Source organism: Serratia oryzae (assembly GCF_001976145.1).
Taxonomy (GTDB): domain Bacteria; phylum Pseudomonadota; class Gammaproteobacteria; order Enterobacterales; family Enterobacteriaceae; genus Chania; species Chania oryzae.
In genome coordinates this window covers 287,904-462,176 of record NZ_MOXD01000004.1, presented here as the reverse complement: position 1 = coordinate 462,176, position 174,273 = coordinate 287,904, and the positions used below count along the sequence as shown (strand labels likewise).

Annotated in this window: 130 protein-coding genes, 4 pseudogenes and 1 riboswitch (1 of these 135 cut by a window edge); of the genes and pseudogenes, 46 read left to right on the top strand and 88 right to left on the bottom strand. The window is 51.0% G+C overall.

Annotation, left to right across the window (positions count from 1 at the left end; genetic code table 11):
- Positions 1-249: 249 nt before the first annotated feature.
- The 5 genes and pseudogenes from BMI79_RS24215 to BMI79_RS10395 all read right to left on the bottom strand — a co-directional run.
- Positions 250-396, bottom strand: a pseudogene (locus BMI79_RS24215) (transposase); the annotation flags it as partial.
- Between the two features lie 283 nt (positions 397-679).
- Entirely contained in the window at positions 680-1,096 is a 417-nt protein-coding gene (locus tag BMI79_RS10410) for a type II toxin-antitoxin system VapC family toxin (protein ID WP_076942051.1), read from the bottom strand.
- Entirely contained in the window at positions 1,093-1,323 is a 231-nt protein-coding gene (vapB, locus tag BMI79_RS10405; protein WP_076942050.1) for a type II toxin-antitoxin system VapB family antitoxin, read from the bottom strand. Before vapB ends, BMI79_RS10410 begins: the two co-directional genes overlap by 4 nt.
- A gap of 259 nt (positions 1,324-1,582) precedes the next feature.
- Positions 1,583-2,134 carry a helix-turn-helix domain-containing protein gene (locus BMI79_RS23545; protein WP_125828781.1) on the bottom strand — a complete coding sequence of 184 codons (552 nt, stop codon included), beginning with the start codon at positions 2,132-2,134 and terminating at the stop codon, positions 1,583-1,585.
- 29 nt (positions 2,135-2,163) lie between these two features.
- Positions 2,164-2,646, bottom strand: a complete 483-nt coding sequence (locus BMI79_RS10395; protein ID WP_076942049.1) for a transposase — start codon at positions 2,644-2,646, stop codon at positions 2,164-2,166.
- A gap of 277 nt (positions 2,647-2,923) precedes the next feature.
- On the opposite strand from BMI79_RS10395, the gene BMI79_RS10385 reads away from it, so the two are divergent.
- Positions 2,924-3,949, top strand: a complete 1,026-nt coding sequence (locus tag BMI79_RS10385; protein WP_076942047.1) for an AbrB family transcriptional regulator — start codon at positions 2,924-2,926, stop codon at positions 3,947-3,949.
- Here BMI79_RS10385 and BMI79_RS23540 read toward each other — a convergent pair whose 3' ends face one another.
- The 4 genes and pseudogenes from BMI79_RS23540 to BMI79_RS10370 all read right to left on the bottom strand — a co-directional run bounded on the left by BMI79_RS23540 (position 3,950) and on the right by BMI79_RS10370 (position 6,323).
- The gene (locus BMI79_RS23540; RefSeq protein ID WP_125828779.1) at positions 3,950-4,300 is read right to left on the bottom strand and encodes a hypothetical protein; all 351 of its coding nucleotides are present in this window, start codon (positions 4,298-4,300) and stop codon (positions 3,950-3,952) included.
- A gap of 77 nt (positions 4,301-4,377) precedes the next feature.
- Positions 4,378-4,710, bottom strand: a complete 333-nt coding sequence (locus BMI79_RS10380) for a class I SAM-dependent methyltransferase (RefSeq protein WP_076942046.1) — start codon at positions 4,708-4,710, stop codon at positions 4,378-4,380.
- Between the two features lie 393 nt (positions 4,711-5,103).
- A pseudogene (locus BMI79_RS10375) lies at positions 5,104-5,343 on the bottom strand (TIGR03747 family integrating conjugative element membrane protein); the annotation flags it as partial.
- Between the two features lie 473 nt (positions 5,344-5,816).
- Complete coding sequence (locus tag BMI79_RS10370) at positions 5,817-6,323, bottom strand: ester cyclase (RefSeq protein WP_076942044.1); 507 nt, start codon at positions 6,321-6,323, stop codon at positions 5,817-5,819.
- A gap of 82 nt (positions 6,324-6,405) precedes the next feature.
- Here BMI79_RS10370 and BMI79_RS10365 point away from each other — a divergent pair, with 82 nt between their 5' ends.
- Complete coding sequence (locus tag BMI79_RS10365; RefSeq protein ID WP_076942043.1) at positions 6,406-7,338, top strand: LysR family transcriptional regulator; 933 nt, start codon at positions 6,406-6,408, stop codon at positions 7,336-7,338.
- Between the two features lie 110 nt (positions 7,339-7,448).
- On the opposite strand, the gene BMI79_RS10360 is transcribed toward BMI79_RS10365, so the two are convergent.
- The 7 genes from BMI79_RS10360 to BMI79_RS10330 all read right to left on the bottom strand — a co-directional run bounded on the left by BMI79_RS10360 (position 7,449) and on the right by BMI79_RS10330 (position 15,574).
- Positions 7,449-8,483, bottom strand: coding sequence for a glycoside hydrolase family 43 protein (locus BMI79_RS10360; protein ID WP_083704413.1), 1,035 nt, complete (start codon positions 8,481-8,483; stop codon positions 7,449-7,451).
- A gap of 24 nt (positions 8,484-8,507) precedes the next feature.
- A complete protein-coding gene (locus tag BMI79_RS10355; RefSeq protein ID WP_076942042.1) occupies positions 8,508-9,608 on the bottom strand; it encodes an ABC transporter ATP-binding protein in 1,101 nt (366 codons plus the stop codon).
- A gap of 84 nt (positions 9,609-9,692) precedes the next feature.
- Complete coding sequence (locus BMI79_RS10350; RefSeq protein ID WP_076942041.1) at positions 9,693-10,514, bottom strand: carbohydrate ABC transporter permease; 822 nt, start codon at positions 10,512-10,514, stop codon at positions 9,693-9,695.
- A 1-nt stretch (position 10,515) separates the two neighbouring features.
- Positions 10,516-11,406: a carbohydrate ABC transporter permease gene (locus BMI79_RS10345; protein ID WP_076942040.1), complete on the bottom strand. Its 891-nt coding sequence runs from the start codon at positions 11,404-11,406 to the stop codon at positions 10,516-10,518.
- A 64-nt stretch (positions 11,407-11,470) separates the two neighbouring features.
- Positions 11,471-12,754: an extracellular solute-binding protein gene (locus tag BMI79_RS10340; RefSeq protein WP_076942039.1), complete on the bottom strand. Its 1,284-nt coding sequence runs from the start codon at positions 12,752-12,754 to the stop codon at positions 11,471-11,473.
- Positions 12,755-12,832: 78 nt separating this feature from the next.
- Positions 12,833-14,251 (bottom strand): carbohydrate porin, encoded by a 1,419-nt coding sequence (locus BMI79_RS10335; protein ID WP_076942038.1) that lies wholly within the window; start codon positions 14,249-14,251, stop codon positions 12,833-12,835.
- Between the two features lie 225 nt (positions 14,252-14,476).
- Complete coding sequence (locus tag BMI79_RS10330) at positions 14,477-15,574, bottom strand: cellulase family glycosylhydrolase (protein WP_076942037.1); 1,098 nt, start codon at positions 15,572-15,574, stop codon at positions 14,477-14,479.
- Between the two features lie 194 nt (positions 15,575-15,768).
- Here BMI79_RS10330 and BMI79_RS10325 point away from each other — a divergent pair, with 194 nt between their 5' ends.
- From BMI79_RS10325 to BMI79_RS10300, 5 genes and pseudogenes are all read left to right on the top strand, one after another.
- Entirely contained in the window at positions 15,769-16,776 is a 1,008-nt protein-coding gene (locus BMI79_RS10325; protein ID WP_076942081.1) for a LacI family DNA-binding transcriptional regulator, read from the top strand.
- A gap of 546 nt (positions 16,777-17,322) precedes the next feature.
- Positions 17,323-17,472, top strand: a pseudogene (locus tag BMI79_RS24210) (IS5 family transposase); the annotation flags it as partial.
- Positions 17,473-17,662: 190 nt separating this feature from the next.
- Entirely contained in the window at positions 17,663-18,634 is a 972-nt protein-coding gene (locus BMI79_RS10310; protein WP_076942035.1) for a TerC family protein, read from the top strand.
- Positions 18,635-18,797: 163 nt separating this feature from the next.
- On the top strand, positions 18,798-19,205 hold the full coding sequence (locus tag BMI79_RS10305) for a hypothetical protein (protein ID WP_076942034.1): 408 nt from the start codon (positions 18,798-18,800) through the stop codon (positions 19,203-19,205).
- Positions 19,206-19,414: 209 nt separating this feature from the next.
- Entirely contained in the window at positions 19,415-19,915 is a 501-nt protein-coding gene (locus tag BMI79_RS10300) for a hypothetical protein (RefSeq protein ID WP_125828777.1), read from the top strand.
- A 198-nt stretch (positions 19,916-20,113) separates the two neighbouring features.
- On the opposite strand, the gene kch (BMI79_RS10295) is transcribed toward BMI79_RS10300, so the two are convergent.
- The 12 genes from kch (BMI79_RS10295) to hdeA form a co-directional block, all read right to left on the bottom strand.
- Positions 20,114-21,298, bottom strand: a complete 1,185-nt coding sequence (gene kch, locus BMI79_RS10295; RefSeq protein WP_076942032.1) for a voltage-gated potassium channel protein — start codon at positions 21,296-21,298, stop codon at positions 20,114-20,116.
- 154 nt (positions 21,299-21,452) lie between these two features.
- Positions 21,453-22,511, bottom strand: a complete 1,059-nt coding sequence (locus tag BMI79_RS10290) for a HoxN/HupN/NixA family nickel/cobalt transporter (protein ID WP_076942031.1) — start codon at positions 22,509-22,511, stop codon at positions 21,453-21,455.
- A 36-nt stretch (positions 22,512-22,547) separates the two neighbouring features.
- Complete coding sequence (gene yut / locus BMI79_RS10285; protein WP_076942030.1) at positions 22,548-23,543, bottom strand: urea transporter; 996 nt, start codon at positions 23,541-23,543, stop codon at positions 22,548-22,550.
- A 93-nt stretch (positions 23,544-23,636) separates the two neighbouring features.
- Positions 23,637-24,587: an urease accessory protein UreD gene (locus BMI79_RS10280; RefSeq protein ID WP_076942029.1), complete on the bottom strand. Its 951-nt coding sequence runs from the start codon at positions 24,585-24,587 to the stop codon at positions 23,637-23,639.
- 10 nt (positions 24,588-24,597) lie between these two features.
- Entirely contained in the window at positions 24,598-25,224 is a 627-nt protein-coding gene (ureG, locus tag BMI79_RS10275; protein WP_076942028.1) for an urease accessory protein UreG, read from the bottom strand.
- Positions 25,225-25,240: 16 nt separating this feature from the next.
- A complete protein-coding gene (locus BMI79_RS10270) occupies positions 25,241-25,942 on the bottom strand; it encodes an urease accessory protein UreF (protein WP_076942027.1) in 702 nt (233 codons plus the stop codon).
- Positions 25,926-26,546 (bottom strand): urease accessory protein UreE, encoded by a 621-nt coding sequence (locus tag BMI79_RS10265; protein ID WP_076942026.1) that lies wholly within the window; start codon positions 26,544-26,546, stop codon positions 25,926-25,928. The genes BMI79_RS10270 and BMI79_RS10265 overlap by 17 nt, the downstream gene beginning before the upstream one ends.
- A 37-nt stretch (positions 26,547-26,583) precedes the next feature.
- Positions 26,584-28,302: an urease subunit alpha gene (locus BMI79_RS10260; protein ID WP_076942025.1), complete on the bottom strand. Its 1,719-nt coding sequence runs from the start codon at positions 28,300-28,302 to the stop codon at positions 26,584-26,586.
- 21 nt (positions 28,303-28,323) lie between these two features.
- Positions 28,324-28,752 (bottom strand): urease subunit beta, encoded by a 429-nt coding sequence (gene ureB, locus BMI79_RS10255; RefSeq protein WP_083704412.1) that lies wholly within the window; start codon positions 28,750-28,752, stop codon positions 28,324-28,326.
- 36 nt (positions 28,753-28,788) lie between these two features.
- Positions 28,789-29,091 carry an urease subunit gamma gene (locus tag BMI79_RS10250; RefSeq protein WP_076942079.1) on the bottom strand — a complete coding sequence of 101 codons (303 nt, stop codon included), beginning with the start codon at positions 29,089-29,091 and terminating at the stop codon, positions 28,789-28,791.
- A gap of 124 nt (positions 29,092-29,215) precedes the next feature.
- Positions 29,216-29,539 carry an acid-activated periplasmic chaperone HdeB gene (gene hdeB, locus BMI79_RS10245; protein WP_076942024.1) on the bottom strand — a complete coding sequence of 108 codons (324 nt, stop codon included), beginning with the start codon at positions 29,537-29,539 and terminating at the stop codon, positions 29,216-29,218.
- Between the two features lie 72 nt (positions 29,540-29,611).
- On the bottom strand, positions 29,612-29,929 hold the full coding sequence (gene hdeA, locus BMI79_RS10240) for an acid-activated periplasmic chaperone HdeA (protein WP_076942023.1): 318 nt from the start codon (positions 29,927-29,929) through the stop codon (positions 29,612-29,614).
- A 613-nt stretch (positions 29,930-30,542) separates the two neighbouring features.
- Here hdeA and BMI79_RS10235 point away from each other — a divergent pair.
- Entirely contained in the window at positions 30,543-33,125 is a 2,583-nt protein-coding gene (locus BMI79_RS10235) for a YdbH family protein (protein ID WP_076942022.1), read from the top strand.
- Between the two features lie 88 nt (positions 33,126-33,213).
- Here BMI79_RS10235 and BMI79_RS10230 read toward each other — a convergent pair whose 3' ends face one another.
- The 5 genes from BMI79_RS10230 to fdrA all read right to left on the bottom strand — a co-directional run bounded on the left by BMI79_RS10230 (position 33,214) and on the right by fdrA (position 39,055).
- The gene (locus BMI79_RS10230) at positions 33,214-34,662 is read right to left on the bottom strand and encodes an allantoin transporter (RefSeq protein ID WP_076942021.1); all 1,449 of its coding nucleotides are present in this window, start codon (positions 34,660-34,662) and stop codon (positions 33,214-33,216) included.
- Between the two features lie 114 nt (positions 34,663-34,776).
- On the bottom strand, positions 34,777-35,244 hold the full coding sequence (locus BMI79_RS10225; RefSeq protein WP_083704411.1) for a hypothetical protein: 468 nt from the start codon (positions 35,242-35,244) through the stop codon (positions 34,777-34,779).
- Positions 35,241-36,056, bottom strand: coding sequence for a DUF3100 domain-containing protein (locus tag BMI79_RS10220; RefSeq protein ID WP_076942020.1), 816 nt, complete (start codon positions 36,054-36,056; stop codon positions 35,241-35,243). Before BMI79_RS10220 ends, BMI79_RS10225 begins: the two co-directional genes overlap by 4 nt.
- 14 nt (positions 36,057-36,070) lie before the next feature.
- On the bottom strand, positions 36,071-37,483 hold the full coding sequence (locus BMI79_RS10215; protein ID WP_076942019.1) for a YlbE family protein: 1,413 nt from the start codon (positions 37,481-37,483) through the stop codon (positions 36,071-36,073).
- Positions 37,484-37,528: 45 nt separating this feature from the next.
- Positions 37,529-39,055 (bottom strand): acyl-CoA synthetase FdrA, encoded by a 1,527-nt coding sequence (gene fdrA / locus BMI79_RS10210; protein WP_076942018.1) that lies wholly within the window; start codon positions 39,053-39,055, stop codon positions 37,529-37,531.
- A gap of 187 nt (positions 39,056-39,242) precedes the next feature.
- On the opposite strand from fdrA, the gene BMI79_RS10205 reads away from it, so the two are divergent.
- Positions 39,243-39,989 carry an IclR family transcriptional regulator gene (locus BMI79_RS10205; RefSeq protein WP_076942017.1) on the top strand — a complete coding sequence of 249 codons (747 nt, stop codon included), beginning with the start codon at positions 39,243-39,245 and terminating at the stop codon, positions 39,987-39,989.
- Between the two features lie 431 nt (positions 39,990-40,420).
- Here the strand turns inward: BMI79_RS10205 and tnaB are convergent, their stop codons facing one another.
- From tnaB to tnaC, 3 genes are all read right to left on the bottom strand, one after another.
- Complete coding sequence (tnaB, locus tag BMI79_RS10200; protein ID WP_076942016.1) at positions 40,421-41,671, bottom strand: low affinity tryptophan permease TnaB; 1,251 nt, start codon at positions 41,669-41,671, stop codon at positions 40,421-40,423.
- 213 nt (positions 41,672-41,884) lie between these two features.
- Positions 41,885-43,300: a tryptophanase gene (gene tnaA, locus BMI79_RS10195; protein ID WP_076942015.1), complete on the bottom strand. Its 1,416-nt coding sequence runs from the start codon at positions 43,298-43,300 to the stop codon at positions 41,885-41,887.
- Between the two features lie 262 nt (positions 43,301-43,562).
- Entirely contained in the window at positions 43,563-43,640 is a 78-nt protein-coding gene (gene tnaC / locus BMI79_RS24570; protein WP_076942077.1) for a tryptophanase leader peptide, read from the bottom strand.
- Between the two features lie 411 nt (positions 43,641-44,051).
- On the opposite strand from tnaC, the pseudogene BMI79_RS10180 reads away from it, so the two are divergent.
- The 7 genes and pseudogenes from BMI79_RS10180 to BMI79_RS10150 all read left to right on the top strand — a co-directional run bounded on the left by BMI79_RS10180 (position 44,052) and on the right by BMI79_RS10150 (position 55,351).
- Positions 44,052-44,759 (top strand): annotated as a pseudogene (locus BMI79_RS10180) (transposase).
- Positions 44,760-45,757: 998 nt separating this feature from the next.
- Positions 45,758-46,291: a helix-turn-helix transcriptional regulator gene (locus BMI79_RS10175; protein WP_076942014.1), complete on the top strand. Its 534-nt coding sequence runs from the start codon at positions 45,758-45,760 to the stop codon at positions 46,289-46,291.
- A gap of 776 nt (positions 46,292-47,067) precedes the next feature.
- On the top strand, positions 47,068-48,252 hold the full coding sequence (kch, locus tag BMI79_RS10170) for a voltage-gated potassium channel protein (RefSeq protein WP_076942013.1): 1,185 nt from the start codon (positions 47,068-47,070) through the stop codon (positions 48,250-48,252).
- Between the two features lie 1,812 nt (positions 48,253-50,064).
- Positions 50,065-50,595 carry a fimbrial protein gene (locus BMI79_RS10165; RefSeq protein ID WP_083704410.1) on the top strand — a complete coding sequence of 177 codons (531 nt, stop codon included), beginning with the start codon at positions 50,065-50,067 and terminating at the stop codon, positions 50,593-50,595.
- A gap of 187 nt (positions 50,596-50,782) precedes the next feature.
- Positions 50,783-53,335 (top strand): fimbria/pilus outer membrane usher protein, encoded by a 2,553-nt coding sequence (locus BMI79_RS10160; protein WP_076942075.1) that lies wholly within the window; start codon positions 50,783-50,785, stop codon positions 53,333-53,335.
- A gap of 266 nt (positions 53,336-53,601) precedes the next feature.
- Positions 53,602-54,279: a fimbrial biogenesis chaperone gene (locus BMI79_RS10155; protein WP_241680014.1), complete on the top strand. Its 678-nt coding sequence runs from the start codon at positions 53,602-53,604 to the stop codon at positions 54,277-54,279.
- Positions 54,280-54,298: 19 nt separating this feature from the next.
- Complete coding sequence (locus tag BMI79_RS10150) at positions 54,299-55,351, top strand: fimbrial protein (protein WP_083704409.1); 1,053 nt, start codon at positions 54,299-54,301, stop codon at positions 55,349-55,351.
- 245 nt (positions 55,352-55,596) lie between these two features.
- Here the strand turns inward: BMI79_RS10150 and BMI79_RS23535 are convergent, their stop codons facing one another.
- From BMI79_RS23535 to BMI79_RS10130, 5 genes are all read right to left on the bottom strand, one after another.
- Positions 55,597-55,917, bottom strand: coding sequence for a FaeA/PapI family transcriptional regulator (locus BMI79_RS23535; protein ID WP_125828775.1), 321 nt, complete (start codon positions 55,915-55,917; stop codon positions 55,597-55,599).
- A 133-nt stretch (positions 55,918-56,050) separates the two neighbouring features.
- Positions 56,051-57,052: a fimbrial protein gene (locus tag BMI79_RS10145; RefSeq protein WP_076942010.1), complete on the bottom strand. Its 1,002-nt coding sequence runs from the start codon at positions 57,050-57,052 to the stop codon at positions 56,051-56,053.
- Positions 57,043-59,553 carry a fimbria/pilus outer membrane usher protein gene (locus tag BMI79_RS10140; RefSeq protein WP_076942009.1) on the bottom strand — a complete coding sequence of 837 codons (2,511 nt, stop codon included), beginning with the start codon at positions 59,551-59,553 and terminating at the stop codon, positions 57,043-57,045. The genes BMI79_RS10145 and BMI79_RS10140 overlap by 10 nt, the downstream gene beginning before the upstream one ends.
- Before the next feature lie 11 nt (positions 59,554-59,564).
- Positions 59,565-60,266, bottom strand: coding sequence for a fimbrial biogenesis chaperone (locus tag BMI79_RS10135; RefSeq protein WP_076942008.1), 702 nt, complete (start codon positions 60,264-60,266; stop codon positions 59,565-59,567).
- 75 nt (positions 60,267-60,341) lie between these two features.
- On the bottom strand, positions 60,342-60,962 hold the full coding sequence (locus tag BMI79_RS10130) for a fimbrial protein (RefSeq protein WP_076942007.1): 621 nt from the start codon (positions 60,960-60,962) through the stop codon (positions 60,342-60,344).
- A 1,389-nt stretch (positions 60,963-62,351) separates the two neighbouring features.
- On the opposite strand from BMI79_RS10130, the gene evgA reads away from it, so the two are divergent.
- Entirely contained in the window at positions 62,352-62,978 is a 627-nt protein-coding gene (gene evgA, locus BMI79_RS10125) for an acid-sensing system DNA-binding response regulator EvgA (protein ID WP_076942006.1), read from the top strand.
- Positions 62,975-66,553 carry a response regulator gene (locus BMI79_RS10120; RefSeq protein ID WP_083704408.1) on the top strand — a complete coding sequence of 1,193 codons (3,579 nt, stop codon included), beginning with the start codon at positions 62,975-62,977 and terminating at the stop codon, positions 66,551-66,553. Before evgA ends, BMI79_RS10120 begins: the two co-directional genes overlap by 4 nt.
- A 288-nt stretch (positions 66,554-66,841) precedes the next feature.
- Here BMI79_RS10120 and BMI79_RS10115 read toward each other — a convergent pair whose 3' ends face one another.
- The 8 genes from BMI79_RS10115 to BMI79_RS23080 all read right to left on the bottom strand — a co-directional run bounded on the left by BMI79_RS10115 (position 66,842) and on the right by BMI79_RS23080 (position 87,957).
- A complete protein-coding gene (locus BMI79_RS10115) occupies positions 66,842-67,492 on the bottom strand; it encodes a response regulator (protein WP_076942005.1) in 651 nt (216 codons plus the stop codon).
- 661 nt (positions 67,493-68,153) lie between these two features.
- Positions 68,154-69,767, bottom strand: a complete 1,614-nt coding sequence (locus BMI79_RS10105) for a TolC family protein (RefSeq protein WP_083704407.1) — start codon at positions 69,765-69,767, stop codon at positions 68,154-68,156.
- Between the two features lie 6 nt (positions 69,768-69,773).
- On the bottom strand, positions 69,774-71,027 hold the full coding sequence (locus BMI79_RS10100; RefSeq protein WP_076942003.1) for an HlyD family type I secretion periplasmic adaptor subunit: 1,254 nt from the start codon (positions 71,025-71,027) through the stop codon (positions 69,774-69,776).
- A 50-nt stretch (positions 71,028-71,077) separates the two neighbouring features.
- Positions 71,078-73,336, bottom strand: coding sequence for a type I secretion system permease/ATPase (locus tag BMI79_RS10095; protein ID WP_076942002.1), 2,259 nt, complete (start codon positions 73,334-73,336; stop codon positions 71,078-71,080).
- A gap of 480 nt (positions 73,337-73,816) precedes the next feature.
- Positions 73,817-74,431, bottom strand: a complete 615-nt coding sequence (locus tag BMI79_RS10090) for a LuxR C-terminal-related transcriptional regulator (protein ID WP_083704406.1) — start codon at positions 74,429-74,431, stop codon at positions 73,817-73,819.
- A 141-nt stretch (positions 74,432-74,572) separates the two neighbouring features.
- The gene (locus BMI79_RS23530) at positions 74,573-75,079 is read right to left on the bottom strand and encodes a hypothetical protein (protein ID WP_125828773.1); all 507 of its coding nucleotides are present in this window, start codon (positions 75,077-75,079) and stop codon (positions 74,573-74,575) included.
- A 111-nt stretch (positions 75,080-75,190) separates the two neighbouring features.
- Entirely contained in the window at positions 75,191-81,226 is a 6,036-nt protein-coding gene (locus BMI79_RS10080; RefSeq protein WP_158069113.1) for an Ig-like domain-containing protein, read from the bottom strand.
- Positions 81,227-81,879: 653 nt separating this feature from the next.
- The gene (locus BMI79_RS23080) at positions 81,880-87,957 is read right to left on the bottom strand and encodes an Ig-like domain-containing protein (RefSeq protein ID WP_083704405.1); all 6,078 of its coding nucleotides are present in this window, start codon (positions 87,955-87,957) and stop codon (positions 81,880-81,882) included.
- Positions 87,958-88,858: 901 nt separating this feature from the next.
- Between BMI79_RS23080 and BMI79_RS10070 the strand changes: the two genes are divergently transcribed.
- A complete protein-coding gene (locus tag BMI79_RS10070; protein WP_076941998.1) occupies positions 88,859-93,934 on the top strand; it encodes an Ig-like domain-containing protein in 5,076 nt (1,691 codons plus the stop codon).
- A gap of 209 nt (positions 93,935-94,143) precedes the next feature.
- On the opposite strand, the gene BMI79_RS10065 is transcribed toward BMI79_RS10070, so the two are convergent.
- Entirely contained in the window at positions 94,144-97,584 is a 3,441-nt protein-coding gene (locus tag BMI79_RS10065; RefSeq protein WP_076941997.1) for an ATP-binding protein, read from the bottom strand.
- A gap of 199 nt (positions 97,585-97,783) precedes the next feature.
- Entirely contained in the window at positions 97,784-100,294 is a 2,511-nt protein-coding gene (locus BMI79_RS10060) for an ATP-binding protein (protein ID WP_076941996.1), read from the bottom strand.
- A gap of 1,061 nt (positions 100,295-101,355) precedes the next feature.
- Here BMI79_RS10060 and BMI79_RS10055 point away from each other — a divergent pair.
- Entirely contained in the window at positions 101,356-102,000 is a 645-nt protein-coding gene (locus BMI79_RS10055; protein ID WP_076941995.1) for a response regulator, read from the top strand.
- 300 nt (positions 102,001-102,300) lie between these two features.
- Positions 102,301-102,843 carry an NlpC/P60 family protein gene (locus BMI79_RS10050; RefSeq protein WP_244157326.1) on the top strand — a complete coding sequence of 181 codons (543 nt, stop codon included), beginning with the start codon at positions 102,301-102,303 and terminating at the stop codon, positions 102,841-102,843.
- A gap of 108 nt (positions 102,844-102,951) precedes the next feature.
- On the opposite strand, the gene BMI79_RS10045 is transcribed toward BMI79_RS10050, so the two are convergent.
- Positions 102,952-103,494: an AAA family ATPase gene (locus BMI79_RS10045; protein ID WP_076941993.1), complete on the bottom strand. Its 543-nt coding sequence runs from the start codon at positions 103,492-103,494 to the stop codon at positions 102,952-102,954.
- A 655-nt stretch (positions 103,495-104,149) separates the two neighbouring features.
- Between BMI79_RS10045 and BMI79_RS10040 the strand changes: the two genes are divergently transcribed.
- The 3 genes from BMI79_RS10040 to BMI79_RS10025 all read left to right on the top strand — a co-directional run bounded on the left by BMI79_RS10040 (position 104,150) and on the right by BMI79_RS10025 (position 107,139).
- The gene (locus BMI79_RS10040; RefSeq protein WP_076941992.1) at positions 104,150-105,130 is read left to right on the top strand and encodes a TRAP transporter substrate-binding protein; all 981 of its coding nucleotides are present in this window, start codon (positions 104,150-104,152) and stop codon (positions 105,128-105,130) included.
- 185 nt (positions 105,131-105,315) lie between these two features.
- On the top strand, positions 105,316-105,822 hold the full coding sequence (locus tag BMI79_RS10030; protein WP_076941990.1) for a TRAP transporter small permease: 507 nt from the start codon (positions 105,316-105,318) through the stop codon (positions 105,820-105,822).
- Positions 105,823-105,846: 24 nt separating this feature from the next.
- A complete protein-coding gene (locus BMI79_RS10025) occupies positions 105,847-107,139 on the top strand; it encodes a TRAP transporter large permease (protein WP_076941989.1) in 1,293 nt (430 codons plus the stop codon).
- A 435-nt stretch (positions 107,140-107,574) separates the two neighbouring features.
- On the opposite strand, the gene BMI79_RS10020 is transcribed toward BMI79_RS10025, so the two are convergent.
- Genes BMI79_RS10020 through BMI79_RS10010 form a run of 3 tightly spaced genes read right to left on the bottom strand, consistent with a single transcriptional unit; the run spans position 107,575 to position 111,317 of the window.
- Positions 107,575-108,291 carry a hypothetical protein gene (locus BMI79_RS10020; protein WP_076941988.1) on the bottom strand — a complete coding sequence of 239 codons (717 nt, stop codon included), beginning with the start codon at positions 108,289-108,291 and terminating at the stop codon, positions 107,575-107,577.
- A complete protein-coding gene (locus BMI79_RS10015) occupies positions 108,288-109,814 on the bottom strand; it encodes an alkaline phosphatase (RefSeq protein ID WP_095996118.1) in 1,527 nt (508 codons plus the stop codon). Before BMI79_RS10015 ends, BMI79_RS10020 begins: the two co-directional genes overlap by 4 nt.
- Positions 109,815-109,862: 48 nt before the next feature.
- The gene (locus tag BMI79_RS10010; protein WP_076941986.1) at positions 109,863-111,317 is read right to left on the bottom strand and encodes an alkaline phosphatase; all 1,455 of its coding nucleotides are present in this window, start codon (positions 111,315-111,317) and stop codon (positions 109,863-109,865) included.
- Between the two features lie 403 nt (positions 111,318-111,720).
- Between BMI79_RS10010 and BMI79_RS10000 the strand changes: the two genes are divergently transcribed.
- The gene (locus BMI79_RS10000; RefSeq protein ID WP_076941984.1) at positions 111,721-114,438 is read left to right on the top strand and encodes a tannase/feruloyl esterase family alpha/beta hydrolase; all 2,718 of its coding nucleotides are present in this window, start codon (positions 111,721-111,723) and stop codon (positions 114,436-114,438) included.
- A gap of 201 nt (positions 114,439-114,639) precedes the next feature.
- On the opposite strand, the gene BMI79_RS24490 is transcribed toward BMI79_RS10000, so the two are convergent.
- The 8 genes from BMI79_RS24490 to BMI79_RS09960 all read right to left on the bottom strand — a co-directional run bounded on the left by BMI79_RS24490 (position 114,640) and on the right by BMI79_RS09960 (position 123,873).
- On the bottom strand, positions 114,640-115,296 hold the full coding sequence (locus BMI79_RS24490) for a sugar phosphotransferase (RefSeq protein ID WP_341865651.1): 657 nt from the start codon (positions 115,294-115,296) through the stop codon (positions 114,640-114,642).
- A 699-nt stretch (positions 115,297-115,995) separates the two neighbouring features.
- Entirely contained in the window at positions 115,996-117,114 is a 1,119-nt protein-coding gene (locus tag BMI79_RS09990; RefSeq protein WP_076941982.1) for a hypothetical protein, read from the bottom strand.
- 119 nt (positions 117,115-117,233) lie between these two features.
- The gene (locus BMI79_RS09985; RefSeq protein WP_076941981.1) at positions 117,234-118,169 is read right to left on the bottom strand and encodes an MTP-1 family protein; all 936 of its coding nucleotides are present in this window, start codon (positions 118,167-118,169) and stop codon (positions 117,234-117,236) included.
- Positions 118,170-118,186: 17 nt separating this feature from the next.
- Positions 118,187-119,242, bottom strand: a complete 1,056-nt coding sequence (locus BMI79_RS09980) for a glycoside hydrolase family 130 protein (protein WP_076941980.1) — start codon at positions 119,240-119,242, stop codon at positions 118,187-118,189.
- Complete coding sequence (locus tag BMI79_RS09975) at positions 119,235-120,806, bottom strand: alpha-glucosidase (protein ID WP_076941979.1); 1,572 nt, start codon at positions 120,804-120,806, stop codon at positions 119,235-119,237. Before BMI79_RS09975 ends, BMI79_RS09980 begins: the two co-directional genes overlap by 8 nt.
- A gap of 12 nt (positions 120,807-120,818) precedes the next feature.
- On the bottom strand, positions 120,819-121,643 hold the full coding sequence (locus BMI79_RS09970; protein ID WP_076941978.1) for a carbohydrate ABC transporter permease: 825 nt from the start codon (positions 121,641-121,643) through the stop codon (positions 120,819-120,821).
- Positions 121,644-122,519 carry a carbohydrate ABC transporter permease gene (locus tag BMI79_RS09965; RefSeq protein WP_083704415.1) on the bottom strand — a complete coding sequence of 292 codons (876 nt, stop codon included), beginning with the start codon at positions 122,517-122,519 and terminating at the stop codon, positions 121,644-121,646. It abuts the gene before it with no gap.
- A gap of 64 nt (positions 122,520-122,583) precedes the next feature.
- On the bottom strand, positions 122,584-123,873 hold the full coding sequence (locus BMI79_RS09960) for an ABC transporter substrate-binding protein (protein WP_076941977.1): 1,290 nt from the start codon (positions 123,871-123,873) through the stop codon (positions 122,584-122,586).
- Positions 123,874-124,145: 272 nt separating this feature from the next.
- On the opposite strand from BMI79_RS09960, the gene BMI79_RS09955 reads away from it, so the two are divergent.
- The 3 genes from BMI79_RS09955 to BMI79_RS09945 all read left to right on the top strand — a co-directional run bounded on the left by BMI79_RS09955 (position 124,146) and on the right by BMI79_RS09945 (position 127,726).
- Positions 124,146-125,186, top strand: a complete 1,041-nt coding sequence (locus BMI79_RS09955; RefSeq protein ID WP_076941976.1) for a LacI family DNA-binding transcriptional regulator — start codon at positions 124,146-124,148, stop codon at positions 125,184-125,186.
- Positions 125,187-125,201: 15 nt separating this feature from the next.
- Positions 125,202-126,578, top strand: a complete 1,377-nt coding sequence (locus BMI79_RS09950; RefSeq protein WP_076941975.1) for a phosphohexomutase domain-containing protein — start codon at positions 125,202-125,204, stop codon at positions 126,576-126,578.
- Positions 126,579-126,643: 65 nt separating this feature from the next.
- The gene (locus BMI79_RS09945; RefSeq protein ID WP_076941974.1) at positions 126,644-127,726 is read left to right on the top strand and encodes an ABC transporter ATP-binding protein; all 1,083 of its coding nucleotides are present in this window, start codon (positions 126,644-126,646) and stop codon (positions 127,724-127,726) included.
- A gap of 48 nt (positions 127,727-127,774) precedes the next feature.
- On the opposite strand, the gene exbD is transcribed toward BMI79_RS09945, so the two are convergent.
- Both exbD and exbB read right to left on the bottom strand, forming a co-directional pair.
- The gene (exbD, locus tag BMI79_RS09940; RefSeq protein WP_076941973.1) at positions 127,775-128,197 is read right to left on the bottom strand and encodes a TonB system transport protein ExbD; all 423 of its coding nucleotides are present in this window, start codon (positions 128,195-128,197) and stop codon (positions 127,775-127,777) included.
- 3 nt (positions 128,198-128,200) lie between these two features.
- Complete coding sequence (gene exbB, locus BMI79_RS09935; protein ID WP_425272348.1) at positions 128,201-129,130, bottom strand: tol-pal system-associated acyl-CoA thioesterase; 930 nt, start codon at positions 129,128-129,130, stop codon at positions 128,201-128,203.
- A 273-nt stretch (positions 129,131-129,403) separates the two neighbouring features.
- Here exbB and metC point away from each other — a divergent pair, with 273 nt between their 5' ends.
- Together metC and BMI79_RS09925 are read left to right on the top strand one after the other, a co-directional pair.
- Positions 129,404-130,591 carry a cystathionine beta-lyase gene (metC, locus tag BMI79_RS09930; RefSeq protein ID WP_076942070.1) on the top strand — a complete coding sequence of 396 codons (1,188 nt, stop codon included), beginning with the start codon at positions 129,404-129,406 and terminating at the stop codon, positions 130,589-130,591.
- Positions 130,592-130,770: 179 nt separating this feature from the next.
- On the top strand, positions 130,771-131,427 hold the full coding sequence (locus BMI79_RS09925; protein ID WP_076941971.1) for a DedA family protein: 657 nt from the start codon (positions 130,771-130,773) through the stop codon (positions 131,425-131,427).
- Between the two features lie 28 nt (positions 131,428-131,455).
- On the opposite strand, the gene BMI79_RS09920 is transcribed toward BMI79_RS09925, so the two are convergent.
- A complete protein-coding gene (locus BMI79_RS09920; protein WP_076941970.1) occupies positions 131,456-132,361 on the bottom strand; it encodes a LysR family transcriptional regulator in 906 nt (301 codons plus the stop codon).
- Between the two features lie 105 nt (positions 132,362-132,466).
- On the opposite strand from BMI79_RS09920, the gene BMI79_RS09915 reads away from it, so the two are divergent.
- Positions 132,467-133,489, top strand: a complete 1,023-nt coding sequence (locus BMI79_RS09915) for a zinc-dependent alcohol dehydrogenase family protein (RefSeq protein ID WP_076941969.1) — start codon at positions 132,467-132,469, stop codon at positions 133,487-133,489.
- 3 nt (positions 133,490-133,492) lie between these two features.
- Here the strand turns inward: BMI79_RS09915 and BMI79_RS09910 are convergent, their stop codons facing one another.
- Positions 133,493-134,377, bottom strand: coding sequence for an AraC family transcriptional regulator (locus BMI79_RS09910; protein WP_167370519.1), 885 nt, complete (start codon positions 134,375-134,377; stop codon positions 133,493-133,495).
- A 224-nt stretch (positions 134,378-134,601) separates the two neighbouring features.
- Between BMI79_RS09910 and yqhD the strand changes: the two genes are divergently transcribed.
- The 4 genes from yqhD (at position 134,602) to BMI79_RS09890 (ending at position 138,629) form a co-directional block, all read left to right on the top strand.
- On the top strand, positions 134,602-135,765 hold the full coding sequence (gene yqhD, locus BMI79_RS09905; RefSeq protein WP_076941967.1) for an alcohol dehydrogenase: 1,164 nt from the start codon (positions 134,602-134,604) through the stop codon (positions 135,763-135,765).
- Positions 135,766-135,906: 141 nt separating this feature from the next.
- Positions 135,907-136,953, top strand: coding sequence for an NADPH-dependent aldehyde reductase Ahr (ahr, locus tag BMI79_RS09900; RefSeq protein ID WP_076941966.1), 1,047 nt, complete (start codon positions 135,907-135,909; stop codon positions 136,951-136,953).
- A 77-nt stretch (positions 136,954-137,030) separates the two neighbouring features.
- A complete protein-coding gene (dkgA, locus tag BMI79_RS09895; protein ID WP_076941965.1) occupies positions 137,031-137,846 on the top strand; it encodes a 2,5-didehydrogluconate reductase DkgA in 816 nt (271 codons plus the stop codon).
- A 171-nt stretch (positions 137,847-138,017) separates the two neighbouring features.
- Positions 138,018-138,629, top strand: a complete 612-nt coding sequence (locus BMI79_RS09890) for a transglycosylase SLT domain-containing protein (protein ID WP_076941964.1) — start codon at positions 138,018-138,020, stop codon at positions 138,627-138,629.
- A 49-nt stretch (positions 138,630-138,678) separates the two neighbouring features.
- Here BMI79_RS09890 and BMI79_RS09885 read toward each other — a convergent pair whose 3' ends face one another.
- Both BMI79_RS09885 and BMI79_RS09880 read right to left on the bottom strand, forming a co-directional pair.
- Positions 138,679-140,847, bottom strand: coding sequence for a YgiQ family radical SAM protein (locus BMI79_RS09885; RefSeq protein ID WP_076941963.1), 2,169 nt, complete (start codon positions 140,845-140,847; stop codon positions 138,679-138,681).
- An 88-nt stretch (positions 140,848-140,935) separates the two neighbouring features.
- Positions 140,936-141,670 (bottom strand): GntR family transcriptional regulator, encoded by a 735-nt coding sequence (locus BMI79_RS09880; protein WP_076941962.1) that lies wholly within the window; start codon positions 141,668-141,670, stop codon positions 140,936-140,938.
- 214 nt (positions 141,671-141,884) lie between these two features.
- Between BMI79_RS09880 and BMI79_RS09875 the strand changes: the two genes are divergently transcribed.
- From BMI79_RS09875 to BMI79_RS09865, 3 genes are read left to right on the top strand one after another with little or no spacing between them, the layout of a single operon-like run.
- Entirely contained in the window at positions 141,885-142,901 is a 1,017-nt protein-coding gene (locus BMI79_RS09875; RefSeq protein ID WP_076941961.1) for an ADP-ribosylglycohydrolase family protein, read from the top strand.
- Between the two features lie 8 nt (positions 142,902-142,909).
- On the top strand, positions 142,910-144,307 hold the full coding sequence (locus tag BMI79_RS09870; protein ID WP_076941960.1) for a purine-cytosine permease family protein: 1,398 nt from the start codon (positions 142,910-142,912) through the stop codon (positions 144,305-144,307).
- On the top strand, positions 144,304-145,233 hold the full coding sequence (locus BMI79_RS09865; RefSeq protein ID WP_076941959.1) for a PfkB family carbohydrate kinase: 930 nt from the start codon (positions 144,304-144,306) through the stop codon (positions 145,231-145,233). The genes BMI79_RS09870 and BMI79_RS09865 overlap by 4 nt, the downstream gene beginning before the upstream one ends.
- 39 nt (positions 145,234-145,272) lie before the next feature.
- On the opposite strand, the gene BMI79_RS09860 is transcribed toward BMI79_RS09865, so the two are convergent.
- A complete protein-coding gene (locus BMI79_RS09860) occupies positions 145,273-146,532 on the bottom strand; it encodes a nucleoside permease (protein WP_076941958.1) in 1,260 nt (419 codons plus the stop codon).
- An 87-nt stretch (positions 146,533-146,619) separates the two neighbouring features.
- Positions 146,620-147,441, bottom strand: a complete 822-nt coding sequence (gene xapA, locus BMI79_RS09855; protein ID WP_076941957.1) for a xanthosine phosphorylase — start codon at positions 147,439-147,441, stop codon at positions 146,620-146,622.
- A gap of 129 nt (positions 147,442-147,570) precedes the next feature.
- Here xapA and BMI79_RS09850 point away from each other — a divergent pair, with 129 nt between their 5' ends.
- Positions 147,571-148,482: a LysR family transcriptional regulator gene (locus BMI79_RS09850; RefSeq protein WP_076941956.1), complete on the top strand. Its 912-nt coding sequence runs from the start codon at positions 147,571-147,573 to the stop codon at positions 148,480-148,482.
- On the opposite strand, the gene ftsP is transcribed toward BMI79_RS09850, so the two are convergent.
- The 3 genes from ftsP to parC all read right to left on the bottom strand — a co-directional run bounded on the left by ftsP (position 148,479) and on the right by parC (position 153,208).
- On the bottom strand, positions 148,479-149,894 hold the full coding sequence (gene ftsP, locus BMI79_RS09845) for a cell division protein FtsP (RefSeq protein ID WP_076941955.1): 1,416 nt from the start codon (positions 149,892-149,894) through the stop codon (positions 148,479-148,481). The two genes, BMI79_RS09850 and ftsP, sit on opposite strands and share 4 nt — an antisense overlap.
- Before the next feature lie 148 nt (positions 149,895-150,042).
- Complete coding sequence (locus BMI79_RS09840) at positions 150,043-150,777, bottom strand: 1-acylglycerol-3-phosphate O-acyltransferase (RefSeq protein WP_076941954.1); 735 nt, start codon at positions 150,775-150,777, stop codon at positions 150,043-150,045.
- A 157-nt stretch (positions 150,778-150,934) separates the two neighbouring features.
- Positions 150,935-153,208, bottom strand: coding sequence for a DNA topoisomerase IV subunit A (gene parC, locus BMI79_RS09835; protein WP_076941953.1), 2,274 nt, complete (start codon positions 153,206-153,208; stop codon positions 150,935-150,937).
- Between the two features lie 452 nt (positions 153,209-153,660).
- Between parC and BMI79_RS09830 the strand changes: the two genes are divergently transcribed.
- Positions 153,661-154,050 carry an SHOCT domain-containing protein gene (locus BMI79_RS09830; protein ID WP_076941952.1) on the top strand — a complete coding sequence of 130 codons (390 nt, stop codon included), beginning with the start codon at positions 153,661-153,663 and terminating at the stop codon, positions 154,048-154,050.
- A gap of 316 nt (positions 154,051-154,366) precedes the next feature.
- The gene (locus BMI79_RS09825; RefSeq protein WP_076941951.1) at positions 154,367-154,948 is read left to right on the top strand and encodes an NAD(P)H-dependent oxidoreductase; all 582 of its coding nucleotides are present in this window, start codon (positions 154,367-154,369) and stop codon (positions 154,946-154,948) included.
- A gap of 96 nt (positions 154,949-155,044) precedes the next feature.
- Here the strand turns inward: BMI79_RS09825 and BMI79_RS09820 are convergent, their stop codons facing one another.
- The 6 genes from BMI79_RS09820 to nudF all read right to left on the bottom strand — a co-directional run bounded on the left by BMI79_RS09820 (position 155,045) and on the right by nudF (position 160,617).
- Positions 155,045-155,941, bottom strand: coding sequence for a LysR substrate-binding domain-containing protein (locus BMI79_RS09820; protein ID WP_076941950.1), 897 nt, complete (start codon positions 155,939-155,941; stop codon positions 155,045-155,047).
- A gap of 80 nt (positions 155,942-156,021) precedes the next feature.
- Positions 156,022-157,917, bottom strand: a complete 1,896-nt coding sequence (gene parE / locus BMI79_RS09815) for a DNA topoisomerase IV subunit B (RefSeq protein WP_076941949.1) — start codon at positions 157,915-157,917, stop codon at positions 156,022-156,024.
- 85 nt (positions 157,918-158,002) lie between these two features.
- Positions 158,003-158,578 (bottom strand): esterase YqiA, encoded by a 576-nt coding sequence (gene yqiA, locus BMI79_RS09810; protein ID WP_076941948.1) that lies wholly within the window; start codon positions 158,576-158,578, stop codon positions 158,003-158,005.
- Positions 158,578-159,405 carry a 3',5'-cyclic-AMP phosphodiesterase gene (gene cpdA, locus BMI79_RS09805; protein ID WP_076941947.1) on the bottom strand — a complete coding sequence of 276 codons (828 nt, stop codon included), beginning with the start codon at positions 159,403-159,405 and terminating at the stop codon, positions 158,578-158,580. The genes yqiA and cpdA overlap by 1 nt, the downstream gene beginning before the upstream one ends.
- A 153-nt stretch (positions 159,406-159,558) precedes the next feature.
- The gene (locus BMI79_RS09800) at positions 159,559-159,984 is read right to left on the bottom strand and encodes a DUF1249 family protein (RefSeq protein WP_076941946.1); all 426 of its coding nucleotides are present in this window, start codon (positions 159,982-159,984) and stop codon (positions 159,559-159,561) included.
- On the bottom strand, positions 159,985-160,617 hold the full coding sequence (gene nudF, locus BMI79_RS09795; protein WP_076941945.1) for an ADP-ribose diphosphatase: 633 nt from the start codon (positions 160,615-160,617) through the stop codon (positions 159,985-159,987). It abuts the gene before it with no gap.
- Positions 160,618-160,902: 285 nt separating this feature from the next.
- On the opposite strand from nudF, the gene tolC reads away from it, so the two are divergent.
- Complete coding sequence (gene tolC, locus BMI79_RS09790; protein WP_076941944.1) at positions 160,903-162,339, top strand: outer membrane channel protein TolC; 1,437 nt, start codon at positions 160,903-160,905, stop codon at positions 162,337-162,339.
- Positions 162,340-162,564: 225 nt separating this feature from the next.
- Here tolC and BMI79_RS09780 read toward each other — a convergent pair whose 3' ends face one another.
- Genes BMI79_RS09780 through dhaK form a run of 4 tightly spaced genes read right to left on the bottom strand, consistent with a single transcriptional unit; the run spans position 162,565 to position 166,168 of the window.
- Positions 162,565-163,002 (bottom strand): GyrI-like domain-containing protein, encoded by a 438-nt coding sequence (locus BMI79_RS09780; RefSeq protein WP_076941942.1) that lies wholly within the window; start codon positions 163,000-163,002, stop codon positions 162,565-162,567.
- 24 nt (positions 163,003-163,026) lie between these two features.
- Positions 163,027-164,457: a dihydroxyacetone kinase phosphoryl donor subunit DhaM gene (gene dhaM, locus BMI79_RS09775; RefSeq protein WP_076941941.1), complete on the bottom strand. Its 1,431-nt coding sequence runs from the start codon at positions 164,455-164,457 to the stop codon at positions 163,027-163,029.
- Positions 164,454-165,092 (bottom strand): dihydroxyacetone kinase subunit DhaL, encoded by a 639-nt coding sequence (dhaL, locus tag BMI79_RS09770; protein WP_076941940.1) that lies wholly within the window; start codon positions 165,090-165,092, stop codon positions 164,454-164,456. Before dhaL ends, dhaM begins: the two co-directional genes overlap by 4 nt.
- Positions 165,089-166,168 (bottom strand): dihydroxyacetone kinase subunit DhaK, encoded by a 1,080-nt coding sequence (gene dhaK / locus BMI79_RS09765; protein ID WP_076942069.1) that lies wholly within the window; start codon positions 166,166-166,168, stop codon positions 165,089-165,091. The genes dhaL and dhaK overlap by 4 nt, the downstream gene beginning before the upstream one ends.
- 296 nt (positions 166,169-166,464) lie before the next feature.
- Here dhaK and BMI79_RS09760 point away from each other — a divergent pair, with 296 nt between their 5' ends.
- Positions 166,465-167,124, top strand: coding sequence for a DUF1190 family protein (locus BMI79_RS09760; RefSeq protein ID WP_076941939.1), 660 nt, complete (start codon positions 166,465-166,467; stop codon positions 167,122-167,124).
- Positions 167,125-167,127: 3 nt separating this feature from the next.
- Positions 167,128-168,288, top strand: a complete 1,161-nt coding sequence (locus BMI79_RS09755; protein WP_076941938.1) for a glutathionylspermidine synthase family protein — start codon at positions 167,128-167,130, stop codon at positions 168,286-168,288.
- A gap of 50 nt (positions 168,289-168,338) precedes the next feature.
- Here the strand turns inward: BMI79_RS09755 and ygiD are convergent, their stop codons facing one another.
- Entirely contained in the window at positions 168,339-169,121 is a 783-nt protein-coding gene (ygiD, locus tag BMI79_RS09750) for a 4,5-DOPA-extradiol-dioxygenase (RefSeq protein ID WP_076941937.1), read from the bottom strand.
- A 209-nt stretch (positions 169,122-169,330) separates the two neighbouring features.
- On the opposite strand from ygiD, the gene zupT reads away from it, so the two are divergent.
- Positions 169,331-170,098 (top strand): zinc transporter ZupT, encoded by a 768-nt coding sequence (gene zupT, locus BMI79_RS09745; protein WP_076941936.1) that lies wholly within the window; start codon positions 169,331-169,333, stop codon positions 170,096-170,098.
- 168 nt (positions 170,099-170,266) lie between these two features.
- Here zupT and ribB read toward each other — a convergent pair whose 3' ends face one another.
- Positions 170,267-170,920 (bottom strand): 3,4-dihydroxy-2-butanone-4-phosphate synthase, encoded by a 654-nt coding sequence (gene ribB, locus BMI79_RS09740; RefSeq protein ID WP_076941935.1) that lies wholly within the window; start codon positions 170,918-170,920, stop codon positions 170,267-170,269.
- Positions 170,921-171,030: 110 nt separating this feature from the next.
- A riboswitch (FMN riboswitch) is annotated at positions 171,031-171,191 on the bottom strand.
- 127 nt (positions 171,192-171,318) lie between these two features.
- On the opposite strand from ribB, the gene ubiK reads away from it, so the two are divergent.
- Positions 171,319-171,594: a ubiquinone biosynthesis accessory factor UbiK gene (ubiK, locus tag BMI79_RS09735; protein ID WP_076941934.1), complete on the top strand. Its 276-nt coding sequence runs from the start codon at positions 171,319-171,321 to the stop codon at positions 171,592-171,594.
- 28 nt (positions 171,595-171,622) lie between these two features.
- Here the strand turns inward: ubiK and yjeH are convergent, their stop codons facing one another.
- Positions 171,623-172,876: an L-methionine/branched-chain amino acid transporter gene (yjeH, locus tag BMI79_RS09730; RefSeq protein ID WP_076941933.1), complete on the bottom strand. Its 1,254-nt coding sequence runs from the start codon at positions 172,874-172,876 to the stop codon at positions 171,623-171,625.
- Positions 172,877-172,894: 18 nt separating this feature from the next.
- Positions 172,895-174,273 carry the 3' portion of a bifunctional D-glycero-beta-D-manno-heptose-7-phosphate kinase/D-glycero-beta-D-manno-heptose 1-phosphate adenylyltransferase HldE gene (hldE, locus tag BMI79_RS09725; protein ID WP_076941932.1) on the bottom strand. 52 nt of this gene lie beyond the right edge of the window, so the window shows 1,379 of its 1,431 coding nt (coding positions 53-1,431); its start codon lies beyond the right edge, outside the window — the gene reads right to left on this strand; its stop codon occupies positions 172,895-172,897.

Genomic DNA, 174,273 nt, shown 5'->3' with positions numbered 1-174,273 from the left:
TAGTTGACGCAGAGTGAGATAGTCAGAGAACGGTGGGTCTTCAAACAACGGGAAAGTATTTTCTCAACGGCGACAATTGATCTTAGCGACTGTTGCGCCCCGCAACACTGTATGATTTTTAGCCACTTTTGCTACCGGCAACACTGTATACTTTTTAGCCGCTGTTGCGGCCGGCAACACCGCTTAATTTTTAATCACTGTTGCGCCCCGCAACACCTTGCGTGTTTTTAGGTACTCGAAGGTGGGCACCATATCTGCGGGATAACCGAAGAACGTGTTGAGATTTTCCCAGTGGGAACGCCAACTTTTGCTGATTTGCGGGTATTCTTCATCTCAGACATCTGCGAACTTGTCCAACGCCATCAGAGCCGCTTCCTCTATCTGGGCCTGGTACAAATATGCCACTCTAGTGAAGTATTATCGTGCCTATCAAATTGTTCGAAGCAGTAAATATCATCTCTTTCAATGGGTAATGTATAGTAAAAAAGATCCCATACAAAAAGCTCGGCTGTATATTTTCCCTATGGTATCAGCCGTAATCATCTGTTGATGCCTCTCAACATTGTAGATCTACTGAAGGCAGAATAGCGTTATGCCAGACTAAAATAAGAACGTCTGTTACCAGGCAGTTGAAATAACCTACCGGGCGTTATGAGTGGTGATCCCTTAAACCATCCGCTTACTTCACCCAGTCCTCCAGCTTCAGGTCCGGTACCCGCGAAAATTCCCGCGTATTATTCGTCACCAGTATGGCGTCTGCCGCAATGGCATGCCCAGCAATCGCCGTGTCGTTGGGACCGATGGGTGTCCCGGCTGCAGACAGCGCCGCCTTAACTTTCATGGTGGCATCCACCGCCGCCCGGTCCCAGGCCAGGACGGCATCCAGGCGGGCGCAAAATGCGTCGACCAACTGTGCGTAGCGCGGGGAAGCTTTTTTTCCGATAGCGCCGAAGCGCATCTCGGCGTAGGTGATAGCTGAGACCACGATGCGGTGATTGCGCAGTACGGCCTGCTCAAGACACTTAATCACAGCTTCCGGCTGCTCGCGCATGATGAATGAGCAAATGTTGGTGTCCAGCATATAGGTCTTGTTCACAGGTCAAATCGTCCTTCGTCGCTGACAACGTCCTCACGCTCCGTCATAAAGTCCGTGTCGGCTTTTTCGAGTTGTGTGAACGATCCCCAGGTCGGCCGGATGGGACGCAGGATGATACGGTCCCCTTCCCGGACAATCTCCAGCTCGCTAACTCCCTCAAAATCCAGATCGCGGGGCAGACGGATGGCACGGTTATTGCCATTCTTAAATATAGATACGGTTCGCATGTTGTCCTCCTGGTACTATGGCCTCATGGCCCTCTGCATATGCTAAGTATAGGTGGATTCCGTGCATATGCATAGTGTTAGCATATGCATATGCTAAAGATATGCGCATCCCTTTTCTATACAGGCACCATACCTATGTTAGGCATATGTAATTTTATCTTTTTTCACAGCAGATCCGAAAAGTGGTATTTCCGGCACCTCGCCACAAAGATACCAGATACAGTGTCTTAATAGTTATATACACCACTATATGCAGAGCCTACCCCGGTTGTCCCCCCCGATCATCCCGGTCATTTGATAAAATTTTTCTGCCGGTGACAATCCGTCGCCAGCAGGATGATGAGGTTGTCCTTTGCGTATCATCTGTACCGGCACAATACCAGCGGCCTCGTACCACTGAAGGCAGCCAGGTGATATCCCTAGTCCACACCTGACAGGGCCCGGATGCGGTGAACGTCGTCGGCGGTTTTACCCGGCTCGACTTGAGACGACGGCCACGATGATGCACTTCCCCATGACGACGCAGCACCCGGTAAAAGGTCGACTCACTTGCCAGATAAACGCCTTTATCCGCCAGTCGTGGCACGATCTGTGACGGCGGCGGGCTGGCATACTCGGGGTGATGGCTGACAGCCCGTATCTGCTGCTCTTCTTCCACACTCAGGCGATTGGCGGGCGCTGGGCGTATCGCCGTGGTTCTTCGGTCTTCCGGGGACGTTTGCCAGCGCTGCCAGGTGCGTACACTGGGCTCAACTTCGCGGCAGGCCACCGCCCGGCGGGCACCGGCAGTGACGGCCTCATTTATCCACACGATAAACTGCTGCCGTTCCTCGCTGGGTGTCAGTCGTCCTCGTCCGTTTCCCCGTAGTAGTCCCTGAGCTTTTTTCTTAACACCAGGATCGCCGCCGCCTCCGCCAGCGCCTTTTCTTTACGCAGCAGTTCCTTTTTCAACTGCTTGTTTTCTTTCTGGCTTTGCTTGAGAGCCGCTTTATCATCACCAGAAGGAACCTGCAAAAAAGCCTGTTTCCATTGCGCTATCTGCACGGGATAGAGCCCCTTTTTGCGGCAGTATTCGGCGATTTCCGTTTCACTTAACGTGGCGGTTTCCACGATAACGGCGAGCCGCGCTTCGGCGGGCCACTGTTCACTGTTTTTCTCTGCACCGGGCACCGGTTTCCCCTCTGATTTAGCCTGATTGCGCCAATTATAGAGAGTAGCTTCCGATATCCCTTCCATCTGTGCAACAGCCGCGACGTTCATGTTGTAAGGGGGCAGCAATTTTGCCAACACGCTGGCTTTACGTTCTGGAGAAATACGTTTCATTTGTCACTCCGTCGCCCTCTGGATCCATTTTTAGAAGGGGGTGACAACTATGCTGACACTGAGGGCCCCTTTGGCAGTATTAAGGTTTGCCCTGATTCGCTCTGTCTCCTGAATGCAGAAGACATTGTAGTACCTGGAATAAAATGCATTGGCCAACTGACGGTCGGCGAATATTATGCGGTAGGAAACATTGATGTGCTTCATAGTCAGGCCAAGCTGGCGGTGGAAAGCCGCTGGCACGATGCTTCTTCAAGAATGGCTATAGTGGGAGAGTAGCATGAAATTTATAGGCAGCTTTCTGCTGTGTGTACTGGCTGGTTGGTTTTTAACACTATACGGCGTACCTTTAGGTATGATGTTCGGCCCTCTCATCGTGGTGATAGTACTCAAACGCTGGCGGATATCCATACGTGCCATACCCGGCAGTATTACCTTTATCCAGCTATCACTTGGCATCTCTATCGGCCTAATGTTTCGCGGAATGTCTTTCGGGGAAACTGGTAGTCTGTTTGCTCTACTCAGCCTATTGTGCTTGTGTTTATTGTTGCAATTTATTACCAATTATCAATGGTGTATCCGCCGCTTAGGTTGGAGCAAAGACGAAGCAATTCTGGGCTCAGTTCCGGGAGCAATGGCTGCAGTGCTAGCCCTTGCGACCCATATCAATGCACCACCGCAGAAAATAGTTATCTCTCACGCCCTACGACTGATTACACTGACCATGCTTGCAGGCTTCATTGCAGGCGGGGAGACGCATTCTAGCCTTTCCTTATACTGGACGGATTTTGGTTCCACGCAAAATACGTTATGGTTGGGAGGCATAGGCATAATTGGCTTTATTTCTGGTAAGTTGTTGGAGCGTTGGCATCTCCCTGCTCCATTTATGATTACTTCACTTTTTTGTTCAGCATACTTTCATACCTTGGCACCTCAACCGCTACATTTCCCAGATATCTTGAATCAACTGAGCATGGTATTAATGGGGATACTTATTGGGCATCATTTTACCGCGTTTTCAATAGTCGAATTTATGCGTCACCTATGGGCATCTGTTCAACTTATAGCCCTGAGCCTCACGGTAACATTCCTTATCGCTTTTGGTGCATCTACTTTGCTCGGTTATCCATTGTACTTGTTGATACTTTCCTGGGTACCTGGCAGCGTGGAGTCCATGTCTTTCGCTGCATTAACCTTAAAAGCCGACGCTGGATTTGTGATGGCGAACCATATTATAAGAATGCTGATCATTCATACCTTACCTGCCTTGGCACTCCATCGCCAGAAGCAGGAGGATACAGGTTGATTATTTTTTAGCGACAACAACCATTTTTTTACTCTTTGGATCCCAATCTCTTTCACTTAATAGCCCAGAATAGAAATCAACATGTTTGAAACCACTATAATGCAGCATATTTTCTAGTTCTTTCGGATTATAAAATACTACATCAAGCGTTGTACGACAGGAATGTGCCCTACGGCAAGATGTTATCGTATATTGTAAATTTACTCCTTGCTCATATTGTATTCCTGAGCGTTCTTTTTCTATTACCAGGCTTTCATCACCCTTGCTAATCACGACCCTGTTCATAAAACCAGATGATTCGAGTGTATCACCATTAATAGTATCAATGACGATCTCTCCTGATGCTTTCAATTGGCTAGCGCAACGCTTAAGGAAACGAGCATTTCGATAATGCGGATAATAGCCAAAAGAGTTGAAAAGAATAATGATCAGATTAAACTGCCCCCTCCCCCTAGCATATCGTCCATTTCGCCCAAATAAAATCTCCCACGTTCGCCAAAGTTATGAATACTTGCCTGTTCTATAAAACTTGGTGATAGATCAATACCCGTAACTCTATGTCCCAATCTCATTAAGGCTTTGCTATGACGAACATAACCGCAAGGAGTGTCCAGAATATCCAATATACCTTGCTGCTCGATTATCTCTAGAACACTTTTGACTTCGTTATCTGTAACACTATCATCTAGGCGATCTTGTTGAAAATACATGAAATCATCTAATGAAAAAAACTCAACTGGTGAGATATTGACTATTGTCATAGCGTCTCCTTTTATAATCAAATGTAGGGTAAGAAAATTGTGATTAATAAAACTAAAGATACTATTTTCAGCACACGAAAATCATCGTTAAAGATAGGTGCAAAATTCACTTTTTAGATTGCCCCACTATCTTATGGTAAACATCAGCAATAAGAGCCCCGCAGAGCTTTACATAAACCGACTGGAAATTATATTACCCTTAACCCTCTGATAAAATCTACTGAAGACAGTTAAAACCTTTAAGTAAAGTCCCGCAGTCTCAATTACACACTCGTTCACTTCTAAAAAATCAACGTCAAAATTAATTTTTATCCAGTATTACAGTAACATCTCTATCCTAATAAATGATAAACACTTCATGGCCAAACTATTTATCACATGAAAACTAAAAAGTTACAAATACTTCTTAAATGAGCCCATCGTCACCGAGATCGCCAGCCCCATCAGCAGTGCAGCGGGCAGCAACAACAGGTTCGGATAGACCGAAAACGGAGCAGACAGGTACAGCACGCAGGGAATATATACCGCCGGTTTCACAAACCGCTTGGCGTGGTGGTACAGAAAACTCGATTCATACCCGGCCCCGTAGCGCCGCAAATCGCGCCTTACCATCCCGTCCACAATCCCCACCAGGCCCCGCGCTGGTATATCAACTTGCCGGGTGCGGTCGATGCGGTGTACCTGGTGACACAGTTGGCCGGGCGCACGCTCAATTAGGCAAACATTATTATATTTGGAATACTTTTAACCGGCCATTTGACCGGTTAAAAATGCTATCTACAGGCCTAATGTTTATGATTTTAAACTCGATCTGAAGCTCTTGCCGCTCAGGGCTGACAGTCAGATTTTTTCACAGCCGCACTGCTTAGTCCTTTTGACTTATTGTTACCAAGCCATAGACCATCAGAACTCTAGTTGAACCTGACTTCATTTCTTCATCCTGTAGAATGTAGAAGAATTCACGATGCTGCAGAATATTCACCTCTGCAGTAATCAGCGTTCAACAGCAGTTATACAACGAAGTTTATACTCAAAGTATTTCAAGTCGAAGGTAGGCGGCAAATTATGGAGCCTGTAAACAATGTGAATGAACCTAGTTTATAGCGTTACTTGACTGAAAGTTGGTGTACAGCACTTAACCAATCCTCAATGTGGTAAGAACGCACGATCTTACCATTTTCCACCGTGTGGATATCGGTAGACATGATCCTGAAGCCTTTGCCCCCATAAGGTACTCCCATAAATTCAGTCATCGGTATACCGGAGGCTTCACCACGTACAATGATACGGTTGCCATCGACCAAGAGTTCTTTGATTTCCCATCTCAAATTGGGGATAACTTTGCCAAAGCCAGCAATGTCCGCAGCCACTTTCTCACGTGGTTTGCAATCATCATTACCTTTGCAAGACACCCATTCAGGGGCTGTCGCCTGTAAAATAAGCTTTTTGGAGTCCTTGGCAGGGGCGGTATTTAACGCGTCGTAAAACGGGGCTACTATAGCTTGTGCCTCCGCAGAACTAAGGTTTTTCGCCTGAAGCCCCAGAGACGTGAATAGGCCGGTCAGTAAAGTTACTCCACAGACCAGTCGCAGGTAAAACGCAGATTTTGTCATTATGCTCTCCATGAAAAATGTAAACGCAAACCTATCTTATGGCATAAGATAAGATGAATATAATGAATATTATGCTTACCTCATGAATAAAATTGATTTAAGAAAGGTTGATCTGAACCTGCTTTTACTGTTCGAGACGTTAATGCGTGAAGGCAGTGTTTCCAAAGCCGCTGAACAATTAGGACGTACACAGTCAGCAATTAGCCATGCGCTTGCGCGGTTACGTGAGCAATTGGGTGATCCTTTACTCGTCAAAGTGGGTGGACGGATGCAACCTAGCCCTTACGCACTGGAATTAGTGCAGGAGATTCGCCCCATTTTACGTAGTATTGAGCGTGTATTGAGTCCACGCGAAGCCTTTGATGCAGCAACATCTACTCGACGTTTTCGCCTGGTTGTTCCCGATCTGGCGATGAGTTTATTTTCTCACCTGATGCAACGTATTCAGCGAGAAGCCCCCAACATAATGATTGAATGGGATATTCCAAAGCTCAGCACTCCAGTGGATGTTGCTGAGGAGATTGTTGATTTGGCGCTATTGCCAGAAGCGATCCAACGGCCAGAGGGGGTAGCTTCGAGACTGGTGGGGGATTTTCAGTGGGCATGCTTTATGCGGTCAGGGCATCCTGCGCTGCAACGTTGGGGCAAAAAGTCTTGGGCTGAGTGGCCGCATATTGTAGTAGGCATCGGTGACCGTGTGCGTAATCCAGTGATATCGGCGGCAGAAAAGGTCAAATTGCAGCGAAGAACAGGTCTTATAGTGCCGACATTTGGTGCCGTGGCGCCCTTACTGGCACAAACCGATATGCTCACGACGTTGCCTGTGATTGTTTTGGCAGATGTGATGAGACGTTTTGAATTACAGGTAAAACCTGTTCCGTTCGCAATACCGGATATGCCACATGTTTTAGCTTGGAGTGCTCGGTTGAACAATGACCCTGCCAGCCGTTGGTTACGAGAGTGTTTTGCCGAAATCTATCAGGTAAAGTTGGCTGAGGCAGGAAGGCTGATATAGATTTATAGCCGTCATCATTCAAGTTGTGGTGACTGTGAGCAGTGACTCGACTCTCTCAAAGGAGTAAACCGCCCCGGTTTTCTTGGAGAGAGTTTAGTCCTTTATTTGATTCAATTCGGCCTGGCTTGTTGCACTTGAGAACCAATGGCTCGCCCAAAAGCAGGAAGTCCATTAACCTGCCAGCCAAAAGGCTGCATATGGATTTCACGCGCCCACCCCGCGCCTTTGAATTTTGCCGTGTGGTAAATCAACCAAGCTTGTCCGTGATTGTCGGTAAAAAAGCCGTTATGTCCCGGGCCATAGACATCGGCGGCTTCATTCTTGCTAAAGACCGGGGTAGGATGTTTACGCCAATTAGCCGCTACCATCGGGTCGCCCCCGTTGAACAGCAGCAGACCAAGGCAATAATCATCTGTCCAACTTCCGCTGGCAGAGTAAACAATGAACGCCTGGCCTTTAGGGTTGAATAACACCTGTGGTGCTTCGTTAACCTGTGGTGTTCCGATCTGTTCCCACGCAAATTCGGGCCTGGATATTTCGACACGTTCACCCGTTAACTGCCACGGGGTAGCCATTCTGGCGATATAAAGACGCTGCTGTTCATTAGTATCGCCTTCCCAGCCAGACCAGATAAAGTAACGTTTTCCTTCAAACTCGAAAATAGTGCCATCAATAGCCCATTTATCACTGGTATCTGCTATTTTTCCAGACTGAGTTGCCGTTGGGTAATCATAGTGACTGAACGGATCGCTATTTTCTGATTGCAGCACATACATACGTTGTCGGGTCATATCACCTGCCGATGCGGCAAAATAGATGTACCAACGGCCATCGAGATAATGTAACTCAGGTGCCCAGACATGCTCGCTATTCACACTATTGGGTTTAGGCATCCATACGACTTTCTGTTCAGCATTTTCCAAATCACTCAAATCTGTCGTGCGCCATAGCGTGATATTACTCGCCGTGGTTTGAGTGTAGTAATAATAACCATCACTATGATGTACTACCCACGGATCGGCACCATCGCTCAGGACCGGGTTAGTAAACGTGGTATTTGCCTGTAATGACATGATATTTCCCATCATTAATAAAATAAAGATACCCATCCAGTGCGTTACCTGATGCTTCATATTCCTTTCCATCTGGAGATATCCTTTAACAGAGTGTCAGCAACGTAACGTTTTACCGTCTTTGTCAAACAGGTGAATATGTTCAAACGCAATCGACAAAGAAATAGCTTCATGGCATTCAGGTATATGGGAGTTGGTGTTTATTTTTACCAACAGCAACGGATCGACTCCGGGACATTGAACATGCAAGAATGCTGAATCCCCAAGATTCTCTACCAGTGAAACGTGGCCTCTAAGATGGCATTCGCTGCTATTCTCCTCCACGACTGCCAGATGTTCCGGGCGAATACCCAACTTTATTTGTTGATGCCCGGTACAATCAAACCTGGTCTTGGCAATCTTGATAGGGAAATCATTCCCCAGCTCAAGATGCCATGCATCATCTTTTTCTGCGTTTACTCTGGTTGTGAGAATATTCATTCTTGGGGTTCCCAGAAAAGTCGCAACAAATTCGGTAGCAGGACGTTGATAGAGTGCGACAGGGGAACCAACCTGTTCGATGTATCCTTTATTGAAGACCACAATCCTATCGCCCAAGGTCATGGCTTCCACTTGGTCGTGGGTGACATAGATCATGGTCGTGCCCAATTTCTGATGCAAGCGCGCCAACTCTGTGCGCATTTTTCCTCTCAGCGACGCGTCCAGATTAGAAAGCGGCTCATCAAACAGAAAGACCTCCGGCTCACGGACGATGGCTCGGCCAATCGCTACCCGCTGCCGCTGTCCACCGGAAAGCTCTGCCGGTTTGCGCTTCAGCAAATGGGCCAATTGCAGGGTTTCTGCCACCTTATTAACTTTAATGGCGATCTCTTTCTTGGATGTTTTATTGAACAGTAAGGAAAAACCCATGTTTTCCTCTACCGTCAGGTGTGGATAGAGCGCGTAAGATTGGAAGACCATCGCGACTCCCCGTTTTGCGGCTTCAAGCTTGTTCGCCAGCTTGTCGCCAATATGAACCTCACCCGCAGTAATATCCTCCAGCCCCGCAATCATCCGCAGCAACGTTGACTTACCACAGCCGGAAGGACCAACAAAAACGACAAACTCCCCTTTATTAATTTTTAGATTAACGTTATGGATGACTTGATTTCCATCAGGATAAATTTTCTTCACATCGTTCAATATTACACTAGACATTCTCTTGATCTCTTTCACCAACCTCAATGAGGTTGTAATAAAGTGAGGACCTGTTCAGGCAACCAAGCTAACCCAAACATTCATTTAACCTTTCAGTCCAGTCGCGGCGAGAAAACCTGAAGCAACCCTCTTTTGGAAGATCACATAAATAATCGCAACTGGCATACCGCCAATCAGCGCCGATGCCATATTCTGTGCATATCTGACGCCATAGCTATCATTCAATTGGGTCAAGCCAATCGGGATCGTCATATTCTCGGTAGAGCTGATCACCAGGAATGGCCAGAGGAAATTATTCCATGCACCAATAAAGGTAATAATCGCCATGGCATAAATAATATTTTTCGACAGTGGAATATAAACTTTCAATAAAACCTGGATTTCGCTGGCTCCATCCAGGATCGCCGCTTCACGAAAATCTTTGGGAACCTGATCAAAAAAGCGTTTGAAGACAAAAAGCACCATAGGTGAGACGATCTGCGGCAGAATGATCCCGCCGAGCGAGTCAACCAGCCCCATATGGTAAATCTGTCGAAACAGTGGGATGACCAACGCCTCAAAGGGAAAAATAATCCCGAACATGCAGCTCCAGAAAAGCAGATTGGCGCCCCGGAATCTGAGTTGCGAAAAACTATAGGCCGCCAACACGGTAATCAGCAAAGTCACGCCGGTGATCGCTAAAGAAGTGACAACGCTGTTTATGAAGAAGGTCGGTAAGCTTCCGAAGGTCAACACATTGACGAACGCTTCAACGGTGGAAGGATCGGGCAGCCATTGTAACCCGGAGACAGTTTGTGCTTCTGAACGCAATGCTGTACTGAACGCCCACAACAGCGGGCTGCTCCAGAGAAAACACAGCAGCAGAGTCAATATCACGGCCAGCAGAGAACTCAGCTTTATATTCATCTTAACTCCGACGATTGATAAAACGGCTAAGCAAAGATTGCAGTAACAGGATCAGCAAAATAATGAGTACGAAAGTCACCGCGATGGCAGAAGCATAACCGGCATTTTGATTAACAAATCCCGTTTCATACATGTAGTGGAGCACGACTTTTGTACTGTCAAATGGTCCTCCTCCTGTAAGCAGGTAGGTCTGACCAAATATTTTTAACGATGCAACTAACTGCAAACCAAAGACCATCAGGGTAACCGGACGTAGTTGCCGCCAGGTAATGTAGCGAAATGTTCCCCAGCGGGTCGCGCCATCCAATCCCGCGGCTTCATAAAGATCTTGAGGGATATTTTTTAATGCGGCGAGGAACAGTAATACGTTAAAACCCACCGTCCACCAGATGGTGGCAAGTGCCACCATTGGCATGGCAAAGTCAGGATCGTTAAACCACGCGACCTGGGTACCAGCAACCAGGTTCACCACGCCAAAAGTTGGATGTAACATCCAACTGGAGATCATGGCCATCACGGCGATCGGCAAGATATTAGGAATAAAAAAAATAGCCTGCACCGTACTGGCAAAGTAGCTCAAGCGGTTGATCAACATTGCCATGACCAACCCTAGAGCCGTGAGTGGAACCACCGTCAGCAGCGAGAAGTACCCCGTATGCAACATCGCAGACCAAAAACCAGGATCCTGCAACAGTTCAACATAGTTAGCTAACCCAACATAGCCGTGAGTTTCTGTTAAGCCGCTATCGGTAAAGCTGAGCTGCAATGTCTGCAGTGCAGGCAATACAAAAAAGAGCACGAATGCAAGTAAAAATGGCATTAACATCATCCAGGGTATCAACGTCTTACCTGCACTGGCCGAGATTGTTTTTTGTCCGTCTTGGTTATACATACCTGAGTACCACCGTTTAAAAAAGCTGCTGCTTATAACCCGCAGGCTGTCGCCACACAGTGTATTAGCGAGCGGGGCGGTTCATAAATTTACCCGCATCGCGCTCAAACATTTGCAGGGCCTTTTCGGGTGCAAGTTGGCCTGTCAACGCGGCTGGGAAGTACTTGGAAGCGGCGGCTTGTAGAGGACCGGCAGCGCCACTGTACCAACCATCGGGCTCATAGATAATGTGGCTTGCTGTTGCAGTGGCATAGTCATTCACCAGTGGCATCGCTTTAAATGTTTCGGTGCTCACTGCTGGCTCAAAAGCAGGAATATGGCCACCTTCAGCCCAGGTCAGCGCATGCTCGTTGACATAGGTAGCAAACTTCACGATGCCGAGCATCTTCTCTGCCGTGATCGGCTTCCCTTTGTTATTTGGAATGGCGATAGCATGCGAGTCAGCCCAGACGGCTGGGTTGCCATTAAAGAAGGCAGGAAGCGGAGCAACGCCAATATCCAGAGCTTGCTGCTTGTTATTCATCTTATCCATGACCGAAGGGATCTCCCACACACCGTTAAGCATGAAGGCGGAATGCCCGGTCAAGAATTCAGTCGTTGAGGAGGAGTAATCCAGTCCCTTGGTGGCATAACCCTGTGAGTACCAACTTGCCATGGCGTCCATCGCTTTTCTGCCGGCTTCACCGAAGACGAACTGGTTGTTCTGGATAGTTTGCGCACCTTGCTGGCGAATCATTGATAACCATAACCGATAAGGCATGTAGGACATGGGAGAGGTTTCCATGCTAAGCCCTGCGGCACCGGTTTGTTTGACACTCTCGAGTACCGTGTTGAACTGTTCTAAAGAGTCAATCGGTTTAAGCTTGCCCTGCTCATCCAAAAGACCGGCTTTACGGACAATATCCTTGTTGTAATAGAGAACGAGCGCATGGGTATCTATCGGCAGGGCATAACTTTTACCTTCGACGGTACTCTGCTGCCAAAGCAATGGGAAAATTTTGTTAGAGTCATAGCGAGCACCTTTTAATGCTGCTTCTGTGATGGGTTCCAAGCCATTAGTTTGCGTAAAACCGGAAATCTTGGACAAATGAATAGTCGCCATATCTGGACCACTGCCCAGCGATGAAGCTGTTTTCAGTTTAGTGTAGAAAGGCTCCCCCCAATTCAATACCGTTGTTTCTATTTTATATTCGTCCTGGCTGGCATTGAAACCTTCAACCAAGGTTTTCATTCGTGTGCCATCACCGCCATTAAGCAATGTCCAGTATTGGAGCGTAGTCTGTGCCATCGCGATTGGGGATAATATTGTCCCCATAGTCAACAATAACAAAATTTTTGACTTGTTCATTTTTCATGATCCTTTTATTAATTCAGTAAAGTAAATGCATCTATTTGACTGATAGGGATTGGGAAAAACAGCTGGTGATTACCACCAGGCTTCCCACATTGCCCCAACATTTAACGCATTCAGTCTGGTATCATCATTATTAAGGATGCTTTTGTTGCGCTTATTATCGACCTCACCAGCAGTGACATAGAAACGCAACATAGGTCGGAAGCTTGGCCCCATACCAATCGAGATGTTTTGTGAAAGGGTCGCTTTCCAACCTGAATTCCTGCCACCTTCTGAATAATCCACGATCTGATACCCTGTTTCAAACCAGGTGGAATGAACATCATTCCAAAAATACATAGGGCGTAGAATAATCCCGTAATTAGTTCTGTTATCTTTTCCATTACCTTCAATATGGAAATCATGATAGGCCAGTAAATACTCAACAGAGGCTTTCTTAGAGAAATTAACATTGCCTTCTGCGCTGGCAAAAATAGTCGTCAGGTCTTCTGTTTTCCAATAAACGCTGTTATCGGCACGATCACTGTAACGCATTATTAACCGGTTATAACCGTATTCCCAACCGCGCCCAAGCACCAGCGCACTCTGCCAGGCATTCAACCTTTTGTCTTTATCAACCGCTTTAGAATCAAAACCGTAGTTACCATATAACTCAAGATCGGCAATCCCCAAATCGATGTTATACAGCTTCGACGTCAATGCGTAATGCCCGCTATCGCCAACACCACCGCCCCCTGTACAGGTAACTCGTGAAGGATTGGGGTTGTTGTTATCGCTTATCAGCCGTGGATCACACCATTCCACCGCACTGACCACCCCTAACTCCAGTTTGGTCGAGCCTAATTCAAGGTTCTTGATACCAGCGCCTTGACCATCATAATTCATCACCATGTAGTCATTAATGCCCTGTTGCAAGCGTTGGTGAAAATCGCGCCCCGCCCAGAGATAAGCATTAGGCTGGGAATCAAGTACCTGTGTCACGCCAGCATAACTTTTCTTCAGATTGACCTCATCTCCCCAGTGGTCAATCATTACGTTCACATCCCAGATAGCTCCCTGCTCGCTACGGAAAAATTTGGTAAGCTGGAATTCCCCCCCGTTACCTTCATTACCTAAACGCCCTAGCGATGAAGCACCATTAAAAGAACCATCAACACCCACATATTTCAAGTCATCCGCCTGATAATGGGCCCCATAGCGCGCATAGCCGGAGAACACTAATCTATTAGGATCTTCTTTATCTGATTTTTTTTCTGGCTCCGGCTGAACTTTAAGATCGGAAACTTCGCCATAAACCGGCTTTTCTTCTACAGCCTTTTTCTCAGCCATTGCCGCTTCCAGCTTCTCCTGCCTTTCATTAAGGGCTTTCTCAACGGCAGCGGCAACGATTTTGTTCAGTTCACTGCGCGAGACCATATCATCGCTCGCTGCGATGGCACTAACGGAAAACAAAGCTGTGGCAGCCAGCGGTAATACTTTCAAAGAGGCCATGAGATATCCTTTCTATTAGGTTATTTCCGTTGCCAAGTTACAAGGCACGGTGGGAAGTGGGCCATTTGCTCGTTCCTGAGCCTTATCCTGTATGCTGGCCCGGTTCGAAGATGCCCTACGGTTTTATCGTCCAGAAAAGCCATCGATTGATTTCAATGGCTGGAACTGGCTCTCTAACGGTTTACTGGGTATGAACTATTTTGGATATGGTTAAGGTGGTGGTCATTATCCAACTCGTGGATGCAAACCCACTTTACTCAGGCGAGCGACAAGCTCCACTTCCGCCTTGCGGAAAGGAATACCATGTTCGTCAAAAACGTCATGGAACCAGAGATGAGCGTAATCTTCACGTTTCTGCAGCACGACAGGCCATGGCATAAAGGTTTGGGTTTTGCCGCGTACCAGCCCCCACTGATAGGGGACGACGTTGCAGGCATGCATCAGGGGGAGTTGTTCTTCAAAGTTGCTGCCGACATGGCGTGCCAACCATTCGGTGCAGAATATAGGGCGATCGAACTGCTCCATATAGCGTAACACTCGAACCATTTTGGATGTGGCAATGTAGGCATGGAAACTGACCACATCTGACAACTTGAGAGCTGCCTGATCGATCGGATGCTGAAACATCTCTTCATCGGGCTGATCCTCGTCCAGCGGCAGGTGCCATGCACCCACGGTCAAGGGCTGTGTCGGGTTTTCCTCTCGTGCCCAACCGAATGCAAGCACCATCAGCTCCAAGGCGAATTTTTCCAGCTTCTCGTGATACAGCGTTTCTGTTATTCCGGTGGCAAAGGTGCCACGATTGCCCGGCTCGTTGTATACGTCCCATACCACAATGCGTTTGTCATTGCGGAACGTCCGCACAATATCGCGGATATAACCTTCAATTTCCGGCCAGGTACTCGGGTCGCACACTTTATCTCGTCCGGGGCTGGCTGCCGCCTGGCTATTATGCTTACCTGGAATCGGCGCCTTTTGAGGGCCAAGGTAAGGTTCATCGCCTGAAAAACTGCAGTCATCCATCAACGTCAACATGACTCGTATGCCTTGTTTTTCAGCTATCCCGAGGAAAGTATCAATACGCGATAACAGCCCAATCCGGTCATGCTGCCAGACGATAAAAGGCAGGTTGATGCGCAAGGTGTTGTAACCGACCTGCGCCGCCCAGCTCAGCTCTTCATCAATAATAGAGGCATTGAACGTTTCAGCCTGCCAGATATCTGTCCAGTTCACCGCTGAACGTGGCAGATAATTAAAACCGCACATCCATCCCTGTTGCCGATACCAGTCATTTGCCTGCTCTTTACTCCACTGTTGGTGCATAACCACTCCTATCCTACGATCACTACAGTAATTAATATTATTAGCTAATATTTATTAGCAATAGTGGTGGACGGCAAGCCTATGATGGTGAAATTGTATGCATGGTCACACTTCTGTTATTCCCCGCCGGTGAAATGTGACGACAAACTCACTGTGATATAGTGCGAACAGATAGGCAGAAGATGATGGAAGCAATGGAAAAGAAAAATAAAATCACCATGAATGATATTGCACGCGAAGCGGGTGTATCACAGGCTACGGTGTCGCTTATTCTAAACAATGCACAGAGCATCAAGCTTAGTGATGAGACACGTTCACGGGTTATCAACACGGCACAAAGGCTGGGTTATAAAAAGATCCCTTCACCACATAAAGTGGAAGGGCAAGAAGAAATTGCGATTATTATCAATTCGATGCCAAGCTATGATCCTTTTGTTGATGCACTCAGTCAGGCGCGTGATGAGGCGTGGCGCAACGACGTGCTGTTGACAATTTACGATTACGGTGATGATGTTGATTTAGCCCTGCGCATTATCCGGCAGCTTGAACAGCGCCGTTGTGCCGGGATCGTTCTTGCTTCTCCAATTACCCGAGGTATCGATTTTTCGCTTTTCGATCATTGCACCACACTGCCTCTGGTATTATTAAACGTTTATGACCATGCCTATCCACTTCAATCAACCTTCTTACCAGACGACTACGCCAACGCGCTGCAGGTTACGCGCCATCTTATTCATCAAGGCGCACGGCGCATCGCGCATATCATGGGGGACGACTGGATGGATGCCTCTCACCATCGTCTCGCTGGGTATAAAGCGGCTTTGGAGCATGCAGGTATCCCATTTGATGACGCACTAGTGATAAAAACTAACTGGCGCCTTGATGAAACACATCAAGCAACCTATCAGGTAATGCACCGTGCTTCTCGGCCGGATGCGATTTTTTGCTCAAGTGACTGGATGACGTTGGGGTGTTATCAGGCTTTAGCAGAGATGGAAGTGAAGGTGCCACAGGATATTCTGGTCGCAGGATATGACGATCAGCGAATTGCTGAACAACTCATGCCCAAGCTGACTAGCGTGCAGTTACCTTACACAGAATTGGGCCGTATGGCCGTGGAATACCTCTGCCAAGGGGAATGCACCACGACACATGTCAGGATGGCGGGGAAATTACAAATCCGTGGTTCGACAATACGGTAACTCATTTAGATGCGCAAAAATAAATGGTTGTTCCACGTTAGCGGGTCAAGTCAAAAAAGTTGCTGTGTTACTTGTTGGGCAGCCAACAGATAAAGTTTCTCCATGTGTCACTGCTCATAGTCCTATTGAAATGGCAGAGAAGATTGACGAACTGGATGCAAATTATGATCGTTCCCATGGCTGGACCGACTGGTTTCAGGACGGCAACGATCTGGTGCTCGGTGAATCGGATCTTACGCATAGCGAATTCCTCAGGTGGACATAATCTGTATGTCGGAAGATCTCTAAAAGTGATGTTTCCAGAGCCGCCAACTCATCTCGCTGGTAACGTGCCCCTAGGGTGTGTCCCGTAACTATTTTTTGTACACTTTAGCGATATTTAGCCGACAAGAGGCTTTTGAATTTGGCTCACTATGATGTCCCTGATGAGGTTTGGGCGCTCATTTCCACCCTGTTGCCGCCTGAACGTAATCGTGTTAGCGGCGGTCGCCCTTACCTTGAACATAGGCCTGTAATGAACGGGAGCTTTTGGGTGCTACCCAGCGGTATAAAAAACGCAATGTCGTCGAGCGGTGCTTTGGGATGTTAAAAGAACATCGTCGCATTGCCACACGCTTGGAGAAAACAGCCAGAAATTACCTTTGCATGCTTAAATTAGGCTCTGTTCGGTTGTTTTTAAACCGACTATTGGGTTAAGGGACACAGCCTAGTTCTCTTTATCAGAACCAAGTTTTATATCACCTGCCTTTTGGGACCTTTACTAATCGTTACTATGTCTTTCAAAATCGCCACCTCTTGACTACGCTCTAGCAGTATTCTGGTATTTATTAAACCTATTGATAACTTTTAACTATTGTGGCTTTTTACGTTTTGTTGAGGAAGATGTATGGCGATAAACAGCGTTGGCAGCCCCGTGTTATGGGCTGTTTTTTCCACCATCATTATCGTGATGCTGGCCATAGACCTGCTGCTGCAAGGAAGAAAAGGTGAACAAACCATGACAATGAGGCAAGCTGCCTGCTGGTCACTGGTTTGGGTCAGTATGGCTCTGCTGTTTAATTTTGGTTTTTGGTACCACCTGAATCAAACAGCAAGCAGAGATATAGCTGATGCTCAGGCATTAGCTTTTTTCACTGGCTATCTCATCGAAAAAGCGCTGGCCGTTGACAACGTTTTTGTTTGGCTGATGCTGTTCGGTTATTTCGCTATTCCGTCACACTTGCAGCGACGCGTGCTGATCCTCGGCGTACTCGGAGCAATTGTACTGCGAACCATCATGATTTTTGCCGGAAGCTTGCTGATTTCTAAATTCTCTTGGTTACTCTATCTGTTTGGTGCTTTCCTGCTGCTTACAGGGATAAAAATGGCATTAACTAGAGAAGATCCAACAGCGATCGGCAATAAGCCTGTAGTAAAGTGGCTTCGGAAACACCTGCGTATGACTGAACATCTTGAGGGAGAGCGTTTCTTCGTGCGTCGTAACGGCGTGCTGTTTGCCACCCCACTGTTACTGGTGCTGATAATGGTAGAGATAAGCGATGTTATTTTCGCGGTCGACAGTATTCCCGCTATCTTCGCTGTCACCACAGATCCTTTCATCGTGCTCACCTCAAACTTGTTCGCTATTTTAGGTTTACGCGCCATGTACTTCTTGCTGGCGAATGTTGCTACGCGCTTCTCAATGCTGAAATATGGTTTGGCATTGATCTTGGTCTTTATCGGTATAAAAATGCTGATAGTGGATCTCTACCATATCCCCGTCGCCATCTCTTTGAGTGTGGTCGTCACAATTTTGACTGTCACCCTATTGATTAACGTGTGGGTCAATCATCGCCGCTCATCCTCCCCATATTCATAGGTAATTTGAATGAAGGTATCAGGATGAATATTGAGTGAGATTAGTCCTGAATTGGGCATTGAACCATGGATTGGCTTAATCAGCATCATGTTGTCTATTTGTACTAAAATACGTTAACAACGGTGCATCAGCACAATTTCAAGAACCAGAGGTGAGATTAAAAATGATCAAAACATTACACAAAGTTCTACTGGCTTCCCTAGTGAGTTTATTGCTTGCAGGGTGCGACGACGGTTCAAACACTGACGCTACAGAGGAAAAAGCCAGCACGCTGAGCGAAAAAGTGCAAAGTGAGATCGGTGCTCTTAAAGAGGTTGGCACCAGCCAGGTTCAGGAGTTGAAACAGAAGGCAGATGCGTTAAAGGTAGAAGCGACTGAACACACACAAAGTCTGAAGGAAGAGGCGCTGAAACACACCGACGCGCTGAAAGGAGATCTCAGCGACCAGGCACAATCGTTGCTTGATTCAGCCAAACAGCAGGTCGAAGCCTTCAAAACAGGGGATAGCGGCGAAGCGGCGCAAACTGACGGTGAAAACGATGCACCTGAAAAATCAGAGAAGAACCCATAGCAGGTTATGGGTACGTGCCGCGTACTACAGAGTAATGTTGTTCTCTCAGGTGTGCGGCCTTGGTTTGGCATATGACGTATTTGTATAAATGGTGAAACGATTCGTTTGGGTCCATAGTTGCCGTCATTGGAGCCTGATGGTTTCATTCTTTCTGTTTTAGGCGAGCCAATCTGCGTTCTAAATCCTGTTCCACAGCTTTGCGGCGATAAGTGGATAGCTTACGAATAGAAACGGATTATCCCCCAACGATATTGGACAGCGCCGCTACCGACTCTTCTGTTTCCTTTGCCGATACCGGACTGGAGCCGGTGACCGACATTTGGCATATCTCCACCCTGCAGGATGACCTGGAGCATCTGCAGGATGCGGCCTTTCGTCTGGCGTTTGAACTGGCTGAAGTATTGCAGGTTGAACAGGCGCTGTGTGAAGACAATGCGCCAACTTCAGCCGGATACCGTATACAGATCAACCTTCATCAGGCCTCTCCCATCACGCGGTTACTGGCTGCACTGACCGGTGATGCGGCAGTCTCACTGTCTGCGAACGAATTGACCCAGATGGTGTTCGGCACTGAACAGCCTGCCGATAGGCCATTGCTGGACGATGTCCTGGTAATGAAGTTTTTACGGTTAATCCGTGTGATACGGCGTTTGCGGGAGATCCAGCGCCAATCTCAGCAGTGTGAAAATGGAGAGACTGATGATGAATAAACCCCGTAAGGACTGGTATCGTCTGCATTTTATTAGTAGGGTCATGATTTTCACCTGATCGGGCTGCTCTCTACCCGACAGGGCATCAAGGTTCGAAACCTTAAAATGCGCTTTGCCCTATCACTTTGTGCAAGAGTTGCGCTTGAGTAACGATGTTTATAGAAGTGGTGTTACGAATAGCAGCATCAGTAACAAAGATCACGGGCTCTTGTTACCCTCCTGCTCATGGCTGAAAAATGTATCAAGATTAAGGTCTCGATTAATCACTTCCCCATTCAAAGATCGTACCAATAGCTCACTACCTAATAACTGGAGTGAGAGGACCGCATCGGGTTTTACGCGCTTTATCTTGCTCATATTCTGGCTTTCATTAACCAAAGTGATAGTTTTAGTCTCTTTCCCACCGACTTCTTTGGCAGCCAATATAACAAAAGCGTTAACCGCATCGCTTTCCGTTAAGGCAACGATATATTTTGCCTTTTCAGCCCCTGCCAATGTTAACGTCGCAACGGAAGAGGGATCGCCTTCAACCACATCGGTGTAATCGGGGAAAAGTTGCTTGTGGCCCTGCTCGCAAACGATGGTGACCTTGCCACCGTTTTCAGTCAGCCCTTTATGGACATTCTGTGCCAGCGCAGAGGCACCAACAATAATATAGTGGTTTTTACGTGCCATATGGGAAAAACGCCCTTTCATAATGTACTGAAGATTTTGACTGATTAGCGTGCCAGCAATAGATGCTACCGAGGTAGCAAAGATCGTGATACCAAAGATAATCACCGTTAGCGTAAACATGCGCGCTAACGTGGTATGTGGAATAATATCGCCGAAGCCAACAGTAGACATGCAGACAATGGCAAAATAGAACGCCGTAGGCAGATCGGTTATCTTGGGGGTGAACTGCTCGCCAAGGTATAATGTCCCCAACATGCTATAAACAATGAGCGAAGCCATACTGGCAAGAGCAAAAAAGCTGGTGCTCCCTAGGCTGTGATGATCGAAACGGCGCCAGAAGATCATCAGTGCTACGACAGTGATAAACGAGTACCACACTAAGGCGGTAACCTGTTTGAAAATAAAGATATCAACGACGATGATACAGCTAAACAAAATCAATGAGAAAAACCAGGCAATACGAGCCCTCCAAAGCAAAATAACCGCCATAAAGATCAGCACTATGCCAATCATAAGGCGAGGAATATCCATAGTATCGAGAAAACCTATCGTCTCGTGCCAAGAAGTGAAGCTATTTAACAAATCGTGAGAGTGTTGCCAAAGCTTCCAAAAGATCGGGCTAAGTATCAAATACCCATTATGCGCAACCATTAACGCAATAATAAAAGTTACAGGAGTTAGGCGTTCTATCTTTTTCAGAATTTTCATTAAACTCACCGTATCTCCACATCATCTGTAACCAAGCGGCTTCAAGCTGTAGATAGACAACAAGTAAGCGAAACCTACAAACAAGCTGAGCAACACAACTACTTACAACTTGAAGGCGAGCAAAGAACACTATGCTGGATTGACCTATGCCTCTTTAACGGGTAATGCTCAGCTTATCGTACCCACGAACATAATAGTTAATGACGGAAATCAGCCAACACAGGATGAACATCCCGATGATCCAATAGCCCATTTCACCCAGGTTTTCACTTATATTATTTATAAATGTCCAAATCCCTCCGGTTAGTTCCAACTTCTCGGCAATAAGCCCGAGTGCTTCAATACCGCCAATAAACAAAGCAATCACTACAGAGGCTGCAGTAATAGTAATATTGTAATAAAGCTTACGCACGGGTTTAGAAAATGCCCAACCATAAGCACCGATCATGACAAAGTTATCTAATGAATCGATCAATGCCATACCGGCAGCAAATAACGCCGGGAATATCATAATAGCCCATAAATTCATACCATTCGAAGCACTAGCAGCGGAGATGCCTAGTACACCAATTTCAGTGGCAGTATCAAACCCCAAGCCAAACAAAAAACCGACCGGATACATATGCCAGCTCTTATTGACCATATTGAATACACGGCGAAAAATCCTGGCTAAAAATCCACCATTATTGGTAACCAGTAAGTTCAGCTCCTCTGCGTTATAGGTCCTTCCGGCCTTAACCTGCCTGAACTTCTTATGCACAGAAACTAATATGGCAAAATTGAGCAGCCCGAAAAGCAGTAGAAAAACAGCCGAAACTATAGTGCCAATCAAGCCGCCGGTCTCTTTGAAGAACGCCATGTTATCTTTGAAAGCCATAGTGGTGGCGACTATCGCCAATGATGCAAGAATGACAATAGTAGAATGTCCCAAAGAGAAAAAGGTACCAACCGCAATAGGCGTTTTCCCTTGTTGCATCAATTTTCGGGTTACATTATCGATGGCTGCAATATGATCAGCATCAACCGCATGGCGTAAGCCAAAACTATAGGCTAAAAAAGCCATCCCCATTAATACCGTGTTATCGCTAAACTCTACCAGAGCCCAAACCCAGGCAATTACGTTAACAGCAATTAATCCGCCTAGTAGATAAAATGCGCGGCGTTTAACCCCTTCATCACTAAGTAAGCCACGTTTTTCATAGTTTATCGTCATTGTTCACTCCTTAATCTGGGTTAAGCGGATATTGTCTTATACCTGACGATGCGCTGGCATCACATCCTGGTTTGGCACCAGAAACAACCAGGATGCGAAGACAAACGGCATTGTTAATGTTGGTACTCCTATCGGTAACATCAGTGCGTTCATTGCACCTTGCACAAAAACGGTAAAAATAATGCCAACAAGCGTGTAGGCTAAAATACGCCAACTAGGTTTATTAAAGGTGGAACCTAAGGCAATCGCCGTTAATACTGCGCTGAAGGAATATAAACCACTGGTGATATCAGTATAATGAGCACTCAGTATTGATGCGGTTATCATTGCCAGTAATGAACCGACCACAGCAAAGACTGCGGCCCAGAGTGAGCTCACCGCCAGGCCAATAATAAACAACACCCCTGCTATCACACTGCTTAATAGATAAACCTGAGAAATACCTTGAAATAAGGCGGTGTAAAATGAAGCATTAAACAAGGTTTCTACGTTTCCCACACTCACTGATGAGGGCAGTTTTGGTATTGGCAGGCCAGAAGTATGTAAGCCAGAGAACATGTAGCTGCTCAGTAAAATGACCCAGGTCGTCAATACAAAAGGAGCCGTCAGCGCCGCAATCTTCCATGTCTTTAATACGTCAGCGATGCAAACGGTGGCAATGACAGAAACAATACTGCCAAGGACAATACACCCCCAAACCAGTGGGGTCATGGCGAGAAAGGTGGGTAACGCTACGCCAACCAGACAACCGTTATAACCGTAAAGCCCAGCCCGCCATGAGGCGCGATCCGGTAAGCTCAGGCCGGTTAATGTCGCCACAACGGTTCCAAGCACACACCCATATGCCGCTGCAGGGTTACCTTCTTCATAGGTAGCCAAAAAAATGGCAATAAAAAAAATCAAGCCGGTGAGCGGATTATTCTGGAACATCACCTGAGCACAGCCGCGCAGCGTCACATCAATGAAACCGATTAAGGCATTTGATTGGGATACGCGCTGCCACCGCGACGAAATCGCTGCTGGAGCATTCATAAGATAGACTCCTGATAATGTTTACAGAACCATGAGATATCAAATAACCGCCGTCAATGGGGGACACTGACAGTGCCAGATAAAACCGCTAATTCACACTTTCCAGAGAAATGGTGCAGGTAACGAGTATCCGGTCGTGACTTTTCGAACAATGTGCCAAAACTCGCGAATACACTGCTTTACTTTCGCGCTGTCGCAGGAAAGTGCCTTGAAAATCAGCCCGCAGTCATTGGGAAGCCGGCTCACGCCATGGCAAAATTCTTGGCTATAACATGAGGGAGACTGTTCTAGAATTTCATCCTGAAACGCCTTTTCTGTAATAACAATCACATTGCCATAGGTATCAAACGCGCCCATCACCCCTACCACATCTAGCGGATGCTCTTTCGGCTCAAGAACCAGCTTTTCGGTAAACAGTGTCTCACCCTGTAAATTTTTCACCGTCATTCTGGAGGAATAGACATCAAAACCAAAACGCTCGTCATGGTGATGATACTTACGTCCAGACATCAGAATTTCTGAATAGATCACCGTTGCATTGTGGGCACACTCGATAATAGTTTCGTTAATAAAGCGTGAGTTTCGATGGGGTATTATCGGATCGGGCATAAACTCCAGATAGGCCCCCTCCTCAACATGGATGAATTGGGTTTGCGCCGCATAGTTACTGTCCATGGAGTGAATCTTGGTCGCTGACTGGGTAGTAACATGCGCACTCGCTCCTTCTGCCACTTCAATTACCGAAGATAACCTGTCGCCCTGTAGAATACATCCCGACGTTGAGATGATTGGCACGCAAGGCAAGAACGGCATTTCCTCATCCCAGTAAAGGGCTTTCTGCACCAGTAGAGGGACTTTACGTTCCATTTCATGCAATACACTCCTGTTCCCCTTTTTGGTGAATCTCAGCCGCAGATAGCCGCTTTTGCCCACGGCAGCACTGGCCATTTGCTGGGGTTCTTGCTGATACTGAGCCAGTTCTGTCGATAGCGTTCCGAGTGCGAGTGCGGCCAATTCAGCCGCTGATTTCTCATCTGTCAGCATATCGGTATCCTTACGCTTTAGAATGTGTAAACAAGAAATCCTTCTCAATCATATCCACCAGCGCATCTACACCTTCGCCTGTTTTGCAATTGGTTAAAATATAAGGGCGTCCACTGCGGACAATTTGTGTATCGTGCTCCATGACTGCAAGGCTGGCACCGACATACGGAGCCAGATCGATTTTGTTAATTACCAGAATATCGGCCTGGACCAATCCTGGCCCATTTTTGCGCGGGATTTTTTCTCCTTCCGCCACGTCGATAACATAAATATAAAAGTCGGCTAGCGCAGGGCTGAAAGTGAGGGTTAAATTATCGCCACCACTCTCAATCATTATCAGATCGCTGTCGGGATATTTCGCCTCCATCTCTTCAACCGCAGCGATATTCATGCTGGGGTCTTCTCTTACTGCGGTATGTGGGCAAGCTCCGGTTTCCACTCCCATGATCTTGTCTTCATCCAGGATCCCTTTTAAGGTTCTCTTGACCTGCTTGGCATCTTCCGTAGTCACTACGTCATTGGTAATGATCAGCGGCTTAAATCCGCGTTCAATCAGTTTTGGCGTAATTACTTCGATAATAGCGGTTTTCCCTGAGCCAACCGGGCCACCGATGCCGATCCGAGTAATTTTTTTCATTTGAGTTCCCAGTCAATTAATTCATAAATAAACGCACATGCGCATCAACATGGACAGCGGCCAAAATATCGATGAGTGGCGTATAAGAGGCCATTTCACCGATGCTGGCATTTACCGCCCGTTGGCAAAAATGCGGTATGTCTTTATTCACTTCGAACAGAATGCGCTGACTGTCGAGGTGTGTGATCCTCATCAGCCTTTGCGCTGCGCTGAGAATGGTCATGGCGACACCGTACTGATGCATCACGATGGCTTCTTCTACGCTGATACCCTGTAGCCCCATCACCAAAGCCTGGGTGACGGGAAGCGTACCCGCCGTTTCGCCCGTCTTTATCTTCCCTAACCACCAGCCAAGCTCTGGGGCGTCAAAGACATGCGACGTCATTTCCGCCAGTTTCTTGCCCATGCGAGTGGTCATCGTACGAGACTCTTCGTTGAGCTTGCGGTTAATAACTTCCCGATCGATCGCCAGAATATCGTCATGACGGCCTTGCTTTAAGGCTCGGTGGGCATGCGCCAGCCCAATAGCGTCGCAGTGCGCAGCCTGGTTTTGTGAAGTTTTAACAAACGCTTGCAGTGTCTCCACGTCCTTAACCAAGCCAACCTGAATTGCCGACTCAACCCCGCAGGAGAACGAGAATGCTCCGACGGGTAACATCGAATCACCAAATTGCAGCACTCTGGCTAGCCGAGCCAGACCTTCAGTGTTTATGCTCATGGTTTTTTCCATGATGGTGTTCATGATGCGAATGTGAGTGGTCATCGTGGACATGGACGTGGACATGTGAATCTTCGGCGCCACCAAACAGCAAGCGCGATTCTGAAGGTGTGAGCAGCGGCAGGACGCTACTCCCCTCGACAAACTGATAATCCTCCGTGTTATAACCGTGGGTTTTCATCACCGAGTTCATCATTTTCACTTCTACAGTCAAAGGCACATATACCTTGCTGCCTTTAATCACCGCCTTCCAATGCTGATTACCGAGCGCATGCCCAAGCTCAAACACATGCCTGATCGCAGGTTCAAAGCCGGCCGTCGCGAATTTATCCAAATGGATCACCATCACATCGCGAAGGTGTATTGTGACGGTTAACAGATATTGCTGTTCTTCATCAAACAACAGCACATCACCATCAGAAAGGCGCACATGGCGATCCAGCGCGAGACCAATATCCGCGCCCTGTTCGCTCTTTTTACGGCAACGGCTCTTTTGTGCCTCCCACTGTTCCAACACTAAGACATCATGCTTAAAGCCAACGGCCTTACGTGCCCAATGCTGTTCGGTTTTGATATTTCCGATGATGTTTTCAATCAGGATCATGTCAGTCACCTTCCTATTGATGCTGTAAACGCCGAGATCAACCAAAGAAGAACTTCTGGTTCATAACTGCACTCTTGATAGGCTCACAGGTAGCGTGCTTGCCATCGACTTTCACGGCAAAGGTTTCTGGATCGACTTCAATATTCGGTGTTTCAGAATTACGTACCAGATCGTGTTTGGTGATAGAACGGCAGTTCTTGATGGCGATGACCTGTCGTTCCAACTGAGCTTTTTCTTTCACACCGTCATCCAACGCAGCTTGTGACACAAAGGTCACGCAGGTGTCCTGTAGGGTTTTCCCCATCGCACCATACATTGGGCGGTAGAATACCGGTTCAGGGGTTGGTAATGAGGCGTTAGGATCGCCCATCAAGGCCCAGTTAATCATGCCGCCTTTGATGATCATCTTGGGTTTGGCACCGAAGAAGCGAGGGTCCCACAACACCAAATCTGCCATTTTGCCCACTTCAACTGAACCGATCACGTGGCTCACCCCCTGGGCAATGGCCGGATTAATGGTCAATTTGGCCACATAGCGCAGTACCCGGAAGTTATCATTGCCGTCGCTATCTTCAGGCAATTTGCCACGAGCGACCTTCATGGCATGTGCGGTCTGTACCAGACGTAACCAATTTTCCCCTACTCGCCCCATCGCCTGCGAGTCACTGGAGAACATTGAGATCACGCCCATATCGTGCAGCACGTTTTCCGCCGCGATAGTTTCCGGGCGAACACGGCTTTCAGCAAAAGAGACGTCGGCTGCCACGTTGGGGTTAAGATTGTGGCATACCATGATCATATCGAAGAGCTCTGCCTGGCTGTTAATACCAAAAGGCAGTGTCGGATTGGTTGAACTTGGCAAGACGTTAATCTGGCTTGCAACCTTGATAATATCTGGCGCATGGCCGCCGCCCGCCCCTTCGGTATGGAAGGTGTGGATAGTTCTACCTTCGAATGCTTCAATGGTATTTTCAACATAACCGGCTTCATTAAGGCTATCGGTATGAACCGAAACCTGAATATCCATTTCGTCGGCGATACGCAATGCGTGACGTAGGGCATTGGGCGTAGCCCCCCAGTCTTCGTGTACTTTCAGCCCACAAACACCGGCGATAATCTGTTCTGCCAGCGGCTCCCTACTGAAAGAGTTGCCTTTGCCCAGTAGGCCGATATTAACCGGAACCCCTTCAAAAGCGCGTAACATGGCCCGAATGTTCCACGGACCGGGTGTGACCGTGGTGCCATTGGTGCCATCTGTTGGCCCAATGCCCCCGCCAAAAAAGGTAGCGACGCCGTTAGACAGTGCGGCATACGCCTGTTGGGGGGAAATAAGGTGAATATGGCTATCAATACCCGCAGCGGTGAGGATCAGATGTTCGCCTGAAATCGCATCAGTACTCAGGCCAACAATCATATTCGAGGTTACACCGTCCATTGTGTCTGGATTACCGCTCTTACCAATGCCTACGATGAGGCCATTCTTGATGCCCACATCGGCCTTAATCACACCCAATTTGGCATCTAAAATAGTGACGTTGGTGATCACCAGATCAAGCACACCGTTATCACGTGTTAGCGTATTATTGGCCCCCATACCGTCGCGTAGCGATTTGCCACCACCGTAAACCGACTCTTCACCATATCCTCTGAGATCTTTTTCTATTTCGATGTATAGGTCAGTATCTCCCAGACGGATCTTGTCACCGACGGTTGGCCCAAACAGGCTGGCATACTCTTTTCTGGATATTGTAGGCATTTTCTTCTCCAAAACGCTGAATCATTTATCAGAGGATTTAAAACCGCGTGTGATAGCACTCTGTAAAATTTCATCTGGTACCTTACCGGTACTCTGCCCTCTCCCTGCACTTCCCACCCAGCCATCAACCAGGTTGTTAAAACCATAGATGGTCTGCTTACCGCCGAAAGGAATTAATTCAACTGAAGTTTCATCGCCCGGTTCAAAACGGATAGCCGTAGTAGACGTAATATTCAAACGCTTACCAAAGGCTTGGCTTCGTTCAAATTCCAACAGCTTGTTGACTTCGAAAAAATGGAAATGCGATCCAACCTGGATTGGCCGATCGCCAGTATTCTTGACTTTGATTTTGGTGACGGGTTTGTCGGTATTGAAAGTGATGGGCGTATCCGCAAGAATGTAACCTCCAATAGCAGTTTGAGCATTGTCGGTTTTCTTCAACTTCTTCATAGTGATATCCTCGGCGCCGAAACAAATTTTAATCACTCATTGAATAGGATCATGGACTGTCACTAACCGGCTGCCGTCGGTAAAAATAGCTTCAACCTGTACATGCGGTATTAGATCGGCAACTCCATCCATGACATCATCTTTGGTTAATACTGAACGGGCTTCTTTCATTACTTCTTCAAGGGTTTTCCCCTCTCGAGCACCTTCCATTGCAGTGACGGTAATAATGGAAACGGCTTCAGGATGATTAAGTTTCAGACCTTTATTCTTTCTTTTCGTCGCAAGGTCCGCCAAGGTATAAACCATCAACTTCTCTATTTCTCTCGGGGTTAATCGCATAACTCCTCCGTCTGCATACAACATTGAATCCTTCAGGCTCAAGGCTCTCTGCGGGAAGATGGACACCACCGGATGGTGGTGCCAATAGGGAACACTCTGGCGCTGATCCTCAAGACACTGACAGCTACTTTTTAGCAAAAGCTAAAATATCGTCTTTCATGTCGGAAAATTTTCTATCAGGTGTTTGATGACAGGCCTCCACCACCTTGGGAGTCACCACCGATCCTGTCTCATGAAGGTCAACATAATCTCCGCCTTTGTAGCGGGTATCATCGTTCATTACCCAGTAAACCACCGGTGTCATCGATTTAGGGTTTAGGTCTAAAAACTCCTTGCAGGTCATATCACTTGGTGTGGTTATTGTTTCGGCCTTCACGGCTAGGCTAAATATCGCTACCGAAAATAACAGCCCATTGAATGCGATCTTCTTAAGTGACTTAATAAACATGAGATACCTCGATCTTAATCTGGGGAACAGTGCTCCATTTGCGCATCCCCCAGATTTATCAAAATGTAAACGTTACATATCTTTTTTGATATCTTTCCAGGCGGTCTCTAACTCTGTTAAAAATTTTGACTGCGGATCCTTTTTACAGACGTCAATTAACATTGGCGTTACCTTTTCGATGCCATCAACATCGAGCACTGAATCCTCCACTTTTCCTTTCTTATTCAGTGCTTCTGCAAAACCAATCGCCGTTGGTCGGTAACTTTCATCTAACGCCAGAAAATCCTCACATGTCCACATTGCAACAGGCTTTGAATTTCCAGCCGCCAAACTGCTGGCTGAAAGTGTCAACAAGCAAGCCACACCAATTGCTACTAACTGTTTTTTCATATGAAAGACCTCTTTAAAGTCTAATAAACCGTATTATTAAACGAAAAGTTAAGCTGGCTAAACTATGTATCAAGAACCCAGAGATGCAGATGAATATACAAGTCCACCTTCATCTCAAAGCACTATCAGTGTAGATAAACTTTCTGCAAAGTGACAAATCCCCCCCATAAAAACCATGGCATCATCATGTTAAATATGGTTTTTTTAAAAAAAATCAAAAAACACAGCTCAATATCAGTTAAATAAGACATTGATTTATAGATTAAAATAAAAAACAAAAAACTGCTCAATTACAATTGTTAATATCGTCAGTGGTAAACAAATAGTCAGAACATAGGATGATTCTTAAGATTGTGCAGATCAACCTATTATATGGCAGAAAAAAAGTTGTTAATAATCTCATCTATCATTCGTTTGCCACTAATCTGCACCTCAAAGAAGCTAGCATATATACTCGCTGTAAGCAGTGAGCAACATACTCACTGCTTACAGGGGAAAGTAGGTCTACCGTATTGATGAGAGCACCAGGTTGTGTCCCTTAGCTGCATGCGAGCGCACCAGGCAGTTAAGGACACAGCCTAATTACCATGAATGATGAAAAACAAGGTGTTAAATGGCCAAGCTATTAAAGTTTTGCTGCGGTACCTTGCTTTTGCTGCTCCTCCTGCTGCTGCTAATTTGGCAGTCGCTGCCGCATTGGTTACCATTGCTGGTTAATTACGGACTTCCTGCAGGAACGGCCATAAGCCTCAGTGGCTCAACTGGCCTGCATGGCAAACTATTCGCTTTACCCAATGTGCAGCTTTCCGTGCAAGGATGTAGGCTGTTAAATGTTGCAAGTCCTTATATAAGCTATAGCCAGCAACGTTGGGCGCTGCAGCTACAACGTTTCGAACTGAACAGCCTTTGCCTCTCCCGTCTCTCTGCTTCGCAGAATGGAAATGTACTAGCACTGCCCTTGGCAGACTTGCAGCGATACTTGCCCAATCTTCAGGTTTCTGTTGCACAGTTTGTTGTCACACCCTGGCAGAAATATGCGGGTAGCGCGGATTTAGTTGCAAAAAACGGCGGTCTTTCACTGCACTATGCAGGATCAGCTCTCTCTTTCGATGCGGTTTTGGACCGTAAACAGCGCCTCGATTTGCAAAATTTTTCGCTGCAGATCCCCAATTTACCGAAACCATTGCGGCTTAGCAGTACCCTTAACCTGCCGCCGATACTCAGTAGCCTACCGCCTGAAGGTATCCTAAAGGGAGAATTCAAGACGACATATGCCCCTCAGCCGCTCGTTTTTAGCCTTAGCTGGAAAAAGCTGCAAGGGAGGCTCGATATAGAAGAAAAAGGAGGAGAGCAGCCCCTGGCTCATCTTCCCTGGCACATTAGCGCCAAGCAATTCCACATCAAGGAGGGAAAATGGCGTTGGCCCTATGCCCGGCAACCGTTAAATGGGGGAGTCAACCTAACATTGAGGAACTGGAACAGTAATTGGGATGAAGCCGAATTGAGTGCCCGCATCAACGTGATCACAGCAGGCAAGAACGGTAAGGCGAATGCGGTTCTGATACTTGGCCCCGGCAGGATTGCTCAGAATAACAATCCGATTGATTTCCAACTGAATGGCCGCGCCAATTTGGCAGACATTTCTTTTACCGGCATTTTGCCAGGTCGGCTTCATGAACCATTCGGTAATCCTTCCGTGACGTTGAAGCCCGGAGCGATACTTCACGCCTACGGCAATGTCATACCACAGCTAAGACTGAGAGAAGTGCGCTGGCCACTGGCTGGGGTCCGCATCAGCATGGCCGGAGTCAATGGTCGTCTCCAAGCCATTTTGCGTGCAAACGACAGTTATTGGGGGCAATTTCAGCTTCACCTTGATGGTCAAGCACAAGACTTCTGGCCAGACCAAGGATACTGGCAATGGCACTATTGGGGAAATGGCAGATTATCACCACTGCAGGCACGTTGGGATGTCAGAGGTAAAGGCTACTGGCACGACGAGACGATCGCGATGGAGCAGTTTACCGCCAATTTTGACAGGCTGAATTATGGCCCGGTCACCGTAGAGTCACCAAAAATGAGACTTAGCAGCCCCTTATTATGGCGTCGCTCGGTAGAAAGGAGCCATTTCAGTGGTTCTCTGCGACTCAACGCGGAAAAAACACACTTTAGCAATGGAAGCTACCTGCCTCAATCACAGCTTCACGTGAACTTACAGGGACCAAGTATTAACAATTTCAGGCTGAACGGTAAGTTTCATGCCGCAAACATTGGCCCCATCAGCTTAAATGGCCGTTGGGACGGCGAACGCCTGCGTGGGTCAGGTTGGTGGCCAAAGCAGCCGTTGACCGTACTCCAGCCGTTTCTCCCTCCTGATTTGAAAATCAAGCTGCGTGATGGTGAATTCTATGCTCAAAGCGCCTTCTCCGTTACACGCAAACAAGGGTTAAAGGCCGGAGGGCACTGGGTTGTTCATAGTGGCGACATGTGGCTCAGTGAAGGTAAGCTCAATGGATTGGACGTTTTACTTTCCTACCGGCTTAAGGGGCAAACCTGGCAGTTGGGGGTACAACAGCCGGTAATAGTGCGCATCAAGTCGCTACGCAATATGTTCGATATGCAAAATATCAGCGCGAATCTGCAGGGGTTCTATCCCTACAGCGATGTGCAGCCGCTGAAGCTGAGCAACATTAGCGTCGAATTGCTACGGGGTTATCTAGGCCTGTCTGGATTAACTCTGCCTGCTCGCCAACCGACTGTGCTTACGTTGAGGCAAATCGATCTGAGTGAACTGCTCTATGTGCTAAAATTCAAGCAGTTGGCTTTATCTGGCAGGATCAACGGTGAGTTGCCATTATACCTTTACGATGCACAATGGTTGATTAAGGATGGGTGGCTAGAAAGTAGCGGGCCACTGACGTTGCGGATAGCGCCAGAAATGCTTAAGGAGATCGCCAAGCGGGACGTTGTGGCAGGAGCGGCGTTCAAATGGTTTAGTTATCTGGAAATCAGTCAATCACGAATAAACATTAACCTCGATAATTTTGGCATGCTGCAGATGCAGACTGAGACCCACGGCGTCAATACCCAGATAAGCAACCCGAAGCCGGTGATACTGAAACATCGTCATCAGGGAAATATACTTCAGCTTTGGCGCAGTTTGCGTTTTGGTGATAGCCTGCAAGAGCAGTTATAGCAAGCGCTCCTGCGGCCAACCAGGATGAGAAAATGAAGCACCTGTTTTTTACTGATTGAGGCACAAAACCCATCAGCAATTAAACATCTTACTCGGAGATCAAATCTTTCTTTCTGCTTTGCATGAGTAAATAAACCATAAAAGAAGAAATAACCCCAACAAACCAAGATAACCGGGATAAGGTTTCAAAGTAAGGGATAAACTTGCTACCCAGAGAGATAACAATCGCAATGAGTGTTGCATAAAACGCTTTAGCATTAATGCCATTTTTGTATTCGCCGAACTCACCACGCTTAGAATAAAGCGTGTTCAAGTCAATTTTACCTCGCATCACAATAAAATAATGCGCAAGCATGACACCCACCACTGGCCCTAACATACCCCCAATAAGATCAAGAAAGAAATAGATACTATCCTGGTTCTCCATTAATTTCCAAGGGCAAGTTATAACACTGACAATGCTGGCTATCACAATACCACTTTTATAATTGAGATACTGAGGGGCTAATGCTGCTATTTGATAGCCAGCAGGAATAAGATTACATGCTGCATTGATGGAGATTGTTGTCATCAATATGATTAGCCCAGCAAAAAGCGTAGCAAAAGTGCTATCCCACTTTTGAATAATATCCATTACATTCCAAGTGTTGACGCCGTAATGAATAGTAGCCCCTACCAATATTATTACGCTTAAAATAGCAAACAATGTGTACCCAACAAAATAGCTCGCAGCCTGACCCATTGCCTGCTGTTTGAAACTGACCGCATTTTGAGTAAAATCGGCAGCTGTTATTGCCGGTGCAGCCCATACCCCGAGGATAGCATTGATGATCACAAAGAAAAGAAATAGACTACTACCACTTTGCTCAACATGCTGAGGGACATAATGAATAATATTATCAATACCAGCCAGCGAGGCCGCCCAAACGGCCATGCTGCCAAAAACAATGTAAACACAGGGGTTGAGTATGGTGGTGAATTTTTTTAATGTCTCCCCCCCGCCAAAACCAATCAACGTATTGAATAGCCAAAAAATAAGAAAACTGATCAAACCTGGAATAGATATACCCAGCCAAACAGTACCATTCCCTATATGCAAAAATCCGGGCCAGACTTTACCAATCAGGATAAGTAATGCTAAAGACGCAGCATAGTTCTGCAAACCAAACCACATAATAGCAGCAATACAGCCACGCAATACACCCGGTACTAATGCGCCACGCACCCCATAACAGGCACGTAACAACATAACGCCAGGGATACCATACTTAGAGCCAGCAGCGCCATTCATAATCATGACAAACGCAATAAAAAATGCGCTAAAAGAAATGGCCATCATCACTGACACTGTTGATAACCCTAGCATCAAAAAGCCGCCTACCGCAATATAGTTGGGTACATTATGGATTGCGCCCATCCACAAGGCAAAATAGTTAAAAGCTCGCCAATTACGTTGTTTTTTCCCTTTTGGCAAAAGGTCATCGCTATATCCACGATCTTTGAAAATGGTCAGTTGCTGTTCTTGTCTATGAGCCATGGTTTACTGCCTTGATAGATATACCCGCCAGCATGCTAACCGCGGTTCGATTGACGACGGGTATATAAGGATGAATATCAGAGAATCACCGCCGAGCTCATAAAGAGCAGCCCCTCAGATTATACCTTCCACTTTTAAACCAATCTGCGCAAAGATTGCACCGAGTAAAAAAGTTCCCAAGAAAACCGCAAAGGATACAACAACAATGCGCCATGACAACTTTTTGAAGAGATCCAGATCTTTACCTAATGCCAAACCGGCATAAGCCAGCGTCGGCGGCCCCATTTGTACAAATGAAATTGCACTCGTCGTCCGTGTGATAAACCCACTACCAGGAAAGAAAGGCGCTGAAAACAACACGGCAATGATACAGACCCAAAAAACCACTGGTAACTTCTTGAAACCTGGCAAGTGACACACAAACAGGGCAATAACGGCGATTCCATAGATCACCACGATCCCTGCCACCGAAGGACCTAATGCTGCTTTGCCAGCGGTAACGTTGCCAATGACCGTTAAGATGGCGGTAATGATAAGAACAGCACTCATGGTCGCCAGCTTATCCCACGCAAATGATTTCATTTTTCACCTTCTATGCTTTCAACCATGTCGCCTGCTTTTGCTGATGAGGGTCTGAATTTGTCTAAAAACTTGTACATGACACGAGCCAGAGGAAGCGTGATAAACAGGGCAGCATAGACACTAAGCACGTTGACCAGGATATTGGAGGCACCGGTATACATTTCTATTTGTTGCGAATACTGAGGGAATGCGTCCAGAATGACGGACATCATTGCCGCAGACATACTGATAGAACCGGTACCAGCCCCTAGCGCCAGGGCGAAAGGATGGAAGACATCCATCTTGACAAAGATACTCATGAAGATGCCACAGAACATGGCCCCCAACATGGTTCCGCAGATAAATACCCCCATGACACCCCGCCCTTCCGGGGAGTTCAAGCCATATTTTTCAGCAATAATTGCGACGTTGACTTCCCGGCCTAGCGAATAGCTTCCACCAATGGATTCCCGCCCCAGCCCTAACAACATGGCGACCGGCAAAGCCAGAAGAACGATCCCCAGGAAGTGGCCGATGGTCTGGAAAAACAGGGTTCCCCCAGACTCCATGAGCATGGACAAATTCGGTCCTACCCCGAGCCCTATCTTGACCAAAAGCAGACTTAGCGCAATGGGAAAAATATTGCTGGCATCGTCCATATCCTTTATGGATAAGATCTTAAACTTCGGATAGCTAACAAAGCCACCGATAATAATTGCGTACAAGATTGGCATGAAAACTAAAATACTAACTTTACGCACACCTATCAGTTCAGCAATAAAAATAATCATTGCGGCAAAAAGATGTAACTTCCAGTTCAATAACATTCGCATGGTACTCTCCTGACTCACTTATCAGCGGCGAGATAAAGGGCCGCTTGGGTGAAACATTCCATGGGCGCATTAACAATGCCCGCACCTATTTGGCCCACGCCAGGATCCCTGTGCGATATTCCCGTGGTTATCACCGGAGTCATATTGGCTTCCAGCACCTTCATAATATCAATCCCCGTTGGCGTCCCTTTAAAGCCCATTGCCGGGATCTTGAAGTTCTTGTTTTCGGTAGCGGTGATCTCATACATGCTATTGGTGATTTTCACTCCATCGTCATAGGTGCCACCAATAAATTGAACCATTGCAGGTGCACAGGCCAAAGCAAACCCCCCCATACCGAAAGTTTCGGTAATGGCGCTATCGCCAATATCGGCACAGGCATCGGCACTGCTATATCCTGTAAAATACAGCCCTTCAGGAATGTTAGCGGGCGCAGTAAACCACTTATTACCGGTACTGCTTAGCCGAATACCAAAATCGATACCATTACGCGCCATTACGGTAACGATAGTGCTCCCCTCAACACCGTTCGCAGCATCACTCATCGCTTTACACATTGCCATAGTCAGATTGACGTTAAACATATCGATCTTTTCAATGTGTTCAAAAACTCTGTGTATCGCCGCTTTGTCTGCATCAATTTCTGCAATGTATTTCGCTAATTCACGCACAAACAGTGAGGTAGAGGCTTTATGACGATTGTGGTTGTCATCCCCCATTTGTAAGGCTTGGGTAACAATGTTTTTCCAGTCAATACCAGGCGAGCATTCGATGGCTTGTTTCAGGATCGGATAAAGCGAATCGGTCATCCAATGCAAACGTTCAATCACCTCAGGGCCATAAGAACCAAAGCGAAGCGCTTTCCCAGGGCCTTCGTTAACATTTGAATAAGAATAATTACCAAATGTCCGATTGTGCATAATAAAGACCGGCATATGGGCGGAGATAATTCCCCCCATCGGCCCGACGGTGTGATGGTCATGATTCGGCGAATAAATAATATCGCTGCTGGCCGCTAACTTTTTCGCCTCACCTTCATTGTTGGCAAGGCCTTCAAAGATCAGAGCGCCGATAATCGCACCTTGCATCGTGCCACACATACGATTCCATTCAATAGGTGGGCCAGCATGCAAGATCATATTGGGCGCCATTCCTGGGATCACTTCTCCGGCAAGCCCCATCCCTTCCAGAAACACCTCAGAATCCTGCATACGGCGCAGCACTTCAGCATTAGCAGCATTACGTTGCTCGCGGTCTACACCGTAGAGGGTATTTAGCGCAGCCAGAACCCTTTCGTCCCCATGCGCGGGTGGACTCCATTCAACTTGCAACGCTGTGACGTTCTGTCTTTGCAAATCAGCATAAAATTGTTCAAGGCCGATGTTCACAACCTGAAGGTTAGTTGTCAAAATATCGTTTTTTAGCATTGGGTTTCCCTCATCCAAAGACGCTTGTTGTTATTGGGTATAGAGTTATGCAAGAAGTTTCCCTGCAATCAGAGCGGCACAACGGTTGCTTGGAGCAATAATCACTCCAGAATTTTCAAGCGCCGCCTTGGTTTGCTCATAATGTTGTGGGTCTTCATCAGTTCCACAGATAGAAGCAATCAATACTTTGGTCGCTAACTTATCTGCATGACGTTTCAGAATATCGACTACATCATTTGCCGGTGCGTCATGTGCCCCATAGCCCAATACAACATCAAAAAGAATAACGGCGACGTCATCCTGGTTGATTTGTTCTGTTAGCATTTGCGAACGCAAAGTCGGATCTATCATTGGGTGGGCTCGACCCTGAGTAAAAACATCATCCCCCAAGTCGATACAGGCATTGCCAGTTAACTTATAGGGATCCTGCAGCTGCAATTTTTTGTCGAGAGGGCTGTTAGAGTAAACGCCACCAAGACTCTCCTCCAACACAATGATTGCCTCATAGTTCAGGGTGCCACCACAGAACAAGCCGCGAAGATACTTACCGTTAGAACCTATTTTTGACTTTAAGCGAGTGGCTAACGAGCCTATTTCATCTGCCGTCATAAGTGGCGCAAGTGCCGTTTTTCTTGCCAGTTGCACCGCTTTTAGCGCGGCCTCTTCCAATGTAGCTACATGCTCTAAACGACCAGGATGGCTTTTGCCAGGTTTGCCCCCGAGGAAATTGATCACTACAGGTTTAGTAACGTTTTTTTCCAAATAGGAGAAAATTTTGTCGGCCACTTCGTCTGCGGGTGGCTTGGAAACCAGAACCATGATCTCAGTGCTATCGTCTTCATTAAGCGCCCGGATCCCCTGCAACATAGTCATACCGCCAATCTCTGAAACCAGATCGCGCCCACCGGTGCCTATTGCATGAGATAGACCAGCCCCTTGCTTATGGATCAGTGTGCTGATCTCTTGCATACCGGTACCACTAGCCCCCACAATGCCGATATTTCCGCGGCGAACCTGATTGGCAAAACAGAGCGCTGTACCATTGATGATCGATGTTCCACAGTCCGGCCCCATGACGAAAAGATTTTTACTTTGCGCTAATTCTTTCAGTTCTTTTTCATCGGCAAGGGACATGTTGTCACTAAACAACATAACATGCAGGCCAGCATTCAGGGCCTTGCGTGCTTCAACTTTAGCGAAATTGCCTGGTGTAGAAATGATGACAAGGTTGGATGTAGGCTGGGCGCTCATTGCGCCTACTAAGGTTTTAGGCTTATAGGCAATATGGTTACCTGATGCCGTACTGGCATTTAAAAAGCCATCAATTTTTGCGATGACTGCATCGAAAGCGTTCCGATCTTCTGCATTAACCGCAATAATCAAATCCGCTGGCGAGCAAGCTTGAGCCGCATCACTCAGTAAATTCACCCGCGCTAAGATATCCTTATTGAGATCGGTGCCCATCACGACCCCCACCTCAATGATACCCGGCATGCTTTTTACCTGCTGCGTAACCAGCATAAGTTTTACGGAATCGAAGTACGCTCCCTTTCTGATGATAGCTTCTATCATTCTTCCTCCTAGTGAAATTTTAAGAAATGACCAAGCTAATGTACTCCAGCTTAATTAATTTATTTAAATGGAAAATTTAATTTTAAATCAATAGAATATGACAAACATCATTTTCCCATCTCGCGGGAGTTTAATTTCCGCAGAGTGGGAGTAGACTTGAAAATAAAATAACGAAGGAGATTTAATTGTGAAAGAATTATCAGTGCGTGCGCTCGAACGCGGGTTAAAAATCCTGTCTTTATTTAACTCAACGCAGCAGCATTTTTCATTGAAAGAAATTTGTGACGCGACTGGCCTGAGTGATTCAACTGCATCTCGTTTGCTCATGACACTGGTTGCCCAAGGCTTTCTTTATAAAGACTCAAATAAAAAATATACCTTAGGAATTCAACTTATTAAGCTGATGGAGTCACAGGACTCAAAAACGGACCTTCGCCATATCGTTTATCCGTTTTTAGAAAACATGCGCGACATGTTTAATGAGACAGCCAGTCTATATATTCCTGCCAGTAACAATAAGCGAGTATGCACAGAAAGCGTGCAAAGTTGGCAGGCATTACGCCGAACTGTCGAAACAGGAGAAATTCTGCCCATGACGCAAGGTGCCATAGGCTATGTGCTACTGGCTTGGCAACCTTATCCTATAAGACAAGAGATTCTTGCTGAACATACAGAGATTTCTGCAGAACAACTCGCGACAATTCGCCAGGAAGGTTTTGCTATTAACGATGGTATTCATGAGCACGGAGTATTGGCCATTGCCGCCCCCATTTTCAATAACCATGGCCAGTGTATAGCTGGGATTGCGTTATCTGGGCCGAGTGCCCGTTTGGGCCGCACGGCCATTACCGAATTGATTCGAGTCGTAAAATCGAATAGTTATGCTATTTCGAAATTATTAGGGTTCAGAGCTTATCCTGTGTCACCGGCGTGACTTTAGTCTTCATGCTTCAAGTTGTTTATTAGAACGTTTGTGATGATATAACCACTGCCACTGAGGGGCAGAGTTCCAACCTGCAACTGCAGAGCTAACGCTGGAGCGGATTATGGAGAGAAAAGGCGCGATTCGACCAAGGCAATACGAGGAACGTTCGTCACACTGGGCATTGTATTGCCGCGGGCCCGCACTTCTTCATTTCGGCCCCAATGCTTTCATACCCAAGCCCCTGAATAACAAGCCTGCAAAAGTAAATCCAGGTCTGAAGGAGACCTTGAAAGCATACGCGAAGCGCCACATGTCGTTAAACGCCCCGCCACAGAGCTCACACCGCGCGAAATGTGGCAGTACTGAGTCTGATCGAAAAACGGGGCATTGGAGAACATGTGCAAGGTACACGAATACTGTCATCAAATAATCTACTGCCTTTAACCAAACTCTGGCAGTATATTAAATGCACTACCAAACCAGCAAAATATAACCAGGACGCCAAAAGCGATCACTAGAAACGGAATGGCTTTTCCTCCCCACACTGTGAATATCTTTTTGGGGAATTTTTCCCTTGATTTCAAAGCAAGAATTGCAGGTATTATTACCGCCCATATTGTGGCACATAGCCCTGCCCCACCAATCCCATAAATAAAACCATTAGGGAACAATAAGTATAAAATGCTGGGGGGTAAGAAAGTTAATAATATTGTTTTAAAACGCCCAGAAGGAGAGCCATCTAGTTTAAATAGATCGGCAAGATAATCAAACAAGCCTAATGTTACGCCAAAAAATGAGCTAGCAACGGCTAAATTAGAAAAAACAAGCAAGAAAAACTCTATCAGCCCACTTTGATTTGTCCCTAAAAATGATTTCACCAGGGAATCTACGTTCCCACCAGATGCAATGATATCTTTAAAATTATCACGATGAACATTACCCATCGTACAGTATAACCAAAACAAGTAAACAACAAGCGCCAACAAAGAACCTAAGACAATGCTTTTTATTAACTTATCTTTTCTCTTGCCATAACAAATAATAAGACTGGGAATATTACCATGAAAACCAAAGGAGGCCAGGCACACAGGTATAGCCATAAAAATATAAGGGAAATAGCCATTATTGCCACTTTCAGCACCGCTAACATCTTTTAATATTGAATAATCTACCTGGAAGAAAAGTGATCCAAACACGACTACAAATGCTATTATTTTTATTCCTAGAAAAAGGGACGTAATTCTACTTGCAGCCAACGAACTAACCCATAAGACAGTGGCAACAAAAGCGACAGTGCATATGCCAACCAATCGAGAGTTAACATGCCCCCCTGAATTCATTGATATAGTTTCGCTTATTATTGCACCATTTGCAGAAATATAAGCATAAGTCAGAATGTACAATACAAAAGCTACGGTGATGCCGCTTACAACGTTCCATTTACTTCCAATCAAATCTTTTGTTATTGTATTAAAACTGGATCCCACAGGGTAGTTTAAATTTGCCTCTAGCAGTAACAACCCTGAATGCAGCATTGAAAACCAGGCTATGATCAATATGAATGCGCCCCAGAAAAACCAAGCACCTGCAAGGTTAACCGGTAAAGCAAACATTCCCCCACCAATCACCGTGCCCGCTATAACCATAATCCCCCAAAAGGAGGAGTGCTTAGTATTTGATGTTTCTTCCATGATGCTCTCTTATTTATAGAGAATAGATGTAATTTATTGTTATTAGCAATAAATCATCAGATAATGATACCCAAGCCACACGAAGATACAGAGTTATTATTGCCTAACATAGTGAGCAACAATGTTGATAGAGAATAACCGCATGCAACTTAAAGCATCATAGATCTATTATTTTGATGGCTATATAAATATAGCCATCAAAATTTGTTTTTATTAAACTTCTTTTAGCCTGGCCGTGAAATGGCGCAAGACCTTAGGTTCGTATGTAAAGGTTAACCCTTTAATGTTCGAGGCATTTTCTTTTACGTGCTTAAAGGCTTCAATAATAAAATCCATGTGCGATTGCGTATAGGTAGCCCTTGGAATAGTCAAACGAAGCAATTCAGCAGGGCAAGGCAATTGCTTGCCGGTTTTGGGATCTCTACCCAATAAAAACGAACCAATTTCCACAGCCCTGATCCCTGCTACTCGATATAGCTCACAGGCAAGAGCTTGAGCTGGGAATTGTTCTGCAGGTATCTGAGGCAGTAACTTGCCCGCATCAACAAACGCGGCATGGCCACCAGCTTGCTGGCAAGTGACGCCAATCGCCTCAAGGCCATCAACCAAGTACTGAACCTGTGCAATACGATAGGCTAGCCAATCTTGATTCATACCATCAAAAAGCCCTACAGCAAGACGCTCCATCGCTCCGCCTTCTAAACCGCCATAGGTAGGGAACCCCTCCTGAACAACACAAAGAGTTCGGCATTCTGTATAAACATCAAAATAGCTGTCATCTTTGATGCACAATAACCCCCCCATCGGGACCATCGCATCCTTTTTAGCAGACATGGCTAACATATCAGCATACTTATATGTCTCCATGGTTATTTCCTCTATGCTCCAATCTTTATACCCAGCTTCTCTTTGCTGGATAAAATAAGCATTTTCTGCAAAACGAGCCGAGTCCATAACCACGGGTATTTCGTATTTCTGAGCAATAGCATACATTGCTTTTAAGTTTGCCATAGAAACGGGCTGCCCGCCGGCAGAGTTACACGTGATTGTCGCCACAATGTAAGGCACATTATTAGCGCCAACTTCCAGAATACCTTTTTCCAAGCCTTCAAGATCAAAATCGCCTTTAAAATCGCATCGGGCTGTTGTATCAAATGCTTCTTTAAGATAGACATTCCGGACAGTACAGCCGTTCACTTGACTGTGCCCCTGGGTAGTATCAAAGAAATAGTTAGAGAAGGTGACCATTTTTGATCTATCCAACCCCTTTTCCTGCTCGCGCTTTTTAATCAGTACAGGGATGTAAATTTGTTCTGCACCGCGGCCCTGGTGAGTCGGAATAGTATATTGGTATCCGAAAATATTTTTGACTGCGTCGGATAAAGCATAATAGCTCCGGCTTCCACTATAGGCTTCATCTCCGCGAAACATTGCTGCTTGCATATTTTGCGTAACTGCACCCGTACCACTATCTGTCAGTAAATCAATAAATACATCTTCGCTATCAAGTAAGAAAGGGTTCATTCCTGATTTTATGATCGCATTATCACGATGCTCTCTTGTTGTACGCTTAACAGGTTCAATAACCCGAATACGGAATGGTTCAGGTAAATGTTTAAAGTTGTTCATTATATAATCCTTAATTTAAGCATAGCTAGCCTGATAGCCATTCATTACAATGAACGGCCATGACGATTTTTATTAGCACACCTAATACATCAAGCATCATGTGTACAGGCCAAGTTTATTTACTCAGCGCATTATACAAGCCGCGCCATAAAATATTTAATTGGCGACTGCCTTCGTGAAACTTGATTTTTTAGGGCATGCTAAACAAAACAGATTACGTTGAATCTATTCTTGTTTATATTTTTCAGCAGGAAGGGAGAGATCAAGGACGATGATTGACGATCATATGGTCAATGTTGAACCACTTCGAGGTTATATATGTGCCATTTAAGATAATCATAATATATCAACCCTCATTAGACGTAATGCTACATTATTGCAATGAATTTATTTGTCTATGAGTATTTCGAGGGATTGTGACTAGATTCACAACCCATTAAGTATGCTATCTAACACAGGCTAATTCCGTATACATTTTTTTAACAGAGCGTTCAATTAAAGATATCGTTCGGCCCCCAGATACGCTGTGTCTCTCCGATTCATAAAAAGATGCTTCAGCAGAGGATTGCGGTGTTACCGCCTGACCACAAGAGATACTGACCATTAAAAGATCCGACTCAAAGCAGAAAGCCTTACGGCCTTCTGCCTAAATAAGCGTTCCAAATAGTAGAGATCACTTGAAGGGAACTCAGCCCGGATTGTGTGATCTGATTAATCGCCAAACATCACAAATCACCAACCGGACTGAGCGATGCCGATAATAGCACCAATACCCCGTAGTGAAAGACGCCTGATGCAAAAAACGATTCACAGAACGCGCGGCAAAAACCATGCACGTTCTTCCATTATTCGCCGGATTAACTGGTTTACCCTTTATGGTATCGACGGTCTGGAATCGCTTTCCCCCGGACGTGGACGCTGCTGGCCTTTTGAGCATATCTGCACGTTTTTACGTGAGCCGGTGAAACACACGCCAGGTGACTTTGGCTATCAGCGTTCACGCTGGAGTACAGAGCTGATGGCAATAAAAATCAATGAGATAACCGGTTATCAGTGACATGCTTCCACGGTTCGCCGCTGGCTGCCTGCTGCTGGTCTGGTATGGCGCAGAGCCGCACCTACACTCCATATTCGTGACCCGCGCAAAGAAGAAAAAATGGCGGTGAAGGCGACGTATCAGCGGGCAAAAACAATCACGCTCATCGTGGATAACTACATCATCCACAAAAGCCGGGAAACACAGCGTTGGCTGAAAGAAGACCCGAAATTCAGTGTGATATATCAGCCGGTGTATTCACCGTGGGTGAATCATGTTGAGTGGCTATGGCAGGCGTTACACGAGACAATCACCCATAATCATCAATGCCGCACCCTGTGGCAATTACTGAAAAAAGTCCGCCATTTTATGGCAACTGCCTGCCCATTCCCCGGTGGTAAACATAGGCTGGCAAAAGTTTAGCGATATTCGGATCACTTATTTTGTAGGGATAAAATCGTTGGAATAGGCCCCAAAAAACAGTTACACGACGGGGTGACGATACCCACGACCGTAAGCAGCCATACACAGTTTTGATCCGTGCCTGACGGTAACATTATCGCTCTTGTTATCGGGATAAGCTCCCGATTCAAATCTGACGTAAAGCAACCACTAACTAAAAAAATTTTTTAACCAATACGCTAACATTATGAATGTTGTGAAATTAAAAACCTAATCATAAAAGGTTTCAGCATGATACCCAAAAATATTTCCTTCAGATAAAGCGCGGGTGAAAGGTTTTTTAAGAGCCTGGCATCGATAACATCCAGAAGCCCCAGTAAAACAGTTCACGTCCCATCCATCAGGAACATCTCCCTACAGATCACATTAATGTTCATCACACTCACATAGCCACGAAGCAGTGTGCAACAGCCCTCTTTTAAACTAATATCTCAACGCTCTAATGAGCAGTGTAGCATAGCCAATTTTGCTCTATCTTGAAAGGTGATGTACATGTTACCAATCTTCCTATACCTGTAGGATTCAGATGGCAAAAATATCCGGCATAGCTGATTCCTTATTATTACCATTGATGAAAGAATGTAGGGCAATTGAATGAAAGGGATGATAGAGCATCGATGTTAGAATTATTGCTAAGAAAGGTCTTAATAATTGTAATTTTGCAAATAGAGGCTGTTAGAAACGTGCATTAATTTGACTTAACCCCCATTATTCAATTTGTTTGCAACACTGTTTTTTGCCGTTTTTTTGAAACTATATGTTATTTTTTTATAAAAAATAATGTTTTTATCCTTGTGTGATTAAATTTTAAGGTGTAAAAGTTTTTTTTGAAATTGTTAAATAAATAGCTTAAATTTTGTGATGTCATGATTTTTCATTTGATGTAGATTTGAATTAAGAAAATATGGACGGCAACAAAAATCTATTGATCAAGAAGAGGTGCCAATATAGGGAATCTTATGCACTTGTCAAAATCTGTTTTTTCAGACAACTACTTTTTTATTGTAGGTGTCTCTGCGCTATTAACACCTGAGTTGATTGATGAGTATTACTATATTGTTGACGTAGACTATAGTAACTACAATGAGATCGACTTTAATCCAGATGAGAATAAGCGTGTCATTGCGTTTATCTCTAATGACTTTGACTATTACTACTTAAAAGATATGGGGGATATTTCTTTTATAGACAAAGGGAGCAAACCAAGTGAGATTTTATCGTTCATTATTGTGAATGACTCCAGGTATAAATATCGCGTTAAACATCATCTTTCAAGTCGAGAGTGCGAGATTTTGAGCTGCATGCAGGAAGGGATGGCTGTCCCTGACATACTTGAAAAGTTAGGTGTGAAAATGAAAACATTTTACGCTCATCGTAGAAATATCATGCTTAAACTGAAGATCGACAATCGTATTTCACTCTATAGCAAGATGTTTTCAAACGATAGAAGTAGAAAAGAGGATGATGCTTTTATATATGAGTCTGCACTATAAGCATAAACCACGCTAAGAAGTTCGCTCTACGGCTAAGCAATCTAATTTCTGATGTTTTTAAAGTCAAAAAATCTCACTTTATAACCTAGCTGGGATTGTCTATTTACTGCTACCGTCATGGGTTTGTCGTAAGCGTATAATCAAGGTAATGCTTATTCTTCGGGGAATCGTCGGCCGCAAAGCTGGGGCTTACCCCTTGGGCCCAATGCATAAGCAGTTCAAATCAAGCTTTTCACTCCCTTACTTCGTGACTAGGCCCAAGTCTGGGCCTTGCCATTTTGGGGTAAACACAGATTGCGTTCAAAATGCACTGCGTTTTTTCCCGCTCACTCGAATCATTTTTAACCTGCGTCTGGTTTTTATTGCTCTCACTTCGCTTCTCATCCCCTCTCATTACACCTGGTTTTATAAAAATATTGAGTAAGAAAGGTAATATGAACATTCAATGATTGATATTAATAAAGTATGGAAATACAACACCAAATCTAATCAAAGAATATTCATGCTTATAAAATTATTTCACATTTCCTATATTGGCTTACCGGTATAATAAACTCATGCGTTTAAGGCGGGTTGAATCTACAATGAAGCAGAGGAGTGCTTGTTATCCGGGGTGTTTTTTTGATTAGTTTATACATCATACTTCAAGCTGCTTGGTGTTGACTCTGCTACTTTGCCCAATTCAGAGCAGTATCTCTCGCGGTCAACATGAAAGTTGTTCAAAAAAACATCGCGTTTTTTATTTTTGGGTATAGTGGGGGAAGTCGGTGAGTTCAATGAACGTCCTGAAAAAGATAGAACGCTTCATACCTGTCACGCTAGTCTTGGCGTTAATGGTTGCACATAACGGGTACTTGATACTTAGCCCGATTTTTTGGCGGCTGTTGCAGCATTCTCATGACCTGCTGAATAGCACCAACTCTTGGCATGAAACCATGGGATTTCTCGATACCATGGATATTCCCCGCCTTATGATTGGCATAGTACTGATCTTTATGGCGATCATCCTGCTTCTGAAGGCACGTCTTGCTTGGTTTTTCTCGTTGATCCTGTTTGGTTGTATCGTCATCGTCGAAATCTTTATCTTCAAACAAGTCACGGCGTTGGTGTGGTATTCGCTGCTTACTATCGTCGGCTTGATGATCTTCTGGCGCCGTTTCGATCACCACAGCTTAGGGAGCACCAGCTTTTTTGCTATTGCCAGTATGGCTTCGTTGATTGTCTATAGCATGCTGGGAACATTGTACCTTGGGGAACAGTACACCCCTAAGATAACCGATCTGCCCACGGCGTTTTATTTTGCCATTGTCTGCATGTCTACCGTCGGCTTTGGCGATATTACTCCACATACCACGTTAGCGCGCATGTTTACGCTAACGGTGATTATCTTTGGTATTACGATCTTTGCTGCATCTGTAGCATCTATCGCTGGCTCGCTAATCAGTCAAAATCTTCAGCATATTATGAAAGGGCGATTTTCACACATGATACGTAGAAATCACTATATTATTATCGGTATCTCTTCGCTGGCGCAAAACGTTTATAAAGGACTGACGGAAAGCGGGGGCAAGGTCACCCTGGTTTGCGAACCGGGAAATAAGCAATTTTTTCCCGAGCACGCCGATGTGGTTGAGGGCGATCCCTCTTCCGTTACAACGTTAACCTTGGCTGGCGCTGAAAAGGCAAAATATATTGTTGCCTTGACCGAAAGCGACGCGGTCAACGCATTTATCATCCTGGCTGCCAAAGAGGTGGGTGGGGCAGACACAAAAACCATCACTTTGGTGAATGAAAGCCAGAATATGAGCAAGATAAAACGGGTAAAACCCGATGCAGTGCTTTCACTCCAGCTACTCGGCAGTGAATTGTTGGTGCGCTCTTTAAATGGTGAGACAATTAATCGCGATCTTAATCTGGATACCTTCTTCAGCAACGATCAGGATGGGAGCAAAAGCGAGTAATCTTTGTGACTCGGGCCACACAGGGAGATGGTGGCCCATTCATGGTACAAAAATTTTACATCAAGCTGCTCGACGGCATTCCACCCCCCCTTAGTCAAATCCAAAGTTCAACTGCCTTTCGTTAGTTTTTTTGAATACGCTGCGGCTATTGCGGCCTATATTGCGACCAATTCTATCTTTCCTCTTTGGCTATCGAAGAGAAATCCTTTCGACTTCTTTGTGAAATTGATTATTCTTAGGTAAAATTACAATTTATTTTTAGGTAATCACAAGAACAGCGCCCTATTCATTATATTTGTTAATGAGATTTTTTAGTAGGATTTTTAATATACGATCATTACTCGATCGAATGAAAGGGCTTAAAAAATTACCAATGGCACTATGAGTAAGCCAATCATCACTTTACGTTATTGTAACATAAGGAATGATAGGTTCTTAGAAATAACAGCGTGAGGCGCTCCGAGATTAACTTACTATGATAGCCTAAATTCTTTTTGTGGATAAATTCATTGTAAAAATCCTATTTTCGGTAAATAAAATAAAAATACAGTCATTAATCAGCACAAAACACTAAAAAAACAGATCACATGACAGGCTTACAGAAAATAAAAAAACATTTTATTATTAAGTTGGTTTTTTATGGTGAAATTCAACCCCCAATTAAAATAACTTTTCAACAACAATTTTCTTTGCAACAATCACCACCATTCCAATAATGAGTGATGTAATGGACTACTAATTATTAAAACTATGCTTTAACCTCCCTATTGTTTTAATAAACATGGATAAATCAACCACTATCATATAGATAGTGGCGGTTTTTTTGGGCCAACAAAAGCTCACACTGTTTAATTAACTACCTTTAAATGACAACGTGGACATGGAGTCGACAGTTTGTGTATTGGCAACAGTATTTGATATCAGAAGTATGACGAGCCTATACTCAGGCAAGGTCTGGATACAATATACCTATCATATTTCAAGTTGTTGGGGGCTTGCAGTATTCGCTCACCTGGCCATGTAGTAGGGCTATGTTAATGGGGACTCACTCGCTTGCCGCCTACAAACAACTCGAATTATTTTGGTATATATGCCAATTAGAGTGGCAAATCTACTGGAGCAGATGCCGTTTCCATTGCCTACCGTTGCCCGGTCGGTACTGTATAACGCTATCAGCGCTGAACCCTTTTTCTTACTGACGATGATTCCTACAGCGGTGGGAACAGAGCCACAGTAGAATAAGGTGATGCTGATTTCTTATTCTGTCTCTGAATGCAAGAATATTCTCATGTTGAACGGGGGGGATGAAGAGTCGTTCTCGTAATGACAATAAGGGATAGTTTGTTTGCTGACGCTATTTATTGAAAGCAGCATCTGAATGGCTTTGAAAAGGTAATAACAAATCGAGATTCTTGCCTACTTTGCTTCCTACAGCTGTAGGCGCAGGGTGACAGTAGAATAAGGTATTGCTGATTTCTTCTTCTGTCTCTGAATGCAAGAATATTCTTATGTTGAACGGGAGGGGTGAAAAGTCGTTCTCGTAATGACAACAAGAAATAGTTTACTTGCTGATTATACTTATCGAAGGCAGCATCTGAAAGGCTTTAAAAAGGTAATAACAAATCGGCATTTAACTGATTTAAGTGGCTCTTATTGCTCTGAAATAGGTTTTAGATAACTAGGGTTATAAATCTACGGACAATTTAGAACTATTCGCAATCTATCGGAAATTAAATAGTTTTTTAACAAAAACATGCAGTAAATAAAGTGCTGCATTCATTTATATCAAGTCAAGAAATAGGAAATATCAACATGAAAGCATTATCTATTAAAACTACTCTGGCCACCGTGATCCTGGCAGCTCTCTCCACCAGTGCCTTTGCCTACGATGCCCAGATCAACATCACTGGTGAACTGACTGAAAGCACCTGCCTGATCAACGGCGGGAGCAGCCCAGCGGTTCAGAACGTGACTCTGCCTACCCTGTCCAAGTCATCACTGACCAATCCAGGTGCCTGGTCTGGCCGCGTTCCAGTCAACTTTGAGCTGTCAAACTGCTCTGTCGGCCTCTCTGGCGCAACCGCCACATTCGAACAGGGCCCGAACATCAGTGCTGACGGCAACATGAAAAACCTGGCAACAACCAACGCAGCAAGCAATGTAGAAGTGCAGTTGCTGGACAAAAATGCCACGCCTATCAACCTGGCAGTTGACACCGTTAGTACTCCAATCACTAACTCAGCGGGTGATCTGCAGTTCTACGTGCAGTACTTCTCTAAAGACGGTAACGCTTCTGCGGGCCAGGTTACTTCACAAGTTGAGTTCTCTATGAGCTACAACTAATCCCCCTTGAGGGGGGCCGGTCTCCGGTACCCCCTCTCATTTTTTGAGTGCAGCAGAACCCTGATGCCTTCAAAAAATGGAATCTGTCACTTTCTGTTACCACGTTGTCTATGTTTCAATCGGAGAATCACTTATGTTTGCAGGCTTCAAAAATGTACTCACTCCTCGTCAGACGCGTCGCACTTTTATGACGAGCCTGTTGGCGATGGCGGTGAGTAGCGCTGCATATGCCGCAGATTCGGCTTCTCCGCAGGTTGCACAGTTCGACGCTGGTTTTATCCGCGGCCTTAGCGGCCAGGTTGCCGATCTCTCACGTTTCAGCAACGGCAACTCTCTGCCCCCCGGCAACTATCGTTTCGATGTATACATTAACGAACTGTGGGTGGGGCGTCAGGAGATCGCCGTGACTCATACCGTTCCCGCGGCGAACGCCTCGTATTGCTTCACCCCAGAGCAGGTGCTGCAATGGGGTCTTGATGCTGGCAAACTTCCAGAAGCCGCACAGGCGCAAAAAGCATTGAAAAATGAGGCGTGCTTTGACGTTGAAAAGTTCATCCCCGGTTTTCAGCTGAGCGCTAATACTGGTGAACTGGTTCTGAACATTACCCTGCCTCAGGCGTTTATCGGTTCACGCCGTGGCGTGGTTGCCCCCGAACTCTGGAATCATGGCGTTACCGCTGGCTTTGTCGGTTATAACCTTAACGCCTTTCATACCAATACTCGGGATAACAACAATATAACTCAGTATTTTGGCGGTTTTAACAGCGGTGTTAACCTGGGAGCATGGCGCCTGCGTCACAACAGCAGCTATACCGGCAGCAGCAGCGGTGACAGCAACTATCACTCTATCAGTACCTATGCACAACGCTCGATCGCACCGCTCAGAGCAAACCTCTCCGTGGGCCAGTATTTTACCCCCGGCAATCAGTTTGACAGCGTGCCGTTCACCGGGGTGCAGTTGACCAGCGATGCAGGCATGAGCCCAGATACTGAAAACGGTTTTGCACCCGTGATCCGCGGCATAGCTAACTCCAATGCCAAGGTCACCGTGCGCCAAGGTAATAACGTGATATATGAAACCAGCGTGCCTCCCGGCCCGTTTGCTATCGACGATCTCCATAGCACCGGTTTCTCGGGCGATCTGCTGGTGACCATAACCGAAGCCGACGGCCAAACACGCAGCTTTACGGAAAGCTATGCCTCTGTTCCGCAGTTGCTGCGGCCCGGCGTTTCTCGCTTCAATGTTTCTGTGGGGCGCTATCGCGACAGCACTCTTGATAATGCCCCCAACTTCCTGTTGGGTACCTGGCAACAAGGGCTGAACAATCTGGCGAGTGTCTATACAGGCGCAATTATTGCCGAGCAGTATCAGGCTTTTCAGGGCGGGTTGGCATTTAATACCCCGTTGGGGGCATTGGCAATGGACGTGACTCAATCACGCGCTATTGACCTGAAAGCTAATGCCAGCGGGATAGATGAATACATGATTGGGCATAGCTATCGCGCTACCTATAGCAAATTATTGCCGGAGACAAACACCAACTTCACCTTGGCGGCTTACCGTTTCTCCAGTGACGGTTACCTGAGCTTTGGCGACTTCGCCCAGGCACACAGTACCAAAACTCCGACGTTCAGCGACGATGGGAGTGCGTTTGGTATCAGCGGTGAGCGTATTGAATCTGCTCGTCCACGCAACCGCTATCAGTTGAACGTTAACCAGCCATTAGGTGAGGGCTATGGCAACCTGTTCTTCAACGGATCGGCACAAAACTACTGGCACAATGGCGGAGGTACGAGCACGACATTCCAGGCAGGCTACGGTAATAATTACCGTTGGGGCAGCTTTAACGTCGGCGTTAGCCGCACGTTGGGTTCGAAAGGACAGTCGGATACGCAATATCTGGCCAGCGTCAGTATTCCGCTTGGCAGCAAGTCACGGGCACCGATGCTAACCACATCGCTGAACCGCAGTGACAAAAACAGTACGACGGCGCAGACCACGTTGAGCGGCACCGCTGGTGAACATAACCAATTTAGTTACAACGCCTATGGCAGCACCTCACGGAATGATAGCCACAGCGCTAATACCGTTGGGGGCAACGTAGAATTCCGTTCACCTTATACGGTGATGAGCGCCGGTGCCAGCAGCGGTAATAACAACCGGCAGTTGAACCTGGGGTTGAACGGCAGCGTGGTGGCGCACCCTGGTGGGGTCAACCTGACACAGTACCAGGGGGAAACCATGGCTGTTGTTGAGGCTAAGGGAGCAGAAGGAGCGACCATCAGTAACAACGTTGGCGCAGCCATTCAAAAGAATGGCTATGGGGTGGTCTCTGGGCTGATGCCTTACCGCCAGAATGAAATTGCCCTCGATCCTAAGGGCACATCGCAAGACGTTGAGATCCTCGGCAGTTCACAACAAGTGGCCCCCAGCTATGGTGCCATCACCATGCTGAAATATGAAACGGATACCGGTGCAGCAGTGATGCTTCAAGCCAGCCGCACAGATGGTAAGCCAATCCCTGTGGGTGCCGAGGTGCTGGATGACAAAGGGCAGTACGTGGCTATGGTTGGCCAGGGTGACCTGATATTTGCTCGTGGCTTGGCCCCGCAGGGGCGGTTAGTGGTGAAATGGGGCCAAGGGGCTGGTCAAAGCTGTTCAGTGCAGTATCGCCTGCCAGCTGATTCTGCGGGCTCGCAAAATTACCCGAAAATCGCCGCACAGTGTGTGCTGCAGTAAGTTTGTTCACCCAGGCACTCGAACGGTTAAAACCTATCTGGACTCGTTTGTTGACCAATAACGGCTATTATTTGAATAGATGCCGGGGCAAATACATGAAGACCTTGTGTATTGCCCTGGCCCATCAAAAGTGAAATAGCCCGACGGCATAGGCCATAAACAGGTAGCAGTGTACTTAACATCACCTTTTTTGGACGATATCAATCATGAACAAAACGCGGATTATTGCTCTTATCTCCCTTGTGTTGTGCAGCTGGGTATCTCAAGTGCAAGCCAATATTGTTATTTCTGGCACCCGATTGGTCTATCCTGCCAAAGAGCGGGAGATTACGGTCAAAACCACCAATATGGGTAAAGATCCTTCGCTGGCTCAGGTGTGGGTCGATCGCGGAGATCCTAACACCAGAGCAGACAATGCCAATGCGCCTTTCCTGGTGACGCCACCGCTGGTGCGTATCGAACCAGGCAAAGGGCAGGCATTCCGCGTGGTGTTTACCGGTGAGTCGCTGCCTAAAGATCGCGAGTCCCTGTTCTGGTTTAATCTGCTTGACGTGCCACCGTTACCTAAGGATGCCGATGCCAACGTGATGCAGGTGGCTTACCGCTCGCGCATCAAGCTGTTTTACCGCCCAGAGGGGCTGGCTGAGAACCCGGTGAAAGCGGCCGAGTCGCTCACCTGGTCACGAGGTGCGTCAAGCAAGGATGGCACTGTCTTGCAGGTGCGTAATAACAGCCCATTTTATGTTTCGCTGGCATCGGTAAGCCTGAAAAGTGGCAATACCAGCATCAAAACCAGCGGAGGATACACCCTTGCCCCGTTCAGCACGCAGGATATTACGTTAAAAGGGCCGGGTACTCTGCCTGCGGGGCAAGCCGACCTCACCTACAGTTGGGTTAACGACTACGGTGCCGCCGTCGAGCAAAAGACCCCATTAAAGTTATAAATAAAGTGTAAGACGTTAAATGGACACTCAAACGATGATAAATAATAAACCAATCACCAAACTCGCAGCGTTATTACTATGTTCATTGACGTTAGCTGCAGTTGTGGTGTCTGAGGCAAAAGCGGCCTGCGCACCAGTACCGGACATTGCTATTACTCTCCCTCCCCTGACCTTTGACGGCCCGGCTGATGGCCCTTCAATCGGTCAGCCGATAGGAAGTAACTGGGGGGCGGAAATAAGCACCCCAAACTATTTCTCAGGCTGCCGTGTGCTAAGGATCATTACGACGCCGTCACTTTCAAATATTGTTCCAGGTATTACCTATACTGAGAATGGCGTTACTTATCCGATATTTAGCACTAGCGTCCCCGGCATTGGTATCATTATTGGCTTGAAGCCAACAAACACCTCGATCTACAAGCCGCTACGGCAGCCGATAACTGAGGTCTTCAATGGCGACTCTTTTGGGCTAGGGATCGATGCTCGGGCTAAGCTAATTGTTGTCGGGCAGCTAAGGGCGGGGGTTTACAATATTGCTTATGGTTCTTTAGCGAGAATAAACGGCTCAGACGGGACGGGGATTGGGGGCAGTTTGCTGACGCTAAACCCTACAACACTGACCATTAGGGCCAGAACTTGCCAGTTGAGCAGCGCTTCGGTGCAAGATGTCATATTGCCACCGGTCAGTAAGAACCAGTTCTCGGGGGTAGGAACATCGCCAAGCGTTGGGCAGAATTTTACCGTAACGACCAACTGTGAAGCTGGAGTCAATCTGTATGCCACCGTGACGGATGCCAACAACCCGGCCAATACAGGGAATGTCCTCACCTTGGGAGAGAACACCACCGCGTCTGGTGTGGGGATCCAAATACTCAGAAATAATTCACCTATCTCCTTTGGCCCAGATTCTTCTGCCGCAGGAAATCTGAACCAATGGTATATCGGCACTGCCAACAACACGGGTAACGATGCTTTTACCATCCCTTTAAGGGCAAGATATGTTCAGACAGACACAAACATGGTTGCAGGCGTCGTGAAAGCGAGAACCACTATCACATTCTCCTACCAATGACAGGACAAGGATGTCAATAACAATAGGCATTGCTGCCCCAAGACATTATCATCAGGCCCAGCAGGGTTGAAGACAATTTTTGGGGCAGTCTGAGTGCGAAAGGTTGTTGAATGAAATACGACATTTATCAGTAAATAACCAAGCGGTGTCCCTCAATTGCCCCTAATGCCATCACAGGGGCAGATCTGGACCCGTTATTAATCCCGATGAGCCTGCTAACTCAGTGTCTTTGGCGTATTCCATAATCAATGTGAGGCTTCTGGCACATTAATCTTACGGCGGTAAGGGTGTTCTTCCACAGAGATTATGAATTCAGCACTACACCAGCGCAAACTGTTTTTAACCGAGCACGGTGCCACATAAGCCTTTTTTCTTTCTACTAACTTTATTAAATAGTAACGCGCAATATAGATTGAGATATCACAACATTTGGCAACATCACGAGTACTAGGCCAGCGTGTTTGTGGAGGTAATACCCCTTGCTCACATTCGCGAAGGCATAATGCACGTAGGGCAACCCGTACAGTATTAAGCTGATGATTTTGCTCTTGGTTAAAGTAGGTCATATTATCTCTTTTTTATAATAACCATTATTAAAATATTTTAGCCTACACTCTAAACAATTCGATTTTCGGTATGTCGAGCATCTTAAATTTTCTGTTAACTCTATTCAGCATAGAGATAACGGCGTTTGAAGTTTCATTCATAATCAATATTAAAAATAAGATGTGATCGAACTTCTCCAGTGCTTATGCTATCCAGATACTGGTAAAAACGGGCAAAGTATTTCAAGGTAATGTAGTGTATTTCGTTGTCATTTAATGTTCCTATCAATTGCGGTTTCCCCATTTCCAAAGGGCTCTGATCTTCGTTTAATACCTGAACCCCTACTCCCTGAGCCGACTGACTACCCGTATTCTCGTTAATCAGCACACCATCCGCAACAGCGGTTCCGGTGGCAAGCGTGCCATCGAAAGTCATCTTGATATCTGCAAACCCTGACAAGCTGACCCCGCCGCTGCACTTTAACTTGAGCTCAAAATTACGTCCTCCAGCAAAGCTCCCCTTTCCACTGAGCTGGTTCCGATGGATAGTACCAATATCAACGCTTTGGTTATTGCCACCGCTCACAAGACACGAGGGTGAGACAATCGTCAAGGCATCAGCACTGAGAGATGTGGTTAACTGTGGGTTGTCACTCCCAATGTAGCCATAGCTGGTATAAGGGCCGCTTGCAACGCGGCCACTGCCGGTGATGGGTTCCGTTTTTATTACTTCGAGTATAAACGTAGTCGCTTCAAGAAAGACTGGGTAACTGTATCGCTGATTTGTGACCATCCGAACGCCTGGATAAGTCAGTACGTATCCGGTTTCCGTCCTACGCTTAAAACGCAAGCCTATGCCCGGAACATTGGTAGAATAAACATGGTCGCTAAGTTCCTGCATATCATGGCCAATCACTTTTGAAGCAAAAAGATTCGGCCCCGTACAATTATACATTGTCGCACTTCTGCTCAGACTCCATTCACGATAGGCCAGAACACTGCCAACCGGAGCATTGGGTTGCACTATTACCCGGCCAATATGCATATCCAGATCAATCGTTGGTACGCTCTCATCGCGTACACAGTCTGCATAAGCCAAAGTACAAACGAATGCCGACAGTATCGTGGCCAGAGAAAACAGCTTATCTACCGACATATTGCCTCCTGACTCTCGGTGTTTTTCAGGCTAACGCTGCACTGGCCGCGAGCCCATTTAACCCATGCCTGCCCCGCCTGTTCATCATTGATCACTAACATGCTGCCTTGGCCGACAATGCCGATGGGGTTTCCCTGTTCGTTAACCACATTGGCACCGAATGGCAGGCTTTTTCCATCAGGCAGAACGGCATGTAACGTTCGGTTTTTCTCTACTCGGGTTGTGAAATTGACCCGCACTACGCTGTTTTCATAAGGCACGACGTTAGCCAAGGTCTTATCGAAGACGATGTCATCGTCGGTTCCTTTCGGATCAATCTCCACTGCATTAACCCGATAAGGGCGCAAATAAGGCAAGATGGCGTAACCTCGGCTATCAATACGCGTACCCGGTACGTTGGGTAGCGTGGCACCTTGTGCGCCTTTAGCCTCGATCAGCGCCACGGTATTTCCCGCTTCCGGCGACAAGGTGATCCCGCCCTGATGTACAAGTAAAGAGCCGCTGGCGCTGACGCCAGCCTGTCGGTAATCGTTGCCTTGCCCATAGTTAGCGGACAGCGTGGTGTTAGGATTTCGGTAAGTGCCGTTCAGGGCAAAGCTATGGTTGCCAGAACGACTGGCGGACTGATTAACGCCATAGCTGAAGTTATTCTCATCGCCAAAGGCACCGTTCATCCCGATCTGGGCATTATTAAAGCGGGAGTTGGAAAACATGCTGCCCGACGTCAGGCTGGCGCTGTTGCGTTCACCAAATGATAATGGATAGCTAAAGTTGAGTGACACACGCGTTTCCTGGCCACGGTTGCCAAGGTAAGAGGTATAGTTGCGCTGCAGCGCAATCGAATAAGAGAGACGCTTCCACCCATTGTTGTAGCTCAGTTGGTACTGTTTATCCGTCGCACTTCTGTTCCAGTAGTTTGAGATGCGGCCATTGAAATAGAGCCCGCCCCAACCGTCGGGCAAATCCTGGCTCAGGGTATAGCTAAACCCATACTTCTCACGCGCAAAGGTGCTGGGATCTCTTCCCCACTTAGGGTTATCAATAATCTGCAGGGCATCGTTAAGCGAAAAGTAATTCTCTGTGGCATAGCGATAAGCCGCCAGCACTACGCTGGTTTTGGTGCTGGGAAACATCCGATTAAAAGTGATTCGATAACTTTGCCCTGAATAGGATGATTTATCCGAGAGAATGTCACTGCTTTTCAACGTGGTGTATGACTGGATAGCATCCAGCGATAAAGCCCCAAAGGAAGTATTAAAAGCGCTGCCCAACAAGTATGCCTGGTAGCCATTAAATGCGGTCAACCCGGTATATCCAGTCAGCAGGTTATTAACGCCATATTGGTAGTGTAATTGCAGCAGCGTTGTTCTGTTGCGTAAAATCTCGTCGTCCACCTTTCCAACAACCACGCTATAGCGGCTCATGCCAGGGCGTAGCAATTGAGGTACCGAAGAGAAAGGTACGCTGAATTGACGAAGCGAGCCGTCCGCCTCTTTGATGCTCACTTCAAGATCGTGGCCGTAGCCTGAGGGGTAAACATCGTCGATGATGAAAGGGCCTGGAGATACCTGAGTTTGGTAAATCACCGAATCATTCTGCCGTACGGTCACTAACGCGTTACTCATGGCAACACCGCGGATCTCCGGCGCGAAAGAGCGCATACCGTCTGGCAACATATTATCGTCGGTGTTCAGGCGCAGACCGCGCAGGCTGACGCTGTCAAAGAACTCGCCGCTGGTAAAGAATTGGCCACCGGTCGCTGTAGATGTTATCTGCGGTAGGGCGCGTTGCAGGTAAGTCTGGTTATTATGCCAATAGGTTCCCTGGCCTTGCTGAGCACTCAAATTCCCCACATACCTGAGCAGCCAGCCATTGTAGCTAAACTTGGAATTGATGCCTATATAACCACTGCCGCTATTACTATTGTCGCGCGAGCTATTACGGTTGTAGTAGTTGGCCATATAGGAGAGATTCAAGGCAGGTATTCCCTGTTCCCACTGTTCGGGCGCAACATAGCCAACGAACATTCGATCCTCGTAGATCTGAGGCACTGAAATATCTACCCGTAGTTCCGAAATATTAAACGTGTCGCTGATCGTTGCATCTTGCCGCCATTGTGACAGGTAGCCACAAAAATCTGCCTGTTGTGCCAAAGATGCATTAAGTTTGCTTGCAGAAATACCGAATTTCTCAAGCATCGCGGAGGTATAACAGACGCCCAGTTTGCTGTTATCCGAGCGTTGCTCAACCTTAATTTCATAGCGGCCTTTCCAATTACCGTTTGTATAGACATCAATAGAATAATTCCCTTCGTTGACGGCATTGGTACTAAATTTTGAGAGGTCTATTTTATCTTTGTTGCCGACAATAAAATCATCGTTGAATTGATAAGTTTTCTCTGGCGCAGCCACGGCAGAGCAGAAGGGATAGATCAGCCCCGACATCATCACTACCGCGTACAGCGGGCACATGCCCTCAGGCGAAAATGTCAGTTTTTCCATGGCATCGCCCTCTACTTTATCTGGCTGTTGACAGAAACGGTGGATCCATAGTCATTTACGTTATTAATTAAAATATGGTCTCCGCTCTTGAATGCGGCAATAGGGGTGACTCTTGTGGTTGAGAGCGGTGAAGCGACGACTGTTTTACCCAACAGGGGTTTATTGTCTGCATGAAGAATACGAGTAATAGTGATATAGAAAGGCGTAGGATTATTAATGGCCAGCTCTTCGCCTTGCTTGGACAACACTAAAAGCTCCGGCGCTGCATCACGGTTACCAAGCCCCGTTGGCCGGTAAATGAATTTAAAACGCGAGCGAATAGCCAACTGCAAAACATTATTTCCATGCGCCTGTGCGCTGGTCGGCGTGGGTGGTATTTCCAGCAGATTCAGCCACCAGAGCTGTTCCCGGTCACTCAGCAAGCCGTTACGATTGGGAAGACGGATCCGCAATGTTTGCCCACTTTTACCATCTACCCGTGAGATAGGAGGAGTAATAATAAAAGGCACCGAAATATTGTCTGGTGTTTCTCTGGCGTCACCTTTATCTAACCATACTTGTGCTACCGCCGGACGGTCGGCAGTATTATTTAATTGAATGGTGATTTCTTTTTCATTGCTGGGAAAGATAAAGCGAGTACCGTTAACAATAATATTATTAGCACTCACTGGAAAGCTGATAATAAGTAATATTGATATGATGCGCAGTAGCATATGTACCTCAACAGGCTATCAAAGCAGCACAGGTTATCAAAGCAGCCTGTTACGGCCGCTTTGAATATAAATTAACTACTGATAAATAATTTCATAAGTAGCGTAACTGTTTAACACTCCAGGTGTGACCGTATTTGGGGTGTTAGTGGCATAACCGACATAGTAGGTAAAGCGCGCACCTTTATTGCCAAGCACATTATTGTCAACGTTCACTGAAGTTGAAGGTGGCGTTAATGAACCTGGAATAATTTTTGTTGCAGCAAGAGAGCTATCCCCTCTTGTCGCCAAAACCAGTTGAATATCTTTAGCACCTGTACTTTCGGTGTTAGCCAGATATCCCTGCTCAACGCCAACCGCTCCTGTTAACAGGTTACCCCCGGTCCAATTTACCGCGAGTTGATCGCCATCCATGTAATCCCCCAGAGCACCATTAACAGATTGGCAATTAGTGACGTCAATGGTGAAAGGTTGTGCTTTCAAAAAGGTATTAGCTGCTGCACCTTTCGCTTCTGTCAGGCTGATAGGCGGTAAATAAACATTAGCATCACTGCCTTGGCCATTAACAGAAATCTCGCAGGAAACATCGGTTACTTTGCCATAGAAGTTAATATTTCCCCCACCGACGTTATCCGTTGCTGCGTAAGTTGACAGAGATAAGGTAGAACATATCATCATAGGGAAAAGGATTTTTTTCATGATTTTACCTTTTTATTTAATAAGTTAAAAATAACACTGCCTATATGTGAATTATTAAAAAATAACCCACTGGTACTTCAAGTCCCACACTTGGGCTGCAAAGCCATACACGACACAACCGATTACGCGATCGGTGAACGTGTAATAGCTCTGCAACTTGAGGTAACTCCGTTATACAGCTCGATAGGAGAGCATTATGAGATTGATGACAAAGTCGCTTTTTAAGCCGAGATAATCGGGGCTAGTGCACTCTGGCGACTTACGCCATTATGCCCCCTTTGGCACGCTCTCCCTAATAACGGGCTTTGTCAGCAGTCTGATTATTCGAGCATATCTTCTCTCATACTCATCCACGAGATAATGAGCGCCTGAAACATAACCTGAGCTTGTGGTAAAGCTCCCTTCAACTGACAGGATCGAGAAATTGCCGTCAACCGTCGGGATCGGGCAATTGCATCGACATTCATTGCCGATGAAATACTGAAAAAAATGTAAGCTATACCACATTGAGATAATGACAGACCGATAGCGATATCCGTATCGTATTAGAATCTTTCCATTAATAACATATTAAAAAAAGTAAAAACAACGTCTCTCGCGTCAGGCTCCACCTACTTTTGCTGAGAAAAACAACTCACTCAACGCGCTGGTGGCACAAACTCTACTCACAATAAGACGTCATTATTTATTAATCATGCGTATTTAATTGCCATTAATTGTGCTAATAGAGTTACCGCTGACCGAAAATAGGATAATTCAAATTAACAATCATCCTGATTGGTTGAGCTTGATTGGAGTATATAGCGATAAAATATGAGTGGTAAATTAAAAATTCAATAGCCTGCTAATTGTAACCATAAGGACTTTAACCCTAGTTATTTTAATTTTTAAAGAATTTTTATCTGATTATTTTGTTTTATTTGAGATTTAAAATTAAAAAATCAGAATAACATCTCGAGGAGAATTGTTTCTTAAATTGAAAATATTTGTTTACTATTGAGAAACAATCATGGTTTTATAGAGGAATGAGTAAGCTTGTAACTTCTTGATATAAATGGTTACAATGGCTGAAATATAAGCCATTTGGCTTGCTCGCACTCCAAAAGTAGAGGCGTTATTAAACGGAATTTTCTTAAATTGATAACGATAATAGCTCAAAACATCTGAGCTACACGGCAAGAGACGCGAATGTGTAAAGCATGTCATTGTAGGTAGGAGAGCATTTTTTATCTATCTGGTGCCGTTTTTCAGACAATGACGGGCTAGCTCAATACGCGCCCGATAAAGAAGCATTGTAGGGGCGTTATACACTTTTAACCGTCTTACGCTATGCTGAATAACATATTGTTCTATCAGAAAACCAAGCTTCAGTAATGAAGGGGAAGCATGATGAATGTAGCTAAAAGAGCAATCATTGTTGACGACCATCCCCTAGCCAGAATGGCAATTCGCGGTCTGCTGGAAACGCACGGCTTTGCCGTTATTGCAGAAGCTGAAGAGGGGGTCAAAGCGTTAAAAATCCTGGTGGAGAATACGCCAGAAATTGCCATTATTGATGTGGATATACCGGGTATCAACGGCGTTGAGCTGGTCGAAAAGCTCAGAAGCCGCCAGTTCACCGGTATTATCGTTGTGGTATCAGCGAAGAACGATCGCTTTTATGGCAAGCGTAGTGCCGATGCCGGAGCTAACGCTTTTGTCAGCAAAAAAGAAGGGATGGAGAACATTATTGCGGCGATTAACGCAGCACAAAACGGTTACAGCTATTTCCCCTTTATCCTCAACAGCTTTGTTGGTTCTGATACCTCTGAGCATGAAAAATTGGAAACGCTGTCCTCGCAGGAAACAAAAGTGTTGCGGTATATCCTGGCCGGCTATGACAACAGTCGAATTGGTGACGCCATGCATATCAGCAGCAAAACCGTCAGTACCTATAAGACGCGATTAATGGAAAAGTTGGGCTGTAACTCCTTAATCGAACTGATCTCTTTTGCCAACCGTAACAAGATCGTATGAGAATCGTTACTATCCTTCTTCTTCTCTTCAGTATCACTAGCACGGCAGCCACCTCGGTGGCGCCGATAGCGCTCGATTTGTCGGGATATAACCATATTCCTGCGGTATCTGTTTATCTCAGCCAAGATGACACGCAATGGTTAAAACAGAAGAAAGTGATCCGAGTGGCGGTGATCCCGCCGGATAATCCCCCACTGACGTTAAATTCGGTGACGGGTCGGTATCGTGGTATTAATGCTGATTATCTTGTCCTGATGCAACGCTCGCTTAATGTGCCCATTGAGGTACTCCGTTTTACCAGCGAGGCAGAAGCGATCGCCGCGCTGAAAGCGGGGAGAGTAGACCTACTGCTGACGGACTTGCTTTATAAACCACAAGTTCACGATGGCCTACTGCCTACACTGCCGGTCTTCTACTCTTGGCCGACGTTGATCACCCGCTTATCGAACGTTATGGAGCCTTTGCATAGTCAAGAATTCGAGACGGTTGCGATCGCGAATAGCTACCCGCCCGAGTCATTTATCAAGCAATCTTTTCCTAATGCGCAGATCACCCACTTCCCCAGCGTTTACGAGGCACTGTCTTCCGTCGCGAACGGCCACAATGACTATTTCATAGGGGATAACCTAACCAGCAGCGCGGCTATTTCTCAAGACTTCAATATGGAGTTGAGTATGGTGAGGTTTTGGGCACAAGAACGGAAGGAGAGTGTATTCTTGCTTGCCAATAAGAAAGAAAAGTTAAAAGGCATCATAAATCAATTTATCTCTGCGGTGGATGAGAAAACGCATAATCAAATTATTCAGGGGTGGATAGAGAAAGGGAACCTATCATTTATGAATAATAATCTTGATCTGACAAATGCAGAAAAGCGTTGGTTGAGTGAAAATAAAAAACTGAAGATCCTTATCAACCCTTATTTTGTCCCTTTTACCATGGCCGACAGCAATCTTGACGTTCGTGGAATGATTGGGGATATTCTCAATTTGATCAGCCTGCAGACTGGCCTGGAGTTTGAGCCTATTATTACCAAGTCAAACGATGAGATGCTAAAAGAGTTGGATAAAGGTGCCTGGTATCTGGTTCAGGCGGAAACCTATAATTTAAGCCGCGGTAATCAACTGGCTTTTACTCATCCATTTATTACAACCCCATTTGTGGTGGTGGTCAAAAACAGCATTGGTAGGGCCGCTGAATTGGCATCGGGTATGAAGGTGGCTATTGCCTTAAATCATCCGCTGCTAGCACAGCTAAAAGCAAAATACCCGGATATCAGTTGGACCCTCGTAGAAAACTCCGGCGTTTCTGTGAACCTGGTAGCGAATGGATGGGTTGACGCCGGCATTGCTAATCAGCTAACGGCGCGCTATCTGAGCGAACATTACTACCCTGAACAACTGAAATACGCACCGATAAAGGGCGGTGAGCAGGCCTCAGTTGTTTTCGCCGTGCCGCGTGCGGCACCGGAATTACGCCAGATCCTGGACAAAGCGTTGGATAATATCCCGCAAAAAGAGATCCTCCAGCTAACGGGGAAATGGCTCAAAATGCCGAAGATCACTATTGATACCTGGGATCTTTATAATAAGCAGTTTTATCAGGTGGCGATATTTGCTGCGCTGCTGGTGGTCAGCAGCCTGATCTGGGGAGCCTATCTCTCTCTCGAGATGCGTAAAAGAAAGCACTCACAACAACAATTGGAAACGCAGCTGCAGTTTATCAATAGCCTGTCGAATGCCATTCCAATGCCGGTTTACACCGTCACTTTGACAGGGGAGTTGCTTAACTACAATAAAGCGTTTCTCGCCTTTTTCCCTGAACAGCAGCAAGAGAAGATTCTCCATTCGCTCTATGATAGCCGGCACCCCTTTAGTGCATTATTTTTAACGGTGAATCAGGCAATCCGGCAAGGGCTGGAGCCGGCTCAGGTGGTTGTTCACGACTTCATTCTGAATAACGGCAGTGAGGAACGGCAGATCCGGCACTGGATGACGTTATGCCCTATGCCCGGTGACGAATCCTCGGTGGTTATCTGCGGCTGGCAAGATGTCACAGAAACAAAAGTGCTGATGGCCGCTTTGGAAGATGAGAAAGACAAAGCCCTGAAGGCTAACGGCGAGAAGAGGATCTTTCTGGCCCGCATGAGCCATGAAATTCGTACGCCGGTGAACGCGATCGTCGGTTTTCTCGAGCTTTTACAACGTTCGTCGGAGATTGTTTCAGCGCAGGATAAAACCTCTGTCCAACAGGCCTGGAATGCCTCCCGCTCTCTGCTCGCGCTGATTGGTGAAATCCTTGATCTGGAAAAGATCGAATCAGGTAAATATGAGCTCGTACCGCAATGGGTGGATATTAACGCGTTAATTCGTGAAAAGGTAAACCTGTTTGACGGCATCGCCGTGCAAAAAGAGTTGCAACTGGGTTGGAGCAGCCTGTTGGACGCAGGGGCGCGCTTTTGGCTGGATCCTCAGCCGCTTGGGCAAGTGTTAACCAACCTTATCGGCAATGCTGTCAAATTTACCTCGGCGGGAAGCGTGATGGTTTCTGCTTCCTCACGCACTGTTGGAGATGGGCAAAGCGAGGTCGTCATCTCCATTGAAGATACCGGGCCGGGCATTGCGCCGGAGCAGCAGGAACGGCTGTTCCAACCCTTTATCCAGGCTGATTCAGGGCGCCAACACACCGGCTCTGGTTTGGGGCTTGCTATCAGCAAGGAACTATTTTCCCTGTTGGGGGGGCGTATCGATCTGCAAAGCCAATTGGGGAAAGGGACAAAATTCACGTTAACGCTAACGGCGGCAGTAACCCTTGAACGCATCGAACAGCGGCAAAGTGAGCCATTACGCGCCAGCGAAATTGCTGCCCCACTAGGCCCGCTCTCTATTCTGATCGTGGACGATCACTCCTCCAACCGCCTGTTGTTACAGCGGCAACTGCAGGTTCTTGGCGCACAAGCCGATGAAGCGGAAAATGGTCTTCAAGCCCTAAACGCTATTAACAACAAGCGCTACGATGCGATCATTACCGACCTTAACATGCCGGAAATGGATGGTATTGCGTTGACCAAGGCGATTCGGCAAACCGGTAATAAGATAGCCATTTGGGGGCTAACAGCCTCGGCGCAGTCTGAAGAGCACCAGCGCTGTATGGCTGCCGGGATGAATGCCTGCCTGTTCAAACCGCTAAACCTGCAGCAGTTAGAGTCGTTACTGAGTTCACTACACCAAAACAAGGCTGATATTGGCTATGATCTTGAAAAACTGACATTGTTAGCCATGGGAAATAGGCCGCTGATGAAAGCAGCCCTTGAAGATGCGCAAAAAGAGAACCGTCGCGATCTTATGATGGCGTTTAAGGCGGTTGAAAGCGCCAACGTTGCAGAGCTAAAACACCATTTACACCGCATCAATGGAACGGCGCAGCTACTGGGGGCGCATAAACTCCATATGCAGGTAGATAAACTGGAAAATCAGCTTCTCTCTGCCTTCGATGCCACTGATATTGCAACTGAACTGCAGCAGATTCGGCAACTGCTTGACGATCTGGATAAAGGAATTGAGCAGTTTGTGGTATAGATTTTTATATAACGCTATTCTTTAACCAAACTACAGAATGTTAAGGTTCTACTCGTGCCGCACGGCCGCAAACACACCAGATTTTATTGATTGTGTTATTGATAAATGCCTTTTCGGTACAGCCTCTCCAGAGTGCTCACGCTCATTAACAGAATGCTGCCATTGAACTGGCGCTAATAACTACTATTGGGCTGATTATAAATAGCGCTGCCACCCCTAAGCATCTGAAAATGTTAACTATAGGTACTCATACTTTTTAAGAAGTGAGCCATTTACCAACCCCATAACCTAACCAACACTGGTTAAACCTGTTTCAAAAGCAAAGCGAAATAAATCGGCATCCCTTGAAATTTGCAGTTTGCGCATCGCACTGGTTTTCTGCGAACTGACCGTTTGTTTAGTGCGTTTTAACTGACTCGCGATGTCATTCACAGACATCCCTGATACATACAGTCTGATAACCTCGGCCTCTCGCCTTGTTAATTTATGATTGGCGCTTCGTGTAGCGATATTACCCCCTAGGTATTGGGCTACTGATTTAAAGTGAGGTGAAATATAAGTGGCTCCGGCATAAACAGCATGTATGGCAGAAATCAGGTGACCAGTATCCTCAGCCTTATTCAACACCGATCCCACACCTAACTTGAGTATTTCAGTAACAATAGCGGGGTTATCGATAATCGTAAAAACGATAATCTTTAATTCTGGGTGATGCCGTCTTAAGAAAGAAAGCATTGCCATGCCATCACCCGCAGCACCTCCAGGCATAACATAATCGGTTATCAGAACATCACAATTTACCTGACTTAGTACATCAAGAATCTCTGTCGAGTTTCTCGCCTTTCCGACAATATTTAGCGTCCGAATTGTCGACAGCTCATATGAAATACCCGAAAGTATCGCAGGATGATCGTCAGCAATAGCAATATTAATATTCATAATTCATCCAATAAATAATAACTACATCCTTAGCACTTGATTACATTTCATAAAGTGCTATCGCATCGTTCTATACACGTCATACTTCAAGTTGCCTGGGTGTTGGCTGCGTCCAGTTACTCGGCTCATCCATAAGCCTCGCCCCTTTGGGGCCGCTGCAAGCAGCGTTCAACTCTGCTCCCGGCAGAGTTGTCGCACCAGTCACATAGTTATCTATGCTCCTGGCGACTATGAGCCTCATCAATGAGGCTCACCCTACCGGGCCAGCGCAACTCGAATTATTTAGTGTATATATGCCAACTGTCGGGAATGTCTGTAGAAAAAGCCACAGCTCCAACCCCAAGGAGCTGGCCCCCTTGTTCAGATAGGTGAAAACATCCGGTCTATACCCTTCATACTTCAAGTTGCTTGGGTGTTGGCTGCGTTACTCGGCCCATATTGGGCCTCGCCCCTTCGGGGCCGCTGCAAGCAGCGTTCAAATCTGCTTGCGCAGATTTGTCACTCACCCTAGTCACTTACTTGAGTAAGCTCCTAGGGATTCATTCAGTTGCCTCCTACAAGCAACTCGAATTATTTTGGGTATATTCACATTACTTGATAAGCTACAGGAAATCGGCCACCTTCTTATGTAGACAAACACATCAGAAAAAATTAACGAAGCTCATCGCTCAGATTTATTCATATCATCCATCAACCAACGGCTTAACATTCCTGTACTTCCATAGGCTTTAATTACGGCCAGGTAGCTATCAAAACGGTATGAAACCTCGTTGACGCGATTATTGTTGTAATCACTTTCGGCAATCAAAACATCAAGCAACGTTCGACGGCCAAGGTGATACCACTGATCAAAAAATGCCTCCTTCACTTTTTCAGTTTCTTTAATCAGGCCAACATAAAGATCCGCCCTTGCCAGCAAAGTATTCGCATCCTGCACTGCAGCGCGAGCTTCAAACTCAAGATCCATTTGCTGCTGTTCTTTATTCTCCAGTTCAGCCTCTGCTCTCAGCAACGCTGCCTCCCGAGCCGCTGTCGCTGCTCCCCCCCGGAAGATAGGCCAACTGACGGTTACCATGGTCTGCCAAGGATCTTCCCGGCCAAAATCATCCTTACCTGTTGATTTTGTCACGACCCAATTGATCTGAGGTTTCTCAGCCGCGCGCAATGATTCAGCATGTAGCCTTGATGCCTTCGCCTCAGCTTCCGCCTGCAACAAGACAGGATGATTTTGGGCCGATAAAAGTAGTTTGTTCAGCTCAATATCTGGCAACGCAACCTTAATATTCTGCGGTATTCTGATCGTATTAGTGCCAATTAGCTTGCGCAGTTTTATTTCAGCATCACGCTCGCGGGCCTGCCATGTATCTCGACTGGCTTCGGCATCCATCAATCTGGCCCGCGCCTGGACAAGCTCACTGGCCCGCCCAGTATCCGTCACCACTATGTCACCCAACATATCAACCAATCGCTTCATACGTTCGACGTATTGCTGGTTGATCGTACTTATGCGGCTTGCCTTCTCTTTCTCAAGCAAAGTGCTGGCTACGTCCTGAGCCAGTACTTCCACGTTGGCCATATATTTCTGGATCGCTGCTGTTCCAAGCTCTTTTCGGCTATCAATCGTTTTCTCCGTGCGCCCCCAGTCATACACCGTGGTCGTCATATTCAAATTGACCGTCTGGCTGACTGGATTACTATTGCGCCCGAAGGATTTTGAACGAGAGTTAGCACTCACATCAATTTGTGGCCAGCGTTGCCCTTCTGCTTCGCGTACATCAGCATTTGCTGCCCCCAACTCTGCACTGGCCTGTTTTAATGTGGGGCTACGTTCGATCGCCTGTTTTAAAGCCCCGGCCAAAATAACTCTGAGTGCCTTGCTACCCGCTTCACCGCGCTCGCCGTCTTGACGATAAGCCTGCGTTTGACGTGCTGCATAAGCTCGGGTAGAAGAAAGCTCTGCCGGTTTAATGGTTTCCTTAACTGCTACTTTCTGAGCTGGTGATAACTTCTGAGCTTGTTCTGCAATCTGACGGTATTCACCAAATGTGCCACGCAGTTCAGCACTTTTAGGTTTTTCCGAGGATGAGAACAAACTCCATGATGAAACCTTGCGAGGTTCATCTTCCGCCGCCAACAATGGAATATCCTGCGTATTAGGTTGAGCATGCAGAATAGAGGAATAAATCATCCCTGAACACAACAGAAGCTGCACTGAAGCATTCCACTTTAATGTACGAGGCTTTGCTGGCACATATTTTCTTTTACTTGGCTTCATTATTTATTATCTCTCGCGGAAAGCTTCTCTAGCTTTAAATACTGGCTTAAGCAAATAATCCAAAATCGTTTTCTCACCCGTACGTATTTCTACCGTAGCCGTCATACCGGGAATAATTGGCAGTTTCTTACCACCAGACTCAAGCCAACTGGTATCGGTGAGTATTTGAACCCGATAATAAATAGCATCTGGGCGACCTGCGGCTAATTTCTTTTCATCCTGTAAAGTATCAGGGCTTATAAGCGTCACTTTTCCTTTAAGGCCACCATAAATACCGTAGTCATAAGCAGATACTTTTACGGTAGCTGGGAGCCCCGGGCGCAGGAATGCCACATCCTGTGGTTTAATCTGCCCCTCAACAATCAGTTGATCTTCCAACGGAACAATTTCCATGATATCTGCACCCGGCTGAACAACGCCGCCAATCGTACTGATGCTGACGTTTTTAACCGTGCCATAAACCGGGGCATAAATAGTGGTACGTTCCAGCACATCTTTACGCCCTACCAGGCTTTCTGTCAGCTGAGCAACTTCAAGCTCAGACTTGGTCAATTCAGAGTTTGCCTCTCCCTGGTAACGGTTACGGCGCTCTACAATCTGAATCTCCAAGTCATTGGCCTGGCGCCTCATACGCAGCAACTCAACTTCGGAGATCAGGCCACGAGCGGCCAGCGGCGCGGTCATGGATAACTCTTTCAAAATAAGGTCACGGCTGCGCTCTAATGCACCCAAGCTATCATCAAGAGACTTTTTCCGTGATGTATAAGCTTTGGTTTCCTGCGCGATCAACGAAGGATATTTCTGTAGTTCCTCTGGGAATTTCAACGGCGTCTGATAAGCTTCGGCCTCTAGCCGCGCTATCATTGCTTTTAATCCCATTAATTTGGCATTCATTTCCTGATAAGTGGAACTCGCTCGCGTTGGGTTAATTTTGAGTAAAGGCTGCCCCTTCTCTACAATATCCCCTTCACGCACTAACATCTCATCAATAATGCCGGCTTCTAGGCTCTCTATGACCTGCTCACGGCTTTTTGAAATAATTTTTCCTTCACCCTGAGTTATTTCTTCGACATTCGCATAATGTGCCCAGACAATCCCTGTAAATAAAATAATAACAATAATATATAAAACAGAGCGTGAGCCAGGTGCTGATTGAATAAGTAATGACTCACGCAGGTCACTCATAAAAGCCTCATCCCCCGCCTTTAATGACGCAGGCTTAGGCGCGCGCTTGAAACGGCGCAGAATATTATTAAACATTTCTAAATTCCTTACGGTATTTAACCAGGCTGATTCTCAGCCTGAATAATTTAACTGGCAGCAGAAGAAGCTTTTACGGCTGGGCTTTGCTGAGCCGCAGGTTTTTTCCCTGCCGAATCACGATCGCTCGTTACACTCAAAGCGGCGATAATTTCATTTTTTGGCCCATCGGCGACAATACGCCCTTCATCAACCACCAGGATCCTATCAACCAGGTTAAGTAACGATGTCCGGTGGGTGACCAATATCAAGGTCTGGTCTTTAGTCGCGTTATTCAGACGCGCCATAAAAATGGCTTCAGTCTGCGTATCCATTGCGCTGGTTGGCTCATCCAGTAACAGCATTTGTGGCCGTGCCAGCAGACTGCGCGCTAAAGAAACCAGTTGGCGCTGTCCTCCAGACAATCCTTCCCCCATTTCGCCGATAGGAAGGTTGATCCCCATAGGGTGTTTTTGCGCAACCAGGTCCAGCCCGGTCAGTTGTAAAACGCGCAGCAGTTCATCGGTAGAGGCTTCTGGACGACCGATCATAATGTTCTCGCGCAGCGTGCCGTAGAACAGACGAGCTTCCTGACCCACGTACCCAACGGTGCTACGCCAATCCGCCGGGTCAACCTGTGCGACATCGATACCACCGATCAACATCTGCCCCGCTGTCGGTTGATACAGGCGGGCAATCAAACGCAGTAACGTCGATTTACCGCTGCCTATTTTGCCCAATATCGCGACGCGTTCGTTAGGAGCGATGGAAACATTAATATTCTCGAGCACTGGCTGATTCGGTTTATCCGCTGGTGCTGGATAAGCAAATTTAATTCCTTTAAGTTCCAACTTCCCCTGAAGTGAAGGTAACGGCAAATATTTTTTATTAACTTCGCGATCAAGCGGCATATCCATAAGGCGGTTCAACGATGTCAGCGCTGCTTTAGCTTGCTGGAAACGTACCGCTAATCCTGCAACCTGCGTCAAGGGAGCAGTTGCTCGCCCGGCCAGCATCACGGTGCCTATCAGTGCCCCTTGGGATAAAGAACCATTGCCAATTAAGTAAACGCCGAGCACGACAATAATGACCGTCTGTAACTGCTGCAGGAAAGTCACCAGGTTCAACGCGGTGCTGGTAAGCTGGCGCGACTTCATCGAAGTACTGGCAGCGGCCGCACTGAAAGCCTCCCAACGGCGCGTCATATAGCCTTCACCGCCAACGGACTTGAGCGTCTCCATGCCTTCAATAGACTCCAGCAGCACGCCTTGTTTCAGCGAGGATTCCCGCAGGTTTTCACGCATGGTTCGTGCCAACGGCCATTGGATAAGCACGCTGATCAGTACGATGCAAGGTATCATCAACAGGGGTACCCACCCCAACGAACCGCCAATCACAAAAATCACGCCAACAAACAGCAGAACAAAAGGTAAATCGGATAGTGCTGCTAACGTTGCCGAAGTAAAAAAGTCCCGTACCGATTCAAACTCACGCAGTTGGTTGGCAAAGGCGCCGGCAGAAGGCGGCTTGTGCTCCATGCGCACCCCCAGCGCCTGACGGAATAGCCGGGATCCCAACACCAAATCAGCTTTTTTAGCCGCCATATCTAGCAGAGTGGCACGGGTATAGCGTGTTATCGCTTCAAAGCACATGGCAATCGCCACGCCAATCGCAAGGGACCAAAGCGTTACGTAAGCCTGGTTTGGTACCACTCGGTCATAGACGTTCATCGTAAAAAATATGCTGGCCAGCGCCAGAATGTTGACAATAACCGCAGCAAGAGCCGCACTGCGGTAATAGCTGCGATAGCGCCACAGCGTGCTGAACAGCCAATGCCCGGCTGAGTGCGGGGTCTCTTCACCGGCACGTACATCGATCTGTGCACTGGGCTTAACCAGGATGGCATGCTCTGAATACCAGATTGAGAGCTCCTGCTGATCGATCTCTACCGGTGAGTCGAGCCCAATCTCAGGCAGAATGATCTGGAAACGCAGCTTACCTTCTTCATCACGCCGAGAAGCCAGGAGAATGGCTGCACCACGATCTTTACGGAGCAAAATGATAGGCATCAGATGTGAAGAAAACTCATGCGCACGGCGACGAACCATACTCGCCGTTAGATTTGCATTGCTTAATGCACTGATAGCCTGAGACGGAGTCAGTTGATTACCTTTAGGTAACCCTGCACATAGGCTTTCAACACTCCTAGGAGATCCCTGGTATTCGCACATCCACAGCGTGCACTCAAGTAACGTATCCACAATCCGTTCTGGCGGTGGAAGAGTAAATGAGCTTTCATTCTGATCCGGATGATCTTTTTCTGACAACATGTTCATAATCCTTTGGCGTCTTAATCGACCCAAGCTTTGGCAACGATTGATTAAAGGGCATAACCTTGATCGTTATGCCTATAATAATCTGGGGTAAAATGAATCAGGAAACATAGGCGTCTCCCTCACACTTGCTATGGGGCACACTTTAAATTCCAACGACTTCTATGTCTGTCAGGCGCGTTCGAATTTAAATGAAAGACTGTAGGACCAGTACTAAATGGGGATTCTTACTTTTTGCATCTAGGGATGAGGAGCTGACTCCGAGTCTTGACATTAACCATGCGTAATATAACGCTAATAACATCATCACGTTATTTTCATTAAAAAATCAATATAAGACCGGGATGGTAAAACGTTGAGTGTCGAGTAACTATTGCAGAGGGACTCAAGAAAGCGAGCCAAAAGCCCCCCCTGCAAACACTTAAAGCTACAGCGTTATTATTTCTAACATTAAGAAAAATAACTCATAGAAATAAACTATATAACTTTGAAAATATCCTTACTTATATTATCAAAAAAAACATTAATATTATCCACTCCAACCTTTAACAGAGCACTCCTCTTATGATGTGATATCGTTTTATCAGATAGTCTATTTCTCTTTGCCAGCTTAATATTAGATTCGCCGTCCAATAGATTTACAATCACGTTCTTTTCCATATTAGATAATAGTTGCATCCTGTCACCACTCTTGCTCTCTTGACGAATCATTGCATAGACACCCATAAACGTTTTTATTTTCACACTGTCATAGCCAAATTTCGAGCAAAGTTTCATGACGTTATTGTTCTTTGATAAAAACACGACATTATTATTCATTCTTTCAAAAAACAACAATGCTTTAAAATTAGACAGCATATCATCAAGGTATACAACAAACAGCGCAAGATTATTACAACCCGATGTTTTAAATAAAGAATTAAATGAAATCCTTGATATGTCAGTCTCGGGGAATTCACTTATCAGCTTAGACATTCCCAGATAAAAATAACTGTCATTAGTGACAATGAAACACTCTCTCTTCATTTCCCCTCCTTGAAATTTAATTTCCAAAGCCATAACAAGTCGCAAATACCCTCCATGCTTTGTCATGGAGGATATCTACATACTCACCCTGAGATTCTCTTGTACACCACAGAAAAGGATAACAAACACCGTTGTTACTCGTTTAACGCTAAGTACCGCGAGGCTAGCATGGCTTAAATTACGTATTTCAATCTCTTACCAGTGTAATTATTTGCAGGTCAAAACGGCGGCCCGTGAGACAGCGTGTTTTTGTTCTCGGGTATACTTTAACTCTTGCTCAGCTTCAGCTCGCGTTACAGAAACAGGCGCTGATTTACCATCATCAGAAACTTTTATAAAATAGGTCTTTCCAGCTTCGAGTTTCACACGATAAAGCTCCTCAGTTTTGCCACGATATAATGGTGCATCATGCTGATAAGCCCCCAAGGTATGCTCACCTGGAACAAGACAAAAAGTAGTAAAACCACCGGGTAATAGAGATGTATGATAATGCCCATCGACATAGACATTTGCACCGGATAATCTCTGCCCGCCCAAAGCTGCTCGATAATATGTGACCCGAGCTTTATCAGATGCAGTGGCTGGCAACGCATGATACTGTTCGCCAAATACCGTTAACTTAGGTGTGTGCTGAACTGTCTGACTAAAAACGTTAGGAGCCAGCGCCAGCGATAATAAAACGGTTAGAATGGCTTTAATGTTCTTGCAATACATTTTAAAAATTTTCCTTGATAATCCTGCTTAGGTTTACTCCCCCTAAAAGGGCGTAATCACTTGATTCTGAATATTAAAGGGGCCGACCGACAGCCCCTTGCGTGAGTGTTACTAGTACTGGACGGTAACCCCTTGTTGTACCAAGATTTCCGCCTCTAATCCGGTGTGGTGATAAACATCGTAAGAGACGCCTGCGGCAACCACTTCACCGAGGTTTTCCCAATCACCTACGTCCATGCCGTTAGGCAGCAGATCGCTCAACATCACCACGTCGCCCGCATTACCCTTGACCGCCATCTGTACGCTGTCGTCGTTGATGAATGCGCCACGGAAGCCCTGATCCAGCACATCGCCCAGAGAAATCTTCAGCGTGTTATTGCCAGAACCGGTGATGTCGATCACCTCGACTGAGCTCAAGCGCCCCGACCAGGCCGACAAATCCAATACCTGATCCGCCCCCGTCAATTTCAGCGTATCAATGCCGCCGTTACCTTCGATCACTTTGACATTGCTGAGCAAGTTGACATCGTCTACCGTGAAGATGTTATCGCGGTTTTGCCCGTAAACTTCGGACACATCCCCCGTGATTCCCATATTCACACCGGGTGCTGAACCGCTGGTATTAGCAAAGCTCGACAGATTACCGGCCAGATCAACCAGGGCTGCACTGGCACTGCTTACCGAACCCACGTCCAGCGTCACTGACCCGGCTGCGACATCCTGTGCGCTTAGCGTATGCTCAAAGCGATGGGCACCGCCGTCAGCAATCACGGTAATGCGCTCGCCTACTGCAACGTTGGCCGGATCAAACTCAACCAGCAGATTGTTCCCTTCCAGACGAACAGCACTAGGTGCTCGCAGAGCGACAGTGTCAAGGGCCACCGCCTGCGACATCACAAAGCCGCTGTTACCAGACTGATCAACCACACGGGTCTGGATAGCCCAGTTCGCTGCGTGCTCACTCAAATCCTGAGCAGCCCACTTCGTGCCTTCCACCAGTGCGTCAAACCAGATGCGGCCACCGTCGGTAGACACTTGCAGAGTCTGCCCAGCGACCAACTCCCCACTCAACGTACCGTACATCAAACGCCCGGCATTGCCGTTGTCGGTGACAAAGTCATTACCGTCAAAGCCGGAGTCCTTGCCCATTTCCGAGAGGCGGGCAACCTGAGTTGGACCATTGCCGGTGTAAACGATCAGATCAAACGCATCAGAAGCGGTACTACTGTTACCTGCAACATTCACTGCAACTGCGGTGAAGCTGTATTCACCATCGTTCAGATCGCGGGTTGGCGTCACGCTCCAACGTCCCTGGCTGTCCGATTGAGTGCGGCCAATTTCGACACCAGCGCCATCATAAATAATCACCGTCATATCAGGTTCACTGCTGCCTGAGATTTGAGGACGACGATCGTCAGTAACATCGCCGGAGGTCAACTCTCCTGTCAGTGGACCAACATCGTCCATCACTGATTCAATAACCGGTGTTTCTGGCAAATGAACGATAATCGTGGTCGACCATGCCTGTGAGATACCAGACTGATTACCCACCGCGTCGGTCGCCCGTGCGGTAAAGCTGTGCCCACCTTCTGACAGTTCGCTTGCCGGTGTAAATGTCCAATTACCACTGGCATCGGCGTTAGTCTCACCAATCTTGGTGTTGTTATCGTAAATCTCAACCTTGGCGCCCGCTTCCGCTTTGCCTTTCAGCGTCGGCATCGTATCGTCGGTGATATCACCTGGCTCAAGAATGCCCGTTTTTTCGCCCACATCGTCATAGAGGCTGTCAATGGTTGGCGCATCCGGCGGCGTGGTATCCACAATCACCACCCACGGATCGGACGGTTTAGACTGATTACCGGCCTTGTCTTCGATGATCACCGCGATGTCATGTTGACCTTCGCTCAACGCCGTTTCCGGCGTAAAGGTCCAATTACCGTTTTCATCCACGGTGGTTTCACCGATCTTGCTACCGTTGTCGGTAACAATGATGGTGTCACCCGGCTCGCCTTTACCGTTCAGGGTTGGTTTGGTGTCGTCGGTGCTGCCGCCATTGGCGATCGGCCCCTGTACCGTACCCTGATCGTCGAGCACTTCGCTGATCCCTGGGCCATTGCCATCAACCCCTGGCTGGTCTGGTGGAGTAATGTCAATCACCAGAGCCCACGGTTGGGACGGCGCGGAAACGTTGCCAGCCGCATCGGTAGCACGAACGGTAAAGCTGTGATCGCCTTCTGCCAGTGCGCTTGCCGGTGTAAATGTCCAGTTACCGTTGGCATCGGCAGTGGTTTCACCGATCTTGGTGACGCTGTCGTAGATCTCAACCTTCGCACCGGCTTCCGCCTGGCCTTTCAGCGTCGGCGTGGTGTCGTCAGTCACGTCACCCGATTGCAGTTCCCCGGTCTTGCTGCCCGCGTCGTCATAGAGGCTGCCAATGGTTGGCGCATCCGGCGGCGTGGTATCCACAATCACCACCCACGGATCGGACGGCTGAGACTGATTACCGGCCTTGTCTTCGATGATCACCGCGATGTCATGTTGACCTTCGCTCAGATCGGTTTCCGGCGTAAAGGTCCAATTACCGTCTTGGTCCACGGTGGTTTCACCGATCTTGGTTCCGTTGTCGGTAACAATGATGGTGTCACCCGGTTCGCCTTTACCGTTCAGGGTTGGTTTGGTGTCGTCGGTGCTGCCGCCATTGGCGATCGGCCCCTGTACCGCCCCCTGGTCATCGACTACGCCGCTGATCCCTGGGCCATTGCCGTCAATCCCCGGTTGGTCTGATGGAGTAATGTCAATCACCAGATCCCACGCTTGGGACGGCGCGGAAACGTTGCCAGCCGCATCGGTCGCACGGACGGTAAAGCTGTGATCGCCTTCTGCCAGTGCGCTTGCCGGTGTAAATGTCCAGTTACCGTTGGCATCGGCAGTGGTTTCACCAATCTTGGTGACGTTGTCGTAGATCTCAACCTTCGCGCCGGCTTCCGCCTGGCCTTTCAGCGTCGGCGTGGTGTCGTCGGTCACGTCGCCCGATTGCAGTTCACCGGTCTTGCTGCCCGCGTCGTCAGAGATGCTGCCAATGGTTGGCGCAACCGGTGGCGTGGTATCCACAATCACCACCCACGGATCGGACGGCTGAGACTGATTACCGGCCTTGTCTTCAATGATCACCGCGATGTCATGTTGACCTTCGCTCAGATCGGTTTCCGGCGTAAAGGTCCAATTACCGTCTTGGTCCACGGTGGTTTCACCGATCTTGGTTCCGTTGTCGGTAACAATGATGGTATCGCCCGGTTCGCCTTTACCGTTCAGGGTTGGTTTGGTGTCGTCGGTGCTGCCGCCATTAGCGATCGGCCCCTGTACCGTACCCTGGTCATCGACTACGCCGCTGATCCCTGGGCCATTGCCGTCAATCCCTGGCTGGTCTGAAGGAGTAATGTCAATCACCAGATCCCACGCTTGGGACGGCGCGGAAACGTTGCCTGCGGCGTCGGTAGCACGGACGGTAAAGCTGTGATCGCCTTCTGCCAGTGCGCTTGCCGGTGTAAATGTCCAGTTACCGTTGGCATCGGCAGTGGTTTCACCAATCTTGGTGACGCTGTCGTAGATCTCAACCTTCGCCCCGGCTTCCGCCTGGCCTTTCAGCGTCGGCGTGGTGTCGTCGGTCACGTCACCCGGTTGCAGTTCCCCGGTTTTGCTGCCCGCGTCGTCAGAGAGGCTGCCAATAGTTGGCGCATCCGGCGGCGTGGTATCCACAATCACCACCCACGGATCGGACGGTTGAGACTGATTACCGGCCTTGTCTTCAATGATCACCGCGATGTCATGTTGACCTTCGCTCAGATCGGTTTCCGGCGTAAAGGTCCAATTACCGTCTTCATCCACGGTGGTTTCACCGATCTTGGTTCCGTTGTCGGTAACAATGATGGTGTCACCCGGTTCGCCTTTACCGTTCAGGGTTGGTTTGGTGTCGTCGGTGCTGCCGCCATTGGCGATCGGCCCCTGTACCGCCCCCTGGTCATCGACTACGCCGCTGATCCCTGGGCCATTGCCATCAATCCCCGGCTGGTCTGATGGAGTAATGTCAATCACCAGATCCCACGCTTGGGACGGCGCGGAAACGTTGCCAGCCGCATCGGTAGCACGGATGGTAAAGCTGTGATCGCCTTCTGCCAGTGCGCTTGCCGGTGTAAATGTCCAGTTACCGTTGGCATCGGCAGTGGTTTCACCGATCTTGGTGGCGTTATCATAGATCGCAACCTTCGCCCCGGCTTCTGCCTGGCCTTTCAGGGTTGGTGTGGTGTCGTCGGTCACGTCACCCGATTGCAGTTCACCGGTCTTGCTGCCCGCGTCGTCAGAGAGGCTGCCAATGGTCGGTGCCGTCGGCGGGGTAGTATCCACGGTCACCACCCACGGATCGGATGGATCAGACAAGTTGCCTGCCTGATTTAGCGTTACAAAGGTCAAATCATGCTTGCCATCGACCAGCGGGATGTCAGGAGTGAAACTCCAATTCCCAGAGGCATCTGCCGGTACTCGAGCAATTTCCTGACCATTGTCGTAAATAATTACCGTAGAGTTCGGCGTTGCGGTACCTGCAATACTCGGGGTCGCATCGTCAGTAACGTCGCCCGACGCGAGGCTATGCACGATATCGCCATAATCGTCGTAAACTGAATCGACGATAGGCGCGTCAGGTGCACCAAGTACAACATTGATGACCCATGGGGCTGATGCCTCGGAAACGTTGCCTACGAAATCGGTGGCCGTTACGGTCAAACTGTGTGAACCCGTATCAATTGGCGATGCCGGAGTAAAGCTCCAGTTGCCTGATGCATCGGCTTGAACTTCACCAATCTTGTTACCATGGTCGTAAATCGTGACCTTGCTACCGGCTTCAGCGCGCCCTTTCAGCGTTGGCGTATTATCATCCGTGGCGGCACCATTCAGTACCGGCCCCGTTACCGCGCCCACGTCATCAAGCACTTCGATAATCTGAGGTTGGGCAGGTGGCAAAGTATCAATGGTAAAATTGAACTTGGCGGAAGACAGACCGGTGTTGCCAGAGAAGTCGATACCCACAGCCCTGAATTGATATTGGCCATCAAGCAGTGGAGAAATCGGCGTAAAGCCCCAGATACCGGCCTGATCGGCATAAGTCGTACCTACCAGTGCGTTACCGTTATAAATAGCAATCAGACAGTTAGCTTCACCTTTCCCGGTAAGCGTCGGCGTATTATCGTTGGTATAGCCGTTTTTGCCGATCGCCGCCGCCGTACCTGTGTTATCGGCAACTACGCTGGAAATTTCAGAGCGTGAAGGAGCCACCGTATCGATGATCAAGACGATGTTACTGGAGGTTTGATTGCTCGCTGCATCGCGAACGTAGAGAAGCTGACCACCTTCCTGCAGTGGTACAGAGGGGGTAAATGACCAGTTGCCCGCCATGTCGACGTTAGTGAAGCCGATTGACTCACCGTTCTGGAAAACTTCCAGCTGTGCGCCAGGCTGCCCATTGCCTTCAAGCTTTGGTGTTTTATCGTCGGTAACGCTGCCGCTCACTAAAGAGCCCTGCTTGCTACCAATCTGATCATAAACAACGGTGATTGAGGGTTTTACAGCGGGTGCCGCATCTTCTAACAGGTTTGCAGACAACAAAGGCATTACATTGGCATTCATTGGTGCAGGTGGTGCCGCATCCATTGGCTCTAATGCCATATTCATCGGCGCTGGTGCAGCACTCGTTGGCTCTGCTGCCACATTCATTGGCTCTGGCGTTACGCTGCTGGTTGGGTTCAGCGATTCACCCAGGTTTTCCATGGTTTGCAAAATGGTTGCGTGCTGGATCACCTTCAAAGAAACCGCTTCAGCCTGCTCCTGCTGTGTCCCCAGATAAATGCTGGTCAACGCTACCGGCCCCTGAGCTGGAATATCCTCAGCAGAGACATGCTGGCGATATTCGCCATTATTGCTCAAGCTGAACACTTTGCCATTAGTCAGGGTGAAATCCTTGAGGACAACGGTAGAAGGCGTCTGTGAGTCTGCATAAAACTTCAGATGCAGATCGTTATCAACGCGTTCTACTGTCAGGTTTTCATTAATATTAACACCATCTTGCTCAGTAATAATATAACGAGCACCATCCATGGACTGGACAGGTAAATATAAACTCTCAACTTCATTTACGGGATAGAAAAATAAAGTTTCATCATCAGTTAAAAAAGCAAAGTTCATTGCGCTATTATCCGTATACATATATCTATTTAAAGGTAAAGCAAGCCTAAATCAATAAAAAAAGGTTTACTTTGTTAATATTTAAAGCTAAGTGCCTGTGTTTCTTAGCTCTAACTCAGATGTTCTTTTTCTGACAAAACATTCATAATCTCTGGTGTGTCAACTCAGCCAATCTCTCATTGGCTTACTGATTAAATTATGAAGTCTTTAGCCATACCCATAAGGGTTCAGGGTAAAGCAGGTAAATTAGTTTCTCCTTCACGTTCGTCATTAGAACACTACTTTAAATCCCAGCGGCTTATGTGTCTGTCATGCACGTTCGAATTCAAATGATGAAGACTAAGACTGGTACTAAATTAATTTCAATATCTCCGCATGCAAGCAGACAACGTCTCATCGGCTTGTAAGGTCAATAGCATGTGCTCAAAATAATTCGAGTTGCTTGTAGGCACCGGGCCCCGGGCAACTTGAAATATCATGGGTGGATTGATTTAAAGACAAAGCGGGCCTAAGCCCTGTAAGGCAAAGCCCGCTTTATTACTGACTTGGTCAGATGTTTTTAACCATTAATGCAGTTGTACATCAACGCCTTGCTGTATCAGGATTTCTGCTTCCAGCCCGGTGTGGTGGTAAACATCGTAAGAGATACCTGCCGAGATCACTTCACCGAGGTTTTCCCAATCGCCCACGTCCATGCCATTCGGCAGCAGATCGCTCAGCATGACCACGTCACCTGCATTACCCTTGACCGCCAACTGCACGCTGTCGTCGTTAACAAACGCGCCACGGAAGCCCTGATCCAACACATCGCCCAGAGATATCTTCAGCGTGTTATTGCCAGAACCGGTGATGTCGATCACTTCGACTGAACTCAAACGCCCAGCCCAGGCCGACAAATCCAGCACCTGATCCGCCCCCGTCAATTTCAGCGTATCGATGCCATCATTACCTTCGATCACCTTGACATTGTTGAGTAAGTTAACATCGTCTACCGTAAAGATGTTATCGCGGTTTTGCCCATAGATTTCAGACACATCACCCGTTACGTTCATATTTACGCCCGGTGCTGAACCGCTGGTGTTAACATAGCTCGACAGGTTACCGGCCAGATCAACCAGGGCAACACTGGCACTGGTTACAGCCCCCACGTCCAGCGTCACAGCCCCAGCAGCAATATCCTGTGCGCTTAACGTATGCTCAAAGCGCTGAGCACCGCCGTCGGCCACTACGCTAATACGCTCACCTTCTACAACGTTTGTCGGGTCAAACTCAACCAGCAGATTGTTCCCTTCCAGACGTACGCTGCCAGGTACTCGCGGTGCTGTGATGTCGAGAGCCACCGCCTGCGACATAACAAGGCCGCTGTTACCAGACTGATCTATCACACGGGTCTGGATAGTCCAGCTCCCTGCGTGCTGGCTCAAATCCTGAGCAGCCCAATTCGTGCCTTCCACCAGGGCATTGAACCAGGTGGCGCCATCATCGGTAGACACTTGCAGCGTCTGCCCGGCAACCAGCCCCGCACTCAACGTACCGTACATCAAACGCCCTACATTGCCGTTGTCGGTGACAAAGTCATTACCGTCATAGCCGGAATCCTTGCCCATCTGTGCAAGTCGAGCAACCTGAGTTGGGCCATTGCCGGTGTAGACGATCAGGTCAAACGCATCGGAAGCAACGCTGGTGCTACCCGTAACGTTCTGAGCCACTGCGGTGAAGCTGTATTCGCCATCGTTCAGATCGCTCTCTGGCGTCACGCTCCAGCGACCCTGGCCGTCCGCTTGAGCACGACCGATTTCAACACCACGGTCATAAACAATGACCGTAGTACCCGGCTCACTGTGGCCTGAAATTTCTGGGCGACGATCGTCGGTGACATCACCAGAAAGGAGTTCACCCTTTACTGGGCCGACATCATCAATCGCCGCATCGATCACTGGCTTCGCTGGCTGTTCTACAGGCGTAGAACCGATGACCAGTTCCCATGCTGGTGACGGCGCGGAAACGTTACCTGCCGCATCAGTAGCACGGGTGGTAAAGCTGTGATCGCCTTGCGGCAGCGCGCTTTCCGGTGTAAATGCCCAGTTACCGTTGGCATCGGCAGTGGTTTCACCGATCTTGGTGCCATTGTCGTAGATCTCAACTTTCGCCCCGGCTTCCGCCTGACCTTTCAGCGTTGGCGTGGTGTCGTCGGTCACGTCACCCGGTTGCAGTTCACCGGTCTCGCTGCCCACATCGTCAGAGATGCTGCCAATGGTTGGCGCATCCGGCGGCGTGGTATCCACAATCACCACCCACGGGTCGGACGGCTTAGACTGATTACCCGCCTTGTCTTCGATGATCACTGCGATGTCATGTTGACCTTCGCTCAGATCGGTTTCCGGCGTAAAGGTCCAATTACCGTTTTCATCCACGGTGGTTTCACCGATCTTGCTACCGTTGTCGGTAACAATGATGGTGTCACCCGGCTCGCCTTTACCGTTCAAGGTTGGCTTGGTGTCATCGGTGCTGCCGCCATTGGCGATCGGCCCCTGAACCGCACCCTGATTGTCGATCACGTCACTGACCCCTGGGCCATTGCCATCAATCCCCGGCTGGCCTGGTGGAGTAATATCAATCACCAGATCCCACGGTTGGGACGGCGCGGAAACGTTGCCTGCAGCGTCGGTAGCACGGATGGTAAAGCTGTGATCGCCCTCTGCCAGTGCGCTTGCCGGTGTAAATGCCCAGTTACCGTTGGCATCGGCAGTGGTTTCACCGATCTTGGTGACGTTGTCGTAGATCTCAACCTTCGCCCCGGCTTCCGCCTGGCCTTTCAGCGTCGGCGTGGTGTCGTCGGTCACGTCACCCGGTTGCAGTTCGCCGGTTTTACTGCCCGCGTCGTCAGAGATGCTGCCAATGGTCGGTGCCGTCGGCGGGGTAGTATCCACGGTCACCACCCACGGATCTGACGGTGCAGACTGGTTACCGGCGGGATCTTCGATGACCACGCTGATTTCATGTTCCCCCTCAGCCAATGGTGGCGGTGTGAAAGTCCAGCTACCGTCAGGTTGAACCTCAACGCTGCCCAACAGTTCATCGTTGTCAAAGATATGGATGGTATCTCCCGGCTCACCTTTACCGTTAAACGTCGGCGTAGTGTCATCCGTTGTTCCGCCATTAGCGATTGGCCCTTGTACGGCTCCGACATCATCGATAACGCTGCCGATCCCGCTTTCCCCATCATTTCCTGGTTTAGCTGGCGGCGTGCTATCAATATTGAAATCAAATACCGGTGTTGCCTGGCTCTCGCCACCCGCAGCAGTGATCACCGTTGCTGTGACGGCATGGTTCCCTTCAGCCAGAGGCGTTTGTGACGTAAAGCTCCACTTGCCAGAAGCATCACTGGTCACTGAACCCAGCGCAACGCCTTTGTCGTAGATCACAACCGTTGAATTAGGGAACGCGCGGCCGCTAAAGGTTGGTGTGCTATCATCTGTCACCCCACCTTTGCTGATTGCGCCTTGCTTAACGCCGAAATCGTCCATAACCGCGTCAATAGATACCTCAACCAAACGGGTATCGACGGTAAAGGTGATAGGAGCGCTGATTTCCCCCTTGTTTCCAGCCCGATCGATCACCTGAGCCGCCAAACTGTGTTCACCATCCGTTAACGCCCGATCCGGTGTAAAGCTCCAATCACCGTTACCATCAGCGACAACTCGCCCGATCTCTGTATCTTTGTCATAAATGACGACGGTTGCGCCGGCTTCAGCCTTGCCATTGAAAGTTGGCTGAGCATCATCAGTGGTGCTGCCGTTAACGATCGCGCCCTGGATGTTGCCAATGTCGTCCAGTAACTCACCAGATTCAATGGTAGCTGGCGGTGTTGCGTCAATAATCAATGGGTAATCACCGGTTTGTGGGCTGACATTACCCGCAACATCCACAGCTAAAGCCGACAGATTATTTACCCCTTCAGGCAAATCACTTTCTGGTGTGAAACGCCATTGCCCTGAAGCATCAGTGGCAACACTGCCTAACAACTCGCCATTGTTATAAATGCTCACAATCGTACCCGGTTCTGAAGTCCCTACCAGGGTAGGACGGGTATCATCAGTCACCGCACTCTTCTGGATTGTTCCCTGGATGCTGCCAACATCGTCAATCACGGCAATAATTGCCGGAGCGCTTGGCGCACTTGCCGCAACCAGTGAGAAATCGAAAGCGGGTGAAGGCTGGCTCACGTTGCCCGCAGCGTCGACCGCTTTCACCGTAATGGCATGGTTACCCACATCGAGCGCTGTATTTGGCTTAAAGCTCCAGTTACCCGCTGCATCAACAGTGGCTTCACCAATCTTTTTGTCATTATCATAAATCTCAACTTTAGAGCCTGCTTCAGCTCTGCCATTCATGACAGGACGGTTGTCATCAGTGACCTCACCGGATCGAATCGCCCCGGTTTTGTTGCCTATGTTGTCATAAATGCTATCGATCGATGGCGCAACCGGCGGCGTGGTGTCGACAATCACTACCCACGGATCGGACGGTTGAGACGGGTTACCGGCCTTATCTTCAATGATCACCGCGATGTCATGCTGACCTTCGCTCAGATCGGTTTCCGGCGTAAAGGTCCAATTACCGTTTTCATCCACGGTGGTTTCACCGATCTTGCTACCGTTGTCGGTGACAATAATGGTGTCACCCGGCTCGCCCTTACCGTTCAGGGTTGGCTTGGTGTCATCAGTCGTTTCCCCGCTGATGATTGGCCCTTGTACCGGCCCTTGGTTGTCGATAACTGCGCTGATCCCCGGCCCATTGCCGTCAATCCCTGGCTGGACTGGTGGAGTAATGTCAATCACCAGTTCCCATGGTTGGGACGGCGCGGAAACGTTGCCTGCCGCATCGATGGCACGGGTGGTAAAGCTGTGATCGCCTTCCGCCAGTGCGCTTTCCGGTGTAAATGTCCAATTACCGTTGGCATCGGCAGTGGTTTCACCAATCTTGGTGACGTTGTCGTAGATCGCAACTTTCGCACCGGCTTCCGCCTGGCCCTTCAGGGTCGGCGTGGTGTCGTCGGTCACGTCACCCGGTTGCAGTTCCCCGATTTTGCTGCCTGCGTCGTCAGAGATGCTGCCAATAGCTGGCGCAACCGGTGGCGTGGTATCCACAATCACCACCACCGGCTCGGATGGCTTAGACTGATTACCCTCTTTGTCTTTGACGATCACCACGATCTCATGCTCGCCTTCGCCCAGTTCGGTTTCCGGCGTAAAGGTCCAATTACCGTTTTCATCCACGGTGGTTTCGCCGATCTTGCTGCCGTTGTCGGTAATGATGACGGTGTCACCTGGCTCGCCCTTGCCGTTCAGAGTCGGCGTGGTGTCATCCGTACTGCCGCCATTGGCGATTGTCCCTTGTACCGGTCCCTCATTGTCGATGATCTCGCCGATAACCGGTACATCAAGGTCAGGAGCCTGCTGAATGTCAGAGATGACCAGTTCCCAAGGTTGTGACATGCCAGAAGCATTACCCGCAGCATCAATCGCACGCGTGGTAAAGCTGTGCTCGCCTTTCGCCAACTCATTGTTCGGCGTGAATGACCAATCACCATTTGCATTGGCAGTGGTTTCACCAATCTTGTTACCGTTATCGTAGATCTCAACCTTGGCACCGGCTTCGGCCTTACCGACCAACGTCGGCTGTGTATCGTCGGTGGTCGCCCCAAACGTCAGCGCACCAGTTTCAGCGCCAACATCGTCAAAAATGCCTGCAATCGCTGGCTCTGCTGGCAATACAGTGTCAATAACAAATTCGAACGCATCCGACGGAGCACTCACTTTACCGTCAGTATTCTGTTCAACCATGGTGATGCTATGAGCGCCATCACCTAATGCTTCACCGGGCGTGAATGACCAACGGCCATCCTGACCCACCGTGGTTTCCCCTATTTTCTTGCCGTTGTCGTAGAAAATAATGGTGTTTCCAGGCGTGCCGTTGCTACCCAAAAAGGTGGGGGTATTATCATCAGTTGCAGAGCCAGCAGTAATAGCCCCTTGCAGAGCGCCTTTATTGTCGATCACCTGACCCAGTTTTGGGGTAATGGCGTCTGGCGCGGCAGGCTGCTGCACTTCCGGAGATTGAGGGGCATCATTATGACTACCGCCGCTGTGCTTGCCAGGCCGGCCCTGGCTTACCATGGCACCAATCGCGCCTAATCCTAATGCCAATACGCCCAGCGCACCCAGTAGGGAATAGTTGTCGCTGGCAGGCAGTGCTTCCCCCCCCAGAACCAGAGGTGAACTTTCGCCATCAAGCAGCATAGCCGCAACGGCATTATCATCACCATCGGAAGAGATATATGGGTAGTAAACACCACCTTCAGCCATACCGATAAGTTCGGCATTCTGCAGGAAGAAATCCTCAATAATGAAGGTTGGCTGATCCAGTGAATCCCCTTCAAGACTGACATGCAGGTCTTTACCCACACGTTTAACCGTAATGTTTTCTGGAGCAAGACCCGTTTCTTTATCTGCCAGGATAAATTTACCATTGGCAATGGCTTTTATCTTTTGGGGTGAGCCAGCATTTTTGGAATGCAAAGAGATTTCTTGCTTTACTTCTTTGCCTTCAACTAATACCAGTTTTGTTGGCCGCGTTACCATATATTCTTCCTAATTAATTTCAATTTTCTAACAGTACAACCGTTACATAAACATCTTTATATAGAGAAATGTAACAATCCTGATGGTGTCTATAATGATGCTAAACATGGGGGTCTGGGAGGTTGCTACAATTCATCTAAAATAAGCCACTTCCCATGGAAGCTATATTGAACAGATTTCTCAGGAAAGAGTCTTTCTGATTGGTATGAATTCTTGAGGTTTACCAACGGTCATGTACGAAAGAGCGGAGAACGCATTGATTAATACAGCTGAATCAAGTTTATGCGTTGTGGCTAAGTGAGGCCGTCGATTCGCCTTCCGGCCTCAGTCACAGAGTTAGCCATGCTCAAGGGCCTCCTGCCTTGCAGAAACTCAAAGTGTCTGGGAACAATCAGCATGCAAGCACAAATCACACAGACCAGAAAAAATAAGATAAATTAATATATCCCCAGTACACGCCATAAATAACACGAGTTGCCGGAGAAAAACGCGATGCGTTTGCGAACAGCAGTTAGGCCGAGTCACTCAGCCCCCCCAATAGCAACTTGAAGGAAGAGTTAAGGGTATAGATTGCCGTAACAAGGCAAGGACGCACACCAAACTGCGTGCATACAGGCTGCACCAATTTCTGCAAATCTTCAAGCGTAAGGGGCGCAACAGGCAGAATTTCGAACTGGTCAGGTATTTATTTCCTGTTCCTACCCTTATTCTATCCATCGCGTTAATTCGCGACGTTTTCTAAGTAACTACGGCATAGACATATCTTGGGAAGACCACGGTTTTTATACTTGGTATTAATGCTGGAAGTTGTGCTATTGCTAAAACCAGCTCTGGCTCAACTCATCGTTTGTGCTTGTTTTCTTAGAACTCCCTCATTAATTACCTGATGATTTAAATTTAAATGAAAAATATTACTGATAGCTCTATCCGTTTCTCAGTCATCACTGAAGGAGCATTAATACAAGCCGGTTATCTGGACGCATCTTTGAATGAGCCAACACAATATATCCCGTATATTCCGGGTAATACTTATGTGGTGCAAGACATTGAATCTGCGTCAATCGAGGATGTATTAGTTGCCGAACGTTCAGGTGAAGATCTGATTCTCACTTTGCATAACCAGGAAAGCAACCAGCCACATCTGGTTCTCGAAAACTTTTTCACCCATAACGGCCAATTGCACCAGATTACGCCAGACGGTGAGTTTATCCGCACCCTGTCTGCCGAGAATAACCCACAGCAGGGTCCGGCCACCTTTAACGCCGAGTCATTAGGCCACATCGAACAGCAGCCACAACATCTGGCGTTGAGCATCCTTCATGAAGCTCCTGCCGCCGAGAGCAACGACGCGTTGCCCCAAAACACCGAAGCGGCACCCGCTCTGCCAAAACCGGCGATGCTGAGCATGGCCTCATTGACGCTGGATGAAGCGCCGACAATCACTCACGCTCTCGATCAGTTGGGTGCGCGCCAAGGTGCCCTGAAATCAGGCAACGTAACAGACGATCAGTGGTCAGTACTTGAAGGTACGGGTACTCCAGGTGCCACTCTTGAGATTAGTGATAATGGCCGAGTGCTCGGCGAAGCCGTCGTCGGTGCCAACGGCCAATGGAGCTTCACGCCTGAAGAGAAATACAGTGAAAGTGGCCACGTTCTGGTTGCTCGTGACAAAACCAGTGGCCTATCATCCGACAGTTTTGCGTTAATCGTCGACTCTGTTGCTCCTTCACGCGCCGTGATCGACAGCATCAGCAGCGATAACAACGGCAGTACGCCGATCGCGAAAAATGGCTACACCAGCGACAATACTCCATTGATCAAAGGCCGTGCCGAAGCATTCAGCGTTGTGGGCATCTACAACGGCAAAAACATGATCGGTACCGCTCTGGCCGATGCGACGGGTGCCTGGGAGTTCTCTTCCGCCTTCACTTTCCCTGACGGGGCGTACACGATCTCTGCCAAGGCCGTCGACTTTGCCGGTAACACCGGGCTGGCGTCATTGGCCTACCCAATCACCATCGACACCATCCCACCTGCAGTACCTACCATCCTGCAGGCATCTGATAACTTTGGTGCACAACAGGGTACCCTAAGCTCCGGTGATTTGACGGATGACCGCACCCCTACGCTGTCCGGCAAAGCCGAAGCGGGCGTGACGGTGTTTATCAATGAAAATGGCAAACTGCTGGGCACCACCCTGGCAGACGCCAATGGCAACTGGTCTTTCACGCCTGCGGCACCATTAGCAGACGGTGAACACCATTTCACCACCTCTGCCCGTGACAAAGCGGGTAATAACAGCAATGCCGAGAGCGATGCCTTTACTCTGGTAATGGGCGAAGACCGCGCGCCAACCCCAACCATTGAGAGCCCGACTGATGATGTGGGCAGTATTCAGGGGTTGTTGAAGCAAGGGGACTCTACCGACGACGCTACACCGACTTTGCATGGTAAAGCGCAAGCGGGCGATACGGTAAAAATCTTTGATAACGGCGTTCTGGTCGGCCAGACCCAGGCTGATGCTCAGGGCAACTGGAGCTTTACGCCTGCTACCGCCCTGAGCGAAGGCCAGCATGCTTTCCAGGCACAGGCGACTAATGCCACTCATTCACCCAGCCAGCTCTCTCCTGCATTCGAGATCGTGCTGGATATGACTCCGCCAGATGCATCGAATCTGGCAATTACCGGCGTCTATGATGATGTTGGCACCATTACCGGCAACGTCGTTAACGGTGGCCGTACCGATGACCAAAAACCAACCCTCAGCGGTACTGGCCCTGCGGGCGAAACCGTGGTCATTTATGTCACCGATACTAACGGGCAGCGTGAAATTGGTCGTGCACAAATCAGCAACAATGGCACCTGGACACTTACGGTGAATGAAGCCTTAAGCCTGGGTACCCAGACCTTTAGCGCGGTCGCCATTGATGCTGCGGGTAACGCCACACCGAACAGCAGCGATTATAGAGTCACCGTTACTACAAACGACACCATCGGTGGGTTCGACCTCAGTAGCCACCAAACATCGGGTGGCCCGATCAATACCACGGTCTATGGCAATCAGGCCAACCCACAGGTCACCAAACTGGCCAATGGCAATCTGGTGGTTGTCTGGCAGGGGGATAACGGTGGATATGATGTCTATATGCAGCTAATGGACCCTACCGGTACGCAAAAAATTGGCCGGGAGCAGTTGGTCAACCAGCGTCAGGCCAATAACCAGGACACCCCACAGGTGGTGGCGCTGGCCGATGGTGGCTTCTTGGTGGTGTTTGAGTCCTACCAGTCAAGCTCCCTGGACAACAGCGGTGACGGCGTCTTCGCCCGTAAATACAGCGCCAGTGGCGCTGCCCAGACCGATGAGTTCCTGGTCAACCAGACGATAGTTGGCGGTCAGCGTGTAGCCAGTGCTTTAGCCTTACCCGATGGCGGCTACATTGTTTCCTGGTACAGCGAGCAAAGCGGCGGTTCGATCGTACAGCGTATCTATGATGCGCATAACCAGCCGGTAAGTAATGAACTGGTGATTAAAAGTGGCGGAGCCGCTGGTGCCTATGGCGGCCCAGAAATGGTGCTGTTCGAAGACGGACCACACGCAGGCTGGTATCTGACCGTCTGGGCGGGTGTTGACAGTAATGGTGCCGGCGTGATGGGGCAACTGCGGAAAACTGACGGTTCAACCGCAGGCCCAGTCCTGACCTTGAATACCACGCAAGATGGTCTCCAGCAATATCCGGATGTTATCACACTGAAGGATGGCAGCTTTGTGGTGTTCTGGGACACCAACGACAGCAAAGCCGTGGGCAGTGACATCCGCGCCGCCCACTACAGCTTCAACCCTGCCACTGGGGCTACCACACTGCTCGGTAACGGCGACTTTATCGTTAACCAATATCAGGTAGGCAAGCAATACAAGCCGGTGGGCGTCGCGCTGGACGACGGTGGTTATATGCTGATCTGGGGTTCAGAAGGCGGTGACGGCGATGGTTCAGCCATTTTTGCCCAGCGTTTTGATGCCAACAGCAACAAGATTGGCCATGAGTTCCTGGTTAACCCGACCACTTGGGGCAACCAGGGTTCTGGCTGGGATGATGTCGACCTGACGCATATCCTTGACGCGACGCTGATGGATAACGGGAATATTTACGTTACCTGGCACAGCGACAAGATCGACCCGAATGGTTATGGGATCGAAGGGGTGGTGATTGATACTGATGCCGGTTTCTATTCAGAATTCCAAGTCAACAGAACCATCGCTAACAACCAGATAAAATCTGTGACGACGGCGCTGGATGATGGCAACTTTATGGTGGTCTGGATTTCGTATGAAGCAGGTAATCCAGACGTCAAGGGGCAACTGTTTAATGAGCAGGGGATGCCGATTGGCCCGGAGACGCTGTTTAGCCAAGATACAAAGGCATACAATCAGTTAAACCCTGCGATCACTACGCTGGCTGACGGCACCTTTGTCGTTGCGTGGGCGAGCGCCGAGGCAGGAAACTGTATCCGCACGGCTCATTACGGCTATAAGTATGATGCCGACGGGCAAGTGATTGGCACCGTGCAAATTGGCACAGAGCATGTGGTCAATCCAACGCCTGGTGCAACCTATACCGATGCACCCCACATCACGGCGTTAGATGATGGCGGTTATCTGGTGACCTGGCGCAAGGGCAACAGCTCAATGGTATCACGCCAGTATGATGCTAATGACCAACCGGTGACAGGTGAAGTGTTAATTGGCAGCGCTTTACAAGATGGTTCGGGCACGGTGTTAACCACCTTAGCCGATGGCCGTGTCGCTGTCGCTTATTCAACCCAGCAGGGGGGGAATGCTGCCGATCTCGACATTATGGTCAAGATTTACGATCCAGTGACGCACACTTACGGCCAAGGTTTTATTGCTAACCAGACGCTACCGGGTATTCAAGGTTCTCCGAGTATCACTGCCTTGGCCAACGGTAATTTTGTTGTGGCATGGGATAATAACGATACCAGTGGGCTGGATCAGAATGCCTGGAGCATTTATGGCCGTGTTTATTCTGCCTCGGGCCTGGCTCTGAGTAACGAATTTATCGTCAATACCTTTACGCCATATTCTCAGCAGAAACCGGTGCTGAAAACGAATCCGAACGGTGGCTTTGTGGCGGTTTATGCGTCTCAGGCCGATTCTGTGCCAGGTGCCGGAACATACGGTATTTACATGCAATTCTTTGACGATAACGGCCACCGTGTTGGTCAGGAGTTGCAGATTAACCAGCTCGTGGTGGGGGATCAGCACGAACCGGATGTTACCTTCCTGGCTGATGGTCGCATGTTTGTCAGTTGGACTGACTATGGCGTAGGTGACGGTAGCTACTCATCCATCAAAGGCCGTATTATCGACCTAGATGGCACCTTGGGCGAGGAAATCACTACGCATAGCAGCACCCAGCAGAGCGCCAAGGCACTTTTCGCGTTGGCTGATGATGCCGATCACGGCAGCCTGTGGATGTTGCTTGACGATGGTTCAACCTCTGGTCTGATGCTGAGTGGCGAATCACTGTCGGCGGTGCGCGGCGGTGCGGGTGATGATGTGATTGGTATTAAAAATACCTCATTTGCTTCCATCCAAGGCGGTGACGGCGTCGACACCCTGTTGCTGGACGGCAAAAACATGGCGTTGGATCTCGACGCACTGATCGGCCGCATCACCGGGATTGAGAAGATCGATCTCGGCCAGGGCAGCGCCAACAGCCTGAGCCTGAGTGCCTCGGCGCTCGAAGGGATGGGGCAGACCAATATGGTGATGGCCGACGGCAAGAACCAGTTGGTGATCAACGGCGACGGCTCGAACGCGCTGCAACTGCTGGATACGCAATCTGAGTCTTGGGCAGAAGCAGGCCAGGCCGAAATTGGTGGCGTGGTTTACCACACCTACGTTGCAGGTGCGACGGAACTGCTGGTCGAGCAGAATATCCACGTGACCGTTATGTAATACCACAAGGGTTATCCTCTAACGGGGATAACCCTTTGAGGTTGATGACAAAGTCGCTTTTGAACCCGAGATACTCGGGCCTAGCGCACCGAGGGGCGCTCCGGCGGCTTACGCCGCTACGACCCCTTCGGCACGCTCTCCCTAATAACGGGCTTTGTCAGCAGTCTGCAAGGGCTATCCTCTAACGGGGATAACCCTTTTTTACCCGCTTACCGGCGCTCAGAGAGCGCAGTCAGTAACTGATTTCCCAAGCGCGTAATTTCTGCCCCTACTTTTTCTTCAGAACACAACGATGCCAACGTGATAATGCGGGCGATCAACGCCTCGGTTCCGTTATGCTTGCCTGAGGCTACCGTTTCTAAAGCCTGGCAGAATACTGCCAATGCCTGGCTGGCTGATTTAACCCCGGAGCTTCTCACCAGATTGTCCACATCAGACGCCTGTCTGACCCATTCATTCATTTCAAACACACCGAACGCACCACTGAGGGAATGCAGTTCGCGCAAAATAACCGTGGCATCTTCTGTCACACAGGCTTGTTTGATCGCGGCGAGTGAATCAGCACAGCTTTTCTCAAAAAGACGTTGAACATCCTCAGGCAGCGCCTTGCCATTCAGCAATCCGGATGACACCACCTCTACCTTAGGCTGAGTCTGCACCTCATGATAGACGGCATCCAGGCCACACACCGTCAGCAACATCTCTTTCAATTCGTCCAGTAACAGCGGCTTGGTCAAGACTCGCACTATTCCCGCCGCCTCACATTCATCATACTCCTGCTGGGTGGCGTTGGCCGTCACCGCCACCACCGGCATCTCAGGCCATGCCACACGTACCCGCCGCGCCAGCGTATACCCATCCATCCCCGGCATGGACAAATCCGTCAGCAAAATATCAAACCGCTCACGCTCCAGGCTGGCCAGCGCCTGCCCCCCCTCTTCAACCAGGCTCACCGTGCAGCCCAGCAGCTTCAACTGTTCCTCGAACAGGCGCCGGTTGACCGGGTTATCCTCCGCCACCAACACCCGGAGCGCACCAGGCAGCGCCGCCTCCCCCTGCTCACGCGTCGGCAGACGTTCACCCTGCAAAGTGTGTCGCAAGGCACAGGCCAACCCTTTCAATCCGTATACCGACGTGCTTAATACCCGCCCGGTAGCCACCGGTATCTCAGCACCGTCGTTGCTGCAGTCAACCACCCAGGCCGCCTCCTCCACCAGGCGATTCTCATCCTCGGGGTGCCAGGTGGCCCGGTCGCCCCACAGCACCAATGTCCCCAGGCTGTCTAAGGTCGCGTCGTCAATCTGGACCGGATGCTGGTAGACACTCACTTCCAACCCCCACGCCGTCAACACGTTGCTCAGATACGCCCGAGCGCCCGGCATCGCCGCCAAGACGCAAACCCGCTCCCCCTGAAACTGCGGGCGCTCCGCCGCCCCCACGTCCTGAGAGAGCGGCAGTGACAGTTGAAACACGCTGCCTTGACCCGGCTCGCTGGTCATCGTTAGCTCACCGCCCATCGCCTGCGCCAGCCGCGTGCACAGCGCCAGCCCCAGCCCCGTGCCGCCGTAGCGCCGGTTGATGGTTTCATCCGCTTGCCTGAACGCACGGAACACCCGTTCCTGCTGTGACAGCGACATGCCGATCCCGGTATCCTCTACCTCTATCTTGATTAACGAAGTAGGCTCATCGACGCCGATCCGCAGCACTACCTGCCCTTGTTCGGTAAACTTCAGCGCGTTCGACAGCAGGTTGTTGAGCACCTGCCGCAGGCAGGTGGGATCGCCGCGCATCGGCTGGCTGACGGTATCGCCTAATTCCCCCACCAGTGCCAGCCCCTTGGCCTGCGCCACCGGGGCAAAGATCGCCAGGACATGGGCCGCCACCTCCAGCACGTCAAATTCGATATGCTCCAGGTACAGTTCACCGGCTTCAATCTTGGAAAAATCCAGTACGTCACTGATGGTCGCCAACAGGCTGTCTGACGCCTGGCGGATGGTATTCAGCCGTTCACGCTGCCCGTCATGTGCCGAGTGCGCCAGCAGTTCAAGGTTGCCAAGGATGGCGTTGAGGGGGGTGCGGATCTCATGGCTCATCGCCGCAAGGAAAGAGGATTTGGCAGCACTGGCCCTGTCGGCGGCTTCTCTGGCCGCCGTCAGTTGCTGCTCCAGTTGCTTTTGATTGCTGATGTCAATAAAGGCCACCACCAGCGCATCCTCACCACGATAGCGTACAGGAGCCATGCTGACGGACAGGCTGACCGGCTTACCACTGTGCGCGTCGAACGTCAGTTCCTGATGCAATTGTTCACCCTCCGGCAGCGCCTGCTGACGATAGTAGCGTGTCAGTTCGGCCGGCAGGCTGCTGCCTTCGGTATGGAGCCGTTCCTGCATCTTCAACATCGCCGGGCTGCGCAGCAGCGGTTCGCCGCTGGCCAGCGCCAACAGCCCCAGCCCCAGCGGAGCGGTTTCAATCAGGGTACGGCTCAGTTGTTCACTTTCAAAAACCTGTTCAGACTGCCGCACTGCCGGGGCCAAAACGCGCCGCTTAACCAGCAGCAGTAAAAACCAGGTTATCAGGATAATGAAGACTGCGGATAAAGCAGACACCAGGATTTGCTGTTTTGTACCCGCAACAATCTCCCCCCATGAGAGGGAATAAACCAGTACCCAACCGCTTTGCCCCAGCTTCCAGCCATTGAGGAACTGCCCATCCTGATAGAAACTTCTGCGATTCTCACCAAGTCCTTGTTTCTGCGCCTCCTGTGCCAAGTGAAGCAACTTTCCTGCGGAAAGATTGTTACACGGCAACATTAGCCGTCCATTTCGATCCAGGAGCAAACAGTTACCACTAGAACTGGAGGCGGGAAGTAAGGTGGAAAGTGTCTCAACGGGCAGTTCAAACACCATCACACCGAACCGAACGTCTTTAGCCTCCCAGATCGTTGTAGCAACACGGAATGCGGGTTGACCACTTAGCGGGCTTTCATAAGGGGGTAGCCAATGCAAGATCGGTTTTGCTTTGCGATACACTTCGTTATTGGCAGTAATCACCTGCTCTACCGGGCCGCTCAACTGTTCCATAAGCCCTGAATCCCGTTGATACTGTAACTTACGCCAGGTGCTGTCTGTCCACGGTGCTACCGAGGCTAACAAAAAGTTTCTGTCTGCGCTGTAGAGATAAACACTCAGCTTACCCTCATTGCGCTCTTTGACTTTGGTAACAACCGGGGAAATTTGTTGTGCCAAGGAAATATAGGGCCAGGCATATTCCAAATTCTGTACCGGCTTATTCGCCATAACAAGAACGGGTTGATAGTCAGGCTTCGCCTGTATCAGTGAACTGGCGCTATTCGCCCAGAATCGCTGTAAAAACACCGAGTCTGGCGGTGTTTGAGAACTCAAAGCCAGTTCGATATTCTGCACACCATTGCGAATGGTAGTGGCGGTACGATTTTCCAGGGCCGATAATTGAGCAACATCCAGCGAGATTTCATCCTGCACCCTGGCCTGGTAGCCTCGTATACTCGCCCAAATCTCCAACCCACTGGCCAGCAATACGATCAGGGTGATCACCAGACCGCCGCCGTTAATTAACAGGTAATGATGGCGGCGTAAGCGCCCTAATACACCCTCTTTATAACGATTGATCATAGGTAGGAGACTCTCATGTTTTTCAAGATACCTTATTGATGACATCAATAAGGCAGAGAGCAGACTTGTTCATCCAGAGGTTCTACTTGAAGTATGATGAATACCCCGCAAGCCCACTCAAAATGATTATGGTGCAGCAATAAACAATTGTCAGTGTTACCCCTGTACTGATTTATTCACTTTCTATTATTGCCGTGTTTCAAAATGCCGGTGGAGGGATTATAGATAGACGACGATGAAATAATTCCTGCTGGAGCATTTGCAGAAATGGCTCCAAGCGTTCTTCAGCATCGGATGCACCTGATTTGAGAAGTGACTCAATCTCTGCCAGTTTTTTTTCAGCGTCAGAAAAGTGATATACGCCCAGCGCCCCACGGAGCAGGTGTAATTCACGTAAAATCGCTGCCACGTCTCCAATACGTTGAGCCCGGCGAATTTTCTGGCAAGACGATAAACAGAGACGCTCAAAGCTCTCCCAGATATCTTCTGGCAATGAATGGCCCCCCAGTAGCGCATTGTTTTGATCTCCTGCCTGTGTCGCGGGCTGTGTATCGGCCATCTCCAGGCCACACACCGTCAGTAACATCTCTTTCAATTCGTCCAATAGCAGCGGCTTGGTCAATACTCGCACTATTCCCGCCGCCTCACATTCGTCATACTCCTGCTGGGTGGCGTTGGCCGTCACCGCCACCACCGGCATCGCAGGCCATGCCACGCGGACATGCCGCGCCAGCGTATACCCATCCATGCCCGGCATGGACAAATCCGTCAGCAGAATATCAAACCGCTCACGCTCCAGGCTGGCCAGCGCCTGTTTCCCCTCCGCCACCAGGCTCACCGTGCAGCCCAACAGCTTCAACTGCTCCTCGAACAGGCGCCGGTTAACCGGGTTATCCTCCGCCACCAGCACCCGTAGCGCACCAGGCAGTGCCGCATCGCCCTGTTCATGCACCGGCAGACGTTCACCCTGCAAAGTGTGCCGCAAGGCAAACGCCAACCCTTTCAATCCGTATAGCGACGTGCTTAATACCCGCCCGGTAGCCACCGGTATCTCCGCCCCCTCGCTGCTGCACTCAACCACCCAGGCCGCCTCCTCCACCAGGCGATTCTCGTCATCCGGGTGCCAGGTGGCCCGGTCGCCCCACAGCACCAACGTCCCTATGGTGTCTAAGGTCGCGTCGTCAATCTGGGCCGGATGCTGGTAGACACTCACTTCCAACCCCCACGCCGTCAATACTCGGCTAAGATATGCCTGAGCGCCCGGCATCGCCGCCAAGACGCAAACCCGCTCCCCCTGAAACTGCGGGCGCTCCGCTGCGCCCACCTCCTGAGAGAGCGGCAGTGACAACTGAAACACGCTGCCTTGACCCGGCTCGCTGGTCACCGACAGCTCCCCGCCCATCGCCTGCGCCAGCCGCGTGCACAGCGCCAGCCCCAGGCCCGTGCCGCCGTAGCGCCGGTTGATGGTTTCATCCGCCTGCCTGAACGCACGGAACACCCGTTCCTGCTGTGACAGCGACATGCCGATCCCGGTATCCTCTACCTCAATCTTGATTAACGAAGTAGGCTCATCGACGCCGATCCGCAGCAGAACCTGCCCTTGTTCGGTAAACTTCAGCGCGTTCGACAGCAGGTTGTTGAGCACCTGCCGCAGGCTGGTTGGGTCACCGCGCATCGGCTGGCTGACGGTATCGCCTAATTCCCCCACCAGTGCCAGCCCCTTGGCTTGCGCCACCGGGGCAAAGATAGCTAAGGCGTGGGCCGCCACCTCTAGCACGTCAAATTCGATATGCTCCAGGTACAGTTCACCGGCTTCAATCTTGGAAAAATCCAGTACGTCACTGATGGTCGCCAACAGGCTGTCTGACGCCTGGCGGATGGTATTCAGCCGTTCACGCTGCCCGTCATGTGCCGAGTGCGCCAGCAGTTCAAGGTTGCCAAGAATGGCGTTGAGGGGGGTGCGGATCTCATGACTCATCGCCGCCAGGAAAGAGGATTTGGCAGCACTGGCCCTGTCGGCCGCCTCTCTGGCCGCCATCAGTTGCTGCTCCAGCTGTTTTTGATTGCTGATGTCAATAAAAGCCACCACCAGCGCATTCTCGCCGTGATAACGCACCGGCGCCATGCTGACCGACAGGCTGACCGGCTGGCCATTGTGCGCGTCAAACGTCAGTTCCCGGTGCAGCGGCCCGCCTTGCGGCAGCGCCTGCTGGCGATAGCAGCGGGCCAGTTCAGCCGGCAGGCTGCTGCCTTCGGTATGGAGCTGTTCCTGCATCTTCAACATCGCCGGGCTGCGCAACAGCGGTTCGCCACTGGCCAGCGCCAACAGCCCCAGCCCCAGCGGAGCGGTTTCAATCAGAGTGCGGCTCAGTTGCTCACTTTCAAAAACCTGTTGGGACCGCTTGATTATCGGACGAAAAATGTAGAATTTAAAATAGATCAGAAAACACCAGACAGACAGCAGCGTTCCAAAAGCAATAAGCGCATCGCCGCCCACCTCAAAAGCAATAGCTGCCGCGATCTCGCGCCATGAACAGTGAAATACCAGAAACCAATCGGTATCCCCTAAGGCCGCAACGAAAGTAATCCCGCGTTCCTGATACGGTGCTGCGGTTTTACCTTCATCATGTAGAAACGATTGCCCCACACTCAATGGCTTGGTATCAGGTTGCGCAGCATACTCGCTGATCACATCCCCTTGTTTTGACAAAAGCCTATAAGTACCCAGTTGAGTTTCCTGAGTATGAATTGATACCAACGTTGGGGGTGAAAACTCCATCACAAGGGTCGCAAACGGCATTCCATCGCGCAGGATCGGTGCTGCAAGACGCAGTACTTTTTTACCTGAATAGGGGTTTATATAGGGAGGTAGCCAATATAAGCGCTTTAACCCCTGATGGCTTGTTACCTTCTCAGACGGAAATAGAATTCTATCGATATCTTGCGTCAGCACATTGAGGTAATGCTTTCGCTGCGAGCGCATTTTTTCACGCGCAGCCAGATCGGGGGCAGGGATAATACCGATTATTCTGTGTCCCGTACTGTATAAATAGCTAGATAGAATTTCTTCTTCCGCCATCATGCTATCTGCTGACAGAACTCTTGCGATATACCCAGTCAACCCCAAAAAATGTCTGGCAAGTTTTTCATTCGCCGTAAAATTATCAGGAATATAAATCCATTGTGAAGCCTTGTCAGCTGTCGATGTTAAAAGTACCTGTTGATGGCTTGGGCGATATTGGCGCAGAGCCGCTTTATCGAGATCAATATCCTCTTGCAAAAACATTTCCACACCGTTCAGCGCAGTCTGGAAAACGCTTTCTCGCCTGAAAATCTCCTTATCCAATAAGGTAGATTCAGACATAAAGTTTTGATGCAACATCTCAATGCGGTTGAAGACTTTGGTTTTTACCTCCATAAAAAAAGCCAAAAAAAGCATAAGGGTGATAAAAAAACCGCAGCCAAAAACCAACCAACGCTGGTAGCGACGAAAGCGTATAAGTGATTCAGTTTGGGGAATTAACACAACAGCGTAAACGAACCAGCAAGTAGTTCAACCTCTTAAAAAAAGGCTATAATGAGGTATATAAAAAAGATCGGAAACAGCAGATCGACAAAAGCGAACTAGTCTTAGCATAATCAAACAAATAACAGACAAAGACGAAACTTATCGGTAAAAGTCTGCCAAGTGACGAAGAAAAGCCTATGCTAGTAATACACATGTCATCGTCAAACCTGTACCCTGACTTCGTAAAGGATGTGGCTTAAAACATGAAAATTCGCCTGTTGCTCGCTGATGATCACCCTGCGTTGCTGGCAGGGTTAATGCATGAATTGGTTAAACTCCCTACCTTGGAGATCTTAGGTACGGCGTTGGACTCAGATACGCTGGTTGAGCTGTTACACAAAACAGAATGTGATGTGTTAGTAACCGATTACGTTATGCCGGGAGGTAAATACGGTGATGGTATCGGCCTGTTGTCCCATATCCGGCGTGTAAAACCGCAATTGAAAATCGTGGTTTTCACCACCTTGGAAAACCAAGCGCTAACTCAAGAGCTGGCTAAGCTTGGGGTAAACGGTGTGTTAGGAAAAACGCAGCATACCAGCCAGTTAATCTCGGCGATCCATGCGGTTTATGCCGGCTCGAACTATTTTCCTACCAAGGATCTGATAACTGGCCATAGCGGAATTATGCAAAACCCCGTTCCAAACCTTACCTTGACCAAACGTGAAATGGAGGTTATCCGTCTTTATGTTTCTGGTTTGTCAGTGAACGAAATAGCCTCTCAGTTACATCGTACCAAGCAAACTATCAGTTCTCAGAAAGCCAGCGCCATGCGTAAGTTGGGAATATCACGTGATGCCGATCTGTTCCGCTTTGCATTTGAATCAGGCATTGCGCCAAACCAATAATTGAGGCTCGCAGGCCCGAGAATAGGCTCAAGAAAATCCTCCAGCCTTTCCGCATAATCTAAGACACCGCTTCGCTGGATAGCTCATAAATATCCAGCCCCTCTCTTATTTCACCGTTAGCCAAAGAACTAAAACACGGTTCTTTAATATATGACTAAGACAGAAAAGAGAATAATAAAAATCTGACATGACAGAATATGCCATCAGCAATCATTTATTGGTTTATTTTTACACTGGCATTGTATAACGTTTAACCACTTATCAGGATTCCTCACGGGAGTTCATTCTAGAAACAGTGATTTGAATTTAGTTATAGTTATGTTGAATATTTTCACTCTATTTATTTTTGTTTTAACCGCGTTATCCGTTTTTTCTGCCACTGCAAGTACCAATACCAAGCAGGCTTTTTTTAACCCATCGCTTGTCAGCAAAAAAACCTCTGATAAACCGGGGAATAATGACACGCAAAGGCTTAAAAAAATCCTGGATCATTATGGTGAATGGGAAGGCGTACGCTATAAATTCGGTGGCAACTCACGTAATGGAATTGATTGTTCTGCCTATATGCAGCGCGTTTTTAAAGATGGATTCTCTTTCAGTCTGCCTAGAACCTCTCATGAACAGATCAAACTGGGTTCACGCGTTGCCAAGGATGACCTGATTGCTGGCGACTTGATATTTTTTAAAACCTCGGAGCAAGAGCGTCACGTTGGCGTCTACGTTGGGGATGGCAAATTTCTCCATGCTTCTGTCAAAGTAGGCGTCACGGTTTCAAAACTGGACAATCAATACTGGAAGACAAAGTACGATCAGGCGCGGCGCATTAATCACACCGAGACTTAATCAAATCACTAAAAGGTGCCCCACAGAAAATGCTCGCTTGCCTCAAGGTTTTCACTCCCCGTATACCGAGGCTGGCTGGCATTTAACCTAAGGTGAAATCAGGCGAATTTACAGGTAAGCCATTATTGCTTTCACCGCATCATCACATTGCGCATCATTGGTCACCGCCACAACGGGGCAGGTTATTTTTTCAAGCCATTTTTTATGCTTGTAGGCATTTCTGCTCACGGTTGTCGACGTTTCATAGGCTGAGGCCCACGCAATAAAACGCTGGGATTGCTCGTAATACTCGCCCCCCGGAGCAATCGCCGCACCGTATCTGGCCCATTCCCTCTTCCTGATACGGTCGATCCTGACGTCGTGCTTTACGTACACATACACCACCAGATCGAAATAAGGGATAACTATATCCCCCCAACCACAAAGGGAGCCGCTCAGTATCCACCGTGGGCTTGCTGCTAATGTGGCCGATAACAGTTGCTGCCTTTCCACGTATTCACGGGCAACGCTGAAGGGAGGTGTGGTGGCATGCCAGTAAATATCATCCGTATCCACGTGCTGATAATGCGTGATTTTGCTCAACCGCGCAGCAATCGAAGTGGTCCCCGAACCAGAAGCTCCCATGATGTGGATCTTATTAATTTGAGACATGAATCAGTCCTCAAAAAGGAATGCTGCCCTCACTGATTGACCTTGGGCACCAACGCGCTTCAACCCGCAAATTAACACAAGGAAAGAGGGGGCTTTCAAGCGGATTATGATAGTGCCGTTGAGCATGCCTACGCTGCCATGTTAGACCAATAAGGTGACAGAACAGATAAAACGGCGGGTTAACAGCCCGGCAGTTGCACCAGATAACATGACGCCGCGCAAAGTTATCACACCATTTTTACAAAGTTATTCACCTTATCTCTGATGATGAAAATGCCTGAATCAAAAAATAAATAAATATTATCAATACCATATAATAAATCCGTCATTTTGATTTTACACTTTATTGATTAAAGCAGGCTGTAAAACCACTTTCCTCTTTTGTGATATCACTCAATTTACAAAGTTGTATAATAAGTTACTTTGTGTCGTATCTGATTAGCTTGTGACACACTTGGCAACATATAAAAACTCACTGATTTACGCGGACATTCGTTGTCTGACGGTCAGCTCATGCCTAAGAACAGGCTCATTGAAGATAGCGGAATAACGCCGAATCAATATCAGATTAAAAATGATACCTGGGCCACATCTCATCCGCACTTGACTCACCGAGTCCCCCCAGGTTCCTTTATTCACCTCTGGAGATTACCTAATGAAACTGTCCAAGACGCTACTCAGCCTGTGCCTTACGTCGGCAACGCTGTTTATGAGCCACTCTTCTCTTGCCGCGCAGCAGATCAAAGCCGCAGACGTTCACCCGGTCGGCTATCCAAACGTCGTCGCCGTTGAGCACATGGGCGAGAAGTTAAAGCAGGCGACCAACGGCCGCTTGGAGATCAAAACCTTCCCTGGCGGTGTGTTAGGTGACGAAAAGCAGGAAATCGAACAGGCACAGATCGGTGCCATTGATATCATCCGCGTCTCTATGTCACCCGTAGCGGCCATTCTGCCAGAGGTCGATGTCTTTACTCTGCCTTATGTCTTCCGCGATGAAGACCATATGCACAAGGTGCTGGACGGTGAGATTGGCCAAGAGATCGGCCAGAAAATTACCGATAGCGCCAAATCAAAAATGGTCTTCCTCGGCTGGATGGACGGCGGCACACGCAACATGATCACCAAGAATCCGATCGGTAAGCCGGAAGATCTGCAAGGCATGAAGATCCGCGTTCAGGGTAACCCGGTTGCTCTTGCCACGCTGAAAGCCATGGGGGCCAACGCGGTCAGCATGGGCGTCAGCGAAGTGTTCAGCGGCATGCAGACCGGCGTGATTGATGGCGCAGAGAACAACCCACCAACCTATGTTGCTCATAACTACATGCCGGTGGCAAAAAACTACACTCTGACCGGCCATATGATCATTCCTGAAGTGTTCCTCTACTCCAAGGCGAAATGGAACAAGCTGTCTGCCGAAGATCAGCAGTTGATCGTCAAACTGGCGAAAGAAGCCCAGGCCGAACAGCGCGAACTGTGGGCCAAATATAACCAGGAGTCACTGGAAAAGATGAAGGCGGGCGGCGTCAATATTCAGGACATCGATCGCGATTATTTCTACAAGGCCACCCAACCGGTACGCGATCAGTTTGGTAAAAACTACCAAGAGTTAATCCAGCGTATCGAAGCCGTCAAGTAATGGCCAAGGGGCGGAATATTAACGATACCCACGCCACTTCAGGTTGCAGGTAGGCGGCAACTGAGCCAGCTCCCAGGCGCTTGGTCCCCCCAAATGGCTGGGGGTGAGTAATGGCAGCCTCTGCGGCTTGAAGGGTGATGGGGATATTCGCCCCATTTTTTCTGACCAGGATGTAGGGGATTATCATGTCTCAGTCTTATATATCGGTAATGGACTTCCTTTACCGTGTGTCTATCTGGCTTTCCGGCCTTGCCCTGCTCGTTATGACCGCCGTGATCCCCGTCGGTATTTTTGCCCGCTACGTATTGAACGCAGGCCTATCGTGGCCGGAGCCGGTGGCAATTATCTGTATGGTGACCTTCACCTTTGTCGGTGCCGCCGTCAGCTACCGTTCCTGCTCGCATATCGCGGTCAGCATGATGACCGATCGCCTGTCAGAACCGCTGAAAAAGGTCTGCTCGGTACTTACCGATCTGATGATGCTGGCAATCAGCCTGTTTATTCTCTATTACGGCTACAACCTGTGCCTGGAACTGTGGGAACAGCCCGTGGCTGAATTCCCGGTGTTAACCGCAGGGGTCACTTATCTGCCGCTGCCTATCGGGTCATTTATCACGTTACTGTTCATTATTGAGCGCATCTTTTTTGGCCCGCAGAATCACCGCCCGGTGGTGATGCTGGGTAATTCCTAAGCGGTAACCAGGAGCCTGTAACTTATGGACGCATTGATTCTATTGCTAACCCTTGGCGTAATGCTCGCCATTGGTGTACCCGTGGCCTACGCCGTCGGCATCAGCGCCGTCGCCGGGGCGTTCTGGATCGACCTGCCGCTCGAAGCCGTAATGATTCAGATCACCAACGGCGTGAACAAGTTTTCGCTGCTGGCCATTCCGTTCTTTATTCTGGCCGGAGCCATCATGGCAGAAGGCGGCATTGCCCGCCGCCTGGTTAACTTCGCTTATATCTTCGTGGGCTTTATTCGCGGTGGTCTGTCGCTGGTTAACATCGTGGCTTCTACCTTCTTTGGGGCCATCTCCGGTTCGTCAGTGGCGGATACCGCCTCGATCGGTTCGGTGATGATCCCGGAAATGGATAAAAAAGGTTACCCGCGCGATTTCGCCGCCGCCGTCACCGCCAGCGGATCGGTGCAGGCCATTTTGACACCGCCAAGCCATAACTCGGTGATCTACTCGCTGGCGACCGGCGGCACCGTCTCCATCGCCTCGCTGTTTATCGCCGGGATCCTGCCGGGCCTGCTGTTAAGCCTGACGCTGATGGTGATGTGCGTCTGCTTCGCACACAAACGTGGCTACCCGAAAGGCGAACGCGTGCCGTTCCGCCAGGCGCTGAAGATCTTCGTTGATACCCTGTGGGGGTTGATGACGGTGGTCATCATCATGGGCGGGATCCTGTCTGGTATCTTTACCGCTACCGAATCTGCGGCTATCGCCTGCCTGTGGTCATTCTTCGTCACCATGTTCATTTACCGTGACTACAAATGGTCTGAGCTGCCCAAGCTGATGTTCCGCACGGTGAAAACCGTCACCATCGTGATGATCCTGATTGGCTTTGCCGCCAGCTTCGGTGCCATCATGACCTACATGCAGCTGCCGACGCGGATCACCGAGTTCTTTACCTCCATCTCCGACAACAAATATGTGATCCTGATGTGGATCAACATCATGCTGCTGCTGATCGGCACCCTGATGGATATGGCACCACTGATCCTGATCCTGACGCCGGTGCTCCTGCCGGTGGCGATCAACCTGGGTATCGATCCGGTGCACTTCGGGATGATCATGCTGGTCAACCTGGGTATCGGCCTGATTACGCCGCCGGTGGGTTCAGTGCTGTTCGTCGCCAGTGCGGTCAGTAAACAGAAAATAGAACAGGTGGTGAAAGCCATGATCCCATTCTATATCGCCCTGCTCAGCGTGCTGATGCTGGTCACTTACGTTCCGGCGATCTCACTGTTCCTGCCCAAGCTGTTTGGCGTCCATACCGGATAACGCTTGCCTTTAAGCCGTTACATATGGCCCGTTTTTTACCAAGAACGGGCTTTTTTGTTATCGGGCCGCATTCACCAGAAAAACCACTTCCCCGCGATAATAGGGCTAGGGCCAACCGCCGCTGTTAACGCTTGCACAAGCTTTTTCGTTTTTATCCATTTTCCCTGCAAAATAGCCGCCGTTCCCCCGTATTTTAGTCATGAAAACGCCTCCGGAGTAATGCCGGTCAGTTAAACGCAAAACTGCATAATCGTGTCCAATTACTAAAGGAGTCGCCCCCCTCTCCCCGTGGGCCGGGGTGAGGGGCTTGTAGTGCGGTGTTCATCCCCTCACCCTAACCCTCTCCCACAGGGAGAGGGAACTGGTTTGCCTTAACTGACAAACATTACTCCGGAGGCGTTTTCATTATCGAGCCTTGGTTCAACGATGTCGTGGTTAATCCAGCAGGTCGGAGTAATCACCTCGTTGATAATCCGCGAGTTGTTGCCAAGGCAGCACGGGCGGCGCCACAAATGGCGTCGCCGTCATGCTTTGGAGCGATGTGCCGTGGCTATCGCGCTGCTCAATGCTGCGCGCGTATTGGCCAGCAACGTCCCAGGCCACCTTGATGGTGCGCTCCCCCTGCTGTAACTGATAGTGCTGGATCCCCCGTTGCTCCGGGCCCTGTTTTTCCATACGGCTCAACGCGGCAGGCTCGATCAGCCAGTAGGCCGCCGCCCAGGAACCGCCATATCCCACGTTGCCGTAATGCGCCAGCTCCACATCGATAACCCGGCGCAGATTATGCAAGACCGCCTGCACGCTCACCTGCCCGGTTTGCGCATCGCGGCGTATCAGCAAGGGAGCCCCTTGCGCTTCGCTATGCGCATGGCCGGCATGAGGTGAAGCGCTATCGTCATGCCCATGCGCCGCACTTGCGCGCACGCTTTGCGGCAGCTCACGCTCGATCCAGACCAGCCCCGCGCGGCGGTACATCAGATCGGTGTAGCGGCTATCACGTTGAATGCCATCATGCCCTATTGAACGGTTTTCATAGCTCAAGCGCAGATTCACCGCCGGTGCCTCGGCGGGCTGTGCCGTGTTCTGAGCCTGCACGGGCAGCGCCACCATCACCAGCAACGCCAGGCTGAATATTTTCCGCAGGGGGATCATAAACCGGCCGCCTCTTTCACCTTGAAGAAGACGTTGGTGTTATCCAGGGTGCCTTTGAAGATCTGCGAACCTGCACCGTCGGCGTACAGCATCACATCGCCACCCGCATGGGTTTCCGCCCCCGGAGCCCCCAGATTGATGCCGACCTCCTGCAAGAAGTTATCCTGCGTGGTGTCTACGTCGGTCAAATCCTCACGTTCTGCGCCACGCGCCGGCGCCACCCAAGGCGCGTTGCCATCTTCTACGTTGGTCTGGCTGCTGGCGCTGGCATTGGGGCGGCCACCGTTGCCGAACACCAATGTGGTGTAAGGTTTGCCATCGGCGGCTTTGGCCAGTTCACCGTTCTGGTAGTCGTAAACCTTGCCTAGAATCGGGTTACCAATCTTGCCATAGCCGTTAAAGGCAATAGAGTGGTCATGGTCAGCCGTCACCACAATCAGCGTGTTCTTCAGCCCAGGATCCTTGGCTTGCATAAACGCCAGCACGCTCTTGATCGCCTCGTCCAGCGCCAGGGTATCTTCCAGCGCGCGTTTAGCATTGCTGCCGTGCAGGGCATGATCGATGCGCCCGCCTTCCACCATCAGGAAAAATCCTTTGTCGTTACGGCTGAGCACTTCAAGCGCCTTCTCGGCCATTTCCGCCAGGCTCGGCTGATCCAGGTTCTGATTCACCCTATCCAACTCATAAGCCATTTCACTTTGAGCAAACAGCCCAAGCAGTTTATTGACCGAGCCGGTATCCAGGCCGCGTAACTGCGAGCCGCTGTTAATATAGGTGTAGCCTGCGCTCTGCATGGCGCTCACCAGGTTCTGATTATCGCTGCGCTTGCTGCTGGGGTTGATTGATTTCGGCAGGTAGTTGCGTTGCCCGCCGCCCATCAAAACGTCTACGCCATCGCCCAACCACGTATTGTAATTAGGGTTGCCCGGCACCGATTGCTCCGCGATGGTGTTGTAGCCATTACGGTTGCAGATATGGGCATAGGTGGCCGCTGGCGTGGCGTGGCCAACGCGCGTGGTCGACACCGCCCCCACCGAACGCCCTGCCGCCTTGGAGAGCTCCAACAGCGTTTTCGCCCGCTGGCCATTATCAGGTTGGCAGGTGCTGTCTTCCCCCGCGATATATTGCTCACCCGAAGCCGCATAGGCCTGGGTATCGGCAGACATCGAGATCACTTCGTTGTTGGCCTTCACGCCGGTCATGTAAGCCGCCATCGACGGTGCGCTGTCGGTGGTCTGTGCGTCATTAGAGAAGGTTTTGATGCGTGCCGCATTGCGCAGCGACTGCATGGTCAGCTCTGCGCGCTCACTGCTGCTCAGCGCCCCCGGATCCCTCGCCAGCTGTTTCTCGCCTTTATAGATACGGGCAGCCGTCACGGTTACCGGCCCCATGCCGTCGCCGAGGAAAAAGATCACGTTCTTGGCTTCGTTTGCCGCTTGGGCATGGCCACCAGCCAGGGATAACAGGCCCAACAGGAACAGCGTAACGCTCTGGAACTTACCCACAGATTGTGTTGTTTTCATGATTTTGCTCATTCTGGAAAGAGGAAATTATGCTTAGCCTGCTGGCGCTCACGGCAAGTCAATCGCCTGTTTAATCAGGCTGAATACCCGATCGTTATTCAGCGTGCCGCTGAACTGTTCCGCACCCAATCCTTGCGCTGCCAGGAACACATCGCCGCCGCCGTGAGTTTCGCTCTTCAGCGGGATCACCGACTCCTGCAAAAAATCAGCACTTTCCAGAGCATTTTCGTCGATCGGCCCGCGAGTCGCCTGATGCGCCGGGCCATTGCCGAAGCCGATGATGGTATAAGGGTTACCGTCCACGTCCGTTGAGTTGGCCCCGTTGACATAGTTCTTCACAACCCCCAGCACGCCAGGGTTGCCCTCTTGGGTTTTACCGGTACGCTGCGCATAGCCGTTCATCTGCAGCGTGTGATCGTGATCGGCCGTGACCACGATCAGGGTATTTTGTAAGCCGGGATCAATCTGCTGCATCTTGTCCAATGCCATTTTGATCGCCTCATCGAACGCCACCGTGTCCTGCAACGCTCGGCGGGCGTTGGTCGCGTGCAGGGCGTGATCGATGCGCCCCCCTTCCACCATCAGGAAGAAGCCCTTCTGTTTAGCGGCCAGGGCGTCAATCGCCTTTTCAGTCATTTCTGCCAGGCTCGGTTCCTGCGCCGGATCGCGATCCAGGTCATAAGACATATGATTCGGGGTAAACAACGCCACCAGCTTGCTGCCATCAACCGGCAGTTGCTCAAACTGCTGCTTGTTGGCCGCATAGCGGTAGTTGGCCGCCTGTAACTCGGCAATCAGGTTGCGCTGATCGCCACGGGTGCCGCCTGCGGTCGCTGGCGTGAAGTAGCTGGCCCCACCACCGAGGATCACGTCAATACCGTCCCCCAGTTTGGTGTTGAACCCCTGGCCGCCTGGTACCAGCGCGGCGGCAATGGTGTTTTCCGCATCGCGATGGCAGACATGGGCGTAGGTCGCCGCTGGTGTAGCATGGGTAACTCGGGTGGTCGTCACTATCCCTGTGCCGTAGTTGGCCGCTTTCATCTGTTCCAACAAGGTTTCAACCGCCTGGCCGTTACCCGGCGGGCAGGTGCTGTCGAAGTTGACCTGATAAGGCTTGCCCTGCGGATTGGTCGCCTTGGTATCAGGGGACATCGAGATCACTTCGTTATTGGTTTTGAGCCCCGTCATGTAGGCCGACATGGAAGGTGCGCTGTCGGTGACCTGTGCATCATTCGAATAGGTATGAACAAACGCCGTTTCCGGCAGGGTATCGATCGTTAATTCGCCCTCTTCCCCGACGCTGTAAATACGCGCCGCAGTCAAGGTGGCAATCCCCATACCATCCCCCAGAAAGAACAGCACGTTCTTGGTGGGCACCGCTAGCGGTACAGGCGCAGGCGTTGGCGTTTCGCTCTGGGTGCTGCTAACAGAATCACTGTCATTACAGCCCGTTACGGCAAAAATCGCGCCAAGCATCATCCGGCAGAGCACATTGCGTTTCATCTAACCTCCCTATTAAAGCTTCAGGTAAACAGCGTTTTTGTATTAATTGGCAACACGTAAAAATGTCTAGACATACAAACTAGAGAGGATGTGTGACAAAAAGATGGCAGCGGAAAGGCGATGAAGAAGAATGCGGACTGGAACGCGGCACAAACCGGATCGGCGGCCGTTGACGATCATGAGCACTTCAACTGTAGCGGCGCTGAAGATAGCCCCTCTCCCCCATGGCCTGCTGACATTGATTTATGGCGTTTATTGCGTTCCCCGCAGCCCCAGCGCCTCTTTCTTTAACATGAAATACATTAATTTCGTGGATGAGTTCAAATCGTCAGCGCTGCTCAAGGGTTAAAATGGCGTTTCAATTTCGCCACATAGCGCATTCATGCTTAAGGACATTCACGTCATGAAAAACCCACCTACGCCTTGGCGTAAAAAGATCGTCTCTCCGCTGCTCGCCGCTCTGGTCTGCACCCTGCTGGCTGGCTGCAATCCGGCGTCGGAAGCAGATACGCAGTCCGCCGCGAATAATTCGGGCGATCCTGCAGAGCCAGCCTCCCCCGATCCAACTCCGGTGACGCCAGAGCCCCCCGTTGAACCCGTGAGCCCTGCGCTTACCGCACAGCAGGCCTGCGATCGGCTCAATGACGTCACGCTACCAGCCTCAGCCATCACCCTGCCCAGCGGAGGGGCACGGGTAGAGAAAGCGACGCTGATCCTCGCGGATGCCAGCGGAAATAGCTTGGGGGAATATTGTCAGGTGCGCGGCAAGATTTTCCCCTCCAACAGCAGCGCGCCAGAAATCAATTTTGCCGTTAACCTCCCAACGCAATGGAACAATAAGGCCATTCACTTTGGCGGCGGCGGTTTTAATGGCAGGCTGATTGATGGCACGGAAACGGTGCGTTTTTCGCTGCCGAATAACCCCGCTCCGCTGGCGCAGGGGTATGCCACCTGGGGCGATGACTCCGGCCACCAGAGCGGCAGTATTACCGATGGCAGCTTTGCCATGGATGATGAGGCACTGGCCAACTACGGCGGTGACACGCTGAAGAAAACCCATGACGTCGCATTATTGCTGCTGCAACAGCGTTACCAGAAAATGCCACAACATAGTTATTTTCTCGGCACCTCTACCGGCGGGCGCGATGCGCTGGGCTATATCCAGCGTTGGCCGCTCGACTATGATGGTGTGATTGCCAATGAACCGGCGCTGAACTACACCGGCACTCGCCTGTCGAACGTGGCGGTGGGCCGTGCGCTGTACCTCAATGGGGGCGCGGGCTGGCTGAACATCAACAAAACCCTGCTGGTACAGCAGGCGGCAATGGAGGCCTGCGATCGGCTGGACGGCGCCGCAGACAATGTGATCAGCAATGTGGAAGGGTGCCGCGCGGCGAACAAACAGGTGCTGGCCAATCTGCGTTGCCCTGGAGGGGGTGACAGCGGTGATACCTGTCTCTCCGATGCCCAGATTGCCACCGTCGAGGTGATCGAATCCCCTTTAAAGCTGAACTATCCGTTAGCCAACGGCGTAAGCGTTGCCGGGGGATATAATCTGCTGGAAGGCACGTTGGTTGCTGGCCCCTTTACTACCCGTAATCTGGGGACGCGCCCGGTTCCCGCCAACCCCGCCGTCAAGGCGGATGCCAATATGTATGTGACCGGCGATCAGTGGGTCAAATATTTCGTTACCCGCGAACCCGCGTTCGATGCTCTGACCTTTAACCCGGCCGATCCAGGTGCCTACACGCAGCGGGTGCAGCAGGTTTCTGCAATCACCGATGCCACCAACCCCGACATCTCCGAGTTTCTGGGCCATCAGCATCGCCTGATTCTGCTGCATGGGCTGGCTGACGAGGTGATTAGCCCAAACTCCACCATTGCCTGGTATCAGGCAATGACGGATAGCGTCGGGCAGGACGCGGTCAACCAGGGAGTGCGCTTTTACACCGTGCCCGGTATGGGGCACGGCACCGGCAGCTTTCTGCCCGCCTGGAATTCATTAACGGCACTGGAAAACTGGGTCGAGCGCGGCGTGGCACCGGGTAACCGTTGGGTGATGGATACCAATGCGCAAACCTATGGGCGGACCCGGCCGCTGTGCCAATATCCTTCCTGGCCGAAATACCAGGGAGCCGGTAGCCTGGATGCCGCCATCAACTACAGCTGTACCGACAGCGGTAACGTCGTTCCACAGGCTTGCGCCCATCTGCCTACCACCACCACAACCTATAAAGGCGGAGATACCTTTGGTGAAGAACTGACCGTGCAGTTCGATCCTGCCACCATGAACTACAGCATCACCGTTGATGCCAGCCTGCAACGCCCGGCGGGTACGCTGCGCAGCGGGACTCTGCAGGCCCATAGTGGCTGTACCTTCAGCAGTGACGAGAACGGTGCCCAGTTTACCTTCACTGGCGGGGGCGTATTGGCGGGGGGAATCGCAAAAGTATCAGGGGCAGAATTTTTACCGCTGATCGCCTTCCAGAACATCAGCAGCGATTACAAGGCGGTGGCGGATATTTACAATGCCAGCGGCATTCAGCACAGCGTCAGCAACGACAGCGCCACACCGTTGAGCGGGTCAGCACGGCTGCGTTCATCCGCTGCCACCTGGCAAACCTGCCAAGACCCCAACACACAGGGTTTTATCACTTATGATGCAAACTGTACGCTCAGCAGCAAAGGCTATATCGCCTGGAACAGCGATCGTAATGCCTTTGACTATTTTGTCGGCGGCACCCCCGATAAAAACAATGGCACGCTAAGCGGTTCGCTGATTAGCGGTATGGTCAATGGCAAACCGGTTCCGTTGGTTCTGACCCGTTCGGCCACGGCCTACGGTATGGTTTTTTATGCGCAACAGCCTTCCGCTTTGCCGTTGGCGGCCGGTGCGGCGGATGGCAACTATCATGTCAGCAGCAGCGATGGCAGCCAGTTTGATACCGAATTAAGCGGCACCACGGTTTTTCAGGCTAACAGCTATGGCGTGCTGACCTACAACCAGCCGGTGTTGGGCGTGATAACGGCAGCGGGAGCCATCAGCGGCAGCTACACCACCAACGGCGGCATTCTGTCGTTGATTGCCGACGACAGCTTTGGGTTGGGGTTGTTGTATTAAGCGGAAGATAGCGATTTAAGCGGATTGGTTGGCCTTATCTCAAATGGCCCTGTAACCAGGGCCATTTAAGACTGCTGACAAAGCCCGTTATTAGGGAGAGCGTGCCGAAGGGGCCGTGCCGGAGCGCCCCTCGGTGCGCTAGGCCCGGGTATCTCAGGCTAAAAAACCACTTTGTCATCAACCTCATTTTCGTTATCGCAGTTAGCGCTCAATATCCCGCTTCTCTATTGCGGCATCCAACATGCGTTTGGCCTCTGGTATAGACTCCATCAGCTGTAGCGTGAGCAGAGCCTCAATGGTGGATTCCGCACCCGAGTTTTTATTCACCTTGGCCGCCGAATCGATACCATCAAAAGCAATTCCCGTCACCGGATAATACATCTGCGCCTGCGCCGGGTTTTTCTTAAAGAACCACAACGTTAAGTCGACCGCCTGCTGCAGGTAAACCGAATCACGCGAGATTTCCCAAGCCTTGATATTGGCAAATACCATCGGACGGATGATATAGGCGATCTGAGAAAACTTATGTTCCTCAATCAGTGTGACCTTCTCACCCTGCTGCTGAACGGTGAAAGCGTTGGCCAGGCCATTTTTAATCAGCCAAGGGTGGAAATGATCCAGCTCTTTAAAGGCCGCCTTGATCATATCGCGATCGCCCAACCTACTCCCCGCCTCAAGCAGGGCATAAGCCTGGCTGTTGCCGTAGCCATGCCATAGGTTTTGCCAGCTTAAAAACGCACCATTCACCGGCGAGGATGCATCCTGGATCTGCATCAGCATGATACCCGCCGCCAAGGAACGCATCATCTTCTCAATTTCCGGCGTAGCTTGCAGAGCATAGGCATCACTCAGCCCCATCAACAGCACTGAGGCCTGATCGCCTGCGGTATGTGGCAACCACTCAGGCACCGCGATTCCTGCGTTCTCACCGCGGGTCTGCTTAAAGTTAAAATCTTTATAAATGACATCCGTCGTGGCGAAGATCGTCTCACGGACTTTCTGCGCCAGCGCCTCGTCCGTCTTCAACAAGAGAGGATACGCCTGGGTGAGCGCCCACAAGGCACGCCACGTCCACCAGTTAGGCTCCGCGACGCTGGTTTTATAGGTTTTATTAATGGAGTGATCCGGGTAGATAAAGTTGTAAAAATAGCCGTTATCTGCCCGCTGATGGAGAATAAACTGGACCAGCGATTTAACTTTTTCCAGATCTGCGGCCGAGCCGTTGAGCTGATACTGGCGCTGGTAGAAAACCACCGCCCGAGCAACGTCATCAATTGCCGAGACGCCTTCGATCGGATCTTTAACCCAACGATAATCTGGGAATTCACTATAGATATGAATCAGGCCCAGTTCCGTTTTATCCTTCACGGTAATCTTTTGGTATAACGCATCCAGATGATTGGCATTAACCAGCGTGGCAGAAGAGGAAAACGTGGTTAACCCAATAATGCAAAACAGAGTATTTAGTAGTTTCATATTTTTTCTCTTTTGATACCCGTCGTTTTCAAGCTGCAGGGAAATGAATCGCAACCCCGAGTTATTTGGAACACTCACTATTTAGAACACATAGTTAATGCCTAATTTACCGAAATGCGTCGTAGTATCACTGTAGCTATTGTTGTCACGCACGTTACGATCCCAGAACTCTTTGTTATACTCAACCCGGTAAAAATATTCGGCCACCAGATAAAAGTTATCGGCAATCGGGTAGCTATAGTTGAAGATATATTTCTGGCTTTTCGAGGTAGCTTTATAACCGTCACGCCCACCGATGCGCCTTAACTGAGGTTCCATTTTAAACAGGAAGTTATTTTTACCCACATTCCAGGCAACCCAAGGGCGGAACTCCTGCTCCAGGACGTTGGCGGTTTTATCACCATCATGGTTGAAGTCCTGGCCTTCTTTACGGAACACTTCAAAGCCGACGTGCACATTATCTGCTGCACGATAGTTAAAGTTAACCAACGCTTCATAGAACTGGAAACGCCCGTTATCGGCACCACGGGCATCTTTATCTTCCACCAGCATTTTTACATCGGTGCCTACGCTGAAGTCATCCGATACCTGATAGCGGTAGTAAGGCCGGAAACCATAACCATCACCGCCAATGTTGTTGTCACTGCCCGTGGTGCGGTTTTTCTCATAGCCGGTTTTGCCCAAATAGATCCCTTCCAGCATAAACCAGTGCTGATCGACGCTTTTCGCCCAAGCCGGGCGGATCTCCATTTCTATCATGCGGAAATCAACTTTCTGGTTGCTGCCATTACGTAAATCGTTGGTAAAGCGCACCTGCTTGAGTAAGAAACCGGTATTCCAGCCGGTATCACCAAAGTTTACCCGCCCGTCCGCGAAGACGATTTCATGCACCGGGCGGGAATTGGTGCCGCGCCCTTCGTTACGGAAATGCTCTATTTTATATTCGGCTAACCAGTTACCGTGAAAGTAAGCTTTTTCATCCTTGGGAATACGCACAATACCAATATTATCCTCGTTAGGATCATCACTGAATTCCACCACGGCTTCTACTGTATCCCCCCCCTCTTTGACGATTTTAATTTTATCCCCAGCGAGAATAGGCTGGCTATTGGCTTTATTTGTGGCTGGAGTATTCCCCGCATGGGCAGCAGAGCAGAGACCTGCCAGTAAAAGCAGGGTAAAGACTTTTGAGTATTTCATGATAATCCCTTTTAAACTGATGGCACCCCGATTATTAGCAATAGGAATGCCACTCAATATAATTGATATTTATTTTTTCCATTAAGCCAGTTAACTGCGCAATTGAGATTGCCTGGGAATTAAAATCCGTTAAAAGGATCCTCAATATCAATCCAATGTGCTTCCGCATCGCTGGCCCCGACGTATAACCGCCAACGATTGTCGGGTAATGCAACCAGGCCTCCTGGGAAAATGACATCCACTAAATCGGGGCGTTTCGCCGCACCGGGTAGCAGGTTATCTCTTGCCGCAATAATCTTGATAGGCGTGTAGTTTCTCGTGTCCGGGTTGAAGATAAAGACCCCAGGATAGTAGTGCCTCCTTCCTTGTTGATCGAAACAAGCAATATGGGCCAGTAGCCCGATAGTGCCATCGCTGAGTAAATGGGTTTCATTAACGCCGCCCCATTCATCGCTGTTGAACTGCCGTTCGAGCAGTTCTGCACCGGCGATGACGCTTGGCGTAAGTTCATCCAGGCTGCCGATCTCAGCATACCCAATCATCCCCCTGCCGCCGATCTCGCCCTGTGGCCGGGTAAAAACGCCGATGCGCCCCGGCTGGATCTGGCACAGACGGATATCTTTCATGCCCGATGGGCCACAGGTAAAACGGGTTAATGAGGTGATGTCAGGCCCGCGATAGAAAACGGTTTGCCAGATCAGCTGCGCAGGCTTGTCGGGATGAGGAGCAATCTCGACGCCGCCAAAAACAAGCTCTTCTTCGATCCAGGTGAAGAACGGATCCTGTAATTGCAACCGTGGAGCGTCTTCCAGCGGCGTCCATTGCCCCTCACGTTCAGTGAAAAACACGATAGTCGCATGCTCAGAGTCCCTGGCCTCAACACGTCCGGCAATCACTTCCCGCCCGGCGGAGATAAACGGCGCAGTAATGTTGTACACATCCCTGTCACCCACGCCGCAGAATTCAAGCCGCGCAGTGGTAAAGGTGGTACCCGACGTACGCTGGCGGTACTCGGCGATCAGTTGGGCAACGCTGACTGGAGAGTGATGTTTCATCTTGGTTTATTCCCTTATTACACCGACAGGTGTTGCCACAGTTGCGCCAGAGACATTTCAGCCAGGCACATGCTTTCGTCCGCCGCGCCGTAATAAACCTTCAGAACGTCATTCTCGATTAACGCACCGCAGGTAAAGACGACGTTATTAAAGAAACCATACAGCTCGTAAGGCGCTTGCGGCTGCAGCAAAGGCACCGGCGATTTGGCCAGGATCTTGTTCGGTTGCGCCAGATCGAGCAGCATGGCCCCCAGCGCATAGCGCTGATTGACGTCCACCCCGTGGTAAATCTGCAGCCAGCCTTTCTCCGTTTTCAGCATCGGTGCGCCGCCCCCCAACTTCAGCGCATCCCAAGGATCTTGCGAAGTCCCCAACAGGTGCTGGTGCTCCCCCCAGTGCAGCAGATCGGTAGAGCTGGCCAGCCAGATCTCGGGCTTGCCGAAGTGCTTAGGGGCAGGGCGATGTAACGCCATATACTTACCGCCGATCTTCTCCGGGAACAGGCAGACATCGCGGTTATCCGGGCAAAAAATCAGCCCCAAGCGTTCAACGCTGATGAAGTCGCGAGTCACCGCCAGCGCGGTACAGATGCCTTTGGAGGACACGGCGGAATAGTTAATATAAAAAGCCCCGTCGATCGTGGTAATGCGGGCATCTTCGCAGCCAAAAGCCTCGTAGCCGTTGTCCGGGAAAATAAATGGCCGCTCGTCAACGGTGAAGCTGATGCCATCGTGGCTTCTTGCCACGCGCAGATGGGAAAGAGAGGTTAAAAAGACGATCGCCGGGTCCGCTTTGTCCGTAATCAGCCGCGGATCGCTAAAATCGTAGGCGATATCGTTGTGTTGAAATCTCCGCGTCGTCACCTGCCAGCCTTGTGCCGTTTCCACTAACAAAGGCACAACGGTGGTACCTTCGCTCTCGGGGATCACGCTTTCCGCAATGCGAACCAGCATAATGACTTCATCACCAACGCGGGTGACGCCAGCATTGAAAGCGCACTCCACCTTAAATCCTGGGCGACTTGGCGTAATATCCTGGGGCGAAATTAACGGATTACCGGAATACCTAATCATTACTATCCTCTATAAAAATAACGATATCGTTGTGAGCCATTTCGCTGTGCTTGCGAGTATCAAATAAAACCTTGCCGCGTGGCGGCTGCGCCAATGAGTAGGCCTCGCCAAAGTTAATCAATACCGTGGCGCGCTGTTGGCCGAAGCGGCGGCGGAAGATCAGGGTGTTTTGCACCTGGGTGAATTCCTCATAGTCGCCATATTGAAAGACCGGGTAATTCGCGCGCAGGGCAATCAGAGACTGATAATCATGCCAGAGTGAAGAGCGGGCTGTTTGCGCCGCCGCTACATTGATCTCACGGTAATTTTCATTGACCGGCATCCAAGGGGATTGTGAGCTGAACCCGGCGTAGGGAGCAGCAGACCACTGCATTGGGGAACGCGAATTATCACGGCTGTTGGTTAGCGCAAATTGAAAGGCTTCTTCTGGATCGCCACATTCCGTCAGCTTCTGCCGATAATGCATTTTGCCTTGGATGTCATGAATCGCCCCCGGGCTGGTGGCGATATAGTCGCGCATCCCCACTTCTTCACCGTAATAAATAAATGGGACGCCACGAGCCATGAATTGCAGGCAAGCCACCGCGCGGGCACGGGCAACATCATCCCCGAAACGGCTGATCATCCTGCGCATATCATGGCTGGAGAAAAACAGCGTTGGCACACCGCTGAGCGTACTGTTCATCAGTGCCAACTGCTGAAAAATCTGCGGTGGATCAAAGGTGGGCAAACTGCCTAAGTTAAAGTTGAAAACCACATCGCATAAGTCGGCAGACTGATAGCGCACCAGTTCGTTGAGCTTATCGCTGCCTACTTCACCGACAATAAAGTAGTCCCCTTTGGCGCGGACGTGGGCCAGCAAATCCGCCAGGCACCGGTCAATGCCGGGTTGGTTAATATCATAAAGGTGCTGCTGCTCACCGTTGGCCAGCACCGGGTTATCCGGGCCGATGCCTTTGCACGACAGGAAGTTGATCACATCCAGCCGGAAGCCGTCCACCCCCTTGCCTAGCCAGAAATCCAGCACGGCTTTAGCTTCTTTAACCACCGCCGGGTTAGTCCAGTTCAGATCGACCTGCTCAATGGCAAACTTATGGTAGTAATATTCGCCGCCGTCGGCTTCAGGCTGCCAGGCAGAACCGCCAAAAAACGACTGCCAGTTATTGGGCTGACGGGTAAAAATAAAATAGTCACGATACTGGCTGGCCGGATTATTCAGCGCATCTTTAAACCACGGATGCTGCGTAGACACATGATTCAGCACCAGATCGATAATCACCCGGATATTGCGTTGGTGAGCTTCGACGATGAAACGCTCGAACACCGCCAACGAACCAAATTGTGCAGCAACATCAAGGTAATCGCTGACGTCATAGCCATTATCCACCAGCGGTGAAGGGTAGAACGGCGTGATCCACAGCCCCCCGATCCCCAACGCCTGCAAGTAGTCCAACCGATCAATCAACCCGTAAAAATCCCCCACCCCATCACCGTTACCGTCCTGGAAACTGGGCAGATAAACCTGATAGAAAACCGTTTCACGCCACCACGCTGTGCCAGCCATCACGTCAGCCCCTTATTTCAATGACAGGGACATGCCCTGCATGAAGTACTTACGGAATAAAACAAACAGCACGACAATCGGGATGGTCTGGATCACCGCCCCTGCAATCACCGGCCCAACATAGACACCATAGGATTTGCTGAAAGTGGCCAATAACACCGAGAGCGGCATTTTGCTCTCGTCCTGAATAACAATCAGCGGCCACAGGAAGTTGTCCCAGGTGCCGACAAAGGTGAACAGCGCCACAATGGCGATAATCGCTTTATTCAGCGGCATCATCAGATAGATCATGATTTGCCACAGGCTGGCGTTATCAATTTTCGCGGCGTGGATATAGTCATTGGGTGTGCCCTGAAAACTTTGGGAAATCATAAAGATCCCCCAGGCACTCATCAGGAATGGAACAATCATGGCGCTATAGCTGTTTAACAGCCCCAGTTCACGCACCAGCACAAACTGCGGGATAATAAACATGAAAGCCGGGAAGACCATCTGTAAAAACAGCAGGTTTTTGAATAACGACTGGCCTTTGAAATGCATTTTTGCCAATGCAAAGCCGATAAACATCGAACTGAGGGTAACGGCCGTTGTCACCACCGTGGAGATAAAGAAAGAGTTAAACAGGGTCTTTAGAAAGGGTTTCTCTACCCGGCCACTGTTTTCAAACAGAAAATGATAGTTATCAAATGAATAACGGCCCTCGAACAGCCCGGTAGTGTATATATCGGCGGATGGTTTAAACGATGACAGCACCATCCAGATGTACGGATAAAGCCACGACAGCGCCAGGAAAAACATAATCAGATGAATAAGGAGACTGCTGATGGTTTTTTTCATTTAAACGATCTCCACCTTTCTTTCCAGCAACTTTCTGACAATCCAGATAATGGCAAAGCTGATCAACGCGATAAAAATGGACATGGTGGCGGCCCAGCTGGGCTGCATTTTCATAAATGCCGCTTCATACATCACAACCATCGGCGTGGTGGTGCTGTTGAGCGGCCCGCCGCCGGTAATCAGATAAGGCTCGGTGAAAATCGCAAATGAGACCGTAATGGCTAATACCAGAACCATAATCAGTTGCGGGTTGATCAGCGGTAATGTGATATGGAACAAGCGTTTGAAGGCACCGGTATTGTCCAGTTCCGCCGCCGAATAAATTTCTTTGGGAATGCTGTTGAGGCCGGAAAATAGAATCAGCCCGTAATAACCGACAAACTTCCAGGTCACCACCAGCGCAATGGATAACATGGCAAAATCCGGGCTGGTTAGCCAAGGCAGGGTAAAACCAAACCAGTCATGCAAGAAAGTGTTCAACGGCCCATTCTGACTGAAGATTTTGGAGAACACGATGGAATAGGCCACGCCAGAAGAGACGTTGGCCAATAGAAAGCTCAGCCCGACAAACGTTCTGCCGTATTTTAATTTCTGTAAACCAAAGGCAAACAGCAGCGAAGAGATAAACACGACCGGCAGGTAATACATCAAGAAGCGCAATACGTTCAGCATTGACTTCCAGAACATTGGGTTCTGCATCACCAGAGCAAAGTTCTTCAAGCCGTTGAACGACGGAGTGCCGACAAAGCGCCATTCAGTTAGCGATAATACGGCAAGCCAAATAAAAGGATACAGCCAGAATATGCTGGTATATCCCAAGTAGGAGGCAGCTAAAATGCTGCCTACATGTTTATCTTTAAGCTTTAGGGACATCATCATTAATGGTTACCTGCCCGGTTTAAGGCACAAAGCGAGAAATTAAGCGAGCGCCACTATTAAGTTAAGGCTTTAACAGTGCATTCACTTCCTGCACCGACTGCTGCAGTGCCTCATCCGGCGCCAGGGTTTTAAACGCCGTTTTCTCAAGCATTTGCGTCATGCTGCGCTGGATCTCTACCGTTTCACTGCTGGACGCCGGGGGCACCGCCACGTTGACATATTTGGCGTAGGCCGCGGCATACGGGTTTTCCTGGTAGTACTGCGCAAACATCGGGTTGGTGAGCAAATCCGCCCGGGCGGGCGGCATGCCGGTCAGTTCCACCCAACGTTTATCGAATTTTGGCTGGCTGAATACCCACTGGATAAACTCCCAAGCTTCGGGTTTGACCTTGGAATGGCTGAACAGCACCAACCCTTTGCCATCAGCGAACGTGTGTGGGGTATCCTGTTGATCTTTAACCAGCATCGGGCCAATTTTTATCTGCTTGAGGATTTCCGGGTACTGTTGCTGATAGCGGCTGATATCCCACGGGCCGCGCACCGCGCCCAGCACTTTGCCCGTCGCTAACGGGTCATCCTGACCAAAATCGTACACGGTCCATTTTTTCTCAAACAGCGTATTTAAAAAGCCGATGACGTCGCGCCCGGCCTGGTTATCATAGGTGGCCTGCTGATTGGCGATATAAGGCTTGCCGTGACTTTGGGCATAATAGAGGGCGATAAAATCAAACCAGCGGTCCCACCAGTTACGGCCCGAGGTGGCCTGCAACGCGTAGCGTTTATCTGCAATCGTGTATTTTTCGGAGAGCGCATAAATCTCGGCATAGGTTTGCGGGATCCCGCTAAAACCCTGCTCTTGCAACAGATCGCCACGCCACCAGAACAGCACCGGATTAATATAAATCGGCAGGATGTAATTTTTGCCGTTATAACTCCAATTCTGCATGATGTCGTTCATCTGACGGGCTTGAATTAACGCCTGATAGCCATCCAACGTAGAAAGATCGACGATCTGACCTAAATCGGCTAACTGGGTGCCGAACCCGGTAAAAATATTTTCTGAAATGTCTGGTGCACGATCGGATGCGATCGCATTCATGATAGCTTCTTCGGAACTCCCCGCCGCAGGGATAGTTGAAAATACGACTTTCTTTTTATCGGCTTGTTTATTCCACTCACCAACCACTTCACTCCAAAATGCTTCTTGAACATTATTTGGGGCGATCCAAAGAGTGATGGCCTGTTTTTCATTTTCACTGGCAACTGCATTATCGTCACAGCCTGTCAGAGCGGCACAACTGGCGGCAATAATAGCCAGAGAGAACAGGGTATTCTTCATTTTTTTACGCATGGTTTTATTCCCTGGGAACGACCCCAACGTTTAGAAAAGGGGAGGTAGGCGGATTTTAACGTTAAAATAGCAGTGAAGGATCCCGATTTCTGTGAGGGATTTCACATCTCATTATTTTTAGTTTAACGTTAAAATCGTGACGATCGTTCAAATTTTAACGTTAAAATAGATGTAGAATGCGATCCTAACGCGATAGGACGGATCATTTCATAAGGCGGATTGGGATATAGTAGGGGTAAATTGGTTCATTTTTCTTCCCGGAGCTTTTTAACATGACGACTGGTAAAAAAAGAGAAACGCTAAAAACTATCGCTGAAGCGTTAAACGTTACGCATACCACAGTTTCAAACGCATTTAATCGGCCAGAAAAAGTCTCACCAGAATTACGGGAGAGAATTTTAGCCTATACCGAATCGATTAATTACCATGGCCCTACCGGGGCCGGGCGTTTTTTACGTACCGGAAAGAGTGGCACGCTCGGGGTCATATTTAACGACAACCTGAGCTATGTTTTCTCCGATCGTCACGATATTGCGCTGATGCGTGGCATTGCCGAAGAGTGCGAAAAGAATGGCATCAATATCGCGCTAATGCCGTTAAAAGCTAACAACGCGCTTAAAAAACGCATGATGAGCGCCGTGGTTGATGGCTATATTTTGAATGCGACTTATAACAATGACGAAATTGTTCAAACGGCGCTAACCAGTGGGCTACCGGTAGTGACTACCGATATCAAACTGCAGGACTTCACCTGTGTTTCCATTGATGACCGGGCCGCCATGCAGGCCATCTGCCAACACTTGCTGGCAGCCGGGCATAAAAAATTCGGCATTGTCGCCTTCCCGGTGAAAAGACGTTCCGGCGTGCTGTCATCGCTGGCTGAATTTTCTTCAGAGTTTGATAACGGCGTGGCATTTGGCCGCATTGACGCCTGCATCAAGGCGCTTGCCAGCGCCGGCATCGATTTGAACGCCTGCTACGTTTCAGAACAGCCCCATAATGAAGCCGGGGGAGAAAAAGCGGCCAGAGCCCTACTCGCCAAGCAACCGGATATTTCGGCGATTATCTGCTTGTCCGATCGTTTTGCGTTCGGCGTGTATCACTATTGCCAGAGCCAGAATATCTCTGTTCCCGGCCAGATTGCGATCACCGGATTTGACGATATCGATATTCAGGATCCGCCGATCGGCTTAACCACCATCCGTCAACCCATTGTATCTAAAGGACGACAGGCCGCCAGAGCGCTGATAACCGAGCAACTGGCGCATGACATCTTTTTAGATTTTGAACTTATCGTCCGTGATTCGGCATAACCAAATGGAAAGGAAATGGAAACGCTAACCTGTTTTAAGGCTTACGATATTCGGGGGAAACTGGGCTCGGAGCTGAATGAAGAGATCGCCTGGCGTATCGGTCGTGCTTATTGCCAGTGGCTCAAACCCGCGACAGTGGTGGTCGGTGGCGATGCCAGAGCCACAAGCGTAGCGCTAAAAAACGCGTTAGCAAAAGGGTTAATGGAAGGCGGGGCTGATGTGATTGATATCGGCATGGTAGGCACCGAGGAGATCTATTTTGCTACCCGCTTTTACGGCCTTGATGGCGGGATCCAGATCACCGCCAGTCATAACCCGATCGACTATAACGGCATGAAGCTGGTAAAAAAAGATGCCCAACCGATCAGCGGTGATAACGGGCTGTATGAGATCCAGGCCTTGGCACAGCAGAATTCGTTTGCAGCAGCACACCGCCGTGGCCAGCTTTCTTTCCAGTCTATTCGCGAACACTATGTTGAACACTTATTAAGCTATATCGATCCCGGTGTATTAACACCGATGAAAATTGTGGTCAACGCCGGCAACGGCGCGGCTGGCCCAACGCTGGATGCGCTGGAGGCCGCGCTGGCAAAACGCCAGGTGCCGATTCGCTTTATCAAAATCAACCACCCGCCAGATAGCACTTTCCCTAACGGCATCCCCAACCCGATGCTCCCCGAAAATCAGCAGGTCACCCGGCAAGCGGTGCGTGACCACCAGGCGGATTTGGGCATTGCCTGGGATGGGGATTTTGATCGCTGTTTCTTCTTCGATCACCATGGCCAGTTTATTGAAGGCTATTACATCGTCGGGCTGCTGGCAGAAACCTTCCTGCGTGCCGATAAAAGCGGAAAAATCATCCACGACCCTCGCTTGATCTGGAATACGCAGGCGATTGTGCGTGCCCTGGAGGGGACGGCCATCGAATCGAAAACCGGCCATGCGTTTATTAAAGACACCATGCGCCAGCATGATGCCGCTTATGGCGGTGAGATGAGCGCACACCACTACTTCCGTGATTTTGGTTACTGTGACAGCGGTATGATCCCTTGGCTGTTGGTGATCGAACTGCTGTCGCGTAAAGCCACCTCGCTGTTTTCCTTGATTGAAGCCAGCAAAGTGCGGTTCCCGGTCTCGGGGGAATTGAACTTCACCATTACCGATCCCAAAGCCAAACTCCAACAGATAGAGCGGTTCTATGCCGATAGCGCCCTTCAGATCACGGCAATTGACGGCCTGAGCATGGAGTTTGAGCACTGGCGCTTTAACTTGCGTGCCTCGAATACCGAACCACTGGTGCGTTTAAATATTGAAACCCGTGGCGATCGCGATCTGCTGGAGCAACAAGTTGCGCAGTTGACTCAACTTCTCCATGCACTTGACACCAAATGATTAATTTCTGCCGGGCCGATCTTGCTGAGCGGTGGATAAATTGAAATATATTGTTGGAGCATATAATGGCTAGCGTCTCTCTCACCAATGTCGTGAAGAACTATGGGAAAATCAGAATCATTGATAACGTTAATCTTGAAATTAACGCTAGGGAGTTTATCGTTCTGGTCGGCCCTTCTGGCTGCGGCAAGTCAACGCTGTTAAGAATGATTGCTGGCCTGGAAGAGGTGAGCAGCGGTGAAATCAAGATAGGTAATAAAGATGTAACCCATATGAATGCCGGGGAGCGCGGCGTCTCCATGGTGTTCCAATCCTATGCGCTATACCCCCATATGACCGTGCGCGAGAACCTGGCGTTTGGCCTGAAAAACATCAAAACCCCAAAGCCGGAGATCGCTACGCGCATTGCCAATGCGGCCAATATTCTGCAACTGAACAATTACCTTGAACGCCTGCCGCAGCATTTATCCGGCGGTCAGCGCCAACGTGTGGCCATCGGGCGCTCGATTGTCAGCTGTGCTAACGTGCTTTTGTTTGATGAACCCTTATCTAACCTGGATGCCGCGCTGCGTATCCAAATGCGCCAAGAGATCGGCAAGCTGCATGAACGCTTGGGTAAAACCACCATCTACGTGACCCACGATCAGACGGAAGCCATGACCTTGGCAGATCGCATCGTGATTTTGAATCAGGGGAAAATCGAACAGGTGGGCACGCCAGAAGAGGTGTATAACCATCCGGCCAATATCGTTGTCGCCGGGTTTATCGGCGCGCCAAAGATCAACCTGTTTAACGTCGTGTATGAGCAGGCTGGCCGGGTGACGATTAATGGGCAAAGCATCCTGATTCCGCATCTGGCAAAAACGGAGCTGCCGGCGGGAACGACCTTGACGTTAGGCATCCGCCCTGAACATTTCTCCTTAACCCACGGCGCTGAACTCTGTTTGAAGGTGAAAACCGAACTCACCGAGATGCATGGTGATTCCACCGTCGCACTCTTTCATTCAGCGGCACATGGCGCGCTGCAAATGAAAGTGCCTTATCAGTTGAAGCTGGCCGCCGGTGAGGAGGTGACGATCGGCACCGCCTACAAGCACATTCTGGTGTTTGACCAACAGGGCCAGGCGATACGCGGCGAGGCACCCTAATAGTGCGCTGGCCGCCATGGCCAGCCTGAGTATCGCGCAGCACAGTGGCTACCGTGCTGCGCCTTCCATCCCCACCAGCCCCACTTTCAGGTAGCCGGATTTACGCAGCATATCCATCACGCTCATCAGCGTTTCATAATCGACGGTCTTATCCGCCTGGAAGAAAATGGGGGTTTCTTTGTTCGCTTGCGTGCGTTGATCCAGCACCGATGCCAGTTGCTCGGCCGTTACCGGATCATCGCCAACATACAGTTGTTTGTCGGCCTTCACCGACAGAAACACCGGCTTTTCCGGGCGCGGCTGCGGCTTGGCGGTCGACGCGGGCAGATCGACTCGAATATCCACCGTGGCCAACGGCGCAGCCACCATAAAGATGATCAACAGCACCAGCATGACATCGATAAACGGCGTCACGTTGATGTCATGCAGTTCGCCGCTGTCGTCCAGATCTTCATTTAAGCGCATCGCCATACGTCACCCCGCCCGCAGTTGGTGCTGGTGCTGTGCGCGTTTAGCCTCGATCGTCGCCGCCAGATCCAGATCGCGCCCCAGCAGCAATAACACCTGCGCGGCCATATCACCCACTTCGGCACGATGGCCGCCGATCACTCGGGCAAAGATGTTGTAAATCACTACCGCGGGAATTGCCGCCACCAGGCCAAGTGCGGTTGCCAGCAGCGCTTCGGCGATCCCCGGAGCCACCACCGCCAGATTGGTGGTTTGCGATTGGGCGATACCGATAAAGCTGTTCATGATGCCCCAGACGGTGCCAAACAGGCCGACGAAGGGTGAAATCGCGCCGATGGTAGCCAGAAAGCCGTTGCCACGCCCCAATTGGCGTCCGTAAGCCGCTACGCGGCGCTCCAGGCGAAAACCGGTGCGTTCTTTAATGCCGTTGTTGTCGTTGGACGCTGCCGACAGATCCAATTCGTTCTGCGCATCACTCAACAGCTGCGCACTGATGCTGTCTGCAGAGAAGTTTTGCGCCAGTTCGGCGGCGGCGTCCAACGAGCGCACGTCGGCCAGCGCCTGTTGTTCACGGCGCAGACGGCGTTTGGAACGCATCAGTTCGCTGCCTTTGGCAAACAGAATGGTCCAGGTAACAACCGAGGCCAGCACCAGGCCGATCATCACGGCTTTGACCACCACGTCCGCATGCTGGTACATCCCCCAGACAGAAAGATCCATGCCGCGGGTTTCTGGCGGTTGGATCGCCGGTGCCGGGTTCAGCGGCATCAGCCCAGTTTCAGTTGGCGCCGCTGCTGCTGCCACGCTTTCACTGATTGCCGGTGCATTGGCCGGAGCCGCCTGTGCTACACCAGCCAGCCCCGCCAGCAATACCAGCGACACGATCGCCCCGCGCCCCAGCGCGCGCCATTGCCCACAGGCTTCTCGATTCATCATTCTGACAGCCGTTTTCACGCTGTGCCTCCACCCATCTCAACAGTTACGGAAGAATTCAGCCTGCGATCATATCAAATCAAACCGTAATTGATAGTGGTTATCATTACTATTTAATCACGAGACATGTCATGCATCAGAAAGCGTGTGTGTTAACTGGCACACACAGCGATCGTCACCATTTCTTTTCATGGCGGTTAAAACGTCTGGATGGCTATGAAGCACCATGCTAACGTAAGTGCTATCGCAGGGGAGCAAGGCAAAGGGAAAACCAACATGACGTCAAAAAATATCGAAACCGCGCTGATCGCGGCCGGGCGCAGCAAGCGTTACACGCAAGGCTCGGTCAATCCGGTCACCCAACGCGCGTCTTCACTGGTGTTTGAATCGGTGGCGGCCAAAAAACACGCCACCGCCAAACGCGCACAGGGTGAGCTGTTTTACGGGCGCCGCGGCACGCTCACCCACTTTGCCTTTCAGGACGCGATGACCGAACTGGAAGGCGGCGCGGGCTGTGTGCTCTACCCCTGTGGCGCTGCAGCGGTAGCCAATGCCATTCTGTCTTTCGTTGGCGCGGGCGATCATCTGCTGGTGACCGGTTCCGCCTATGAACCGACGCAGGACTTCTGCACCCATATCCTTGGCCGTATGAATGTGGCCACCACCTATTTCGATCCGCTGATCGGTAGCGGGATCGCCGATCTGATCCAGAGCAACACCAAAGTGGTGTTCCTCGAATCCCCCGGCTCTATCACCATGGAAGTGCAGGATATTCCGGCCATCGTCAGCGCCATTCGCGCCGTAAACCCGGAGATCGTCATTATGATCGACAATACCTGGGCGGCCGGCGTGCTGTTCAAGGCGCTGGAATTTGATATCGATATTTCGATTCAGGCAGGCACCAAGTACATCATCGGCCATTCCGACTACATGCTCGGCACCGCAGTAGCCAACGCCCGCTGCTGGGATCGGTTGCGTGAATACTCTTATCTGATGGGCCAGATGGTCGACGCCGACACCGCCTATATGGCCAGCCGCGGTTTGCGCACTTTAGGCGTGCGCTTGAAACAGCACGAGCAGAGCAGCATCGCGGTGGCACAGTGGCTGGCGCAGCGGCCCGAAGTGGCGGTGGTCAATCACCCGGCGTTGCCAAGCTGTAAAGGCCATGAGTTCTATCGCCGTGATTTCAGCGGCTGCAACGGCCTGTTCTCCTTTGTGCTGAAGCAGCGGCTGAGCGATCGGCAACTGGCCGATTATCTCGACAACTTCAACCACTTCAGCATGGCCTATTCCTGGGGTGGCTATGAGTCGTTGATCCTGGCCAATCAGCCAGAAGAGCTGGCCGCCATTCGCCCTGCGGGTGGCGTTGATTTCTCTGGCACGCTGGTGCGCGTACACATCGGGCTGGAAAACGTGCAAGATCTGATCGACGATCTGGCCGCCGGTTTTAGGCGTATCGCCTGAAAAAATGACCGAGCGGCAAATCTGCCGCTCTTTTTTTACACGTTTTATCCTTCGTAGCACATTTCTACATTCTGTTTAATGTCCACTGAAGCTAATAGCGTTACACTCAGCACTCAATTGAGCATGATTAAAAGCACGGTAGCCCGCAAAGAATTAGATTAGGCACCGCAGGACAAAAAATGGATGTATTAAGAGAGATTGTTCACGCACTTTGGACGCACGATTTTGCTGCCCTTGCCGAACCCGGCGTGATTTGGGTGGTTTACCTGGTACTTTTCACCACTCTGTTTCTGGAAAACGGCTTACTGCCCGCATCTTTCCTGCCGGGTGACAGCCTGTTGCTGTTGGCCGGAGCACTGATCGCCAAAGGGGTAATGGGGTTTCTCCCCGCGTTGGTTATCCTGACCGTCGCCGCCAGCCTGGGTTGCTGGCTGAGTTATCTGCAAGGGCGATGGCTGGGCCATACCTCGCTGGTAAAAGGCTGGCTGCTTCAGCTCCCGGTTCAATACCATCAACGCGCGCACACGCTGTTTAACCGCCACGGCCTGATGGCGCTGCTGATTGGCCGTTTTCTGGCGTTTGTCCGCACGCTGCTGCCCACCATGGCGGGGATCTCTGGCCTCAGCAGTGCGCGCTTTCAGATCTTCAACTGGCTAAGCGGCGTGCTTTGGGTGGGATCGGTGATCAGCCTGGGTTACGCCTTCAGCCAGATCCCACTGGTGAAACGCCATGAGGATCAGGTAATGGCCGGGTTGATGATCCTCCCCATCGTGCTGCTGGTGTTTGGTTTCCTCGGGGCCATGTTGGTGATCTGGCGCAAGAAGCGCGCTTCCTGAGCTTTCGCAGGCGCTGCACGCAGCGCCTTCAAAACACCATCCTGGCGGGCAATTGGCCGACCAGCGCATCCACTGCCAACCGCACCTTCAGCGGCAAATGCGGGGTTTGCGGCCACACCGCATGTACGTTGAAATCCACGCCAGGTACCTCACTCAGCACCCGCAGTAGCGCCCCTTTAAGCAACGACTCACGGATCAACCAACAAGGTAGCCAGGCGATGCCAAACCCGGCTTCGGCGGCATCGGCAATCGCCTGCAAATCATCCATCAATAAGCGTGTTTTCGGTATCACTTCCCGCGTCGTGCCATCTGCCAAGGGGATCAGCCAACTGCGTATTACTCCAGCATGTATATAGGTCACAGCATCATGCTGTGCCAGCACTTCAACACTTTCGGGAACGCCACAGCGAATCAGGTAATCCGGCGCTGCACACAACGTCATGCGGTTATCCCCTAGCCGCCTGGCCACCAGCCCGGCACAGTCGGGTAAAGCACCATTACGGATCGCCAGATCAAACCCCTCCTCTACCACGTTCACTACCCGGTCGCTAAACGAGAGATCGAGGTCCAATCCGGGGTGTTCACGCGCCAATGCAGTCAGGATAGGGGCGATACACATGCGGCCAAACAACACCGGCATGGAGACTCTCAGCCTGCCGCTGACCTGCTGTTTGCCACTTTCCAACAGCGCTTCAGCGGCACGGATCTCCGCCAATGCCCGCAGGCTGCGCTCATAGAACAACGCGCCATCGTCAGTCAGGCTCTGGCTGCGCGTGGTGCGATGAAACAGGCGTACCCCGAGCCGCTGTTCCAGCCGGGCGATGGTTTTCCCCACCGCCGAGCGTGAAAGATGTAATCGGCTCGCCGCCAGCGCAAAACTGCCCGCCTCCACTACGGTGACAAACACCGAAATCCCGCTTAATCGATCGGTCATGTTTTGTAGCCTAAAAAGAAACAATCAATAGAAATCTTATCGCCACTGGTGAATATCAATCAACGATATTATCTCTGGGTCTACCCAACCAATCTGGAGAATAGAATGACTGACACCATGCAACGCTGGACGATGAGCGCAATCGGGCGCGAACATCTGCACCTGACGGAAACCATCATTCCTCAACCTGGCCCACATCAGGTACGGGTAAAAGTGAATGCGGTAGCGCTGAACTATCGCGACAAGATGATCATAGAAGGTACCCTGCCGCAGGATCTACCGCTGCCGTTTACGCCTGCCTCGGATATGGCCGGCGTGGTGGATGCCATTGGTGCTGGCAGCACGCGCTTTCGCCCCGGCGATCGGGTGATCTCTACCTTTAGCCCGGACTGGATCGACGGCATCCCCAAGGGTGATGCACGTCATCCACCTTATCGCGCGCTTGGAGGGTTTTACCAGGGAATGTTGGCAGAATACATCGTGGTTGATGAAACCTGGTTGAGTGCCGCACCGGCAACGCTGGATGATGCCCAAGCCAGTACTCTGACCTGTGCCGGACTCACCGCCTGGTTCGCCCTGATGGAACGCGGCCATTTACGCGCGGGGGAATCGGTGCTGGTACAAGGCACTGGCGGTGTTGCACTGTTCGCGTTACAGATCGCCAAAGCCCAGGGTGCGCAGGTGTTTGTCACTTCCAGCAGCGAAGAGAAACTCCAGCGCGCCAAGGTTCTGGGGGCCGATCACGGTATTCACCGTTTGCAGGGGGATTGGGTGGAGCCGGTCTACCAACTGACGCAGGATCGCGGCATCGACCATATCATTGAAACCGCGGGTGGCCCTAATCTGGTCAATTCCCTGCGTGCCGTGGCGATACACGGGCGTATTTCCGTCATTGGTATGCTGGAGGGCGCGGAAATTGTTCTGCCAGCAGGCCCTCTGTTACTGAAGTCCCCTCAGATCCAAGGCATCGCCGTCGGCCATCGCCGCGCGCTGGAAGATCTGGTACGCGCCGTTGACGCCAATGGGATCAAACCGGTCATCGATCGGCGCTACCGCTTCGATCAGTTGCCAGAAGCGCTGGATCATCTCGATCGCGGTGCGTTCGGTAAAATCGTCCTGACAACCTAACCTTTAACCCTGCATCATCACGTTGCTGTCCCGCAGCCGGGCGAGCTCATCGCTCGGCGTCATACCAAACAGGCGTTTAAACTCGCGGCTGAATTGCGAGGCGCTTTCATAACCCACGCGGATGGCCGCCGTACTGGCCTTCAGCCCATCATGCACCATCAGCAGCCGCGCTTTGTGCAGGCGATAGGATTTCACATACTGCAGCGGCGAGGTGTTGGTCACTGCTTTAAAGTTATGGTGGAACGCCGAAATGCTCATGTTGACCTCGTTGGCCAACTGCTCGACGTTAAGGTTATCGGCATACTGGCTTTCAATCCGCCGCAGCGCTTTGGCGATCTGGCTGAAGTGGGTATGGCGGTTAACCAACTCCTGCAACGAGGCGCCACAACTGCCGCGCAGCACGTAATACAGCAGTTCACGTACAATCTGCGGCCCCAACACGCGGGCATCGAGCGGTTTTTCCATCACGTCCAGCAGGCGTTCGGTGGCGCACAGCATTTCATCCGTCAGCGGTGCAAGATTGACGCCGCTGCTTTCAACCCGCGGCTTCATCAGATAATCGTCATCACCGATGTCGATCAGCAGATCCTGCAGCACTTGGGTATCGATATTCACCGCTAACCCCACCAGCGGCTGCTGCGGGCTGGCAAAGGTTTCGCATTCAAACGGCAACGGCACCGTCATCAGCAGATAATTGCGCGGATCGTACTGGAACACCTTGTTGCCACAGTAACCCACCTTGTGCCCCTGAAAGACGATCACAATGCCAGGTTCATACATCACCGGCTGGCGCGGGTAATACTCGTTAACATACAGGATATTCACCTTGGGCACCGGCGAAGGGCTGTAACCTTTCACACTGGCAAAACGCATTGCCTGACGCGCCATGCGGCCACGCAACTGATCAATTTCGGTCACGGAAACGCCCTCTTATATCCACAATAATCCAGCACAGATAATAGTAAAAAACCGGCATTTTCTACAGCACTACGTAGAAATAGGCAAGATATTGATAGAAATGTGCATTGTTTAACGGCGCTAAGTTACTGACAATACACTCCAGTTATTCTTTGCGCCGCTGGCGCCCTCCTGACACGCAAGAGAAATCGATCATGCAAAACTTTACCCTCCATAACCCAACCAAAATCCTGTTTGGCAAAAACCAGATTGCCGAATTGGCAAAACAGATCCCGGCAGAGGCTCGCATCCTGATCACCTACGGCGGTGGCAGCGTGAAGAAAAACGGCGTACTGGATCAGGTTTATTCCGCGTTGGCAGGCCGCAACGTGCAGGAGTTCGCCGGCATTGAGCCGAACCCAACCTACGAAACGCTGATGAAAGCGGTGGAGATAATCCGTGCGGAAAACATCGATTTCCTGCTGGCCGTTGGTGGTGGCTCGGTGGTTGATGGCACCAAATTTATCGCCGCGGCAGCCCACTACACCGCCGATCGCGATCCTTGGCATATCCTGAAAACCGTCGGCAGCAATGTGACCAGCGCGCTGCCAATGGGCTGCGTGCTGACCCTGCCCGCCACCGGTTCTGAATCCAATAGCGGTGCCGTGATCACTCGCCAGAGCAGCGGCGATAAGCAGCACTTCTTCTCGCCGCACGTGCAACCGCTGTTTGCCGTGTTGGATCCGCTAGTGACCTATTCGCTGCCGCCGCGCCAGATCGCCAACGGCGTGGTAGATGCGTTTGTGCACATCCTTGAGCAGTACCTGACTTACCCGGTGGATGCCAAGGTGCAGGATCGCTTCGCCGAAGGCCTGCTGTTGACGCTGCTGGAAGATGGCCCACGCGCGCTGGCTGAACCGGAAAACTACGCGGTGCGTGCCAACGTGATGTGGAGCGCCACCATGGCGCTGAACGGGCTGATCGGAGCCGGTGTGCCGCAGGATTGGGCAACCCATATGCTCGGCCACGAACTGACCGCCATGCACGATCTGGATCACGCGCAAACTCTGGCCATTGTGCTGCCCGCGCTGCTGGTAGAGAAAAAGGCGCAGAAACGCGCCAAGCTGCTGCAATACGCCGAGCGCGTCTGGGGCTTGCGTGAAGGCTCTGAAGACAGCCGTATCGATGCCGCTATCGCCGCTACCCGCGAATTCTTTGAAAAAATGGGCGTGCCGACCCGCCTGTCTGACTACCAACTGGATGGCAGTTCGATCCCGGCGCTGATCGACAAGCTGCACCAGCATGGCATGACCGCGCTGGGCGAGCACCAGGACATCACGCTGGAAGTCAGCCAGCGGATTTATCAGACAGCACGCTAAACGCAACATCGCAGTTTCCTGCTAGGCTTTAATTTCTAACCGCTCTCTGCACCCGGCCACCCGCTGGGTGCAGTTTTGCGCTTCTTCTGCGCTTTCGATCGTATCGCATGACATCGTCTCGTTAATCAATGGGAGAATTGTATGGCTGACCAATCAAGCACCGTTGCTGACAATACCATTCACGCCTGGGCAGCCCCCGCCAAAGGGAAGCCCCTCGAACCCTTCAGCTTCAATGCCGGAGAACTGGGCAATGATGATATCGAAGTGGCAATTGACTATTGCGGTGTCTGCCACTCCGATCTCTCGATGCTGAACAACGAATGGGGCATCACCCGTTACCCGTTTGTCCCAGGACATGAGGTGGTCGGTAAAGTGGTCAGGATCGGCGCGCATGCCCTCAATAAAGGGCTGAAAGTCGGCCAGGTGGTGGGGGTCGGCTGGAACCGCGGCAGCTGTATGCACTGCCACCCCTGCATGTCTGGCGATCAGCATTTGTGTCACAAAATACAACCCACCATCATTGGCCGACATGGCGGCTTTGCCGATCGCATCCGCAGCCACTGGGCCTGGGCGATTCCTCTGCCGGAAGGGGTTGATGTCACCAGCGCCGGGCCGCTGTTTTGCGGTGGAATCACCGTTTTCAACCCGCTGCTGCAGTATGATGTACGCCCGACCCAGCGCGTCGGCGTGGTGGGGATTGGTGGCTTGGGGCATATGGCAATCCGCTTTATGCACGCCTGGGGCTGCGAAGTCACCGCCTTTACCTCGTCTGACAGCAAGCGTGACGAAGCGCTGGCGCTGGGGGCGCATCGCGTGGTCGCCAGCAACGACAACGCGGCCCTGAAAGCGATTGCCAACCAGCTCGATTTTATTCTGGTCACCGCCAGCGCGTCGCTGGACTGGAATGCGTTCCTTGGCACGCTGGCCCCAAAAGGCCGCCTGCATTTCGTCGGCGCAGTGCCCGATCCGGTACCAGTACAGGTGTTCGCCTTTATCAGCAAACAGGCGGAGCTTTCTGCTTCACCCACCGGTGCCCCTTCGCGGCTGGCGGATATGCTGGCGTTCTGCGCCCGGCACGGTATTGAGCCGCAGGTGGAGCATTTTCCACTCAGCAAAGTCAACGATGCCATGGCGCATCTGGCAGCGGGCAAGGCGCGTTATCGTATCGTATTGGATATGCACGCTTAGCAGACAACCTCAGCAGTGCCTGGGGTTGCCAACTAAAATTAACCCTGTCTTGGAAGCTGTTATTAAGGAGACAACGCATGCAACCCATCATCAAACTCCACGATGGTAATCTGATGCCGCAGTTGGGTCTTGGCGTATGGCAAGCGAGTATTGCAGAGGCCACTCACGCGGTCAGCAAAGCGCTGGAAGTGGGTTATCGCTCTATTGACACCGCGGCGATCTACAACAACGAGGAAGGGGTTGGCAGTGCGCTGCAATCCACCTCGCTCCCGCGCAGTGAACTGTTTATCACCACCAAACTGTGGAACGACGATCAGGGCAACCCGCAAGCGGCGCTGGAAACCAGCCTGAAAAAGCTGAAGCTGGATTATGTCGATCTGTATCTGATCCACTGGCCAAAACCGGCACAGGATCGGTACGTCGACGCCTGGCGCGGCCTGATCAAACTGCGTGAGCAAGGGCTGGCAAAAAGCATTGGAGTGTGTAATTTCCACGTGCCGCACCTGCAGCGCCTGCTGGACGAAACCGGTACTGCGCCGGTGATCAACCAGATCGAACTGCACCCGATGCTGCAACAGCGCCAACTGCGCGCCTGGAACGCCACGCATCATATCACCACCGAGTCTTGGAGCCCGCTGGCGCAGGGCGGCGAAGGCGTTTTCGATCAACCCATCATCAAGCGATTGGCCGAGAAATACGGCAAGACTCCGGCGCAGATCGTGGTGCGCTGGCACTTGGACAGCGGCCTGGTGGTGATCCCGAAATCGGTCACGCCAGCGCGTATTCGCGAAAACTTTGAGGTATTTGATTTCAAACTGGATAAAGAGGAATTGAACGAGATCGCTACACTGGATATCGGCAACCGCCTGGGGCCGGATCCGGAATCGCTGTAATCTCCACCTGGAATGCACCCTGTAAGGGCCGATAGGGAATCGGCCCTTTCTTTATTTTTCCCGCACTCCGCAAGAAGAGAAAACCCCCAGCATGTTTACCCGTTTTTATTGCACTACACTGACGTTATCACGCTGTATCAACACTCCACTGAAACAACCGCACGGAGCATCATGAAACGCTTTCTTCTGACTTGGCCTCGTCCGATCATCATTGGCCTCATGCTGCTTCTGGCTGGCTGTGCGAGCGAGAAACCCCGTAACAGCAGCGGCAACTATCAGCCACGCTCCTATCAAAGCGCGATTGAACAGGCTGCGGCGCAGTACGGCGTTGATGAAAAACTTATCACCGCGATGATTCAGGTGGAATCGAGCTTTAACCCTAGCGCGGTGAGCAAATCCAACGCCATCGGCCTGATGCAGCTCAAAGCCAACACCGCGGGCTGTGATGCATACCGTTTCCAAGGCAAGAGCGGTTGCCCGGATGACGATGATCTGCGCGATCCGCAGATCAATATCGATCTCGGCACCGCTTATCTGGCCTCGCTACAGCGCCAACTCGGCGGCATCGATAATCCGGTTACCTTGCGCTATGCCACCGAAGTGGCCTACGTCAACGGCGCGGGTGCCCTGCTGCGTACCTTCTCCAACGATCGCCAAAAGGCGGTCAGCATGATCAATAGCCTGTCGCCAGAAGCCTTCAACTGGCACGTGCGCAAACATCATCCTTCACCACAGGCTCCGCGCTATATGGCTAAGGTCGAAGCAGCGTATAACCAACTGTAAAATAAAGGCGAAAAAAAGGGAGCCGCTGGCTCCCTGCTTCAAACTGCCTTTACGCCTTACCGCTGCGCGCGGTTTTACGCGCCGGCGGTTTGTTTGATGGCGTGCGCTGGCGCGTAATATCGGTGTGCTTGGTCAGCGCCGGGCGGGTCTGGCGCTGCAGGCGTCTGGCCTCGCGCTGCTCGTCAAGGCTTGGCGCTGGCACCAGGCACTCACGACGGCTGCCGATCAGGTGTTTCAGGCCCATTTCTTCCAGCGCGCTGCGGATCAACGGCCAGTTGGCCGCATCGTGATAGCGCAGCAACGCCTTATGCAGGCGGCGCTGGCGATCGCCACGCGGGATATACACGTCTTCACTCTTGTAACCCACCTTGCCCAGCGGGTTTTTGCCGCTGTAATACATGGTGGTAGAGTTGGCCATTGGCGAAGGATAGAAGTTCTGCACCTGGTCGAGGCGGAAACGGTTCTTCTTCAGCCACAGCGCCATGTTCACCATGTCTTCATCGCTGGTGCCTGGATGCGCAGAGATGAAGTAAGGGATCAGATACTGCTCTTTTCCTGCCTGTTTGGAATACTGATCGAACAGTTGTTTGAAACGATCGTAGCTGCCCATACCCGGCTTCATCATCTTAGACAATGGCCCTTCTTCGGTATGTTCCGGCGCAATCTTCAGGTAGCCCCCCACGTGGTGGGTCGCCAACTCCTTGATATAACGCGGATCTTCCACCGCCAGATCGTAACGCACGCCGGAAGCGATCAGGATCTTCTTGATCCCGGTTAATTCACGGGCACGGCGATAGAGCTTGATGGTCGGCTCATGGTTGGTATCCATATAGGTACAGATTTCCGGATACACGCACGACGCGCGGCGGCAGGTCTGCTCCGCGCGCGGATTGGTGCAGCGCAGCATATACATGTTGGCGGTCGGGCCGCCCAGATCGGAAATCACCCCGGTAAAGCCTGGCACTTTGTCGCGGATCTCTTCGATCTCGCGCACGATCGAATCTTCGGAACGACTCTGAATGATGCGCCCTTCATGCTCGGTGATCGAACAGAACGAACAGCCGCCGTAGCAGCCACGCATGATGTTCACCGAGAAGCGGATCATGTCGTAGGCTGGGATACGCGCTTCGCCATACGCCGGATGCGGCACGCGCTGGTATGGCAGGGCAAAAACGCTGTCCATTTCCGGCGTGGTCAGCGGGATCGCCGGTGGGTTGATCCACACGTAGCGATCGCCATGCTTCTGCATCAAGGCACGGGCGCAGCCAGGGTTGGTTTCGTGGTGCAGAATACGTGAGGCGTGGGCATACAACACCTTGTCTCCCTTCACCTTTTCAAAGGAAGGCAGCAGTACGTAAGTTTTTTCCCACGGTTTAGGCTTGGCGGCACGCACAACAACCGGCTTGGCTTCGGGCTCCGGCACGCTGCCATCGGCACAAGGCAAGTCTTCACCGTAAGGATTGGGGATCGGCTCAATGCGGCCCGGCTTGTCCAGGCGGGTGGAGTCCACCCCGCTCCAGCCCGGCAGCGGCTGTTTGCGCATCACGGCGGTGTTGCGGATATCATGGATATCCTGAATATTTTCACCCGCCGCCAGGCGGTGCGCCAGTTCCACCAGCGGGCGTTCGCCGTTGCCGTAAATCAGGATATCGGCTTTGGAATCCACCAGCACCGAACGGCGCACGGTATCCGACCAGTAATCGTAATGCGCGATACGGCGCAGGCTGGCTTCGATACCGCCCAATACGATCGGCACATCCTTATACGCTTCTCGGCAGCGCTGGCTGTACACCAGCGTGGCACGATCCGGGCGCTTGCCCCCCACGTTGCCTGCGGTATAGGCATCGTCATGGCGCAGTTTGCGATCGGCTGTGTAGCGGTTGATCATCGAGTCCATGTTGCCAGCGGTCACGCCGAAGAACAGGTTCGGTTTGCCCAAGCGCATAAAATCGTCTTTATTGCTCCAGTCCGGCTGGGCAATAATCCCAACGCGAAACCCTTGAGCTTCCAGCATGCGACCGATGATCGCCATGCCAAAACTTGGGTGATCGACATAAGCATCACCGCTGATAATGATCACATCGCAGCTGTCCCAACCCAGTTGGTCCATTTCTTCTCGCGACATCGGTAAAAATGGCGCAGGGCCAAAACATTCGGCCCAATAAGGCTTATAAGAGAACAGTTCACGTTCGGGTTGGATCAGGCTGGTGGTGCTCATTACGGGTACTCTTGTGCAGGTTAATTTATCGCCGGGCGGCGATTATACGCACTCGCTGTCAAAAGAGCATGGTTATTTCTCAGTTTGCTCAGCTATTGACCTCAAACTCATACACATCACTGCGGCACAGGGTCTCGCTGAGCTCCAGCACCTCCCCCTGGCCATTGCGGCTGGTCTGCACGATGCGCAATAACGGCATGCCGCTGTGAACATTGAGCAAATCGGCGATCTCATCCGTGCTGGCAATCGCCTTCAAACGAAAATGACGCCCCTCAGGCACAATGCCACGCGATTGCCACAGGGCATAAAGCGAATGTTCCAGCGCTTCAGGATCGGGCAGAAAATGCGGTGGGATGTAGGTCGTTTCCAGTGAAACCGGGTTGCCATCAACCAGGCGCAGGCGGCGCAGTTTAACCACCTCGCTGTGATTCGCCATCTCCAACGCTCTAGCAACCTCATCAGGAGCCGTCATACGGGTGCGCAACAGCCACTGGTTGCTGACGCTGCTGCCGTTACGCCGCATCTGAGCGGTAAAACCGTGATCCTGATTGAGAGAGTAACCGATATGCATCGCCACACGGGTACCCACGCCCTGCTGGCGCGAGATCAGCGCTTTTTCTTCCAGCAGCTTCATCGCTTTACTGACGGTTACCCGAGACACATCCAGCGCTTCGGCAATCAGGCGCTCCGGCGGCAGAAAGTCGTCAACTGCCAGCACATGCTGTTTAATCGCCGTTTCAATGGTCGTGGCCAATTGGATATAACGTGGCGCCGCCGCAGCCAGCAAAAATTGTTGACGCAGCCAGGTAACAAACTCACTCATTGGATCCGCCTTTGATATACGCACTTTCCCCAGCTCTGTTTTTATCATACTTACGCTTTGGGCGATAACGACGCCATCGGAGTTAGCGTTGGGATTAGATTGGAATCACATTTTTCAGGCATTGGACTTCAATTGGACCTATTTCAGGAGTAACCTCATCCTATTGATGTTTCTTGAGCATCAATATGCGCCAACACCAGGGAAATTGTATTACATGAAAAAAACTAAAAATCCTCACCAGGCTATTCTCGGCGCTCTGTATGGGCAAGCCGTGGGCGATGCGATGGGGATGCCATCAGAACTGTGGCCAGTGCAGAAAGTACGTAACTATTTTGGCTGGATCGAGAGTTTCTTGCCTGGCCCGCAGGAAAATATAGCCGCAAACGAATTTACCGCAGGAGAATATACTGACGACACCCAACAGGCGGTCGCGTTGATGGATGCGCTGTTGGCCAGCGATGGCCGCGTCGAACCGGAGCGCATCGCCCACCACATTATGCTCTGGGCGGAACGCGTCGGAGCCTTTGAGAAAAACATTCTTGGCCCCACCTCAAAAGCCGCACTGCTGGCAGTGCGCGCCGGTACGCCAGTGCTGGAGATCCCCGCCAATGGCGTCACCAACGGCGCGGCGATGCGCATTGCCCCGATCGGCTGCCTGATGCCAAGCACTGATTTGCCCAGGTTTATCGAAGCAGTACGGCTATCATGCAGCCCAACCCACAAGTCGGATATCGCCGTTGCCGGGGCGTTTACCGTCGCATGGGCAATAAGCCGGGCAATTGAAGGCGCAGAATGGGCCACCATCAAGCAGGAATTACCTGAACGGGTAGAGCAGGTACAACAGCAACGGGTTACCACCTTCAGCCCGTCACTCAGCCGCCGTTTGGTCTGGGCGCTGGAGTGTGCGGCTAAGGCCAGCGAATTACCCGATGCCGACGCGTTGGCAGAGTTGTACCACACCATCGGTGCCGGGATGGATAATATCGAGTCCATTCCCATGACGCTGGCACTGGTTGAACTGGCCGGAACCGATCCGCAACGTTGCGCAGTGCTGGCCGCTAATCTGGGAGGCGACACCGATACTATCGGTGCCATGGCAACGGCAATTTGCGGTGCACTGCACGGAATTGATGCCTTCCCAGCGGAATGGATTGACACCATCAATCGTGCCAATCAGATTGATTTTCAGCCTTACGCAGCGGCACTTACCAGGCTGCGCAACCCGGGATAAATCATATTATGAGTGAAATCAACCGCAATGAGACATGGAAAGTAGAAAGTACGGGGATCGATCGCGTACCTGATGCTGAGCAAACCGGTAAACCAATCGAGCTGTTCTGGGTCTGGTCTGCCGCCAATATCGGTATTCTTGGCGTGGTGTATGGGGCGATTGTTGTCGCCTTTGGTCTGTCGTTCATCCAGTCGATCCTCGCAGCCCTGGTGGGCGTCGCCAGCTTTATTCTGGTGGGTTACACCAGCTTCGCCGGCAAGCGTGGCCGTACTTCTACCCTGACCTTATCGCGGGTGATTTTTGGTTTGAAAGGCAATATTGCCCCTACCACCTTCAGTTGGATCAACCTGATGGGCTGGGAGGCAGTCAACGTGATTACCGGCACGCTGACGCTGGCAGCCCTGTTCCAGGCTGCCGGTATGAGCGCCAGCCACTCCCTCACCGCCTTCAGCCTGCTGCTGTTTGGCGGCCTGACCATCGTGGTCAGCCTGCTCGGCCAGAATACCGTAGTCTGGATGCAGAGCTGGTTCAGCCGGATTTTCGGCACCATGACGTTGATCGTGGTGCTGTATATCGTCTTCAATACCGAATGGAGCAAGGTGCTGTCGTTGCCTTCCGGCAGTTGGCTGACCGGTTTCCTGCCAGCGGTTTCGGTGATCGCCGCTGGCACCGGCATCAGTTGGGCCATCGCCGGGGCGGATTACAGCCGTTATCAGAGCCCGCAGTCTTCTGATAAAAGCATTTTTGCCGCCGTAGTAGGGGGAGCCTGCCTGCCGCTGATGCTGTTGATGTTCACCGGGATCCTGCTCTCGGTGCAACTGCCGGATCTCGCCAGCTCCGCTAACCCGATCGCACTGATCGGTTCCGTGCTGCCGAAGTGGATGGCGATCCCCTATCTGCTGGCCGCCACCGCCGGTATTGTCACCATTGCGGTGCTCAGCCTGTATTCTGCCAGCCTGAACTTGCTGACGCTGGGCGTGAAAGTGAAGCAGTCGCTGGCGGTGTCTATCGATGCGGTGCTGGTGCTCGCGATTGCCATCTACGTGCTGTTTATTTCCGAAGACTTCCTGGGGCCGTTTATCTCATTCCTGGTGTTCTGTGGCGTATTCCTCGCCGCCTGGGCGGCAATTTTCATTCTCGATTATACCAAACTGCGCCGCCAGCATGGTTACGATGCCAACGCGCTGTATGGCCTGAACGGCCAGAATCGCGGCGTGCGTAAAGTGCCGCTGTTCTGCTGGTTCCTCGGTGCCTTTTGCGGGCTGATGGTGACCAAAACCGGCTTCATTGATGGCCCACTGGCCATAGGCCTGTTTGCCGACTCCAGCCTTGGGCTGTTCGTTTCCTTCCTGGTCAGCCTGGTGGGTTACGGCCTGTATCTGGCCAGCCGCGGAGCACGCCAATGAGTGAGTTTTTCGCCGTAAAACCGATCCTGGTGCTGGGCGGCGCCGTGGGCGATGTGGTGCTCACGCTGCCCCACCTACCCCGCAGCGGTGATGATATTGAAGCCGTGCCACAAGGCCGGCAGATTGGCGGCTGCGCCTTTAACGTGGCGCGGGCGCTGCGCCGCCTGAATGTGCCCGTGATCAACGGCATGCCGGTTGGCAACGGGGATTGGGGGGCCGCCATTGAAAGCGCGATGCAGGAACTGGATCTGCCGGTGCTGCTGCGCCACGGCCAGATGGATAACGGTTGGTGTTTGGCACTGGTGGAACCCAACGGTGAACGCACCTTTATCACCATCACCGGCTGTGAGGCCCACTGGAATAAAGCCCAGTTAGCCACTCTGCCGCTGGAGCCGGAAACCGTGGTTTATGCCAACGGCTATGAACTGGTGGGTGAAGCGGGTGAAGCCTTGCGCGACTGGCTGACGCGCCTGCCGTTCGACCAGTGGCGGCTGATCGACCCTGGCCCACGCATTGGCCAACTAGGTGCCGATTTTTTCGCCATGCTCAGCGACAGCCATACCCTGCTGACCCTGAACCGTGACGAGGTGGCGATCTTGTGCGGCGAAGGCGATGCGGTCAGCGCCGCCCAGCGCTTTGCCAGCGCACATAACATCCGGCTTATCTGCCGTTTGGATCGCGACGGGGCCTGGATTTGCGACGGCAAGCAACCACCGCAGCATGTGCCGGTCTATCCGGTTGAGGTGGTCGACACCATCGGTGCCGGTGACGCCCACTGTGCCGGCCTGCTGGCCGGGCTTTCCGCCGGCTGGCCATTGCCGCAGGCGGTCGATCTCGCCAACCGCGTCGCGGCCTGCGTGGTCGCCAGCCGCGGTGCGGCAGGTGCACCAGACTGGCAACAGCTGCAGCAGCGCTTTCCTGCCTGATACGTTAAGGGCCCAGGATCTGATGGGCCCTAACGAGGCTTAATGTGCCTTCTGCATCTCCCCGGTCATCTCTTCCGGCCGATGCTGATAGTTGAACGTCAGCGCGAAGATCACCCCCAATACCAGCGTATAGGCTGCAAATACCAGCCAGATGTTCTGCCAGTCTTTCACGCCATCTTGAGTAAAGAAATCCACCACTTCACCGCTGGCGATCGCCCCAACATAAGCCCCGGCACCGTTAACCATGCTCATAAACAGCCCTTGTGCACTGGCACGAATACGGTGGTCGGCCTCTTTCTCAACAAAGATCGCACCCGAGATATTAAAGAAATCAAACGCGCAGCCATAAACGATCATCGACAATAGCAATAGCACAAAACCGAACCCGGCCGGGGTGCCATAGGCCAAGAACAGGAAGCGCAGCGTCCAGGCGGCCATGCTGATCAGCATTACCTGCTTGATGCCGTATTTACGCAGGAAGAATGGGATGGTGAGGATAAAAAACACCTCGGAAATTTGCGACAGAGAAAGCAGCACCGAAGGATAACGCACGCTGAAACTGTCCTGATACAGCGGATTGAGCGAGAAATCATGCAGAAACGGGTTACCGAAGGTGTTGGTGATCTGCAGTGCCGCCCCCAGCAGCATGGCAAACAGGAAGAAGATCGCCATACGCTTTTGCTTGAACAGCACAAAGGCATCCAGCCCCAGCATGCTGACCCAGCTTTGCGAGCGCTTCACGTTGCTGGTTGGGCAATGGGGCAGCGTCAGCGAATAAGCGGCTAACACCAGCGATACCGCCGCAGCCAGGTACAACTGCATATTGCTCAATTCGATTTTGCCAAAGCTGATCAGCCACATCGCCAAAATAAAGCCCACCGTGCCATAAACCCGTACCGGCGGGAAATCCTTGACCGTGTCACAGCCGTGTTTTTCCAGGCAGAAGTAAGAGATGGCGTTTGAAAGCGCGATGGTAGGCATATACACCATGGCGTTGAACAGCATCACCCAGAACATCACCATCGGCTGATCGACCTGTGCCGCGCAGTACAGCGCCAGCGCGCCAAGCAGGTGGCACAGGCCGTAGAGGTAGTTGGCCTTGATCCAACGATCGGCGATGATGCCCGCCAAGCTCGGCATAATCAGTGCCGCAATGCCTTTCGAGCTGTAAACCATCCCTACCTGCGCCCCGCTGAAATGCAGGGTATTGATCATGTAAGAACCTAAGGTCACCAACCAGGCCCCCCAGATAAAGAACTGGAGGAAGATCATCACTTTCAATCGTGTTTTTATTGCCATTACCATCACCTTGTTATTCTGATTTAAACGATGATTGACGCGGCGAGGCTCAGCCTCCACCGCGGGGCATTAGGATAAAATTCGGGCTTAAAGCGTTTTGAAGAACTCACGGATCAGGCGCATAAAATCGTCCGCCGCCATTGCCGCACAGCTCAACGTCTGCTCATGGGAAAGTGGGGTATCTGACAGCCCTTCGGCGTAGTTGGTCATCGCCGACACCACCAGCACCTTCAGGCCGCAATGGCGGGCGGAAAGGACTTCCGGCACGATCGACATCCCCACCACGTCGCAGCCCAGCGTCTGCATCATGCGGATTTCTGCCGGCGTTTCGAAATTCGGACCGGTATAGGCAGCAAACACCCCTTCGGCCAGCGGGATGCCGACCTTTTGCGCCACCTGCGCCAGCTGTGCGCGCAAGTCACGATCGTAGGCATTGGCCAGGCTGAAGAAACGCGGGCCAAAGCGTTCGTCGTTGCTGCCCACTAATGGGGATTCCGGCATAAAGTTGATGTGGTCGGTCAGCGCCACCAGGCTACCCGGAGCCACCGAGGTGCGCAGCGAACCGGCGGCGTTGGTTGCCAGCAGGAACTCACAGCCCAACAGTTTGAAGGTACGGATCGCCGTGGTCATCACCTGCATGCCGCGCCCTTCATAAAAGTGCCCGCGCCCCTTCATGCACAGCACCGGCACGCCTTCCAGCCAACCGGCCACCAGTTGCCCGGCGTGGCCGACCACGCTGCTTACCGGAAAGCCCGGTAATTCGGTATAGTTGATGGTGACGGTATCCTGCATGACCTCGGCCAGCGCCCCCAGCCCAGAGCCCAGAATCAAGGCAGCACGTGGTTGAAAGCCGGGTAGACGGGTGCGCAGAATATCGGCACAGGAAAAAGCATCTTCTTGATTAAACATAGTATTCTCTTCTGTGGATCGATAAAGTCATCCCCATAGTAGAGAGCGTTGACCGGCGGCGACCAATACATTCTTGCCCGCTGATTTATTCCATTTGCCTATAAATACCCAGCAGGGAGGCACACACCGATGAAACAGCCACTGCCCGATCCAAGCCGGATTAACTTCCGGCTGCTGCATTATTTCCGCGTGGTGGCGGAGGAGATGAATTTCACGCAGGCAGCGCGGCGGCTGAACATTTCCCAACCCCCGCTCAGCAAACATATCAAGGAGCTGGAAAGCCAGTTAGGCGTGGAATTATTCAAACGCACCACCCGCTCCATGGCGCTGACGCTGGCGGGCCGCACGCTGTTTCATAACGTCGAGATGCTGCTGGATCAGGCAGGCAATGCGCTGAATCAGGTGCAGCAACTGGGGCGCGGTGAGGCGGGCCATATGGTGATTGGTATGGTGGGCACATCGGTTTGGGGTGGCCTGATCCCGGCGCTGAAACGTTTTACCGCCCAAGCCGATCGTGTGACCTGGGTGCTAAACGAACAGACCCCCAGCCAGCAGATCGTTTCACTGCAAAAACGGCATATCGATATTGGCGTATGGCGTGAAGCAAAGCAGCAGGCACTGCCGGGCCTGGCATGCCAGCTCTTGGCGCGGGAAAAAATTGCGGTGGTATTGCCAGCGTCACATCCGCTGGCGGACGGCACGGCGATCCCGCTGAAAGCCTTACAGCATGAAAAATTTATTGTGCTGCCGCCGCACGAAGCCAGCCTGGGGCTGTATTTGCACAATCTGTGCCTGCAACAGGGTTTTGCGCCAGATATTGCGCATCAGGTTAATGAGCCACAAACGCTGATGGCGCTGGTGGCAGAAGAATATGGTATTACGCTGCTGCCGGACAGCTACGGGCGCATCCCGTGGCCCGGCGTACGTTTCTGCCCGCTGCTGGCGGCACCCTCGGCCGATCTGTATGCGATCTATCATGCCGACAGTGCCACACCGGTGGTACGCGCGTTCCTGAAAATGCTGCGAGCGCCGCAGGCTTAAGGTGCCGCCTGCACCGCAAGTTGGCCGGTGGTACCGCGATCGGCCATTTCCAGCGTTTGGCTGTAAAACAGAAACGGGAAATGTTGCGAGGAAACCTGGTTGAAATACACCAACAGCTCGACGTCACCGTCTACCCAAACGGTATCCTTCCAGCCCCGATCTTCCGCCATCGGTTGTGCGCCGTTGACACGTTTCACCAGGAACTGCACACCCTGAATGTGGAACGCCTGCGGGGTATCGGCATGAATCGTCCAACGCTCCCAAACGCCTTGCTGCGTTTGCACGTCAATACGGTTCATATCCCAGATAGCGCCATTAATCCCGGCCATCTTGTCGCCCAGGCGGAACTCGCGCGAACGGCTGACGCTGCCCTCCAGCAGTTGCTCCGGCAGCAGGCGCATCGGCAGGTTATCTGTCACCAGCGGCAGCAGGCCGGTGGGCCTCAGGGTCAGCACCTGGGTGGAAATCAGCAGGTTGGAGGGTTCGAACAGGCCGCGCAGACGATCCATCATGCCTGCGGCTTCACCGGCAGTCAGAGACACTTCACCGCCATTCGACATGTCGATCAGCACTTCACGGCGCTCCCCCGGAGCGAGCGAAAGCTGCTGTACCGCGACCGGCGCGGGCAGAAAACCTTGATCACCGGCAATCACGCTGATTGGCCGCCCATCACTCAACTTCAGCTGATAGCGCCGAGAGTTGGACGCATTCAGCAAGCGTAGCCGGACCCAGCCGCGAGAGACTTCAACATAGGGGTTCTGCACACCGTTCACCAGCAGCGTATCCCCCATAAAGCCCCCCTGCGCCGGCGGATCGTATACCGGAGTACCAAAGTTATCCAACCGCTTGTCCTGAATGATCAGCGGGAAATCATCCACGCCATAATGATTCGGCAACGGCAGATTTTTACTGACCTCATCCTCAACCAACCACAGGCCTGCCAGCCCGTTATAGACATGCGGCGCCATCCGATTAGGCGTATTGGCGTGATACCAACAGGTGGCTGCTGCCTGGCGGATGGGAATAACCGGCGACCAATCCACATTCGGTGACATCATGCGCGCCGCGCCGCCCATCAGAGGGCCGGGAACCTGTAGCCCGCTGATGGTCATCGACACTGGCTCAGCCAGGCGATTGCTGTAGATCAGCTTCACGTCGTCGCCGTTGTACACCCGCACCGTCGGCCCCAGATAGATACCGTTAACCCCCCATACCGATGCCTTGCGGTTCTCCATAAAGGCCCAGTGGGCACGCTGCAGCGTCAAAAACAGCGGCTGCCCACGGCGGGACTCCAACAGGGGGGGGACAGGTAACAGGGTCTGCGTTGCGCTTGCCTCAGCCCTCAGTGGCACAGCGCCAGCGCACAGCGCCAAGCCCGATGCCTGAATAAACTGACGTCGACTGAGTGACATATTTTCTCCATGAAAACCAAACTAAAGCTGTATGAAAAGCCCTGACTGAACAGGGCGTAAAAGCAACGCGTAATATACCGCCCCCTTTCGCTATAGGGGATAGGGGGCTGGCTAGCCTTAACCTATTGGCATCAGCTATGAGTTAATTTTATTTTTTTGCGGCGTCAAGCTGGGCGACTTCCTCATCCAGCAGCTCAATTTTCGCCTTCATCAGTTCGTGACAACGGGCAGCCAGCTCACGAACCTGCTCTTTGTTATAGGCACGGGTATCGATCGGCTCCAGCATCTCCACGATCACATGCCCATTATTCCAGCGGTTAAGATTGATTTTACCACTGGTGGTGGAAACGCAAATCGGCACAATCTGCACCCCGGCCGCAATCGCTGCGTGGAACGCGCCGGTTTTGAAAGGCAACAGCCCGCGCCCACGGCTACGGGTTCCTTCCGGAAACATCCAGATAGAAATATCCCGTTGCTTAATGGCTTCAACGACCTGAGCGATAGTGCCATGGGCTTTGGCACGGTTATCCCGGTCGATCAGCAGATTACCGGTCAGCCAATAGAGCTGGCCGAAAAACGGGATCCACGCCAGGCTTTTCTTGCCGACCGTCACGGTGCGCGGCTGCACGATATTGGAAACCGTCACCATGTCGTAGTTATTCTGGTGGTTGGCAATGTAAATGCAGGTGCCATTAGCAGACGCACCAGCAGGTTTACGTACTTCGACCTGCAAACCAAACACCGTCGAAAGGCGGCCAAAAAGGTGGCCAAAAGTCGCCACATGACGGGGATTACGCGGGCTGAACAAACAGTAAATCGAACCGAAAATACAGACTAAAATACAATATATTACGACAAAAATAGCACGCAATATCAATAACATAATTACCTCATTAGTACACTGTCGGCACGGCGCTTTACGTCCCGGCTGCTCTCGCTATTTTCTCGCCCGTCAGCGTTCGGCACAATATATTTATGTAGCGAAAATCTACCTGTTTGTATCTCCCCTGCCGCTTGAAGGCGGCAGGGGATAAAACGGCTTACTCTTCACTCTCACCCGGTAACACCCGCTCCGGCATATCCAGTTCAACCCGGTCAATACGCTGCAGGCCACGTGGTAACAGGGTGCCTTTACGGCCACGTTCGGCGCGGAATTTCTGCAGGTCTTCCGGCCGCAGCGTCAGCTTGCGTTTACCCACGTGCAGAGTGATCGAAGTCTGCGGTGGCAGCACAAACAGCCAGGTCAGCTTGTCTTCACCTGAGGCCGCCTGCGCCGACGGTATTGAGACAATCTTGTTGCCCTTGCCTTTCGACAACTGTGGCAGATCGGCCACCGGGAACATCAACATGCGGCCAGCGGCGGTAATCGACAGCAACATGTCATCATCGCCGTTGATCTCGATTGGCGGCAACACCTTGGCGTTATCCGGCAGCGTGATCATCACTTTACCCGCACGGTTGCGCGCCACCAGATCGTTGAAGGTACATACGAAGCCGTAACCGGCATCGGAAGCCATCAACAACTTCTGCTCATCGGCGGCCATCAGCACCTGCTCAATCGTCGCGCCCGGCGGTGGCGTCAGTTTGCCGGTCAGCGGTTCCCCCTGCCCACGGGCAGACGGCAGCGCCAGCGGATCGAGCGCGTAACTGCGCCCGGTGGAGTCGATAAACACCACCGGTTGGTTACTCTTGCCGCGCGCTGCGGCGCGGAAGCTATCACCGGCTTTGTAGCTCAGCCCGGCAGGATCGATATCATGGCCTTTGGCGCTACGCACCCAGCCCATTTCAGACAGCACAATGGTCACCGGCTCAGAAGGCACAAAATCGTGCTCGCTCATCGCCTTGGCCTCTTCGCGTTCGGTCAGCGGTGAACGGCGATCGTCGCCATAGGCCTGCGCATCGGCCTGAATCTCTTTCTTAATCAGCGTATTCAGCTTGCGTTCGGAGGCCAGCAGCGCTTGCAGATGATCGCGTTCTTTCGCCAATTCATCCTGCTCACCGCGGATCTTCACTTCTTCCAGCTTGGCCAAATGACGCAGTTTCAGCTCAAGAATCGCTTCAGCCTGGGTATCAGAGATGCCAAAACGCTGCATCAATACCGGCTTCGGCTCATCTTCGCTGCGGATGATGTGGATCACTTCGTCGATATTAAGGAACGCCACCAGCAAACCTTCCAGAATGTGCAAGCGTTTCAGCACTTTTTCCAGGCGGTAGTTGAGGCGACGGCGCACCGTGTCGCGGCGGAAAACCAGCCACTCGGTGAGGATCTCCAACAGACCTTTAACCTGCGGGCGGTTATCCAGGCCGATCATGTTCATGTTGATGCGGTAGCTGCGTTCCAGATCGGTGGTGGCGAACAGGTGGTTCATCACCTGATCCAGGTCGATACGGTTGGAGCGCGGTACGATCACCAGGCGAGTCGGGTTCTCGTGATCCGACTCGTCACGCAGATCCTCCACCATCGGCAGCTTTTTAGCGCGCATCTGGCTGGCGATTTGCTCAAGCACCTTGGCACCAGAAACCTGGTGCGGCAGTGCGGTGATCACCGCGCTGCCATCCTCTTTCTTCCAGATGGCGCGCATACGCACCGAACCACGGCCATTCTGGTAAATTTTGCGGATTTCGTCGCGCGGGGTGATGATTTCAGCTTCGGTCGGGAAGTCTGGCCCCTGCACAAACTCCAGCAGATCCTCAAGCGAGGCTCCCGGCTTGTCGATCAGTGCCACGGCCGCTGCGGCCACTTCACGCACGTTATGCGGCGGGATGTCGGTGGCCATGCCGACCGCAATCCCCGTGGTGCCGTTGAGCAGGATGTTCGGCAGACGCGCCGGTAACATCTTCGGCTCCTGCATGGTGCCGTCGAAGTTTGGCACCCAGTTGACCGTGCCCTGGCCCAGTTCACCCAGTAATACTTCGGCGTATTTCGACAGGCGCGATTCGGTATAACGCATCGCGGCGAAGGATTTCGGATCGTCCGGTGCCCCCCAGTTCCCCTGGCCGTCGACCAGCGGGTAACGGTAAGAGAACGGCTGCGCCATCAGTACCATGGCTTCATAGCAGGCACTGTCGCCGTGCGGGTGGTATTTACCCAGAACATCGCCCACGGTACGGGCCGATTTTTTGAATTTAGCGCTGTTGTTCAGCCCCAGTTCCGACATCGCATAGATGATGCGGCGCTGTACTGGCTTTAAACCATCGCCAATATAAGGTAGCGCCCGATCCATGATGACGTACATGGAGTAGTCCAGATAGGCTTTTTCAGTGAATGTGTGCAGCGCTAAACGCTCAACACCGTCATGAGTCAGTTCACTCATTACTCAGATATCCTCAGACGACAAAGGGTCGATTCTGCCCGCGATAGTAACTCATCTTGTAGGTAGCTGTCACAGATGGTGCATCCATCGGTTTCTGTCACGTTGATGAAAGAAGATCGGCAAAAGTTGCGTTGCCTGCTTTTCAGGCAGATCAGAGCGATAGGGGTAATCGGGTGAGAAAATATGCTGACGAGACCGATAACGGTAACGCCATTGCCATCACAGTGTTTCTTTATGAAATCTATCTGTTCGCAAAATGGGCACCATACATCAACGTTAGCCATTCTATCCCCACATGCAGAAGCAAGTGATTTTATACCCATGAATACCTGGCTCCGCCTTACCGCTCAACATGGAAAGAAATGAAACTGTGACCTATGCTTGTGATGCTTACACACTGTTATAGATAAAGATTTTTTATCCGCCTTTAGTTGAATAATTAAGGAATGCTAATGACTTATCATCTACTCACCCTTTGGGATATAGTGGCAACGACATTTTCGTTCTTCTTTCTTATCGCCTATCTGTTTATTTTATTCCAGGTCGTCTCCGATCTTTTCCGCGATCACGAATTAAGCGGTTTTTATAAAGCCGTCTGGATTGTGTTCCTGCTGTTCATCCCGCTGTTAACTTCTTTAGTCTATCTTATCGCTCGCGGTAAAGGCATGGCTGAGCGGCATCGTGCGCAGGTACAAAAATCGGTCTCTGCTACCAATGAGTACATTCGTGAAGTCGCCGGTAAATCGCCAGCCGAGCAGATTTCTGACGCCAAAAAACTGTTGGATGATGGCGTGATTAGCGAAGCTGAATATCAACAGCTTAAAGCGAAGGCATTAGCCTGATACTTGCACTGATGACGAGCGTCCGTTTCGCGCAGAACGTAAAGATAACCCGCAAATAGCAGCAGCGTACCGGGCCTAATCCCGCAGAAAAAACCACCACCTGCATAACAGGGTTTTGTCGCATTAATGCGGCAGAACCCATTCGCTGCTCTATGACCACAGTGAATTACGCATTTTATGCAAAATACTGCCATTGGCAGGCATCTTTATTGACTCACAGTCAATACTGTTGTGCGTTAGCTCGCATTTTTTCCTGGCACGTAAAGGATTACACTGCGTTTCAGCAATTTCTAATTCCGACAGGGGCAGTGTAGCGATGAGTAATATCCTGATTATTAACGCCAAGAAACAATTCGGCCATTCCAATGGCGAACTGAATCAAACTCTGAGCGACGTAGCGGAAAGTTTTCTGCGCGACGCCAAGCACGACGTGCAGGTCACCGTGGTCGATGATGGCTACGACATTGAAGCCGAAGTGCAGAAATACCTGTGGGCAGATGCAGTGATCTATCAGATGCCAGGCTGGTGGATGGGTGAGCCCTGGATCCTGAAAAAATACATCGATGAGGTATTCACCGCTGGCCACGGCAGCCTGTATGCCAGCGATGGCCGTACCCGCAGCGATGCGGCTAAAAAATACGGCTCCGGCGGCCTGATTCAAGGAAAGAAATATATGCTGAGCCTGACCTGGAACGCGCCGCTGCAAGCCTTTACCGATCCCGAACAGTTCTTCCACGGCGTGGGGGTTGACGGCGTTTACCTGCACTTCCACAAGGCCAACCAGTTTTTGGGCATGGAAGCTCTGCCGACCTTTATCTGTAATGATGTGATTAAGCAGCCGGATATTGCGGGTGATATCGCGCGTTTCCGCACGCATCTGGCTGAGGTGTTTGCTTAAGCGTCGCCCCTAACCCTCTCCCACTGGGAGAGGGAACTGGCTAGGCTTAAAGATGAGCAGCATGCTCAATATTGCCCCCTTATCCCTCACACAGATCTACAGCGTCTGTACATCAATGTTTGCGCTGACATAGTCCAGAAAACAGGTGATGCGCGTGGCCAGTTGCGTATTACGGTAATACACCGCATTGATTGGCTGGCGCACGTCCAGCGTTTCTTCTGCCAAAAGCGCGATCAAGCGCCCTTCGCGCCGATCTTCACGCGTCATAAAATCTGCTAACTGCACAATCCCTACCCCGCGTAGCGCCAGTTGCCGCAGCGTTTCACCGCTGGAAGCCGCCAGCGTAGGGGTAATGGCAAAATGCTCCGCCTGCGGGGTGCGCAGCGGCCACAGATTCAGAGATTCTGGCTGGGTGAACCCCAGCAGACAATGCTGATTCAGCTCCTCCACACGTTGTGGGGCACCAAAGCGGGCAATATATTCCGGGCTGGCGAGAATGCGTAACCGGCTGGCCCCCAGCAGACGCGCGTGGATGGTCGAATCGCGCAACGCACCGATGCGGATGGCAATATCGGTACGTTTCTCCAGCAGATCGATAATCTGGTTATCGGTATTCAGCTCCAGCTCAATCTGCGGAAAGCGTTGGCGAAAACCGGCCACCAGCGGCACGATAACGTGCTCCATAAAGGGCGCAGCAGCGTTAACCCGCAACCGGCCTGCCGGGATCTGGCGGCACAGCGCCATCTGCTCTTCTGCATTCTCCACCGCAGTGATGATCTCCCGCGCATGAGAGAGAAAACTTTGCCCCTCCTCGGTTAATTCCAGGCGGCGCGTAGTTCGGCGCAATAGGGTGGTGTTGAGTTTTTTTTCCAGGCGGCTGAGCGCACGGCTGATGCCGGAAGTAGTCTGGCCAAGTTGTTCAGCGGCGGAGGTGATGGAGCCGCTATCGACCACCGAGGTGAATGCGAGCAATTCTTCGAGGGTAATTTTCATGCTTTCCGCCCTGAATGTCGGGCGCAATCTGCCGCGCCTCTACGGATTGAGGCAGGGGCCGGTATGCCGGCCCCCGGGCATCAGACCGAAAGCTCGGCCATGTCGCCTTTATCCTGCAGCCAGTTGCGGCGATCTTCCGAGCGCTTCTTCGCCAGCAGCATATCCATCAGTGCCATGGTGTGATCCGCATTCTCGTCATCAATGGTCAACTGCACCAGGCGGCGAGTATTGGGATCGAGCGTGGTTTCACGCAGTTGCAGCGGGTTCATCTCACCCAGCCCTTTGAAGCGCTGGACGTTCGGTTTACCTTTCTTACGCTTCAACTGCTCCAGCACCCCGGCCTTCTCCTCTTCGTCGAGGGCGTAGTACACCTCTTTACCCAGGTCGATACGGTACAGCGGTGGCATCGCCACATACACGTGCCCGCCTTTGACCAGCGTGCGGAAGTGGCGCACAAACAGCGCACACAGCAGCGTGGCAATATGCAAGCCGTCGGAGTCCGCATCCGCCAGGATACAGATCTTGCCGTAACGCAGTTGGCTGAGATCTTCGCTGTCGGGATCGATGCCGATCGCCACCGAGATATCATGCACTTCCTGCGACGCCAGCACTTCGTCAGAAGAGACTTCCCAGGTGTTCAGGATCTTCCCTTTCAACGGCATGATCGCCTGATACTCACGATCGCGCGCCTGCTTGGCCGAGCCGCCCGCCGAGTCCCCTTCCACCAGGAACAGTTCGGTCATGCTCAGATCCTGCGAGGTGCAATCCGCCAGTTTGCCGGGCAACGCCGGGCCGCTGGTCAGCTTTTTACGCACCACTTTTTTCGCCGCCCGCAAACGGCGCTGGGCGCTGGAGATCGCCAGTTCCGCCAGTTGTTCGGCCGCCTGCACGTTCTGATTCAGCCACAGGCTGAAGGCGTCTTTCACCACGCCAGAAACAAACGCCGCGCACTGGCGCGAAGACAAACGCTCCTTGGTCTGCCCGGCAAATTGCGGATCCTGCATTTTCACCGACAGCACGTAAGCACAGCGATCCCAGATATCTTCGGCGGAAAGCTTCACGCCGCGCGGCAGAATATTACGGAATTCGCAGAATTCACGCATCGCATCCAGCAGCCCCTGGCGCAAGCCGTTGACATGCGTACCGCCCTGCATGGTCGGGATCAGGTTAACGTAGCTTTCCGTCAGCAGTTCGCCACCTTCCGGCAGCCACAACAGCGCCCAGTCCACCGCCTCGGTATCACCGGCAAAGCTACCGACAAACGCTTTTTCCGGCAGGGTAATCAGGCCGTTCACCGCTTCCATCAGGTAGTCGGTCAGGCCGTCCTGGTAACACCAACGCTGCTCGGTATTGTTTACCTTGTCGAAAAAGTAGATTTCGACCCCGGGACACAGCACCGCTTTAGCCTTCAGCAGGTGGGAGAGACGTGAAACCGAGAAACGCGGGCTGTCGAAGAACTGCTCGTCAGGCCAGAAATGCACGCTGGTACCGGTGTTGCGTTTACCGCAGGTGCCGGTGATCGTCAGTTCCTGCACTTTATCGCCGTTTTCGAAAGCGATGCCGTAGACGTTACCGTCACGGCGCACGCTGACTTCCACGCGCTTTGACAAGGCGTTCACCACCGAGATCCCCACACCGTGCAGGCCGCCGGAGAACTGGTAATTTTTATTGGAGAACTTACCGCCAGCATGCAGGCGGCAAAGGATCAGTTCCACCGCTGGCACGCCTTCTTCCGGGTGGATATCCACCGGCATACCGCGGCCATCATCAATCACTTCCAGCGACTGATCGGCGTGCAGAATCACATCGATGCGCTTGGCGTGGCCCGCCAACGCTTCATCGACGCTGTTATCAATCACCTCTTGGCCGAGGTGGTTCGGGCGCGTCGTGTCGGTATACATACCGGGACGGCGGCGCACTGGTTCTAGACCGCTGAGTACTTCAATGGCATCAGCGTTATAGCTGGATTGAGTCATCGTTGATTATTTTTCGTGGTTAAGGGGAGGTGCTGAAACCGCCTGCTTCTTCAGTATACCTGCAGCACGTGAAGTTGCAGCGGTGTTATAGCCCTAAAAAATCCACAATCTGGGGGAAGTAGTGTTCGAAACCGACGAAGGCGTGGTTTCCACCGGACTCCACCGTTTGCCGACAGGCGGTGTAATAAGCCACGGCCTGCCCGTAATCGAGGATTTCATCGCCCGTTTGTTGCAGCAACCAGATTAAATCCGGCGACTCCAAGGGATCGATCTGCATCACTTTCAGATCGTAAACGTGGCGTGACTCTAACACATATTGCTGGCCGGTGTAGGGGTTCTCGTTCTGCCCGAGATAGTCGATCAGCAGTTCAAACGGCTTCACCGCCGGGTTAACCACCACGGCGGGCAGCGCAAAGCACTGTGACAGCCAAGTAGCGTAATAGCCCCCCAATGAAGAGCCCACCACCCCCAGCGTATGGCCTGCCCGTTCCATCACCAGATTTTCGAGCATGTCCGCCGCCTCTTCCGGGTAAGGCGGCAACTGTGGTACCAGCATCTCGATTTCTGGGCGATGTGCAGCCAGCCACGCCTTGAAAGAGGTTGCCTTAGCCGAGAGCGGGGAACTGTTAAAACCGTGTAGGTAGAGCAATGTTGAAGGCATCAGTAGCCGTCCGAGTCCATATCGGGGCGGAAATCGTCGTTCTCCAGCCGGAATACCTGAGTTTCTACGCGGCCATCGGGCAGCAGATCCAGGTAGCGCCAGCCCGGGGAAACCTCGTCGATCGTAAAATTGGTACAATGCGGTTTGAATTGCACACAGGTAGAAGGAGAAGCCAGCACGCGGCGCCCCTGCCAGTCGAGATCCAGCTCCTGGTGAATATGCCCGCACAGCAGGGTATTCACTTTGGGATAGTGCGCAAGCACGGCATCCAACATGTGCGAGTTACGCAGGCTGTGCTGATCGAGCCAGGTGCAGCCAGAGGCTAATGGATGGTGATGCAGCAACAGCAGCGTATAGCGCTCAGGAAAGGCGATGAGGCAACGCTCCATCCACTCCAACTGGTAATCACTCAGTTCGCCGTGCGGCACGCCGAAAACCTGGCTGTCCAACAGCAGTACCTGCCAGCGATCTCCTAGCAGAATATGCTTGGAAGGCGCGATCCCGGCGGCGGCTAATGCATCAACCATTGCCGGTTGGAAATCGTGATTGCCCGGCAGCCAGGCACAAGGTGCGGGCAGCCGGGTAATACCTTCAGCAAAGTGCCGGTAGGCGGCCAGGGAATGATCCTGTGCCAAATCGCCAGTCGCGACGATCAAATCGCTCGCCCGCTGTTGGGCGATGATGGCATCCAACACGGCGTGATAGCTGGAATAGGTATTGATGCCCAGCAAGGTCTCACTTTTACCGGCAAAAAGGTGGGTATCTGTTATTTGCAGGATCCTGACCGTGGCCCCACTCGCCACAGGCAGTTGAAACAGGCTTTCCAAATGGTGTCCTTTGTTATTGCAGTCTGCCTTTACCCACCGTCTTTCAAGCTGCCACGTTGTTGACTGCGCTCGCTCACCTCAGTCACTTAGCAACCTAAGCTCCTGAGGACTCACGAGCTTGTCGCCCAGTTGCAACTTGAAATCCATAGGGTATTACATAACCGGAACCGCCATCGCTCCATGCGCTAAACAATAGCGCAACCAATCAGCAAGAAACTGGTTAATTTGATGCTTTTCGTCACGTTGATGCAACTTTTTATTCGGATAATCATAACGCGCTTTAAAGCGGTAGATCTGCTGACTGGAACACACTTCCGCAACCATCGCGTCATAATATAGCCGCACCGTCATGGCTGGCAGGCTCCAGTAGCTGACCGCGGGCGCCGTCTGCTCAATGGCCACCAGCGCCGTATAACGGGTAGATTCAACAATAGTCAAACGATAACTGGCGCCACTCACCTGATAAGTCACAGTTTCACCCACTTCGTCGTTGCGCGGCAGCAAACGGCGTAATTGTGCGAAATTGGTTTCGCACAATCTCATCATTTCCGGAAAATCAGGGGTATAGCGCTTTTGCATTTAGTCGACCCACTCTGCTTTGAGCGATTCATGGTGCAACGCCAGCCACTGCAATGCGATCACGGATGCAGCGTTGTCAATTGCGCCTTCTTCAACCCAGCGGTAAGCCTGCTCACGGCTGACCACATGGACACGGATATCTTCATTTTCCTCCTCCAGTCCGTGGATCCCTTCCGCCGTCAGAGCATCAACCTCACCCACCATGATCGACAAGCGTTCGCTGGTGCCGCCGGGGCTGGCCAGATAACTCAACACCGGTTTACAGCGCCCAACCACCACTCCGGCCTCTTCCAGCGCTTCACGGCGGCAGACATCCTCTACGCTTTCCCCAGTTTCAATAATACCTGCCACCATTTCCAGCAGCCAAGGGGAAATCGAAGTATCGATCGCCGCAATGCGCAGTTGCTCAATCAAGACCACTTCATCACGCACCGGATCATAGGGTAGCAACACTGCCGCATGGCCGCGCTCAAAAATCTCGCGTTTTACCTCGCCACTCATCTCACCATTGAACAAACGATGACGGAACCGGTATAAATTAAGCGAAAAAAAACCACGATATAGCGTCTCACGTGCAATAATTTCTACATCATTTTCATCAAGAGTAACGGGCGAAGGTTGCAAGTGGTTCATCTGGCGAATTCTCCTGGGTAAGTATGCCGGTAAAATAAACGGTTTTGATGACAGAAACGGCAGGGTCATCTTCCTCGGCTTTGTGATAGATTGTGAACCATGATATCAGGTGATGCATGTGCAAACTGTCAAGCGTAGGTCAACGTAGCGCCCTGAAAGGTAAAAGTTCTGTGAGATGGCACATTAAGCCAACTTAAGCCATCGGCGCACTCTGCTAGAATCGGCAATTATTTCGTCTATCGTCAGCGCTAACATAGCAATATTGCTGCACAACAAGGAATGCAAATGAAGAAACTGCTCCCCCTTCTTATCGGACTGAGCCTGAGTGGCTTCAGTGCAATGAGCCAGGCAGAAAACCTGTTGCAGGTGTACAAACAGGCGCGGGAAAGTAACCCCGATCTGCGTAAAACGGCGGCTGACCGTGATGCGGCATTTGAAAAGATCAGTGAGGCACGCAGCCCGTTGCTGCCACAGCTTGGATTATCTGCCGGTTACAACCATACCAACGGTTTCCGTGATGCAAACGGCGTCAACAGCAATGCCACCAGCGGTTCCTTGGCACTGACACAGACCATTTTTGATATGTCCAAATGGCGTGCGCTGACGCTGCAGGAAAAAACCGCTGGGATTTCAGATGTCACTTTCCAGACGGCTTCCCAGAAGCTAATCCTTGATACCGCCACCGCCTACTTCAACGTGCTGCAGGCGATTGATTCGCTGTCCTATGTTCAGGCAAACAAACAGGCGGTTTACCGTACTCTGGATCAGACTACCCAACGTTTTAACGTCGGCCTGGTGGCGATTACCGACGTGCAGAACGCCCGCTCCAACTACGATACCGTGCTGGCAAATGAAGTGACCGCACGTAACAATCTGGATAACGCAGTAGAAAGCCTGCGTCAGATCACCGGTACTTTCTACCCGGAACTGGCTTCACTCAATACTGACAAATTCAGTACTCAACGCCCGGAGGCGGTGAATAACCTGCTGAAAGAAGCCGAGAAGCGCAACCTGAGCCTGCTTTCTGCGCGCCTGAGCCAGGATCTGGCCCGTGAGCAGATCAAATCGGCACAGACCGGCTATATGCCGACCGTCGATGTCTCCGCGTCTACAGGCATCACTAATACAAGAAACAGCGGTTCCAACAACACTTCACCTAGCAGGGATAATGGTCAGAATCAGGTCGGTGTCAGTTTAAACCTGCCGCTGTATAACGGTGGTGTGACCAATTCTCGGGTGCAACAGGCGCAGTACAACTTTGTTGGTGCCAGTGAGCAGTTGGAAAGCGTGCATCGCAGCGTAGTGCAGACCGTACGTTCTTCCTTCAACAACGTCTCTGCCTCTGTCAGCAGCATCAACGCTTATAAACAGGCGGTAGTCTCTGCCCAAAGTTCACTGGACGCGACAGAAGCCGGTTACGAAGTGGGCACGCGTACCATTGTCGATGTGCTGAATGCCACCACCACGCTGTATAACGCCAAGCAGCAACTTTCCAGCGCGCGTTATTCCTATCTGATCAATCAGTTAAACATCAAATCTGCGCTCGGTACGCTGAATGAAAACGATCTGATGATGATGAACGGCGTGTTGGGTAAGCCAGTTTCCACCTCGCCAGAGGTGGTAGCGCCAGCCACCTCCGCTCAGGATGCCTACGCCGACGGAGCCAGTGCGGCAGCGCCAGCAACGGCCAAACCTGCACGCAGCAGCATGTTGCGTAACTGATCGCCGTAGCCATAAAAAACGGGGCTCGACAAGTCGGCCCCGTTTTTTATTCTCTATACCCAAAATAATTCGAGTTGCAGGAAGGCGGCAACGCAGTGAATCCCCAGGAGCTTACTCAAGTAAGTGACTGGGGTGAGCGAGGAAAGCCAACGCACATGCAACTTGAAGTATGAAGGGTATATATACCCGTCATACTTCAAGCCAGCCTGGGCAAACGATGTGGCTTTATGCAAGCGGTATCATGATCTCAACATGGCATTGATCTGCTGTCTCGCTCCACACTCTGTAGCGCTCCAGCGTTGGTAAAGCGCTTGGCGTATGCCCAGTCGGTAACCCTTTCTTCTTGACGCTTTCCCAGGCTTTACTCAATACCCCATCAGAGATTTTGCCTTTTACGTCAAACAATAAAAAAGTGGTGGCGGGATAGGCATAGCACGTAAAACCTTCGAGGCTAACGCCTTCGACGCCAGCCAGATAATCGTTGCCCACGGCGGCATCAAAACCAAAGCACAGGCCAATATCACAGACCTTGCCTGACAGTGCCTCCAACCGCGCTTTACTGCCGTCTGACTTGATAATATCCCAGAGAACGCCACCATCAGGGGTGACCTTGCGGATACCGGTGACCGTAAATGCTGCTTTGCGAACCTGCTGATAGTCCATGTTACCCCCTCGTTGCTGTGCCACCTAATGGCTAAGCTGCAGCACCCCACGTGCGGCATCCAACCTCGCTTTCTGCCCACTGCGGGTTTTACTCATGCAACCGTGCATGCCCACAACCATCGGGATCCCCATCGCTTTGGCCAGAATGGCGGCATGTGATAATGCGCTGCCACCACTCAAACAAATACCAAGCACCATGCGTCGATCGAGCATCACCACGTCTGAAGGCATCAACTCATCCATCACCAGAATTGACGGTGCGCGGAGAATGAGCGGCGGGATTGGCTGCTGCTGCAAGTGGCTCAGCGTGCGGCGCAGAATGTCGCGCACATCCTGCTCACGCGCCTGCAGATATTCATCGTCCAACGCCCGATAGCCAGCAGCAACCTGCTCAAGTTCCCGCTGCCATGCCTGTTCGGCACTGCAATGTTCCTGAGCAATACGGGTATAGGCTGCCTGTTGCAGATCCGGATCGTCCAGCAATATGCTGTGCGCTCCGAATATCGCCGCTTGTACCTTACCCACCAGCGTAGCGGTGCGTTCTGCCAGCTTGTTGAGATCGCTCAGCGTGCGCTGCAAGGCGATACGTAACCGCTGTTGCTCATGCAGCACATCACCAGCACCCACCTTGCGCAGGTTCATCTGCGGCCAAAAGCTGAGAGCCTGCCATATCGGGCCGCTACTGACACTCTCCACCACCGGCATACCATGCAGCGAAGGCTGTTGCTGCTCGGTAACGGTTTCGCCAAAATGCTGCTCTGCCAATGCTTTGAAAGCGGCCAGCGCGGCGTCAGCCTGCGGGCCATTGGCGATCAGGCGGATGGTGTCACCCTGATGGATTTGCAACAACGCCAGTTGATTCAGGCTCAAAGGGCTGGCGCATTGACCGTGATTCTCCAACACCAGTTCCGCGTCAAAGGGCGCCAGCACCTCCGCCAAACGCGCCGCCGGGCGAGCGTGCAGGCCATGTGGGTTCTGTATCTTCCAGCTCAGGCTTTTGCCTGCCGTCAGTGGCAACTCCAGCGCTGTGGCTGCGGGCTTCCCTTCCCCCAATTGCACCTGCTTAATCTGCAAAGCCCCCTGCGCCTCCGCCAGAACCTGTTCCAAACCACCACCGGAGTTGGCTGCCACCACCGCCGCCAACGTGCCTTCCACCAGCGGTGCAGAACACAGCACCACCTTCGCTGCCAGTTCCGGGGCCAACAACTCAAGCGCCGTTTCCGCACTCAACAACGCGCTGCCGAGATCCATCAGCACCAGGATCCCGGTTCCATCAGATACCGACTCGATCGCCGCCATCACCTTTAGCGCATCTGTGCCGATCGGCTGTTCAGCATCATCAATCCCCGCGGCTAGCGCCAACTTGCAGCCATCACCACGCATCATCTGCCGGGCCAGTTCCTCTACGCCACGCGCCAGTTGAGCACTGTGTGAAACGACAACGATGTTGATCATCCGGCTTTCTCCGCTACTGCAGCCAGCGTTTTCATCATCAGCATGACCGAGGTGGCCCCCGGATCCTGATGACCAATGCTACGTTCCCCCAGATAGCTGGCGCGCCCTTTACGTGCCTGCATCGGGATCGTCGCCAGCGCCGCCTGTTCTGCACGCACGGCGGCCTGCTGTAAAGCCTGCGGCAAACCACGCTGTTGCTGTACCGACTGGCCAAGGCTCTCTAGCACCGGCCACCAGACGTCACACAGGGTTTTATCCCCCGGTTCCGCCTTGCCACGCATCGCCACGCCGGCAACGCCCTCCTGGATCACCTGCTGCAACTCCGCCAGATCCAGGCTTTGCTTGGCATTAGCTGCCTGTGCCGCGCGGATAAAGAAAGTGCCAAACAAGGGGCCGCTGGCACCGCCAACGCTGGAAAGCAGCGTCATACCGGTGTTTTTCAAAATAGTACCGATATCCTGATCCGCCACCGCAGGCAGCTTTTCCACCACTTTGTTAAAACCACGGCTCATGTTCAGGCCGTGGTCGCCGTCGCCAATCTCGGTATCCAACTGGGTTAAAACATCGCGCTCACGGGTAAAAACCTCAGCGCAACGCAGCAGCCACTCCAGCACCTGTTGTTTGCTTAACGTCATGCTTCCTCCCAGTTCCAGCGCAACGCAGGAGTTTTCACCGGTGCGTCCCACAGCGATAGTAATTCGTCATCGACTTGCAGCAAGGTGATAGAAACCCCCTGCATATCCAGTGAAGTGCAGTATGAACCCACCAGATTACGTTCAATGATTATCCCGGCCTCCGCGCAGCGCTCTGCCAGGCGGTGGTAAACACCATACAACTCGGAAAGCGGCGTGGCCCCCAGATTATTGACCAGTGCAATAACCCGATCGCCGCGCGCCAGAGCCCGTTTACTCTGGCTTTCATCACGCCATGCCGCAAGTTTGCGATCCCAAACGCGGATCGTGCGCTGATAGGGGCCATGTTCAATCAGGGTATGGAACATATCATCGACGGCCTGATTGAGGGTGGTGAATGGCCGCCGTTCGATACCTGGCTCGCCATGGATCCCCACGCCGAACTCCATTTCATTGTCTGCCAGAGTAAACGACGGTCTACCAGCAGCAGGAACGGTGCAGGCACCGAGGGCGATACCGATCGAATGCCCCTGATTGTTGACTTTGTGGCCCAGCGCCACCAACGCCTCCAAGTCGCCACCCTTTACCGCCGCCGCACCGAGCAGCTTTTCCATCAGCACAGTGTTAGCTACACCGCGCCGCCCGGCGGTAAACAGGCTGTCTTTGACCGCCACGTCATCATCCACCAGCACGGTTGCCACCAGCGTGCCGCTGTCATGCAGCAATTCGGTCGCCGTCTCAAAATTCATTACGTCGCCGGTATAGTTCTTGATGATCAGCAATACGCCAGCGCCACCGTCGATAGCCTGGCCGCATTGGTACATTTGGTCCGGCGTCGGTGAAGTGAAGATCTCTCCAGGGCAAGCGCCATCCAGCATTCCTTCGCCGACAAAACCACAGTGCATCGGCTCGTGGCCGCTGCCTCCACCGGACAAGAGCGCTACCTTGCCGGGAACCGGCCCCTCAGCCCGTGTAACAAAACGGGGCTCCTGATGGACACGCAGTTCCGGATGGGCTTCCCCCATTCCCAGCAATTGTTCATCTAATACCGACTCAAGGCTATTGAGCAGTTTCTTCACCATTCACTCCTCTTGTTGGAAATGTCGATACGCTGTTGTGCATTTTGGCGATATGCGCCGAGCACCTGTGGCGACTGGACAAGATTTAAGCATTATAAGCCGCATGATGTTGCATAATGGCACGCAGATAAAGCTTTCTACCGCCGTAAAGCGAACTGGCGCACATCACAACGTATAGCTGCGTAAAGAGTGGATTCTATGGGCATTTTCGCTTTAATTATGACCATCTTTCCCCTATCCTTACGGCCTACTACTGGGTAAGGGCGAATACAGCCCAAATGATGGGATTACTAACGATGAAACGAACAAAAAACATCAACCGAGATACATTCCGCAAATCCTGGCGCGTTGCGCCCGTGGCTTTGGCGATCAGCGCAGTCTTTATGCTGGCCGGCTGCGAACAGGCGGATGAAACGGTTTCTCTTTATCAGAATGCCGACGATTGTTCGCGCGCCAATCCTTCGATGAGCGAGCAATGCACCACCGCGTACAACAACGCGCTGAAAGAAGCCGAGAAAACCGCGCCGAAGTATGCCACCCGTGAAGATTGCGTAGCCGAATTCGGCGAAACGCAATGTACACAAACGCCAGCACCTGCTCAGGCAGGCATGGCCGCAGAATCACAAAACAGTGGTATCTCTTGGATGCCTTTGATGGCGGGCTATATGATGGGCCGTATGATGGGCGGTTCGGGCTTTGCCCAGCAGCCGCTGTTCACCTCTAAAAATGGTGCCAGCCCGGCAAACGGCAAATTCGTTGATGCTACCGGCAAGAGCTACGGCCCAGCTACCGCTGGCGGTCGTACCATGACCGTGCCAAAAACCGCCATGGCGCCTAAGCCGCCGGTAACCAACACCATCACCCGTGGTGGCTTTGGTGAAACCGTCGCCAAACAGACCAGCATGCAGCGCAGCAGCGCCACCTCCAGTTCCAGCTCTCGTAGCATGGGCGGTTAAGGCATGAAACGCGTTGCGATTACCGAGCGCCCAGACTGGCGCGAAAAAGCCACTGAATTCGGGTTTAAGTTTCACACCATGTACGGCGAGCCGTACTGGTGTGAAGATGCCTACTACCAGTTCACCCTGGCGCAAATTGAAGAGATCGAAAACGCTACCGCAGAGCTGCATCAAATGTGCCTGCAGGTGGTGGAGAAAGTGGTCAACAGCGACGAGTTGATGACCAAGTTCTGTATTCCAAAACATACCTGGGATTTCGTCCGCAGCTCCTGGCGCACCAATCAGCCTTCGCTGTATTCACGTCTCGATCTGGCTTATGACGGCGTCAACCCGCCTAAACTGCTGGAAAACAACGCCGATACGCCCACTTCGCTGTATGAAGCGGCCTTTTTCCAATGGCTGTGGCTGGAGGATCAGATCAACGCTGGCAAGTTGGATCCAGAGTCCGATCAGTACAATAGCCTGCAGGAAAAACTGATCGAGCGCTTTGCCGAACTGCAAACCCATCACGGCTTTAACCTGCTGCATCTGGCCTGCTGCCAAGACAGCGAGGAAGATCGCGGTACGGTGCAATATCTGCAAGATTGTGCGCTGGAAGCCGGCCTGCCGACCGAATTCCTGTTTATGGAAGAGATCGGCTTGGGTGAGAAAGGCCAGTTTACCGATCTGCAAAACCAGGTTATCGGTAACCTGTTCAAACTCTACCCTTGGGAATTCATGCTGCGCGAAATGTTTTCCACCAAGCTGGAAGACGCTGGCGTGCGCTGGCTGGAACCGGCGTGGAAGAGCATTATCTCCAATAAGGCGCTGTTGCCGCTGTTGTGGGAAATGTTCCCCAACCATCCGAATCTGCTACCGGCTTACTTTGCACAAGACGATCACCCACCATTGGATCACTACGTCACCAAGCCGCTGTTCTCACGCGAAGGGGCGAATATCCAGATCGTGCAAAACGGCCAGGAAGTGGCACGCGTCGAAGGGCCGTACGGCGAAGAAGGCATGATTGTGCAGCAGTTCCACCCGCTGCCGCAGTTTGAAGGCAGCTATACGCTGATTGGTAGCTGGCTGGTGAACGATCAGCCTTGCGGCATCGGCCTGCGGGAAGATCGCGAGTTGATCACTCAGGATCTGTCACGTTTCTACCCGCATATCATCCTTGGCTGATAGTACGTTGCAATAAATTGGGCGCAGCAGCATGTTGCGCCCAATGATTATTAGCCTACCTGCACCGAAAGCATGCTCAATGCCCCCATTTCAATGCCGTCGACCGGGATTGAGATCGGCTCTTTGCCATCCCAACCGCCCAGCACATACAGCAACGGCAGATAATGTTCCGGCGTGGGGTTCGACAATGCCGCGCCTTCGTGTTGCATAAAATTCACCAGCGGATGGTTATCCCCCTGATAATTCAGGTTATCACGCACGTACTGGTTGAATGATTCTGCCCACGGATAAGGAGTAGCGTTCCCCTGCCATTTCACCATCCGCAGGTTATGCACCACATTCCCGCTGGCAACGATCATGATGCCCCGATCGCGCAGCGCCGCGAGCTTACGCCCCATTGCATAGTGGTACTCAGCAGGCTGGGTGCCATCGATACTGAGCTGCACCACCGGGATATCCGCTTGCGGGTACATTTTGATCAGCACGCCCCAAGTACCGTGATCCAATCCCCATTCACCGCTGTCTGCCACCACCTCGATCGGAGCCAGCAAAGCTTGCAACTCTGCCGCCAGTTCTGGTGAACCAGGTGCCGGATATTGGGTATCAAACAGCGCCTGAGGAAAGCCGCCAAAGTCGTGAATGGTTTTTGGCTGCTCCATCGCCGTCACGGCCGTGCCCCGGGTATACCAGTGGGCAGAAACGGCAACGATCGCTTTCGGGCGTGGTAATTGCTCACCCAATGCACGCCACGCCTGGGTATAACGATTCTCTTCCAGCACGTTCATCGGGCTACCGTGGCCAAGAAAAAGTGCAGGCATACGAGAGGTGGTCATAAGTTATCCTTTGGTTAGCGTCATATTCTTTCTGCTGATTACATTACGCCCTTTGTTTTCGGGAAACAGTCAGATAACCATGATGAAGATCTTCAATAAATTTGAACGGCGAGATCAATGGAAGTAATAAGCCAAATCAGCTCGATTTATACCTTTACTCTGTTAGTATCAGAGCATAAACAATAATCATTAGCATAAAGGAATCTATCTTGTCAGTACCGCTGATTCTGACCCTGCTGGCCGGTGGCGCGACCTTTGTCGGCGCCCTGTTCGGCATTATTGGCCAGAAACCTTCTAACCGCCTGTTGGCATTTTCCCTCGGCTTTGCCGCCGGGATTATGCTGCTGATTTCTCTGATGGAAATGCTGCCTGCCGCATTGCATACCCCAGGGATGTCACCGATGCTCGGCTACGGCATGTTTATGCTTGGGCTCTTGGGCTACTTTGCGCTCGATCGCCTGCTGCCACACCAGCACCCGCAAGACTTGGTGCAAAAGCCGATTAAACCGCACAACCTCAAGCGCACGGCAGTCCTGTTGACGCTGGGGATCAGCCTGCACAACTTCCCTGAAGGCATCGCCACCTTCGTCACTGCCAGTGCCGATCTGGAACTGGGCATGGGGATTGCGTTGGCCGTCGCGATTCACAATATTCCCGAAGGGCTGGCAGTGGCCGGGCCGGTGTATGCAGCGACCGGTTCAAAAACCAAGGCGCTGATGTGGTCGGGGATATCCGGCCTGGCAGAAATCCTGGGAGGGGTTCTGGCTTTTCTGCTGTTGGGCCCGATGGTTTCGCCGGTGGTAATGGCGTCAATTATGGCGGCAGTAGCCGGGATTATGGTGGCGCTGTCGGTGGATGAACTGATGCCGCTGGCCAAAGAGATCGATCCGCACAATAACCCAAGTTATGGCGTGCTTTGTGGCATGGCAGTAATGGGATTCAGCCTGACGCTGCTGCAAAGCGGCGGGATTGGTTAATAAGAAAAAGCCGCGACACGCGTAATGCCGGTCAGTTAAACGCAAAACTGCATAATTGTGTGCAATTGCTAAAGGAGCCGCCCCCTCTCCCCAAGGGAGAGGGAACTGGTTAGCCTTAACTGACAAGCATTACGCGACACACGCGGCTTTTTACCTCTTTTCAGCCAATCAGCTGGCTTTCTTTTCCTGCGCCTGACGGTACGCCACCAGATCTTCAATGGTCAATACAACCATCTGGTGCTGTTTGGCGAACTCGATCACTTCCGGCGCGCGCGCCATGCTGCCGTCATCGTTGGTCAGTTCACACAGCACACCGGCAGGTTTGAAACCGGCCATCGAGACCAGGTCGATCGTCGCTTCGGTGTGGCCACGGCGGCTCAATACGCCACCCGGTTGGGCACGCAGCGGGAACACGTGGCCTGGGCGGCTTAAATCGCTCGGCTTGGCGTGATCGGCAATCGCGGCGCGAATGGTTGTCAGGCGATCGGTTGCCGATACCCCTGTCGTCACGCCCTGTGCGGCTTCGATAGTCACGGTAAACGCCGTTTGGAACTGGCTGGAGTTATTGGTAACCATCATCGGCAGCTCAAGCTGCTGGCGACGATCTTCGGTGATACACAGGCACACAATACCGCTGCCGTGGCGAATGGTCAGCGCCATCTGCTCAACGGTCATGGTTTCTGCGGCGAAGATCATATCACCTTCGTTTTCACGGTTTTCATCATCGAGCACCATCACACCGCGCCCGTTGCGCAATGCGTCGAGCGCGCGTTCAACGCGTTCTGCTGGCGTGCCGAAATCTGAAAGTAGAGTCTGATTCATGGTAAAAAACCTCATTAATATTATGGATTACCAGAACCAGGGCTAGCTTGAGGAGTGGCTATAACCATAGCCGAAAAAATAACGCAAGCGGGCATAAGCCCGACAGGTGTCGTTACTCTCTCCCATCCGGACTATAACCGTCGGCCCCGGAATTACACCGGATCTGCTGACCTCTAACCTCCCTCAAGAGAGAAGTTGAGCGCTCGCGGGCTTTCACCGTAGAAGGTGATTTACCGCCGGTGGGGACTTTCACCCCGCCCTGAGAATAAGCCTCTCGACTATAGCGCCATCACCTTCGTGTTTCAAGCCACGCGGTGAGATGAAGAGTATTGGTTTATCCGGCAGGCAACTCGCATTACACTAGGCACCAGCCACCCAATATCAGAAAGGGAAATGCCATGATTGACCCGAAAAAAATCGAACAGATCGCACGCCAGGTACAAGAATCTCTGCCTAAAGGCGTACGGGAATTCGGGGAAGACGTTGAGAAAAAGGTCCGTCAGGTGCTGCAGGCGCAGCTAACCCGGCTGGATCTGGTTAACCGTGAAGAGTTCGACGTGCAAACTCAAGTGCTGCTGCGCACCCGCGAGAAGCTGGCGTTGCTGGAGCAGCGTTTGGCCGAGCTGGAAGGCAAGCAGAGTGCCGCGCCAGCCAACAAACCAGAAGACGAATAAACGTGATCGAGGGCGCCGCAACGCGCCCTTATTCCTTCCTGACGACCACCTGTGCCCGGCGCGGCAGCACCAGCCAGATCAGCGCCAGCATCACCACTGCATACAGGCTTTTCCAACCGATAATCACCAGCAGCAACAGGCACAATATTGAGCCAATCACCGCCATCAGCCGCGCACGCCCCGGCAGGATCCAGCAACCGGCCAGCATACACAGCAGATAAATCAGCACAAAAATCCCATTGGCATACACCAGCAGCGTATCCAGCGGTAGATTCAGGGTATAGATCAGCAGAGTAAAGATCAGGCAGCACCCCACCACTGCGCTCAAGGCATTCACCGGCACCCGGCCTGGGGAAAGTTTGGCCAACGCGCTTGATGGCTTGGCCTGAGCCTGCGACCACACCAGGCGGGCAAAGCTCTGGGTATAGATATTCACGCTGGCAAAACACGCCAGATAACCGATGATGCAGGCAATCCACAGCGCGCTTTCGCCAAACAGTTGTACAACCACGCCGGGCAGCGAAGCGGCGGCAGCGCGATCGGCACCGTAGGCATGAAAGTGCAGCACCGCCACGGTGCAGCCCCAGTAGACGGCACCGGCCACCAGCATGCCAATCAGCAGCGCGCGCGGGAAATCCCGTTCAGAGTTACGGAATTCGGTGGCCAGATGGGCAAAAGCTTCCAGCCCAACGAAGCACCAGAACATCACGGCCAAAGCGTGGAACATGTTGGGCGGGGAAATGTTGCTGACCACGGGCCAAGGGATCTGTGCTGGCGTAATGCCGCCTTTCCACCAGATCGCCACCACCAACGCAACAACCAGAATAGCAATCAGCGTCTGAATATTGGCGCTGGAACCGGCACTGCGCGTGCCGAGCAGCCAGATCACCACCAGCGTGGCAATCTGCACCAGCAGCAAACCGTTGGCACTCCAGCCAAACGCGGATTGCCAGAAACCTGCCGCAATTTGCAACGCGGCAGGCAACCCAACGGGGATCACGGAGAGAAACAGCCAGCCGGTCACTCTCGCCATACGCGGCCCGAAGGCCAAACCGACAAAGTGCGCCGCACCGCCCGCGCTGGGGAAGTGGCGGCCTAACGCCGCAAAGGCAATAGCGATCGGAAACACCAGCGCAATCAGTATCGGCCAGGCCCACAGGCTGTCATTTCCAGCGACCTGCGCCGCCAGTGCCGGTACAGCAAACACCCCGGTCCCCAGCAGCGAAGTGGACAACAGCCCAACGCCCTGCGCCAAACTCAGATCCTGCTTCAGTCCACTCACGATAAGCCTTATTGGGCGTTAATCACGCCCATCTTTGATGGCTTTGATAATGTTGGTTGTTGATAACCCATCTTCAAAGTTCAGCACTTTCACCTCACCGCCGTTGGCCCAGACTTCGGCACTACCAGCAATGTCCTGCGGCTTGTAATCACCGCCTTTGACCAGTAAATCTGGCAGGATGTCGGCGATCAGGCGCTGCGGCGTATCCTCTTCAAACGGCACCACCCAGTCCACGGCCCCCAGGGCACCCAGCACGATCATACGATTTTCTAACGGGTTGATCGGGCGCGTTTCCCCTTTCAGGCGTTTAGTGGAAGCATCGCTGTTAACCGCGACGATCAGGCGATCGCCCAGCTTGCGCGCATTCGCCAGATAGGAAACATGGCCAGCATGCAGAATGTCAAAGATGCCGTTGGTCATCACCACTTTTTCACCGCGCTGCCGCGCCTGCGCCACGGCCTTTTTCAGTTCGGCTTCGGTCATTACGCCAAAACCGGTTTCGGCACGGCCACGAATGGCGTTTTCCAGCTCGATAGGCGAAACGGTGGAGGTTCCCAGCTTGCCAACCACCACGCCGGCCGCCGCGTTCGCCAGGAAGCAAGACTCCTCCAGCGAGTTACCTGCCGCCAGCGACGCCGCCAGCACGCCAATGACCGTATCCCCCGCACCGGTAACATCGAACACTTCCTGCGCCTGCGTTGGCAGATGCAACGGCTCATGGCCTGGTTGCAACAGCGTCATCCCCTGTTCGGAACGGGTGACCAGCAACGCTGAAAGCGCATAATCAGCCACCAGCTTCATGCCGCGTTCGACCAGTTCATCGTCATCTTTGCAATGGCCAACTACCGCTTCGAACTCAGACAGGTTTGGCGTCAGCAGCGTCGCGCCACGGTAGCGCTCAAAGTCGGTGCCTTTTGGATCGATCAGCACCGGCACGTTAGCCGCTCGCGCCAGGGCGATCATGCCCTGCACTTTGCTCAGCGCCCCTTTGCCGTAGTCCGACAGCACCAGTGCGCCAATCTGCGGCAACGCCTGCTGGATGCGCTCCAGCATTGGCTGCGGATCGACGTTAGAGAAACCTTCTTCGAAATCCAGGCGGATCAACTGCTGGTTGCGGGAAAGCACGCGCAGCTTGGTGATGGTCGGGTGCGTCGGCACCGAGACAAAGTCACAACGCACGTTGACTTCGCTCAGCTTGGCACTTAGCGCACGCGCCGCATCGTCGATGCCGGTCAGCCCCACCAGGCGCGAATTGGCACCGAGTGACGCGATGTTCATCGCAACGTTAGCCGCACCGCCGGGACGCTCTTCAATGGTATCAACCTTGACCACCGGCACCGGCGCTTCCGGTGAAATACGGCTGGTTGGCCCATACCAATAGCGGTCCAACATGACAT

Bases quoted from the DNA above. Each gene is read 5' to 3' on its own strand.
- BMI79_RS09880 (WP_076941962.1), bottom strand. From the start codon at position 141,670: ATGAGTGAGTTTGTTACCTGGCTGCGTCAACAATTTTTGCTGGCTGCG.
- BMI79_RS10235 (WP_076942022.1), top strand. From the start codon at position 30,543: ATGGCCAAGCTATTAAAGTTTTGCTGCGGTACCTTGCTTTTGCTGCTC.
- tnaC (WP_076942077.1), bottom strand. From the start codon at position 43,640: ATGATTATCTTAAATGGCACATATATAACCTCGAAGTGGTTCAACATT.
- kch (WP_076942013.1), top strand. From the start codon at position 47,068: ATGAACGTCCTGAAAAAGATAGAACGCTTCATACCTGTCACGCTAGTC.
- yqhD (WP_076941967.1), top strand. From the start codon at position 134,602: ATGCAAAACTTTACCCTCCATAACCCAACCAAAATCCTGTTTGGCAAA.
- BMI79_RS10030 (WP_076941990.1), top strand. From the start codon at position 105,316: ATGTCTCAGTCTTATATATCGGTAATGGACTTCCTTTACCGTGTGTCT.
- BMI79_RS10325 (WP_076942081.1), top strand. From the start codon at position 15,769: ATGGAAAAGAAAAATAAAATCACCATGAATGATATTGCACGCGAAGCG.
- BMI79_RS09990 (WP_076941982.1), bottom strand. From the start codon at position 117,114: ATGAAATACTCAAAAGTCTTTACCCTGCTTTTACTGGCAGGTCTCTGC.
- nudF (WP_076941945.1), bottom strand. From the start codon at position 160,617: ATGAACCACTTGCAACCTTCGCCCGTTACTCTTGATGAAAATGATGTA.
- BMI79_RS10055 (WP_076941995.1), top strand. From the start codon at position 101,356: ATGAAAATTCGCCTGTTGCTCGCTGATGATCACCCTGCGTTGCTGGCA.
- ahr (WP_076941966.1), top strand. From the start codon at position 135,907: ATGGCTGACCAATCAAGCACCGTTGCTGACAATACCATTCACGCCTGG.
- BMI79_RS10150 (WP_083704409.1), top strand. From the start codon at position 54,299: ATGGACACTCAAACGATGATAAATAATAAACCAATCACCAAACTCGCA.
- BMI79_RS10280 (WP_076942029.1), bottom strand. From the start codon at position 24,587: ATGCTGACAGATGAGAAATCAGCGGCTGAATTGGCCGCACTCGCACTC.
- BMI79_RS09970 (WP_076941978.1), bottom strand. From the start codon at position 121,643: ATGAAAAAAACCATCAGCAGTCTCCTTATTCATCTGATTATGTTTTTC.
- BMI79_RS09760 (WP_076941939.1), top strand. From the start codon at position 166,465: ATGAAACGAACAAAAAACATCAACCGAGATACATTCCGCAAATCCTGG.
- BMI79_RS09985 (WP_076941981.1), bottom strand. From the start codon at position 118,169: ATGAAACATCACTCTCCAGTCAGCGTTGCCCAACTGATCGCCGAGTAC.
- BMI79_RS10335 (WP_076942038.1), bottom strand. From the start codon at position 14,251: ATGGCCTCTTTGAAAGTATTACCGCTGGCTGCCACAGCTTTGTTTTCC.
- BMI79_RS10385 (WP_076942047.1), top strand. From the start codon at position 2,924: ATGAAATTTATAGGCAGCTTTCTGCTGTGTGTACTGGCTGGTTGGTTT.
- BMI79_RS10040 (WP_076941992.1), top strand. From the start codon at position 104,150: ATGAAACTGTCCAAGACGCTACTCAGCCTGTGCCTTACGTCGGCAACG.
- BMI79_RS10115 (WP_076942005.1), bottom strand. From the start codon at position 67,492: ATGAATATTAATATTGCTATTGCTGACGATCATCCTGCGATACTTTCG.
- fdrA (WP_076942018.1), bottom strand. From the start codon at position 39,055: ATGATAGAAGCTATCATCAGAAAGGGAGCGTACTTCGATTCCGTAAAA.
- BMI79_RS09955 (WP_076941976.1), top strand. From the start codon at position 124,146: ATGACGACTGGTAAAAAAAGAGAAACGCTAAAAACTATCGCTGAAGCG.
- BMI79_RS10165 (WP_083704410.1), top strand. From the start codon at position 50,065: ATGAAAGCATTATCTATTAAAACTACTCTGGCCACCGTGATCCTGGCA.
- dkgA (WP_076941965.1), top strand. From the start codon at position 137,031: ATGCAACCCATCATCAAACTCCACGATGGTAATCTGATGCCGCAGTTG.
- exbD (WP_076941973.1), bottom strand. From the start codon at position 128,197: ATGGCGATGCGCTTAAATGAAGATCTGGACGACAGCGGCGAACTGCAT.
- ureG (WP_076942028.1), bottom strand. From the start codon at position 25,224: ATGAAAAAAATTACTCGGATCGGCATCGGTGGCCCGGTTGGCTCAGGG.
- dhaL (WP_076941940.1), bottom strand. From the start codon at position 165,092: ATGACGTTAAGCAAACAACAGGTGCTGGAGTGGCTGCTGCGTTGCGCT.
- ftsP (WP_076941955.1), bottom strand. From the start codon at position 149,894: ATGTCACTCAGTCGACGTCAGTTTATTCAGGCATCGGGCTTGGCGCTG.
- BMI79_RS09965 (WP_083704415.1), bottom strand. From the start codon at position 122,519: ATGATGTCCCTAAAGCTTAAAGATAAACATGTAGGCAGCATTTTAGCT.
- BMI79_RS09885 (WP_076941963.1), bottom strand. From the start codon at position 140,847: ATGAGCACCACCAGCCTGATCCAACCCGAACGTGAACTGTTCTCTTAT.
- BMI79_RS10135 (WP_076942008.1), bottom strand. From the start codon at position 60,266: ATGCTACTGCGCATCATATCAATATTACTTATTATCAGCTTTCCAGTG.
- yut (WP_076942030.1), bottom strand. From the start codon at position 23,543: ATGAATGCTCCAGCAGCGATTTCGTCGCGGTGGCAGCGCGTATCCCAA.
- BMI79_RS10230 (WP_076942021.1), bottom strand. From the start codon at position 34,662: ATGGCTCATAGACAAGAACAGCAACTGACCATTTTCAAAGATCGTGGA.
- BMI79_RS09755 (WP_076941938.1), top strand. From the start codon at position 167,128: ATGAAACGCGTTGCGATTACCGAGCGCCCAGACTGGCGCGAAAAAGCC.
- exbB (WP_425272348.1), bottom strand. From the start codon at position 129,130: ATGATGAATCGAGAAGCCTGTGGGCAATGGCGCGCGCTGGGGCGCGGG.
- BMI79_RS10160 (WP_076942075.1), top strand. From the start codon at position 50,783: ATGACGAGCCTGTTGGCGATGGCGGTGAGTAGCGCTGCATATGCCGCA.
- tolC (WP_076941944.1), top strand. From the start codon at position 160,903: ATGAAGAAACTGCTCCCCCTTCTTATCGGACTGAGCCTGAGTGGCTTC.
- BMI79_RS10120 (WP_083704408.1), top strand. From the start codon at position 62,975: ATGAGAATCGTTACTATCCTTCTTCTTCTCTTCAGTATCACTAGCACG.
- vapB (WP_076942050.1), bottom strand. From the start codon at position 1,323: ATGCGAACCGTATCTATATTTAAGAATGGCAATAACCGTGCCATCCGT.
- BMI79_RS10175 (WP_076942014.1), top strand. From the start codon at position 45,758: ATGCACTTGTCAAAATCTGTTTTTTCAGACAACTACTTTTTTATTGTA.
- BMI79_RS10065 (WP_076941997.1), bottom strand. From the start codon at position 97,584: ATGATCAATCGTTATAAAGAGGGTGTATTAGGGCGCTTACGCCGCCAT.
- BMI79_RS09925 (WP_076941971.1), top strand. From the start codon at position 130,771: ATGGATGTATTAAGAGAGATTGTTCACGCACTTTGGACGCACGATTTT.
- BMI79_RS10225 (WP_083704411.1), bottom strand. From the start codon at position 35,244: ATGAAATCATTTGCGTGGGATAAGCTGGCGACCATGAGTGCTGTTCTT.
- tnaA (WP_076942015.1), bottom strand. From the start codon at position 43,300: ATGAACAACTTTAAACATTTACCTGAACCATTCCGTATTCGGGTTATT.
- BMI79_RS10045 (WP_076941993.1), bottom strand. From the start codon at position 103,494: ATGTCTCAAATTAATAAGATCCACATCATGGGAGCTTCTGGTTCGGGG.
- BMI79_RS10350 (WP_076942041.1), bottom strand. From the start codon at position 10,514: ATGAATATAAAGCTGAGTTCTCTGCTGGCCGTGATATTGACTCTGCTG.
- hdeB (WP_076942024.1), bottom strand. From the start codon at position 29,539: ATGTTTATTAAGTCACTTAAGAAGATCGCATTCAATGGGCTGTTATTT.
- BMI79_RS09890 (WP_076941964.1), top strand. From the start codon at position 138,018: ATGAAACGCTTTCTTCTGACTTGGCCTCGTCCGATCATCATTGGCCTC.
- BMI79_RS10345 (WP_076942040.1), bottom strand. From the start codon at position 11,406: ATGTATAACCAAGACGGACAAAAAACAATCTCGGCCAGTGCAGGTAAG.
- BMI79_RS10380 (WP_076942046.1), bottom strand. From the start codon at position 4,710: ATGACAATAGTCAATATCTCACCAGTTGAGTTTTTTTCATTAGATGAT.
- BMI79_RS10360 (WP_083704413.1), bottom strand. From the start codon at position 8,483: ATGGAAAGGAATATGAAGCATCAGGTAACGCACTGGATGGGTATCTTT.
- BMI79_RS10015 (WP_095996118.1), bottom strand. From the start codon at position 109,814: ATGAAAACAACACAATCTGTGGGTAAGTTCCAGAGCGTTACGCTGTTC.
- BMI79_RS10080 (WP_158069113.1), bottom strand. From the start codon at position 81,226: ATGGATGGTGCTCGTTATATTATTACTGAGCAAGATGGTGTTAATATT.
- BMI79_RS09945 (WP_076941974.1), top strand. From the start codon at position 126,644: ATGGCTAGCGTCTCTCTCACCAATGTCGTGAAGAACTATGGGAAAATC.
- BMI79_RS09870 (WP_076941960.1), top strand. From the start codon at position 142,910: ATGAGTGAAATCAACCGCAATGAGACATGGAAAGTAGAAAGTACGGGG.
- BMI79_RS10100 (WP_076942003.1), bottom strand. From the start codon at position 71,027: ATGTTTAATAATATTCTGCGCCGTTTCAAGCGCGCGCCTAAGCCTGCG.
- parE (WP_076941949.1), bottom strand. From the start codon at position 157,917: ATGACTCAATCCAGCTATAACGCTGATGCCATTGAAGTACTCAGCGGT.
- BMI79_RS10250 (WP_076942079.1), bottom strand. From the start codon at position 29,091: ATGCGATTAACCCCGAGAGAAATAGAGAAGTTGATGGTTTATACCTTG.
- BMI79_RS10265 (WP_076942026.1), bottom strand. From the start codon at position 26,546: ATGATCCTGATTGAAAACATCATCGGAAATATCAAAACCGAACAGCAT.
- BMI79_RS09915 (WP_076941969.1), top strand. From the start codon at position 132,467: ATGACTGACACCATGCAACGCTGGACGATGAGCGCAATCGGGCGCGAA.
- BMI79_RS09865 (WP_076941959.1), top strand. From the start codon at position 144,304: ATGAGTGAGTTTTTCGCCGTAAAACCGATCCTGGTGCTGGGCGGCGCC.
- xapA (WP_076941957.1), bottom strand. From the start codon at position 147,441: ATGTTTAATCAAGAAGATGCTTTTTCCTGTGCCGATATTCTGCGCACC.
- BMI79_RS10220 (WP_076942020.1), bottom strand. From the start codon at position 36,056: ATGCGAATGTTATTGAACTGGAAGTTACATCTTTTTGCCGCAATGATT.
- ygiD (WP_076941937.1), bottom strand. From the start codon at position 169,121: ATGACCACCTCTCGTATGCCTGCACTTTTTCTTGGCCACGGTAGCCCG.
- BMI79_RS10395 (WP_076942049.1), bottom strand. From the start codon at position 2,646: ATGAAACGTATTTCTCCAGAACGTAAAGCCAGCGTGTTGGCAAAATTG.
- kch (WP_076942032.1), bottom strand. From the start codon at position 21,298: ATGAAAATTCTGAAAAAGATAGAACGCCTAACTCCTGTAACTTTTATT.
- BMI79_RS09860 (WP_076941958.1), bottom strand. From the start codon at position 146,532: ATGGCAATAAAAACACGATTGAAAGTGATGATCTTCCTCCAGTTCTTT.
- BMI79_RS10370 (WP_076942044.1), bottom strand. From the start codon at position 6,323: ATGACAAAATCTGCGTTTTACCTGCGACTGGTCTGTGGAGTAACTTTA.
- BMI79_RS10070 (WP_076941998.1), top strand. From the start codon at position 88,859: ATGAAAAATATTACTGATAGCTCTATCCGTTTCTCAGTCATCACTGAA.
- BMI79_RS09950 (WP_076941975.1), top strand. From the start codon at position 125,202: ATGGAAACGCTAACCTGTTTTAAGGCTTACGATATTCGGGGGAAACTG.
- BMI79_RS10310 (WP_076942035.1), top strand. From the start codon at position 17,663: ATGGCGATAAACAGCGTTGGCAGCCCCGTGTTATGGGCTGTTTTTTCC.
- BMI79_RS10305 (WP_076942034.1), top strand. From the start codon at position 18,798: ATGATCAAAACATTACACAAAGTTCTACTGGCTTCCCTAGTGAGTTTA.
- BMI79_RS10145 (WP_076942010.1), bottom strand. From the start codon at position 57,052: ATGTCGGTAGATAAGCTGTTTTCTCTGGCCACGATACTGTCGGCATTC.
- BMI79_RS10140 (WP_076942009.1), bottom strand. From the start codon at position 59,553: ATGGAAAAACTGACATTTTCGCCTGAGGGCATGTGCCCGCTGTACGCG.
- BMI79_RS10340 (WP_076942039.1), bottom strand. From the start codon at position 12,754: ATGAACAAGTCAAAAATTTTGTTATTGTTGACTATGGGGACAATATTA.
- BMI79_RS10020 (WP_076941988.1), bottom strand. From the start codon at position 108,291: ATGATCCCCCTGCGGAAAATATTCAGCCTGGCGTTGCTGGTGATGGTG.
- BMI79_RS10010 (WP_076941986.1), bottom strand. From the start codon at position 111,317: ATGAAACGCAATGTGCTCTGCCGGATGATGCTTGGCGCGATTTTTGCC.
- BMI79_RS09960 (WP_076941977.1), bottom strand. From the start codon at position 123,873: ATGCGTAAAAAAATGAAGAATACCCTGTTCTCTCTGGCTATTATTGCC.
- BMI79_RS10095 (WP_076942002.1), bottom strand. From the start codon at position 73,336: ATGTTGTCAGAAAAAGATCATCCGGATCAGAATGAAAGCTCATTTACT.
- BMI79_RS10000 (WP_076941984.1), top strand. From the start codon at position 111,721: ATGAAAAACCCACCTACGCCTTGGCGTAAAAAGATCGTCTCTCCGCTG.
- BMI79_RS10290 (WP_076942031.1), bottom strand. From the start codon at position 22,511: ATGACGATAAACTATGAAAAACGTGGCTTACTTAGTGATGAAGGGGTT.
- ureB (WP_083704412.1), bottom strand. From the start codon at position 28,752: ATGAAGAAGTTGAAGAAAACCGACAATGCTCAAACTGCTATTGGAGGT.
- BMI79_RS10365 (WP_076942043.1), top strand. From the start codon at position 6,406: ATGAATAAAATTGATTTAAGAAAGGTTGATCTGAACCTGCTTTTACTG.
- BMI79_RS10355 (WP_076942042.1), bottom strand. From the start codon at position 9,608: ATGTCTAGTGTAATATTGAACGATGTGAAGAAAATTTATCCTGATGGA.
- BMI79_RS09825 (WP_076941951.1), top strand. From the start codon at position 154,367: ATGAGTAATATCCTGATTATTAACGCCAAGAAACAATTCGGCCATTCC.
- BMI79_RS09875 (WP_076941961.1), top strand. From the start codon at position 141,885: ATGAAAAAAACTAAAAATCCTCACCAGGCTATTCTCGGCGCTCTGTAT.
- BMI79_RS09975 (WP_076941979.1), bottom strand. From the start codon at position 120,806: ATGGCTGGCACAGCGTGGTGGCGTGAAACGGTTTTCTATCAGGTTTAT.
- ribB (WP_076941935.1), bottom strand. From the start codon at position 170,920: ATGAATCAGACTCTACTTTCAGATTTCGGCACGCCAGCAGAACGCGTT.
- BMI79_RS09920 (WP_076941970.1), bottom strand. From the start codon at position 132,361: ATGACCGATCGATTAAGCGGGATTTCGGTGTTTGTCACCGTAGTGGAG.
- tnaB (WP_076942016.1), bottom strand. From the start codon at position 41,671: ATGGAAGAAACATCAAATACTAAGCACTCCTCCTTTTGGGGGATTATG.
- BMI79_RS09820 (WP_076941950.1), bottom strand. From the start codon at position 155,941: ATGAAAATTACCCTCGAAGAATTGCTCGCATTCACCTCGGTGGTCGAT.
- BMI79_RS10260 (WP_076942025.1), bottom strand. From the start codon at position 28,302: ATGCCTACAATATCCAGAAAAGAGTATGCCAGCCTGTTTGGGCCAACC.
- BMI79_RS09910 (WP_167370519.1), bottom strand. From the start codon at position 134,377: ATGGCGCGTCAGGCAATGCGTTTTGCCAGTGTGAAAGGTTACAGCCCT.
- dhaM (WP_076941941.1), bottom strand. From the start codon at position 164,457: ATGATCAACATCGTTGTCGTTTCACACAGTGCTCAACTGGCGCGTGGC.
- BMI79_RS23080 (WP_083704405.1), bottom strand. From the start codon at position 87,957: ATGGTAACGCGGCCAACAAAACTGGTATTAGTTGAAGGCAAAGAAGTA.
- yqiA (WP_076941948.1), bottom strand. From the start codon at position 158,578: ATGCCTTCAACATTGCTCTACCTACACGGTTTTAACAGTTCCCCGCTC.
- hdeA (WP_076942023.1), bottom strand. From the start codon at position 29,929: ATGAAAAAACAGTTAGTAGCAATTGGTGTGGCTTGCTTGTTGACACTT.
- BMI79_RS09980 (WP_076941980.1), bottom strand. From the start codon at position 119,242: ATGATTAGGTATTCCGGTAATCCGTTAATTTCGCCCCAGGATATTACG.
- metC (WP_076942070.1), top strand. From the start codon at position 129,404: ATGACGTCAAAAAATATCGAAACCGCGCTGATCGCGGCCGGGCGCAGC.
- parC (WP_076941953.1), bottom strand. From the start codon at position 153,208: ATGAGTGAACTGACTCATGACGGTGTTGAGCGTTTAGCGCTGCACACA.
- BMI79_RS24490 (WP_341865651.1), bottom strand. From the start codon at position 115,296: ATGGGGCTGAGTGATGCCTATGCTCTGCAAGCTACGCCGGAAATTGAG.
- BMI79_RS10090 (WP_083704406.1), bottom strand. From the start codon at position 74,431: ATGACAAAGCATGGAGGGTATTTGCGACTTGTTATGGCTTTGGAAATT.
- BMI79_RS10130 (WP_076942007.1), bottom strand. From the start codon at position 60,962: ATGAAAAAAATCCTTTTCCCTATGATGATATGTTCTACCTTATCTCTG.
- BMI79_RS10270 (WP_076942027.1), bottom strand. From the start codon at position 25,942: ATGAGCATAAACACTGAAGGTCTGGCTCGGCTAGCCAGAGTGCTGCAA.
- BMI79_RS23530 (WP_125828773.1), bottom strand. From the start codon at position 75,079: ATGTATTGCAAGAACATTAAAGCCATTCTAACCGTTTTATTATCGCTG.
- BMI79_RS10330 (WP_076942037.1), bottom strand. From the start codon at position 15,574: ATGCACCAACAGTGGAGTAAAGAGCAGGCAAATGACTGGTATCGGCAA.
- ubiK (WP_076941934.1), top strand. From the start codon at position 171,319: ATGATTGACCCGAAAAAAATCGAACAGATCGCACGCCAGGTACAAGAA.
- BMI79_RS09780 (WP_076941942.1), bottom strand. From the start codon at position 163,002: ATGGACTATCAGCAGGTTCGCAAAGCAGCATTTACGGTCACCGGTATC.
- BMI79_RS09830 (WP_076941952.1), top strand. From the start codon at position 153,661: ATGACTTATCATCTACTCACCCTTTGGGATATAGTGGCAACGACATTT.
- evgA (WP_076942006.1), top strand. From the start codon at position 62,352: ATGAATGTAGCTAAAAGAGCAATCATTGTTGACGACCATCCCCTAGCC.
- BMI79_RS09850 (WP_076941956.1), top strand. From the start codon at position 147,571: ATGAAACAGCCACTGCCCGATCCAAGCCGGATTAACTTCCGGCTGCTG.
- BMI79_RS10105 (WP_083704407.1), bottom strand. From the start codon at position 69,767: ATGAAGCCAAGTAAAAGAAAATATGTGCCAGCAAAGCCTCGTACATTA.
- BMI79_RS23535 (WP_125828775.1), bottom strand. From the start codon at position 55,917: ATGACCTACTTTAACCAAGAGCAAAATCATCAGCTTAATACTGTACGG.
- BMI79_RS09840 (WP_076941954.1), bottom strand. From the start codon at position 150,777: ATGTTATTGATATTGCGTGCTATTTTTGTCGTAATATATTGTATTTTA.
- BMI79_RS09800 (WP_076941946.1), bottom strand. From the start codon at position 159,984: ATGCAAAAGCGCTATACCCCTGATTTTCCGGAAATGATGAGATTGTGC.
- BMI79_RS10025 (WP_076941989.1), top strand. From the start codon at position 105,847: ATGGACGCATTGATTCTATTGCTAACCCTTGGCGTAATGCTCGCCATT.
- BMI79_RS10215 (WP_076942019.1), bottom strand. From the start codon at position 37,483: ATGCTAAAAAACGATATTTTGACAACTAACCTTCAGGTTGTGAACATC.